Annotated in this window: 229 protein-coding genes, 4 tRNA genes and 4 pseudogenes; 103 read left to right on the plus strand and 134 right to left on the minus strand. The window is 64.2% G+C overall.

The window, feature by feature from the left end; translation table 11 throughout:
* Nucleotides 1-13: 13 nt before the first annotated feature.
* From tuf to K410_RS0122930, 18 genes are all read right to left on the minus strand, one after another.
* The gene (tuf, locus tag K410_RS0122845; RefSeq protein ID WP_008136415.1) at nt 14-1,204 is read right to left on the minus strand and encodes an elongation factor Tu; all 1,191 of its coding nucleotides are present in this window, start codon (nt 1,202-1,204) and stop codon (nt 14-16) included.
* Nucleotides 1,205-1,244: 40 nt separating this feature from the next.
* Nucleotides 1,245-3,317, minus strand: coding sequence for an elongation factor G (gene fusA / locus K410_RS0122850; protein ID WP_028137025.1), 2,073 nt, complete (start codon nt 3,315-3,317; stop codon nt 1,245-1,247).
* A gap of 33 nt (nt 3,318-3,350) precedes the next feature.
* Nucleotides 3,351-3,821: a 30S ribosomal protein S7 gene (gene rpsG / locus K410_RS0122855; RefSeq protein ID WP_008136420.1), complete on the minus strand. Its 471-nt coding sequence runs from the start codon at nt 3,819-3,821 to the stop codon at nt 3,351-3,353.
* A 15-nt stretch (nt 3,822-3,836) separates the two neighbouring features.
* Nucleotides 3,837-4,208, minus strand: a complete 372-nt coding sequence (rpsL, locus tag K410_RS0122860; protein ID WP_007603006.1) for a 30S ribosomal protein S12 — start codon at nt 4,206-4,208, stop codon at nt 3,837-3,839.
* Nucleotides 4,209-5,079: 871 nt separating this feature from the next.
* On the minus strand, nt 5,080-7,101 hold the full coding sequence (locus K410_RS0122865) for an ABC transporter ATP-binding protein (RefSeq protein ID WP_028137026.1): 2,022 nt from the start codon (nt 7,099-7,101) through the stop codon (nt 5,080-5,082).
* A gap of 132 nt (nt 7,102-7,233) precedes the next feature.
* On the minus strand, nt 7,234-9,294 hold the full coding sequence (locus K410_RS0122870; protein ID WP_028137027.1) for an FAD-dependent oxidoreductase: 2,061 nt from the start codon (nt 9,292-9,294) through the stop codon (nt 7,234-7,236).
* A 194-nt stretch (nt 9,295-9,488) separates the two neighbouring features.
* Nucleotides 9,489-13,685 carry a DNA-directed RNA polymerase subunit beta' gene (rpoC, locus tag K410_RS0122875; protein ID WP_028137028.1) on the minus strand — a complete coding sequence of 1,399 codons (4,197 nt, stop codon included), beginning with the start codon at nt 13,683-13,685 and terminating at the stop codon, nt 9,489-9,491.
* A gap of 129 nt (nt 13,686-13,814) precedes the next feature.
* On the minus strand, nt 13,815-17,933 hold the full coding sequence (gene rpoB, locus K410_RS0122880) for a DNA-directed RNA polymerase subunit beta (RefSeq protein WP_028137029.1): 4,119 nt from the start codon (nt 17,931-17,933) through the stop codon (nt 13,815-13,817).
* Between the two features lie 515 nt (nt 17,934-18,448).
* A complete protein-coding gene (gene rplL / locus K410_RS0122885; protein ID WP_024342440.1) occupies nt 18,449-18,826 on the minus strand; it encodes a 50S ribosomal protein L7/L12 in 378 nt (125 codons plus the stop codon).
* Between the two features lie 54 nt (nt 18,827-18,880).
* Nucleotides 18,881-19,399, minus strand: a complete 519-nt coding sequence (gene rplJ, locus K410_RS0122890) for a 50S ribosomal protein L10 (protein WP_028137030.1) — start codon at nt 19,397-19,399, stop codon at nt 18,881-18,883.
* A gap of 586 nt (nt 19,400-19,985) precedes the next feature.
* The gene (locus K410_RS0122895) at nt 19,986-20,939 is read right to left on the minus strand and encodes a 2-hydroxyacid dehydrogenase (RefSeq protein ID WP_028137031.1); all 954 of its coding nucleotides are present in this window, start codon (nt 20,937-20,939) and stop codon (nt 19,986-19,988) included.
* 89 nt (nt 20,940-21,028) lie between these two features.
* Nucleotides 21,029-21,721: a 50S ribosomal protein L1 gene (gene rplA, locus K410_RS0122900; protein ID WP_028137032.1), complete on the minus strand. Its 693-nt coding sequence runs from the start codon at nt 21,719-21,721 to the stop codon at nt 21,029-21,031.
* A 6-nt stretch (nt 21,722-21,727) separates the two neighbouring features.
* On the minus strand, nt 21,728-22,156 hold the full coding sequence (gene rplK, locus K410_RS0122905; protein WP_006611824.1) for a 50S ribosomal protein L11: 429 nt from the start codon (nt 22,154-22,156) through the stop codon (nt 21,728-21,730).
* Nucleotides 22,157-22,289: 133 nt separating this feature from the next.
* Nucleotides 22,290-22,844 (minus strand): transcription termination/antitermination protein NusG, encoded by a 555-nt coding sequence (gene nusG / locus K410_RS0122910; RefSeq protein WP_007602985.1) that lies wholly within the window; start codon nt 22,842-22,844, stop codon nt 22,290-22,292.
* A complete protein-coding gene (gene secE, locus K410_RS0122915; RefSeq protein WP_028137033.1) occupies nt 22,844-23,035 on the minus strand; it encodes a preprotein translocase subunit SecE in 192 nt (63 codons plus the stop codon). Before secE ends, nusG begins: the two co-directional genes overlap by 1 nt.
* Nucleotides 23,036-23,404: 369 nt before the next feature.
* Entirely contained in the window at nt 23,405-24,673 is a 1,269-nt protein-coding gene (locus K410_RS0122920) for a class I SAM-dependent methyltransferase (protein WP_028137034.1), read from the minus strand.
* Nucleotides 24,674-24,758: 85 nt separating this feature from the next.
* Nucleotides 24,759-25,778, minus strand: a complete 1,020-nt coding sequence (locus K410_RS0122925; RefSeq protein WP_028137035.1) for a lysylphosphatidylglycerol synthase transmembrane domain-containing protein — start codon at nt 25,776-25,778, stop codon at nt 24,759-24,761.
* 12 nt (nt 25,779-25,790) lie between these two features.
* Entirely contained in the window at nt 25,791-26,378 is a 588-nt protein-coding gene (locus K410_RS0122930) for an SIS domain-containing protein (protein WP_245269427.1), read from the minus strand.
* Between the two features lie 165 nt (nt 26,379-26,543).
* Between K410_RS0122930 and K410_RS0122935 the strand changes: the two genes are divergently transcribed.
* From K410_RS0122935 to K410_RS0123020, 18 genes are all read left to right on the plus strand, one after another.
* A complete protein-coding gene (locus K410_RS0122935; RefSeq protein ID WP_028137037.1) occupies nt 26,544-27,560 on the plus strand; it encodes an SDR family oxidoreductase in 1,017 nt (338 codons plus the stop codon).
* An 82-nt stretch (nt 27,561-27,642) separates the two neighbouring features.
* Nucleotides 27,643-29,208 carry a PfkB family carbohydrate kinase gene (locus K410_RS0122940; RefSeq protein WP_028137038.1) on the plus strand — a complete coding sequence of 522 codons (1,566 nt, stop codon included), beginning with the start codon at nt 27,643-27,645 and terminating at the stop codon, nt 29,206-29,208.
* Between the two features lie 27 nt (nt 29,209-29,235).
* Nucleotides 29,236-30,237, plus strand: a complete 1,002-nt coding sequence (locus K410_RS0122945) for an NAD-dependent epimerase/dehydratase family protein (RefSeq protein WP_028137039.1) — start codon at nt 29,236-29,238, stop codon at nt 30,235-30,237.
* A 5-nt stretch (nt 30,238-30,242) separates the two neighbouring features.
* Nucleotides 30,243-30,854: an HAD family hydrolase gene (locus tag K410_RS0122950; protein ID WP_245269428.1), complete on the plus strand. Its 612-nt coding sequence runs from the start codon at nt 30,243-30,245 to the stop codon at nt 30,852-30,854.
* Nucleotides 30,851-31,888 carry a phosphotransferase gene (locus tag K410_RS0122955; RefSeq protein ID WP_049820168.1) on the plus strand — a complete coding sequence of 346 codons (1,038 nt, stop codon included), beginning with the start codon at nt 30,851-30,853 and terminating at the stop codon, nt 31,886-31,888. The genes K410_RS0122950 and K410_RS0122955 overlap by 4 nt, the downstream gene beginning before the upstream one ends.
* A complete protein-coding gene (locus K410_RS0122960; RefSeq protein ID WP_080672194.1) occupies nt 31,863-32,711 on the plus strand; it encodes a transketolase in 849 nt (282 codons plus the stop codon). Before K410_RS0122955 ends, K410_RS0122960 begins: the two co-directional genes overlap by 26 nt.
* Before the next feature lie 10 nt (nt 32,712-32,721).
* The gene (locus K410_RS0122965; protein ID WP_028137043.1) at nt 32,722-33,681 is read left to right on the plus strand and encodes a transketolase family protein; all 960 of its coding nucleotides are present in this window, start codon (nt 32,722-32,724) and stop codon (nt 33,679-33,681) included.
* 8 nt (nt 33,682-33,689) lie between these two features.
* Nucleotides 33,690-34,796: a DegT/DnrJ/EryC1/StrS family aminotransferase gene (locus tag K410_RS0122970; RefSeq protein ID WP_028137044.1), complete on the plus strand. Its 1,107-nt coding sequence runs from the start codon at nt 33,690-33,692 to the stop codon at nt 34,794-34,796.
* A complete protein-coding gene (locus K410_RS0122975; RefSeq protein WP_028137045.1) occupies nt 34,786-35,904 on the plus strand; it encodes a DegT/DnrJ/EryC1/StrS family aminotransferase in 1,119 nt (372 codons plus the stop codon). The genes K410_RS0122970 and K410_RS0122975 overlap by 11 nt, the downstream gene beginning before the upstream one ends.
* Complete coding sequence (locus tag K410_RS0122980) at nt 35,901-36,707, plus strand: sporadic carbohydrate cluster 2OG-Fe(II) oxygenase (protein WP_028137046.1); 807 nt, start codon at nt 35,901-35,903, stop codon at nt 36,705-36,707. The genes K410_RS0122975 and K410_RS0122980 overlap by 4 nt, the downstream gene beginning before the upstream one ends.
* Nucleotides 36,700-37,092 carry an LIC12192 family sporadic carbohydrate cluster protein gene (locus tag K410_RS0122985; protein WP_028137047.1) on the plus strand — a complete coding sequence of 131 codons (393 nt, stop codon included), beginning with the start codon at nt 36,700-36,702 and terminating at the stop codon, nt 37,090-37,092. Before K410_RS0122980 ends, K410_RS0122985 begins: the two co-directional genes overlap by 8 nt.
* A gap of 25 nt (nt 37,093-37,117) precedes the next feature.
* Complete coding sequence (locus K410_RS0122990; protein WP_028137048.1) at nt 37,118-37,783, plus strand: class I SAM-dependent methyltransferase; 666 nt, start codon at nt 37,118-37,120, stop codon at nt 37,781-37,783.
* Nucleotides 37,761-38,348 carry a WbuC family cupin fold metalloprotein gene (locus K410_RS0122995; protein ID WP_049820169.1) on the plus strand — a complete coding sequence of 196 codons (588 nt, stop codon included), beginning with the start codon at nt 37,761-37,763 and terminating at the stop codon, nt 38,346-38,348. Before K410_RS0122990 ends, K410_RS0122995 begins: the two co-directional genes overlap by 23 nt.
* A gap of 4 nt (nt 38,349-38,352) precedes the next feature.
* On the plus strand, nt 38,353-40,113 hold the full coding sequence (locus tag K410_RS0123000; RefSeq protein ID WP_155253548.1) for a hypothetical protein: 1,761 nt from the start codon (nt 38,353-38,355) through the stop codon (nt 40,111-40,113).
* A gap of 111 nt (nt 40,114-40,224) precedes the next feature.
* Complete coding sequence (locus K410_RS37130) at nt 40,225-41,196, plus strand: lysylphosphatidylglycerol synthase transmembrane domain-containing protein (protein WP_049820170.1); 972 nt, start codon at nt 40,225-40,227, stop codon at nt 41,194-41,196.
* A 60-nt stretch (nt 41,197-41,256) separates the two neighbouring features.
* Complete coding sequence (locus K410_RS0123010; RefSeq protein ID WP_245269430.1) at nt 41,257-42,651, plus strand: class I SAM-dependent methyltransferase; 1,395 nt, start codon at nt 41,257-41,259, stop codon at nt 42,649-42,651.
* Nucleotides 42,644-43,837 (plus strand): class I SAM-dependent methyltransferase, encoded by a 1,194-nt coding sequence (locus K410_RS0123015; RefSeq protein WP_028137052.1) that lies wholly within the window; start codon nt 42,644-42,646, stop codon nt 43,835-43,837. The genes K410_RS0123010 and K410_RS0123015 overlap by 8 nt, the downstream gene beginning before the upstream one ends.
* Nucleotides 43,838-43,850: 13 nt before the next feature.
* Nucleotides 43,851-44,885 carry a Gfo/Idh/MocA family protein gene (locus K410_RS0123020; RefSeq protein WP_028137053.1) on the plus strand — a complete coding sequence of 345 codons (1,035 nt, stop codon included), beginning with the start codon at nt 43,851-43,853 and terminating at the stop codon, nt 44,883-44,885.
* 7 nt (nt 44,886-44,892) lie between these two features.
* Here K410_RS0123020 and K410_RS0123025 read toward each other — a convergent pair whose 3' ends face one another.
* The gene (locus tag K410_RS0123025; RefSeq protein ID WP_245269432.1) at nt 44,893-46,494 is read right to left on the minus strand and encodes a hypothetical protein; all 1,602 of its coding nucleotides are present in this window, start codon (nt 46,492-46,494) and stop codon (nt 44,893-44,895) included.
* A 216-nt stretch (nt 46,495-46,710) separates the two neighbouring features.
* Between K410_RS0123025 and K410_RS0123030 the strand changes: the two genes are divergently transcribed.
* The 4 genes from K410_RS0123030 to K410_RS39740 all read left to right on the plus strand — a co-directional run bounded on the left by K410_RS0123030 (nt 46,711) and on the right by K410_RS39740 (nt 49,059).
* On the plus strand, nt 46,711-47,217 hold the full coding sequence (locus K410_RS0123030) for a hypothetical protein (protein WP_028137055.1): 507 nt from the start codon (nt 46,711-46,713) through the stop codon (nt 47,215-47,217).
* Nucleotides 47,218-47,226: 9 nt separating this feature from the next.
* A complete protein-coding gene (locus K410_RS0123035) occupies nt 47,227-47,733 on the plus strand; it encodes a hypothetical protein (RefSeq protein WP_028137056.1) in 507 nt (168 codons plus the stop codon).
* Between the two features lie 143 nt (nt 47,734-47,876).
* Complete coding sequence (locus K410_RS0123040; protein ID WP_028137057.1) at nt 47,877-48,638, plus strand: glycosyltransferase family 2 protein; 762 nt, start codon at nt 47,877-47,879, stop codon at nt 48,636-48,638.
* 172 nt (nt 48,639-48,810) lie between these two features.
* The gene (locus K410_RS39740; RefSeq protein WP_155253550.1) at nt 48,811-49,059 is read left to right on the plus strand and encodes a hypothetical protein; all 249 of its coding nucleotides are present in this window, start codon (nt 48,811-48,813) and stop codon (nt 49,057-49,059) included.
* Nucleotides 49,060-49,280: 221 nt separating this feature from the next.
* Here the strand turns inward: K410_RS39740 and K410_RS0123045 are convergent.
* Nucleotides 49,281-49,356 (minus strand) — tRNA-Trp (locus K410_RS0123045).
* Nucleotides 49,357-49,507: 151 nt separating this feature from the next.
* Between K410_RS0123045 and K410_RS0123050 the strand changes: the two genes are divergently transcribed.
* Nucleotides 49,508-50,746: a serine hydrolase domain-containing protein gene (locus K410_RS0123050; RefSeq protein WP_028137058.1), complete on the plus strand. Its 1,239-nt coding sequence runs from the start codon at nt 49,508-49,510 to the stop codon at nt 50,744-50,746.
* 154 nt (nt 50,747-50,900) lie between these two features.
* Here K410_RS0123050 and K410_RS0123055 read toward each other — a convergent pair whose 3' ends face one another.
* Complete coding sequence (locus tag K410_RS0123055; RefSeq protein ID WP_025037031.1) at nt 50,901-51,668, minus strand: SDR family NAD(P)-dependent oxidoreductase; 768 nt, start codon at nt 51,666-51,668, stop codon at nt 50,901-50,903.
* 76 nt (nt 51,669-51,744) lie between these two features.
* Nucleotides 51,745-52,443 (minus strand): histidine phosphatase family protein, encoded by a 699-nt coding sequence (locus K410_RS0123060; protein ID WP_028137059.1) that lies wholly within the window; start codon nt 52,441-52,443, stop codon nt 51,745-51,747.
* A 135-nt stretch (nt 52,444-52,578) separates the two neighbouring features.
* Here K410_RS0123060 and K410_RS0123065 point away from each other — a divergent pair, with 135 nt between their 5' ends.
* From K410_RS0123065 to K410_RS0123075, 3 genes are all read left to right on the plus strand, one after another.
* On the plus strand, nt 52,579-53,364 hold the full coding sequence (locus tag K410_RS0123065; RefSeq protein WP_028137060.1) for an SDR family NAD(P)-dependent oxidoreductase: 786 nt from the start codon (nt 52,579-52,581) through the stop codon (nt 53,362-53,364).
* A gap of 990 nt (nt 53,365-54,354) precedes the next feature.
* The gene (gene argE / locus K410_RS0123070) at nt 54,355-55,527 is read left to right on the plus strand and encodes an acetylornithine deacetylase (RefSeq protein WP_028137061.1); all 1,173 of its coding nucleotides are present in this window, start codon (nt 54,355-54,357) and stop codon (nt 55,525-55,527) included.
* 229 nt (nt 55,528-55,756) lie between these two features.
* Nucleotides 55,757-56,059 (plus strand): GIY-YIG nuclease family protein, encoded by a 303-nt coding sequence (locus tag K410_RS0123075; protein WP_028137062.1) that lies wholly within the window; start codon nt 55,757-55,759, stop codon nt 56,057-56,059.
* 101 nt (nt 56,060-56,160) lie between these two features.
* Here K410_RS0123075 and K410_RS0123080 read toward each other — a convergent pair whose 3' ends face one another.
* Nucleotides 56,161-57,219, minus strand: a complete 1,059-nt coding sequence (locus K410_RS0123080; protein WP_028137063.1) for a phosphotransferase family protein — start codon at nt 57,217-57,219, stop codon at nt 56,161-56,163.
* 163 nt (nt 57,220-57,382) lie between these two features.
* Nucleotides 57,383-58,618 carry an acyl-CoA dehydrogenase family protein gene (locus tag K410_RS0123085; protein WP_028137064.1) on the minus strand — a complete coding sequence of 412 codons (1,236 nt, stop codon included), beginning with the start codon at nt 58,616-58,618 and terminating at the stop codon, nt 57,383-57,385.
* Nucleotides 58,619-58,937: 319 nt separating this feature from the next.
* Here K410_RS0123085 and K410_RS0123090 point away from each other — a divergent pair, with 319 nt between their 5' ends.
* A complete protein-coding gene (locus K410_RS0123090; protein WP_028137065.1) occupies nt 58,938-59,600 on the plus strand; it encodes a TetR/AcrR family transcriptional regulator in 663 nt (220 codons plus the stop codon).
* Between the two features lie 149 nt (nt 59,601-59,749).
* On the opposite strand, the gene K410_RS0123095 is transcribed toward K410_RS0123090, so the two are convergent.
* The 9 genes from K410_RS0123095 to modD all read right to left on the minus strand — a co-directional run bounded on the left by K410_RS0123095 (nt 59,750) and on the right by modD (nt 66,528).
* Nucleotides 59,750-59,965 carry a hypothetical protein gene (locus K410_RS0123095; protein WP_028137066.1) on the minus strand — a complete coding sequence of 72 codons (216 nt, stop codon included), beginning with the start codon at nt 59,963-59,965 and terminating at the stop codon, nt 59,750-59,752.
* Between the two features lie 158 nt (nt 59,966-60,123).
* A complete protein-coding gene (locus K410_RS0123100; protein ID WP_028137067.1) occupies nt 60,124-61,353 on the minus strand; it encodes a CaiB/BaiF CoA transferase family protein in 1,230 nt (409 codons plus the stop codon).
* Between the two features lie 168 nt (nt 61,354-61,521).
* The gene (locus K410_RS0123105; protein ID WP_028137068.1) at nt 61,522-62,727 is read right to left on the minus strand and encodes an MFS transporter; all 1,206 of its coding nucleotides are present in this window, start codon (nt 62,725-62,727) and stop codon (nt 61,522-61,524) included.
* 121 nt (nt 62,728-62,848) lie between these two features.
* Nucleotides 62,849-63,019 (minus strand): hypothetical protein, encoded by a 171-nt coding sequence (locus K410_RS40510; RefSeq protein WP_196236035.1) that lies wholly within the window; start codon nt 63,017-63,019, stop codon nt 62,849-62,851.
* A 24-nt stretch (nt 63,020-63,043) separates the two neighbouring features.
* Nucleotides 63,044-63,259 carry a hypothetical protein gene (locus K410_RS0123115; protein ID WP_028137069.1) on the minus strand — a complete coding sequence of 72 codons (216 nt, stop codon included), beginning with the start codon at nt 63,257-63,259 and terminating at the stop codon, nt 63,044-63,046.
* Between the two features lie 52 nt (nt 63,260-63,311).
* Nucleotides 63,312-64,649 carry a PQQ-dependent sugar dehydrogenase gene (locus K410_RS0123120; RefSeq protein WP_028137070.1) on the minus strand — a complete coding sequence of 446 codons (1,338 nt, stop codon included), beginning with the start codon at nt 64,647-64,649 and terminating at the stop codon, nt 63,312-63,314.
* Nucleotides 64,646-65,098, minus strand: a complete 453-nt coding sequence (locus K410_RS0123125) for a DUF2231 domain-containing protein (RefSeq protein WP_028137071.1) — start codon at nt 65,096-65,098, stop codon at nt 64,646-64,648. The genes K410_RS0123120 and K410_RS0123125 overlap by 4 nt, the downstream gene beginning before the upstream one ends.
* 61 nt (nt 65,099-65,159) lie before the next feature.
* Nucleotides 65,160-65,489, minus strand: a complete 330-nt coding sequence (locus K410_RS0123130; RefSeq protein WP_155253553.1) for a hypothetical protein — start codon at nt 65,487-65,489, stop codon at nt 65,160-65,162.
* A gap of 136 nt (nt 65,490-65,625) precedes the next feature.
* A complete protein-coding gene (modD, locus tag K410_RS37135) occupies nt 65,626-66,528 on the minus strand; it encodes a ModD protein (RefSeq protein WP_049820172.1) in 903 nt (300 codons plus the stop codon).
* A gap of 234 nt (nt 66,529-66,762) precedes the next feature.
* On the opposite strand from modD, the gene modA reads away from it, so the two are divergent.
* From modA to K410_RS41550, 4 genes and pseudogenes are all read left to right on the plus strand, one after another.
* Nucleotides 66,763-67,515, plus strand: coding sequence for a molybdate ABC transporter substrate-binding protein (modA, locus tag K410_RS0123140; protein ID WP_028137073.1), 753 nt, complete (start codon nt 66,763-66,765; stop codon nt 67,513-67,515).
* 5 nt (nt 67,516-67,520) lie between these two features.
* Complete coding sequence (gene modB / locus K410_RS0123145; RefSeq protein ID WP_028137074.1) at nt 67,521-68,207, plus strand: molybdate ABC transporter permease subunit; 687 nt, start codon at nt 67,521-67,523, stop codon at nt 68,205-68,207.
* Nucleotides 68,204-68,884, plus strand: a pseudogene (gene modC, locus K410_RS41545) (molybdenum ABC transporter ATP-binding protein); the annotation flags it as partial. The gene modB and the pseudogene modC, both read left to right, overlap by 4 nt.
* A gap of 75 nt (nt 68,885-68,959) precedes the next feature.
* Complete coding sequence (locus K410_RS41550) at nt 68,960-69,568, plus strand: DUF2478 domain-containing protein (protein WP_210164243.1); 609 nt, start codon at nt 68,960-68,962, stop codon at nt 69,566-69,568.
* On the opposite strand, the gene K410_RS0123155 is transcribed toward K410_RS41550, so the two are convergent.
* The 11 genes from K410_RS0123155 to nifH all read right to left on the minus strand — a co-directional run bounded on the left by K410_RS0123155 (nt 69,542) and on the right by nifH (nt 78,155).
* Nucleotides 69,542-69,748, minus strand: a complete 207-nt coding sequence (locus tag K410_RS0123155; RefSeq protein WP_028137075.1) for a TOBE domain-containing protein — start codon at nt 69,746-69,748, stop codon at nt 69,542-69,544. The genes K410_RS41550 and K410_RS0123155 overlap by 27 nt on opposite strands.
* A 3-nt stretch (nt 69,749-69,751) precedes the next feature.
* On the minus strand, nt 69,752-70,048 hold the full coding sequence (locus K410_RS0123160; protein ID WP_028137076.1) for a ferredoxin family protein: 297 nt from the start codon (nt 70,046-70,048) through the stop codon (nt 69,752-69,754).
* 35 nt (nt 70,049-70,083) lie between these two features.
* Complete coding sequence (locus K410_RS0123165) at nt 70,084-71,391, minus strand: FAD-dependent oxidoreductase (protein ID WP_028137077.1); 1,308 nt, start codon at nt 71,389-71,391, stop codon at nt 70,084-70,086.
* Between the two features lie 16 nt (nt 71,392-71,407).
* Nucleotides 71,408-72,514 carry an electron transfer flavoprotein subunit alpha/FixB family protein gene (locus tag K410_RS0123170; protein WP_028137078.1) on the minus strand — a complete coding sequence of 369 codons (1,107 nt, stop codon included), beginning with the start codon at nt 72,512-72,514 and terminating at the stop codon, nt 71,408-71,410.
* Nucleotides 72,515-72,533: 19 nt separating this feature from the next.
* A complete protein-coding gene (locus K410_RS0123175) occupies nt 72,534-73,376 on the minus strand; it encodes an electron transfer flavoprotein subunit beta/FixA family protein (RefSeq protein WP_028137079.1) in 843 nt (280 codons plus the stop codon).
* A gap of 181 nt (nt 73,377-73,557) precedes the next feature.
* The gene (gene nifW / locus K410_RS0123180; protein ID WP_028137080.1) at nt 73,558-73,887 is read right to left on the minus strand and encodes a nitrogenase stabilizing/protective protein NifW; all 330 of its coding nucleotides are present in this window, start codon (nt 73,885-73,887) and stop codon (nt 73,558-73,560) included.
* Complete coding sequence (cysE, locus tag K410_RS0123185) at nt 73,880-74,671, minus strand: serine O-acetyltransferase (RefSeq protein ID WP_028137081.1); 792 nt, start codon at nt 74,669-74,671, stop codon at nt 73,880-73,882. Before cysE ends, nifW begins: the two co-directional genes overlap by 8 nt.
* A 7-nt stretch (nt 74,672-74,678) precedes the next feature.
* Nucleotides 74,679-75,860, minus strand: a complete 1,182-nt coding sequence (gene nifV / locus K410_RS0123190) for a homocitrate synthase (protein ID WP_028137082.1) — start codon at nt 75,858-75,860, stop codon at nt 74,679-74,681.
* A 129-nt stretch (nt 75,861-75,989) separates the two neighbouring features.
* Nucleotides 75,990-76,475 carry a Fur family transcriptional regulator Irr gene (irr, locus tag K410_RS0123195; RefSeq protein WP_028137083.1) on the minus strand — a complete coding sequence of 162 codons (486 nt, stop codon included), beginning with the start codon at nt 76,473-76,475 and terminating at the stop codon, nt 75,990-75,992.
* A gap of 7 nt (nt 76,476-76,482) precedes the next feature.
* Complete coding sequence (locus K410_RS0123200; RefSeq protein WP_155253556.1) at nt 76,483-77,199, minus strand: nitrogen fixation protein NifQ; 717 nt, start codon at nt 77,197-77,199, stop codon at nt 76,483-76,485.
* 65 nt (nt 77,200-77,264) lie between these two features.
* Complete coding sequence (nifH, locus tag K410_RS0123205) at nt 77,265-78,155, minus strand: nitrogenase iron protein (protein WP_028137085.1); 891 nt, start codon at nt 78,153-78,155, stop codon at nt 77,265-77,267.
* Nucleotides 78,156-78,548: 393 nt separating this feature from the next.
* On the opposite strand from nifH, the gene K410_RS0123210 reads away from it, so the two are divergent.
* The gene (locus K410_RS0123210) at nt 78,549-78,983 is read left to right on the plus strand and encodes a response regulator (RefSeq protein ID WP_028137086.1); all 435 of its coding nucleotides are present in this window, start codon (nt 78,549-78,551) and stop codon (nt 78,981-78,983) included.
* Between the two features lie 76 nt (nt 78,984-79,059).
* Here K410_RS0123210 and K410_RS0123215 read toward each other — a convergent pair whose 3' ends face one another.
* The 3 genes from K410_RS0123215 to K410_RS0123225 are packed head-to-tail and all read right to left on the minus strand — an operon-like array spanning nt 79,060 to nt 79,997.
* Entirely contained in the window at nt 79,060-79,413 is a 354-nt protein-coding gene (locus K410_RS0123215; protein WP_028137087.1) for a (2Fe-2S) ferredoxin domain-containing protein, read from the minus strand.
* A complete protein-coding gene (gene grxD / locus K410_RS0123220) occupies nt 79,410-79,745 on the minus strand; it encodes a Grx4 family monothiol glutaredoxin (protein WP_028137088.1) in 336 nt (111 codons plus the stop codon). The genes K410_RS0123215 and grxD overlap by 4 nt, the downstream gene beginning before the upstream one ends.
* 18 nt (nt 79,746-79,763) lie before the next feature.
* Nucleotides 79,764-79,997, minus strand: coding sequence for a BolA family protein (locus tag K410_RS0123225; RefSeq protein ID WP_028137089.1), 234 nt, complete (start codon nt 79,995-79,997; stop codon nt 79,764-79,766).
* 354 nt (nt 79,998-80,351) lie between these two features.
* Here K410_RS0123225 and K410_RS0123230 point away from each other — a divergent pair, with 354 nt between their 5' ends.
* Genes K410_RS0123230 through K410_RS0123240 form a run of 3 tightly spaced genes read left to right on the plus strand, consistent with a single transcriptional unit; the run spans nt 80,352 to nt 81,440 of the window.
* Nucleotides 80,352-80,831: a hypothetical protein gene (locus K410_RS0123230; protein WP_028137090.1), complete on the plus strand. Its 480-nt coding sequence runs from the start codon at nt 80,352-80,354 to the stop codon at nt 80,829-80,831.
* Nucleotides 80,832-80,838: 7 nt separating this feature from the next.
* The gene (locus tag K410_RS0123235) at nt 80,839-81,168 is read left to right on the plus strand and encodes a DUF59 domain-containing protein (RefSeq protein ID WP_028137091.1); all 330 of its coding nucleotides are present in this window, start codon (nt 80,839-80,841) and stop codon (nt 81,166-81,168) included.
* A gap of 26 nt (nt 81,169-81,194) precedes the next feature.
* Nucleotides 81,195-81,440: a hypothetical protein gene (locus K410_RS0123240; protein ID WP_028137092.1), complete on the plus strand. Its 246-nt coding sequence runs from the start codon at nt 81,195-81,197 to the stop codon at nt 81,438-81,440.
* A gap of 12 nt (nt 81,441-81,452) precedes the next feature.
* Here the strand turns inward: K410_RS0123240 and K410_RS0123245 are convergent, their stop codons facing one another.
* From K410_RS0123245 to K410_RS0123340, 20 genes and pseudogenes are all read right to left on the minus strand, one after another.
* Complete coding sequence (locus K410_RS0123245; RefSeq protein WP_028137093.1) at nt 81,453-81,881, minus strand: group II truncated hemoglobin; 429 nt, start codon at nt 81,879-81,881, stop codon at nt 81,453-81,455.
* 24 nt (nt 81,882-81,905) lie between these two features.
* Nucleotides 81,906-82,073, minus strand: coding sequence for a hypothetical protein (locus tag K410_RS40515; RefSeq protein ID WP_196236036.1), 168 nt, complete (start codon nt 82,071-82,073; stop codon nt 81,906-81,908).
* 9 nt (nt 82,074-82,082) lie between these two features.
* Complete coding sequence (locus tag K410_RS0123255) at nt 82,083-82,532, minus strand: Rieske (2Fe-2S) protein (RefSeq protein ID WP_028137094.1); 450 nt, start codon at nt 82,530-82,532, stop codon at nt 82,083-82,085.
* 13 nt (nt 82,533-82,545) lie between these two features.
* Nucleotides 82,546-82,770: pseudogene (locus K410_RS0123260) on the minus strand (hypothetical protein).
* 14 nt (nt 82,771-82,784) lie between these two features.
* Nucleotides 82,785-83,093 carry a 2Fe-2S iron-sulfur cluster-binding protein gene (locus K410_RS0123265; protein ID WP_028137095.1) on the minus strand — a complete coding sequence of 103 codons (309 nt, stop codon included), beginning with the start codon at nt 83,091-83,093 and terminating at the stop codon, nt 82,785-82,787.
* A gap of 34 nt (nt 83,094-83,127) precedes the next feature.
* Nucleotides 83,128-84,336, minus strand: a complete 1,209-nt coding sequence (locus K410_RS0123270) for a DegT/DnrJ/EryC1/StrS family aminotransferase (RefSeq protein WP_028137096.1) — start codon at nt 84,334-84,336, stop codon at nt 83,128-83,130.
* A complete protein-coding gene (locus K410_RS0123275) occupies nt 84,333-84,602 on the minus strand; it encodes a DUF6129 family protein (protein ID WP_028137097.1) in 270 nt (89 codons plus the stop codon). Before K410_RS0123275 ends, K410_RS0123270 begins: the two co-directional genes overlap by 4 nt.
* A gap of 14 nt (nt 84,603-84,616) precedes the next feature.
* Entirely contained in the window at nt 84,617-84,976 is a 360-nt protein-coding gene (locus tag K410_RS0123280; RefSeq protein WP_028137098.1) for a DUF3024 domain-containing protein, read from the minus strand.
* A gap of 10 nt (nt 84,977-84,986) precedes the next feature.
* Entirely contained in the window at nt 84,987-85,226 is a 240-nt protein-coding gene (locus K410_RS0123285) for a nitrogen fixation protein NifZ (RefSeq protein ID WP_028137099.1), read from the minus strand.
* Nucleotides 85,226-85,543, minus strand: a complete 318-nt coding sequence (locus tag K410_RS0123290) for a nitrogen fixation protein NifZ (RefSeq protein ID WP_028137100.1) — start codon at nt 85,541-85,543, stop codon at nt 85,226-85,228. Before K410_RS0123290 ends, K410_RS0123285 begins: the two co-directional genes overlap by 1 nt.
* Entirely contained in the window at nt 85,540-86,313 is a 774-nt protein-coding gene (locus K410_RS0123295) for a 4Fe4S-binding leucine-rich repeat protein (protein WP_028137101.1), read from the minus strand. The genes K410_RS0123290 and K410_RS0123295 overlap by 4 nt, the downstream gene beginning before the upstream one ends.
* On the minus strand, nt 86,306-86,839 hold the full coding sequence (locus K410_RS0123300; protein WP_028137102.1) for a tetratricopeptide repeat protein: 534 nt from the start codon (nt 86,837-86,839) through the stop codon (nt 86,306-86,308). The genes K410_RS0123295 and K410_RS0123300 overlap by 8 nt, the downstream gene beginning before the upstream one ends.
* A 5-nt stretch (nt 86,840-86,844) precedes the next feature.
* Nucleotides 86,845-87,153 carry a HesB/IscA family protein gene (locus tag K410_RS0123305; RefSeq protein WP_028137103.1) on the minus strand — a complete coding sequence of 103 codons (309 nt, stop codon included), beginning with the start codon at nt 87,151-87,153 and terminating at the stop codon, nt 86,845-86,847.
* A gap of 13 nt (nt 87,154-87,166) precedes the next feature.
* Nucleotides 87,167-87,391, minus strand: coding sequence for a 4Fe-4S binding protein (locus tag K410_RS0123310; protein WP_025037807.1), 225 nt, complete (start codon nt 87,389-87,391; stop codon nt 87,167-87,169).
* 10 nt (nt 87,392-87,401) lie between these two features.
* A complete protein-coding gene (gene nifB, locus K410_RS0123315; protein WP_028137104.1) occupies nt 87,402-88,964 on the minus strand; it encodes a nitrogenase cofactor biosynthesis protein NifB in 1,563 nt (520 codons plus the stop codon).
* A gap of 297 nt (nt 88,965-89,261) precedes the next feature.
* On the minus strand, nt 89,262-90,128 hold the full coding sequence (locus tag K410_RS0123320; protein WP_028137105.1) for an SIR2 family NAD-dependent protein deacylase: 867 nt from the start codon (nt 90,126-90,128) through the stop codon (nt 89,262-89,264).
* Nucleotides 90,125-90,349, minus strand: a complete 225-nt coding sequence (nifT, locus tag K410_RS0123325) for a putative nitrogen fixation protein NifT (protein WP_028137106.1) — start codon at nt 90,347-90,349, stop codon at nt 90,125-90,127. Before nifT ends, K410_RS0123320 begins: the two co-directional genes overlap by 4 nt.
* A complete protein-coding gene (gene nifS, locus K410_RS0123330; protein WP_028137107.1) occupies nt 90,346-91,542 on the minus strand; it encodes a cysteine desulfurase NifS in 1,197 nt (398 codons plus the stop codon). Before nifS ends, nifT begins: the two co-directional genes overlap by 4 nt.
* A 29-nt stretch (nt 91,543-91,571) precedes the next feature.
* Nucleotides 91,572-91,865: a NifU family protein gene (locus K410_RS0123335; protein WP_028137108.1), complete on the minus strand. Its 294-nt coding sequence runs from the start codon at nt 91,863-91,865 to the stop codon at nt 91,572-91,574.
* Nucleotides 91,866-91,906: 41 nt separating this feature from the next.
* Nucleotides 91,907-92,227 (minus strand): iron-sulfur cluster assembly accessory protein, encoded by a 321-nt coding sequence (locus K410_RS0123340; RefSeq protein WP_028137109.1) that lies wholly within the window; start codon nt 92,225-92,227, stop codon nt 91,907-91,909.
* Between the two features lie 332 nt (nt 92,228-92,559).
* Here K410_RS0123340 and K410_RS0123345 point away from each other — a divergent pair, with 332 nt between their 5' ends.
* On the plus strand, nt 92,560-93,150 hold the full coding sequence (locus K410_RS0123345; RefSeq protein ID WP_028137110.1) for a hypothetical protein: 591 nt from the start codon (nt 92,560-92,562) through the stop codon (nt 93,148-93,150).
* A 10-nt stretch (nt 93,151-93,160) separates the two neighbouring features.
* Here K410_RS0123345 and K410_RS0123350 read toward each other — a convergent pair whose 3' ends face one another.
* On the minus strand, nt 93,161-93,565 hold the full coding sequence (locus K410_RS0123350; RefSeq protein WP_028137111.1) for a Rieske (2Fe-2S) protein: 405 nt from the start codon (nt 93,563-93,565) through the stop codon (nt 93,161-93,163).
* A gap of 315 nt (nt 93,566-93,880) precedes the next feature.
* Here K410_RS0123350 and K410_RS0123355 point away from each other — a divergent pair, with 315 nt between their 5' ends.
* Nucleotides 93,881-94,195 (plus strand): hypothetical protein, encoded by a 315-nt coding sequence (locus K410_RS0123355; RefSeq protein WP_028137112.1) that lies wholly within the window; start codon nt 93,881-93,883, stop codon nt 94,193-94,195.
* A gap of 10 nt (nt 94,196-94,205) precedes the next feature.
* Here the strand turns inward: K410_RS0123355 and fdxB are convergent, their stop codons facing one another.
* From fdxB to nifD, 8 genes are all read right to left on the minus strand, one after another.
* Nucleotides 94,206-94,493: a ferredoxin III, nif-specific gene (gene fdxB / locus K410_RS0123360; protein ID WP_028137113.1), complete on the minus strand. Its 288-nt coding sequence runs from the start codon at nt 94,491-94,493 to the stop codon at nt 94,206-94,208.
* Between the two features lie 13 nt (nt 94,494-94,506).
* Complete coding sequence (locus tag K410_RS0123365) at nt 94,507-94,707, minus strand: CCE_0567 family metalloprotein (RefSeq protein ID WP_028137114.1); 201 nt, start codon at nt 94,705-94,707, stop codon at nt 94,507-94,509.
* Between the two features lie 9 nt (nt 94,708-94,716).
* On the minus strand, nt 94,717-95,187 hold the full coding sequence (locus tag K410_RS0123370; protein WP_028137115.1) for a NifX-associated nitrogen fixation protein: 471 nt from the start codon (nt 95,185-95,187) through the stop codon (nt 94,717-94,719).
* An 11-nt stretch (nt 95,188-95,198) separates the two neighbouring features.
* Nucleotides 95,199-95,594, minus strand: coding sequence for a nitrogen fixation protein NifX (gene nifX / locus K410_RS0123375; protein ID WP_028137116.1), 396 nt, complete (start codon nt 95,592-95,594; stop codon nt 95,199-95,201).
* A gap of 21 nt (nt 95,595-95,615) precedes the next feature.
* Nucleotides 95,616-96,998: a nitrogenase iron-molybdenum cofactor biosynthesis protein NifN gene (gene nifN, locus K410_RS0123380; RefSeq protein ID WP_028137117.1), complete on the minus strand. Its 1,383-nt coding sequence runs from the start codon at nt 96,996-96,998 to the stop codon at nt 95,616-95,618.
* A 10-nt stretch (nt 96,999-97,008) separates the two neighbouring features.
* Nucleotides 97,009-98,676, minus strand: a complete 1,668-nt coding sequence (gene nifE, locus K410_RS0123385; RefSeq protein ID WP_028137118.1) for a nitrogenase iron-molybdenum cofactor biosynthesis protein NifE — start codon at nt 98,674-98,676, stop codon at nt 97,009-97,011.
* A 116-nt stretch (nt 98,677-98,792) separates the two neighbouring features.
* Complete coding sequence (nifK, locus tag K410_RS0123395) at nt 98,793-100,352, minus strand: nitrogenase molybdenum-iron protein subunit beta (RefSeq protein ID WP_028137119.1); 1,560 nt, start codon at nt 100,350-100,352, stop codon at nt 98,793-98,795.
* A gap of 82 nt (nt 100,353-100,434) precedes the next feature.
* Nucleotides 100,435-101,937: a nitrogenase molybdenum-iron protein alpha chain gene (nifD, locus tag K410_RS0123400; RefSeq protein WP_028137120.1), complete on the minus strand. Its 1,503-nt coding sequence runs from the start codon at nt 101,935-101,937 to the stop codon at nt 100,435-100,437.
* Nucleotides 101,938-102,291: 354 nt separating this feature from the next.
* Here nifD and K410_RS0123405 point away from each other — a divergent pair, with 354 nt between their 5' ends.
* Nucleotides 102,292-102,744 carry a SufE family protein gene (locus K410_RS0123405; RefSeq protein WP_049820286.1) on the plus strand — a complete coding sequence of 151 codons (453 nt, stop codon included), beginning with the start codon at nt 102,292-102,294 and terminating at the stop codon, nt 102,742-102,744.
* Nucleotides 102,745-102,758: 14 nt separating this feature from the next.
* Here the strand turns inward: K410_RS0123405 and K410_RS0123410 are convergent, their stop codons facing one another.
* From K410_RS0123410 to K410_RS0123445, 8 genes and pseudogenes are all read right to left on the minus strand, one after another.
* Nucleotides 102,759-103,112 (minus strand): nitrogen fixation protein NifZ, encoded by a 354-nt coding sequence (locus tag K410_RS0123410; RefSeq protein ID WP_080672195.1) that lies wholly within the window; start codon nt 103,110-103,112, stop codon nt 102,759-102,761.
* On the minus strand, nt 103,109-104,350 hold the full coding sequence (locus tag K410_RS0123415; RefSeq protein ID WP_028137123.1) for a cysteine desulfurase: 1,242 nt from the start codon (nt 104,348-104,350) through the stop codon (nt 103,109-103,111). The genes K410_RS0123410 and K410_RS0123415 overlap by 4 nt, the downstream gene beginning before the upstream one ends.
* 4 nt (nt 104,351-104,354) lie before the next feature.
* Entirely contained in the window at nt 104,355-105,674 is a 1,320-nt protein-coding gene (gene sufD / locus K410_RS0123420; RefSeq protein WP_028137124.1) for a Fe-S cluster assembly protein SufD, read from the minus strand.
* A 4-nt stretch (nt 105,675-105,678) separates the two neighbouring features.
* On the minus strand, nt 105,679-106,437 hold the full coding sequence (gene sufC, locus K410_RS0123425; protein WP_028137125.1) for a Fe-S cluster assembly ATPase SufC: 759 nt from the start codon (nt 106,435-106,437) through the stop codon (nt 105,679-105,681).
* A gap of 34 nt (nt 106,438-106,471) precedes the next feature.
* Nucleotides 106,472-107,968 (minus strand): annotated as a pseudogene (sufB, locus tag K410_RS0123430) (Fe-S cluster assembly protein SufB).
* Between the two features lie 52 nt (nt 107,969-108,020).
* Complete coding sequence (locus K410_RS0123435; protein WP_028137126.1) at nt 108,021-108,215, minus strand: 4Fe-4S binding protein; 195 nt, start codon at nt 108,213-108,215, stop codon at nt 108,021-108,023.
* A 144-nt stretch (nt 108,216-108,359) separates the two neighbouring features.
* Complete coding sequence (nifA, locus tag K410_RS0123440; RefSeq protein ID WP_049820174.1) at nt 108,360-110,096, minus strand: nif-specific transcriptional activator NifA; 1,737 nt, start codon at nt 110,094-110,096, stop codon at nt 108,360-108,362.
* Between the two features lie 255 nt (nt 110,097-110,351).
* Nucleotides 110,352-111,191, minus strand: a complete 840-nt coding sequence (locus K410_RS0123445) for an SDR family NAD(P)-dependent oxidoreductase (protein ID WP_028137128.1) — start codon at nt 111,189-111,191, stop codon at nt 110,352-110,354.
* A 323-nt stretch (nt 111,192-111,514) separates the two neighbouring features.
* Here K410_RS0123445 and K410_RS0123450 point away from each other — a divergent pair, with 323 nt between their 5' ends.
* Nucleotides 111,515-112,351 carry a xanthine dehydrogenase gene (locus tag K410_RS0123450; RefSeq protein WP_028137129.1) on the plus strand — a complete coding sequence of 279 codons (837 nt, stop codon included), beginning with the start codon at nt 111,515-111,517 and terminating at the stop codon, nt 112,349-112,351.
* A 361-nt stretch (nt 112,352-112,712) separates the two neighbouring features.
* On the opposite strand, the gene K410_RS0123455 is transcribed toward K410_RS0123450, so the two are convergent.
* Genes K410_RS0123455 through K410_RS0123465 form a run of 3 tightly spaced genes read right to left on the minus strand, consistent with a single transcriptional unit; the run spans nt 112,713 to nt 115,303 of the window.
* Nucleotides 112,713-113,522: an N-acyl homoserine lactonase family protein gene (locus K410_RS0123455; RefSeq protein ID WP_028137130.1), complete on the minus strand. Its 810-nt coding sequence runs from the start codon at nt 113,520-113,522 to the stop codon at nt 112,713-112,715.
* Between the two features lie 11 nt (nt 113,523-113,533).
* The gene (locus tag K410_RS0123460; protein ID WP_028137131.1) at nt 113,534-113,923 is read right to left on the minus strand and encodes a carboxymuconolactone decarboxylase family protein; all 390 of its coding nucleotides are present in this window, start codon (nt 113,921-113,923) and stop codon (nt 113,534-113,536) included.
* Between the two features lie 27 nt (nt 113,924-113,950).
* Nucleotides 113,951-115,303, minus strand: a complete 1,353-nt coding sequence (locus K410_RS0123465; protein WP_245269434.1) for an MmgE/PrpD family protein — start codon at nt 115,301-115,303, stop codon at nt 113,951-113,953.
* A 254-nt stretch (nt 115,304-115,557) separates the two neighbouring features.
* On the opposite strand from K410_RS0123465, the gene K410_RS0123470 reads away from it, so the two are divergent.
* The 12 genes from K410_RS0123470 (at nt 115,558) to K410_RS0123525 (ending at nt 127,613) form a co-directional block, all read left to right on the plus strand.
* Complete coding sequence (locus tag K410_RS0123470) at nt 115,558-116,451, plus strand: NAD(P)-dependent oxidoreductase (protein WP_028137133.1); 894 nt, start codon at nt 115,558-115,560, stop codon at nt 116,449-116,451.
* A 31-nt stretch (nt 116,452-116,482) separates the two neighbouring features.
* Nucleotides 116,483-117,877: an MmgE/PrpD family protein gene (locus K410_RS0123475; RefSeq protein WP_028137134.1), complete on the plus strand. Its 1,395-nt coding sequence runs from the start codon at nt 116,483-116,485 to the stop codon at nt 117,875-117,877.
* A gap of 79 nt (nt 117,878-117,956) precedes the next feature.
* Complete coding sequence (locus K410_RS0123480; protein ID WP_028137135.1) at nt 117,957-118,892, plus strand: branched-chain amino acid ABC transporter permease; 936 nt, start codon at nt 117,957-117,959, stop codon at nt 118,890-118,892.
* A gap of 2 nt (nt 118,893-118,894) precedes the next feature.
* Nucleotides 118,895-120,664, plus strand: coding sequence for a branched-chain amino acid ABC transporter ATP-binding protein/permease (locus K410_RS0123485; protein WP_028137136.1), 1,770 nt, complete (start codon nt 118,895-118,897; stop codon nt 120,662-120,664).
* Nucleotides 120,651-121,358 (plus strand): ABC transporter ATP-binding protein, encoded by a 708-nt coding sequence (locus K410_RS0123490; RefSeq protein WP_028137137.1) that lies wholly within the window; start codon nt 120,651-120,653, stop codon nt 121,356-121,358. The genes K410_RS0123485 and K410_RS0123490 overlap by 14 nt, the downstream gene beginning before the upstream one ends.
* A gap of 37 nt (nt 121,359-121,395) precedes the next feature.
* Nucleotides 121,396-122,640 (plus strand): ABC transporter substrate-binding protein, encoded by a 1,245-nt coding sequence (locus tag K410_RS0123495; RefSeq protein ID WP_028137138.1) that lies wholly within the window; start codon nt 121,396-121,398, stop codon nt 122,638-122,640.
* Nucleotides 122,641-122,674: 34 nt separating this feature from the next.
* A complete protein-coding gene (locus K410_RS0123500; protein ID WP_028137139.1) occupies nt 122,675-123,913 on the plus strand; it encodes an ABC transporter substrate-binding protein in 1,239 nt (412 codons plus the stop codon).
* A 29-nt stretch (nt 123,914-123,942) separates the two neighbouring features.
* Nucleotides 123,943-124,323 (plus strand): carboxymuconolactone decarboxylase family protein, encoded by a 381-nt coding sequence (locus tag K410_RS0123505; protein WP_028137140.1) that lies wholly within the window; start codon nt 123,943-123,945, stop codon nt 124,321-124,323.
* A 15-nt stretch (nt 124,324-124,338) separates the two neighbouring features.
* Nucleotides 124,339-125,109: an SDR family oxidoreductase gene (locus K410_RS0123510; protein ID WP_028137141.1), complete on the plus strand. Its 771-nt coding sequence runs from the start codon at nt 124,339-124,341 to the stop codon at nt 125,107-125,109.
* Between the two features lie 24 nt (nt 125,110-125,133).
* Nucleotides 125,134-125,874, plus strand: coding sequence for an SDR family oxidoreductase (locus tag K410_RS0123515; protein ID WP_028137142.1), 741 nt, complete (start codon nt 125,134-125,136; stop codon nt 125,872-125,874).
* Between the two features lie 23 nt (nt 125,875-125,897).
* The gene (locus K410_RS0123520; RefSeq protein ID WP_049820176.1) at nt 125,898-126,614 is read left to right on the plus strand and encodes a GntR family transcriptional regulator; all 717 of its coding nucleotides are present in this window, start codon (nt 125,898-125,900) and stop codon (nt 126,612-126,614) included.
* A gap of 24 nt (nt 126,615-126,638) precedes the next feature.
* Nucleotides 126,639-127,613: a tripartite tricarboxylate transporter substrate-binding protein gene (locus K410_RS0123525; protein ID WP_028137144.1), complete on the plus strand. Its 975-nt coding sequence runs from the start codon at nt 126,639-126,641 to the stop codon at nt 127,611-127,613.
* Nucleotides 127,614-127,815: 202 nt separating this feature from the next.
* Here the strand turns inward: K410_RS0123525 and K410_RS0123530 are convergent.
* The 3 genes from K410_RS0123530 to K410_RS0123540 form a co-directional block, all read right to left on the minus strand.
* A tRNA-Gly gene (locus K410_RS0123530) sits at nt 127,816-127,889 on the minus strand.
* A 345-nt stretch (nt 127,890-128,234) separates the two neighbouring features.
* Complete coding sequence (locus K410_RS0123535; RefSeq protein WP_028137145.1) at nt 128,235-128,438, minus strand: hypothetical protein; 204 nt, start codon at nt 128,436-128,438, stop codon at nt 128,235-128,237.
* A 25-nt stretch (nt 128,439-128,463) separates the two neighbouring features.
* Nucleotides 128,464-128,649 carry a hypothetical protein gene (locus K410_RS0123540; protein ID WP_028137146.1) on the minus strand — a complete coding sequence of 62 codons (186 nt, stop codon included), beginning with the start codon at nt 128,647-128,649 and terminating at the stop codon, nt 128,464-128,466.
* 198 nt (nt 128,650-128,847) lie between these two features.
* Between K410_RS0123540 and K410_RS0123545 the strand changes: the two genes are divergently transcribed.
* Nucleotides 128,848-129,222, plus strand: a complete 375-nt coding sequence (locus K410_RS0123545; protein ID WP_028137147.1) for a YciI family protein — start codon at nt 128,848-128,850, stop codon at nt 129,220-129,222.
* On the opposite strand, the gene K410_RS0123550 is transcribed toward K410_RS0123545, so the two are convergent.
* On the minus strand, nt 129,189-129,782 hold the full coding sequence (locus tag K410_RS0123550; protein ID WP_028137148.1) for a TMEM175 family protein: 594 nt from the start codon (nt 129,780-129,782) through the stop codon (nt 129,189-129,191). The genes K410_RS0123545 and K410_RS0123550 overlap by 34 nt on opposite strands.
* A gap of 123 nt (nt 129,783-129,905) precedes the next feature.
* Here K410_RS0123550 and K410_RS0123555 point away from each other — a divergent pair, with 123 nt between their 5' ends.
* On the plus strand, nt 129,906-131,963 hold the full coding sequence (locus K410_RS0123555) for an ATP-dependent helicase (protein ID WP_028137149.1): 2,058 nt from the start codon (nt 129,906-129,908) through the stop codon (nt 131,961-131,963).
* 132 nt (nt 131,964-132,095) lie between these two features.
* Here K410_RS0123555 and K410_RS0123560 read toward each other — a convergent pair whose 3' ends face one another.
* Nucleotides 132,096-133,433: a nicotinate phosphoribosyltransferase gene (locus K410_RS0123560; RefSeq protein ID WP_028137150.1), complete on the minus strand. Its 1,338-nt coding sequence runs from the start codon at nt 133,431-133,433 to the stop codon at nt 132,096-132,098.
* A gap of 40 nt (nt 133,434-133,473) precedes the next feature.
* Complete coding sequence (locus K410_RS0123565; protein ID WP_028137151.1) at nt 133,474-134,139, minus strand: phosphoribosyltransferase; 666 nt, start codon at nt 134,137-134,139, stop codon at nt 133,474-133,476.
* A 101-nt stretch (nt 134,140-134,240) separates the two neighbouring features.
* Between K410_RS0123565 and K410_RS0123570 the strand changes: the two genes are divergently transcribed.
* A complete protein-coding gene (locus K410_RS0123570) occupies nt 134,241-135,308 on the plus strand; it encodes a hypothetical protein (RefSeq protein WP_049820178.1) in 1,068 nt (355 codons plus the stop codon).
* A 16-nt stretch (nt 135,309-135,324) separates the two neighbouring features.
* Here K410_RS0123570 and K410_RS0123575 read toward each other — a convergent pair whose 3' ends face one another.
* Nucleotides 135,325-136,302: a ribose-phosphate diphosphokinase gene (locus K410_RS0123575; RefSeq protein WP_245269436.1), complete on the minus strand. Its 978-nt coding sequence runs from the start codon at nt 136,300-136,302 to the stop codon at nt 135,325-135,327.
* 80 nt (nt 136,303-136,382) lie between these two features.
* The gene (locus K410_RS0123580) at nt 136,383-136,949 is read right to left on the minus strand and encodes an HPF/RaiA family ribosome-associated protein (RefSeq protein WP_028137154.1); all 567 of its coding nucleotides are present in this window, start codon (nt 136,947-136,949) and stop codon (nt 136,383-136,385) included.
* 171 nt (nt 136,950-137,120) lie between these two features.
* Here K410_RS0123580 and K410_RS0123585 point away from each other — a divergent pair, with 171 nt between their 5' ends.
* The 5 genes and pseudogenes from K410_RS0123585 to K410_RS0123600 all read left to right on the plus strand — a co-directional run bounded on the left by K410_RS0123585 (nt 137,121) and on the right by K410_RS0123600 (nt 139,450).
* On the plus strand, nt 137,121-137,549 hold the full coding sequence (locus K410_RS0123585; RefSeq protein ID WP_049820179.1) for a DUF2267 domain-containing protein: 429 nt from the start codon (nt 137,121-137,123) through the stop codon (nt 137,547-137,549).
* A 75-nt stretch (nt 137,550-137,624) separates the two neighbouring features.
* Entirely contained in the window at nt 137,625-138,233 is a 609-nt protein-coding gene (locus K410_RS37150; RefSeq protein ID WP_349509804.1) for a dienelactone hydrolase family protein, read from the plus strand.
* Between the two features lie 9 nt (nt 138,234-138,242).
* Nucleotides 138,243-138,404 carry a hypothetical protein gene (locus tag K410_RS39755; RefSeq protein ID WP_155253558.1) on the plus strand — a complete coding sequence of 54 codons (162 nt, stop codon included), beginning with the start codon at nt 138,243-138,245 and terminating at the stop codon, nt 138,402-138,404.
* 19 nt (nt 138,405-138,423) lie between these two features.
* A complete protein-coding gene (locus K410_RS0123595; RefSeq protein WP_028137156.1) occupies nt 138,424-138,852 on the plus strand; it encodes a universal stress protein in 429 nt (142 codons plus the stop codon).
* 167 nt (nt 138,853-139,019) lie between these two features.
* A pseudogene (locus K410_RS0123600) lies at nt 139,020-139,450 on the plus strand (flavin reductase family protein).
* Nucleotides 139,451-139,504: 54 nt separating this feature from the next.
* Here the strand turns inward: K410_RS0123600 and K410_RS39760 are convergent.
* Together K410_RS39760 and K410_RS0123605 are read right to left on the minus strand one after the other, a co-directional pair.
* Nucleotides 139,505-139,696 (minus strand): hypothetical protein, encoded by a 192-nt coding sequence (locus K410_RS39760; RefSeq protein WP_155253559.1) that lies wholly within the window; start codon nt 139,694-139,696, stop codon nt 139,505-139,507.
* A 152-nt stretch (nt 139,697-139,848) separates the two neighbouring features.
* A tRNA-Tyr gene (locus K410_RS0123605) sits at nt 139,849-139,934 on the minus strand.
* 206 nt (nt 139,935-140,140) lie between these two features.
* Here K410_RS0123605 and rlmB point away from each other — a divergent pair.
* The gene (gene rlmB, locus K410_RS0123610; RefSeq protein ID WP_028137157.1) at nt 140,141-140,971 is read left to right on the plus strand and encodes a 23S rRNA (guanosine(2251)-2'-O)-methyltransferase RlmB; all 831 of its coding nucleotides are present in this window, start codon (nt 140,141-140,143) and stop codon (nt 140,969-140,971) included.
* A gap of 80 nt (nt 140,972-141,051) precedes the next feature.
* Here rlmB and K410_RS0123615 read toward each other — a convergent pair whose 3' ends face one another.
* On the minus strand, nt 141,052-141,543 hold the full coding sequence (locus K410_RS0123615) for a hypothetical protein (RefSeq protein WP_028137158.1): 492 nt from the start codon (nt 141,541-141,543) through the stop codon (nt 141,052-141,054).
* A 44-nt stretch (nt 141,544-141,587) separates the two neighbouring features.
* Nucleotides 141,588-142,073: a hypothetical protein gene (locus tag K410_RS0123620; RefSeq protein WP_028137159.1), complete on the minus strand. Its 486-nt coding sequence runs from the start codon at nt 142,071-142,073 to the stop codon at nt 141,588-141,590.
* A 282-nt stretch (nt 142,074-142,355) separates the two neighbouring features.
* Between K410_RS0123620 and K410_RS0123625 the strand changes: the two genes are divergently transcribed.
* From K410_RS0123625 to K410_RS39765, 3 genes are all read left to right on the plus strand, one after another.
* Nucleotides 142,356-142,829, plus strand: coding sequence for a hypothetical protein (locus K410_RS0123625; protein WP_028137160.1), 474 nt, complete (start codon nt 142,356-142,358; stop codon nt 142,827-142,829).
* Between the two features lie 167 nt (nt 142,830-142,996).
* A tRNA-Thr gene (locus tag K410_RS0123630) sits at nt 142,997-143,071 on the plus strand.
* Nucleotides 143,072-143,389: 318 nt separating this feature from the next.
* Entirely contained in the window at nt 143,390-143,725 is a 336-nt protein-coding gene (locus tag K410_RS39765) for a hypothetical protein (protein WP_155253561.1), read from the plus strand.
* A gap of 1,055 nt (nt 143,726-144,780) precedes the next feature.
* Here the strand turns inward: K410_RS39765 and K410_RS38600 are convergent.
* Nucleotides 144,781-145,263 carry an SH3 domain-containing protein gene (locus tag K410_RS38600; RefSeq protein ID WP_210164239.1) on the minus strand — a complete coding sequence of 161 codons (483 nt, stop codon included), beginning with the start codon at nt 145,261-145,263 and terminating at the stop codon, nt 144,781-144,783.
* A 259-nt stretch (nt 145,264-145,522) separates the two neighbouring features.
* On the opposite strand from K410_RS38600, the gene K410_RS37155 reads away from it, so the two are divergent.
* Nucleotides 145,523-147,754, plus strand: coding sequence for a lytic transglycosylase domain-containing protein (locus K410_RS37155; protein WP_049820183.1), 2,232 nt, complete (start codon nt 145,523-145,525; stop codon nt 147,752-147,754).
* 86 nt (nt 147,755-147,840) lie between these two features.
* On the opposite strand, the gene K410_RS0123650 is transcribed toward K410_RS37155, so the two are convergent.
* Nucleotides 147,841-148,122: a hypothetical protein gene (locus K410_RS0123650; RefSeq protein WP_028137162.1), complete on the minus strand. Its 282-nt coding sequence runs from the start codon at nt 148,120-148,122 to the stop codon at nt 147,841-147,843.
* A 1,467-nt stretch (nt 148,123-149,589) separates the two neighbouring features.
* Between K410_RS0123650 and K410_RS41040 the strand changes: the two genes are divergently transcribed.
* Nucleotides 149,590-150,006 carry a four-helix bundle copper-binding protein gene (locus K410_RS41040; RefSeq protein ID WP_028137163.1) on the plus strand — a complete coding sequence of 139 codons (417 nt, stop codon included), beginning with the start codon at nt 149,590-149,592 and terminating at the stop codon, nt 150,004-150,006.
* 203 nt (nt 150,007-150,209) lie between these two features.
* On the opposite strand, the gene K410_RS0123660 is transcribed toward K410_RS41040, so the two are convergent.
* The 3 genes from K410_RS0123660 to K410_RS0123670 all read right to left on the minus strand — a co-directional run bounded on the left by K410_RS0123660 (nt 150,210) and on the right by K410_RS0123670 (nt 154,951).
* Entirely contained in the window at nt 150,210-151,457 is a 1,248-nt protein-coding gene (locus tag K410_RS0123660) for a cation:proton antiporter (protein ID WP_028137164.1), read from the minus strand.
* A gap of 844 nt (nt 151,458-152,301) precedes the next feature.
* Entirely contained in the window at nt 152,302-152,970 is a 669-nt protein-coding gene (locus K410_RS0123665; protein WP_028137165.1) for a response regulator, read from the minus strand.
* Entirely contained in the window at nt 152,942-154,951 is a 2,010-nt protein-coding gene (locus K410_RS0123670; protein ID WP_245269437.1) for a sensor histidine kinase, read from the minus strand. Before K410_RS0123670 ends, K410_RS0123665 begins: the two co-directional genes overlap by 29 nt.
* Before the next feature lie 231 nt (nt 154,952-155,182).
* Here K410_RS0123670 and K410_RS0123675 point away from each other — a divergent pair, with 231 nt between their 5' ends.
* The 10 genes from K410_RS0123675 (at nt 155,183) to K410_RS0123715 (ending at nt 164,380) form a co-directional block, all read left to right on the plus strand.
* Nucleotides 155,183-155,965, plus strand: coding sequence for a Crp/Fnr family transcriptional regulator (locus K410_RS0123675; RefSeq protein WP_245269439.1), 783 nt, complete (start codon nt 155,183-155,185; stop codon nt 155,963-155,965).
* 76 nt (nt 155,966-156,041) lie between these two features.
* A complete protein-coding gene (locus K410_RS0123680) occupies nt 156,042-156,248 on the plus strand; it encodes a hypothetical protein (protein WP_028137168.1) in 207 nt (68 codons plus the stop codon).
* A gap of 90 nt (nt 156,249-156,338) precedes the next feature.
* Complete coding sequence (locus K410_RS0123685; protein WP_028137169.1) at nt 156,339-156,854, plus strand: PRC-barrel domain-containing protein; 516 nt, start codon at nt 156,339-156,341, stop codon at nt 156,852-156,854.
* A gap of 172 nt (nt 156,855-157,026) precedes the next feature.
* Nucleotides 157,027-157,398, plus strand: a complete 372-nt coding sequence (locus K410_RS37160) for a hypothetical protein (RefSeq protein WP_049820184.1) — start codon at nt 157,027-157,029, stop codon at nt 157,396-157,398.
* Nucleotides 157,399-157,400: 2 nt separating this feature from the next.
* The gene (locus tag K410_RS0123695) at nt 157,401-157,658 is read left to right on the plus strand and encodes a DUF5985 family protein (protein WP_028137170.1); all 258 of its coding nucleotides are present in this window, start codon (nt 157,401-157,403) and stop codon (nt 157,656-157,658) included.
* Complete coding sequence (locus K410_RS0123700) at nt 157,659-157,934, plus strand: DUF5985 family protein (RefSeq protein WP_028137171.1); 276 nt, start codon at nt 157,659-157,661, stop codon at nt 157,932-157,934.
* Between the two features lie 134 nt (nt 157,935-158,068).
* Nucleotides 158,069-158,440 (plus strand): BA14K family protein, encoded by a 372-nt coding sequence (locus K410_RS38610; protein WP_080672199.1) that lies wholly within the window; start codon nt 158,069-158,071, stop codon nt 158,438-158,440.
* Nucleotides 158,441-158,996: 556 nt separating this feature from the next.
* Nucleotides 158,997-161,216, plus strand: a complete 2,220-nt coding sequence (locus tag K410_RS0123710; RefSeq protein ID WP_049820185.1) for an alpha,alpha-trehalose-phosphate synthase (UDP-forming) — start codon at nt 158,997-158,999, stop codon at nt 161,214-161,216.
* A gap of 140 nt (nt 161,217-161,356) precedes the next feature.
* Nucleotides 161,357-161,548, plus strand: a complete 192-nt coding sequence (locus K410_RS39770) for a hypothetical protein (RefSeq protein WP_155253562.1) — start codon at nt 161,357-161,359, stop codon at nt 161,546-161,548.
* 339 nt (nt 161,549-161,887) lie between these two features.
* Nucleotides 161,888-164,380, plus strand: a complete 2,493-nt coding sequence (locus K410_RS0123715; protein WP_049820186.1) for a glucose/quinate/shikimate family membrane-bound PQQ-dependent dehydrogenase — start codon at nt 161,888-161,890, stop codon at nt 164,378-164,380.
* Nucleotides 164,381-164,426: 46 nt separating this feature from the next.
* On the opposite strand, the gene K410_RS0123720 is transcribed toward K410_RS0123715, so the two are convergent.
* A complete protein-coding gene (locus K410_RS0123720; protein WP_028137175.1) occupies nt 164,427-165,518 on the minus strand; it encodes a c-type cytochrome in 1,092 nt (363 codons plus the stop codon).
* Nucleotides 165,519-166,289: 771 nt separating this feature from the next.
* Here K410_RS0123720 and K410_RS0123725 point away from each other — a divergent pair.
* Genes K410_RS0123725 through K410_RS0123745 form a run of 5 tightly spaced genes read left to right on the plus strand, consistent with a single transcriptional unit; the run spans nt 166,290 to nt 171,726 of the window.
* Complete coding sequence (locus K410_RS0123725; RefSeq protein WP_210164240.1) at nt 166,290-166,664, plus strand: c-type cytochrome; 375 nt, start codon at nt 166,290-166,292, stop codon at nt 166,662-166,664.
* Nucleotides 166,661-167,689, plus strand: a complete 1,029-nt coding sequence (gene coxB, locus K410_RS0123730) for a cytochrome c oxidase subunit II (RefSeq protein ID WP_245269441.1) — start codon at nt 166,661-166,663, stop codon at nt 167,687-167,689. The genes K410_RS0123725 and coxB overlap by 4 nt, the downstream gene beginning before the upstream one ends.
* A gap of 44 nt (nt 167,690-167,733) precedes the next feature.
* A complete protein-coding gene (locus K410_RS0123735; protein WP_028137178.1) occupies nt 167,734-170,265 on the plus strand; it encodes a cbb3-type cytochrome c oxidase subunit I in 2,532 nt (843 codons plus the stop codon).
* A 6-nt stretch (nt 170,266-170,271) separates the two neighbouring features.
* Nucleotides 170,272-170,631: a hypothetical protein gene (locus K410_RS0123740; RefSeq protein ID WP_028137179.1), complete on the plus strand. Its 360-nt coding sequence runs from the start codon at nt 170,272-170,274 to the stop codon at nt 170,629-170,631.
* A gap of 30 nt (nt 170,632-170,661) precedes the next feature.
* The gene (locus K410_RS0123745; RefSeq protein ID WP_028137180.1) at nt 170,662-171,726 is read left to right on the plus strand and encodes a sodium:calcium antiporter; all 1,065 of its coding nucleotides are present in this window, start codon (nt 170,662-170,664) and stop codon (nt 171,724-171,726) included.
* 14 nt (nt 171,727-171,740) lie between these two features.
* Here the strand turns inward: K410_RS0123745 and K410_RS37165 are convergent, their stop codons facing one another.
* Nucleotides 171,741-172,619 carry a cytochrome c oxidase assembly protein gene (locus K410_RS37165; protein WP_196236038.1) on the minus strand — a complete coding sequence of 293 codons (879 nt, stop codon included), beginning with the start codon at nt 172,617-172,619 and terminating at the stop codon, nt 171,741-171,743.
* A gap of 222 nt (nt 172,620-172,841) precedes the next feature.
* Here K410_RS37165 and K410_RS0123755 point away from each other — a divergent pair, with 222 nt between their 5' ends.
* The 3 genes from K410_RS0123755 (at nt 172,842) to K410_RS0123765 (ending at nt 176,192) form a co-directional block, all read left to right on the plus strand.
* Entirely contained in the window at nt 172,842-173,885 is a 1,044-nt protein-coding gene (locus K410_RS0123755; protein WP_063831451.1) for an AI-2E family transporter, read from the plus strand.
* A 308-nt stretch (nt 173,886-174,193) separates the two neighbouring features.
* Nucleotides 174,194-174,649 carry a DUF2231 domain-containing protein gene (locus tag K410_RS0123760; RefSeq protein WP_028137182.1) on the plus strand — a complete coding sequence of 152 codons (456 nt, stop codon included), beginning with the start codon at nt 174,194-174,196 and terminating at the stop codon, nt 174,647-174,649.
* Complete coding sequence (locus tag K410_RS0123765) at nt 174,642-176,192, plus strand: PQQ-dependent sugar dehydrogenase (RefSeq protein ID WP_049820188.1); 1,551 nt, start codon at nt 174,642-174,644, stop codon at nt 176,190-176,192. Before K410_RS0123760 ends, K410_RS0123765 begins: the two co-directional genes overlap by 8 nt.
* Nucleotides 176,193-176,364: 172 nt before the next feature.
* Here K410_RS0123765 and K410_RS0123770 read toward each other — a convergent pair whose 3' ends face one another.
* The 3 genes from K410_RS0123770 to K410_RS37170 all read right to left on the minus strand — a co-directional run bounded on the left by K410_RS0123770 (nt 176,365) and on the right by K410_RS37170 (nt 177,991).
* Nucleotides 176,365-176,871 carry a hypothetical protein gene (locus tag K410_RS0123770; protein ID WP_028137184.1) on the minus strand — a complete coding sequence of 169 codons (507 nt, stop codon included), beginning with the start codon at nt 176,869-176,871 and terminating at the stop codon, nt 176,365-176,367.
* A 117-nt stretch (nt 176,872-176,988) separates the two neighbouring features.
* Complete coding sequence (locus K410_RS0123780) at nt 176,989-177,189, minus strand: hypothetical protein (protein WP_028137185.1); 201 nt, start codon at nt 177,187-177,189, stop codon at nt 176,989-176,991.
* Between the two features lie 31 nt (nt 177,190-177,220).
* Nucleotides 177,221-177,991 carry a class I SAM-dependent methyltransferase gene (locus K410_RS37170; RefSeq protein ID WP_155253564.1) on the minus strand — a complete coding sequence of 257 codons (771 nt, stop codon included), beginning with the start codon at nt 177,989-177,991 and terminating at the stop codon, nt 177,221-177,223.
* A gap of 80 nt (nt 177,992-178,071) precedes the next feature.
* On the opposite strand from K410_RS37170, the gene K410_RS41430 reads away from it, so the two are divergent.
* Nucleotides 178,072-178,422, plus strand: coding sequence for a hypothetical protein (locus K410_RS41430; protein WP_349509805.1), 351 nt, complete (start codon nt 178,072-178,074; stop codon nt 178,420-178,422).
* A 1-nt stretch (nt 178,423) separates the two neighbouring features.
* Here the strand turns inward: K410_RS41430 and K410_RS40520 are convergent, their stop codons facing one another.
* Nucleotides 178,424-178,588: a hypothetical protein gene (locus K410_RS40520; RefSeq protein ID WP_196236039.1), complete on the minus strand. Its 165-nt coding sequence runs from the start codon at nt 178,586-178,588 to the stop codon at nt 178,424-178,426.
* A 98-nt stretch (nt 178,589-178,686) separates the two neighbouring features.
* On the opposite strand from K410_RS40520, the gene K410_RS0123800 reads away from it, so the two are divergent.
* Complete coding sequence (locus tag K410_RS0123800) at nt 178,687-179,061, plus strand: hypothetical protein (protein WP_028137187.1); 375 nt, start codon at nt 178,687-178,689, stop codon at nt 179,059-179,061.
* A 327-nt stretch (nt 179,062-179,388) separates the two neighbouring features.
* Nucleotides 179,389-179,643: a hypothetical protein gene (locus K410_RS0123810; protein WP_028137188.1), complete on the plus strand. Its 255-nt coding sequence runs from the start codon at nt 179,389-179,391 to the stop codon at nt 179,641-179,643.
* 28 nt (nt 179,644-179,671) lie between these two features.
* Here the strand turns inward: K410_RS0123810 and K410_RS41435 are convergent, their stop codons facing one another.
* From K410_RS41435 to K410_RS0123830, 4 genes are all read right to left on the minus strand, one after another.
* Complete coding sequence (locus tag K410_RS41435) at nt 179,672-179,914, minus strand: DUF6719 family protein (RefSeq protein ID WP_028137189.1); 243 nt, start codon at nt 179,912-179,914, stop codon at nt 179,672-179,674.
* A gap of 247 nt (nt 179,915-180,161) precedes the next feature.
* The gene (locus tag K410_RS0123820) at nt 180,162-180,869 is read right to left on the minus strand and encodes an outer membrane protein (protein ID WP_028137483.1); all 708 of its coding nucleotides are present in this window, start codon (nt 180,867-180,869) and stop codon (nt 180,162-180,164) included.
* 275 nt (nt 180,870-181,144) lie between these two features.
* The gene (locus K410_RS37175) at nt 181,145-181,579 is read right to left on the minus strand and encodes a hypothetical protein (protein WP_196236040.1); all 435 of its coding nucleotides are present in this window, start codon (nt 181,577-181,579) and stop codon (nt 181,145-181,147) included.
* Between the two features lie 197 nt (nt 181,580-181,776).
* Nucleotides 181,777-182,172: a hypothetical protein gene (locus K410_RS0123830; RefSeq protein ID WP_028137190.1), complete on the minus strand. Its 396-nt coding sequence runs from the start codon at nt 182,170-182,172 to the stop codon at nt 181,777-181,779.
* Between the two features lie 250 nt (nt 182,173-182,422).
* Here K410_RS0123830 and K410_RS0123835 point away from each other — a divergent pair, with 250 nt between their 5' ends.
* The gene (locus K410_RS0123835; protein WP_028137191.1) at nt 182,423-182,965 is read left to right on the plus strand and encodes a tetratricopeptide repeat protein; all 543 of its coding nucleotides are present in this window, start codon (nt 182,423-182,425) and stop codon (nt 182,963-182,965) included.
* Between the two features lie 104 nt (nt 182,966-183,069).
* On the plus strand, nt 183,070-184,455 hold the full coding sequence (locus K410_RS0123840) for a serine hydrolase domain-containing protein (protein WP_028137192.1): 1,386 nt from the start codon (nt 183,070-183,072) through the stop codon (nt 184,453-184,455).
* Here K410_RS0123840 and K410_RS0123845 read toward each other — a convergent pair.
* Nucleotides 184,445-186,010, minus strand: coding sequence for a S10 family peptidase (locus K410_RS0123845; RefSeq protein ID WP_028137193.1), 1,566 nt, complete (start codon nt 186,008-186,010; stop codon nt 184,445-184,447). The genes K410_RS0123840 and K410_RS0123845 overlap by 11 nt on opposite strands.
* Nucleotides 186,011-186,252: 242 nt before the next feature.
* Between K410_RS0123845 and K410_RS0123850 the strand changes: the two genes are divergently transcribed.
* From K410_RS0123850 to K410_RS0123860, 3 genes are all read left to right on the plus strand, one after another.
* Entirely contained in the window at nt 186,253-187,032 is a 780-nt protein-coding gene (locus tag K410_RS0123850; protein ID WP_028137194.1) for an NAD kinase, read from the plus strand.
* Nucleotides 187,033-187,120: 88 nt separating this feature from the next.
* Nucleotides 187,121-187,666 carry a response regulator gene (locus tag K410_RS0123855; protein WP_011088265.1) on the plus strand — a complete coding sequence of 182 codons (546 nt, stop codon included), beginning with the start codon at nt 187,121-187,123 and terminating at the stop codon, nt 187,664-187,666.
* A 29-nt stretch (nt 187,667-187,695) separates the two neighbouring features.
* Nucleotides 187,696-188,274: an Hpt domain-containing protein gene (locus tag K410_RS0123860; protein WP_028137195.1), complete on the plus strand. Its 579-nt coding sequence runs from the start codon at nt 187,696-187,698 to the stop codon at nt 188,272-188,274.
* Between the two features lie 256 nt (nt 188,275-188,530).
* Here the strand turns inward: K410_RS0123860 and K410_RS0123865 are convergent, their stop codons facing one another.
* The 4 genes from K410_RS0123865 to folE form a co-directional block, all read right to left on the minus strand.
* Nucleotides 188,531-189,706, minus strand: coding sequence for a DUF2336 domain-containing protein (locus tag K410_RS0123865; protein WP_028137196.1), 1,176 nt, complete (start codon nt 189,704-189,706; stop codon nt 188,531-188,533).
* A gap of 284 nt (nt 189,707-189,990) precedes the next feature.
* Complete coding sequence (locus K410_RS0123870) at nt 189,991-191,010, minus strand: transglycosylase SLT domain-containing protein (RefSeq protein ID WP_028137197.1); 1,020 nt, start codon at nt 191,008-191,010, stop codon at nt 189,991-189,993.
* A gap of 113 nt (nt 191,011-191,123) precedes the next feature.
* The gene (hisI, locus tag K410_RS0123875) at nt 191,124-191,546 is read right to left on the minus strand and encodes a phosphoribosyl-AMP cyclohydrolase (protein ID WP_028137198.1); all 423 of its coding nucleotides are present in this window, start codon (nt 191,544-191,546) and stop codon (nt 191,124-191,126) included.
* Nucleotides 191,547-191,570: 24 nt separating this feature from the next.
* The gene (folE, locus tag K410_RS0123880) at nt 191,571-192,260 is read right to left on the minus strand and encodes a GTP cyclohydrolase I FolE (protein ID WP_028137199.1); all 690 of its coding nucleotides are present in this window, start codon (nt 192,258-192,260) and stop codon (nt 191,571-191,573) included.
* A gap of 254 nt (nt 192,261-192,514) precedes the next feature.
* On the opposite strand from folE, the gene K410_RS0123885 reads away from it, so the two are divergent.
* Nucleotides 192,515-192,970, plus strand: a complete 456-nt coding sequence (locus K410_RS0123885) for an iron-sulfur cluster assembly scaffold protein (RefSeq protein WP_028137200.1) — start codon at nt 192,515-192,517, stop codon at nt 192,968-192,970.
* A 113-nt stretch (nt 192,971-193,083) separates the two neighbouring features.
* Here the strand turns inward: K410_RS0123885 and K410_RS0123890 are convergent, their stop codons facing one another.
* Nucleotides 193,084-193,977: a COG3904 family protein gene (locus tag K410_RS0123890; RefSeq protein WP_028137201.1), complete on the minus strand. Its 894-nt coding sequence runs from the start codon at nt 193,975-193,977 to the stop codon at nt 193,084-193,086.
* Nucleotides 193,978-194,206: 229 nt separating this feature from the next.
* Here K410_RS0123890 and yidD point away from each other — a divergent pair, with 229 nt between their 5' ends.
* Nucleotides 194,207-194,545 carry a membrane protein insertion efficiency factor YidD gene (gene yidD / locus K410_RS0123895; RefSeq protein ID WP_028137202.1) on the plus strand — a complete coding sequence of 113 codons (339 nt, stop codon included), beginning with the start codon at nt 194,207-194,209 and terminating at the stop codon, nt 194,543-194,545.
* 87 nt (nt 194,546-194,632) lie between these two features.
* Nucleotides 194,633-194,857, plus strand: coding sequence for a hypothetical protein (locus K410_RS0123900; RefSeq protein ID WP_028137203.1), 225 nt, complete (start codon nt 194,633-194,635; stop codon nt 194,855-194,857).
* Here K410_RS0123900 and K410_RS0123905 read toward each other — a convergent pair whose 3' ends face one another.
* Both K410_RS0123905 and K410_RS0123910 read right to left on the minus strand, forming a co-directional pair.
* Nucleotides 194,858-196,072 (minus strand): hypothetical protein, encoded by a 1,215-nt coding sequence (locus K410_RS0123905; RefSeq protein ID WP_028137204.1) that lies wholly within the window; start codon nt 196,070-196,072, stop codon nt 194,858-194,860. It abuts the gene before it with no gap.
* Nucleotides 196,073-196,074: 2 nt separating this feature from the next.
* Nucleotides 196,075-197,442 carry an APC family permease gene (locus K410_RS0123910; RefSeq protein WP_028137205.1) on the minus strand — a complete coding sequence of 456 codons (1,368 nt, stop codon included), beginning with the start codon at nt 197,440-197,442 and terminating at the stop codon, nt 196,075-196,077.
* A 353-nt stretch (nt 197,443-197,795) separates the two neighbouring features.
* Here K410_RS0123910 and K410_RS0123915 point away from each other — a divergent pair, with 353 nt between their 5' ends.
* Nucleotides 197,796-199,067: an alpha/beta hydrolase gene (locus K410_RS0123915; RefSeq protein ID WP_245269444.1), complete on the plus strand. Its 1,272-nt coding sequence runs from the start codon at nt 197,796-197,798 to the stop codon at nt 199,065-199,067.
* A gap of 161 nt (nt 199,068-199,228) precedes the next feature.
* Here K410_RS0123915 and K410_RS0123920 read toward each other — a convergent pair whose 3' ends face one another.
* Nucleotides 199,229-199,597, minus strand: coding sequence for a hypothetical protein (locus K410_RS0123920; RefSeq protein WP_028137207.1), 369 nt, complete (start codon nt 199,595-199,597; stop codon nt 199,229-199,231).
* A 90-nt stretch (nt 199,598-199,687) separates the two neighbouring features.
* Nucleotides 199,688-200,860, minus strand: coding sequence for an MFS transporter (locus K410_RS0123925; RefSeq protein WP_028137208.1), 1,173 nt, complete (start codon nt 200,858-200,860; stop codon nt 199,688-199,690).
* Between the two features lie 186 nt (nt 200,861-201,046).
* Between K410_RS0123925 and thrS the strand changes: the two genes are divergently transcribed.
* A complete protein-coding gene (gene thrS, locus K410_RS0123930; RefSeq protein WP_049820189.1) occupies nt 201,047-203,089 on the plus strand; it encodes a threonine--tRNA ligase in 2,043 nt (680 codons plus the stop codon).
* Between the two features lie 6 nt (nt 203,090-203,095).
* On the opposite strand, the gene K410_RS0123935 is transcribed toward thrS, so the two are convergent.
* Nucleotides 203,096-203,467 (minus strand): helix-turn-helix domain-containing protein, encoded by a 372-nt coding sequence (locus tag K410_RS0123935; protein ID WP_028137210.1) that lies wholly within the window; start codon nt 203,465-203,467, stop codon nt 203,096-203,098.
* A 10-nt stretch (nt 203,468-203,477) separates the two neighbouring features.
* Complete coding sequence (locus K410_RS0123940; RefSeq protein WP_245269445.1) at nt 203,478-203,702, minus strand: type II toxin-antitoxin system HigB family toxin; 225 nt, start codon at nt 203,700-203,702, stop codon at nt 203,478-203,480.
* 241 nt (nt 203,703-203,943) lie between these two features.
* On the opposite strand from K410_RS0123940, the gene K410_RS0123945 reads away from it, so the two are divergent.
* Both K410_RS0123945 and K410_RS0123950 read left to right on the plus strand, forming a co-directional pair.
* Nucleotides 203,944-204,507, plus strand: coding sequence for a nitroreductase family protein (locus K410_RS0123945; RefSeq protein WP_028137212.1), 564 nt, complete (start codon nt 203,944-203,946; stop codon nt 204,505-204,507).
* A gap of 63 nt (nt 204,508-204,570) precedes the next feature.
* The gene (locus K410_RS0123950) at nt 204,571-205,839 is read left to right on the plus strand and encodes a serine hydrolase domain-containing protein (RefSeq protein WP_028137213.1); all 1,269 of its coding nucleotides are present in this window, start codon (nt 204,571-204,573) and stop codon (nt 205,837-205,839) included.
* Here the strand turns inward: K410_RS0123950 and K410_RS0123955 are convergent.
* Nucleotides 205,825-208,287 carry a putative bifunctional diguanylate cyclase/phosphodiesterase gene (locus K410_RS0123955; RefSeq protein ID WP_028137214.1) on the minus strand — a complete coding sequence of 821 codons (2,463 nt, stop codon included), beginning with the start codon at nt 208,285-208,287 and terminating at the stop codon, nt 205,825-205,827. The two genes, K410_RS0123950 and K410_RS0123955, sit on opposite strands and share 15 nt — an antisense overlap.
* Nucleotides 208,288-209,498: 1,211 nt before the next feature.
* Entirely contained in the window at nt 209,499-210,359 is an 861-nt protein-coding gene (locus tag K410_RS0123965; protein ID WP_028137216.1) for a LysR family transcriptional regulator, read from the minus strand.
* 105 nt (nt 210,360-210,464) lie between these two features.
* Between K410_RS0123965 and K410_RS0123970 the strand changes: the two genes are divergently transcribed.
* The gene (locus K410_RS0123970; RefSeq protein WP_028137217.1) at nt 210,465-211,457 is read left to right on the plus strand and encodes a zinc-dependent alcohol dehydrogenase family protein; all 993 of its coding nucleotides are present in this window, start codon (nt 210,465-210,467) and stop codon (nt 211,455-211,457) included.
* A gap of 33 nt (nt 211,458-211,490) precedes the next feature.
* Here the strand turns inward: K410_RS0123970 and K410_RS0123975 are convergent, their stop codons facing one another.
* Complete coding sequence (locus K410_RS0123975; protein ID WP_028137218.1) at nt 211,491-211,685, minus strand: hypothetical protein; 195 nt, start codon at nt 211,683-211,685, stop codon at nt 211,491-211,493.
* A 396-nt stretch (nt 211,686-212,081) separates the two neighbouring features.
* Nucleotides 212,082-213,155, minus strand: coding sequence for an RgsD C-terminal domain-containing protein (locus K410_RS0123980; RefSeq protein ID WP_028137219.1), 1,074 nt, complete (start codon nt 213,153-213,155; stop codon nt 212,082-212,084).
* 261 nt (nt 213,156-213,416) lie between these two features.
* Between K410_RS0123980 and K410_RS0123985 the strand changes: the two genes are divergently transcribed.
* On the plus strand, nt 213,417-214,451 hold the full coding sequence (locus K410_RS0123985; RefSeq protein WP_028137220.1) for a patatin-like phospholipase family protein: 1,035 nt from the start codon (nt 213,417-213,419) through the stop codon (nt 214,449-214,451).
* Here the strand turns inward: K410_RS0123985 and K410_RS0123990 are convergent, their stop codons facing one another.
* Together K410_RS0123990 and K410_RS0123995 are read right to left on the minus strand one after the other, a co-directional pair.
* The gene (locus K410_RS0123990) at nt 214,452-214,880 is read right to left on the minus strand and encodes a CBS domain-containing protein (RefSeq protein ID WP_028137221.1); all 429 of its coding nucleotides are present in this window, start codon (nt 214,878-214,880) and stop codon (nt 214,452-214,454) included.
* 195 nt (nt 214,881-215,075) lie between these two features.
* Nucleotides 215,076-215,894 (minus strand): rhomboid family intramembrane serine protease, encoded by an 819-nt coding sequence (locus tag K410_RS0123995; protein WP_028137222.1) that lies wholly within the window; start codon nt 215,892-215,894, stop codon nt 215,076-215,078.
* A 582-nt stretch (nt 215,895-216,476) separates the two neighbouring features.
* Here K410_RS0123995 and K410_RS0124000 point away from each other — a divergent pair.
* Together K410_RS0124000 and K410_RS0124005 are read left to right on the plus strand one after the other, a co-directional pair.
* The gene (locus K410_RS0124000) at nt 216,477-217,031 is read left to right on the plus strand and encodes a PAS domain-containing protein (RefSeq protein WP_028137223.1); all 555 of its coding nucleotides are present in this window, start codon (nt 216,477-216,479) and stop codon (nt 217,029-217,031) included.
* A 128-nt stretch (nt 217,032-217,159) separates the two neighbouring features.
* On the plus strand, nt 217,160-218,293 hold the full coding sequence (locus K410_RS0124005) for a DJ-1/PfpI family protein (RefSeq protein ID WP_028137224.1): 1,134 nt from the start codon (nt 217,160-217,162) through the stop codon (nt 218,291-218,293).
* Nucleotides 218,294-218,351: 58 nt separating this feature from the next.
* Here K410_RS0124005 and K410_RS0124010 read toward each other — a convergent pair whose 3' ends face one another.
* The gene (locus K410_RS0124010) at nt 218,352-218,738 is read right to left on the minus strand and encodes a COG4315 family predicted lipoprotein (RefSeq protein WP_196236041.1); all 387 of its coding nucleotides are present in this window, start codon (nt 218,736-218,738) and stop codon (nt 218,352-218,354) included.
* A 147-nt stretch (nt 218,739-218,885) separates the two neighbouring features.
* Between K410_RS0124010 and K410_RS0124015 the strand changes: the two genes are divergently transcribed.
* The gene (locus K410_RS0124015; RefSeq protein ID WP_028137226.1) at nt 218,886-219,392 is read left to right on the plus strand and encodes a GNAT family N-acetyltransferase; all 507 of its coding nucleotides are present in this window, start codon (nt 218,886-218,888) and stop codon (nt 219,390-219,392) included.
* 57 nt (nt 219,393-219,449) lie between these two features.
* On the opposite strand, the gene K410_RS0124020 is transcribed toward K410_RS0124015, so the two are convergent.
* A complete protein-coding gene (locus tag K410_RS0124020) occupies nt 219,450-221,381 on the minus strand; it encodes a DEAD/DEAH box helicase (RefSeq protein ID WP_028137227.1) in 1,932 nt (643 codons plus the stop codon).
* Between the last annotated feature and the right edge of the window lie 259 nt (nt 221,382-221,640).

A 221,640-nucleotide genomic window follows, 5' to 3' on the forward strand; every position in this document is an offset into this window, starting at 1 on the left:
CCCTATTCGCTTGTTACTCGATGATCGAGGCGACGACGCCGGCGCCGACGGTGCGGCCACCTTCGCGGATCGCGAAGCGGAGCTTCTCTTCCATCGCGATCGGCACGATCAGGTGCACTTCCATCGCGATGTTGTCGCCCGGCATCACCATCTCGGTGCCTTCCGGCAGATGCACGACACCGGTCACGTCGGTGGTGCGGAAGTAGAACTGCGGACGGTAGTTGGTGAAGAACGGGGTGTGGCGACCGCCCTCTTCCTTGGTGAGGATGTAAGCCTCAGCCTTGAACTTGGTGTGCGGCTTGACCGAACCCGGCTTGCACAGCACCTGGCCGCGCTCGACGTCTTCGCGCTTGGTGCCGCGGAGCAGCGCACCGATGTTGTCGCCGGCCTGGCCCTGATCGAGCAGCTTGCGGAACATTTCGACGCCGGTGACCGTGGTCTTCTGCGTGGCGCGCAGACCGACGATCTCGATTTCCTCGCCGACCTTAACGATGCCGCGCTCGACGCGGCCGGTCACGACGGTGCCGCGGCCCGAGATCGAGAACACGTCTTCAACCGGCATCAGGAACGGCTGGTCGATCGGACGCTCCGGCTGCGGGATGTACTCGTCGACGTTCTTCATCAGCTCGAGAATGGCGTCGTGGCCGAGCTTCTTGTCGGAATCTTCGAGGGCGGCGAGCGCCGAGCCCTTGATGATCGGGATCTTGTCGCCGGGGAAGTCGTACTTGGAGAGCAGCTCGCGGACTTCGAGCTCGACGAGCTCGAGCAGCTCCGGATCGTCGACCATGTCGCACTTGTTGAGGAACACGACGAGCGCGGGCACGCCGACCTGGCGGGCAAGCAGGATGTGCTCACGGGTCTGCGGCATCGGGCCGTCAGCGGCCGACACGACCAGGATCGCACCGTCCATCTGGGCGGCGCCGGTGATCATGTTCTTGACGTAGTCGGCGTGGCCGGGACAGTCGACGTGGGCGTAGTGGCGGTTCGGCGTCTCGTACTCGACGTGCGCGGTCGAGATGGTGATGCCGCGCGCCTTCTCTTCCGGCGCCTTGTCGATCTGGTCGTATGCGGTGAACGTCGCACCGCCGGCTTCGGCGAGAACCTTGGTGATCGCCGCGGTCAGCGACGTCTTGCCGTGGTCGACGTGACCGATGGTGCCGATGTTGCAGTGCGGCTTGTTACGTTCAAACTTTGCTTTGGCCATTTGACTCTCCGTTCAATCGTCAGCTTTAGACCGACGACAATCAGGCAAACTTCTTCTGGACTTCTGCCGACACGTTGGCCGGCGCTTCTGCGTAGTGGTCGAACTGCATGGTGAAGGTCGCGCGACCCTGGCTCATCGAGCGCAGATTGTTCACGTAACCGAACATGTTCATGAGCGGCACCATCGCATTGATGACGTTGGCGTTGCCGCGCATGTCCTGACCCTGGATCTGACCGCGCCGGGAATTCAGGTCGCCGATGACCGAGCCGGTGTAGTCTTCCGGGGTCACCACTTCGACCTTCATGATCGGCTCGAGCAGGACGGACTTGCCCTTCTGCAGGGCTTCGCGGAATGCCGCACGCGCTGCGATTTCGAAGGCGAGCGCCGACGAGTCGACGTCGTGATACTTGCCGTCGACGAGCTGAACCTTGACGTCGACCACGGGGAAGCCCGCGACCACGCCGGAGCTCATCACGCTGTTGAGGCCCTTTTCGACGCCGGGGATGTATTCCTTCGGAACCGCACCGCCGACGATCTTGGACTCGAACTCGTAGCCCTTGCCAGGCTCATTCGGCTCGACCACGATCGACACTTCCGCGAACTGACCGGTGCCGCCGGTCTGCTTCTTGTGGGTGTACTTGACCTCGGCCTTCTTGGTGACGCGCTCACGGAACGCAACCTGCGGGGCGCCGATGTTGGCGTCGACCTTGTAGGTACGCTTGAGAATGTCGACCTTGATGTCGAGATGGAGCTCGCCCATGCCCTTGAGGATGGTCTGGCCGGACTCCTGGTCGGTCGACACGCGGAAGGACGGATCCTCCGCGGCGAGCTTGGCCAGCGCCACGCCCAGCTTTTCCTGGTCGGCCTTGGACTTCGGCTCGATCGCGATCTCGATGACCGGCTCGGGGAATTCCATCTTCTCCAGGATCACCTGCTTGTCGGGATCGCACAGCGTGTCACCGGTGCGCGCTTCCTTCAGGCCGGCCAGCGCGACGATGTCGCCGGCATAGGCTTCCTTGATGTCTTCGCGGTTGTTCGCATGCATCAACAGCATGCGCCCGATGCGCTCCTTCTTCTCGCGCGTCGAGTTCACGACGCCGGTGCCGCTCTGCAGCACGCCGGAATAGATGCGGCAGAAGGTGATGGTGCCGACGAACGGGTCGTCCATGATCTTGAACGCGAGCAGCGCCAGCGGCTCCTTGTCGTCCGCCTTGCGCACGACCTCGTTGCCGCGGTCGTCGGTGCCCTTGATCGCGGGCACGTCGATCGGCGACGGCAGATAGTCGACGACGGCGTCGAGCAGCGGCTGCACGCCCTTGTTCTTGAAGGCCGAGCCGCACAGCACGGGATAGAACGCGCCGGTCAGGACCGCCTTGCGGATCAGCCGCTTCAGCGTCGCCTCGTCCGGCTCCTTGCCGTCGAGATAGGCGGCCATGGCGTCGTCGTCGAGCTCGACGGCGGCTTCCACCATCTTCTCGCGGTATTCCTTGGCCTGCTCGACCAGATCCTCGGGAATGTCGACATAGTCGAACTTCGCGCCGAGCGATTCATCGTTCCAGATGATGCCCTGCATCTTCACGAGGTCGACGAGACCCTTGAAGTTGTTCTCGGCGCCGATCGGAAGCTGGATCGCGATCGGCTTGGCGCCGAGGCGGTCGACGATGTCGGACAGGCACTTGAAGAAGTCGGCGCCGGTCTTGTCCATCTTGTTGGCGAAGACGATGCGCGGAACCTTGTACTTGTCGCCCTGGCGCCAGACGGTCTCGGTCTGGGGTTCGACGCCCTGGTTCGAGTCGAGCACGCAGACGGCGCCGTCGAGCACGCGCAAGCTGCGCTCGACCTCGATGGTAAAGTCGACGTGGCCGGGGGTGTCGATGATGTTCAGGCGCTTGCCGGCCCAGAACGCGGTGGTCGCAGCCGAGGTGATCGTGATGCCACGCTCCTGCTCCTGCTCCATCCAGTCCATCGTCGCGGCACCTTCGTGCACTTCGCCGATCTTGTGGCTCTTGCCGGTGTAATAGAGGATGCGCTCGGTCGTCGTGGTCTTGCCGGCGTCGATATGCGCCATGATACCGAAGTTACGGTAGTCCTCGATGGCATGTTGGCGGGGCATGGGTGGTTCCTTGCGAGTCCGAGTGTGTCGCCGTTACCAGCGATAGTGCGAGAAGGCGCGGTTGGCTTCCGCCATCCGGTGCACGTCTTCACGCTTCTTGACGGCGTTCCCGCGGTTGTTCGATGCGTCCAGCAGCTCGGCCGAAAGCCGCTCGGTCATGGTCTTCTCGTTGCGCTCGCGCGCGGCCGAGATCAGCCAGCGGATGCCGAGCGCCTGCCGGCGGGTCGAGCGGACCTCGACCGGAACCTGGTAGGTCGCGCCGCCGACGCGACGGGAGCGAACCTCGATCGTCGGCATGACGTTCTCGAGCGCCTGCTCGAACACGCCGAGCGGGTTCTGCTTGGTCTTGGATTCGATGATGCCGAACGCACCGTAGACGATGCCCTCGGCGACCGACTTCTTGCCGGCGTACATCACCGAGTTCATGAACTTCGTGACGATGATGTTCCCGAACTTCGGATCGGGAAGGACTTCGCGCTTTTCCGCTGAATGGCGACGAGACATAGAGCTGGTTCCCGCTTACTTCGGACGCTTCGCGCCGTACTTCGAACGACGCTGCTTACGGTTCTTGACGCCCTGGGTATCCAGAACGCCGCGGAGGATGTGGTAACGCACGCCGGGCAAGTCCTTGACGCGGCCGCCGCGGATCATGACCACCGAGTGCTCCTGGAGGTTATGGCCCTCGCCGGGGATGTAGCCGATCACCTCGAAGCCGTTGGTCAGGCGCACCTTGGCGACCTTACGAAGCGCCGAGTTCGGCTTCTTCGGGGTCGTGGTGTAGACGCGGGTGCAAACACCACGCTTCTGCGGCGACTGCTGCAGCGCCGGCACCTTCTTGCGCGACTTCTGCACTTCACGCGGTTGAGCGATCAGCTGGTTGATCGTCGGCATCCTGGCCTTACCCTTTGTTCTGTCGCGGCCCCTTCCGGATCCGCTGTCTTGCCGCAGCCCGTTGCCGGAACTGCAAATTCTTTCGAGCTACCTGCCCGACGAGGCTGCCTTCCGCGGAACAATCCGCACAAAGCGAAATCGCGCCAACCACCCCATCAACGGGCGGAAAGCGCTTCGACGCCACAGAGGACCGCAGTATTGAGGCCGTCGGCGTAAAGCCACGGCCTGCGCACTGAGGTCATGCATCCGAATTCGATCTCAAGAGAACTTGCTCAAGAGACCTAGAATCGCACTGGCATTGCCTAGCTATGATCGACAGCGTTTGAGCGGCATTCGTCGAGGTTGGTGCCCGCTTCGAGCGATCCCTTGTGGAGCTGGTCCTTGGAGATCTAACGGGTGGCCCGTTCCGACGCTGGCGATGCTCACCGCCTGTCGTTAAGTGAGGCGCTTTCTATAAGTGGGAGTCGCTCAAGTCAAGGCGAAACGACAGTCACGAAGCGCTTCAGCAGCCTGTCAAAATCGCTGTTTATCGCCTCGCCGCGCTCACACTCATATGGGACGACAGCCTCCACGTCGCCAGCTCATCTGCGATTATACCCGGGCAAAAAGCAATTTTATGGTAATCGGCGCGGCCTTTTCTTGCCCGGAGTGCGTTAAAGGGCATTAATCTCTCCGCTTCGGCGGTCATCGGCACCGCCGGGAGCGGCCAAAGTCGCTGCACGACCAATGTCCGCGACGTCGGCCGCGCGGACTTTCGAGGCTCACGACCAATTCGAATGAGAACTATCCGATCGAGCTCTCGAATCGAAAACTCGCCGCCAGGTGCGGACCGCGCGATGCCGATCACCGGGATCGCCGAATCGCGGTCCGGTCACTCCTCGTCGTCGTCGTCGTCATCCTCGTCTCTGCCATCGTCGACGGGCGCGGCCCCGCCGTGCGGCTGGTGGATCTGGTCGTTCCACAGCTTGCGATAGGTGCCGTTCTTGGCGAGCAACTGGGCATGAGAGCCGCGTTCGATCGCCCTGCCCCCGGAAATCACGATGATCTCGTCCATCTCGACCACCGACGTCAGACGGTGGGTCGACCAGATCATGGTGCGGCCCTTGGCGACCTTGAGCAGCGTGCGGTTGATCGCAGCTTCCGTGGTCTGGTCCAGCGCCGAGGTGGCTTCGTCCAGCAGCAGCACCGACGGGTTGCGGATGATGGCGCGCGCGATCGCGATGCGCTGGCGCTGGCCGCCCGACAGGGTGTCGCCGCGCTCGCCGACCGGCGTGTCGTATCGCTGCGGCAGGCTCATGATGTAACGGTGGATCTCGGCCTTTTTGGCGGCTTCCTCCACCTCCTCGTCGGTCGCGCCCTCCTTGCCGAGCCGGATGTTCTCCCGGATCGACATGTTGAACAGCATGTTCTCCTGGAACACCACCGCCATGCTCCGGCGCAGCGAATCCAGCGTCACCTTGCGGACGTCGACACCGTCGATGGTGAGCCGTCCCTCGTCGGGCACGTAGAGCCGCAGGATGAGGTTGAGCAACGTGCTCTTGCCGGAGCCGCTCGGGCCGACGATCGCGATGCGCTTGCCGGCGTCGAGCTTGAGGCTGAGATTGTCCAGCACCGGCGTCTGGCTGCCCTCGTAGCGGAAGGTGACGCGGTCGAAGGTGATGTCGTTGGTGATGCGCGGCAAATCGGGCGCACCGGGCCGATCGGCGGCGCGGGTCGGCTCGTCCAGCAGCTCCTGGATATGACGGATCGCGGCGGCCGAGGAGATCGACACCGGGATGAAATGCATCAGATGGGCGATGTTGTAGGAGACCTCCCAGAACGCACTCTCGAAGGTGACGAAGGTGCCGATGGTGATCTGGCCCTTGGTCGCCAGATACGCGCCGATCGCGAGCACCACGAGGTGCAACAATAGCACCGAGATGGTGACCGTCCGCTCCACCATGGTCGACAGGAACGCGGCCGAGGCGATCTTGTTGCGGGTCTCGTCGTTGCGGAAGGCGAAAAAGCCGAACATCTTGCGCTGCAGGCTGAACGCCTTGATCACGGCCTGCGCCGCCACGTTCTCCTGCACCATGCCGAGCAGCGCGCTCTCGTTGAGCTTCTGCTCGTAATTGGCCTGCACGGCCTTGGGCGTCAGGATCCGCGGGCCGATCAGCGTGATCGGAAACACGAGCAGCGCGACCACCGCGAGCTGCCAGTTCAGGAACACCATCAGGACGATGCCGGCGACGAGTTCCAGAAACGGCAGCGCGGCGCTGTTGGCGAAGGTCTTCACCGAGCCTTCGAACGCGGAGAGGTCGACCGAGAAGCGCGACAGGATCTCGCCGCGTTTGGTACGGCCGAAATAGGCCGCCGGCAGGTCCTGGACGTGCTCGAACAGGCGTTTGCGGACGTCCGAGATGACGCAGGCGGCCAGCCGCGCATCCCAGCGCTCGTACCAGACCGCGACAATCGAGGTGAAGATGCCGGCGACGGCGAGCACGCCGAGGATCTTGTACAGCGCCTGGAAGTCTTCCTCGCCGAGCGCCTCGTCGATCAGAAACTTGAGGCTGAGCGGCATGATGACGTTGAACAGCGTCTCGACGAAGACGCCGAACGCGACGAACGACAGCATCCGCTTGTAGTTCGTCAGATAGGGTTTGACGAAGCCGAGGATGGTCGCGAGCGCGCCGGCGGCCTCGCGGGCGGTAAAGACGACGAGGTCCTCGTCCTCATCATCGTCGTCGAGTTCCAGGCCGTCATCCGCCTCGTCCTCGTCGTCCTCCTCGTCGTCGAGATCCGGCTTGGCAGAAGCGGCGAGCTTGTCGTCGAGCCCGGCCGCCTTGTCTGCGGCGAGCTTCTGTTTGTCGGGCGAGAGAGGCTTGTCGTCGGGCGAGAGAGGCTTGGATGCCATGAAACCAACCGATGCTGACGGCCGGCATGACCGCAGAGAACGCAGGACATAGCGGCAACCGCTAAGGCCCCGATTCTATGCGATCAAGATGAATTCGGCAAAACAATTGGACGAATTCGACGCGTCCCGCGGCTATTCCTCGTCCTCGTCCTCGACCTTGTCGAAGAAGGAATAGCGCAAGCTGTCGGCGTCGGCGTACCACTGCCCTGGCCCCTTGTTGGCGGCGAGCGTCGCCTCCCAGAGCGCATCGGTGCAGTCCTTGCGGTGCATCGAGAGATCGAAACCATTGCCGAAGAACAGCTCGGACCATTCCCACCAGGTGCCGAGCTTCTTGACCCCGCGCAGCAGGTCGTAGCGGTCGATCAGGGCGGGAGCCATGTCCGAGGTGATCGAGCCGAACACGAGGCCGGTCTTGACCACGCGGTTGAGCTCGCGGATCGCGCGGACCACCTGCTTCGGGGAAACGTGGCAGAGGCTGGTCTCGAACACGAAGTCGAATGCGCCGTCCTTGAACGGCATGTCGGTGATCGAGCCGAGCTTGTTGTACTTCTTCAGCGCCTTCGGCGTCTTGGCGTGGATGGCACGGTTGTTCTCGATGCCGAAGGCATCGATGCCACGCTCGCGCAGCGCGCCGACCAGCTCGCCGCTGGCGGAGCCCGCGACGAGCAGCCTGAAGCCCTTCGTCTTGCCCCAGACGATGCCGAGCAGCTTGGTGAGATAATCGGGGTCGGTAAAGTGGCGCCACGCCTCGTGGTAGGGGCCGAGGCCGCGATAGTTCTCGAAATAATCGCGATCGATCTTGTCGGAGAGCGGCTTGTCCTCCTGCGCGCGTTCTCGGCGCAGGCGCATCATCTCGGTCAGGATGATGTCGGTGGCGGCGTCGGAGGAGTCGAGCAGGCCGTTCAGCGTGGAATCGAACAGATAGTCGCCGACCACCACGATGCCCGGATGCTGCTTCGGCTCCGGCCGGTGATTGGTCATGACGTCGCGCACGGGCAGACCGCCCGGTATGGCGTTCACCGACGACAGCCAGCGGTGGATCCTGCCTTCCATGAAATGCGAACGCGCATCGCCGAGCGAGGCCGGCAGCGACTTCAGCGCGGCGTCGATCAGCTCCTGGTCCGACAGATTGGCGAAGGCCAGCGCGTCGGAACCCGGAATCAGCCAGTTCAGCACGCCGTGCTTGCCGACGTCGTGGCGCGCGCCCTCGTTGTAGACGCAGCAGCCGCCGAAAGCTTCCGACATGAACCAGGCGCCGGGAATCTTCCCGCCCCAGAACGGCGTGTCGAACAGGATCGAGACGCGCAGGTAATGGGCGGGACGGTCGAAATAGGAGACGTGCTTGACCATCGACTTGCGCAGCTGCTCGCCTTCCCAGCCGAGCGTGGCCAGCCAGGAATGCGGCAGGCAGACCAGCACGAGGTCGAAGTCGCGGGTCTCCGGTCCCTTGCCGTTCATCATCTTGAGCTGGTAGCGGCCGGTCGGCGCCTTGCCCACGGTGAGCACGCGATGATTGAGCTGGATGTCGGCATTGACCTCCGACTGCAGGCACTCGATCAGCTGCTCGTTGCCGTTCTGGATGGAATAGAGGCCGATATAGCCGTCGACGTCCATCAGGTAGTTCTTGAGCGCGTTGAGGCCGTTGGTGTTGTGGCTCTCGGTCGCAATGTCGGAGCGCGCCATCACCTTGAAAAATCGCTTCGCCGTCTCGTCCTCAACCTCCTCGTCGAGCACCTGCTCGGCGGTCTTGTAGGCCCAGGGATTCTCGTTGTCGTGCGCGCCGACGCCCTCGTAATATTCGACCGGCGACAACATCTCGGTGCAGCGCTTGCGGAAGGCCTCGATCGCAGCGGCGGTCTTGGCGCCGTATTTGCGGCGCATGCCCGGCACATCGTTCAGCAGTTCGCCACCGAGATGCACCTGCTCGGCGTCCATCGGAATGGTCTGCAGCCCGAAATGCTGGATCAACTCGCGCAGCGGATCCGGACCCGTCATCGAGTAATCGTAGATCTCGGCCACGCCGGCCTCGTACATCGCGGGCGCGGAATCGAACTTGCGCGTGACGATCTTGCCGCCGAGCCGGTCGGAGGCCTCAAAGATGGTGACGCGACAGAGATCGCCGAGCTTGCGCTTCAGATACCAGGCGCTCATCAGCCCGCCGGGGCCGCCGCCTACGATTGCGAGATCAAGCATATGAGTTCCGTGGTCTCCGGTCCGCCCCCCTTCACGGGACCACCGGTCTAGACTCCCCTAGCAGAAGCGCTTTTACGCCTGAAGGAAAGATGAACAAGGGCTGATCCTGCACCGCAGCAAGCCGGCAAGGATGCAGCAAAAAGGCCGGCTTGCGCCGGCCTTTTCATTGTCTCAGTATTCCTACGGATGAACGATCATTCCGCGGGCGGCAGCGCGGGAAGCTCCGCTTCCGGCGCGGGCGACACGACCGCCGCCTGCTTCTCGCGCTCGTCCAGGATCAGCTTGTCGCGCTTCATGGCGACTTCGCGGATCTTGGCCATGGAGGCGCCGGTGCCCGCCGGGATCAGCCGGCCGACGATGACGTTCTCCTTGAGGCCTTCGAGCGGATCGACCTTGCCGTTGACCGCCGCTTCCGTGAGGACGCGGGTGGTCTCCTGGAACGAGGCCGCCGAGAAGAAGGAGCGGGTCTGCAGGCTCGCCTTGGTGATGCCGAGCAGAACCGGCGTTCCCGTGGCGGGCTTCTTGCCCTCTTCCTTGGCCTTCTCGTTCAAGGCGTCGAACTCGATCTTGTCGACCTGCTCGCCCGAGATCATGTCCGTATCGCCCTGGTCGGTGACCTCCACCTTCTGGAGCATCTGACGGACAATCACCTCGATGTGCTTGTCGTTGATGAGCACGCCCTGGAGCCGGTAGACCTCCTGGATCTCGTTGACCAGATAGGCCGCGAGTTCCTCGATGCCCTTGACCGCGAGGATGTCGTGCGGTGCCGGGTTGCCTTCGACGATGAAGTCGCCCTTTTCGACGATGTCGCCGTCCTGAAGGTGGATGTGCTTGCCCTTCGGGATCAGGTACTCGCGCGGCTCGTCGGTCTTGTCCATCGGCTCGATCGAGATGCGGCGCTTGTTCTTGTAGTCGCGCCCGAACCGGATGGTACCCGCGATCTCGGCGATGATCGCCGCATCCTTCGGACGCCGTGCCTCGAACAGTTCCGCCACCCGCGGCAGACCGCCGGTGATGTCACGCGTCTTGGCGCTTTCGGTCGAGACACGGGCGAGGATGTCGCCCGGATTGACCTTGGCTCCGACGTCGACCGAGAGAATGGCGTCGACCGACAGCATGTAGCGGGCATCGCCGCCACGGGCGAGCTTGAGCACCTTGCCGTCCTTGCCCTTGACCACGATGGCCGGACGCAGGTCCGAGCCGCCGCGGGTCGAGCGCCAGTCGATGACCACGCGCTTGGCGATACCGGTGGCTTCGTCGAGCGTTTCCGAGATCGACTGCCCCTCGACCAGATCCTCGAAGCCGATGGTACCTTCGACTTCGGTGAGCAGCGGACGGGTGTAGGGATCCCACTCGACGATGCGCTGGCCGCGCTTGACCATGTCGCCCTCGTCGACGTGCAGGCGCGAGCCGTACTGGACGCGGTGCGTCGCACGCTCGGTGCCGTCGGCATCGACGATGGCCACCACCATGTTGCGCACCATCGCGATCAGGTGGCCTTCGCTGTTGCGGGCGATGGCCTTGTTCCTGATCACGATCTTGCCGTCGAAGTTGGCTTCGACGAACGACTGCTCGTTGAGCTGCGCCGCACCGCCGATGTGGAAGGTGCGCATGGTGAGCTGGGTGCCCGGCTCGCCGATCGACTGCGCCGCGATGACGCCGACGGCTTCGCCGTGGTTGACCGGCGTGCCGCGGGCGAGGTCGCGGCCGTAGCACTTGCCGCAGATGCCGTTGACGAGCTCGCAGGTCAGTGCCGAGCGGATCTTCACCTCCTGCACGCCACCCTGCTGGATGGCGTCCAGATGGCTCTCTTCCATCAGCGTGTCGCGCTTGATGATCACCTTGCCGGAACTGTCGCGGATGTCCTCGCAGGCCGTGCGTCCGAGGATGCGCGAGCCCAGCGAAGCGACCACGGTGCCGGCATCGACGATGGCGCGCATCTTGATGCCGAGCTTGGTGCCGCAGTCGCTCTGCGTGATGATGCAGTCCTGCGCGACGTCGACCAGACGACGGGTCAGGTAGCCGGAGTTGGCGGTCTTCAACGCGGTGTCCGCGAGGCCCTTGCGGGCGCCGTGGGTCGAGTTGAAGTACTCGAGCACCGAGAGGCCTTCCTTGAAGTTCGAGATGATCGGCGTCTCGATGATCTCGCCCGACGGCTTGGCCATCAGGCCGCGCATGCCGGCGAGCTGGCGCATCTGGGCCGGCGAACCGCGGGCACCGGAATGAGCCATCATGTAGATCGAGTTGATGTCGGCATCGGCCCCGCTCACCGTCTTCTTGGTCGAGGAGATCTCCTTCATCATCGCCTTGGCGATTTCTTCGGTAGCCTTCGACCAGGCGTCGACGACCTTGTTGTACTTCTCGCCGTGGGTGATCAGACCGTCGTTGTACTGCTGCTCGAAGTCCTTCGCCAGCGTACGGGTGGTATCGACGATCTTCCACTTGCCGTGCGGCACGACCATGTCGTCCTTGCCGAACGAGATGCCGGCCTTGAACGCGTTGTAGAAGCCGAGCGCCATGATGCGGTCGCAGAAGATCACCGTCTCCTTCTGACCGCAGTGACGGTAGACCTGGTCGATCACGCCCGAGATCTCGCGCTTGGTCATCAGCTTGTTGATGATCTCGTACGAAATCCGCGGGTTCTTCGGCAGCAGGTTGCCGAGCATGACGCGGCCGGCGGTGGTCTCGATCCAGCGCGTCGAGACCTTGCCGGTCTCGTCCATGCCCTGCCACCGGTACTTGATCTTGGTGTGGAGGTGGATGACCTTCGCGTGCAGGGCGTGCTCGAGCTCGGCCATGTCGCCGAAGATCTTGCCCTCGCCGGGCAGACCTTCGCGCATGATCGAAACGTAGTAGAGACCGAGCACGATGTCCTGCGACGGCACGATGATCGGCTGACCGTTGGCCGGATGCAGGATGTTGTTGGTCGACATCATCAGGACGCGCGCTTCCAGCTGTGCTTCGAGCGACAGCGGAACGTGCACGGCCATCTGGTCGCCGTCGAAGTCGGCGTTGAACGCCGAGCAGACCAGCGGGTGAAGCTGGATTGCCTTGCCCTCGATCAGCACGGGCTCGAACGCCTGGATGCCGAGACGATGCAGCGTCGGCGCGCGGTTGAGCAGCACCGGATGCTCGCGGATCACCTCATCCAGGATGTCCCAGACCTCGGGCCGCTCCTTCTCGACCAGCTTCTTGGCCTGCTTCACCGTGGTGGACAGGCCCTTGGCGTCGAGCCGCGAATAGATGAACGGCTTGAACAGCTCGAGCGCCATCTTCTTCGGCAGGCCGCACTGATGCAGGCGCAGCTCGGGACCGACCACGATCACCGAACGGCCCGAATAGTCGACGCGCTTGCCGAGCAGGTTCTGGCGGAAGCGGCCCTGCTTGCCCTTGAGCATGTCGGCGAGCGACTTCAGCGGGCGCTTGTTGGCGCCCGTGATGACGCGGCCGCGGCGGCCGTTGTCGAACAGCGCATCGACCGCTTCCTGAAGCATGCGCTTCTCGTTGCGGATGATGATGTCGGGCGCGCGCAGCTCCATCAGCCGCTTCAAGCGGTTGTTGCGGTTGATGACGCGGCGATAGAGGTCGTTGAGGTCCGAGGTCGCGAAGCGGCCGCCGTCCAGCGGCACCAGCGGACGCAGGTCCGGCGGAATCACCGGAACCACGGTCATGATCATCCATTCCGGCTTGTTGCCGGAGTGGCGGAACGCTTCCACGATCTTGAGGCGCTTGGCGAGCTTCTTGTGCTTGATGTCGGAGTCGGTCTCCTGCATCTCGACGCGGAGCGAAGCCTCCAGCTTCTCGAGGTCCATGCCCTTGAGCAGCTCGCGGATCGCTTCGGCGCCGATCATGGCGGTGAAGCTGTCCTGGCCGTATTCGTCCTGCGCCTTCAGATACTCGTCCTCGGACAGCAGCTGACGGTCCTTGAGCGCGGTCAGACCCGGCTCGAGCACGACGTAATATTCGAAGTAGAGGATCCGCTCGAGATCCTTCAGCGTCATGTCCAGCAGAAGGCCGATGCGCGAGGGCAGCGACTTCAGGAACCAGATGTGGGCGACCGGGGCTGCGAGCTCGATATGGCCCATGCGCTCGCGCCGGACGCGCGACAGCGTGACCTCGACCGAGCACTTCTCGCAGATGATGCCCTTGTACTTCATGCGCTTGTACTTGCCGCACAAGCACTCGTAGTCCTTGATCGGCCCGAAGATGCGGGCGCAGAACAGGCCGTCGCGCTCGGGCTTGAAGGTGCGGTAGTTGATGGTCTCCGGCTTCTTGATCTCGCCGTAGGACCAGGACAGAATCTTCTCTGGAGACGCGATCGAGATCCGGATCTGGTCGAAGACCTGAGCCGGCGTCGTCGGGTTGAAGAGATTCATAATTTCTTGGTTCATCGTCTTCTCCTCGCGTGCCGGTCGCCTCCGGCCGCAAATTCGAAAATCACTTCAAGCAGGCGCCCTGCCCTCAAGGCCTCGGGCGGGGCGCCGGTGCCCGGCCGCAAAGGCCGGGCATGACAGGTCGAATTACTCGGCCGCTTCCGACGTCGGCGCCGGTCCCACCTTGGAGTTGTGCAGATCGACGTTGAGGCCGAGCGAGCGCATTTCCTTGACCAGCACGTTGAACGATTCCGGAATACCGGCCTCGAACGTGTCGTCGCCGCGCACGATCGCCTCGTAAACCTTGGTACGGCCGGCGACGTCGTCCGACTTCACCGTCAGCATCTCCTGGAGCGTGTACGCCGCGCCGTAGGCTTCGAGCGCCCACACCTCCATTTCGCCGAAGCGCTGGCCGCCGAACTGCGCCTTGCCGCCCAGCGGCTGCTGGGTGACGAGCGAGTACGGACCGATCGAACGCGCGTGGATCTTGTCGTCGACCAGATGGTGCAGCTTGAGCATGTAGATGTAGCCCACCGTCACCTTGCGATCGAACGGATCGCCGGTGCGGCCGTCATAGACGGTCGACTGGCCCGAGGCGTCGAGACCCGCAAGCTTCAGCATCTCCTCGATGTCGGCTTCCTTGGCGCCGTCGAACACCGGCGTCGCGATCGGCACGCCGCGGCTCAAGTTGTGGCCGAGCTCGATCAGCTCATTGTCGTTGAGCGACTTGATCGTCTCGTCGTCGCCGTAGACCTTCTTCAAGGTCTCCTTCAGCGGCTTGATGTCCTGCTTCGACAGGTACGCATCGACCGTCTGGCCGATCCGCTTGCCGAGGCCGGCGCAGGCCCAGCCGAGATGGGTCTCGAGGATCTGTCCGACGTTCATGCGCGAGGGCACGCCGAGCGGATTGAGCACGATGTCGGCATGCGTGCCGTCTTCGAGGAACGGCATGTCCTCGATCGGCACGATCTTCGACACCACGCCCTTGTTGCCGTGGCGGCCGGCCATCTTGTCGCCGGGCTGGATCTTGCGCTTCACCGCGACGAAGACCTTGACCATCTTCATCACGCCGGGCGGCAATTCGTCGCCGCGCTGAAGCTTCTCGACCTTGTCGAGGAAGCGCTGCTCGAGCCCCTTCTTCGACTCGTCGTACTGCTTCCGCATGGCCTCGATCTCGGCCATCAGCTTGTCGTTGGGCGACGCGAACAGCCACCACTGCGACTTCGGGTACTCCTCGAGCACCGCACGGGTGATCTTGGTGTCCTTCTTGAAGCCCTTGGGGCCTGCGATGCCCTGCCGCCCTTCGAGCAGCTCGGCAAGACGGTTGTAGACGTTGCGGTCCAGGATCGCCTGCTCGTCGTCGCGGTCCTTGGCCAGACGCTCGATCTCTTCCCGCTCGATCGCCAGCGCACGCTCGTCCTTGTCGACGCCGTGACGGTTGAACACGCGCACTTCCACGATCGTGCCCTGCACGCCCGGAGGAACGCGCAGCGAGGTGTCGCGAACGTCGGAGGCCTTCTCGCCGAAGATGGCGCGCAGCAGCTTCTCTTCCGGCGTCATCGGGCTTTCGCCCTTCGGCGTGATCTTGCCGACCAGGATGTCGCCGGCGCGCACTTCCGCACCGATGTAGACGATACCGGCTTCGTCGAGGTTCTTCAGCGCTTCTTCCGAGACGTTCGGAATGTCGCGGGTGATTTCCTCGGGTCCGAGCTTGGTGTCGCGGGCCATCACCTCGAACTCCTCGATGTGAATCGAGGTGAAGACGTCTTCCTTCACGATTCGCTCGGAGAGCAGGATCGAGTCTTCGAAGTTGTAGCCGTTCCACGGCATGAACGCGACGAGCACGTTGCGCCCCAGAGCGAGCTCACCGAGATCGGTCGACGGACCGTCGGCGATGATGTCGCCCTTCTTGACGATGTCGCCGACCTTCACCAGCGGACGCTGGTTGATGCAGGTCGACTGGTTGGAGCGCTGGTACTTCATCAGGCGGTAGATATCGACGCCCGACTTGGTCGGATCGAGATCTTCCGTGGCGCGGATGACGACGCGGGTGGCGTCGATCTGGTCGATCACGCCCGAACGGCGCGCCGCGATCGCAGCACCCGAGTCGCGCGCGACCACGCCTTCCATGCCGGTACCGACGAACGGCGCCTCGGCGCGAACCAGCGGCACCGCCTGGCGCTGCATGTTCGAGCCCATCAGCGCGCGGTTGGCGTCGTCGTTCTCGAGGAACGGGATCAGCGCCGCGGCGACCGAAACCAGCTGCTTCGGCGACACGTCCATGTAGTCGACCTTGTCCGGCGTCACCGGCAAGACTTCGCCGGCATGACGGCAGACCACGAGGTCTTCGGTGAAGCGGCCCTTCGGATCGAGCGGCACGTTGGCCTGCGCGACCGTATAACGGCCCTCTTCCATCGCCGAGAGGTACACGACCTCGTCGGTGACGCGGCCGTCCTTGACCTTGCGGTACGGCGTCTCGACGAAGCCGTACTTGTTCACGCGCGCGAAGGTCGCGAGCGAGTTGATCAGGCCGATGTTCGGACCTTCCGGCGTCTCGATCGGGCAGATGCGGCCGTAATGCGTCGGATGCACGTCGCGCACCTCGAAGCCGGCGCGCTCGCGGGTCAGACCGCCCGGTCCAAGCGCCGACAGGCGCCGCTTGTGGGTGATCTCCGACAGCGGGTTGGTCTGGTCCATGAACTGCGAGAGCTGCGAGGAGCCGAAGAACTCGCGCACGGCGGCAGCCGCCGGCTTGGCGTTGATCAGGTCCTGCGGCATGACCGTGTCGATATCGACCGAGGACATGCGCTCCTTGATCGCGCGCTCCATGCGGAGCAGGCCGATGCGGTACTGGTTCTCCATGAGCTCGCCGACCGAGCGCACACGGCGGTTGCCGAGATGGTCGATGTCGTCGATCTCGCCCTTGCCGTCGCGCAAATCCACCAGCGTCTTGATGACGGAGAGGATGTCTTCCTTGCGCAGCGTGCGCTGGGTGTCGGGCGCATCGAGGTCGAGGCGCATGTTCATCTTGACGCGGCCGACCGCGGACAGGTCGTAGCGTTCGGCGTCGAAGAACAGCGACTGGAACATGGCCTGCGCCGAATCCAGCGTCGGCGGCTCGCCCGGACGCATCACGCGGTAGATGTCGAACAGCGCGTCCTCGCGCGTCATGTTCTTGTCCGCCGAGAGCGTGTTGCGGATGTAGGGGCCGACATTGACGTGGTCGATGTCGAGCAGCGGCAGCTCCTTGTAGCCCTGCTCGTTGAGCGACTTCATCAGCTTGTCGGTGATCTCCTCACCGGCTTCGGCGTGAATCTCGCCCGTCTTCGGATTGACGAGATCCTCGGCGACGTAGTTGCCGACCAGCTCCTCGTCGGACATGCGCAGCGCCTTCAGCCCCTTCTCCTGGAGCTGGCGGGCGGCACGGACGGTGAGCTTCTTGCCGGCCTCGAGCACGACCTTGCCGGTGTCGGCATCGATCAGGTCGTTGACGGTCGAGTAGCCGCGGAAACGGTTGGCGTCGAACGGAACGCGCCAGCCTTCCTTGGTCCGCTTGTAGAGGATCTTCTTGTAGAACGTGGACAGGATCGCCTCGCCGTCGAGGCCGAGGGCGAACATCAGCGATGTCACCGGAATCTTGCGGCGGCGGTCGATACGCGCATAGACGATGTCCTTGGCGTCGAACTCGATGTCGAGCCAGGAGCCGCGATACGGGATCACGCGGGCGGCGAACAGCAGCTTGCCCGAGGAATGGGTCTTGCCCTTGTCGTGGTCGAAGAACACGCCGGGCGAGCGGTGCATCTGCGAGACGATGACGCGCTCGGTGCCGTTGACGATGAAGGTGCCGTTCATCGTCATGAGCGGGATGTCGCCCATATAGACGTCCTGCTCCTTGATGTCCTTCACCGACTTCGCGCCGGTTTCCTCGTCGATATCGAACACGATGAGGCGTAGCGTCACCTTGAGGGGAGCCGCGAAGGTCATGCCGCGCTGACGGCACTCGTCGACGTCGTATTTCGGCTGCTCGAACTCGTAGCGGACGAATTCCAGCATCGAGGTGCCCGAGAAATCGGAGATCGGAAACACCGAGCGGAACACCGCCTGCAGACCCTCGTCGAGACGCCCGCCCTGGGGTTCATCGACCATCAGGAACTGGTCATAGGACGCCTTCTGAACCTCGATGAGGTTCGGCATCTCGGCCACTTCCTTGATGTGTCCGAAGAACTTGCGAACGCGTTTGCGACCGGTGAATGTCTGCTGCGCCATCGTGGCCTCTCATTTTCGGCGCCCGATTTGGGCGCGCCGTCCAGGACGCGGCTGCCACCGCTCCCCGGGTTGAATTTTTCGAACCCGTTTTGGGGGCCGCAGACTCAGGTTCAGGCGAGAATGTCCTGAATCTGTTCTTCAGACCTTCAAAACGCAAAACGACGCGCGGGGCGCTGCTGCGCGCCCGCCCGTCACAACGATCGTCTTCACGGACTGCAAAAGCCCGAAATAGCTTGCTCTCCCAACGGCTTACAGGGATCCGGGACCCCCGCCACCGCGCTTTCGTGCTGCCGACCCGATATGGGGCGACAATAGTGGAGATTCGAGGGGTAAACCCTCAAATCCCCACACTTTTTCGTGTTCAGCCCGCGTCGAGACGTTCCGTCGCACGGCTTTTGCATCAGGCGCCCGTCTTTCCGGTCGTCATGGCCGGGCTTGACTCGGCCATCCACGATCTTGGGACGAGATCCCGGGTCTCGCTTCGCGAGCCCGGGATTTCGCTGAAGTAACTTGCGTTACTTGAGCTCGACCTTGGCGCCAGCCTTCTCGAGCTGGGCCTTGATCTTGTCGGCTTCTTCCTTGTTCACGCCTTCCTTCAGCGGCTTCGGAGCACCCTCGACGAGGTCCTTTGCTTCCTTCAGGCCGAGACCGGTGATGGCGCGGACTTCCTTGATGACCTCGATCTTCTTGTCGCCGGCGCTGGCGAGAACGACCGTGAACTCGGTCTTCTCTTCCGCCGGAGCGGCAGCGGCGCCACCGGCAGCCGGGCCGGCCACGGCGACGGCCGCAGCGGCCGAAACGCCCCACTTCTCTTCGAGGAGCTTCGCCAGTTCGGCAGCTTCGAGCACGGTGAGGCTCGAGAGGTCGTCAACGATCTTCTGCAAGTCAGCCATTGTTCAGTTTCCTTAACTGTAAGTCTGGTTCGGGTTTGAGTTTTGCGAAGGGCGTCAGGCCGCTTCGCCCTTTGAGGCATGAGCCTGGATGACGCGCGCGAGCTTGCCCGCGGGCGCATTGGCGAGCTGAGCCAGCTTGGTCGCCGGGGCCACGATGAGGCCGACGATCTTGCCGCGCAGTTCATCAAGCGACGGCAGCGAGGCAAGGGCCTTCACGCCGTCGACATTCAGGACGGTCTTCCCCATCGAGCCGCCGATGATGACGAACTTTTCGTTCGCCTTGGCGAATTCGATGGCGACCTTTGGCGCCGCTACCGGATCGTGCGAAGTGGCGATCACGGTCGGTCCCTTCAGCATGGGGCCGATGGCAACGACGTCAGTGCCTTCAAGAGCAATTTTGGCGAGACGGTTCTTCGAGACCTTCACCGCGGCACCCGCCTGCTTCATCTGCTGGCGCAGCTTCTGCATCTGGGCGACGGTGAGGCCGGAATATTGAGCAACGACCGCGACGCTCGTGGTCTTGAAGACCTCATTGAGCTGTTCGACCGCCTCTTTTTTTGCCGCTCGTTCCACAGCAAGCTCTCTCCGGTTGGCGGTCATCGCGAAAGCGGGACCGCCGGGTTGCACCCATCGTCCCACCCAAAACCTGAACCTCGGGGCCAAAATCCCCTTCGGACACGCGCCGGGCGAGACGACAATTCAAAGCCTGCCCTCCGGGAGCACCTGAGGGCGCCCACGGCGTGTCGAGGTCCGAACCAGACCCTTTCCGCAACCACCGTTAAGGTGGAAGGCGAAGTGAAATCCGGTCTTCACCCGTCTATGCAGGCCATGCGATTAAGCCTTTGAGAAATCGAAACTTCCCGCGGGCGCCTGCAGTCTTGGACAGGACTGGGTCAGTCGGCGAACCGCCCGACCCCTGCCCACATTCCACCAACAGACGGGCTCTCCTTCCTTTTCGGGCAAATCCTCACGGACGTCCTGAAAAGGAATGATCTCCTGTCGTGTCGGGTTTTCGGAATGCGTGCACGAACGCGCCAGCCGAGGCCGGCACGTCCGGAGGCGGTTCTTTAACCGCTCCGGGCTTGCTTGCCAAGAGCAAAATTCACACCAGTTCCAATCCGTCGCCGGACGGGCTTGAGACGGGCTGGTAAGCGCCAATTCAGGCCGTTTTGACCGCGTAAGGCAGCGGCTTGCCCGCGAAGAACGCGGTCAGGTTCGCCAGCACGCAGTCCTGCATGGCAACGTGCGATTCGAGGGTATGGCCGCCGACATGGGGGGAGAACACCACGTTCGGCAGCGCGGTCAGCGCGTCGGGAGCGTGCGGTTCCTTCTCGAACACGTCGAGGCCGGCGCCGGCGATGGTCTTGTCGGTGAGTGCCGCCACCAAGGCCTTCTGGTCGATCACGGAGCCGCGGGAGATGTTGACGACGTAGCCGTCCGCCCCGAGCCGCTTCAGGATGTCGGCGTTGACGACGTGCTCGGTCTCGGCCCCTGCCCGAACCGCGATCATCAGCACGCTGCACCAGTCGGCCAGCGCCTCGAGCGACGGGAAAGATCGATAGGGCAGATCGTATCGGGTGCGGCTGAAATAGCCGACCTCGCTCTCGAAAGCCGCGCAGCGCGCGGCGATCTTGCGGCCGATTTCGCCCATGCCGTAGACGCCGATGCGGCGGCCGGGCATGCCGGCCTGTGGCCGCATCATCGGCGACGGCTTCGAGGCGGCCCAGTCGCCGCTGCGGACATATTGGTCGGCGACCAGGATCCGCCGCGTCGCCGCCAGCATCAGGGTCATCGCGATGTCGGCGACCGAGGCCGCGTTGGCGCCGGGACTGTGACCGACCGCAATGTTGCGGCTGGCGGCCGCCTGCAGGTCGACGCCGTCATAGCCGGTGCCGTAGCAGACGATGGCGCCGAGCTTGGGGAACAGGTCCATCGCCTCCGCGCCGAGCAGCGAGCTGCCGGCGGTCAGCAGCGCGCGGATGCCGCCAAGCTCCTCGGCCGGAAACACGTCGCGCGCGGGCTTGCCGCCGGTGTCGAGCAGCTCGAAGCGCTCGGCGAAGCGCGCCATCATCGTCTTGGGAAAGCGCGAATAGATCAGGACCTTGTCAGCCATTGTTCTTGTTTCCAGTGAGCGCCGCCACAAACGACGAGGGGCGGAATCGGTTGCCCAATTCCGCCCCTCGCCTCATGCAATTTTCAGCCTTAGCCGAGAATGGTGCCCGGCTCGACCTTCACGCCCGGGCCCATCGTCGAGGACACCGCAACGCGCTGGATGTAAGTGCCCTTGGAGCCGGCCGGCTTGGCCTTGGAGACGGCGTCAGCCAGGGCCTTGATGTTCTCGACCAGCTTTTCCTCGGAGAACGAGGCCTTACCGACGCCGGCCTGCAGGATGCCGGCCTTCTCGACGCGGAACTCGACCGAGCCGCCCTTGGCACCCTTCACCGCGCCGGTGACGTCCATGGTCACGGTGCCAATCTTCGGGTTCGGCATCAGGCCGCGCGGGCCGAGCACCTTACCGAGACGGCCGACCAGCGGCATCATGTCGGGGGTGGCGATGCAGCGGTCGAAATCGATCGAGCCGTTCTGCACCTTCTCGACCAGGTCTTCGGCGCCGACCACGTCGGCACCCGCAGCCTTGGCCTCATCGGCCTTGGCGCCGCGGGCGAACACACCGACGCGGAGCGTACGGCCGGTGCCGTTCGGCAGGGTCACGACGCCGCGAACCATCTGGTCGGCGTGACGCGGATCGACGCCGAGGTTGATCGCGATCTCGATGGTCTCGTCGAACTTCGCTTTCGCGCGCTCCTTGACCATCTTGATGGCGTCCGCGAGCGGGTAAAGCTTTTCGCGATCAACACCTTCGCGGGCTTTGTTCAAACGCTTTCCGATTGCCATGACCGCTTACCCCGCAACTTCCAGGCCCATCGAACGGGCGGAGCCCTCGACCATCTTCATGGCCGATTCGATGGAATCACAATTGAGATCCTTCATCTTCTTCTCGGCGATCTCGCGCACCTGCGCCTTGGTCACCTTGCCGGCCTTGTCGCGGCCCGGCGCCTTCGAGCCGGACTGGATCTTGGCGGCTTGCTTGAGGAAGAACGACATCGGGGGCGTCTTCATCTCGAAGGTGAACGAACGATCGGCGTAGATCGTGATCACCACGGGAATCGGGGTGTTCTTCTCTTCCTTCTGGGTCTGCGCGTTGAACGCCTTGCAGAACTCCATGATGTTGAGACCGCGCTGACCGAGCGCGGGACCGATCGGGGGCGAAGGATTCGCCGCACCGGCCGGGACCTGAAGCTTCAGGTATCCGGTCACTTTCTTTGCCATGTATCACTCCTGTTGTGCCGGCGTGACGCCGGCGGTTTCAGGTTCGTGGTCGGGATCAACGGCGGCTGGCAACCGCCCTCGTCCTCCCACGGCCTCTTGTCGCGCAAGGCCTGAAGCCTCACGCCTCGTCCGGTCAGACCTTCTCGACCTGACCGAATTCCAGCTCGACCGGCGTTGCGCGACCGAAGATCGACACCGCGACCTTCACGCGCGAGCGCGCCTCGTCGATTTCCTCGACGACGCCCGAGAACGAGGCGAACGGCCCATCGGCCACGCGCACATTCTCGCCGATCTCGAACGACACCGACGCCTTGGGCCGCTCCACGCCCTCCTGCACCTGGTGCAGGATGCGCATGGCTTCGGCCTCCGAGATCGGCATCGGCTTGTTTTCCGCGCCAAGGAAGCCCGTGACCTTCGGCGTGTTCTTGATCAGATGAAACGCCTCGTCGGTCAGCTTCATCTTCACCAGCACGTAGCCGGGGAAGAACTTGCGCTCGGCGTCGATCTTGCGGCCGCGGCGCACTTCCGTGACCTTCTCGGTCGGCACCAGCACCAGCTCGAACAGCTCCTCGAGCCCGCGCTGCTTGGCCTGCTCGCGGATCGATTCGGCGACCTTCTTCTCGAAGTTCGAATAGGCGTGGACGATGTACCAGCGCTTGTCGGACAGTTGAGCGGTTGCTGTTGCCATCATTGAATGCCCAGAAGGAAGGTGATGAGAACGCGGATGACCTGGTCGGCGGCGAAGAAGAAGATCGAGGCCACGGCGACCATGACGAACACCATGATGGTGGTGATGGTGGTCTCGCGGCGGGTGGGCCAGGTGACCTTGGCGGTCTCCGAGCGCACTTCCTGCAAGAACTTGAACGGGCTGACTGCCATCGTTTTGATGTCCAACGTCCGTCGACAGACGCTCATGAATTTCAGGGATCCGAACAGCCGCCGTTGGCCCAGCCCTCTGTCTCGAAGGATGAGCCGGAAACCGGGCTCGATTGTTCGGGGATTTCAAAGCCGCGCCGGAGATCCGCGTCTAACGGGCCGGCTGCGAGTGCGGGGTATCTACTGCGGATAGGCCCAAAGGTCAAGATATAGAGGGCGCGCCCCAGGTGAGCCGATCTCCCCCGGCGGGAGAGCAGAGCCAAGCTCGATCAAAGGCTTATCCGCCCCCCCCGGCACGGCATGACCCGCGGCTTCCAACCGCCTGCTTCAGAGCGCCCCGTCGGGGCACTCGCCGCGTCGGCCGCCGCGCGATCAGTCGGCCCGGTCGACGATCGAAACGCCCGGCAGCGGCACTACGAACTTTCCGCCTTCGGCGAAATAGCGGGCGTGCTTGGCCCGGATCGGGTCGACATAGCGCCAGGCGAAGACGACCACGAACGCCGGCTTGCGCTCGTAAAGGGCGGCAGGCGGCAGGATCGGGATGTCATAGCCCGGACCGGCCATCACGTTCCCCTTCTTGGGGTCGTCGTCGACCAGGAAGTCGATCTTGTTCTCCAGGCCGAACTGCGGCAGCAGGGTCGTGGTGCCGACCGAGACGCCGTAGCCGGCGACGAGCTGACCGCGCGCATGGGCAGCGTCCGCCATCGCGACCAGCTCATCGCGGATGGCGGCGATCCGTTTCACGTAGGGCGCATAATAGGCCGGCTGGTCGACACCGAGCCGCTCTTCCTCGGCAACGAAGCGCGCGACCTCCGCCGACGGCTTCTTGGCGCCCCCGGCGCGCTGCACGGTCACGCGGATCGAGCCGCCCTTGGTCCAGATGTGCTGGACGTCGATCAGCTCCATGCCGAGCCGGGCAAAGAAACGGATCAGCGGCTTGATGTTAAAATACGACAGGTGCTCGTGATAGACCGTGTCGAGCAGGTTCTTCTCGGTGACGTCGACGCCATATTGCGTTTCGAAGACGAACAATCCGTCCGGCGCGAGCACGTCGCGAACGCCGATCACCAGGGGATCGAGATTGTCGACATTGGCGATCATGTTGTTGGCGATCACGACGCTCGCCGCACCGTGGCTCTGCAGGATGCGACGCCCGATCGCATCGGTGAAGAAATCGCCGATGGTCTCGATCCCCGCCTCCGTCGCGCGCCGCGCGATCTCGACGGCGGGATCGACGCCGAGCACCCGCATCCCGCGCTCCTTGAAGAAGCCGAGCAGCGATCCGTCGTTGCTGCCGAGCTCGACGACCAGCGAGCCCGGCGCGATGGCGAAGCGGCTGACGACGTCGTTGGCATAGCCCGCGAAGTGCTCCCGCAGGCCGAGCGAGAGCGACGTGGTGTAGACGTAGTTGCGGTACTGGATCTCCGGATTGCCGACGTGGAGAATCTGCAGATGGCCGCAATCCCTGCACAGATGCAGCGCCATCGGCACCGCGGCGCGGAACACGGGATCGTCGACGCTGGCGTCGGGGACCTGGAAGTTCGGTGTGCCGATCGGCATGCCGGCCATCGGGACGACCAGCTCCTGCTTGTCCGAATGGCAGAGGCGGCAGGTTTGGCGGACGTAGAACAGATTTTTCATCGTGGAACCGAAAATTGAGACAAGCGATCGGGTGAGGCAATCCCACCCCGTGAAAACCACATCGGCAGCAATGGTCTCAAGTGGGTCATGGCTGGCTCGAGACTTCCCTGCCCAGCCCGTCGTAGCTGGGGGCCTCCGCCGCCGCCTTGGCGGCGTTGTCCGCGGAATACGATCCGCGCTCCGGACTTGCCAGCCAGATCACACCTCCAACAAGCCCGATGATGACGCTGATGGCGCCCAGCAGAAGCGAAACTGAGAGCGCTTGCTCGGAAGGGACGCCCGCCAGACCGAGGCAGGCGACCATCGCCCCCTCCCGAACGCCCCAGCCGCTGATCGAGATCGGGACCGCGGTCAACAGCACCACCGGCGGAATCAGGACCCCGGCGTCCGTCACCGAGAGCTGGGCGCCGACACCGCGCGCCAAGGCGTAGCAGGCCGCCGCGGTCACGAGATGGATGAGGAGCGCCGATCCGAACAGCAAAGCGCGACTCTTCGATTGCAGGAGGAGGAACCTGACCAGTGCTCCGAATCGGACGAAGCTTGCGATCGCCGGATGCGCCACGAGGCGCTTGGGCAGACGATCGAGGGTCAACAGGACAGTAGTGCCGGCGACGCCCGCCAGCGTCAGGCCGCCGATCGCCAGGATCGCGGCCGGATTGGACACGCGTGACGTGAGGAACGGCAATCCGGCGACCATCAGCACGATCAGCCCGATCAGGGCCGTGAAACGATCAGCCGCAACGCCCTTGACCGCCTCCGGCCACTGCACGCCGCGCTGGCGCAGCAGCCAGATCCGCACGGCGTCCCCGCCGACCGACGACGGCAACACCTGATTGAACCAGAGGCTGATCATCAGAATGCGCCAGCCCGCGAGCCAGTCCAGCGAGACGCCGAGCGCACGCATGATCAGCTCCCACCGGCCATTGAGCACGAAGGTCTGGAAGAAAATCAGCGTCAGCGCGAGAACGAACAGGAAAGGATCGACCGAAACAAGATGGCTGCGCAATTGTTGCAGGTCGAGACCGCGCGCGATGTAGACCAGCACCGCGATCGACAGCAGCAGCTTTACCGAAAACAGGGCCGCCTGCTTGAACCGCGACTGCATCGAGTGCCCGCCTCAGGATGCCGGATATTCCGCGCGACCGATGACAAGGTCGATCGCGGCCATCATCCAGAACTGGTGCGTCGTCTCGACGATGTTGTAGCTGCGGCTGTCGACAAAGAAATTGATGTCGCCGAGATTGCGCAGGGGATTGTCCGCATTCATGCCCGACAGCGTGATCACGTCGAGCTTCATCGTCCGCGCCTGCGCAACCGCATTGAGGATGTTCTTCGAGCGCCCCGACGAGCTGATCGCGACGAGGCAGTCGCCGGCACGCGCGCTCAATCGCACCGCGTGCGCGATCCAATCCTCGAAGCCGTAATCGTTGGCGAGGCACGACATCATGCTGGCGTCGCTGAAGCAGAGCGCGGGCACCGCTGCGTTCTTCGCCAGATCGATCGCCAGATGCGAGGCGATGCCCGCCGAACCGCCGTTGCCGATGAAGATGACGCGGCCGCCCTGCTCGCGCGCGCGCAACCAGACGGCGCGGGTGGCGGAGATGCTGGCAAAAACGCCGTCGTCGATCGCCGTCGCACGATGCAGGCGCCCCACATAATCCACGAGGAAAGCCTTGTGATCGGGATCGACGGACTCGACAGGCATGGGCTGGCGGCTCGACTGCAACATGATGCCCTGATACCGGCTATCACCAGGGATTGCAAAGGTATAATGCTTGCAAAGTCGGCGAGCGGCTGATAGTCGGCTTTCGGGTTTCACTCAACATTGGCCGGCCTGTTTCGCTGGGCATTCGCGTCACGGATGTTCCCCATGAAATGCATTGTCACTGGTGGCGCAGGTTTCATCGGAAGTCACCTCGTCGATCGCCTCCTCGACGATGGCCACGAGGTCGTCGCGCTCGACAATTTCGTCATCGGTCGCCCGGAAAACCTGGCCTCGCGCGCCAGTTCGAGCCGGTTGAAGGTGGTGCGGGCTGATGTCACCGACCTCGACTCGATCAGGCCGTATTTCCACGGTGTCGACTGGGTCTTCCACCTCGCGGCGCTGGCCGACATCGTTCCCTCGATCGAGTCCCCGATCCCGTATCATCGCGCCAATGTCGACGGCACGGTCAACGTTCTCGAGGCGGCGCGGCACGCCGGCGTCCGCCGTTTCGTCTATGCCGCATCGTCGTCCTGCTACGGCATTCCCGACGCCTACCCGACGCCGGAGAGCGCCGAGATCCGGCCGATGTACCCCTACGCGCTTACCAAGAATCTCGGCGAGCAGTGCGTCATGCACTGGTGCCAGGTCTACAAGCTGCCCGCGGTCGCGCTCCGCCTGTTCAACGTGTACGGGCCGCGCCATCGCACCACCGGCACCTACGGTGCCGTGTTCGGCGTCTTCATGGCGCAGAAGCTCGCCGGCAAGCCCTTCACGGTGGTCGGCGACGGTGAACAGACGCGCGACTTCACTTTCGTCAGCGACGTCGCAGACGCCTTCGTGACCGCCGCGCGCTCCGATATCTCGCACGAGATATTCAACGTCGGCTCGGACAACACCTACAGCGTCAACCGGCTGGTCGAGCTTCTCGGCGGCGACAAGGTCCACATCCCCAAACGTCCGGGCGAGCCCGATTGCACCTACGCCGACATTACCAAGATCAAACGGGTCCTGAACTGGGCGCCGAAGGTGAAATTCGAGGAAGGCGTTGCGACGATGCTGAAATCGATGGATCAGTACAAGGACGCGCCGCTGTGGACGGTCGACAAGATCGCCGACGCCACCAAGGACTGGTTCAAATATCTCGGTGACGACGGCGGCGCGGCCCAGAAGGCAAGCTCTTGAACAGGTGCGCGGGATATCATTGCCGCGATTCGATCATTTCCGGGCGGCCATCTGAGACCTACCGGCGCTTTGGGTAATTCACATGGCTCATCCTCAGACAGACAAACCGGCCGTCCATCCGGCACCGCACGACAAGATCAAGACGGTCGAGGAGCTCGGCGAGATGGCGCGTGCCGCGCAGGCAAAGGGCCTGACCGTCGCGCTCTGCCACGGCGTGTTCGATCTGGTGCATCTCGGCCACGTCCGGCACATCCTGGCGGCGCGCAACGAGGCCGACGTGGTCATCGTGACCATCACCGCCGACCGTTTCGTCAACAAGGGCCCGGGACGGCCGATCTTCCCGGAGAACATGCGTGCCGAGATGCTGGCCGCGCTCGGCACGGTCGACTGGGTCGGCATCAACCAGACCTCCAGTGCCGAACCGGTGCTCGATACCGTGCGCCCCGACATCTACGTGAAGGGCTCGGACTACGAGAATCCCGAGGACGACGTCACCGGCAAGATCGCCATCGAGCGCGAGGCCGTCGAACGTCATGGCGGGCGAATCGTCTTCACGCGCGACGTGACCTTCAGCTCGTCGTCGCTGCTGAACCGCTACTTCGACATCTACGATCCACCCTTGCGCGACTACCTGCAGAAGGTGCGCGAAGGCGGTGGCGCCGAGCGGCTGCTGAAGCTGATCGACAAGATCCAGGACATGCACGTCGTGCTGGTCGGCGATACCATCATCGACGAATACCAATACGTCACGGCGCTCGGGAAGGCTTCGAAGGAGAACATCGTCGCCACCCTGCTCAAGAACGGCGAGCAATTCGCCGGCGGCGTCATTGCAGCGGCCAACCACGTCGCGAGCTTCTGCAAGTCGGTCGAGATCGTCACGACGCTGGGCGGCAACGACTACCCTGAAGAGTTCATTCGCGCGCATGTCCGCCCGAACGTCACGCTGACGCCGATCCGCATTCAGGGCCGTCCGACGACCCGCAAATTGCGCTACGTCGAGATGGGCTATCTGCACAAGCTGTTCGAAGTCTATACGATGGACGACACGCCGCTGGACGAGACCACGCGCAAGGAGATCGACCGCGTCACCACCGAGCGCGTGCGCGCCGCGGACGTCGTCATCGTCACCGATTTCGGTCACGGCATGATCGCGTCCAGCACGATCGAGGCGTTGATCGCGAACTCCAAGTTCCTGGCGGTCAACGCCCAGAGCAACAGCGGCAACCACGGCTACAACCTGATCACGAAATATCCGCGGGCCGACTACATCTGCATCGACGCGCCGGAAGCGCGGCTGGCCGCCACCGACAAGTTCAGCGACATCGCATCGGTGATCGAGGACAACCTGCACCGCAAGATCGATTGCGACAACATGATCATCACGCACGGCTCCTTCGGCTGCTACCCCTTCTCGTCGAAGACCGGCGTCGCGCGCGTGCCCGCTTTCACCAAGACGGTGGTCGACACGGTCGGCGCAGGCGATGCCTTCCTGACGATCACGGCGCCGCTGGTGGCGGCCGGCGGCAACATCGAGGACGTCGCCTTCATCGGCAATGCGGCGGGCGCGATCAAGGTCGGCATCGTCGGTCACCGCAACTCGGTCGAAAAGGCACCGCTGGTCAAGTTCGTCACCGCGTTGTTGAAGTAACGCGAACGGAAAATCTGGAGAACGACAGTGATTGATCGGAAATGGAACGTGATGGTCACCGGCGGCGCCGGCTATGTCGGCAGCGTGCTGGTTCCCCAGTTGCTGGCGGCCGGCCACAAGGTCACGGTGCTCGACCTCTTCATGTATGGTGACGACGTCTTCAACGCCGTTCGCGACAATCCGAACCTGCGCCTGATCAAGGGCGACATCCGCGATGAGGCCGCAGTCAACGAGGCCCTGCGCGGCAACGACGCGGTGATCCACCTCGCCTGCATTTCCAACGACCCCTCGTTCGAGTTGGATCCGGCACTCGGCAAGTCGATCAACTACGACTGCTTCCGGCCGATGGTGCGCGCGGCGAAGAAGGCCGGCGTCAAGCGCTTCATCTACGCCTCCTCGTCGAGCGTCTACGGCATCAAGGACGAGGCCGAGGTGACCGAGGAATTGTCCTGCGAGCCGCTCACCGACTACTCCAAGTTCAAGGCGATGTGCGAGACCGACCTCGCCGAAGAGGCCGCGCCCGGCTTCGTCACCTGCACGGTTCGTCCCGCCACCGTCTGCGGCTACGCTCCGCGGCAGCGGCTCGACGTCGTCGTCAACATCCTGACCAACCTCGCGGTCAACACCGGCCGCATCCGCGTGTTCGGCGGAACGCAGAAGCGGCCCAATCTGCACATCCAGGACATGTCGGCGGCCTATCTGTTCCTGCTGCAGCAGGACGACGCGAAGATCGACGGCAAGACCTACAACATCGGCTATGAAAACCACTCGCTGATGAAGATCGCCGACATCGTCAAGTCGGTGGTCGGAGACAACGTCGACGTCGCCGTCGAGCCGACCGACGATCTGCGCTCCTACCACGTGTCTTCGGAGAAGATCCGCCGCGAGCTCGGATTTGCGCCGACCCACACGATCGAGCAGGCCGTGTCCGGCCTCGTGGACGCCTTCAAGGCCGGCCGCCTGCCGAACTCGCTCAACGATCCCCGGTATTTCAACATCAAGATGATGCAGAACATCAGCCTGAAGTGAGCGGCGTGCGGATCGGCATCGATTTCGACAACACGATCATCTGCTACGACAAGGTCTTTGCCGCCGTCGCGCGTCAGCGTGGGCTGGTGCCGGAGGGCTGGGAGGGGCTGAAGAGCGAGGTCCGGGACCTGTTGCGGTCTCGTGCCGGCGGCGAGCTGGCCTGGCAGGGGCTGCAGGGCTTCGTCTACGGCAAGGGCATCGGCGGCGCCGAGATCTATCCTGGGGTCCGCGAGTTCCTCGCAAGCTGCCGCAAGGCCGGCGCGAGCGTCTTCATCGTCAGCCACAAGACGCAGTTCGGCCATCAGGACCCCGACCGCGTCGACTTGCGCGAGGCCGCACGCGGCTGGTTGAAAGCTGCAGGTCTCGTCGACACCGCCGATGCGGCGCTGGCGGAGGGCAATGTCTATTTCGAGGACACGCTGGCGGCCAAGGTCGAGCGGCTCGCGAGCCTGAAGCTCGATATCTTCATCGACGATCTCGTCGACGTCTTCGAGCAGCCGCATTTTCCGAAGGCGACGCGATCGATCCTGTTCACGCAGTCGCAGCCGCCTCATCCCGCCCATTGCGAGCCGATCGCGAGCTGGGCGGACATCAGCCGCGGGGTGTTCGCGCCATGAGCGAGCCGGACCTGAACGCGCTGGATGCCATTTCGATCGGCAGCCGCCTGGCCGGCGCGCAGGTCGTGGCCGCTCAACCGGCGCGGTCCGGGGGCAACAACCGGGTGTTTCGGCTGGAGATGGCGAAGGGACCGCCCCTCGCCCTCAAGCATTATCCGTCCGACGGGCGCGATCGCCTGGGACAGGAATACGACGCGCTCACGTTTCTGTCGCGCCACGGCATCTCGTCGACGCCGCGGCCCGTCGCAAAGGACGCAGATGCATTCTGCGCGCTGTATCAATGGTTCGACGGTGACGCGGCGGTGCTGCGTCCCCAGGAGAACGATGCCGACCAGCTGGCCGATTTCCTGATCGAATTGCAGACATTGCGCGACGCCGAGGGGGCGCAGACCCTGCGGAACGCCTCGGCCAGCATCTTCTCGCCCGAGCAAGCCATCGCCCAGTATGAGCAGCGCCTCGACGGACTGAGGCGGGCCGCGGACGATGATCCGGATCTGCGTGCGTTCATCGACGGCAGCCTGGTTCCCACCACCGCCGCCGCCGTCCGACGCCTCCGTCGACGTTATGCGGAACTCGGCCGGGATCCCGCAGCGGACCTTCCGCCCGCTCATCGCGCGTTGAGCCCCTCGGACTTCGGGCTGCACAATGCGCTGCGCGCCGAGGACGGCAGGCTGCGGTTCATCGACTTCGAATATTTCGGGTGGGACGATCCGGTCAAGCTCGTGTCGGACACCGCGATTCACCCAGGCAGCGATCTGCCCGCGGCCAGCGCCAACCGATTGATCGAGAGGCTCTCGCGCGCTTTCGAAGCCGGGGATGACGTGTTTGCGATCCGCCGTGACGTGCTGTATCCTGTGTTCGGGGCGATTTGGTGCCTGATTGTCCTGAATGCCTATTTGCCCGAAAGCCGCTCCCGGCGCGCTCTGGCTGCGCAAGGTGGCGATCTGACGGTCCGCCTTGCCGGCCAGCTCGACAAAGCCCGCCGGCTTCATCAAACGATTTGCCAACGTGATCCAGATCTCACCCCACGCTGAAGCCGCCCTCACCTGCACGCTGGACGAGCGCAGTCTCTACTTGCGCCGCCTGGTCCTCGGTTCTGTCCGCTCCGCGGGACGCGGCCATGTCGGCCCGGCCCTGTCGCTGATCGAGATGGTCCGCGTGCTCTACGACGACGTGCTGCGGATCGACCCGCAAAATCCGCGCGATCCCGATCGCGATCGTGCCATCCTGAGCAAGGGCCACGGTTGTCTCGCGCTCTATGCCTTGCTCGCCGATCGCGGCTTCTTCCCGTTGTCGGAGCTCGAGGGCTTCTGCGGTTCCGACAGTATCCTGGGCGGACATCCCGAATACGGCATGGTGCCGGGAGTCGAGGCCTCGACCGGCGCGCTCGGACACGGCCTGTCGATCGGCGTCGGCCTTGCGCTCGCCGCGCGCATGCGCGAGCGCAGCTACCGGACCTTCGTCCTGCTCGGCGACGGCGAGATCAACGAGGGATCGGTGTGGGAGGCCGCGATGGGCGCGGCCAAGCACGGGCTCGACAACCTGGTCGCGATGATCGACTACAACAAGCTGCAGAGCTACGGACCGACCGATTACGTCCTGCCGCTGGAGCCGCTCGCGGACAAATGGCGCAGCTTCGGCTTTGCCGTGCAGGAGCTCAACGGCCACGACATCGGCGCGCTGCGCACCGTCCTGAAGCAGGTCCCGGCCGTTCCGGGCAAACCCACAGCGATCATCTGCCATACCGTCAAGGGCAAGGGTCTGCCGGCCGCGGAATCCAACGCCGATTGGCATCACAAGAACAAGCTGACCGACAGCGAGCTCGACGCCATTCGCGTCGCCGTCGGCGATTTTTGATCGGCTCCCCATGCGCAACACCGCGATGAACATGGTCCACAAGCTCGCCGCGCGCGACGAGCGGGTGCTCTACATCGGCTCCGATCCCGGCGCCGGCACGCTGCGCGCGATGAGCAAGGAGTTTCCCAAGCGCCATCTGATCGAGGGCATTTCGGAGGCGCACATCATCGGCATGTCGGCCGGCCTGGCGATGGAGGGCTTCGTGCCCTACGTCAACACCATCGCGACCTTCCTCACCCGCCGCTGCTACGAGCAGGTCGCCGTCGATCTCTGCCTGCACAACCTGCCGGTACGGCTGATCGCCAATGGCGGCGGTCTCGTCTACGCGCCGCTCGGCCCCACCCACCAGGCGATCGAAGACATCGCCATCATGCGGGCGCTGCCGAACATGACGGTGATCTGCCCGTGCGACGCCGACGAGGCCGCGCGCATGATGGACAAGACGCTCGACTGGACCGGACCGATCTACATCCGGCTGGGCAAGGGCGGCGACGCCATCGTCTCGAAGGCCGAGCACGGCTTCGAGATCGGCAAGGCCATCCTGATGCGGCCGCCGGGCGACGTGCTCATGGTGACCACCGGCATCATGCTCCAGCGCGCCATCGCCGCCGCCGACCAGCTCGCCGCGCAAGGCATTCGCGCCGGCATCCTGCACATGCACACGGTGAAGCCGCTCGACGCCGAGGCGCTGCTCCAGGCGGTACGCGGCACCAAGCTCGTGGCGACGCTGGAGGAGCACGTGCCCTCCGGCGGCCTCGGCAGCGCCGTCGCCGAAACGCTGATCGACAGGCTCGGCTCCGGCTTTCCCGCCATGCTTCGGCTCTCGCTGCCGGACCGCTTCATGCACAATTACGGCTCGCAGGATTCGCTGCTGAAGAAGCACGGACTGTCCGCCAACGCCATCGCGACGTCGATCGAGCACGCGCTCGCGGCGTCGCGCAGCTCCGCTCCTCAACTTCATTCCACCTGACGGGTCACATGTACGACGTTCGATATTCCTATCTGCTCGAGCAATTCTCCGACCCCGCTCCGATCCTGGCCGAGATCGGCCGGCTGGTTGCGACCGGTGACTTCACCCTTGGCAAGCCTGTTGCCGAATTCGAGAAGCGCTTTGCCGAGCTGATCGGCGTGCGTCACGCCATCGGCGTCGGATCGGGCACTGACGCGCTCAAGCTGCCGCTCAAGGCGCTCGGCGTCGGTCATGGCGACGAGGTCATCACCGCCGCCAACACCTTCATCGCCACCGTCGGTGCGATCGCGGAAACCGGTGCGACGCCTGTGCTGGTCGACTGCGACGATTCCTTCTGCATGAACGTCGACCATGTCGAGGCCGCGATCACCGAGAAGACCAAGGCGATCATGCCGGTCCAATTGACCGGCGAGGTCACGGACATGGGCAAGCTGATGGCGATCGCCAAGCGTCGCAACCTGCCCGTGGTCGAGGACGCCTGCCAGGGCATCCTGTCGGAGTTTGCGGGAAAGCGTTCCGGCACCCACGGCGTCGCGGCCGGCTTCTCGCTGCATCCGCTCAAGAACCTCAACGTCTGGGGCGATGCCGGCGTCGTCGTCACCAATGACGACGGTATGAACGAGAAGCTCCGCCTGATCCGCAACCACGGCATGAAGAACCGCGACGAGATCGCGATCCTGGGCTGCAATTCACGGCTCGATTCCCTCCAGGCGGTCGTCGGCAACTGGCTGATCGGTCAGACCAGCGAGATCACGCGGCGCCGGATCGAGAATGCGGCCTATTACGATGCGGGCCTTGCCGGCCTGCCTGGCCTGCGCGTCCCGCCACGCCGGCCCAACGTGAAGCACGTCTACCATCTCTACATGGTGTTCGCCGAACGCCGCGACGAGCTCTACAAATACTGCCTGGACAACGGCATCGAGGCCAAGATCCACTATCCGATCCCGCTGTATCAGCAGGAAGGCCTGAAGCATCTCGGCTACGCGCCCGGCACCTTCCCGGTCACCGACCGCCATGCCAAGGAGGTCATCAGCTTCCCCGTCGACCAGCATCTGACGCGCGCGCAGCAGGACCGCGTCATCGAGACCGTCAGGAAATTCTGCCATGGACGCTGACACCGGCCGCCGGCGCATCGGTTACGTCAATCTTCCCGCGCAATTCGAGGAAGAGCGCGCCGAGATCATGCAGGCGGTGGAAGGTGTATTCCAGCGCGGCGACTTCATCGGCGGCGCGGCGGTCGGCAAGCTCGAGGAGGAATTGTCGGCCTATCTCGGCTCGCCGCATGTGGTGACGCTGAATTCCGGCACCGACGCGCTGATCCTCGCCTTGCGGGCGCTCGACATCGGCCCCGGCGATGAGGTCATCACGCCCCCGAATTCGTTCGTGGCCTCGACCGCCGCGATCATCGCGGTCGGCGCCACGCCGGTGTTTGCGGACGTGCTGCCGGACCAGAACATCGATCCGGCCGCGGTCGAGGCCGCGGTCACGGCGCGCACCAAGGCGATCATGCCGGTGCATCTGACCGGGCGCATGGCCGACATGACGCCGCTGATGGCGATCGCGGACAAGCACGCGCTCGCGGTGATCGAGGACAGCGCCCAGGCGGTCGGCTCGACCTATGACGGCCGGATGAGCGGCACCATCGGCACGTTCGGCTGCTTCTCCGCCCATCCCTTGAAGAATCTCAACGCGGCCGGCGATGCTGGTTTCCTTGTCACCGCCGACGCTGATCTCGCGGCCAGAATCCGCCGGCTGCGCAATCACGGCCTGATCAATCGCAGCGACGTCCAGGAATGGGGTATCGTCTCACGGCTCGACACGCTCCAGGCCGAGGTGCTGCGCATTCGCCTGCGTCATCTGCCCTCGGTGATCGAACGCCGGCGGCGCAACGCCGCGCAATACCGCGCCGAGCTCGAAGGCCTGCCTCTGTTCATTCCGCCCTGCCGCAACATCGAGTTCAACACCTTCCATACCTTCGTGGTGCAGACCGACCGCCGCAACGACTTCCAGAAATATCTGGCCGACAAGGGAATCGAGACCGCCATTCACTATCCGATCCCGATCCACCTGCAGCCGGCGGCGGCGCATCTGGGTCACGGCCGCGGCGCGTTCCCGGTGACCGAGCGGCAGGCCGACCAGATCCTCACGCTTCCCATCAACCAGTTCCTGTCGGCCGCCGATATCAGCTATATCTGCGCGACCGCCCGGGAGTACTTTGCATGACGGATACGGACTTCCTTCAGGCCGACGAGCAGGCGCTGGCGCAGCGCTTCATCGACGACGGCTTCGTCACCACGCCGGCCGACGATCGCGCCGGGCTCGACCGCATCCAGCGGCGTGCTGCGGAGCTCGCGGCGGACTATCTGAAGCTGCCGCACAGCAACGACCCCTACGCGATGCTCGACACCATCCACACGCGCGTGAGCGTGGACGATCTCAACGGCATGCGGCTGCACGTCTTCAACGGCCTCAATGCCGAGCCGTGGTTCCGGCCGACCTATTTCCGCCTGGCGCGCTCGACGATCGAGACCATCGTCGGCAACGAGCTCTGCATGCAGCGCCGTGTCAATCTCAGCATCCAGATGCCCGGGGACAGCTCCTCGCTGCTCGCCACCCATTCCGACGTCTGGTCGGGCGACTCGCCGTTCGAGGTCGTGGTGTGGGTGCCGCTGGTCGACGTGCACCGCACCAAAGCGATGTATCTGCTGCCGCCGTCGCTGAACGGCGAGATGCAGGATCGGATGGCAAGCCTGCGCAGCGCCGAGGAACTCTACAAGACGATCAAGCCGCACGCGACCTTCATCGAGATTCCCTACGGTCACGTGATGCTGTTCAACCAGACCCTCATGCACGGCAACCGCGTCAACGAAGAGCCCGGCACGCGGTGGAGCATGAACTGCCGCTTCAAGAGCATCATGTCGCCCTACGCCGACAAGCGCTTCGGCGAGTTCTTCGAGCCGATCCTGCTGCGCCCGGCGACGCGGGTCGGCATGCAGTACAAGCTGCCGGGAGGCTTCCATGGCTGAGCGAGCCGGCCACCGCGGCTATATCGGCGCCCGGCCGCTGAACGGCAGCCGCACCCCGCAGCACGTCCAGAACATCGTGATCCGCGACTATGCGCGGCGGAAGAACCTGCAATTCCTGCTCAGCGCCGTCGAGCACATCATGCCCGGCAGCTACATGGTGCTCGAGGACATCCTCGACGAGCTGCCGCAGCTGCGCGGCATGATCCTCTACAGCATCTTCATGCTGCCGCCCGACGAGGCTCGCCGGCGGGAAATCTACGACCGCGTGCTGCGCGAAGGCTGCGACATGCACGCGGCCGTCGAGGAGATCACGCTGTCCTCGCCGAAGGACATCCAGGCCGTCGAGGACATCCTGCTGGTCAACAAATACGCGACCATCCTGTGACGATGCCGCGGACCGGTTGAGCCCCATGAGCGAGATCAACCTGCTCCAGCCGATGCACGCTTCGACCCAGCGGAACTACGTTCAGCGCGTGGTCGAGCACGACAAGGCGGAGTCCGCCACCGTCGCGCGGCAATGGGGCCGCGACTACTGGGACGGCGACCGGCGCTACGGCTATGGCGGCTATCGCTATGACGGACGCTGGCGCCCGCTCGCACAGACCCTGATCGATCGGTACGGCATCAAGCCCGGCATGAGCGTGCTCGACGTCGGCTGCGGCAAGGGTTATTTGCTCTACGAGTTCACCCAGCTCGTCCCCGACCTCACCATCGCCGGCATCGACATCTCCGAATACGGCGTCGCCAACGCCAAGGAGGAGGTCCAGCCGCAGCTCCAGGTCGGCAACGCCGTCGAGCTGCCCTACCCCGATCACAGCTTCGATCTCGTGGTCTCGCTCGGCGTGCTGCACAACCTTCCGCTCGAGGACGTGTTCCGCGCGGTGCCCGAGATCGAGCGCGTCGGACGCGGCGCCTCGAAATACCTGATGGTGGAATCCTTCCGCAACGAGCGCGAGAAGGCCAATCTGCTCTACTGGCAGCTCACCTGCCTGAGCTTCCACGGCCCGGAGACCTGGGCGTGGATCTACGACAAATGCGGGTACCGGGGCGACCATGGGTTCATCTTCTTCGAATGAGGCAACGGGCCTGCGCCGGCCGACCTCGCTGCGCGCGCAGAATCCCGAAGTGTATTATTCGGACGACGCCATCGTCACGGCGGATGACGCCACGATCGCGGAGCTGAAGCGCATCGCCGCCGGCAACCCGCGTCTGCGCAGCCGGCTGTGCACGCACCCCGATCCCTCATCCGGCCTGCACGAGATGCTGATCGTGCACCACCGGGAGGCCTATGTGCGGCCTCACAAGCATCTCGGCAAACCCGAATCGTTTCACGTCATCGAGGGCACCGCGCAGGTCGTGATCTTCGAGGATGACGGCCGCATTCGCGACGTGCTCGAGATGGCGCCCTACGGCCAGGGCAAGCGCTGCTACTACCGCATGCCGGAAAAGGTCTTTCATTCGATCCTGATTACGTCGGAATGGCTGGTGTTCCACGAAACCACCGCCGGTCCGTTCGATCCCTCCCGGACAGTTTTTCCGGACTGGGCGCCCGATGGCAGCATCGCCGCCGAAGTGCGCGACTACGTCACGCAGATCGGCAGGCTCGTCATCGAACATCAAGGCCGCGATGCGAGGGCCTGAGGCCATGATCGAGCCGGCCAGTCCCAACGGCTTCCGCTGGAAGACGATCCCACACGCCGCGCTTTGCTACATGCGCGAGCGAATGGGTATCGGATATGTCTGGGTCGGTGCGGTTCTGGCCCTTGGTGCGAGCTTGCCCGCACTATTCGCACGCGAGGTCTTCGGCGACGATTGGAGCGTTTACTACACCTACTGGACTGAGGGCCTCCCCGGACTTTTCCGCGTGCTGTATGAAGCGGCCCATGCCGGCTTCATCGTGCCGATGTCGCTGCTCGTCGTTCTCTTGCCCGACATGCCGGACGTCGCTGCGCGCCTCGCAGGTCTGGGTTGCCACCTCGCCAACGGCGTGTTGCTCTACTCCATCCTCCAAAGGTCACCCTACACGAAGCCGATAGCTGCCTTGTTTGCGGCTCTCTTCCTGCTCAGCCCGTTTTACGTCATTCGCCTCACGCAGAACGCCGTCTACGACGTCTTCCTGCTTTTCTATTTGTTGTCTTACGAATTGACCTATTCGAAAGTGCGGGCGCTTCGATGGGCCGCGCCCTTCTGCCTGTTCTTCTCATTGTCGCTGGAGACCTTGATCGCCCTCGAGCCGCTCCGGGTCGTGCTGGCCCGATCTCCCGGCGAACGTTGGACGCGGACACTCGCGCGGCTCGCTCCGTTTTGGTTGGCCGTCGCGACCATCATTGTGCTGCGGATGACGATCCTGGGGAAGAGCGGTCACTACGCCGGACAATATAGTTTCGTGTCCGATCCTGTCGTCATCCGGAGAGCGCTGGTTGCCCATTTCATGGCCTTTCGGACCGGCCTTGAATACGCCTATTCCCACGGGTTCGGGCTGCTGGGAAGCCGCAATTCCACAGTCCTGGCATTGGCCGCCATGGTCGGCTCCGCTCTGCTCTCCGCGAGCGCATTCTGGACTCCATGGCTGCTGAGGAGCTTAGTCTCGTCCGCCAACGCGATGCTGCTGTTGGTGCTCGGAGCCGCAATCGCCCTCCTCGGGGCAGTGCCTTACGCCATCACCGGAATTTATGGCGACGTGATGCGGGGGGAATCCAGACTGCTCTTTCCCTCGCAGGTCGGCGTCTTGTTGCTGATGGCGACGTTCATCCAGCTGGTTCCGGGAGCACGATTGCGCGCCGGCTTGGCTGGCGGCCTGCTCACCGTGTTCGCGCTGTCCATGGTGCAGGACTCCAAACGGCTTCTCTACGACGGGCTGATCAACTCGGATCTCCAGCGGCAAGTTCGGGCAGCCTTGCTTGCTGACCCCGAACCAAAGGTCGTGAGGCTTCATATAGAGGATCCCCACATGTTCTCGTATCGCTCCCGCTGCCTGGGCGCCCCCGACATGAATGTCGCTCAGATGATGCTGCGGGATGAAAATCGAGAGCGGTCGTTCGTGTACACGGATCATTGTGGGGATTTCGACAGTTCCGGGGCTATCCGGAACGACGCCTGCACGGTCTCCTACCTCGAGTTCTTTCCCTGCCCCCCACGCCGAGAGACCTGGCGCTACCGCGCTGCGCCTGGCATTCCGCCGCCCGATCGCATCAGACTCCTCGAACTGATGAGAGCCGTCCTCGAGGATGCGCCGTCGGCCACGCAAGGTCGCGGCGAGCTCGTGCAATTGAAGGACGGTCTGCCAATTCCTTTGGCAAGAGCTGAATACCGGCCACCTTGCCGCCGGCCCGGAGTACGTGGAACCGCCTGGCTGCTGGCGTTACCCGCGCCGTCCTGCGAAGAGTCGGGCCTTGGGGCCCGATAGGCAAAGCAATGCTCATACTTTGGCTCCCGATCGCTCTCCTCCGGCCGCTCGCATCCAGCCGATGCGCGACGTCGGGAAGGACTGGCTGCTGACGGGTGGAATGGGCTGACGATGCCTCCTGGCAAGAAGACGATCATTGTCCTGACCAAGTTCATGGTCTCAGCCGGCATTATCGTTCTGGTCGCACGCGACCTCGATCTCTCGTCACTCAAGGCCGACCTTCTCGCCGTTGAATTACACATGCTCGCGCTGGCGATGTTGCTACTGTTCGCGCAGACGTTCGCCCTGTGCAACCGCTGGATTCTCATCCTCCGCGCGATCGGCGTGTCCCTGGATTGGGTGGCCGGATGGCGCATCGTGCTTGCCAGCGCCTGGTTCAATCAGGTGTTGCCCTCCGGCGGCGAAGCGATCCGCATATGGATGTTGCGACGCCATGGAATCAAGTGGTCGCAGACCCTGAGCAGCATCGTCGCAGATCGGTTCATCGGCCTTCTGACCCTCGGCCTCCTCATCTTGGCAGGAATGCCGTTCCTGATCTCGCGCAGCCATGACAACGTCTTGCTGTTCGCCGTCGCAGCTATCGTCGCTGCCGCATATTCCGGCGCAATTGTCCTCGTGATGCTGAGCCGGTTGTCGGCCCGAGTGACTGCCGTTCTTCCCGTCCGGGTCATGCAGTTTGCGGCGCTTCTTGAGGCTCCGCTACTCGCGAGAGCAGGGCGTGAAGCCTTGTTCGGTTCGGCTATTGTCGTTCATCTTCTGACCATCGCGGCTTCCTATGCCCTGGCGATCGGGCTGGACGCCGGGTTGTCCGCCCTCGACGCATTCGTCCTCGTGCCGCTGGTGATCATGGCGGCCGCCGTCCCGCTTTCCATCGGAGGATGGGGCATTCGTGAAGGAGCAATGGTCGGCGCGCTCGGGCTTGTCGGCATCGCATCCGACAAGGCGCTCGCAATATCCATCCTGCTCGGGCTCGGCAATCTCATTGTCGGAGTCATCGGGGGCGCTGTGTGGCTGCTTGCGCCCGAGCGTGCGACTTACAGCGCCGAACCGGATGATACTGCTCCACCGCTCCATCAGCGGTAATTGCGCGGAGCTGAACGACGTGCATCCGCACGGAACTGCCGCGGCAACCCGACGAGCCGGATGCCATCGATCGAAGCCGCCCCTGCTGTGGCGCGGCGGCTGTCCCGGCCGCCGGTGGCGCAGGGACAGGGCAACTTAGGAATTGTGGCGCAGGCTGAGCCACTATATAGCCTTCAGCCAGTTCGGAGTTTCACCCGGGGCTCTGCCCCCATGTTGTTCCTGCAAAGAGCCAGACCAGTGACCGACCATTGCCGCCTTTGCCACTCGACCAACCTGCGTCCGGTCATCGACCTCGGATTGATGCCGATTGCGCATCGCCTTCGGCATAGCCGAAACGAGCAGGAGGAACGGTATCCGTTCGAAGTGCTGACCTGCGGCGATTGCGGCCTGCCTCAGATCGTCAAGCCGATCGATCCAGAAATTCTGTATCGCCAGTTCAACTACAACTTCAGCAGCTGGAAGCCGGAGCCGCATCAGGCCGACGAGCTCGACACCATCGCGAAATTCTCCAAGCATCAATCCGTGTTCGAGATCGGTTGCAACGACGGCCTGTTCATGGACAAGCTGCGTGAGCGCGGCACCAAGATCATGGTAGGTGTCGAGCCCAATCCGGTGTCGGGCAAGATCGCCCGCGAGCGCGGCATCAAGGTCTATGCCGACATGCTCAGCCCGGACATGGCCCACGACGCGGTCGCTCAGTCCGGCAAGTTCGACCTCGTCATATCGCGCCAGGTGCTCGAGCACATCGTCGATTTCGAGAACTTCTTCGCTTGCGTGAAGATCGCGCTGAAGGAGGATGGGCTGCTGTTCATCGACGTGCCCGATTTCGCGCCCGGCTCGGCCGTGGGTGACCTCTCGGTGCTCTGGGAAGAGCACGTCAGCTATTTCACCGAACCGACCCTCCTCGCCCTGCTGGCGCGCCACGGTTTCGAGGCAGTGTCGGTGAAGACATACAATTTCAGCGGCGGCAGCCTCGCGGTCGCGGCCCGCCGTGCCAAGGGCGCAGTGACGCCGCCGCCTGCGCCATCGGGGGTCGGCGAGAAATTCGGTCAGCGCGCAAGAGAGTATGGCGCGCGTCTCCGCCCGATTCTGGCGAAGGCCCGCGCCAACGGCGCGGAGATCGCCATCTATGGCGCCGGCTGCCGCGCCTGCACCTTCACCAACGCCCACGAGCTGGCCGATCTCGTCGATCTCTCCGTCGACGACCAGAAGGAGCGCCAGGGACTGTTCCTGCCGGGCACCGGCATTCCGATCCGTGCGCCTGAGGAGCTCGCAGGCAAGTCCGGGCCGCTGGTCTGTCTTCTCGCCGTGAACGAGGAGAACGAGGCCAAGGTCAGCAGCCGGTTGCGCGAGAGCGTGAAGCGGCCGCTGCAGATCGTTTCGATTTTCGCACCCTCGGACATCTGGAGCGAGCTCGACCGTCTCGAGGCGGCCGCAGGGTCGCGGCATGGCTGACGACAAGCTCTTCAACTATTACGAACGTCAGGACGTCCTGCCGACGTTCGGGAACTTCAAATCGTCCAGCGAGCTCGAGGCCTATGCCGTCCAGCGGCGCGAGCTGTTTTCGGACAAGCTGGTGCTGCCGCCGCGACTGTTCCGCGATGCCGAGGTGCTCGAGTTCGGCCCCGATTCCGGCGAGAATGCGCTGGTGTTCGCCGGCTGGGGCGCGAACATGACACTCGCCGAACCGAACCGGCTCGCGCACCCGAAGATCGAGGCCTATTTCACCCGTTTCGGCCTGACCGGACGTCTTCGCGAACTCGCGCTGGCCGACGTCGAGGGCTTCAGCAGCGACCGCCGTTTCGACATCATCGATGCCGAGGGCTTCATCTACACCGTGCAGCCGAGCGAAAAGTGGCTTGCCGTCTTTCACCGCCTGCTCAATCCCGACGGTTACGCCGTCGTCTCCTACTACGAGCGCTATGGCGGCTTCTTCGAGCTCGCGCTCAAGGCCATGCATGCGGCGGGCAAGGTGTTGACCGGTCACGCCGCCCTCGACACGGCGAAAATGCTGTTCGAGGCGAAGTGGAACAGCATTCCGCACACCCGCAGCTTCGAATCCTGGCTGATGGACGTGCTGGAAAATCCGTTCGTCCGGCATCGCTACTTCCTCGATGCGACCGTGTTGTGCACGGCCGCGCACGACAGGGGATTCGACGTCCATTCGGCATGGCCGGCCTACCGCGACAGCCTCGACATCTACTGGCACAAGAAGGTTCTGCCCGGTGACGAGAAGCTGCGTCGCGCCGCGCGCCATCTCGATCGCAGCCGCCTGAGCTTCCTCGGCGGGCGAAAGCTCTATCTGGTCGGCAAGGCCGATGCCGTGCAGGCGATCTCCGCGTCGATCGAGGCGCTGGTTCGTGACGTCGATGCAATGATCGACGATCCGTTCGGCGAGAGCCTGCCGCGCGTCGTCGCGGGCCTTGCCTCCTTGCGCGAGACGATCGGCACCACGGACATTCTCGCCGACGACGCCGCCGACATCGAAGCCATCACGGCTACTCTCGACAGCTTCCATCGCATCTTTGCTGCGATCGGGCGACGGGACGTCTCCGCCGTCGCCGCCCTCGCCCGGTCGGATTCGGCCTTCATCAACATCTGGGGACAGCCGGCGCATTTCCTCGTCATCCGGAAGCGCTGAGGGAGCGCAGCCATTGAGGCCAGGCATTGGCATCATCGGAACGGGCATGGTCGGCCAGATGTGCCACCTCGCCAATTTCGCCGCCAATCCCGCCTGTCGCGTCGTCGCGATCGCAGACCTCCGGCCGGATCTGGCGGCTGCGGCCGCGCAGAAATTCGGCATCTCGCGAACTTACGGCTCGCACCGGGAGCTGCTCGCCGATAGCGCGGTATCCGCCGTCGTGGTCGTGACCAAGCGCCCTGCCACTGGCCCGATCGTGCTGGACGCGCTCAACAGCGGCCGGCACGTGCTCTCTGAAAAGCCGATGGCCTACACCACCGCCCAGGCCATGTCGCTGGCCGAAGCCGCACGGCGGCAAAGCCTCGTCTACAGCATCGGCTACATGAAGCGTCACGACGCCGGCGTGGCACGGGCGCTTGAGGTGCTGACGCGCTTGCGTCATGACGGCTCGCTCGGACGCATCGTCCGGGCAAAGGGCTGGTGCTTCGGCGGCGACACGGGGCGGTCGCAAGATAATTTCGTGATGACCGGCGAAGCGCGACCGGACGGAATCGAGCTCTGGCAGGACGGCCCCGACTGGATGCCGCGCGCGATACGTCCCGGCTACGACAACTTTCTGAACGTCTTCAGCCACATCATCAACCTGTCGCGCTATTTTCTGGGATCGTCGCCCGCGGTCGCCGAAAGCGCGATCGAGGCTTCTGGGGCCGGGCGCATCGTTCTCGATTTCGACGGCACCGCCTGCACGCTCGATCTCGTCAGCGGGTCGGACGGAGCCTGGCGCGAGGGACTGACGATCGAGTTCGAGCGCGGCGCGGTGACGCTGGAGCTGCCCCCACCCTTTGCCGCACAAGAGGCGGAGGTGGTTGTCGATCGCGACGGTCAACGCACGCGGTTGACGGGTGGTGCGAGCTGGGCCTTCCGGCGTCAGGCCGATGCCTTCGTTTCCGATGTCGCCACGCACGGTACACCGCTGGCCTCCGGCGCGGATTCGGTCACCGACATCGCGCTTGCGGAGACGGTTTGGAAACAGTGGGCTGGCGGCTGAACCATCCTCATCGCGCTTCAGGCGCGGCATTCTTCTCGATCGACAGGATCCCCGCGATCGGCCCAAGCTTGATCGTGACCTGCGCGAGCTGCGCCAGGAATTCCGGAACGTCGCAACGCGCCAGCAAGCGGCACGCATAGTACTTCCGCACCAGGACCGGGTTCGGTGCTGCTCCCGGCCCCGGCTGGAAGGAGATCGTCGCCTGCGGCCCCGACGGATCAAAATGATGGAAGGCGCTTCCCGGAGCCTTGCGTGCCTGGTCCATGCTGCGCAGGATGTCGGGCCGTTCGGCGCGCAGTGCAAATCCGAAAAACGGCTGATTTCCCCAGGCAAGGCGGAGCATGCCGGTGACTTCGGCGAGGCCGAACGGCACATGCCGTGAGGGGTAGTCGAAGAAACCGTCGTCGAGCGCATAGACCGTCGCCGCGGGCTGGGCCCGACCGGCAAGATCGCGCGCCAGAGCCTCCTGCTTCAGCGTTCTCGCCTGCATGAAGATGTAGTTGGTCCACAGCATGCCGATCGACACGATCAGCCCCGCCCCGAATACGGCCGCAAAGGCCAAGCGAGGGCTGGTCCAGCGTTCGACCAGCCGCTTGACTGCGAGCAACGCCAGCGCCGACGGCACGCCGAACATCAGCAGATGACGGCTCTCGTAGAAATGCACGGACGACGGCCGCAGGCCGGCGATCAGATAGGGCGATGCCAATGCGAGGAACAGCATGACGGCAAGCACGAGCGGCAGAAAGATCGCGAGCCTGGATGCAGCCGGCTTCGGGTCGGAACGCAGCAGCAGCACAACGATGCCGGCGAGCACCGCCGCCGCAATGAAAAGCGTCGGGATCGTGATCGCCGCGCGCACCGCATCCGCCATAACGTCTCGGTAACCCGCGACGAAGAATGCCCACCATCCCCTCGCCAATTCGCCGAGAGCCGGGAAATGCGCGTCATAGTGCTGCGCGTACACGCCCATCCGCTTGAACCAGATGTTGAGCGTGCCCCAGTAGATCAAGGGAAGCGCGATCAACTCCGGATAACCTGCGGCACAACGCCAGCCTGCGAGCCAGGTGCGGCGAACGAAGCCGTCCGCCGCGTTGCCGCCACGCCAGATCGCAACGAAGAGGCCCAGCATCACGAAAGCAAAAAGCACGATCGTGGAGTTGAGCGCGAAACCGAGCAGGAACACGAGCGCACAGGCGAGGCGAAGCAGCACGCGCCGCGGACCACGGGCACTGAAGGCCAGCGTCAACAACCAGGCACCGACGAACAGGAGCCCGAAGCTGAAAACGTAGACCGCGTTCGCCTTGCCGGCCCAGAGCTGGTAGCCGGGATAGGTCCAGACGCTCAGCGCGAAACCGACCGCCTCGGCGCGGTCGAGCAGACCGAGACGCCTTGCGGTCAACACCAGCGATGTCGCACCGAAGACGATCCCGGCAAACGCCAGCGAGACCATCACCGCGACCGGTGCTCCCGTCCAGTTCGCGAACTTGTCGTAGCTGTAGAAGATCGGATGACCGGCGCCGTTCAGCAGAAAGTCGATATCGATGAAATAGTCCGGACGCGGCTTGAGCACCAGCCAGTCGTCCATGAAGAGACCGTCGTTCAGGAGCATCGGTGCATGCGCAGCCAATAAGACGGCAAGGAGGACGACGATCGCACGCGGCAATGGGGGCATCTCGGAGGGAGGAACGGTATCGCCGACAAGGGTTCGCATGCCCGGGTGAGGTCCGCAAGGGCGCGCCGACGGGCTCCCTTGACCGGAAAAATGCGACCTCCTATAGAATTTCGCACTGGCTGGACCGAGAGGCGTCCGGGACGATTTTCCGCAATGAACATGCTACCGGGCCCCGCGCAAGCCGCAGCGATTGGTCTCAGTCTTGCGCTGCCGCTGTTGCTGCTGTGCTATGCGCGCATCGCCGCCACCGGCGGATCAGGCCGCCGCTTCCGGCTCGGCTGCCTCAGCATCATGGTCCTTTACGCGATCGCCTGTATCGCACTTCCCGGGCAACGCCATTTCGACGACGTGCTTGGCGGCCTGTTCCTGCTGGCGACTGCGATGATGTTTTTCTACATCCTGTTCAGCCTGCTGGCTTGGGGCTTCACGCTGACGCTGCTCACGGCACTGGTCAAGGCCGGCCGGCCGCTGACTCTCGAGCAATGGGCGGTGGCCTACATGCAAGGCGGCGATCTCGGCACCTTCACGCACAATCGCCTGAAGCTCCTGGTCGGTGCGAGGCTGGTGATCACCGCGGACGGCAAGTTGGCCCCGACGGCAAAAGGCGTCGCCGTCGCGCGCCTCGTCAAGTTGGTTCGCCTGTCGACCGGGCTTGGGTGAGCGACCGCGATGTCCTTCATTGTCGGACTCCTCGCCGCGGTTAGCTTCGCCCTGCTGTCGCCCGCATTGCAGCTGACAGCCCGCGCGCGCGGCTGGACGGTTGCACCCGTGACGCTGCTCGCGATCGCCGCAATCGTCACGCATGGTCTGGGCGTCGTGCTCGGAATCTTCGTCGTCGCGCAATTCAGGTATTGGGACGCTGCGTCGATCTTCGGGTTTTGCGTCATGGCTTACGTCTTCGCTTTTGGCGCAGTGTACAAATCGGTGTCCCTGGAGATTCTGCTCGGCCTGGTCGACCGGCCCCGGCGAAGCGCACCCCTTTCGGACATCGCCGAACGGCAGGTTCCAGCTCTGTTCCAGGGACGGATAGGGAACCTGGTCGATGGCGGTCTGGTCGAGCCGCTCGACTCGCACTTCGCCGCAACGGCCGCCGGCCGGGCCATGGCAGACCGCGTCGGGCATCTGCGCCGCGCTTTCGGCATCGGCGACACCAGTCTTTACGATTTTTCCGACTAGTTGCGGGAAATACACACATCACCGGCTTCGTGCCGGTTGTGCAGGTCTAATCTGCGGGGGCCTTATTGTTCGCCCAGGCCTTATGACCTAGAGTTGCGTTTGGGGGCCGCCGGTCTAAAGGGGCCGGCAACAGGCAGCTAGAGATGACACCTTCCAGGGCGGCAAAGCGGCTTACCATCGTCATCCCTGCTCTGAACGAGCAGGACAAGATCGCCGACACCATTGGCGGCGTCCTGCCGCTCGCCTGCGAACTGCTCGACGACTTCGAGATCTTCCTGATCGACGACGGCAGCACCGATGCCACCGGCGCGATCATGGACGAGTTCGCCGCCGGCGATCCGCGCATCATCGTGCAACATAACGCCGAAAGGCGGGGCGTCGGTGCCGGCTTCGAATACGCCCTGTCGCGCGCGAAATTCGAAGCTATCACGCTCATCCCCGGCGATCACGCCTTCCAGAACGAAGGTATTGCCCGGATGTTCAAGGCGGCGGGCGCCGCCGACCTCGTCATTACCCATCGCGACAACCAGTCGGACCGCTCGGTCAACCGCTCGCTGCAGTCGCATTCGCTGCGGTTCATCCTGAATTGCCTGTTCGGCTTCTGGCTGTCCGACTACCACAGCATGATCGTCTACCCCGTGAAATGGCTGCGCCAGATCGCAGTGAAGACCGACGGCTACGGTTATCAGATCTGCGCCTTGATCTCGCTGCTCCAGCTCGGCCTCAGCTACGTGCAGGTGCCCGTGAGCCTGAACGCGGAGCTGAAGGGGTCATCCCGCGCGCTGCGGCTGCGCACCTATTTCGAGCTCGGCGGCACCATCGTCTCGCTGCTGCGCCGCGTTCCCATCCGGGACGTCGATCTCAGCCAGGTTCCCCGCGGCGCAGGGCGCGTCCCGGCGCGCTAGGCGACGCCTCGCCCGCGCTCCTCGCCTGAACGGCAGGTGAATATACCGTTCAACAGCCGTTGCGCGTGAGGGCGCTATAAGCTCCCTTACCGGAACTCGCGTCCTGGCCCATTGTTACAGGATCGACCAAAGAGGGAGAGAAACTGTGCTTATTCAAGCCGTGGTGCTGGCGATGAGTACCCTTGGACCAGTATCGGCCGCGCCCGCCCAGGAGCCTCTGGTTCAACAGGTTCAGTTCCCGGGAAGAAACGGCTGGTGTCCGCGGGGCTATGACTTCAACTATTCGAACGGCTACTGCTATCCCAACGGCCAGCACGCCCCCGGCCTCTATGTGAGGCCGACGCCGAGACATTATCCCCCAGAGGGTTATTACCGGCCTCACCGGCACCGGTACCCGCCGGGCTATTACGACCGCTACTAGGGCATTCGTCCACGCACGGATAAGGCCCGCCGAAGCCGGCGGGTCTCGGGGCACCTGCTTGCCCTACTCCTGGCCAAGGGTGCACGCGGGCACATCAATCACGGCCATCGTCAACAGCCGCTGCCTGCCGGAAGTTTGGAGAGCCTGACCCATTCGGGTCCGAGCTGAGGTCCAGTTCGGCCTCGGTTCGAAACAAGAGCCGCTTAAGCCATTGAATTATCTGGCAGGAGTGGCAGGGCTCGAACCTGCGACCCCCGGTTTTGGAGACCGGTGCTCTACCAATTGAGCTACACTCCTACAGACCCTGCGTCGCCTTAGGATCAGGCGCGCTTTCAAGCACAGAGAGCGGCCGGTTTGCAAGGGTGAACCGCGCCGGCTTCGCTTGTTTGTGCCGGGGCTTCTGGGCACAGTCCATTGCCGACAATCAAGAAACAAACGGGGAGTGCCCATGACCGCCACAGCGACCGCTTCTTCAGCCGCCTCACAGGCCACCGTCGCGCCATCGACCCCGCCCCTGCCGGAGGCGCGCCCGGAGACGCTCGGGCTGTCGCGTCCCCGCCTCCAGGCCATGTCGGACGCCTTCAAGCGCGAGATCGACAAGGGAACCGTTCCCGGGATCACCGTGCTGGTTGCGAGAGGTGGCCAGGTCGGCTGGTTCGAGGCGCTCGGCAGGCAAAGCCCGGCGGCCGCCGCACCGATGGCCCGCGATTCGATCTTCCGGATCTTCTCGATGACCAAGCCGATCGTGTCGGTCGCCGTCATGGCGCTCGTCGAGGACGGCCGCCTCCTGCTCAGCGATCCCGTCGCCAAATTCATCCCGGAATTCGCCAACCAGCAGGTCGGCATCGTCAGGGACGGCAAGCTGGAGCTGGTGCCCCCGACGCGGCCTATGACCGTGCAGGACCTGCTCCGCCACACCTCGGGCCTCACCTACGAGCACCAGGGCGACGGCCCCGTGCACAAGCTCTATCAGGAGTCCCGCGTCCGCAGCCGCAAGATCAGCAATGCCGAGCATGCCGCATTGGTGGCGAGCTTCCCGCTGGTCTGCCAGCCCGGCGCGGAGTTCAACTACAGCCGCTCCACCGACATCCTCGGTCGCATCATCGAGGTCGTCAGCGGCAAGACGCTCGGCACCTTCCTCACCGAGCGTGTGCTCGCTCCGCTGCAGATGGCCGAGACCGGCTTCGCGACCTCCGAGGTCAATGCCGGCCGGCTGGCCGAGCCGTTCGCGGCCGATCCCTGGACCGGCGACAAGGTCGCGCTGTTCAACATGCTGGAGCAGCCGGTGATGGAATCCGGCGGCGGCGGTCTCGTTTCAACGACGATGGACTATGCCCGCTTCTGCCTGATGCTGCGCAACGGCGGCACGCTCGACGGCAACAGGATCATCGGGCGCAAGACGCTGGAGCTGATGGCGTCGGATCACCTCGGGCCGCAGGTTCAGACCAACGGCACCCTGCTTTCGCCCGGCCACGGCTTCGGTCTCGGCTTCGCCGTGCGCCGCGAGGCCGGCATCGCGCCGTTCCCCGGCAGCGTCGGCCAGTATTTCTGGAGCGGCATCGCCGGCACGTTCTTCTGGATCGATCCGAAGGAGGATCTGTTCGCGGTGTTCATGAGCCAGGGGCCGGGACAGCGCGACTACACGCGGACGCTGGTGCGGGATCTGGTTTACGCCGCGGTGGAATGAGACGGCGCTCTCGTGCCCCGGACGCGCTGCAACGCTCTTCGCGTTGCTGCGCAGAGCCGGGGCCCATGTCTTCAAAGATCTCGCCCTTGGCTTTATGGGTCCCGGCTCTGCGGAGCGGCACTTCGCGCCGCACCGCGTCCGGGACACGAGACCGTCAACTGATCGTCGCGCCGCCGTCGATCACCATGGTCTGGCCGGTCATGAAGTCGCCGGCCTTCGATCCCAGGAACACCGCCGCGCCCGCGATCTCGTCGGGAATGCCGATGCGCAGCAGCGGCGAGCGCGAGGTCGAGGCCTTCAGGTTCTCCGGATTGTCCCACAGCGCCTTCGCGAAGTCGGTCTTGATCAGGCCGGGCGCGATGCAGTTCACGCGGATATTGTGCGGGCCGTACTCGCAGGCGAGATTGCGCGCGAGCTGCATGTCGGCGGCTTTCGAGATCGCGTAGGCGCCGAGGATGGTCGAGCCTTTCAATCCGCCGATCGAGGAGACGATGATGATCGAGCCGTCCTTGCGCTCGATCATTTGCGGCACCACCATCGAGATCAGCCAATTGTTGGCGACGATGTTGTTGTCGAGGATCTTCCTGAACTGATCGTCGGAGATGCCGGCGAGCGGACCGTAATACGGGTTGGAGGCGGCGTTGCAGACCAGCACGTCGATCTTGCCGAAGGCGCGGTTGCTCTCATCGACGAGGTTTTGCAGGTTCTCCTTCGATGAGATGTTGGCGGCGACCGCGACCGCCGTGCCCTTGCCGAACTTGTCGTTGATGCCCTTGGCGACCTGCTCGCAGACGTCGGCCTTGCGCGAGGAGATCACGACCTTGGCGCCATGCTCGGCCATGCGCTCGGCGATCGCAAGCCCGATGCCGCGCGTCGATCCCGTGATGACGGCGACTTTCCCCTTCATGTCGAACAAGGTCATGTGTCTCTCCCAGATTGATTTTGGTATTGAGATTCCGGATTCGGTCCTGCGGACCGCCCCGGAATGACAGCTTATCTCACGCCAGCTTCTTGACTTCCGGTCCCGCCGGCTGGTGCATCGCCGCGTGCGCAGCATCGGCGATCCACGGCTGCTGGTTCACCATCGGCAATCGCCAGACCGTGCGCTCGGGGCTCGCAAAATGGTCGAGCCGGGTGATCGAGCAATTGTCGATGTCGAACGACAGCGCCTTCTCCAGCTGGCCGTCGAGCGCGAGTCCCAGCGCCGCCTTGATCGTGCCACCATGCGCGACCGCGATGATGTCCCGTCCGGCCGCCTCATTATTGATCCGCTCGATGGTGCGACGGGTGCGGTTGTAGAGATCCATGAAGCTTTCGCCGCCGGGCGCGGGCTCGTTGATGTCGGCGAACCAGCTGGCGCCGACGGGACGGCTGGCGATGAACGCGGCGCGGTTCATGCCCTGCCATTTCCCGAGATGCTGCTCGGCGAGATCCGCTTCCCATGGCATCGACGCAGGCTTCGGATAACCCGCTGCCCAGATCGCCTCGGCGGTCTGGTGTGTGCGCATCAGATTGCTCGAATACCATACCGCCTTGCGCGGCAGCACCTTGGCAACGGCGTTGAACACGTAGGTATCACTGGTGTCGCAGGCGATATCGCTCTGCCCATAGATGTTGCCACCGTCGCTGCGCACCGGCGCGTGTCGGACCCACCACCATCGCGTGACGACCACATTGGGCTTGTCTGCACCCGCCATTGAAACCCTTCCATCCCGCCTGATGTCGCTGTACGTCAGGAGCGAACCTGTCTCAAGACACTTTACCGTTTGAAATCTTGTTTGAAATTCCATCGCGCGGCAAGCGCCGCGCGAGGCACCACGAGGGAGAATCGCATGGGCCGCCTGCAAGGCAAATCCGTCATCATCACCGGCGCCGGCAGCGGCATCGGCCGCGCCGCCGCAGCGCTGTTCACCAGGGAGGGCGCCAAGCTGGTCGCGGTCGATCGCACCGAGGCAGTGAAGGAGACCGTCGACGAGATCAAGAAGGCCGGCGGCGTCGCGGAAGCCATGATCGCGGATGCCGGCTCGGAAAAGGACGTCGTCGCGATGATCGACAAGGCGGTGAAGACGCACGGCCGGCTCGACGTGATCTGGGCCAATGCCGGCATCTCCGGCGGGCTCGTTCCGCTGGCCGAGCAGACCGTGGAGCATTGGCAGGAGATCCTGCGCATCAATCTGATCGGGCCGTTCCTCGCGGTGAAACATGCGATGCCGCACATGGTGAAGCAGCAGTCGGGCGCGATCGTGCTGACCGCGTCCGTCGCCGGCCTCAAGGCCGGCGCCAGCGGGCATCCCTATGCGGCGAGCAAGGCGGGGGTGATCAGCCTGGTGCAGACCACCGCCTATTCGCTCACCGGCACTGGCGTGCGCATCAACGCGGTGTGCCCGGGCCTGATCGAGACCGGCATGACCAAGCCGATCTTCGACCGCGCCAAGGAGCGCGGCACGCAGGGCAAGATCGGCCAGCTCAACCCGCTTCAGCGCCCCGGCCAGCCGCACGAGCTCGCCGCGATGGGCTTGTTCCTCGCCAGCGACGAGGCCTCGTATGTCAACGGCCAAGCCTTCCCGGTCGATGGCGGCCTCACTGCGTCGATGCCGTATACGGGCAAGCCGGTCTAGCCGAGGGTCTCGTGTCCCGGACGCGCCGCAACGTTCTTACGTTGCTGCGCAGAGCCGGGACCCAGCGAGCCGCGTGCTCGCTGCTGCATGGGCCCCGGCTCTGCAGCGCATCACGTCGTGCTGCGCCGCGTCCGGGGCATGAGAGCGTTGGGGAATGATTGACATGGGATCGCATTCTCGCGGCTTTGCTCGCCCGAGCTTTGCGTGTTGCTTCGCCCTCATCCATGAAGAGGGCGCAGGGAAGGCCGGGAGCCGGTGGCTCCCGTGGACCGCCATGCCAAGAGCAGACTGCGTGTGCTTCGTGCATAGCGGAGAACAGGGCAACCGGAGACATCCCGGCCTTCCCTGCGCAGTGGTTTGACGGCTTATGTCGTGCTCTCCCCGGGGAGCGTTGCACTATTGCCCCCGTCGCCTTGCGGATGATCGATGCGCGGGCCCGGTCGGGCCGCCACATCACCGCAAGCCTTGGCGCACAGACCCCGGGCGCCAGGACCACACGATTTTGCCGTACGCCGATCGCATCTGTCGTTGGCGCGAGGTCTTCGCTCACGGTCGCCCGCCCTGCAAAGCTTTTCGCGCCGATGTGACCCACGTCCACCGCCGCCCGGCCCGCGTTCGTGACGATCGCGATACGCCCCTCTTCCTTGGGCCGGGTTGCGCGACACATACGTCATTTCCGAATTTCGGTAAAGCGGAATCTTTTCGCCGGCGCCGGTTGACCTAGGTCTCGGGTGTTTTGCCCGTCGGGCACCGCAAGAGCTGGTAGCCTCCATCGTCCTTGCGGGGCGCGCCGAAGGCGTGAACCCCGAATCCAGTTTCGAAGCGGATGATGCGGGCCGATGGATTCTCAGGTGCACAACTGCGCACCATAGCTCGATGCTGCGCATCGCCCCGGAATGACGGTCGAGATGTTGATTTGCCCATCCCGCCATCGCGTTGGTATGGTTCCTGCAAGCCTTCCGTGCTCCATACCCCTGACAGAATGAGACAATGCCGAGCTCAAGACCCGACCGGATTCGAAAACTCCTCGCCGACCTCGTGTCGTTCGACACCGTCAGCGACCGCACCAACCTGCCGCTGATCGCCCATATCGAGAGCTACCTCGCTTCCTTCGGCATCACGGGCGAGCGCATCGTCGACACGACCGGGCAAAAGGCCTCGCTGTGGGTCACGATCGGCCCGGAGGACCGACCGGGCTTCGTGCTATCGGGCCATACCGACGTCGTGCCCGTCGTGGGCCAGGACTGGAGCCATGATCCGTTCAAGCTGGTGGAGCGCGACGGCAAGCTGTACGGCCGCGGCACCACGGACATGAAGGGGTATGTGGCGGTGTGCCTCGCCATGGTGCCCGAGATGGTGGAGGCCAGGCTTGCAACGCCGATTCACCTGGCGATCTCCTATGACGAGGAGATCGGCTGCGTCGGCGTGCGGCCGATGCTCGGCGTGGTGGCGAAAAAGAAGATCAAGCCGATCGGCGCCTTCATCGGCGAGCCGACGGAGATGAAGGTGATCATCGGCCACAAGGGCAAGCACGGCGTGCGCGCGACCTTTCGCGGCCTTGCCCGCCATTCCTCGATCGCGCCCGACGGCGTCAACGCGATCGAGTACGCCGCCGATCTGATCGTCGAGATCCGTCGCCGCGCCGAACAGCTTGCGGCCGCGCGCGCGACGGACAGCCTCTACGACGTTCCGCATTCGACGCTGCTCACCAGCATCGTCCACGGCGGCGCCGCACTGAACATCGTGCCGGACACTTGCGCGGTCGAGTTCGAATGCCGCGGCATCGGCATCACCGAGTCGCGCGAGGTCACGGATGCGATCGTCGCCTGGGCCAAGGCCGAGCTCGATCCGGCGATGAAGGCACGGCATCCGGATTGCGGCATCGGCTTCGAGGAGATCCTCGACTATCCCGCGCTCGACACCGCCGCCGACGCCGCCATCGTCACGTTGGCTAAGAGCCTCGCAGGGCGCAACGACCACGCCAAGGTCGCGTTCGGCACCGAGGCGAGCTTGTTCGCCGACATCGCCGACATTCCGTCCGTCGTCATCGGCCCCGGCTCGATCGCACAGGCGCATACGCCGGACGAGTTCGTGGAGATGGCCGAGCTGGAGAAATGCGCGGGCTTCGTGGAGAGGCTGATCGCGCATTGTGGGAAGGGGTAGCCGGAGCTCCCTAGTTGTTGGGTCCCGGCTCTGCGCAGCAGCGTTGCACGCTGCAGCGCGTCCGGGACACGAGACTATGGCTTAGTTCCCCCGTAGCCACCCAAAAAGCGGTCTCGTGTCCCGGACGCGGTGCGGCACGAAGTGACGCTCCGCAGAGCCGGGACCCAGAACGCTTGGCGACGTCATCCTAGAGTGCAACTATAGGACGCACCACCACAACACTGGTTGCATGGTCATGTCCTTCTTCGTGTACATCCTTGCGAGTAAGCGAAATGGCACGCTCTACATCGGAGTGACGAATGACCTCGCTCGCCGGATCAGCGAGCACAAAGCAAAGCTCGTCCCCGGCTTCACGCGGCAATACGACGTCACGCTACTGGTCTATTTCGAAACCTTCGAGTCGATCCTCGAAGCGCGCGCACGCGAGCATATGCTGAAGCGGTGGCGACGTGCCTGGAAGCTCAAGCTGATCGAAGAACTCAATCCGGATTGGCGCGATCTTACGAATGAGCTGAATACGTCGGCGAGTTGACTGGGTCCCGGCTCTGCGGAGCAGCACTTCGTGCTGCACCGCGTCCGGGACACGAGAGTGGCGCAAGCAAAAAGGCGCGGCCATCAGCCGCGCCTTCGTCCCTACACCGCGCCCGCCTTCTGCGCATAGTCCCACGACGCCTTCGACAGCGGCACGGTGCGCTTGGCTGACTCCAGCGCCTTGGCGTTGGCGGCGGTGCCGTCGCGGACGCGGCCGGCGATGCCCTGGGTGATGCCGGCGAGACGGAACAGATTGTAGGCGAAGTACCAGTTGAGATCAGGCACCGTCATCTTGGTGACGTTGCAATAGATCTGCGCGGCCTCTTCCAGGCTCGGGATGTTGAGCGCCTTGAGATCGGCGCCGTCGAGGCCCGGCATGATCCACTGCATCAGCAGGTAGGTGAAGTCGGCCATGGGATCGCCGAGCGTCGACAGCTCCCAGTCCAGCACGGCCTGCACGCGCGGTTCCGTCGCGTGGAAAATCATGTTGTCCAGGCGATAATCGCCGTGAACGATCGAGACGCGCGCCTGTTCCGGCACCGTCTTCGGCAGCCATTCGGCGACCTTCTCGAACTCGGCAATGTGCTGCGTCTCGGACGCCCGATACTGCTTGGTCCAGCGGTCGATCTGGCGCGCGAAATAGTTGCCGGGCTTGCCGAAGTCGCCGAGGCCGATCGCGGTGGGATCGAACATGTGCAGTTTCGCCAGCGTCTCGATCTTGCTGGTGAAGATCTTGCGGCGGTCGTCCGGCGTCTGGCTCGGCAGCGTCGGATCCCAGAACACGCGGCCCTCCTCCATCGACATGATGTAGAAGGCGGCGCCGATGACGCCATCGTCCTGGCACAGCGCATAGGCGCGCGCGACCGGAAAGCCCTGCTTGCCGAGCGCTGCGATCACCCGGTATTCGCGGTCGACCGCGTGCGCCGACGGCAGCAATTTGCCGAACGGCTTGCGGCGCATCACATAGGAGCGCTTCGGCGTGTTCAGGCGATAGGTCGGATTGGACTGGCCGCCCTTGAACTGGAGCACGACCAGCGGCCCCTCGAAGCCTTCGACGTGCTCGCGCATCCAGGCTTCCAGGCGCAGCTCGTCGAAACGATGCCGCTCCTCGACCGGCTTGGTGCCCGAAAATTCTTCGTCTTTCCTGACGCCGTCAGCCACGATGACGCTCCCTCTTTTTCTTGTCGGTCATTCCGGGGCGCCTCGAAGAGGCGAACCCGGAATCTCGAGATTCCCCGGTGCGCAATTGCGCACCTGCGGTCTGGTCCTGCGGACCATCCCGGAATGACGGTGGGGAGAGCGCGCGGAGCGCTCTCAACCGTTCTCAGTGACTTGGAGAATTTGCATACTTCCGAACCTCAAGCCTGGCAATGGCGCGATTGTGCACCTCGTCCGGACCGTCGGCGAGACGGAGCGTGCGGATATGGGCGTAGTCCTTGGCAAGCCCCGCCTCGTCCGAGACACCGGCGCCACCGAAGGCCTGGATCGCCTCGTCGATGATCTTCAGCGCCATGTTGGGCGCTGCGACCTTGATCATGGCGATCTCGGCCTGCGCGGTCTTGTTGCCGACCTTGTCCATCATGTCGGCGGCCTTGAGGCACAGAAGGCGCGTCATCTCGATGTTGGTGCGGGCTTCGCCGATGCGCTGCTCCCAGACGGAGTGCTCGACGATCTTCTTGCCGAAGGCGGTGCGCGAGGACAGCCGCCTCACCATCTTCTCCAGCGCCTCCTCGGCCTTGCCGATCGTGCGCATGCAGTGGTGGATACGGCCGGGACCGAGCCGGCCCTGCGCGATCTCGAAGCCGCGGCCCTCGCCGAGCAGGATGTTCTCCTTCGGCACCCGCACGTTCTCCAGCAGAACCTGGGCGTGGCCGTGCGGCGCATCGTCGAAGCCGAACACCGGCAGCATCTTCTCGACCTTGATGCCGGGGGTGTCGAGCGGAACCAGGATTTGCGACTGCTGCTGGTGCTTGGCCGCCTTGAAATCGGTCTTGCCCATCAGGATCGCGATCTTGCAGCGGGGATCGCCGACGCCGGACGACCACCATTTGCGGCCGTTGATGACGTAGTGGTCACCGTCGCGCTCGATGCGGGTTTCGATGTTGGTGGCGTCGGAGGACGCCACCGCCGGCTCCGTCATCAGGAAGGCCGAGCGGATCTCGCCGTCCATCAGCGGGCGCAGCCATTTGCGCTTCTGCTCCTTGCTGCCGTAGCGAATGAACACCTCCATGTTGCCGGTGTCGGGCGCGGAACAGTTGAACACTTCCGAGGCCCAGCTGATGCGGCCCATCTCTTCCGACAGCAGCGCGTATTCGAGATTGGTCAGTCCCGCGCCGCGGAATTCGTCGTCCTCATGCTCGGACGGCGGCATGAACATGTTCCAGAGGCCTTCGGCCTTCGCCTTCTTCTTGAGGTCCTCCAGGATCGGGATCACCTTCCAGCGCTCGCCGCTGTGATCCTGCTGGTCGTAGATCGGCACCGCCGGGCGCACGTGCTTGGCCATGAAGGACCGCACGCGGTCGAGCCATTCCTTCTGCTTGGGTGACAGATCGAAATCCATGGGACGCTCCTCGTCTCTCTTGTGCGAGCCTGCTGCTTCGCGGGGCTGTTTGCGCCGGACTGTCCTCCCGTTCCGTGCGGTCCGCAAGCGCGGGCTCGCGGACGCTTCGGAACCAGGCTCGAGTTGCGAACGAGTCCCGATTGCAGATTGACATATCCGGCCTTCAAACGATAGTTTCATACAAGCGTTTGAATTGCAACTCCCTCGCTCACGACGTCGTTCCGGGGCAGCCCGCAGGGCTGAACCCGGAATCCCGAAATGTGGCGCGAGATTCCGGACTCGACGCCCTGCGTCGCCCCGGAATGACGGAAAAAGAACCATGGCCAGCGATCATACGAGGTCTGCCATTCTGACCGCCGCCGAACGGCTCTATGCCGATCGCGGCTTCAGCGACGTGACGCTGCGCGACATCGTCGCGGAGGCCGGCGTCAACCTTGCCGCGGTGAACTATCATTTCGGCTCGAAGGACGAATTGATCGCGGAATTATTCGTCACCCGCTCGATCGCCACCAACCGCGAGCGCCTGGGCGAATTGAAGGCGGCGGAAGAGCAAGGCGGCGGCCGCGCGCCGATCGAGGTGATCCTGCGCGCGCTGGTCGGGCCGACGCTACGCGGCTGCCTCGGCCCTGAGAACCAGCGCTCGACCGCGGCGCGCTTCATGATCCGCGCCTCGATCGAATCCGTGCCGCCGATCCGCCGCATCAAGAACCGCGAGATCGATCATTTGCGCAAATTCGCCGGCGCCATGCGCCGCGCCCTGCCCGAGCGCAGCGACGTCGACATCTACTGGGGCCTCAATTTCGCGCTCGCGATGGCGCATCACACCATCCGCGAGAGCGAGCGGCTGACCAAGCTGTCGGAAGGCAAATGCGACCTCGACGACGTCGAGGACGTCGTTGCCCGCGTGGTCAGCGTGGCGACGATGGCACTGACGGCAGGGCGGATGGAGAGCAAGGCGCCGTCGAAGGTGGCGGCGCGTTAGCGCGGATGGGCGTTGACGGAACGGAACTGGAAGCCGCATTCGCGGTGCGCTCCCTCGCACCGTTCTTACGGGGAGAGGTGAAGTAAGCGTCATTCACCTCACGTCAGGCGATGTCGTCTATCTGATCGAAGAATAATTGCTAGGCGGGACTATGCCCGCTGCGGCATCTCCTCGGCCTCTTCCTTGGCGAGCAGCAGCAGCATCTCGATGCCCATCTCGCCTTCCTGCGGCGAGCGGATGAACTTTATTTCGTCGGCGCTCTGCCGCAGCGCGGCAATGATGGCGACGGCCTGATTGGCGGTGGCCGCCTCGGTCGCGAGAATGGACTTCTGGTTCTTGGCCTGAAACCCGATCGTGTAGGACATGCACTTCCCTCCCCGAACTCCGTGGAGAGATCGAATCAGAGTCGCGTGCAAAGCGGAAGCCGGTGCGACTACGGACCGGACTTATCTGGGGATGGCCCGCATGCCTCAGGCAAGGTCGGGCGTCGCTTCCCTTTTCGCCCTTGGAGGCAAGAAAGGGGCTAGATGATCCCCTGCTGCTTCAGCTCGTCGATCTTCGCCGCATCATAGCCGAGCTTGCCGCCGAGCACCTCCGTCGTGTGCTCGCCGAGCAGAGGCGGAGCGCGGTATTCGGTGATGGGGGTGCCCGAGAGGGTCAGCGCGTTGCGGATCAGCGACAGCTCGGGCTCGAACTTGTGCTGCGTCTTCACCCGCATGCCGCGCGACTGCACGTGCGGATCGGAAAACACCTGCTCGAAATTGTTGATGGGACCCGAGGGCACGCCGGCCTCCTCCAGCTTCTCCAGCCAGTAGGCCACCGGCTGCTTCAGGAACAGGCCGGCGAAGATCGCCATGATCTCCTTGCCGTGCACGACACGGTCGTTGTTCTTGAGGAAGCGCGGATCGTTCGCCAGCTCTGGCTCGCCGAGCACGGCGCAGGTCTTTCGGAACTGGCCGTCATTGCCGACCACCAGCATCAATTCGCCGTCGGTGCAGCGGAACACGCCGGCCGGCATGCCGCCATTGCCCCAGGTGCCGCGGCGCGGCGGTGTCTTGCCGTTGACGAGGTAGATCTGCAGCCAGTGCGACAGCGACGCAATGACGGTGTCGAACAGGCAGACGTCGATGTGCTGGCCCTGCCCGTGATTGGCATCGCGATGGTACAGCGCCGAGAGAATGCCGATCGAGGTGTTCATGCCGGTCATGTAGTCGACGATCGAAGGGCCGACCTTCATCGGGCCCTCGCCCGGCTCGCCGTCCATATGGCCGGTGACGCTCATCAGGCCGCCCATCGCCTGCAGGATGGCGTCATAGCCGGCGCGCGGCGCATAGGGCCCGGTCTGACCGAAACCGGTCACCGAGCAATAGATGATGCCGGGGTTGATCGCCTTGATGGTCTCGTAGTCGAGGCCGTAGCGCTTGAGATCGCCGACCTTGTAGTTCTCCATGAAGACGTCGACGTCCTTGGCGAGCTCGCGGATGATCGCCTGCCCCTCGGGCTTGGCGATGTTGACCGTGACCGACTTCTTGTTGCGGTTGGCACAGAGGTAGAAGGAATTGTTGTTGTTGGCCTTGCCCTCGGGGTCGGTCAGGTAAGGCGGGCCGAAGGCGCGTGCGTCGTCGCCGGTGCCCGGCCGCTCGATCTTGATAACCTCGGCGCCGAGATCGCCCAGCATCTGCGCCGACAGGGGCCCGGCGAGCACGCGGGTGAGGTCAAGGATCTTGATGCCTGAGAGCGGCAAGGCCGACATGTCGATTTCCTCCGGGGAACTGATCTTTGGCGCGGCCGCCCGAAGCGGCCCGCGCTCCTGCCGATACCACCATTTTGGCGCCCTGAGCACTGCACTGGCGGCATGCGGCCATCTGCTGCCGGGCACGACGACATTGCCACCAGCACTTTCCGCGCCGCGAATATCCGTTCAGGTGACGGGCGCCGCCACCACCCGCGGCCGTCGCCGTCCGAGCAGGACCAGGATCAGCACCGTGGCACAGGAAAATACCAGGGTGAGACCGAGCGCGCCGCGGCTGCCGAACTGCGTGAGCAGGCCGACGAGCAGCGGCGGCGAGATCGCGGAGGCGAGATTGAGCGGCAGCGCGATCATCGACATCGCCTTGGCGAACTCGGCCTGATCGTAGAACACGAGCGGGATGGTGGCCCGCGCCACCGCCATCGCGCCGCTGCCGGCACCGTAGAGCAGGATGAAGGCCGCGACCGCCCAGGTCGCACCCTCGCTCAGCATCAGCAGCAGCATGGCCGCCGGCAGCGCCGTGCCGGCGACGAGGCCGGTCGTGATCCCGTCCCACCGTCCGCCGCCGAGCAGATCCAGCCCGCGGGCGCTGACCTGGATCACGCCCAGCATCGAGCCGAACGCCAGCGCCTGCGCCGGCGCCAGCCCCTCCGCCCGCAAGAGCTCGATCAGGATGGCGCTGATGCCGAAATTGACGAAGGCGTTCAGCGTGATCGCGGCGACGACGAGGCCGAACGTGCTCCTCGGAATCGCGGGCGGCGGCGACGGCTTGACCGGCTCGCCAGCATCATCCGCCACGATCTTCCGACGTGGCGCGACGAACGCGTAAAGCGGCAAGCTGACGACGAGCAGCATCGCGGCATAGACCAGGCACGTCCCGCGCCAGCCGAGGTGGCCGCTCAGGAACGCGGTGGTCGGCCAGAAGATGCTGCTGGACAGGCCCGTCACCAGCATCAAGGCCCCGATCGCGTTCTTGGCCTGTCGCCCGGCGATCTCGTTCAGCATGATATAAGCGCCGGTCGACAGCGTGGCGCTGCCGGCGACGCCGAGGACGATCCAGGCGGCGAAATACAGCATCGGCTCGCGCGCGAGGGACAGCAGCAGAAAGCCCGGTGCGGTGACGATGGTGCCGACCATCATGACCGTCCGGGCGCCATGCCGTGCAAACGAAGCGGCGAGCCACGGCGCGCACAGGCCCATTGCGACGTAGAGAACGGAGGTCCCGGCGAACACCGCCGGCAGGCTCATGCCGAGATCGGCGGCGAGATCGCGCCCGACGATGGCAGGAAGCCCGATCGTGCCCCATCCGATCAGCTGGGTGATGGCAAGCACCAGCAGGACCCCGATCAGCCTGCCGTCAGATTTCAAGAACCGCATTCCGGAGGCCGCCTGCCCGCCCAGCGCAAAGCGCGCCGGCAGCCTCTCTTACCTGCCGGTTGAGGTCACGGGAATGTCGGTTCCGAATGGCACCGCGGCGCTAGCCGCAGAGCAGACTGCATCACGCGGTGTGGCCGGGCTCGACGTGCTTCGGCGTCTTCTTCTCGCGCTGCGGGGTCATCCTGGCCGGATCCGGCGCACCGGGCACGCCGCGGGGACCCAGCTGGTCGCGCTGGATGTCGTCCTCGGAGCGGGATGGCTCGACGCCGTTGGGCTCACGGGGCTTGGTCATCGCGTCTCCTTCCGAAGCGTTGTCTTATGCATTGTCCCGGACGCCGAGCGCGTTGCCGCCGGGCTCGCGGCCGGGCACGCTGACCTGGACTTCATGTCCCTCACGCAGCGCCAGTGAAGCCGCGGCAACTGCGGACTCGAACGCAGCTTCCTTGGTGGCATAGGTGTTCCTGACGTCGCCGTCGTGCAGCACGCCCCATTCGTCCTGCACCGGCACGATGGCATATTGAGCAAGGCCCATGTCGAACTCCTGAGTTTCAGAAACCGTCTGCCCCGATAACGCGCCGGCGGGCTTAACGTTGCGTCAGCTGCGGACGCGTGGCAGTGACGCGCCACACCGTGTTGCCGCTGTCGTCCGCGACCAGCAGCGCGCCTGATTTGTCGATGGCGACGCCGACCGGGCGGCCGCGCGCCTGGTTGTCGCCGTTGAGGAAGCCGGTCACGACGTCCTGCGCCGGGCCGCTAGGCTTGCCGTCCTTGAATGGCACGAACACCACCTTGTAGCCGTTCAGCACCTGCCGGTTCCAACTGCCGTGCTCACCGACGAAGGCGCCGCCGCGATAGGCGGCCGGCAGACCGGAGCCGGTGTTGAACACCATCCCGAGCGGCGCGACATGCGAGCTCAAGGCATAGTCCGGCACGATCGCCTTGGCGACGAGATCCGGCCGCTCCGGCTTGACGCGGGGATCGACGTGCTGTCCGAAATAACTGTAGGGCCAGCCGTAGAAGCCGCCGTCCTGCACCGACGTCATGTAATCGGGGACGAGATCAGGACCGAGCTCGTCGCGCTCGTTCACCACCGTCCACAGCGCGCTGGTCTGCGGCTCGAAGCTGAGCCCGTTCGGATTGCGCAGGCCGCTCGCGAAGATGCGCCAGCGCCCGCTGGCGCGGTCGACCTCGAGGATGGCGGCGCGGTTGTGCTCGGCCTCCATGCCTTTCTCGGTGATGTTGCTGTTGGAGCCGACGCCGGCATAGAGCTTCGAGCCGTCCGGACTGGCGACCAGGCTCTTGGTCCAGTGATGGTTGATCGGCCCGCCCGGCAGCGGCGTCAGCACCGTGCCCGGTGCGGTGATCCTGGTATCGCCTTCGGTGTAGGGATATCTGACGATTGCATCGGTATTGGCGACATAGAGATCGTTGCCGACCAGCGCGACGCCGAACGGCGAGTTGAGATGGTCGAGGAAGACGCTTTGCGTATCCGGCACGCCGTCGCCATTGCCGTCACGCAGCAGCGTGATGCGGTTACCCGGCCCGGAATCGTTGCCGCCGGAGGTCGCCCAGGATTCGATATATCCCATGATGAGCTCCTTGGGCCGCTTGATCGCGGCCCCCTTCGGCGCCTTGGATTCCACCACCAGCACGTCGCCGTTGGGCAGCACGTAGAGGAAACGCGGATGCTGCAGGCCGGTGGCGAAGGCCTTGACCTGCAGTCCCTGCGCCACCGTCGGCGTCTCGCCTTGCTTCCAGCCGACAATGCGCGCGATATGGACGGGCGGCAGCAAATATTGCTGGATGTCGGGAAGCTTCGGATTGGCCCCGATCTGCGCCTGGGGGTCGCCGCTGCCGTCGTCGCAGGCGGCCAAGAGCAGCAGCGAGGAGCACAGCAACGCACGGCCAATTGAGAATGTCATCGCGCAACTCCCACGCCGTGGCGATAGACCATGGCCCAGCCGAGCCAGCCGGTGACGGGCAGGATCAGCACCGTGATCACCGACAGAACGAGCCCCGTCGGCCACACCGAGGTCCAGCCATCGCGGGCATGGATCAGCGTGTTGACGATCGCGAGGATCAGCGCCACGGCATTTCCGATCAGATGCGGCCAGGCCGGCGTCTGCGCCCGCACCAGCCGGTTGCCGAGGAAATCGGTCAGGCCCGCGATCGCCGCCAGCACGCCGAAGACGACGCCGGCGAGCAGAAGCCAGGCGGAGAAATTCGCCCACATGATCTCGGCGCTGGCGACATAGGCGATGTCGGTCACGAGCGCCCCGACGAAGCACGTCATCGGTATCGGCACCAGCATCGGATGAATGGGATGCCCCGCGATCTGCGCGGTCGTGCGCACGCGCACGTCTTCCTGCACGGTCGGCCTCGTGACTTTTGGTCCTGCCCGACCGGCCAACTCGCGCGTAGCGCGATGGTTCCTAGGTGCGGGTACCTGGGCGCGTCAGGCCCAGCCGTTGGCGGACCTCGTCGTCCTCGATCGCCTGATCCAGGCGCTGGTCACTGCGAGCCTTCTTGCCGGCCTCGAAATCTTCAGCGATCGTCTCGAGCGCCCGAAACGCATCCCCGGCGCTCGGTGCCGTCTCGATGTGGGCGATCGATCGACCGTTGACGGTGAGATCGGCCTCTCCCCAAGGGGTGGCATCGATCTCCAGGCGGTCGCCGCCGGCATTTGCGGTGAAGTGCTGCACGGTGGATTTCGAGGTCGGCAGCGTGAGATCCGGCGTCCAATCGATCGGCTTGTCGGTCATGTCGTGGTCTTTCCAAGATACGACCGACAGATAGACCATCCGATGCGCGCCGGATTGATCTGGATCAGCTCGACTCCGGATTCGGGCGATCGGCGCCTCCGTGTCCCGCGACCGATCATGCCGCCGCAGGTTCAGTTCAGGCGACGGCTGAACTGAGGCTTTGGCACGGCTGGACCATGGCTGCGTCGGTCGCCACGATCCGGACCTGCACGTCCCTGGGTTTTGCCAGATAGGGCGATGAGGTGACCAGGATATCAGCGCCGGCCTCGGCATAAGCCGCGGCGTTCGACGCATTGATCCCACCAGCCGCAGCAATGATCGGCCGGGCGCGCGTGTAGGCCATGGACGCGATACGCTTGACCAGGGCGGCGACCTCGGCCGGCGAAAACTTCTCGGCCTGAATCACGTCGAAGCCGGCGACGGCCGCGGCCAGGGCGGCGTCGGCCGTCTTGACCTCGATCACGAGCTTCTTCTCCGGTGCCGCCCGCCGCAAGCGTTCGGCCGCCTGAAACAGCGGCAGCTCGCCGAGAAAGGCGCGGTGCTCGGGAAACACCAGCACGGTCTCGGACAGGCCGAGCCGGTGCATGGCGGCACCACCCGCTTTGACGGCCGCCACTGCAAATCGCTTGGTGCCCGGCACGTTCTTGCGGGTGCAGGCAACCGCAATTTGCGGGGCGACCGCCCTCGCCGCGCCGACGATGGCGCGGGTCTCGCTGGCGACACCGGACCAGATTTCGATCAAGGTCTGCGCGACCTTCCAGCTCCGCAGCAGGCCGGCAGCCGGGCCGCGCGCCTCGAGGATCGGCGCGCCCTGCTCCAGCGCCGCGCCGGATGCGGCGAACAGCTCGACCTCGCAGCCGGCGAGCGCGATGATCGCGGCAGCATCCTCGACGAGCGCCAGCACCATCGGCGAGCGCGCAGCAAACTGCATGACGCCGTCGATCGTGCCGATCCCGAGCGCCTCGGTGGTGAGGTCGCCATAAGGCACATCGTCTTGCAGCAGACGCTCGAGCTCGGCGCGCGATGCAATGATTGCCATGGCGTACTTCCCTTCACTGGTGTCGGCTCGCCGACGATCTTGTCGCAAACCCGACACGGATCGCGGCCCCGCCGCCGCAAGCAGCGGGAACGCCCATCTCTAGACGCTCATTCCTGCAAGGCGCACACCAGATTTCACGGCCCCCATCCGGCACGCCAATTGCTGAGCTCTCGCTGGCCGGCGCCTTGCAGCAATCGGGCTCGCGGAGGCGGTTGCCGTCCGCTGGAGTCCATCATGAAGCTGTTTCGCACGATCGCCGGTGCCGCAGGGCTGCTGCTCGCATTCACGGAAGCGCGGGCAGCACAGACCAATGTCGCCGTGGCCGCCAACTTCACCGATGCCGCCAAGGAGATTGCCGCCCTCTTCAAGCAGAAGACCGGTCACGAAGCGGTGCTGAGCTTCGGCGCGAGCGGACAATTCTACACCCAGATCGCGCAGGGCGCGCCGTTCCAGGTATTCCTATCCGCCGACGAGTCCCGGCCGAAGAAGCTTGTCGAGGACGGGCTTGCGGTTGGGGACAGCCGCTTCACCTACGCGATCGGCAAGCTCGTGCTGTGGAGCAAATCGCCGGGCGCCGTGACGGGCGAGGAAACCTTGAAGGCTGCATCCTTCGCAAAGCTCTCGATCTGCAATCCGGCCGCCGCGCCATACGGTCTCGCCGCCGTCGAAACCATGAAGGCGCTGAAGCTCTACGATGCCCTGAAGCCGAAGCTGGTGGAAGGTGCGACCATCACCCAGGCCTACCAGTTCGTCGAGACCGGCAACGCCGAGGTCGGCTTCGTCGCGCTGTCGCAGCTGACCGGCATCGACGCCGGTTCGCGCTGGGTGGTTCCGCAGGCGCTCTACAGTCCGATCCGCCAGGACGCCGTGCTGCTGAAGACCGGCGCCGGAAACGAGGCCGCCAGCGCACTCATTTCCTTCCTCAGAGGGCCCGAGGCCCGCGCCATCATCGAGAAATACGGCTACGTGCTGGACGGACAGAGCTGACGCGCATGGAGATCTGGTCGACGGAGATCCGCCAGTCGGTTCTGCTGACGATCGAGCTCGCGGCGATCTCGACCGTGATCCTGCTGGTGCTGGCTACGCCGCTCGCCTGGTGGCTGGCGCGCGCCAAGAGCTGGTGGATCGAGATTGTCGCGAGCGTGGTTGCGCTGCCTCTGGTGCTGCCGCCGACCGTGCTCGGCTTCTATCTGCTGGTGCTGCTCGGCCCCGACGGGCCGGGCGGATGGATCGCAAGCCTGTGGGGCGGCCGCACGCTTGCCTTCACGTTCGAGGGCCTGGTCATCGGCTCGGTGGTCTATTCGATGCCCTTCGTGGTGCAGCCGATCCGGAACGCCTTCGCCGCGATGGGCGAGCGGCCGCTCGAGGTCGCTGCCACCTTGCGCACCTCACCCCTGCGCACGTTCTGGACCGTCGCGGTGCCGCTGGCGCGGCCCGGCTTCCTGACCGGTGCGGTGCTCGGCTTCGCGCACACCGTCGGCGAATTCGGACTCGTCCTGATGATCGGCGGCAACATCCCCGGTCGCACCAAGGTGCTGTCGGTCGCGATCTTCGACTATGTCGAGACCTCGCGCTGGCGCGAGGCGAGCGTGCTCGCCGGCCTCATGGTGATCTTTGCCTTCGCGGTGATCCTGACCATGACGCTCGTCGACAAGCGCGCAGCGAGGGCTGCGGCATGAGAATAGCCGAACCCGGCCGCATCAACGCGGCCTTCCGCGGCAGGCTCGGCAATTTCACGCTCGATGCCGCGTTCAGCGTGCCCGCCGCCGGCGTCACCGCGATCTTCGGCCCTTCCGGCTGCGGCAAGACCACGGTGGCACGCTGCATCGCCGGCCTGCAGCGCATGGCCGATGGTTTTTGCGCGGTGGATGGCGAAGCCTGGCAGGACCGTCAATCGTTCCGGCCCGTGCACCGGCGGCCGATCGGCTACGTGTTCCAGGAAGCCAGCCTGTTTCCGCATCTGTCGGTACGCCGAAATCTGCTGTTCGGCGCGCCGAAGGCCGCGGGCGCGCAGATCGCGTTCGACGAGGTCGTGGAGCTGCTCGGCCTTGCCACCCTGCTCGACCGCTCGCCCTACCGCCTCTCCGGCGGCGAGCGGCAGCGCGTTGCGATTGGCCGCGCGCTGCTGTCGCAGCCCAAGCTTCTTCTCATGGACGAGCCGCTGGCGGCGCTCGACCACGCCACCAGGAACGAGATCTTGCCGTTCCTCGAGCGGGTGCACGACCGGCTGTCGTTGCCGGTCTTCTATATCAGCCATGACATGACGGAGATCGAGCGCTTTGCTGATCATCTGGTACTGATGGAACGTGGCCGCGTCATCGATGCCGGGCCGCTCCGGAGCCTCCGTCCGGCGCCGGCCACGAACCGTGACCGGCTCGGAGATTGCCCGGATCGACGGAAGAGCGTAGGAAAACCGGCGAGGATGACCGTCATGCCGATCGACTTCCACGACATCGACCCGAACCGCGTCGCCGCGATCCTCTACCGCCCGCAGGACGACGTCGACACCCTGCTGGCCGATTTCGCCGAGACTCTGGTGCGATCGGGCGAGCGGATCGGCGGAGTCGTCCAGCGCAACATCGAGGACGGCGGTGGCTGCCACGTCGGCATGCAGGCGGTCGACCTCATGTCCGGCCGCGAGATTTCGATCTGCCAGCCGCTCGGCTCGGGCGCGATGGCTTGCAAGCTCGACGCCGCGGGACTGGCCGAAGCGGCCGTCGCCGTCACCCGCGCGATCGCAGCGGATGTCGATCTCGTCGTGATCAACAAGTTCTCCAAGCAGGAGGCGGCCGGCGAAGGCCTGCGCGACGAGCTCGCCCACGCCATCGCCGCCGGTATCCCCGTGCTTACGGCCGTGCCCGAGAAATGCCTGGACGCATGGACCGACTTTACCGGCGGGATCGGCACCAGCCTGCTCTGCGAACGCGGAGCGATTGAAGGCTGGTGGCAGGACCTGTCGTCGCGCATCAAGCGGGTCCGCGCGGCGCGGCTGCCTGCCGATGCGCCCGCGGCCTCACTTGCCGATCATCACGTCCGATGACTTGATCACGGCGGAGACGGCATCGCCCACTTTCAAGGCGAGGTCGTCCACCGCTTCGTTGGTGATCGCGGAAAACACGACCAGCCCGGGCGCGAGCTCGATCTTCACATGGGCGGTCGTCGTGCCCTTGGTGACGGCGATCACCCGTCCGGGCAGAACGTTGCGGGCGCTGAGCTTCATGGCTCAGCCGAACTTGAACAGCACGCCGTAGCCACCGCGCGGATAGCTCCATTCGATGTCGCCGTTCTCCTCGCAGATCACGCGGCAGGTCCCGCATTCGATGCAGCCGTCGACGGTGACCTCGACCTGGCCCTTGTCGTTGAGCTCATAGCAGCGCGCTGGACAGGCCTTCAGCATGCTGAGGAGCCCCGGCGACGGCGTCGTGTGCGGCCGCACCTTGATGTGGGCCCGGCCAGCATCGACCAGATAGCGGTTATAGAACAGCTTGTCCTCGACACGCACGGATGGCTCAATCGACATGGTTAGGTCTCCATCGCTGATGTTGCGTTTCCTGCTCACCGCCAGGCGCGCGCGAGGCGGAAGGCGTCGCCGAACAGCCCGCCCCACGACCTCGCCTTGATGAACGATTTGAACGTCGTCTTCTCCTTCTCGACCTTCGGCGTGCCGTCGACGCGCAGGAAGTTCTGCATCGCCTTGGAGACGAGCTCCGGATAGGTCAGGAAGAAGTTCTGCGACTGGGTGTGCATCAGCGCCGGCATGTCCTTGTACTTCTTCAGGTCCTTGATGACGAAGGACTGGTCCAGCATGGTCTTGTAGAGCGACAGGTTCGCCGCCGTCATCGGATCCTTGCGCGACTTGACCTGGAAGATCGCCTCCGCGGCGATCCGGCCCGAGGTCATCGCGAGGTTCGATCCTTCGCGGTGGATGGCATTGTTGAGCTGGGCAGCGTCGCCGACCACGACCCAGCCCTCGCCATAGAGCTGCGGGATCGCCTTGAAGCCGCCTTCCGGAATGAGGTGCGCGGCATATTCCTTGACCTCGGAGCCTTCGATCAGCGGGGCGACCGAGGGATGCCGCTTGAAACGGTCGAGCAGGCCATAGGGCGTCTCGCCGGTGCGCTGGAAGTCGGCGACGAGGCAGCCGATGCCGAGCGAGATGCATTCCTTGTTGGCGTAGATGAAGCCCATGCCGGTCATGCCGCGCGAGATGGTGCCGGCGGCCTCAATCACCATGCCTTCGTCACCCCGGAGATTGAAGCGCGCCTCGATGGTCTCCCGCGGCAGGAAATGCATCTCCTTGACGGCCAGCGCGACCTTGTCGGGCCTGGGCCGCTCGCGCAGCCCCGCACGGGTCCCGAGCAGGCCGTTGACGCCTTCGGCCAGCACGACGACATCGGCATGGATCTCGCCATCGGCGCGGTCGGTGCGCACGCCGATTACCTTGCCGTAGGCATCCTGCGCCAGCTCGGTCACCGTGGTCTCGCACAGCACGGTGGCGCCGGCCTCGCGGACTTTCTGCGAGAACCATTTGTCGAACTGGGCGCGGATGATGGTGTAGCGGTTCGGCTTCTCCTCGTTGAAGTCGTCGGAGCGGTAGTGCAGGCCGGTGTGCGAGCGGTCGTCCATCATCCAGAAGCGCTGCTCGACCAGGTGCCGCTCCAGCGGGGCGTCCTCGCGGAAGTCGGGGATCAGCTTCTCCAGCATGTCGGCGTAGAGAATCGCGCCCTGCACGTTCTTCGAGCCGGAATACTCGCCGCGCTCGAGCTGCAGCACCTTGAGGCCGCGCTGGGCCAGCGTGAGCGCCGCCGCGTTGCCGGCCATGCCGGCCCCGACGACGATGGCATCGAACTTCTCCTCGATCATGGCGCTTCTCCTTGTGCTAACTGGCGATCCGGTCGCGCGAATGCGGTGACAGCCGGGCACGGAACGCCGCCGTCAGCCCCGGAAGCAGCCGGATCGCGTCGGCGACGATGCCCATATGCGCAAAATCGAAGATCGGCGCGTTCCGGTCGGTGTTGATGGCGACGATCAAGTCGGCGCCCTCGACGCCGACCCGATGCTGGATCGCGCCGGAGATGCCTGCGGCGATGTAGAGCTTTGGCCGGATGGTCTTGCCGGTCTGGCCGATCTGCCGGTCGGAGGTGACCCAGCCCTTCTGCACCAGCGGCCGCGAGCAGCCGTATTCGGCACCCAACACCGTGGCGAGCTGGCGCACCAGTTGGAAGTTCTCGGGCGAGCCGAGCCCGAGCCCGCCGGCAACGACGACGTCCGCATAGGCCAGATTGGACTTTGCGGAATCGCGGTCGGGCAGGAACGACAGTACCTTGGTCACGATGTCATCCTCGACCAGGCCAAGCGGATGGCTGACGATGCGGCCGACCGGACGCACGACGCGCTCCGGCATCGGCATCACGCGCGGTCGCACCGTCGCCATCTGCGGCCGGTAGTTCAGCGTGTAGATCGTGCAGAGCAGCGAGCCGCCGAAGGTCGGGCGCGTCGCCGCCAGCGAGCCGTCGGTATCGACGTCGAGTTCGGTGCAGTCGGCGGTGAGGCCAGTGAGCAACGTCGTCGCCACCGAGCCCGCGAGATCTCGGCCGAGCGTGGTGGCGCCGAGCAGCAGGATCTCCGGCTTGTAGGTGTTGACGACGTCGGTCAGTGCCTTGGTGTAGGACTCGTTGCGATAGTCGGCGAGCAGGCCGTCGGCGACCATGTAGACGAGATCGGCGCCGTAGCAGAAGGATTCCGCGGCGGCGCTCTGCGTCGCCTCGCCTTCGGGGCCGATCACGACCGCGGCAAGATCGACCTTGAGCTTGTCGGCGAGCTTGCGGCCGGCCCCCATCAGCTCCCAGGACACGGGGTGAACCTGGCCGCGCTCCTGCTCGATGAAGACCCAGACATGCTTGTAGGCCTTGAAATGCTCGGGCAGCTCCTTCTTGGTCGCGGCGCGGCCGGATGCGGAAGCGGCGGTCTTCGGTGCGGTGCTCATGGTGCCTGTTCCCCTCGCCTCAATAGCCGCGTGCCAGCGCGGCGAGCTCGGTCTCGAGTCCCGGCTGACGCGTGAAGATGGCGTCGATCAGTGCCTCCGCCGGCTGTTCGCCGGGCTCGATCAGCACCGCCTTCTCGCTGCGGGCTGCGGGTGCGAACACGCGCTTGACGATGGTGGGCGAGCCGCGCAGGCCGCATTTCGAGATGTCCTCGACGCCGGCATCCTGCGCGCTCCATTTTACGATCGGCGCCCGCGCGGCGCGCAGGGCGTCGGCCATCGCGCCGCGGCGGATCTGGTTGGTCGCCTCCAGCATGGTGACGAGGCACGGCAGCCTGGTGCGCAGGAGCTGCACGCCGCCTTCGGAGCGCCGTTCCGCGTCGATGGTGCGCGCCTCCAGATCCAGTGCGCTGATCCTGGCGACGTAGGTGAGCTGCAACAGGCCGAGCCGCTTGGCGATGCCGGGACCGACCTGCGCGGTGTCGCCGTCGATGGTCTGCTTGCCGGTGAAGACGAGATCGGGCGCACCGAACTCGGTCGAGATCTTGCGGATCGCGGTGGCGAGCGCGTAGGTGGTGGCCAGCGTATCGGCGCCGGCAAAGAAGCGATCGGTCAGCAGCACGGCGCGGTCGGCGCCGAAGGTCAGCGCCTTGCGAAGACTGTCCTCGGCGGACGGCGGCCCCATGGTCAGCACCGTGACCTCGCCGCCGAACTGGTCGCGCAGCTCGAGCGCAGCCTCCAGCGCGAAGAGGTCGTAGGGGTTGATGATGGTCGGCACCCCCTGGCGCATGATGGTGTTGGTCACGGGATGCACGCGGATCTGCGCGGAGTCGGGGACCTGCTTGATGCAGACGACGATGTGCATGTGCGTCTCCAGGACTTTGTTCACGGCAAGAACAGCAAGTGTCGTACCAAGTCCGCGAACGGTGAAAATCAGACGGCGATACAGCGAGTTAGGAACGCGGCGGCCGCGACTGCATTCGCTTTCCGCAGCGGAGCCGACAATGCTGCTGCGACATTCGTCGCAAATGCGACAGAGCTCGGCTTCACTTCAGCGTACCGATCTGCACCAATGCCGGCGGCTGCTTCGGCTGCGGCGCGACGGCGTCTTTCAGGACCTTGAAGACGCGCTGGTCGATCGGCGAGGACGCGACGAAGTCCGCATAGGCGCGCTCCAGCACGGCCTTGCACCGCTCAGCCACGGTCTCGTCCGTCGCGCCGGCAAAGTCCTCCCCGGCGAGGTACTGGCCCATCCGCCTCAGGATGTGCAGCCGCGCCACATTGACGATCCCTGGATCGTAGTCGACGCCGAGCAGCGTGAAGAACTCTTCGGCCGCAGATGCCTTGTTGAGTTGCGCGAGGATTCCGTCAGCCATGTTCGATCTCCGTGGAGCTCTGCCGCGCCGCACGGGGCGCGAGGGATGTCGCGGGCGCGCCGGCATCCCGCATGCGCCTCTGCATGTGTGCCAAGCGCGCCTCCAGGAACTCGACGCGGTCGAGCAGCACGGCGATGGCATCTCCGACCGGATCCGGCATCAGATGGTGGTCGAGATCGATCCGGCCGACGCTACGGCGATGACCAAGTTGCGGGCGCACGACGCGCGCCGGAATGCCGACCACGGTGACGTCGGGCGGCGTGCTGTCGATCACCACCGAATTGGCTCCGACGCGCGAGCCGGCACCTACGGTGATCGGCCCGAGGATTTTCGCGCCCGCCCCCACCACGACGCGGTCTTCCAGCGTCGGATGGCGCTTGCCCGGAAACCACGACGTGCCGCCGAGCGTGACGCCGTGATAGAGCGTGACGTCGTCGCCGATCTCCGCGGTCTCGCCGATGACGACACAGGCACCGTGGTCGATGAAGAAGCGCCGGCCGATGCGCGCGCCGGGATGGATGTCGACATTGCTGGCGAAGCGTCCAAACCAGGACAACAGCCGTGCCGCGAAGCGCCAGCCGGCGGTCCACAGCCGGTTGGCGATCCGGTACCAGATCACGGCATGGATGCCGGGATAGGTCAGGAGCGTCTCGAGCTGACCGCGCGCGGCGGGATCGCGCTGGCGCACGCAGCCGATATCCTCGCGGATCAACTCGAGCAGAGACGGCTTGACCGGTCCGGGAGGGGACGGTTCGGCGAGCGGAATGTCGACGACACAGGCCATGGGTCCCTCACGCGCAATCGAGGAGTGAACGTTCGCGCACCTCGCGCCAGATCGCCGTCACCGTCTCGCGCGCCACCGCGCCCTTGTGCGCGACGGCATGCTGGCGGACGCGGGCGAGAACCGACTTCGCCTCCTCCGCGCTGACCGACAATCCGAGCTCGGCGAGGAGCGCGGTGATCGCGGCAAGTCCGGAATGCTTGCCGATCACGATGCGATTGGAGCGGCCGAGCAGGCGCGGATCCAGCGCCTGGTAGGTGCGCTGATCCTTCAACAGGCCGTCGACGTGAATGCCCGATTCGTGGGTGAAGACGTGCTCGCCGACGATCGCCTTGTTGAGCGGTATGGCACGTGCGGCGGCGGCCGCGACCACGGATGCCACCTTGTCCAGCTCGGACAGCACCACGCCGGTATCGCAGCCATAGAGCTGCTTGAGCGCGACGGCGACCTCCTCGAGCGGGGCGTTGCCGGCCCGCTCGCCAAGGCCGATCACGGTGACGGAGGCATGGGTCGCACCGGCCTTGATCGCCGCGAGCGTGTTGGCCGTCGCCAGCCCCAGATCGTCATGGCCGTGGAATTCGAGCTCGAGATCGGTGGTGGCGCGAAGTGCTGCGATCAGGGCGAAGGAGGCGTCGGGATCGAGCACGCTCAGCGTGTCGGCAACACGGAAGCGCCGCGCGCCGGCCGCCTTGGCGGTTGCGATCAGCTCGATCAGGAATTCCACGTCGGCGCGCGAGGAATCCTCGCCGCCGACCGCAACGTCGAGGCCCCTGTCGCGGGCGTAGCCGACCACACGCCTCACCTGCTCCAGCGCCGCCGACCGGCCGCCACCGAGCTTGGCGGCCATCTGGACGTCGGAGGTGGGGATCGAGACATTCACCATGGAGACGCCAGCCGCAATGGCGGCATCGACATCCGACGGCCGCATCCTGCACCAGCCGATGGCCGTCACCGGCAGCCCGGCCTCGACGATGGCCCGGATCGCGCTCACCTCGTCATGGCCCATTGCAGGCGTGCCGGCTTCGATCTCGGTGACGCCGGCACAGGCCAACGCGCGCGCAATCGAGACTTTCTCGGCAGTGGTGAAAGCGACGCCGGGGGCCTGTTCGCCATCGCGCAAGGTGGTGTCGTTGAGAACGACGGGTCGGAGCAGAGTTCCGTCCGATCGGGTGGTTGAGGCGGAAGGTGCCATCCGCGTACTCCAATCATCGATGTCGACTGGGATCAGCAACCCTCGTGCCATCGCCAGAACGACTGCCAAGCACCTGAAATCGATGGGCTTATCGGCGCCGCTCGCTTTGTCGCAAATGCGACAGGCGTGTCAGATCCCGGCGGGTTTGCGGCGGATGTGGATGATGATGTCGAGCCGCGAGATCTCGTGGCCCGGCAAGGGATCGGGCAATTGCTCGAGCACGAGCGTCTCCGGCACGTCGATCAACATATCCTCGCCGTGAAGGTAGAAATGCGGATGGACGGTCGTGTTGGTGTCGAAGAACGAGCGCGAGCCATCCGGCCCGATACGACGCAGCAATCCCGCCTGGGTGAAATGGTTCAACGTGTTGTAGACCGTCGCCAACGACAGCTGCATGTTGGCCGCGGACGCCTCGGCGAACAGCATCTCGGCGGTGACATGCCGGTCACCCTGGCCGAACAGCAGCTCTCCCAGCAACACCCGCTGACGCGTCGGCCTCAGGCCCGCATCGCGTAAGCGGCGGAACGCGGAGCATTCGGCGGCCCGGAGCTCGCGTTGCGCAGACGGCTCCACGTCCAATGCGTCGACGAAGGAAAATTCCGGATACGCGTCCATGATCACCTCATGCCGGCCGATCGCCGACGTCGGCCTGGTCGCCGCCGCCACGCAAGACTTCCCGCCGGCGCTCGGCCATGCGGCTCTCGCCGCTCTCCTCGCCGAAGCAGAGATCGAAATCGTTGCATTGCGTGCAGACCGGCGTCGTGCACATCACGAAGCCGTCGTCCTCGCAGAGCATGCGGTAGAAGAAGCGCTTCCAGCGCATGTTCCTGGTGTTGCGGGTCGCCAGCGGCGCGAAATGACGCGTCAGGAGGCGCGACAGTTCCGGCCGCTCGCGCAATCCGAGATCTTCCCAGAGATGGTTCGGCTCCATCGCGCGCCGCGCCACCATCGCCGCCAGCCAACGGCCGACCTCGCCGTCGGTCGAGCGGCGCGCGAGCAGAAGATCGCGCACCATGGCGGTCTCGTCGTCGACGCTCGCATCGCCCCCGCCTGTCCAGGCAAACGCCCGACCCGGCACGGATGGGAAACATTGCGCCAGGAGCGCATCCAGCTCCCGTTCGGGCAGGCCAACGCGTTCCGCGATCGAACCGCCGTCCATGACGGCTGCCGCCAGCACCGAAGCGAGCACGTGCCGGTCGAAAGCGTCGTCGTCACCAATGTCGGCGTCGGCGGGATCGCTTCCGGTCAAGACGCGATAGACGTCGATCCCGGCATGCGTGCCATCGGCGATGGAGGCCGCCGCGAACGTCGTTGCGATCGTCACTTGCGCTTCAATCACGGAGTGGCTCCGCCGGTGATGCCGAAACGTGCCGGCCTCCCCGTCCAGGAAGGCCGGCACGATGGTCAGGCCGACATTGCGGCGAGCTCGGCCGCGGTCTTGCCGACGACGGTCTCGTCGACCGGCTTCATGATGCCGTGCTCCATCAGCATGTCCTCGAGCTCGTCCATCGTGATCGGGGTCGGGATGATGCCCTTGCCGGCGTTGTTGTGGATCTTGTGCGCGAGCTTGCGATAGTGCTCGGCCTGCTGCGACTCCGGCGCATATTCCAGCACCGTCATGCGGCGCAGCTCGGCATGCTGGACGATGTTGTCGCGCGGCACGAAGTAGATCAGCTGGGTGCCGAGCTTCTTGGCCATGGCCTCCGCCAGCTCCAGCTCCTTGTCGGTCTGCCGTTCATTGCAGACCAGGCCGCCGAGCCGAACGCCGCCGGAATTGGCGTATTTCAGGATGCCCTTGGAGATGTTGTTGGCGGCATACATCGCCATCATCTCTCCGGACATCACGATGTAGATTTCCTGCGCCTTGTTCTCGCGGATCGGCATGGCGAAACCGCCGCAGACGACGTCGCCGAGCACGTCGTAGGATACGTAGTCGATGTCCTCATAGGCGCCGTTCTCCTCCAGGAAGTTGATGGAGGTGATGACGCCGCGTCCGGCGCAGCCGACGCCGGGCTCCGGACCGCCGGACTCGACGCAGCGGATGTCCCGGTAGCCGATCTTCATCACGTCCTCGATCTCGAGGTCCTCGACGCTGCCGGCGTTCGCCGCGAGGCTCAGGATGGTGTCCTGCGCCTTGGCGTGCAGGATCAGGCGGGTCGAGTCCGCCTTGGGATCGCAGCCGACGATCAGGATCTTGTGACCCATCTCGGCAAGCGCCGCGAGCGTGTTCTGCGACGTCGTCGATTTGCCGATACCACCCTTGCCGTAAAACGCGATTTGTCTCAGTGAAGACATGTTGCTCTCCATCAACCGATTGCCAATGACATCGCGCTGCTCGCGCGAGATTGCTTCTCTCTCAGAAGCGTGGGCCCGCGGGGTTCGGGAAGGAGAACATCGCTCGCCATCGGCGTCGGCGTGCTCTCAGCCCTCACTCGTTGTTGCTGCATCCAAATAGCAACTGGCGTGCCATTCGCCGGCCGCGTCGTAAGATGCTGATCGTGCTCGCAGAATATTTCGGTGCAAGCGGCCGACAGAAGCTGTGTTGAACCCTACAGAGGTAGGGTCTCTGTCAGAAACCGGACAAGGATCGAAGCGATGGCGGTGTGAATGCACCATGATAACCGCGGCGTGGATGCGGAACGGAAATTGCTCGTACTTCGACGTGAGGCGATCAGAGGAGAACGACAGATGCAGATCGGCGTCGAGACGGCCAAGGCCGTCGACCAGCAACGCGTGTTCGTGGTCGATGAGGACGAGATCACGCGCGCGGCACTCCAGTTCATGCTGCATGACGAGATCGAGACGCACGAACTCGCCACGCCGGAGGAGGCCTACGCCAAGGGCGTGGACTGGCTGAAGCCCGACGTCGTGCTGCTCGGCGTCTCCTTCCTGAAGAGCCGAGGGCCCGGCCTGATCGGCGAACTCGGCACGAGATTTCCGGGCGTCCGCATCCTCGTCGTCACCGACAGATCGGACGAGACCACGGCTGTCGAGGCGATGAAGGCTGGCGCGCACGGCGCCGTGGTCAAGCCGCTGACGCTGGAAGGCGTTCGCAGGAAGGTCGACACGATTCTCGGCCGTGGCGGCGCGGCACCGCTGATCCAGCTCAGTGCATTGAAATAAGGGTGCCGGCGTGGCGAGGCCGTCGCGGAGCTGGACGCGTCCGCAGCCGATGCCGCGCTGCGCGGAGCAATGAAGCTCAGCTCCGCGCCAGCACCATCACCAGGCGATCGACGCGCCGGCCCTGGGCCAAGTGCTCATGGACGATCTCGTCGATGTCCTCCGGCGTCGTCGGCCGATACCAGACGCCGTCGGGATAGACCACCATCAGCGGGCCGGCCGCGCAGAAGCCGAGACAGCCCGATGCGGTGAAGCCGACATCCGTGAGCCCATTCGCCTCGATCGCCTTGCCGAGCTGCTCCCACAACGGCGCGCCTCCGGCCGCGCCGCAGCTTCCGCGCGGATGGCTGGGAGGCCGCTGGGTGTGGCAGGCGAAGACGTGATGGCGATAGAGCTGCGGCAGCTCGAACTCCTCGGTCGTTCCGTCGCTCATGACGCCGCCACCGCAACGCCCTTGTCGTTCAGCACTGCGGCCAGCTCACCCAGCTTGAACATCTCCCGGACGATGTCGCAGCCGCCGAGAAACTCGCCCTTGACGTAGAGCTGCGGAATGGTCGGCCAGTTCGAAAACAATTTGACGCCCTCGCGAATGTCGGGATCGGCGAGCACGTCGACGCCGATGAAGGGCACGCCGAGGCCGTTCAAGATCTGCACGACGGCCCCGGAGAAGCCGCATTGCGGCGCGGCCGGAACGCCCTTCATGAACAGCACGACGTCGCTGCCGGCGATGATGTCCTTGATGCGTTGTTCGGTCGATTCACTCATGCTTTTGTCCTTCCGTACTCATTTCGGTACCGCCGTCTCGAGCGCGAGCGCATGCAGCGCCTCGCCCATTCGTCCCTTCAGGGCGGCGTAGACCATCTGGTGCTGCTGGATCCGGCTCTTGCCCGCAAAGGCTTGCGAGACCACGCGCGCGCCGTAATGATCGCCGTCGCCGGCGAGGTCGGTCACGATCACGTGGGCGTCCGGAAACGCCTCTCTGATCGATCGCTCGATGTCCGGTCCCGCCATCGCCATGTCGCACGCTCCTGGTCCACTCGCCGCTCCATGCAAGCGTCAAACCAGTTTGCCAACACGTGCGTTCGGAGGGACTTGCGCGCCTGGCGCCGCCGCGATGTCCGACTTGCGACAACGCCGCGCGCGTGGGTGTCGACGACGTGACGAACACGACGGGTCCTGTTCCGAGCACGGCAACGTTGCCTCGCGGCGCCTCGAAACCACGCGCCTTCTCGGCGTCTCTCATTCGGCCCGGCTTTTGCTTTGCAAGGTTGCATCCGTATTCCATACGCCAGACGAGGAACCCGAATTGTCTCGCACAGACTCCAGCAGATATGGCAATCGGTGCCGCACCCCGACGATGGCGGGCGGCACATGACGGCCGTCCTTGTCGATTCCGACGGCATCAATTTCGGTGAGCTCGCACCCGAAATCGACTCGCTGCTGCAGCAGGGCGTGGTCAGCTATCGGCGCGACCCGCTCGAGGCCGACCGCATCTTCCGCCAGGCCCTGGATGCCGCGCCGACGGAGCTCGCGGTCTATTTCTGTCTCTACAAGACCCACACCTATCGCGGCCGGCTCGACGAGGCCCAGGGCATCGCCGAGCGCGGATTGCGTGAAGCCGCACACCAGGCCGGCTGGAGCTCCGATTGGCGAAGCTGGCAGCCCCAGGCCGAGCTGCCCGATGGCGCCGGCCGCTTCGCGCTCTACACGCTGAAGGCGCTCGCCTTCATCCATCTGCGCAAGGGCGAACAAAGACAGGCACGCGAACTGCTCGCCGCCCTGCGCCGGCTCGACCCTGCAGGCGCGGTCGGCTGGCCGGTCGTTGCGGCCCTCGCCGAGGGGCTGCAGTGAGGTGACGATGACGACAACCGAACTTGCCGACAACGAGACGCTGATCGCGGGCGTCATCGCCGCGCTGCGGACGGTTCACGATCCCGAAATCCCCGTGAACATCTACGACCTCGGCCTGATCTACCGGATCGAGCCGAAGCACGACGGCCTGGTCGAGGTCGACATGACGCTGACCGCGCCGGGCTGTCCGGTCGCCGGCGAGATGCTGACCTGGGTCGAGAAGGCCGTGCTCGAGGTCGGCGGCGTCGGGCAAGTGGCGGTGCGGCTGGTGTTCGATCCGCCCTGGGACTCCTCGCGAATGACCGACGACGTCAAGCTCGAGCTCGGTCTCTTCTAAAGCGCACTCAGGGAGACCCGCACGAGATGCTGCCGACCACCATCCTCGTCGACGATGCGCCCCGCTGCGTCGTGCGGCCCACCGACGCCAAGGACCTCAACCGCTTCATTCGTAACGGCAGGAGCTTTCTGCTGGCCGAGAAGCCCGAGGGCAAGATCACGCACCGGCTGGCGAACGAGACGGAGCTGACACGGTGGCAGAGCGGCCTCGCCTTGCACAAGGCGTGGGGCGCCGCGGACGAGGAGTTTTTCGGCCTGCCACTATCGGATTGACGGCGCGCCGCGTCAGCCGTGCCTCCCCCGCGCATCGTGCGGATTGCCCGCCTGGTTGCGCATCCAATCGGCGAGCTTGGTCAATGCGGCATCGAGCTCGCCGCGCGCCGCTTCGTCGGCGACCGTCTCCCCCAGCGCGCCGCGCATGCACAGCAGCCAGGCGTCGCGCTCGGCGCCACCGATCGGGAAACCCATATGGCGCTGGCGCAGCCGCGGATGGCCTTTCTCCGGCGAATAGAGCTTAGGCCCGCCGGTCCATTCGGAGAGATAGCGCTTCAGCACCTGCTTGGTCGATGTGAGGTCGTCCGCGTGCATGGCGCGAATGCCGGCGGCTTCGGGCAACGCGTCCATCCGACGATAGAAGCTCTCCACCAGGCGGTCGATGACGACAGGGCCTCCGATCCGTTCGAACATCGAAACCGTGATCGCCGTATCGCTCATGCCAATTCCTTCCGTTCCGCGCACTCACTCATCCATGCTCGGCGACAGGATAACCTCCGCCGGCGCCCCGAGGCCTTGATCGGCGACAAATCCCAGCGTGGAGACGCGCGACAATCCGTGGCCGCTCTCCATCAGAACGACGGCATCTCGCGGCAGCCGCTGCAGTCGGTCGAGCAGTTGAGCGACGGTCACGCCTGCCCCCTAATCCGGATGGATCATGATGTCCATGGTCTCGTCGTTGTCGTCGAAGCCGCCGAAGGGGCGGTCGTCTTCGACCAGCCGCTCGCCGCACAGGCAGACCTCGCCGTCGACCACCGCCAGCGCAATCGGCTGAAGGTTGCGGCCGTTGCAGGGACCGTCGATGCACAGCCCGCTGTCGATCTCGAACGTGGCACCGTGACGGCCGCATTTTAGGAACGCTCGATCCTGCGTGAAGAAGTCGCCGCTGCCGATATTGAGCCAGACTCCGTCATGCGGACAGGCGTTGACGTAACCGACATAAGCGTTGTCGTGGGTCCGGATCACGACGATCGGGAACGGCCGGCTCTCGCCCGACACGTCGATGCGCGACAGGTTGAATGCCCTGGCGCCGCCGCGCTCGATCTCGTCGCTGGTGCAAATGACGAAGACGTCGATATCTTCCAAGCCCATGGTCCCTCGCCGGTCAGGCCGCCGCCGGCGCGGCCGCCTGCTTTAGCGCCGTCAGCTCGGCGCGAGTCAGCCGAAACACGCCCCGCCCGCCCGCGAAGGTCTGGTAGACATCGCCCGCCTTGTCGCTCAGGAAATCGAACTAGGCCTGCGGCGTGAGACCTTCGGGTCGCTCGCCGATCTCGACCACGGTGCCGTTCGGCGCAAACCGGGCGTGAAGAATGATGTTCTGCGTGTCCATCGTTCCAATTCCGCTCACAGGCCCGACGAGAAGCCGAGCAGCTCGATCCTGACGTCCTCGGTGCCGAAGACGGCGGCCTGGCAGGCCAGCCGCGACTTCGAGCTGACACCGACGATGGTGTCGAGCTTCTCGTTCTCGAGCCGCGCGATCTTCGACAGGCCCTTGCGCCCCTCGTGCACGAAGATATGGCAGGAGCCGCATTTGGCCTGGCCCTCGCATTTGTGCGGGATGGCGATCTCGGCGCCGAGCAGTGCCGCCAGGAGTGTCGTTCCTTCCGAAACCTCGATGGTCTTGCCCTCGGGCATGACGGTCAGAGTGGTCATGATCTCGATCCTTTCAATTGTACGGTTTCATGGTTCAGTAGATCGCCGCGCCCGCGCCGACATTGATCGAGGCGTCCTTCATGGTCTCGACGATGAACTCGATCTGGCCGTCGGTGAGATGGGTATGGAACGGCAGTGCGATGGCGCGATCGGCGATCTTCTCGGTCACGAGCAGATCGCCGCGGCGACAGCCGAGATCGAAATAGTGCCGCTGCAAATGCAGCGGATGGCTGTAGGCCGCAGCCTCGACCTGCTCGACCCGAAGATCCTCGGCGATGGCATCGCGGCTGGAGCGGGTGAAACGCGTGCCGAGATGCACGACGTAGAGGAACCAGTTCACCTCGGTCACGTCGGAGGCGACATAAGGCGGCTTGATGCCCTCGAACGACTGCACATGCGTCGCATAGAGTTGCTCGACCAGCCGCCGACGCTCGATGATTTCGTCGATGCGCCTGAGCTGGGCCAGCCCGAGCGCGGCCGCAAGATCGCTGATCCCGGCCTGGTGGGACGCCGTTGAGCTCACCACGACGGAAGATCGCTCGCTCAGCCGGTGCGAGCGATGACGGCGCAAGGTCACCGCGAGGTCGATGTCGTCGGTGACGACCATGCCGCCCTCGCCGCAGGTCAGCAGCGAGGGTTGGGCGAAATCGAATACGGCGATGTCGCCGAAGCTGCCGACCAACCTGTCCTTGTAGCGCGAGCCGATCGCCTCGGTGGAATCCTCCAGCAGGAGAAGGCCGTGCCGGTCCGCAATGTCGCGCAGCTCCGACCACGGCGCCGGATGGCCGTTGGTGTTGGCGGCGAGAATGGCCCGCGTCGTGGGTGCGATGCACGCTTCGACCTTCTGCGGCGCCAACGTCCCCGACCAATAGTCGATGTCGGCGAACACGGGCCGTGCGCCGGCGAGGCTGATCGCCTGTGCGGTCTCGCGGAACGAATAGGACGAGGCGATGACCTCGTCGCCTGCGCCGATGCCGTACGCCTTCAGCGCGAGCATGAGGCCGATCGTGCCGCTCGGTACCGCAATCGCGTAGGCCCGGCCGACATAGGCGGCAAACGCCGCCTCGAACTCCTCGGCCAGCCGGCCGCTGGAGAGCCGCGCCGAGCGCAGCACGGCATCCACCGCGGCGATCTCCGCCAGCGTGACGTCGGGGTCGGAGAGCGGAATGACGTCGTGGCCGGTGGCGACGGACGCATCGCCCTCGTCCGCAACGTCGTCGTAAGCGAGAGCAGGCTCGGTCATGACGCGGCCGCCCGGCTCGCCAGCACGATCCCGGTCGCACGTGCGGGATCGTCCGTGATCTGCGCACAATGATCGGCGCTGTCGAGCAAATGCAGGTCGAACGCGCCGCAGCTGCGGTACGGGGTCTCCGTTACATCCGAGGCGTCGCAGCGGATCCAGGCGAGATGCGGAAATTTCCGGCGCAGCTCGAGATAGGCCTGCGGCGCCGCGTCTGACGAGGCCAACGCCTGCTCGATTTCAGCCAATTCGGTTGCCGCCAGCGCCATCTTCCCAACCCCCGCTATTGCCAGAACACGCGCTCAGGATCGGCGTTCAGGATATCGGTCGCCGATGCCAACCGCTGATGCACGCCATGCAGCTCCCAGGCGCCGGTCGCATGATCCTTGCGAAACAGCTTCCAGCTCGCACTCACCGCATCGTGATGCAGCAGCGCGACGTCGATGACGCCGCCCTCCGCGTCGATCTTGCGCGAGCAGCAAGGACTCTCGACGAGATAGCCGCCGGTCACGCCCTTGACGACCGGCGAGACGTAGCGATAGCGCCTGCGCGATCCGAGTGCGCGCTCGATCCGCCGGCGATCGAGTTCGTTGGGATGCGCGGGTAAGTCTGCGTCCGGCTGTCTGAGCACCGCGGCATTCATCGTGGCATCCCTAGAGCGGGCTGATTTCTTCTTCGAGGCAGCCGACCACCAGCCGCTCGCCGAACTCGACGAGATAGATCGGCAAGTTCGCCTCCGTATGCCGGCCGACCTGGACGATCTCCCCGGTGTGACCCACCCCGACCAGCAGGCTGTCGGCCGGCGTATCGGGAAACGAGCCGTCATTGTGCAGGTCCACCGCGGCCTTCACGCGCTGGCCCCATTGGTACTTCGGCAGTTTGGGTTCGATCATCATGATGCAGCCTCCGGCAGCGGAATGTCCTCGACCGCATCGCGCGGGGTGACGGGGTCGAGCTCCTTGCGCTTCATCCCGACGCGGTTGCCGCTGTCGAGGAATTCGACGCCATAGATGTAGAATTGCTGGAGGAAGGTGCCGATCGAGACGACGTAGCCGATCTCACCCTTCCTCGCGAGGACGTCGCCGATCTCCTTGCCGGCATAGGTGCCGTCGTTGCGGATGGTGCGTTTGGCCCGCACCTTCTCCCCAAAGGAGAAGAACGGCGGGGCCGTCAGCTCGACGACGTCGCTGTCGCGCACGATGTTGCTCATAGGGAGGCTCCCGTTCCTCGCTCCAGCCTCACGGCGACCCGCGACCGCGCGACTTCGCGCACCAGGCCGTCCTGATCCTCGACAAGCCCCATGAGCTCGCTGGCAGCCGCTCGGCTTGCAACCTCGTACCGGATGCGCCAGTCGGGATCACGGTGCATCAGCGCCAGCAGCTCCGGCGACAGGCGCCGCGCGACCTCGAGCCGCACGGCGGCATCGCGGTCGGCGACCATGCCGAGCAACCATTCATCGGGAACACGGCGGGCCACGACGCTTCGGACCTCCGCCTCCCCGTCATCGATCATCCGGCCGAGCAGCAGCGGCGCCAGCCTGCGTGCGACGACGAGACGGACGTAGTAGTCCTCGTCGGATGCCATCGGCAGCAGATCGTCGCCGGCGATCAGGGTGGCCACCCGCATCCTCACCTCGCGATGAGGATCCGCGCGCAATTGCAGCGCATAGCGCCTGGGCAGGCGGCGGACTGCATTCCAGCGCACGGTTTCGTCGGCGTCGCCGAGCAGCGGCGGCAGCAGGAACAGATTCGCTGACTTTGCCGCGATCGCGCGCACCTCGAAATGCGGATGGCCGAGATAGGCGTCGGCAAGGCCGGGATTCCAGTCGAAGAAGCGGTCGATGCGGCGCGCGTAGCGATCGTTGACGCAGGCATGCCTGATCCGGCAGCCACCGACGCCGTTCAGCGCCAGATGCGTGCAGCCGCTGCAGTCGACCCGATTGCCCTGCCAGTCGCGGGCTTCGCCGATGTCGTCAGTCATCGTCCTGCCCCATCCGCTCGAGCACGCCCAGCAGCACCTCGGCGCCGATCTTGTCGGTGGGATCCAGCTCCAGCAGCTTCAGGACCGCGCGCCGCCCCTCCTCGGTCTCGCCGAGACGCATCTGCAAGTAAGCGTAGCCCTTCAGCGAGAACAGGAAGAAGCGCGCAAGAATGTTCTCGTAGCGGCCGAACTCGGCGTCGCCCGCACGTACGCTGCGCCAATCGGTGGGAAGATCGTTCTCCTCGGCCGCCTTGCGCAGGCAACACCGCGCGACCTCGAGCGCCTCGGCAAGACGTCCCTTGTAGAAATAGAAGCGATAGAGGCCGATCAGCACGGCGGCGTGGCCGGGGGCAATCGCCTCGGCCTCACGCAAGTGACGTTCCGCGATGTCGTCCAGATGATAGGACTGACCCGCTTCCCACAAATGATGCTCCGCCTCGCTCGGCAGCCCGCGCCCGAGCAGGGCGCCGGTGACGAGCGCCTCGTTGAACTCGACCTGTGGGCTGACAAACGTGTCGGGCATCATGCTGCTCAGTGGTGTCCGCAGGAAACCTGTTTCGGATCGTGGAACACCAGCCCGGTCTGGGTCGGCGTATCCGCGAAGTCGATGGTGACGCCGTCGAGCAGCAGCCGGCTCTCGGCCGGCAGGAACAGCTTGACGCCCTCGCGCTCGACCACGGCATCTCCGGCCTGCGGCTCGGCACGCACGCTAATGTCGGCGGCAAGGCCGGAACAGCCGCCGGGACTGACCGCAAGACGGAAGCCGCTGCCCGCGCCGCCGTCGACCCGGAGCATCATGCGCATGAACTTTTGCGCCGCCGGTGTGATCGTGAAGTTCATCTCCTTTTCCCCCTCAAGCAGGCGCCTGATAGCGCGGCAGTGACGTATCGATGACGCAGGTGTTGTCGACCGGGCAGACCGCCACGCATTGCGGCTCGTCGAAATGGCCCAGGCATTCGGTGCATTTCTTCGGGTCGATCACGAACGTTCCGCCCTTCTCGCGGATGGCGACGTTCGGGCATTCCGGTTCGCAGGCCGAGCAGCTCGTGCACTGCGAAGCGATGATCTTGAACGGCATCGATTCCTCCTCACGCCGCCGAGATCAGCGCGCCCTGGCGGATGGCGGCATCGCCGCGCTCCACGTGCTCGATCTCGCCGCTATTGACCTTGTCGAGGTAGGCCTTGAACCAGGCGATCGCGGACTTCTCGATATATTCGTGGGCGTACTGATCGACCGGCTCGATCCCGGCCTTGATCAGGTCGCCTTTCGGGCAGCCGCCGATCTTGGCGACAAAGACCGCATGGCAATCGTTGATGGCACGGATGATGGTCTCCAGGCTGTCTTCCTCGCCGTAGCCGCCCTGGCAGTAGAGATCGACGCGGCGATGACCGACAAATTTCGCGCCTGCGGTGGAGAGCTCGTAGACCTGGAACTCCTTGGCATGGCCGAAGTGCTCGTTGATCAGTCCGGAGCCCTTGGTCGCGACGGCAACCAGCACCTTGATGTCGCTGGAGCTGCCTGCGAGCTCGGCAAGCTCCTCCTGCTTGGCCGCGACCTTGGCGATGCGCTCCTCCTCGACCTTCTCCTGGTAGGCCTTGCGTGTCTCGGCGTCGTACTTGACCTCCATGGCCATGATCTTCTCGGTGGTGAACTCGGCGCTGCGGTCCTCGCCGAGCAGACCGACGGCGTCGGCGCGGCACTGCCGGCAGTGCCGCATCATGTTCATCTCGCCTTCGCAGGAATCCTGAAGCGCCTTCAGCTCCTGCGCGCTCGGGCCGCGCTGCCCGTTGAGGCCGAACACGGTACCGTGCTCGGGCGCGGAAATCAGCGGCATGATGTTGTGCAGGAAGGCGCCACGCGACTTCACGGCCTTGTTGACCTCCACCAGATGCTGGTCGTTGATGCCGGGGATCATCACCGAGTTGATCTTGCAGAGGATGCCGCGCTCGGTGAGCATCTCCAGGCCCTGGAGCTGCCGGTCGGTCAGGATCTTGGCGGCTTCATAGCCGGTGTAGCGCTTGTGCTTGTAGAAGATCCAGGGATAGATCTTCGCACCGATCTCGGGATCGACCATGTTGATGGTGATGGTCACGTGGTCGACGTTGTATTTCGCGATGGTGTCGACGTGATCGGGCAGCATCAGGCCGTTGGTCGACAGGCAGAGCTTGATATCAGGCGCCGTGTTGTAGATCAGCTCGAAGGTCTTGAAGGTCTTTTCGGGATTGGCAAGGGGATCGCCGGGGCCGGCAATGCCGAGCACGGTCATCTGCGGGATTGTGGAGGCGACCGCCAGCACCTTCTTGGCGGCCTGCTCGGGCGTCAGCTTCTCGCTGACGACGCCGGGACGCGATTCATTGGCGCAGTCGTATTTGCGATTGCAGTAGTTGCACTGGATGTTGCAGGCCGGCGCGACCGCGACATGCATGCGGGCGTAGTGATGGTGCGCTTCCTCGCTGTAGCAGGGATGGTTCTTCACCTTCTCCCAGATTTCGGCCGGAAGATCGCCCTGCCCGGCCTGCGATCCGCAGCTGGCCTTACCGCTGCCGCCGGTGGTGCCGCAGCCCTTGTGCTCGGCGATCGCCTGCATGATCTCGCCGACTTCGGCGACGTGCGCGTTGCTGCCGGCGTCGTGTTGCGCTGAAACGTCCATGTGCTCAATTCTCCTTGCCGGCCGGGTTTACGGGGCTCTGATTTCGCGAAGCGTCCTAAGAGTCGTTCCAGAAAGGTATTAGCAACCCGCATGCCACCGTCGCGCTGTCGACTTTCCTGGCTCTCTTCAACGAGTTAGCGCGCAGGCGCGGGAATGTCGGGTTGCCAACGCATGTTGGAAAGATGACAGATGTCGTGAGGTGCGCGGTGATGCCCGATGCCGGCAGGCGCCCTGCAAATGCGTTCGGCCCCGCTCCCGCTAAGGAAGAGGGGCCGGCAGTTCGCAAACAGCCGGTGTCTAGCCAGCCAGCACGATCTCGATGGCGCGGGGGAGCGGGATGGCGAGCGGGGTCAGGCCCTGGCTCACCAGGAAACGCAGCTCGTTCTTCGACAGCGCGTCCGGCTCGACGACCGCATAGTGCGTGTCCGCGGAGCGCTTCGACACCTGTCGCGCATAGGTGCGCAGGAGCTGATCGTTGAAGCGACAGCCGAGGAACAGGAAGCTCCGGCCCGTGCGCCGCGCCTTCACCTCGTCCGGAATCGGGGTCTGGATGTCGATCTCGGTCAGCACCTCGACGTAGTCGGCATCGGAGATCAGAAAATTCTTCGCCGGCGCGACGCTGCCATGGGGCTTGTAGAGGATCGTGGTCCAGTCCTTGGCCCGTGCGCGGTCGACCTCCTGGCCGGTGGCATCGTAAAATCGGTACCAGCGATCCTCGCCGATGCCGGCGCGGGTGATGCCCTGGATCTCGCCCCAATCGTCTCGACCGGCCAGCGCCGTGCGCATCGCGCCGTCATACCAGCTATCGACGATGAGGGGCAGCGGCAGCGTGGCGAGATGCCGATGCAACGATGTCGGCGTCACCGGCGTCTCAAAAGCCTCCGACATCAGAGCCGTCACGGTGGCGCGATGCCGCGTGCTCTCAATGTGCTGCGCCGCGGCCCAGGCGTTGCCCTTGGCCCGCCGCGGCAGCGCGACCTTGCTGCCGAGAAATGCCGCGAGACCTTCCGGGTTCATCGGCACGCTTGGCGCGGACAGTTCGGTCACGCCAGTTCCAAGATAGGGAATGACGCTGCCATCGCGAAGCCGCCCGACAACCTCGCGGAAAATCGCCTCGGCATCGGCGGGATTGGCGAACTCGATGTGGGGGACCGGCGCGTTCATTGCTCGTCTCCCTCGCCGCCGCGCTTCCTGGCGTTGATCGTGATCGGCAGATTGGTATCGGCGGCCATCTGCGGCAGGTCGAGCACCCAGCCATTGGCGATCCTGATCCAGCCGCCCCACAGCGTCTCGTGCTCGGACTCGACGATCGGCTCCTCGAGATCCTTCTTCGGCACGTAGATCGACAGGCCGGTCTCCGGCGAGCGGCGAATCATGACTTTCATGAGCTGAACTCCTCGGTCGGAGAGGTGTCGCTCACGCGCTCTTGCCGCGATGGAGACAATGCTCTCAGTTTCGATAAGATGTCCGGCAGCACGCGCAGGAGGCGATCGATGTCGTCCTCCGTGGTCTCGCGCGACAGGGAGAAGCGGATCGCGCCGCGCAAGGCCTGCGGCGGCACGTTCATCGCGCGCAGCACATGCGAGGGCTCCATCGACCCCGACGCGCAGGCCGATCCCAGCGAAGCGGCGATGCCGGCACGGTTCAGATGGTGGAGGATCGCCTCGCCCTCGACACGCTCGAAAGCGATGTTCGACGTATTCGGCAGCCGGCTCTTGACGTCGCCCAGCACCATGCAATGGCCGAGCTGCACGATCGCCTGCTCCATCCGGTCGCGCAGCGCGGCAATCGCGGTCCGCGCCTGCTCCAGCTGCATCGCGGCAAGCTCCGCCGCCCTGCCGAGGCCGACGATCCCGGGAACGTTCTCGGTGCCGGCGCGGCGGCGGCGCTCCTGCGGACCGCCCTGGATCAGCGGCTTGAACCTGGTCCCCTTGCGCACGTAGAGCGCGCCGATCCCTTTGGGCCCGTGCAGCTTGTGGCCGGAGATCGAGAGCATATCGATCTCGGTGGCGCTCAAATCGATCGGAATCCGTCCAACCGCCTGCACGGCATCGGTGTGGAACAGCGCACCGGCCGAACGGGCCATCTTTGCCAGGAACTCGACCGGGAAGACGGTGCCGGTCTCGTTGTTGGCCCACATCACGGAGGCGATCGCGGTGCGGGGGCCAAGCGCGCGCCTGTAGGCCTCGATGTCGAGCCGGCCGCGCCCGTCCACGGGGATGAGATGGCTCCTGATACCGCGGCGCGCGAGATCCTCAACCAGCGACAGCACCGCGGGATGCTCGACGGCGGTAGTGACGATCTCGTCGCGCCCGTCCTGCACGGCAAGCGCCGACAGGATCGCCGCATTGTCCGACTCGGTCCCGCCCGAGGTGAAGACGATCTCGTGATCGAACGCTGCGCCGATCAGGCTCTGAACACTGCGCCGCGCGTCCCTCACCGCCTGGGAGACCTCGCTGCCAAAGCCGTGCGCCGAGGACGCATTGCCGAATTGCTCGGAGAAGAACGGCAGCATTGCCGCGACAACGGAGGGGTCCGTGCGGGTCGTCGCGTTGTTGTCGAGGTAGATCGGCCGCACGGAATCCCTCTCCCGATGTCGGAGACTGCTCAGTGACGGGGCTTGGCCGCTCCGGCAACGGGGATCAGGCGAACGAACTCGCCGAGCCGTTCGATCAGGCGGGCCTGGATGCCTTCCAGCGTCGCGCTGGCGAGCTTGCAGAACACGCAGGCTCCGGTGAGCCTGACCATGATCTTGTTGCCGTCGATCTCGAGCAACTCGCAATCGCCTCCGTCGCGCTTGAGATTGGGCCGGATCTCGTCGAGCACGGCACGCACGATCTGCTCGCGGCCCGACGGCTCCGCGGCCGGCGCTTGTTTCAGGTGTTCGGATTCGACGAGCATTTCACATTCTCTTTGTTGCGGATCAGATCGAAGAAGGCGGCTTAGCTGAACGACTTGCCGCAGGAGCAGCTCGACTTCGCATTGGGATTGTCGAAGGTGAAACCGGAGCCTTCCAGCGCCACCACGAAATCGATCGTGGTGCCGTTGAGGTGTTCGTGGCTTGCATTGTCGACGAACACCTTCACCCCGTCGCGTTCGATCACGGTGTCGTCGGGCTTGGCTTCCTCGGCGAGGCCCATCATGTATTTGAAGCCGGCGCAGCCGCCGGTCTCGACCATGATGCGCAAGCCGCTCGCCGGTTGCGCCGCCGAGGAGATCGCGGTCTTCACCGCATTCACCGCGCTGTCCGTCAGGTTGATCATTGCTCGCCCTCGCTGTCTGGGTCTGTCGCAAGGGGATCGCAAGTCCCGTGCCAGAGTGCACATGTCTGAAACCGCAGGGTTTTCACCGGGCGCGCGCCTGTTGTCTTTGCGACGCTTGTCGGGTTTGCGACATGCGGCCATGGCGACGCCGGGTCGGCGGAATGGCAGCGCGATACCAGGGAGATGCCAGCGCCCGCACGAAGTGGTGCGGATTTCTGCTGCATTCGAAAATTTTGGCATGGGCGTCCGGTCGGCAGACTCCTTGCATGAGGGCCTCGAAGCATAGGGCATCGAAACCGTCGCACCGCTGCCAGAACGATCAGGAGAGATTCATGACGTCGATCGACAACACCGCCCTCGGCCGCCTCGACAAGGAGGGCCGGCTCCAGAACGCGGTGCTGAAGGGTGACACCACCCGGCCGGGACGGTTCGGCTTTCGCGGCGACATCGCGCTGCGATTCCAGGCTCAGGTGGCCGACGAAAAGCGTCCGCCGGAATACTCGATCGAGCAGGTGCTGACCGTGGCGCAGGAGGGTGAGGCGACCATTCCGGTGCTCGCTGGCTATCTGCACTCCTACGCGTATCTTGCCGACGTCGCCAAGGTGCTGGACGGCGCGCTGAGCCCGAAGGGCAGCTACTTCATGTTCTGCAACAACATCGACCTCCTGGCGAAATATCGCACCAGGATCGGCGACATCGAGTTCCGCATATTGCCGTGCGACGAATCCACGGTCTGGAAGGAGATGATGGACCTCGCCGGCGTCGACAAGAACGACATCAAGAAGCTCGACACCGCCGGGAAGCTCGACTACCTCCTCGACGCCGCCAGGGATCTCGACGGCTCCTATACCGAGATCTCCTTCGCGGAAGGCGTCGCCAGGATGGAGCCGGTGAAGAACCGCAACGAGAACCGCCCGGTCTGACGCGGCAGCGTCAGACCTCTTCCTCGCAAGCCGTCTCGTCGTCCTCGACCAGCGTCACGCCGGTGACGCAGATGTCGCCGTCGAGCACGGCAAGCGCGATCGGCGTCAGGCTCTCGCCATTGCACGGCCCGTCCACACAACGCCCGGTTCCGAGCTCGAAGGTGGCGCCGTGCTTGCCGCACATCAGCCTGGTGCCGTTGCCGTCAAGGAATTGATTTCGTTCCCAGTCGAGGTTCACGCCATCGTGCGGGCAGCGGTTGAGATAGCCGAACACCTGCCTGCCCCAGCGCACGATCACGATCGGCCAGGGTCGCGCCGCGCCGTCCTCGCCGACGATCATGAGATGAAAGCCGATCGCCCGCTGGCTCGGAATGTCGTTGAAGGCGCAGATCGCATAGGCGGTATTCTGGTCCATGCCGTCCTCATTCGCGGTCGGATCGTTCGACTGGTGCAAGAATCGCGCTAGCCGCAAGACATGGCCCGTCCGCTTGCTCCGTACGGAATCGGACACGCGCGTCCCTCTTGTCGCGATGATCCGGCAGGGTGCGCCTGCCGGCGCGGCGGTCGAGCGGTTGACATCTCCGGCGAGGTGCCGCCCCCTCGGCACGCTCGCACAATGTGGCATGGAATTTGATCTTGTTCAGTCAGGCGCCTGGAAGTCCCGACCAGGCGCTGTCTCGGCAGCGGGATGTGACGACATGTGGTTCGCGGCGCAGGAGGCCGACTAGCGATGGCAATATTGGTCAAGACCACGCAGGACGGTCGCAAGCTCGAAGTGATCGGGCTCGCGATCACGCTGGACGGCAAGCTCGAGGCCAACGAGCTGATCGACGTCAAGGATCATCCTTACCGCCACGCGATCCGGGCGGCGGCACCCGAAGCCACCCACATGGCTGGCCGCGTCCCCCTGACGCGCGAGGAAGCAGAGATCGTTCTCGCCGCGTTCAGGCAGGCGGAAGCCGACATGCTGGCCAATCCCATCGCCATCCACGAGCGATTCCGGATCGCCGCGATGATGAAAGCGCGTGAGCAGGGGATCGAGTGAGACGCAGCGCTCAAGCCGCCGCGGGGGCGTGGGTCTGGCAATTGGTCGGGCAGACCCGCGCGCAGGCGCCGCAGCCGATGCAGGCGCCGTCGTCGTTCATCACCATGACCTTCTTCTCGACCTCGTCATCGTCGTCATCGAGGTCGATCATCTCGCCGTCCTCGTTGAGGCCCTTGAGCGTCATGACCTCGCGGCCGCACACCTTGTAGCAGCGGCCGCAGCCAATGCACTTCTGGGCATCGATCGACACCAGATAGTCCGGCTTCCAGTCGCGGCCGTCGCGGGTTGCGTAGGACATGGGTGTGGCCCGGTTATGCCTTTTCCAGCGTCTTGAGATCCTCGCGCTTGCGCTCGAGCTCGGCGAAGGCATCGTGGGCCTTCTGGGCCACGCTCAGGATCGAGGTCCAGTTGATCGGGAGCTCCTCCGAGAGATCGTGGAGGTCCATCTTGGCCTGCGTGGCCTTGGCCGACAGCTTCTTGATCTCGGCCTTCAGGGTTTCAAGATCGCTCATGCTCAAACCTCAGTAGTTCGCCACGTCGGGAAACTTGCGGATCATCTCGACACCGCTCGCGACGTATTTGTCGCCTTCGGCCGCAAGCTTGCCGAGATTGTCGAAGCCGAAGCGATGCACGTCGCGCAGCTGCTTGTTCACGATGATGAGCCGGCCGCCGATCAGGACCATGCGGCCAAAGCCTTCATGGTGCATCTTCAGCATCGGCGAGATCATCACGCCGGTCACCTTCTCGATCGAGAGCGCAACCGCGTTGAAGAACAGCTCCATCCGCCAGATCGTGTCCGGATCGGGATCGCCGACGATCGGCAGCGCACGCCGCTTCTCCTTGTCGAGGATATAGGGTTCGAGCAGGTCGAGATCCTTCTTGCCCTCCCAGGCGCCATGGGTGTCCTGGGCCCGCCAGATCTTGACGAGCTCCTTGACGAACGGCGCCTCCGCCGTGTTGTCGGGTTGGATCAGTTCAGCCGCTTCAGTCATGATCGTTTCCCTCAGTCCTCGAAATCAAAGCTGCGGTCCTGTCCCTTGGCGAGCACCTTGCGCAGCCACGGCGGCGGCGAGCCCTTCAACACGTCCTCGAGCTTGACGCAGAGATCGTCGATCGCCTCGGGCTGCGTCACCTTCATGGGGTGGATGTTGTTGGCGACGACCCGCGCCGCGCCCGAGCCGCCGATCGCGGCGACGTAGAGAATCGTGCAATCCTTGATCGCCTCGATCTTCGGCGCCAGCTTGTCCTCGTTGCCGTCCTCCTTGAGGTCGCCGTCGAACTGGATGGCCTCGACAAAGTGATGGCCGTCCGGATTGACGTCGTAGATGGCGATATTCTTGGCCCAGCCGAAATGCGCATCGACGCGCTTCAGGTCCTGGGTTGCAAAAGCCACTTTCATCGATCTGGTCCTCTTCTTGCGTCAGTGCAGTTGCGGCGGGACGACCTGAAGGCCGCTGTCCGTGGTGCGCCAGGTATCGGGCGTCGGCTGGTGGTTCGCCTCGCGGTCGGCGATGACGAGATTGGCGAGATCGAAGATCAGATCGCGTGTGCCGCGATAGCCGACCGACAGAAGGTGCCCGGCGCCGAGCCGGTCGAACATCGGGAAGCCCGCACGATAGAACGGGATCTTCAGGCGCGAGGCCGCCTGGCGGCCGTGCGAATGGGTGATGAGGAGATCGCAGCCACGAACCTTGGCGAGGTCCTCGAGATCCTCGAGGTCGCCGATCAGGACCTCCTGCGTCCTGACGCGTTCCAGCACCGGCGAGGCCGTCGTGGTCACGGCGGCCGAGATCTCGGCACCCATCTCGTGCAACATGCTGGAGAGATCGAACAGCAGGTCCGGCTCGGCGCCGATTGCGAGCTTGCGGCCGCCGATGTGGAAATGCGCGTCCAGCATCGCGTCCGCCAGCTGGCCGCGCTGCCGGCGGTATTTCGCCGGCACCGGCCGTCCGCTGATCTCGCTGAGGAACGCGATGAGCTCGTCGTTGGGGATCAGGCCGCAGAGCCGTTCGAACAGGCGGAAGGGCACGCCGGTCTTCGCGAGCATGGCCTCGGCCGATCGCCGCATCTGCGCGCCGATGGCGATGGTCCAGCCCGCCTGCCCCATGGTCGCGATCTCGTCGACCCCGATGCCGCCGATCGTGGTCGGCGTGAATTCGTCCGGGATATGGCCGTCGAGCGAGCCGGCAAGGTCCGGCAGGAACGACGGCTTGAGGCCGAAATCCTCCAGGATCGTACGCAACTCGTCGAGATCTCCCGGCGTGAGGTGGCAGCCCGGCAGGACGTTGACGCGCGCAGGGTCTCGCGCCGCTCCCGCCTCGACGGGATCGACCAGCACCTCGACCATCCGTGCGACCGTCTTCTCCCAACCGTCCTGGAAGGCATCCTTGAAGTCGGGTGTCGAGACGTAGACCAGCGGGAACTTCTCAAGTTGCGGATGCTTCTGCCGGATCAGGCGGATGAAGCCCTCGACATCGTCGCCCTTGGTCTCGGTGACGCCGGTCGAATTGATGCCGATGATCTCCGGCTTGGTGCGATTGTAGATGTTGAGGATCGCCTGCTCGACGTTCTCATAGCCGCCGAGCACGGTTGCGACCTCGCTCATCGCGGTGGTCTGCATCGGCACGGCTTCCTTGAAATGCCGCACGAACAGCGTCAGTCCGAACGAGGTGCAGCCCTGCGAGCCGTGCAGCAGCGGCATGGCGCCACGCAGCCCCATGAAGGCGAACGAGCCGCCGATCGGCTGGCTCATCTTGAGCGGATTGACCGAGCAGGCCTTCTTCGAGGTGGTGACGATGGCCATCGGCTGCGCCCTACTCCGCCGCCTGAAGGACGGGTGCCGGCTGGGTCGCGAGGATGTCCTCGATCCGCCCCTTGCAGGCGCCGCAACCACCCGAGGCACTGGTATGATTCCTGACGCCTTCGACGTCGGAAAGGCCGTGCGCGGCAATGGCGTCCTCGATGGTGCCGAGATCGACGGTCTTGCAGAAGCAGATCTTCCTGGCGCGGCGGGTCTCCTCGGCACGGACCGGATCAGCGGCGATCTCGGCGGCCTGCGCATCCATCTGCGCCATCGCTTTCGTCTGCCAGTTGACGCCGGCTTCGTCCCATGGCGCCGGCTTGCGGAGCTGCACCCACATCGGGTTGTAGAGCGCCTTCTCGATCTGCTCCATCAGCGTGACCATGCCGATATAGCCCATATAGGCGTGGCTGCGCTCCTGGTTGATGTCGAGCCAGGGCATCGCCGCCTTCAGCGCGACGAACTGCGACTTGCCGCCGGAGAGCATGATGTCGGCCCGCGCGTCCTTCAGCATCTTGTACATTTCGCGCGGCGTCATGTCCTCGATCATGTGGGCGTCCTGCCCCATCAGCTCCTTGATCCGCTCCTTGTCCTCCTTGGTGGACTTCTTCACGGAGGTGCCGACGATCTCGAGGCCCGCCTCCTGAAGTGCCGCCACCACGGACCACGACTTCACCCCGCCGGTGATCAGCAGCACCTTCTTGTCCTTGAAGCGCGGCTTGAAGCGCTCGATCGCGGCCCAGGCCTTGGCTTCCTCCCGCGCGATCACCGCTTCGGTCCGGTCCATCAGCTCCGCCGGCGCACCGCGCTCGATCAGCAGGCGGGCGATCTCGCGTAGCGAGTCGCTGGAATCCTGGATCCCGTAGAACGAGCCCTCGAAGTAGGGAATGCCGTAGCGCTCCTCCATCTTGCGGGCGACGTTGATCATCGCCTTGGAGCACACCATCATGGCGGCCTTGGCCCGATGCGAGTAGGCCAGCTCGCGGTATTTTCCGTCACCGGAGATGCAGGAGAGGATGCGGATGCCAAGCTCGTCCAGCAGCGGCTTGACCTGCCAGAACTCGCCGGACAGGTTGTACTCGCCGATGATGTTGATGTCGTAGGGCGTGGTGTAATCGGGCTCCTCGGTGCCGATGACGTGCTCGAGCAGCGCCTCGCCGGCCAGCTTGTTGCCGAGATTCTTCGGGCCGACGAAGCCGGGCGAATTGACGGGGATGACCGGCTTGCCGAACTTCGTGGCCGCGGCTTTGCAGACCGCGTTGATGTCGTCACCGATCATGGCGGGAACGCAGGTCTGGTAGACGAAGATCGCCGGCGGATCGTATTTCTCGATGACTTCCCTGATGGCCTTGTAGAGCCGCTTCTCGCCGCCGAACACGATGTCGGTCTCGTTCATGTCGGTGGTAAAGCTGCGCCGCCAGAGATCGGAGCTGGACGAGGCGCTGCCGCGATTATCCCAGGAATTGCCTTCGCAGGCGATCGGGCCATGGACGAGATGCGCGACGTCGGTGAACGGCTGCAGCGCGATCTTGGCGCCGTCGAAGGCGCAACCGCCGGCGGCCCCGCCCGGCTGCAGCTGCTTTGTGCAGCCCTTCTTGCGTTCGGCCTCCGTCTTGTTGGCGTTCTTGCCGCAACCCGGCTCGTTGAAGACGTCCTGGATGGTGGCCGACAGCGAGCTCATGAGCCTCTCCTATTTCCCGACCCGCTGCGCGAGCGTTTCGCCCCGCAGTCTCGATCGCAGGCTGGACGTGTCGCCTGCCGCCGCCGTTTTCGGGCGGCGGCAGACTTTTCGCGGCATCAACGAATGATGTCGAAGCTGTAGTCGGTCTTGGCGGGAACGTTGGTGTTCTTGTCGATCTCGTCGAAGATCTTGTCGAGGATCTTCACCAGCACGTTCATGCCGCCCTGATAGCCCCACACCGGATAGCGGTGGTGATGGTGGCGATCGAACACCGGGAAGCCGATGCGGATCAGCGGCGTGCCGGTGTCGCGCTCCAGGTACTTGCCGTAGGTGTTGCCGATCAGGAAATCGACCGGCTCGGTGAACAGCAGCGAGCGCATGTGCCAGAGGTCCTTGCCCGGATAGGCATGGCAGTTCTTGCCGAACGGCGAGCTGGCGAACAGCCCTTCCATCTTCTCGGCCCAGGCCTTGTTGCCGTTGGTGGACAGCACATGGGTCGGTTCGGCGCCGAGCTCGAGCAGGAAGGCGGCAAGGCCGTAGCAGAGGTCCGGATCGCCGTAGATCGCGAACTTCTTGCCGTGGATATGCGCGCTCGAATCGGCCATGGCGTCGACGAGACGGCCGCGCTCCTGTTCCAGCGCCTTCGCAATCGGCTTGCCCGTGATGCGCGACAGCGTCATCAGGAAATCATCGGTGGCACTGACGCCAACGGGATGGTTGAAGGCCGCGACTTCGTGGCCATGTCCCTCGATGAAGGGGAGCGTCTTCTCGGTGCAATATTGCTGCATCGAGATGGTGGCCTTGGCGTGGATCGCGTTCGCGGCGTCCTCCAGCGTGGTGCCGCCGTCGTACATGCGGAACTCGCCGTCGGTCGGCGTGTCGAACACGTCGCTGTTGTCGGCCAGGATCGTGTATTCGATCCCCATCAGCTCGAAGATGCGCTTGATCTCGCGGATGTTGCCGACGGTGTAGCCGTCGAAACCGCCGATGAAGTTGATCTTGCCGTTCTCCTTGCGCTCGAGCTTCGGCGCGGTGCCGGCCTTGCCATCCCAGAAGTGCTCCAGGATGCCCTTGAGGGCGTTGTCGTAGCCGGTCACGTGGCTGCCGACGAAGGCCGGCGTATGGGCGAAGGGAACATCGTACGCGTCGGGAACCGAGCCCTTCTCCTTCGCCGTCTTGATGAAGGCATTAAGGTCGTCGCCGATCACCTCTGCCATGCAGGTGGTGGAGACGGCGATCATCTTCGGCTTGTACATGTTATAGGTATTGGCAAGCCCGTCGATCATGTTGTTCAGGCCGCCGAACACGGCCGCATCTTCCGTCATCGACGAGGAAACGCAGGAGCTCGGCTCCTTGAAGTGCCGCGACAGATGGCTGCGGTAGTAGGCGACGCAGCCCTGCGAGCCGTGCACGAAGGGCAGCGTGCCTTCGAACCCGACGGCGACGAACACGGCGCCCAGCGGCTGGCAGGCCTTGGCCGGGTTCACCGTCAGCGCTTCGCGGGCGAAGTTCTTCTCGCGGTATTCGGGCGTCTTGGCCCACTCCCTGATCCGCTCGACCTCCGCGGGGTCGTGCGGATTCTCGAACAGGGCCTTCTTGTTGGCCAGCATCTGCTGGTATTCCGGTCCCCGGAACAGCTCGAAGTGATCGAGCACGTGTTCGGCATTCTGTGTCATCATGGCACCCTTGTTGGATTCGTGTTCGATCGCCTGTCTCCGGCTCTTCGTCGAAGGAAGAAGAGCCGGACCTCAGCCTCTGTCATTCCGCCGCCATCAGGCTCGGCCGCGGGGCATCCTTCCAGGGTGCCTTGGTCTTCTTCCAGATCGGGGAGTTGATCGCCATGTCCATGTCGCGCGCGAAGATCGCGAAGCCGTCATAGCCGTGATAGGGACCGGAATAGTCCCAGGAGTGCATCTGCCGGAACGGCACACCCATCTTCTGGAAGACGTACTTCTCCTTGATGCCGGAGCCGACGAGATCGGGCTGGATCTTCTCGACGAAGCGCTCGAACTCGTAGCCGGTGACGTCGTCGTAGATCAGCGTGCCGTCCTTGACGTAATGCTGGGCGGTTCGCTGGTAGTCGTCGTTGTGGCCGAACTCGTAGCCGGTGCCGACGACCTCCATGCCGAGGTCCTCATAGGCGCCGATCACGTGGCGGGGACGCAAGCCGCCGACGAACAGCATCACCGTCTTGCCTTCGAGACGCGGGCGATATTTGGCGATCACCGCATCCATCAACGGCTGGTACTTCGCGATGACGCGCTCGGCGCCTTCCTTGATCTTGTCGTCGAAGAAGCTGGCGATCTTGCGCAGGGATTCCGCGATCTTGGAGGGGCCGAAGAAATTGTATTCGCACCAGGGAATGCCGAACTTCTCCTCCATGTGGCGTGAGATGTAGTTCATCGAGCGGTAGCAGTGCAGGACGTTCAGCTTCGCCTTGGGCGTCGCCTCCAGCTCGGCCAGGCTGCCGTCGCCGGACCATTGCGCGATCACGCGCAAGCCCATCTCCTCGAGCAGGATGCGCGAGGACCACGCGTCGCCGCCGATGTTGTAATCGCCGATAATCGCGATGTCATACGGCGTGGATTCGAACGCCGGCTTGGCCTCCGGGGAGACCTTGTCGAAGATCCAGTCGCGCACGGCATCGTTGGCGATGTGATGGCCGAGCGACTGCGAGACGCCGCGGAAGCCTTCGCAGCGCACCGGAACGATGGTCTTGCCGCCATACTCCTTCGACTTCACCTTCGACACGGCCTCGATGTCGTCGCCGATCAGGCCGATCGGGCATTCCGACTGGATGGTGATGCCGTGGTTGAGCGGGAACAGGTCCTGGATCTCGTCGATGATCTTGGCGAGCTTCTTGTCGCCGCCGAACACGATGTCCTTTTCCTGGAAGTCGGAGGTGAACTGCATCGTGACGAAGGTGTCGATGCCGGTCGTGCCGATGTAGTAGTTGCGCCGGGCCGCCCAGGAGTACTGACCGCAACCGACCGGGCCGTGGCTGATGTGGATCATGTCCTTGATGGGACCCCACACCACGCCCTTGGAGCCGGCATAGGCGCAGCCGCGAATGGTCATCACGCCGGGGATGGATTTCAGGTTCGACTTGACGCCGCAATCGGACTTGCCGGCCTCGTGCACGTTGAGGTGCTTGGCGCGACGCTTTGCGGTCTTCTCCGGATAGACCTTCAAGACCTCGTCGATCAGTTGCTTGTTGCGGGCCTTGATCTCGGCAACGCTCTGGGTGGTTGCTAGGCTCATGCGAGTATCCCTCGGTTATCCCTGTGTGAACGATCGGACGCCTCAACCGGCGCGCCGCTCTCGCGATCTCTTCCGCGAGGTCGCCTTGCACAAGGACTTTTGCAACCAGTGTGCCAGCGCATATCGAAGACAAAAAGTGAAGCGATTGGAGGCAGATAGCCGCGCGGCTGCGCATTGTTGCAAATCCGACATCGCATCATGTCGACATGTGCGTGCGCGGAGGGCTGTTCGAAACAGAACAATGCGCGCCGTCGCCAGACGGCATCGACTATGCATTTTTCTCGCAGGAAAGCGTCGATCCGCCCTGCGGTATGGGGCTTGCTTGATGCGTCTCACCAATGCATCGAGGCGATCATGCAGCTTGAAACGAACTCTCGGCCAACGCCGATCGACGACATCATCGAGAATTTCTCCCTGCTCGATGATTGGGACGACCGCTATCGCTACGTGATCGAGCTGGGCCGCAAGCTGACGCCGTTTCCGGACGAGCAGCGCACCGACGCCAACAAGGTGGAGGGCTGCGTCAGCCAGGTCTGGCTGGCGACGACGATCGAGCACCGGGACGGGCGGCCGGTCCTCATCTTTGCCGGCGACAGCGATGCTCACATCGTCCGCGGGCTGGTCGCGATCCTCATTGCGCTGCTGTCGGGACGGCCGGCCGCGGAGATCTCAGGCGAAAATCCATTGGCGCTGTTCGAGCGGCTCGGGCTCGGCGCGCACCTGACACCGCAGCGTTCGAACGGCTTCCGATCGATGGTGTCGCGGATGCGAGCGGACGCAACCGCCGTGCTGGCTGAAGCGAGGTGATATTCGGCGGAGCTTCAGGCCGCGTCGAACGCGGTCCCCATCCGCGACATCTCGCGGCCCCGCATGATGACGAACACCGACCGGGCCGTGAATTCGACCGTGTAGTAGACCTCGCCGAGAAAGCGCCAGCTCTCGCGCACGAGGCCCTTGTCGCCGGGATGCACCAGGGGCTCGCCGATGTCCTTATGCGGATACATACCGTCGTTCCTGATCAGCGCCGTGGCGCGGATCGGCTCGCCGACCGAGAACTCGCCGGCAAAACGCCGTTCCATGTTCCGCGCCGTCCGGCGGCGATGGGCATCGCAGACGATGCGGGCAACGGGCCGTGGCTTGACGCGAAGGGACCTGGTGACGATCTTCTCGCTCATGAGAACAGCTCCTGCGCCCTGACCAAGGCCTCGGCCAGCGCGTCGACCTCCTCCATGGTGTTGTAGAGCGCAAACGAGGCACGGCAGGTCGCGGTCACGCCGAAGCGGTCGAGCAGCGGCATCGCGCAATGGGTGCCGGCGCGCACCGCGATACCGGCACGATCGATCACGGTCGCGAAGTCGTGGGCGTGGCCGTTCTTCATCTCGAACGACACGAGCGCGCCCTTGTCGGCGGCCGTCCCGATGATCCGCAGCGAGTTGATTCCACGCAATCGTTCCTGCGCATAGGCCAGAAGCCCGCTCTCGTGCCTGCGGATCCGCTCCTTGCCGATCGATTCGACGTAGTCGATGGCGGCACCGAGGCCGATGGCCTGCACGATCGGCGGCGTGCCGGCCTCGAAGCGGTGTGGCGGCTCGCCATAGGTGACGACGTCGCACGAGACCTCGCGGATCATCTCGCCGCCGCCATTGAAGGGCGGCATTGCGGCCAGATGCTCGTACTTGCCGTAGAGCGCGCCAATGCCGGTCGGTCCGTACAATTTGTGCCCGGTGACGACGTAGAAGTCGCAGCCGATATCGCGGACGTCGACATCCATGTGCACCGCGGCCTGCGAACCGTCGACCAGGACGGGAATTCCGCGCGCATGTGCCAGCCGAACGACCTCCTTGACCGGCACGACGCTGCCGAGCACGTTCGACATCTGCGTGATCGCGACCAGCCTGGTCTTCGCGTTCAAGAGCTTCTCGAACTCGTCGATGAGAAAATTGCCCTCGTCGTCGACCGGCGCCCATCGGATCACGGCTCCCTGCCTTTCGCGCAGGAAATGCCAAGGCACGATATTGGCGTGATGCTCCATGATCGAGAGCACGATCTCGTCGCCCGCGCTGATCCTTTCGCGGCCGAATGTCTGGGCCACCAGATTGATCGCCTCCGTGGCGCCGCGGGTGAAGATTATCTCCTCGCGTCGCTCGGCATTGAGGAACTTCGCGACCTTGTCGCGCGCGCCCTCATAGGCCTCGGTGGCGGCATTGGCGAGGTAATGCAGGCCACGATGCACGTTGGCGTATTCGCCGGTGTAGGCCTGCGTCAGCCGGTCGAGCACGGCCTGCGGCTTCTGCGCCGAAGCCGCGTTGTCCAGATAGACCAGCGGGCGGCCGTGGACCTGCATCGACAGGATCGGGAAATCCCGGCGAACGCGACCAACGTCATAGCTTCCATTGCTCACCGCCGGATGCATGGGATCAATCCCGTCCCTTGAGCCAGGCCAGCATCGTCCGCGAGAGCGCTTCGCGCAGATCATCGCGCGCGACGGCGTCGATCACTTCTCCGACGAAAGCCTGGATCAACAGCGCCTCGGCCTCCTTTTCCGGAATGCCGCGCGCCATCAGATAGAACTTCAGCTGGTCGTCCAATGCGCCGGTGGTGGTGCCGTGGCCGCACTGCACGTCGTCTGCGAAGATCTCCAGCTCGGGCTTGCAATTGGCGACGGCCTCGTCCGACAGAAGCAGCGCCCGTGCCATCATCTTGGCGTCGGTCTGTTGCGCACCAGGTTGCACCGTGATCCTGCCTTGGAACACGGCTCTCGCCTCCTCGTCGACCACCGCCTTGAAGACCTCGCGGCTCTGCGATCCAGCCGCGACATGATCGACGATCAGCGTGGTGTCTGCGTGCTGGCGTCCGGCCAGAAGGCTCGACTGATGCACGCTGGCCGTGGTCCCCTCGCCCGCGAGCCGCAGGAATTGCTGGTTGCGCACCACAGCGCCGCCGGTCGTGAAACCGCACTCGCGGTACTCCGCACCCGCGCCGATCGAAGCCTCGAGCGTCGCGATGTGCAGCGCAGCCGCGCCTTCGCCGGTAACCTTGACGTGGTCCAGGCGGGCCTTGTCGCCGACGTCCACATGGAAGGCCGCATAGACCTGGTAGTCGGACCGATCCGGGCCTTCATGCGTCTCGACCAGCGTGAGGGCCGCGCCGCTGCCGAGCTCCAGCCGTGATCGCGTGAACATTGCGGCGGGTGCACCGCCCGTGGTCACGAAGACGAGATGGATCGGCCGCTCCACGACGACATCCGGGGCGACCGCGATCACGACGCCGCCGGCGGCGAACGCGATGTTGAGGGATGCGACCGGATCGGCCCCGGCCATGTCGAGCGGAAACACCATCTCGTCCGCGGCAAGCGCCTCGGCGGTCGCGCGAATGATGACGCCGGATTCGAGGTTCGAGAGATCGGAGAGCTCGGGCACGAAGGCGCCGTCGACGATCAGGAGCCGGCGCACGTCGAGACCGGCGAAGACCGCGCCGGCGTCGCGGGCGGCGGTCCTGGCGACCGAATCGGGAGGAGGCGCCAGCGGCTTGGCATCGCGCACCAGACGCCGCAAGTCGGTATATTTCCAGGCCTCGACACGGGAGTTCGGCAGCCCCTGCCCCACGAAACGGTCGAAGGCGTCACGCCGGAGAGCCTCGGTGCTCTCGCCGCCGGGCAGGCTCTGCCGCGCAGCCGCGAACAGATCGGCGAAGCCGATCTCGGCGGCGGTCTTCACTGGGCGGATCTCGGCATTCATGGGATCACGCCGCTTCGTTCTGATATTGCGCGTAGCCTGTCGCTTCGAGTTCGAGCGCCAGCTCCTTGCCGCCGGTCTTCACGATGCGGCCCGCCGACAGCACATGCACGACATCGGGCACGATGTAGTCGAGCAGTCTCTGATAGTGCGTGATCACGATCATGCCGCGATCGGCAGCGCGCAAACGATTGACTCCGTCGGCGACGATGCGCAGCGCATCGATATCGAGGCCTGAATCGGTCTCGTCCAGCACGCACAGTTTGGGCTCCAGCAGCGCCATCTGAAGCGTCTCGTTGCGCTTCTTCTCGCCGCCGGAGAAGCCGACATTGAGCGGGCGCTTCAGCATCTCGGGGTCGATGCTCAGCTGCCTGGCGAGCTCGCGCACCCGCTTCAGCACGTCGGGCGACGACAACTCCTCCTCGCCGCGCTTCTTGCGCTGGGCGTTCAGCGCCGTACGCAGGAACGTCAGCGTGGCAACGCCGGGGATTTCGAGCGGGTATTGAAACGCCAGGAACAGGCCCTTGGCGGCGCGCTCATCGGGGCCCATGGCAAGCAGCTCCTCGCCGTTGAAGAAGACCTCGCCGCCGGTAATCTCGTAGCCCGGCTTGCCTGACAGCACATAGGACAGCGTCGACTTGCCGGCGCCGTTGGGACCCATGATGGCGTGGACCTCGCCCTTGTTCACGGTGAGGTCGAGCCCGTTGAGGATCTGGCGGCCGTCGATCTCGGCCTTCAATCCACGGATGTCGAGGAGTGCCGTCATCACGTTTCTTCCTGCCTGTTGGTCTCAAGGATGGTCATCCGACGCTTCCTTCGAGCGAGATCGAGATCAGCTTCTGCGCTTCCACCGCGAATTCCATCGGCAGCTGCTGCAGCACGTCCTTGACGAAGCCGTTGACGACGAGGCCGACGGCCTCCTCCTGGCTGAGCCCGCGCTGGATGCAGTAGAACAGCACGTCCTCGGAGATCTTCGAGGTCGTGGCCTCGTGCTCGAACGTCGCCGAGGAATTCTTGGCCTCGATGTACGGCACGGTGTGCGCGCCGCATTTGTCGCCGATCAGAAGCGAATCGCAGGCGGTGAAGTTGCGGGCCCCGGTCGCCTTGCGATGCGCGGTGACGAGACCGCGATAGGTGTTCTGCGACTTGCCGGCGGCGATGCCCTTGGAGATGATCCGGCTCGACGTGTTCTTGCCGAGGTGGATCATCTTGGTGCCGCTATCGACCTGCTGGAAGCCGTTCGAGATCGCGATCGAGTAGAACTCGCCGCGCGAATTGTCGCCGCGCAGGATGCAGCTCGGATATTTCCAGGTGATCGCGGATCCCGTCTCGACCTGGGTCCAGGAGATCTTGGAATTGGCCCCGCGGCAGTCGCCACGCTTGGTGACGAAATTGTAGATGCCGCCCTTGCCTTCGGAATTGCCGGGGTATCAGTTCTGCACCGTCGAGTATTTGATCTCGGCATCGTCATGCGCGACGAGCTCGACCACGGCGGCATGCAGCTGGTTCTCGTCGCGCTGCGGCGCGGTGCAGCCTTCGAGATAGCTGACGTAGGAGCCCTTGTCGGCGATGATCAGCGTGCGCTCGAACTGCCCGGTGTTGCGCTCGTTGATGCGGAAATAGGTCGACAGCTCCATCGGGCAGCGCACGCCGGGCGGCACGTAGACGAACGAGCCGTCGGAGAACACCGCCGAGTTCAGCGTCGCGTAGAAATTGTCGGAGGTCGGCACCACCGAGCCCAGGTACTTCTGCACCAATTCGGGATGCTCGCGGATCGCCTCCGAGATCGGCATGAAGATCACGCCGGCCTTCTTCAGCTCCGCCTTGAACGTGGTCGCCACCGAGACCGAATCGAAGACAGCGTCGACCGCGATCTTGCGGCGGGCGGGATCCTCCTCGCCGGGCTTGGGCTCGACGCCTTCGAGCATGGCGACTTCCCGCAAGGGAATGCCGAGCTTCTCGTAGGTCTTCAGGATTTCAGGATCGATCTCGTCGAGCGAGGTGACCGTCTTCTTCGGCTTCGGCGCCGCGTAGTAATAGAGGTCCTGGAAGTCGATCCTGGGATAGTCGACGCGGGCCCAGGTCGGCTCCTGCATGGTCAGCCAACGGCGATAGGCCTCGAGCCGCCACTGCAGCATCCAGTCGGGTTCGTTCTTCTTCTGCGAGATGAATTTTACGATCTCTTCCGACAGCCCCTTGGGGGCCTTCTCGGTGTCGATCAGGGTCTCAAACCCATAACGATACTGGTCGACGTCGATGCCGCGGACCCGTTCGATGGTCTCCTGAACCGCCGCCATCTATCGCTCCGTCCGCATGGGACACTTCGCAGTCTGCGTCATCGCTCTGCCCTCAGGCCGGAATGCAGGTGTCGGGCACCGGACAGACGACCGCGCATTGTGCGGTGTCGAAATGCCCCTCGCACTCGGTGCACTTCTTCGGGTCGATCACGTACATGTCACGCTTGAGGCTGATGGCGGCATTCGGGCACTCGAATTCACATGCGCCGCATACCGTGCATTGCGAGGCGACGATCTTGTAGGCCATGTGTCTCGACTCCTTGAGCAGGTGATGCCGTCGGACATCTCCCTTTCAAGCGTCGTGCCAACCGTGAAGCGTAGGAAATTCAACGACTATTTGCGCAAGGCCGGTTGTCGTGGGCCCGACATGTCGCATCTGCGACAGTCGTCGTCAGAGACGCTTGACCTCGATGCCGTACTTCTTCAGCGCGTATCCGATTTGCCGCGGCGTGAGGCCCAGCAGGCGTGCCGCCTTGGCCTGGACCCAGCCTGACTTCTCCATTGCCGCAACAACGCGATCCCGATCGGCCACGCTCCCGGCCGGCAAAGCGGCCGCAGCATTCGATGCCGGCGCCGCAGCCTCCACCGCTGGCGGAAATCCGGTCGCAGCGACCTCGCGGGGAGCGGCTGGAAGCGGGGAAAGCGGCACGATCGGCAGCGAGCGCTGCTGCGTGCTCTCGGATCTGCCGTTCCACAACATGGCCGACAGGCACTGACTGTGACAGCATGCAAAGTCATTCCTGACGATTTCCGGGCCCGGCGCCAGCGTCGCCGTTCGCTGCACGCAATTCTCCAGCTCCCGCACGTTGCCGGGGAAGCCACAGCTCATCAGAACCTCGATCGCGTGCCGATCGAAGCTCAGCGCGCGACCGTTTTCGCTGTTGAAGTTCTTGAGGAACTCGTTGGCCAGCAGCGGAATGTCGCTGCGCCGCTCGCGCAGCGGCGGCAGCACCATCGGCACCACGCTGATCCTGTAATAGAGGTCGGCACGGAACTCGTTCCGCGCGACCGCTTCTTCCAGGTTGCGGTTGGTCGCGGCGATGACGCGGACATCGACCTTGATGGTCTGGTTGCCGCCGACGCGCTCGAATTCCTGCTCCTGCAGCACCCGAAGGAGCTTGGCCTGGAATGAGGCCGAAATCTCGCCGATCTCGTCCAGGAACAGGGTGCCCTTGTCGGCGAGCTCGAACCTGCCCTTGCGCGAATTCAGCGCGCCGGTAAAGGCCCCTTTTTCGTGGCCGAACAGCTCGGATTCCAGCACCGATTCCGGCAGAGCCGCGCAGTTGATCTTGATGAACGGGCGCTTGGCTCGCGGCGAGAGCTCGTGAATGGCCTTCGCGATCAGCTCCTTGCCGGTGCCGGATTCGCCGCGCAGCAGCACCGTCGAGTTCGACTTGGCCACGACCGCAATCTTCTCGAGCAGCCCGCGCAGCGCTGCGCTGTCGCCGATGATGCCTTCGACGTGAACCCTGCGGCGATCGCGCGCCGGCTTGAGTTCGGAGAGCTCCTTCTGAAGGCGATAGCTCTCATGCATCAGCCGTTCGCGGTCCTGGGCGACGACGCGGTGCAGCTTCACGGTCTGGCCGACCAGATTGGCGACCATCGTCAGCAGGCGCACGTCGGAATCGAGCCGGTACATCGATCGCTCGTCCCAAACCCGATCGATCGTCAGCGTACCGACGACCTTGGCATCGATGCGGATCGGAACGCCGATGAACGACACGCGCGTCGTCTCCGAGGCCCCGAGAGCCTTCACATCCATCGGACCGAAGGCCGGATGGGTGGCGATGTTCTCCGCGACCAGCGGCATCGCGGTGGCGACGACCTGGTCGACGGCCTTCTGCGGCAACCGCTCGCGATAGCGTTCGTCGCTGCCCTCGCTCCAACCGGCGCCAACCGCGAGATCGGGAATGCCGTCATCGGCGAGCAGCGCAACGACGCCATGACGCATTTGGAGAAACGATTGCAGAAGGTTCACGACGTTGGCCAGCGTGGTCTCCAGCCGTGTCGGCGCCGTCAGTATCTTGGATATCTCGAAAATGCCGGTCAGCGCGATCTCATTCAGCGGCACGATCGGCGCGGTCTGATCCGCCGGCGGACGTTCAACCAATGGAGCAGCATTCAGCATCACGGAATCTCCGTTGCCCGTTTCATCCTCCCCGCCGCACTCTTTGGAATTTGTCGTATTGTCATTCATGTCGTGTCGGGAGTCGCGCTCAAGTTGTCAGCATCGCTGCAAAAAGATTCCGTCGCGCTTGCACGCTTTGTCATCCGCCCCGTGGAATTTGCCGTCGGAATGGGCGTCACGCGCGAAAGCGGGTTGGCCGCATTGATCCAGCGCAAGTCGGCAAAGTTTCTTTGGCGATCGACGCCTGCCGCTTCATCACACGTGCTGACCTCCGTTGATCGGTACTTCCGCACCTGTGACGTAGCTGGCCGCATCCGAGCACAGGAAGAAGATCACCTTGGCGACCTCGTCGGGCGTACCGACACGATGCAACGGGATGATCGGCGCCAGCTGCGCTTCGGTCTCCGGCGACAGGATGTCCGTCTTGATTTCCCCGGGAGCGATCGCATTCACGCGAATTCCGAACTGCGCGTAGTCGTGCGCCATCTCGCGGGTCAGACACGCAAGGGCCGCCTTCGACGTCGCATAGGCGCTGCCCGCAAACGGATGCACCCGGGAACCCACGATCGAGGTGACGTTGACGATCGAGCCGGACGCCAGCTTCAGTTCCTCGACCAGACCCTGGGCGAACAGGATCGGCGCGAGCAGGTTGACGTGGAAGACGCTCATCCAGGTCTCAACCGGTGTCGTCAGCGAGTTCAACCGGCTGCCGTCGGCGGCCTTGGGCGAGATGGCGGCATTGTTGATCAGCGCATGCAGCGGCTGGCCGTCGAGCCGCTCCTTGATATCCGCGACCGCGCGCGGCAACGCGCGATGGTCGCTCAATTCGACCTGAACGTGGCTATCCGTTCCCGAATTCCACGGGCAACGTTCGCCATCGAACGGCTGCCGCGAACAGGTGATGATCCGCCAGCCGGCTTCGGCGAACAGCTTACCCGTGGCGTGACCAATACCCCGCGACGCACCGGTCAATACCAGCGTTTTCCGCGCGCCGTGCTGTGCGCGCGACTTGTCGCCGTGAAACGGGCACAGCGCGATATCGGGGACAGACATATCGCCCGGCGCCCCGTCGCGGTCCAGCAGATCGAGCGTCACGCAAAGCTCCTCACGCGCCGCGACGGGCGCCACACGATGACAACAGGAGCAACTTTGCAGGATTTGGGCCACGCATCGCCGGCCAATCGTTGTGTTTTTTGGGACCCGGTGTCCGCTTCGCGACATGTTGAAAGATTTGCAACAGGGCAGCGTTGCGTTTCGGACCAAGCAATGCCGTCCCGGTGCGCTCCTTCTTCCTGAATGTTGATCGGCAGTTGAGAGCTGTTTTTCAATCGTTCCAAATGGCCCGGCTCTTGCTCATCCCGTCCCGACGTTCATTCGCGCCCTGTCGTGCTGCACTTTTCCTGCGAAAGCGGTTTCAAATGCCCCAGCCGAACGACCAACGACTCTTTGCCGTCATCCTCGGCACCAATGAGATCGCGTCCGCCGTCGGCCTCCGGCTCGTGCGCGCCGGCTATTGCGTGGTGCTGTCGCATGATCCGGATCCGCCGGTGATCCGCCGCAAGATGGCCTTCCACGACGCCCTTTTCACCGACACCGCGCGACTCGAGGACATCGTCGCCGAACGCGCGGACGACGGCATGCAGGTCTACCAGGCTCTGCGCCGGCCGGTGCGAATCCTGGTCACCTGGCTCGGCCTGCTCGACCTTCTTCCCGTCCGCCAAATCGACCTCCTCATCGATGCGCGTCTTCAGAAGCGTCGGATCACGCCCGACCTCAGGCGGCTGGCCCGGCTGACGATTGGCCTTGGCCCTGGGTTCTCGTCGAACTTCAATTGCGACCTCGCGGTGGAGACGCGCCCGGGCAGGATCGGACTCGTCGCTGAACAGCGCTGGACAGACCCGACCGACGGCGTTGCCGGCACCCTGGGCGACGTCGGAGCGGAGCGCTTTGTCTATTCGCGGTTGGCGGGGCGCTGGCACACACCGATCGAGATCGGCGCCCGCGTCTACAAGGATGTCGTGCTCGGCCACCTCTCCGGCGTACCGGTGCTCGCGCCCCGCGACGGCATCCTGCGCGGCATCGCCCGCGACGGCAGCGAAGTTCCGGCCGGCGTCAAGCTGCTGGAGATCGACCCGCGCGGCCGCGACGCCCAATGGACCGGCACGGACCACCGCGGCCGTGCCATCGCCGACGCCACCATCGCCGCCGTCAGGCTCCACACCGCGCGACGCATCACGCAACGGAATCCGGCATGATCGTCTGTTCCTGCAACATCATCAGCGATCACGATATCAGGGTCGCACTGGTTTCGACCGGCGACGAGCTGTGCTCGGCCGCACAGGTCTACGACTGCCTGGGCTGCACGGTCAGGTGCGGACGATGCTCGCATTCGGTGAAGCGGATTCTGGAAGAGCGGCCGGCCCCAAGGTCGATGGTCCTCGACCAAAGCGATCGCGCACGACCTGCATCACGACGAGGCCAAGCATGACGCGCAGATCAAACGCGTCAAACAGCGCGAAACGTATCGATATCCTTTCGGAGCCAAGGAGCGAAGATGTGTCCTTCACCCTGGAAGAGAAGCTCGACAAGACGGGGGGCGCGTGGTCCTCTCGCCGTCTAGGAATGAGCAGGCCCGGACGGCGCCACATCCAAGCGAACCGCGATCCCGGCCAGATCCGGGCGCGGCGCCGGATAAAGCATCATGACGAGTGGATCGTGACCTGGAACGATATGGTCGGCACTGGGCGCTGTGGCGCGCAGCTTGTCGAAGCCGACCAGCATGTCGCCGATATGGAACGCCGTCGTAAACGGACGCTCGCTCGTCATGTTCTCGTAGAAATGGCTGACGTCGGAGGCGAGCACGACAGGGCCGCGGCGGGTGTTGACTCGGACGAATTGCAGCCCGGCGGAATGTCCGCCCGCCGCATGGACCGTCAGCCCGGGTGCGATCTCGGCGTCGCCGTCGTAAAACAGCACCCGGCGCGCATAGTTCAGCCGCACGATCCCGCAGATATCCTCGACCTCGAAGGAATGCGACAGCCGGGGATAGTGCATATAGCGGCCGGTCGCGTAGGCGAGCTCGCGCTCCTGGAGATGAAACCGAGCGTTCGGAAACCGGTCGAAATTGCCGGCATGGTCGTAGTGCAGATGGGTGAGGATCACGTCCTGTACCTCGGCAGGATCGACATCCAAAGCGCGCAGCGTCTCCACCGGGCAGCGCAGGAAAGTCCGCCTGCGCTGCTTGGCGACGTCCGAGTTGAACCCGGTGTCGATGACGAAGGTGCGCCCGCCTCCCCGCGCCAGCCACATGAAGTAGTCCATCGGCATCGGCCCGTCATGCGGGTCGCCGCCGATGAAGTGCTCGCTGCGCTGGGCATCGCGCGTGGCGTAACGGATGGCGAAGAGCTCGTAGTCCGGGGCGGCCATGGGACAATTGCTCAGGAGCCGGCCGCGTCGACCTCGTTGAAGGCCTCGCGCGCGTTGCGGAAGGCGTCGATGCCTGCGGGCACGCCGCAATAGACCGCGACCTGGAGCAGGATCTCCTTGATCTCTTCCTTGGTCAGCCCGTTCTTCAGGGCGCCCTTGACGTGCAGCTTCAATTCGTGTGGCCGGTTCAGCGCGCCGAGCATCGCCAGATTCACGATCGAGCGCGTGCGCCGGTCGACGCCGGGCCGCGTCCACAGCGCCCCCCAGCAGAACTCCGTCGACCATTCCGCCATGGCGCGCGTGAACTCGTCGGCTCCCGCGATCGACTTGTTGACGTAGTCCTCGCCGAGCACCTCTTTACGAACCTTGAGGCCCTTTTCGAACAGTTCGGTCTTGCTCATGATCGTCCCTTTCAGGTCCTGAGAGCTTTAGTTGGAAGTTGCGTGGTGCGACGCCGGCGGCGGCCGAAGCGATCGCAGGAGTGCGCCGACGTCATCGACCGCATTGAGCCGCCATATCGCATCGATCACACGCTCCGCGTCCCAGTCGCTGCGGCCCGCGCGCACGCCGTCACGCAACTTCGCTTCGATGTCGCGATCCGACAGCGGCGCGGCCTGGCTGCCGCGCGGCGAAATGACGGTCTCGGTGAGCACTTCGCCGGTCGACAGGCGCAAGGTGACGCGCGCGGCGCCGTCGGGCATCTCGCGGTCGAGCTCCGCCCTCACATTTTCCCGCAATCGCGTGATATCGGGCCGGATCACGGTCTCCTGCTCGAACTCGGTGACACCGGCCCTTCCGAGGAAGAGTCCGCACGCCACGCAATGATGGATGCTGACGCGCGCATCGCGCGCGTTGTTGACCGGGCGGTCGCCGCGGGCCAGCAGCAGCGCCGAGCCCTGCACGATCACCGATTCGATCTGGTCGACGCGCCCGCCAACTCGCTCGCGCAACAGCAGACAGGCGTCGATCACCGCGTGAAACACGATGCCGGCGGAATATGGCTTGTAGGTATTCTTTGCGATCTCCCAGGTTCTGCCGAGACCATCGAACAGCCGCGTGCGGTCGAGTTCGTCTCCCATGGTGCGCGCCCACCCAAGCGGACCTTCGAGGGCAAGGGGCGCGGCCTCATAGCCTTGCTGCGCCAGCAATGCGGCGAACAATCCGTTGCGCGCCGCGTTGCCGACGCTGACATTCTTGGCCGCACTCGGAAGATTCTCGACATTGCCGGCCGACTGGCTCGCCGCAATTCCGATCGCGTTCGCAATCCCATCTTTCGAAAGGCCCAGCAGCTTCGCGCACGCCGCCGCCGCGCCGAAAATTCCGCAGGTCGAGGTGATGTGCCAGCCGCGCGCATAGTGGTGTGGCGAGACCGCATTGCCGATCCGGCACTCGACGTCGACACCGAGAATGAACGCCGTCAGCACCTCGCGCCCCGAAGTTCTGCGCGCCTCCGCCAGCGCCAGCAAGGGCGCTGCGATCGGTGCCGCCGGATGAATGATCGTGTCGGGGTGAGTGTCGTCGAAGTCGAGCAGATTGGCTGAGATGGCGTTGAGAAACGACGCGCACATCGCATCCATCCGCTCCGAATGGCCGATGACGGTCGAGGTCGCCGTGCCGCTGAACGGCGACAAGGTACGCATCGCGGCGGTGACCACAGGATCGCGCGCAGAGAGCAGCGCCGTCGCGAAGAAATTGAGGATCGACCGCCGCGCTTCCAGACTCTGCCCTTCCACCTCCACCCAGGATGAGACGGCGACGAAATCAGCGAGCGTCCTGCTCACACTCGGAATCGAATCTTGCGGCACGCGGGGCGTCTTCCTTGTTTTGTTCGACCTTATGCCGATCCGCGGCAAACTGTCGACCCCAAATGTTATGCTTGACAGCTTGTCTGACAATCATAACAATCAGCCCCGTTGGCGTGGGATGCCCTCGCCGCAACGATTGCGGCCGACGCGGCCGGCGATCGACGAGAGATCAGCGACCACAAGATCAAGAAGGCGCGCCCGTCACGGGATCGCGCGACAGGGAGTGAACGATGGCGGGAGAGACGCTCGGCGTGATCGGCACGGGCCGCATGGGCGGCCCCATGGCGGGACGATTGATGGATGCGGGCTTTTCGCTCGTCATCTACGACACGCAGGCCGAAGCCACCCAACCGCTGGTCAAGCGCGGCGCGCTGCTCGGCAAATCGCCGGCCGACGTCGCCTCGCGCGCCGATATCGTGCTCGCGAGCCTGCCGACGCCCGACATCGTGAAGGCGGTTACGCTCGGCCAGGACGGCATCAGCAGCGGCACCCGCGCCAAGGTCGTCGTTGACCTGTCGACCTCAGGTCCTGGCGCGGCCAAGCTGGTCGCGGAGGGCCTGAAAGCCAAGGGCATGACGCTGGTCGATGCGCCCGTGAGCGGCGGCATCAAGGGCGCGGTCAACGGCACGCTGGCCGTGATGGTGTCCTGCCCACAGGCGACCTACGAGACCGTGCAGCCAATCCTGAAGAACTTCGGCAAGCTGTTCTACACCGGCGACAAGCCGGGCGTGGCGCAGACCGCCAAGCTCGCCAACAATCTGATGGCGGCCGCAGCCCTCGTGATCACCTCGGAGGCGGTGGCGATGGGCGTCAAGGGCGGCGTCAACGCCAAGGTGCTGATCGACATCATCAACGCCTCGAGCGGCCGCAACAGCGCCTCCGAAGACAAATTCCCCCGCGCGGTGCTGCCAGGCACGTTCGATTTCGGTTTCACCACCGGACTTTCCTACAAGGACGTGCGTCTTTGCGTGGACGAGGCCGAGGCCATGGGCGTGCCGATGGTGTGCGGCGCGGTGGTGCGCCAGATGCTCGCGATCACCAACGCCAAATACGGCGCTTCATCCGACTTCACCTCGATCGCCAAAGTGCTCGAGGAGTGGGCCGGGGTAGAAATGCGCGGCTGATCGCGCAAGCCGTCAGGGAGAGAAACCCGCGATGACGATCGGCTCGACCGGATCAGGCAAGGTATCGCTCGCGCGCCAGATGGCGCGGAGCGCGCTTGCCGTCGATCTCGGCGATTTCGGACCGGACGTCGTCGCCAAGGCCAAGCTCTGCCTGCTCGATTTCCTGTCCTGTGCCTTCGAGGCCGGGCAGCATCCCTGGAGCCGTCAGGCCGTTGCGATCGCGCATGGCGGCGGCAGCGCGACCATCATCGGCACCGCGCAGCTCTTCTCGCCGGCCGACGCCGCGTTCGCCAACGCCGTGATGGGGCACGCCCTCGTGCGCGAAGACATGCATGCCGCCAGCATCGCACACCACGGCGTCGTGATCTGGCCGGCTCTGCTAGCACTGTCCGAGCAGGTGCCGCTGCACGGCGCGAGGCTGCTCGCTGCTGCCATCGTCGGCTACGAGACCGGCGCGCGGATCGGCCGCGCGCTTTTGACCTCCGATCTCGCGCGTCTCTATCGCCCGACCGGCCTCGTGGCCCCTCTGGGCGCGGCACTCGCGGGAAGCTATGCGCTTGGGCTGTCCGAGGACCAGGCCACCAGCGCCATCGCGATCGCGGCTAACACCTGCGGCGGACTCAACGAATGGCCGCATGCCGGCGGCTCGGACATGTATTTCCATCCCGGCTTTGCCGCCGGCAACGCGATCAGGGCCATCGGCCTTGCCGCCGCCGGGGCGTTCGGCTCCGAGACGATCATCGAAGGCGAAGCCGGCCTGTTCGCCGCCTACCGCCGCCAGGCCGCGCCTGATGGCATCGCGCTGTTCCCGAACGGCGCGTGCGAGATCATGGCGGTCTACAACAAGCCGGTCCCCGCCTGCAATTTCGCCCAGACTGCCGCGCAAGCCGCGCTTCGCGTCGCGCACGAGCTCGCCACCCCAAAGGAGATCGATCGTGTCGTCATCCGCGCGCCGGATGCCGCGGTCCGCTATCCCGGCTGCGATTCCCTCGGGCCTTATCGCAACGCGCTTCAAGCCAAGATGAGCATCCCGTTCAGCGTGGCGGCGACGCTGGCGCGCGGCGAGATCGAGGAAGAGAACTACGCCGGGCTCGATGATGGCGACATTATCCGCCTGGTCGCGGTAACTGAGCTGAAGGCGGATGCCGGCTTCACCGCCGCCTTCCCGGGCAAGCAGGGCGCGGAGGTGAGCGTGCGGCTGCGCGACGGCCGGACCATCCGGCACGCTTTGCCCGACGTCATCGCCGCGACGCCCGCGGATGTCCGCGCGCGCTTCCGCGCTGCCGCCGCACGGGTTCTCGGCGAGGACCGCGCGCATCGGCTCGAGCAAACGATCGACGAATGCGAGCAGCTCGGCAATGTCGGCGTCATCGCCGCTGAGTGCCGCCTGAACGAAACGGAACGGACTTTACGATCGGCATCATGAGAAATGCCGGAGAGGACGGGGGAGATATGGTCGACGTGGAGACCAACCTAAAATCGTCAGCTGCGCGGAGGCCGGGCTGATGGAAGGATTCTTGCAAGCGCTCGCCGCGGGCGTTCTGATCGGCGGCGTCTACGGCCTGATGTGCGTCGGGCTCGGCCTGATCTTCGGCGTCATGCGCGTCATCAACTTCGCCCATGGCGATTTCATGATGCTGGGCATGTACATGGCCTTCTATCTGTTCACCGCCGCCGGCGTTCAATCGTTCTTCGGCAACGCGGTCGGACCGTTCGTCGCCATTCTGCTGGCCGGCCCGGTGCTCGCCGTGTTCGGCTACTTCGTCCACCGGGCATTGATCTCGCACGTTTCAGGGACGCGCACCGCTTCGCTCGAAGGCGAAGGCCACTACGCCCAGCTCATCCTGACGCTCGGCATCGCGCTGATCCTGCAGAACGGCGGCCTCATCGTGTTCGGCTCGGTGCTGGCCTCGATCCGCACGCCGCTGTCGAGCTCGGCCTGGGAGCTCGGGCCCTTCTTCGACATCAGCATCTTTCTGAACAAGGCGCGCAGCATCGACATGGTCGTGTCGCTCGCGATCATGGTCCTGCTCTCGCTGCTGATCACGCGCACCCGGATCGGCAAGTCGCTACGCGCCGCCGCGGACAATCCGACCGCGGCGACCTATATGGGCATCGACGTCGACCGCGCGCACCGCACCGCCTTCGCGCTCGGCTGCGGGATCACCGCGATTGCCGGCGGCTTGCTAGCCACCAACTATCCGTTCCACCCCTTCGTCGGACTCGAATACGTCATCGTCATGTATGCCGGCGTCGTGCTCGGCGGGATGGGCAGCATCATCGGCGCGTTCTGGGGCGGCATGACGATCGGTCTCGTGCAGCAAATGTCGACGCTGATCCTGCCGACGCAGCTGCAGAACGCCGCGATCTTCGCCGTCTTCCTCCTCATCATCTTCTTCCGTCCGCAAGGCTTCTTCGGACGCATGGTGGAGAGGACGTGACCATGCTCCGGATGCGCTCCCTTCTGCCTCCCCTGCTCTTCACGCTTGCCTACGCGGTCGTATCGCTCGGCGTCACCAATTCCTACTACCAGCTCATCCTGACGCTGGTGCCGGTGTGGGCAGTGTTCGGGCTGTCGTGGAATCTGCTCAGCGGTTATACCGGCCTGATCTCGTTCGGCCACGCCGCCTTCTTCGGCATCGGCGCCTATGCGACCGCGCTGGGCCAGATCTATTTCGACATTTCGCCGTGGCTGCTGATCCCGATCGCGGCTGTGCTCGGCGGCATCGCCGGGCTTCTGATCGGCTTTCCAACCTTCCGCCTGCAGGGCCACTATTTCGCGCTGGCGATGCTCGCCTATCCGCTCGCCATTCTCTACGTGTTCGAATGGCTCGGCTTTCAGGAGGTCACGCTTCCGATCAAGCGCGACGCGCCGATCGCCTTCATGCAGTTCACCGATCCTCACGTCTACACGTTGCTGGGCCTCGCCATCATGCTCGGCACCATCATGCTGACGCAATGGATCGAGCGCTCCCGGTTCGGCATGGCGCTGCTCGCGATCAAGCAGAACGAGGCCGCGGCCGAGGCCGCCGGCATCAACACGCTGGCCTGGAAGCTGCGCGCGATCACGCTGAGCGGCGCGATCGCCGCCGCGATCGGCGGCTTTTACGCCCAGGTGCTACTGGTCGTGACGCCGCAATCGGTGTTCGGCATGCTGGTGTCGGCGCAGGCGCTGACGGTTGCGATGTTCGGCGGCGTCGGCACGGTCTGGGGACCCGTGATCGGCTCGGTGATCCTGATCCCCCTCGCCGAGATCCTGCACGCCGAAGCCGGCGCGCGCTTTCCCGGCATCCAGGGCGTGATCTTCGGCTTCGCCATCGTCGGCGTCATCCTGATGGCGCCGGAGGGGCTTTTCTGGAAGCTGCGCGATCTCCTGCGCAAGCGTACGGCACCCAAGGCCTCGGCCAGCGATACAGCTGAAGCTGTCGCCAACGTCACGACGCTGAAGCCGGCCGCGCGGCAACGCGCCGCCAAGGGCGAAGTCATGCTCGAGGTGAGAAACCTGTCGCGCTCCTTCGGCGGCCTCAAGGCCGTGCAGGATGTCAGCTTCAAGCTGCACAAGAACGAGATCCTCGGCATCATCGGACCCAACGGCGCCGGCAAGACCACCCTGTTCAACCTCCTCAACGGCTTCCTGAAGCCTAGCCAGGGCGAGGTGCTGATCGACGGCCGCAACATGTCGGGCCAGCGGCCGCACGTGATCTGCGAGGCCGGCATCGGCCGCACCTTCCAGGTGATGCGGCCCTTCCTGCGCATGTCGATCCTCGACAATGTGGTGGTCGGCGCCTATGTGCGCGCACGCACCGACGACGAAGCCCGCAAGCTTGCGGCCGATGCGGTCGCCCGCGTCGGGCTCTCCGCCGTCGCCGACCGTGTCGCCGGCGAGCTCTCCACCAAGGAGCTTCGGTTGATGGAGCTGGCCCGCGCGATTGCCGGCCAGCCGCGCATCCTGCTGCTCGACGAAACGCTCGCGGGCCTCGGCCATGGCGAGGCCGACGAGGTCGTCGCCGTGATCCAGCAGCTCGCGCGCGACGGCACGACCATCGCGATCATTGAGCACACCATGCAGGCGATGGTCCGGCTGGTCGACAGGTTCCTCGTGCTCGACCACGGCGCTGTCATCACCGAAGGCCTGCCGGAGGTGGTGACGCGCGACAACCGCGTGATCGAGGCCTATCTCGGCAAGAAATGGGTGGGCCATGCTGCGAATTGAGGGATTGAGCGCAGGTTACTCGACAAAGCCCGTCCTGAACCACGTGTCGATCGATGTAGGCGCAGGTCAGTTCGTCGCGATCGTCGGCCCCAACGGCGCCGGCAAGACCACGTTGTTCAAGACCATCTCCGGCATCGTCAAGCCGAGCAGCGGATCGATCACCTTCGACGGCGTCGATCTGCTCGCGGTGCCGCCGCCGCAGCGCGCCCATCTCGGTATCGCCCATGTCCCGGAGGGACGCCAGGTCTTCCCGTCACTGACCGTGATGGAGAACCTGGAGATGGGTGCAATGACGGAGAGCGGCCGCCGCGACTGGCAGGCCAATATCGAGCGCATCTTCGACTGGCTGCCCGTGCTGAAGGAACGCTGCAACCAGTTCGCCGGCACGCTGTCCGGCGGCCAGCAGCAGATGCTCGCGATCGGCCGAGGCCTCGCCTCCTCGCCGAAGCTGTTGATGCTGGACGAACCCTCGATGGGGCTGGCGCCCTCGACCGCGGACTTCATCTTCGAGCGGCTGATCGATATCCGCCGCCAGTCCGGGCTGACCATGCTGCTGGTCGAGCAGCGCGTTGCGGAAGCGTTGGAATCCGCTGACCACGGCTATGTCCTCGAAGCCGGCCACGTCGTGCTCCAGGGCAACAACGCCACGCTGCGCGCCGACGACCGCGTGCGCAAAGCCTATCTCGGCATGTGACGACCAAGAAAAAACCAGGGAATTGGGAGCAAACAAGATGGGCAAGACTTCGAAAGGCAAGAACGGACTGACCCGCCGGACCGTGCTGTCCGGTGCCGCCGCCGTCGGCCTCGCCGGCGTGGCGCGCGCGCAAGCCCCGGCGGAAATCAAGGTCGGACTGATCGTGCCATTGTCAGGCATCTACACCCGCCCCGGCCAGGTCATGAAGATGGGCGCCGAAATGGGCATCGAGCACATCAACGCGCAGGGGGGCATCAAGGCGCTCGGCGGCGCCAAGCTGAAGCTGGTCGTGATCGACTGCGGCGACACCACCGAGAAGGCCAAAAACGCGGCCCAGCGCATGGTCGCGCAAGAGCCCGATCTGGTTGCGGCAACCGGCTCCTACCTCTCCTCCTTCACGCTCGCGGTCACGGAAGTGACCGAGCGCGCCGAACTGCCGGTGCTGACGTTGTCCTACTCGGACCTTCTGACCGACCGCGGCTTCAAGTACATCTTCCAGACCGCCGCGACCGCGAGCCGCCAGTCCGAGCTCGGCCTGCCGACATTGATGAAGCTCGCCGAGAACGCCTCCGGCAAGAAGCCAAAGACCGTGGCGATGCTGATGGACAACACCGCGACCTCGGTCGCCACCGCCAAGGCGCTCAAGGAGAAGCTGTTCGCGCAGGAAGGTCTCCAGCTCGTCGTCGAGGAAGTCTGGACCCCGCCGCTGTCGGATGCGACGCCGCTGATCCAGAAGGTGCGCTCGGCCAAGCCCGACCTGCTGCTGTTCATGCCGAATGCGGTGTCGGACGCCAAGCTTGGCCTCGAGAAGATCAGCGAGTTCGGGCTCGGCCAGGGCAAGATACCGACCGTGTCCTTCAGCATCACCATCGCCGAGCCCGATATGCTGCAGAGCGTCAGCCCGGAGACCGTACAGGGCATCATGACCATCGTCGCCAACTGGGGCTCGAAGGGCCACGAGACGCTGATCGCCGAGCTCAAGGCCAAATACAAGGAGCCCTGGATGACGCAGAACGTCATCTCGACCTATGGCGACATGTGGCTGATGAAGGAAGCGCTGGAGAAGGCCGGCAAGGCCGATCGCAATGCGGTCGCGCAGGCTTTCCGCACCATGGATGCCGGCCCGTCGAAATATTACCCGGGCGGCCAGCTCAAATTCGACGAGAAGGGCCGCAGGGTCGGCGCCGGCGTCGTCATCGTGCAATGGCAATCGGGCGTGCCGGTCACTGTCTATCCGCCCGAGCTCGCGCAGGCACAGCCGTTCTGGCCGAAGAAATCCTGAAGCGTCGCGCGGTTTTTCAGGGAGGAGAATTGTCATGACTGCAAAGAGCAAGACCACGATCTCTCGCCGAACATTGCTGGCCGGTGCCTCCGGCACTCTGATCGCATCCCGCGCTGCCTGGGCGCAGCAGCCCGCCGAGGTGAAGGTCGGCCTGCTGGTGCCGATCTCCGGGCTCTACGCCCGCCCGGGAACGGTGATGCGCGAGGGCGCCGAGATGGCGATCGACCACATCAACGCGCAAGGCGGCGTCAAGGCGCTCGGCGGCGCCAAGCTGAAGCTCGTGGTGCTCGATTCCGGCGACACCACCGAGAAGGCCAAGAACGCCGCGCAGCGCATGGTGGCGCAGGAGACCGACCTGGTCGCGGCCAGCGGGGCCTATCTGTCCTCGTTCACGCTCGCAGTCACCGAGGTGACCGAGCGCGCCAACCTGCCCATGCTTACCCTCTCCTACTCCGACCTGATCACCGAGCGTGGGTTCAAATACGTGTTCCAGACCGCCGCCACCGCGGGGTCGCAGGCACGGCAAGCATTGCCGCAGATCATCAAGCTGGCGGAGACGGCCGCGGGCAAGCGGCCGAAAACGGTCGCGATCCTTACCGACAACACCGGCGCCTCGATCGCCTCCGCCAAGGCCATGCGCGAGGGCTTGCTGGCGGAGAACCAGCTGCAGCTGATCGTCGACGAGACGTTTACGCCGCCGCTCGCCGACGCGACCTCGCTGGTGCAGAAAATCCGTTCCGCCAAGCCGGACCTGCTGTTCTTCCTGCCCACGGTGATCTCGGACGCAAAACTGCTGCTCGAGAAGATGAACGAGTTCGGCCTCGGTCAGGGCAAGATCCCGACGATCTCGTTCGGCATCGCGATCGCCGAACCGGACATGCTGCAGACCGTCAGCCCCGAACTGCTGCAGGGCGTCCTGACCTGCGTCGCAAGCTGGGGCGCCAAGGGCCATGAGGCGCTGATCGCCGAGTTGAAGACTCGCTACAAGGAGCCGTGGATGACGCAGAACGCGATCTCCACCTATGGCGACATGTGGGTGATCAAGGACGCGCTGGAAAAGGCCGGCAAAGCCGATCGGGTCGCCGTCGGCGAAGCGCTGCGCACCATGGATGGCGGCCCCTCGAAATACTATCCGCTCGGCGAGATCAAGTTCGACGAGAAGGGCCGCCGCGTCGGCGCCGGCATGACCATCGTGCAGTGGCAATCCGCCGTGCCGGTGACGGTGTTTCCGCCGGAGCTCGCACTGGCGAAGCCGTTCTGGCCAAAAAGCTGACATCCGCCCCAGAAGAAACGGAGACCACAATGGACAAGGCGACCTACGACCGCGGCCTCGAAATCCGCAAGAGCGTGCTCGGCAACGAGTTCGTCGACAAGGCGATCGCGTCGGCCGACGAGTTCAACCGCCCGATGCAGGACCTCACCACGGAATATTGCTGGGGCTACGTCTGGGGCCGCGAGGGCCTGACGCGAAAGACGCGCAGCTTCCTGAACCTCGCGATGCTGTGCGCGCTCAACCGCCCGCACGAGCTGAAGACTCATGTCCGCGGCGCACTCGCCAACGGCGCGACCAAGGAGGAGATCCGCGAGGTCTTCATGCAGGTCGCGATCTATTGCGGCGTGCCGGCCGGCGTCGATGCCTTCCGCAACGCGAAGGAAGTCTTCGCCGAGCTCGACAAGAAGTAGCGGAGCAGGTTCGTGATGAAGGGCAAATGGGCGCTCGTGACCGGTGCGACGGCAGGCCTCGGCCTTGCGGTCGCTGAAGGCCTTGCCGGCGCGGGCGCCAACATTGTCCTGCACGACCTCGCTCAGCCGAAGCAGGCTGCAGACGATCTGCGCGCCCGCTTCGGCATTGAGACGATCGCAGCCGGCGCCGACCTGTCGCGCCGCGAAGCGATCGAGACCATGATGACGGATCTGCGCGACCGCTGCGGCGCCATCGACGTCCTCGTCAATAACGCCGTCGTCAGGCATTTCGCCCCGATCGAGCAGTTTCCGCCCGACCGCTGGGACGAGGCGCTGGCCGTCAATTTGTCGGCGCCGTTCCACCTCATCCGCCTGACGCTGCCGGCGATGAAGCAGCGCGGCTGGGGCCGGATCATCAACATGGGCTCGATCTATTCGAGCCGCGCGGTCGAGGACCGCATCGACTACGTCACCACCAAGACGGCGATCGCGGGCATGACCCGCGCCGTCGCCATCGAGACCGCGCGCAGCGGCATCACCTGCAACACGCTCTGCCCCGGCACGCTGCCGACGCCCGCCATCCTGAACAAGATCGCGGGGATGGCGGAAAGCAGCGGACGTCCCGTCGCGGACGTCTCGCGCGACTATCTCGGCGAGCGCCAGCCCACTCAGCGCTTCATCGAGATGGACGCCGTCGCGGCCATGGTCGTCTTCCTCTGCGGCCCCGCCGCAAACGACGTCACCGGCGTCAGCCTGCCGATCGACGGGGGCTGGTCCGTGGCATGAGCACATGAGAATGGGAGTCTTACGATGACTGAGCGATCAGGCCAGACCGCCGTGCTCACGGGCGCCGCCGGCGGCATGGGGCGCGCCATCACCAAGGCGCTGTTGGACAGCGGCCGCCGCGTCGTGCTGGTGGATCGCGACGCCAAGGCGCTTGAAGAGCTGGCGGCGACGGCAGGCGATGCGGCGTTCCCGATCCAGCTTGACGTTAGCGATGCAAAGGCCGTCGACCGCCTGCCGGATGCCATTCCCGCTCATTTCAAGCCGGTCGATATCCTCATCAACAATGCCGGCCACGACATCGGCGGCCGGACGCGCTTCGACATCGGTTCTGCCGACGACTGGTCCAACATCATCCAGACCAATCTGATCGGCCTGATGCGCGTCACCCGCGCGATCCTGCCCGAAATGGTCCAGCGCAACGCCGGCCATATCGTTAACATCAGCTCGATCAACGCGGTGCGCATCGTGCCCGATATGGCCGCCTACAGCACCAGCAAGGCGGGCGTGCACATGTTCACCGAGACCCTCCGCGGCGAGCTCGCGGACACCGCGATCCGGGTCACCGAGCTGCAGCCCGGGCTGACCCGCACCAACATCATCCTGACCCGCTACCGCGGCGATCAGCAGAAGGAAAAGGACTATTTCGACCAGTTCAGGATGGCGCTCGATCCCGCCGATATCGCGCGGTCGATCGTGTTCGCCCTCGACCAGCCCGCCCACGTTCAAATTGCCGAAATGATGATTCTGCCTGTAAACCGGTACTGAGTTTTCCCGAACAGGACCAGAACATGGAAAGACGCCGCGAATTGCAGTCGACACTCCGCATCGAGGACGTCCCGACCGTCCGGGCGATGGTGGCGCAGAAGCTGCGTGCGGCGATCATGTCGGGAACGCTGAAGCCGGGCCAGCGCCTGGTCGAGCGCGAGCTCTGCGAGATGATGGGCGTCAGCCGTCCCTCGATCCGCGAGGCGCTGCGGGCGCTCGAGGCCGACGGGCTGGTCAACACGGTCCCGCACCGCGGCCCTGTTGTGTCCACGATCAGCCTGGAAGAGGCGCGGCAGCTCTACGCGGCTCGCGCGGTGCTCGAAGGTTTTGCCGGGCGCGAATGCGCGCGGCTGCACGATCCCGAGGTGGCACGCCGGATCGGCGACGCCCTGACGCGGCTGAAGGCCGCCGCCGCCAAACAGGATCTCGTCGGCAGCCTCGAAGCCAAGACCGATTTCTACGCAGCGCTGATCGGCGGCTGCCGCAATGCGTTCATCGAGCGCATGCTCAAGCCGCTGCACGATCGCATCCAGCTGCTGCGGATCACCTCGATGTCGCAGCCGAAGCGGATCAACAAGAGCCTGCGCGAAGTCACTGCGATCTGGCGAGCGATCCAGAACGGTGATCCGGATCTCGCCGAACGCTGCTGCGTCGACCACATCAATGCGGCTGCGGTGGCAGCGCTCGACATGATCGAAAAATCGTCGGCGGCCAAGGAGGCGGCGCCTACCGACGACTAGAACAATGCCGCCAGGGAGTGTTCGATGACGTTTCTCGTACGATCGCTGATCCTGTTCCTCCTGCTCTATCCCTGCGGCGCGGCGATCGCGGACGATTACCCCGCCCGCCCGATCACGGTCATCGTGCCGTTCTCCGCCGGCGGACCCGGCGACGTCATCGCGCGCATCCTCGGCAACGCCATGAGCGCGACGCTGAAACAATCCATCGTCATCGAAAATGTCGTCGGCGCCGGCGGCACGCTCGGCACCAACCGCGTCGCCAAGGCGGCCCCTGACGGCTATACGTTGCTGCTGATGCATGTCGGCCAGGCCACGGCACCTGCCCTTTACGCCAAGCTGCCGTTCGACCCAGTCGGCGACTTCGCCCCGATCGGGCTCGTCACCGACGTTCCGATGATCCTGGTGGCGCGGCCAAACTATCCCGCCAAGGACCTCGGCGAGCTCATCACGCAGATTCGCAAGGCCGGCGACAAGGTTACTTTCGGTAATGTCGGTCTCGGCTCGGCATCGCAGCTCTGCGGCTTGATGTTCATGAGCGCCACGGATACCAAGCTCACCCCGATCTACTACAAGGGCGGCGGACCGGCGCTGAACGACGTCATCGCCGGCCACATCGACGTCTATTGCGATCCCGCGACCGGACCGACGCCCTACATCCAGTCGAACACGATCAAGGGCTACGCGATCACCAGCAAGACGCGCGTTGCGACGCTGCCTGAGGTGCCGACCTCGACGGAATCCGGCGTTCCCGAATTCGACGTGACGACTTGGTATGGTCTCTACGCGCCGAAGGGGACGCCGAAACCGGTGATCGACCATCTCGTCGCCGCGCTGCAGGCGGCGCTGAGGGATCCCGCACTGATCAGCCGCTTTGCCGAGCTCAGCATGACGCCCGTCGAATCCGAGCGTGCGACGCCGGAAGCGCTCGAAGCGTTCTTGAAAGCCGAGATCGGCAAATGGAAACGGATCATCAAAGCCGCCGGTATCGATCCACAGTAGACGCTAGCGGCGAAGAGGCCGATGCCCCTCTACATGCTGCGATAGTGCACAATCTGCACGACGACGAAGCAAAGCAGGATGCGCAAATGAACGGATCAAGCACCGAGCGAAACAAGCGAAAGGAAAGTGAATGTTTGTCAGAATGGGAATGCGCGTCTTGTCAGAATGAAAAGGCCCTGACGCGCTAAGTTATTGAAAACATTGGAGCGGGTGAAGGGAATCGAACCCTCGTATTCAGCTTGGAAGGCTGCTGCTCTACCATTGAGCTACACCCGCGCTACGGGCTCCCTAACACGGCCGGGCGGCGGTCTCAACTGCTGAGGACGCCGCATTCCGGCATGTCCTCGGCCCTGCGAATCGCACCGGTTCCTTCCGGACTCGCCGCCCCCCTTAACAGCGGCCGCCATGCCGCCTATATTGAGATCTTCCGAAACCAACGAAAGGAGGTGATCCAGTGTCTCTTACCAAGCGCTGTCACCTCGCTGGGGTCGCCCGCTAAGCTCCGATGAGAGGCTTGGCATCGGGGCGGTCTCAGCCCTGGACCAGCGAGCACGAAATCGGGCGCGACGGGGTTTCCCCGCCGCGCCTTTTTTCTTGGCGCTGGTTGGAGCGCTCGTTCGGTCAGCCCGTGCGAAGCCGCTCGCGCAACGCGACGGCCGCGATCGATATGCCGACACACCAGGCTATGACTGCCCGGTGCGGCTCCCCGCCGAGCACCATTGTGGCGATGCTCGCGAGCAGGCACGGCGCAATGGCCTTGCCGTTGCGGCTCACGAGCGAGACCAGAAACGGCATCGCCGCGATCGATATCTGCAGGACGTCCATGGCAGGCAGACGGTAGCCGCAAGCTTCAGAAGCCGCAGACGTTGGTGGCGCGCGGACGCTTGCCGCGCCGGCTTTCCACGATGCGCTCGCCGCCGTTCTCGGCCGAGCTACCGTAATAGCGGTGATGGCCGCTCTGGTCGTGCAGATCGACCGTCTCCGATGGTTTGGCGCGACGTGCGTCGCAAATGATCCTGGTGTCGTGACCCGACATTGCCGCCTCCAGCAAAACCTTGTTGTTTATGGTCCATCAGTCGCGACCGCTTCCGGCCGCGTTCACGCGGCAAGGGTGCAATCGGGTTTCAGGACGGTTTCGTCGCTTGCGGGCGGCGCAATATTTTGCTTCGGGATTGTCGGCACCGCCTGCGGTGCAACGTCCTTGGGGTCTGTGCAGAAAAACAACGAGGTGACGATGCTTTACGCCATCCTGGCCTACCATGTGGAAGACGAGGTCATGTCCTGGACGCCCGAGCAGGACGCCGCCGTCGTGGCCAAGGTCATCGAGGTTCAAGCGCCGCTCAGGGAAAGCGGCCAGTTTGGACCGGCCGCCCGTCTTGACGAGACCCGAAAGGCCCGGACCCTGCGTGGCCCCGGCGCGGGCATGGTGCTGGACGGACCGTTTGCCGAGACCAAGGAGCAGCTTCTGGGCTTTCATTTGATGCAATGCGCCACCGAGGAGGAGGCGATCGCCGCGGCGCGGAAGCTGCGGGCGGTCAATCCGACCGCGGTCTACGAAATCCGCCCGGTCAAGCTTTACGTGCCGGCCGACGGGTTCGGCGCGACGTAAAAGCGCTGGATCAGCAGTCCGCCAAAGGCGAGGAACCACACGAAAGGCGCGAAATGCGGCGCGAACGCCGCAACGATCGTGCCCGGGATGAACACGGCAACCGGAAACAGGGACGCCATGATCTCGCGCCCCCAGCCGCGCAGGATCGTCCACCACAGCAAGGCATTGAGGCCGGCGATCGCGGTCAAATGCAGGCCGTAGAGCACCGCCACGGCGTTGCTCCTGGCGTAATTGGTATAGAGCCCGTTGGTCACCGGCAGCAGCACGATCGAGAGCAGAAAAAACAGGTTGAGAACGACCATGCCGCGGCTGCCGACGGGCTGGCGTGCCAGTCGGCGGTGATGGCTGATCCAGAACACACCGGCGATGATGAAGCTGAGCGCAAAGCCGGCGAGCTTGCCGGAAAAGACCCGTGCCAGATCATTCCAGTCGGGCGCGGTGCTGAAGACCGCGGCCTTGGGCAGATCGTAGGCCAGCAGCGTCATGGCGACACCAAAAATGGTGTTGCTGAGCGATTCCAGCCGCCGCATCTCGAACTGGTCGGGCTTGAGCTCGGTCATCTCGGCCATGGGTTGCGGGAACTTCGGGCTGTCTTTCCCCCTAAATCCTAAACCCGGTTTCGTCCAGCTGCATTGCGATTCGCGCTGGGATGGCCGACTCTCGGCCTTTCACCGGGGCGATTCGTGGCGACATATCTGGACACGCTCAATGCGGAGCAGCGCCGCGCCGTCGAGCATGGCGTGGCCGACGGTGCGACATTGGGTGCCCCCCTGCTGGTCATCGCCGGCGCCGGCTCCGGCAAGACCAACACCCTGGCCCACCGCGTCGCGCATCTGATCGTTGCCGGCGCCGATCCGCGGCGCATCCTCTTGATGACGTTTTCCCGCCGCGCGGCAGCCGAGATGGCCGGCCGGGTCGAGCGCATCGCCCGCAAGGTGCTGGGCGAGAACAACGCCGCGATCATGCGCGATGCGCTGACCTGGGCCGGCACCTTCCACGGCATCGGGGCGCGGCTGCTCCGCGAATATGCCGAGCGGATCGGCGTCGATCCCGCCTTCACCATCCACGACCGCGAGGATTCCGCCGACCTGATGAACCTGGTGCGGCACGAGCGCGGCCTGTCCAAGACCGAGAGCCGCTTCCCCGCCAAGGGCACCTGCCTGTCGATCTACTCGCGCTGCGTCAACGCGGAGATGGAGATCGAGAAGGTGCTGGGGCAGCACTATCCCTGGTGCGCGGGCTGGGCCGCCGAGCTGAAGGGACTGTTCGCCGCTTACGTCGAGGCCAAGCAGGCCCAGCACGTGCTCGATTACGACGACCTCCTGCTGTACTGGTCGCAGATGATGAGCGATGCGCTGATCGCCGAGGAGATCGGCGGCCGCTTCGACCACGTGCTGGTCGACGAATACCAGGACACCAACCGCCTGCAATCCTCGATCCTGTTGGCGCTGAAGCCGGACGGGCGCGGACTGACCGTGGTCGGCGACGATGCCCAGTCGATCTACTCGTTCCGCGCGGCCACCGTGCGCAACATCCTGGACTTCCCGCAAAGCTTCTCGCCGCGCGCGGAGATGATCACGCTCGACCGCAATTACCGCTCGACCCAGGCCGTGCTGGCCGCGGCCAACGGCGTGATTGGTCTTGCACGCGAACGCTTCACCAAGAACCTGTGGACCGACCGCATCGCGGGGCGCAAGCCGCAGCTCGTCACCGTGCACGACGAGGCCGACCAGGCGCGCTACATCGTCGAGGAGGTGCTGGCGAACCGCGAGCAAGGCGCGCTGCTCAAGCACCAGGCGGTGCTGTTCCGAACCTCCTCGCATTCGGGTCCGCTCGAGATCGAGCTGACTCGCCGCAACATTCCCTTCGTCAAGTTCGGCGGGCTGAAATTCCTCGATGCCGCGCACGTCAAGGACGTGCTGGCGCTGCTGCGCTTTGCCGAAAATCCGCGCGATCGCGTCGCCGGTTTCCGCATCCTGCATCTGCTGCCTGGCATTGGACCTGCGACTGCTCAGCGCGTGCTCGACCAGATGGCGGAGAGCACCGATCCGCTTCATACGCTCGGCCAGCTTCCGGTGCCGGCGCGCACCGGGGCGGACTGGACCGACTTCGTCCGCACGGTGGCGAACCTGCGCTATTCGGAATGGCCTGTCGATCTCGAGCGCGTGCGGCTGTGGTACGAGCCGCATCTCGATCGCATCCACGAGGATGCGGAGACGCGCCGCGCCGACCTGATGCAGCTCGAGCAGATCGCGAGCGGCTATGCCAGCCGCGAGAAATTCCTGACCGAGCTCACGCTCGATCCGCCGGATGCGACCAGCGACAAATCAGGTCCGCCCTTGCGCGACGAGGATTATCTGATCCTCTCCACCATCCACTCCGCCAAAGGCCAGGAGTGGAAATCGGTGTTCGTGCTCAACGTCGTCGACGGCTGCATGCCCTCCGATCTCGGCGCCGGCACCAGCGCCGAGCTCGAGGAGGAGCGCCGCCTGCTCTATGTCGCGATGACGCGCGCCAAGGACGAGCTCCACCTCGTCGTTCCCCAGCGCTTCTTCACCCACGGCCAGGCCGCCAAGGGCGACCGCCACGTCTACGCCTCGCGCACCCGCTTCATCCCGGAGCAGCTGGTCCAACTGTTCGAGCGCACCGCCTGGCCGAAGGCCGCCGCAGGCGCTGCGCGTAGCGCGGCGCAGGGGCCGAAGATCGACATCGGGGCGCGGATGCGGGGGATGTGGCGGTAGACCGCGCCCTTGCGCGACCGCTTGGTGTTTCGCGGTTTCAGTTAGACGATGCGGCGGGGCCGCTGCCGATCCGGGCAGCTAGCACACCAGGCGTTCGCCTTGATGTTGATCAGACGGACTTGCAGCAGAGGCTTACTTCGTCCTCAAATCGACAGCGGCTGCCAATTGCTGGAGCGAGGCCGCCACGTGGACCGGATAGGACGCGCCGCTTCGAAGGCCCTCAAACCCCCTCGGCAATCGCTCCAACTGCATCCGTGCGTAGGCGCGGATGTCCTCGAGCGACGGCCGATGCCCGACCGGGCGCCCCTGTTGCATGACAGGGACGATCAGGGTCTCCCCTTCGTGATCGTCGTCTTCTGTCGACAGCACATCCGACGCCATATGGCCGTCGGGATCATAGCGACGCCACACCTGCTTGCGGCCGGGCCAGGTCGCCTTGCCGGTCGAGCGTTTCCGCCGCGGCACGCCCGAATATTCCTGCAACTTATAGGCGCAATCGAGGGCCGGTACGTCGGACGACGTCGCCAGGCTGGTGCCGATCCCGATGCCATCGATTGGGGCCGCCTCGCGGGCAAAGGACAATAGCGTCTCTTCCTCAATGCCGCCGCTGGCGAAGATCGTCACGTCCTTCAGACCGCCCTCATCGAGGATCCGCCGCACACTTTTCGAGAGCGCCACCAGATCCCCGCTGTCGATCCGCACCCCGCGGATCGCAATTCCGAGTGCCCGCAGCCGCGGGGCCAAGGTCACGACTTTCCTGGCCGCAACCTCAGTGTCGTATGTGTCAATCAATAGCACGAGGTCCTTCGGCCGCGCCCGTGCAAACGCCTCAAAGGCGGCCGTCTCGTCGTCGAATGACTGGATGAATGAATGCGCCATCGTGCCGTAGGTCGGAATCCCGAAGCATTTTTCCGCGAGAACAGTCGCAGTCCCGGTAAAGCCACCGATATAGCTGGCCCGCGCAGCCAGAAGACCGGCTTCGGCGCCATGGGCCCTGCGCAGACCGAAGTCGACCAGCAGCTTGCCCGGTGCGAGCAGAGCCATGCGGGCCGCCTTGGACGCGATCAATGTTTGGAAATGCAGCACATTGATGAGGCGGGTTTCGACAAGCTGGGCTTCTGGCAGCGGCGCCGTGACGCGGAGGATCGGTTCATTGGCGAAGAACACCGTGCCTTCGGGCATAGCATGAACGTCGCCGCTGAATTGGAAATCAGAGAGATAGTCGATCAGGCGCGCGCTGAACCTGCCGCTGCGGATGAGCCAGCTCAATTCGTCATCGGAAAAGCGCAAACCTTGGAGGAACTCCAGCGCCTGCTCGAGCCCTGCCGCCATCAGGAAATTGCGCTGCGGCGGAAGCTTGCGGACGAAGAACTCGAAGACCGCGGTCCCGGTCTGGCCCGCATCCAGGTAGGCCTGCACCATGTTCAACTGGTACAGATCGGTCAGGAGTGCGCTTGGCGACCTGTCCATGGCAATCCCGGAAATTCTCGTCCCCCCGCAGCCTGAAAGCTCATGCGGTTGGTGCCGTCGTCTTCTTGGCCGGGAACCGCTTCAGGATTGCGACGACTTCGTCATCGCTGACCTGGCTGAAATCACGGTAGTAGTAGCCGATTGCGCCAAAGTCCCGCGGCGTATCCAGGCAAACGATTGCGTCGACCTCTCCGTGCAGCCGCTGCAGCGTCTCGAGAGGCGCCACCGGTACTGCGAGGATCAGTTCCTTTGGCCCCCGATTTCGCAGCGCCCGGATCGCTGCGAGGGTCGTCGCGCCTGTCGCAATACCGTCGTCGACAATGATCGCGACCTGTCCCTTGACGTCGGACCGGGCGCGATTGCCCAGATAACGTTCACGTCGCCTGTCGATCTCGACAAGCTCCTCCTTGCAGATGGCGTCGAACGTCTCCTCGCTCACGCCGGTCAAATCGATGATGTCCTGGTTGCGAACAATGACGGGCTGCTCCCCGTCCACGACCGCGCCCATCGCAAGTTCCGGCTGCATCGGCGCACCAATCTTGCGCACCAGAACCAAATCGAGGGGCGCTTCCAACCGTTCCGCCACCTCCGCCGCCACGGGAACGCCGCCGCGCGGCAGTGCCAGGATTACGGGATGGCGCCCCTTGTACTTCACCAAAGCCCTGGCCAATTGATGGCCCGCATCGTCTCTATTTTGAAACAGCATACCGGTGAATCCGCGTGAATTTGAAGCAGACTATTGCTCCGGTGACCGCGATCGTTGATCGGTGTCAAACCGCCTCCGGCGTCGTTTGGCAATAGATTGTCATGCTGGAGTGCCAGAACGAATTTTCAATCGACGATGCCGAGAACGACAGCATCTCTGCCCTGGCCCGCAAGGTCGCCTTCCTGAGCCAGCCTGGCAGCTACAGCCCCGTTCCTGATCATGTTCAGGCGCGCGAAACCCACATGTCGTGGGTCTTCATGAACGGCGCGCGGGTCTACAAGCTGAAGAAGCCGGTCCGCTTTCCCTATCTCGACTTCTCGACGCTGGCCCGCCGCAGGGCCGCATGCCTGGCGGAGGCCAGCCTCAACCGCCGGCTTGCGCGCGACGTGTATATCGGCGTCGTTCCGCTGACCGAGACGGCGTTGGGATACACGATCGGCGGCTCCGGTCCGGTGGCCGACTGGCTTGTCGTGATGCGCCGGCTGAACGAGGAGGAAACGCTCGAGGCCATGCTGCGCAACGGCACCGCGCGCCAGACTGAGGTCCGGCAGCTCGCAGCGGTCCTTGACCGCTTCTATTCGCATACCGCCCGGATCCTGGTCGCGCCCGAGACCTATGTGGCTTCTCTGTACGAAGCCGCGGCCCTGGATTGGCAAATTTTGCTCAACCAGCGCTTCGGCTTGCCGCGTGGGACGATCTTGCGCATTGCCTGGGCCCAACGGCAATTTCTCGAACGGAACGCCCGCATGCTCGCCGACCGGGTCTCCCGACGGTTCATCGTCGACGGTCATGGCGACCTGAGACCGGAGCACATCTGGCTGACGCCACCCCATCCCATCATCGACTGTCTCGAGTTCAATTCCCGTTTGCGAGCCAGCGATGCTCTGGACGAGATCGCGTTTCTGCACCTGGAATGTGAGAGGCTCGGCGGCCGATGGTTCGGTGATGCGATCCGCCGGCGACTGGCACGGACGCTGCACGATGACCACAGGAGCGGCATATTCCTGTTCTATCGGATTGGTCGCGCGATGCTGAGGGCGCGCTTGTCCATCGCGCATTTGTTCGATGCGCACCCGCGTACGCCCGAGAAATGGCCCCGCCTCGCGCGCGCCTATCTCGCCCTCGCCGAAGCCGACGCAAGGCAGCTCGAACGGCTGCTGGTCCGATGAATGAAGCAAGGCTTTATCAAGCCTGGTACATCAACAGTTCAGCCAGAGATTCGTTCTGATGCAGCCGCCTGATGGCTTCGGCCAGCAGCGGAGCTGCCGAGATCACCTCGAGCTTGGCAAGCACCGGTCCCGGAGGGAGTCGGAATGGCGGAACGGTGTCCGTGGCGACGATGCGATCGATCGCGGCATCCGCGAGTGCCGTTTCGGCTCCCGGCATGAACAGGCCGTGAGCCACGCAGGCAATGACGTTTCTTGCACCATGCGCCCGCGCCGCCTTTGCCGCACGGACCAGGGTTCCCCCACTGCTGATCAGGTCGTCGACCACGACACAGAATGCATCCGTCACGTCACCGGCAAACAGATCGCCGGACACCCGGCCCGAGCTGCGATGCTTCTCGACGAAAGCCTTTCCGATTGGCCTCTGCAACGCCTTCTCGAGTGCCTCGCGCAACAGATCGGCTCGCTTTCCACCACCCAGATCCGGGGACACGACGCTGATTGGCGCCTCGCCCGCAACCGACCTGATCTTCTCGATCAGCAGCGGCGCCGTGGTGAGTGCAACGGAGGGACAGCGAAAGGCATTCTCGAAGGCGGCTTCGTTGTGTACGTCCAGCGTCACGATCCTGTCTGTACCGACCGCCTCGAACAAAGACGCCAGATAGCGGATGGTCACAGGATCGTTTTCCTTGGTTCGGCGATCCTTGCGCGCATAGCAGAGATATGGCGTGACCGCGGTCACGCTGGCGGCACCCGCATCCTTCAGTGCGCCGATCAAGAACAGCAGGCGGCAAAGCTTGTCGTTCGGACTCTCGACGGGGCCACCGTGAAGACTGTGAACGACATAGACGTCGCAGCCGGCCACCGTATCCAGCGGACGGACTTTGTGCTCGCCGTCTTCAAAGCTGCGCTCTTCGTGGGCAGCCAGCGTGCAGCCCAGCGACGTCGCGATGCGCTCGCCAAGCTCGGAGCTTCCGTCCAGGGCGAACAGGCGCAACCGATCGCTCCGCGCCGAAGTCGCCCGAGGCATCCAGCTGCTATCCATCCCAGGCACTCCATCATTCGGTGATGCAGCACCTACGTTCGCAGGCTGTGCTTGCTCAGAACCTTGACCGTGCTCGCCTGAGGTCCCTTCTCTCCGGCCTCCTCAACAAAGCTGACACGCGAGCCGACGGCGATGTTGGCGCGACCTTCCACGACACTGTTACAGTTGAAGTAAATCTCCTGGCCGTCGCCCCCCTCCAGAAAGCCGAACTCGCCGCTGGGATCGATACGCACGACCGTTCCCACCGGCTCACCTTCGTGGAGCTTGGTCTGGCCATGCATGACGCGCACCTGGTCCTGCAGCTGCCGCCGTGCGCGCTTGAAGGCATCGTCGACCGCAAAGGTCAGATCGGCGTACCGTTCGTCCTCCATGGGTGTCCGTCCGACATTGACCTCGCGCCCTTCGGGAAGGACGAGCCGGATGCTGACCTGATATTGGCCGCCCGTCTTGTGACGATCACCAGGGCCCCTCACGATGATGCGCCCCGCTGTGGCCCGACCGTAGCGCTTTTCCAGCTCGGCGATGTGCCCCTCGATCGCAGCCTGCAGCTTCGGGGACGGCGTCACGTGCTCGAATTCGATTTGGGCCGGGGTTTGCATGGTTGCGCTCCTCCTGTCAGGCAGCCGATCTGAGCATACGGCGCGCCCACGGCTTTGCGCGAAATCAATCCGATCCGATCCATTGATCCATGGAACTTTGCGGCACGTCAAAGCACGCCAGCCTGGGCCTGCAAATAATTCACAATCTGTCTCTGATCCGGGAGCGACATCATGAGCACGTCCACGGGTGTGACTGCGCTGGACCATTCGGTCCAGGAAACGAATGTTTGGCTCAAGGCCATCGACGAGCAGCTAGCCCTGGAGAACCGTCACCAGGCCGACAATGCATTGCGGGCTGTCCTGCATGCGTTGCGCGATCGCCTGCCGCCGGAAGTCGCCGTCAAGCTCGGGGCGCAGCTGCCGATCATGGTGCGTGGCATCTACTACGAAGGCTGGCATATGGCGGCAACCCCGACCAAGGAACGGCATATCGAGGAGTTTGCGGCACATGTCGCCAGGGAGCTTCCGCCGCAGTTCCCGATCACTGCGCTCGGCGCAGCTCGCGGCGTTTACGAGGTGCTGTGGGAGAAGCTGGATCCCGGCGAATTCGAGAAGTTGATGGCCCATCTCCCGGCGCCACTCAAGAACCTCCAGGGTTGATCAGACCGGGAGCGGTCCATGAAACGCGATCAATCGCTCGACGTCCTCATTCCGCCGCTAGGATTGGCGGGAACGTTGACGCTGCCGGAAAATCCCCGTGGCCTTGTTGTGTTTGCACATGGCAGCGGCTCGAGCCGGTTCAGCACCCGGAATATCGCGGTCGCACAGGGGCTGAACGCACGCCGCTTCGCGACGCTACTGTTTGATCTTCTCACGCCGCAGGAGGAATGCGACCGCGCCAACGTCTTCAATGTCGGAATGCTCGGCAAACGGCTGGTCGCAGCCGTCGACTGGCTTCAAGGTCTAGAACCTGCGGTTGCCTGCCTGCCTGTCGGATTGTTCGGCGCCAGTACCGGCGCGGCGGCCGCGCTCATCGCGGCGGCTCAGTTGCCTCACCGAATTGCCGCGGTGGTCTCGCGTGGTGGACGGCCGGACCTGGCCGGCGAGGCCCTGCCGCATGTCCGTGCGCCGACCCTGTTGATCGTCGGCGGCGCCGATGTCGGCGTAATCGAGCTCAACGAGGAGGCGCGCGCCTGGCTTGGCGGGCCGACGGCGCTGGAAATCATTCCGGGTGCAACGCACCTGTTTCCGGAGCCGGGCGCCATGGACGCGGTCATCGAGCATGCCAGCCGATGGTTTGAGCGCCATTTGCAGACGCCGACGTCGGTCCGCGCCGCGAGCTAGGAGAAAACCATGCAGCTCCTGTCGAGCGCCTTTACCGACCGATCGGCTATTCCGCGGCGCTTCGCTTGCGACGGCGAGAACCTGTCCCCGCCCCTGCAATGGTCCGATGCGCCCGAGGGAGACCGCAGTTTCATCGAAGCCACTCTGGTCGGCACCTATCACAGACAATAATGCCGCGGGGAACTCTCTCATGACGAACATCATGGTGGCGACCGATGGATCGAGCGGCGCGTGCCGTGCAATCGATGTGGCAGCGGAGCTTGCCAAGGCGTTGGCATGCGATCTCTTGATCGTAACGGTTGCCGATCGACTTCTGGGGGAAGAGGTTCGGCGACTTCCGCATAGCGGAGCCACCGTTGGTGACCTCCTGGAGGCCTTGACGGGGCAGACCCTCAAGGCTGCGGAGGCCCGTGCACATGAAATTGGCCCGCCCCGGATTGAAGTTCGGACGTGCTGGGGTGACGTCACCCAATCCCTGATCGATCTGGCAACCCAGACGTCGAGCAAGATGATCGTCGTAGGCCGTCGCGGACGCGGCCAGTTGGCGGGCTTGCTGCTCGGCAGCGTCTCGCAAAAGCTGGTCAGCCTGGCTCCTTGCGCAGTGGTTGTCGTCCCCTAAAGCGGCATCCGTCTGCAGAGCCGCGCAAGAGCTCTGAGCCCCATCGAAAGGTCGCAGTCGGGATGGTCCTTCGTCAACGTGCACTTTCAAGAGTCTATCAGCTGATCGAGCCCGGCCCTGTCGTTCTGCTGACAACGGCAGGTCGCGAGCATCCCAATGTCATGACCATGTCATGGCATATGATGGTGGAGTTTGAACCGCCGCTGATCGCTTGCATCGTCAGCGAAGCCAATTTCAGCTTCGCCGCCCTCCGCTCAACCGGAGAGGCCGTGATTGCGATTCCGTCGCGCAAGCTGGCTGACGTGGTCGCCAGGATCGGCAATTGCTCGGGCGCAACCGCGATAAATTCAAGCGCTTCGGGCTGACTCCTCTCCCGGCGAACCTGGTCTGCGCACCCTTGATCGAGGAATGCTTCTGCAATCTCGAATGTCGCGTGACGGATACCAGCATGGTTCCGCGCTACAATCTGTTCGTTCTCGAGGTCCTGCGCGCATGGATTGACCCTGCTCAGAAGAGCCCCAAGACGCTTCATCACCGTGGATACGGCTCCTTCACGATCGACGGCGCGATGATCAAGACGAAGTCGAAGATGAGGTAATCGTGCGACCCACGAAACCGATCACCCGACCCACTCATGCCGCGGAGCGATGCTTCAGCGATACCAGCAATGGCCGCGCCGGCAGACGCGACGGTGGGGATAGATCCAGTGCGGACCCCAGCAGGACCGATACCAATGGTATCCGGTCTCGCCCAACCGGTAGCAGCCGGCCTCCGCACGCGTGGGTGTCAGCGCACCGACCGCGACAATCGCCCCGACGGCGGCAAACAACGCAAATTTTCGCATCTTGCTCTCCTCGAAGAATCCAGAGGCGATGTATTTGGCTCCATCAACCGATCGTGCGCGTTGAGTTAAATCAACCAGGAGAACACCTCGCCGGGGGCCTCGTCGCACTTTGTGTGCGGCGGGCGAGTTCAGATTCGTAAGTATTTTCAAGATGGTGGGGGAGGCAGGACTCGAACCTGCGAAGCCATGAGGCGGCTGATTTACAGTCAGCTCCCTTTGCCACTCGGGACACTCCCCCGCTCGACGGCAGCACAATCGGGCCGGACCTTGCCGGCGGACCGAAGACGGCCATGGAACGTGAGGCCGCGACAGCCCGGATGGGGGCGCGACCGGGCGCGTTTATGGGCGAAGCGGTGGGGCAAAGTCAACCGAGGCGAACAGCTAAAATCGCCCCCGCGGGCGCTCAAATTGCCATATTCCGGGACCCGTGACACAAGCGAGCCCATGAAGGATCGAAAATTTGCACCAAAGGGTTCCCGCGGCGGGGCTAAGCCCTTCAACAGGCCAGGGAAATCCGCCGGCCGGCCAGTCTGGCGGGAGCGCGATTCGCACCCGGACGGGCCGGCCATCCTCTACGGCTGGCACACCGTGACCATGGCGCTGGCCAATCCGTCGCGGCGGATCCGCAAGCTGACGCTGACCGAGAACGCAGCGAAGCGGCTCGCGGACGAGAACATCGCGACCCCGGTCACGCCCGAGATCGTTCGGCCTCAGGAGATCGACCGTCTGCTGTCGCCCGACGCCGTGCACCAGGGCCTGCTCGCCGAAGCCGACCCCCTGCCCTCGCCCGATATCGAGACCCTGAAGCAGGAGGGCATGGTGCTGGTGCTCGACCAGATCACCGATCCCCACAATGTCGGCGCCATCCTGCGCTCGGCCGCCGCGTTCGCGGTCAAGGCGATCGTCACCACCGCGCGCCACAGTCCGGAAGCGACCGGCGTGCTGGCGAAGGCCGCTTCAGGCGCGCTCGAACTGGTGCCTGTCGTCACCGTGCAAAATCTCGCCCGTGCGCTCACCGGGCTGAACGAACGCGGCTTCCAGACCGTCGGTCTCGACAGCGAAGGCAGCGAGGACCTCTCGGACGTCGCGCTACGCGAGCCGCTCGCGCTGGTGCTTGGGGCCGAAGGAAAAGGTCTGCGGCAATTGACCCGCGAGACCTGCAGCGTCGTGGCGCGGCTCGACATGCCCGGCGAGATCAAGAGCCTCAACGTGTCGAATGCCGCCGTGCTCGCGCTCTATGTCGGCGCAAGCCGGCTGGGGCTGATGAAGCGCTAGCTCCTTCGCCGCGCATCGAAAAGCAAAACGCCCGTCCGCATCAGGCGGACGGGCGTTTCGTTACTTGGACCGATCAGAGATCAGTAATAGCGGCGCAGCACGCGGTGGCCGCCGTAGTACGGCGCCGGTGCGTGGCGGTGGGCGTAGCCGTAGCGCGGAGCGTGGCGATGGGCGTAGCCGTAGTTCACGCGCGGCAGATAGCCGTAGCGCGGACCGTAGCCGTAACGGTACGGACGGTAGTACGGGCGGTGATGGGGAACGACGGCGGCGCGATAGCCATACCCGTAATTGGCGGGCGCGACGACTGCGTCTTCACGGTAGGTCGGATACGGCGCGAAGGCGCCCGGGCCGGTGTAAGTCGGGCCCTGGTTGACGTAGTAATATTGCGTGGTCGGCTCGGCGAGACGCTCATAGGCGCCGTAGCCGTAGCCGTACCCGCCGCAGCCGGTGTTGCAGCCGGAATAGACCGGCGCGACGGGCTGGCACGGATTGAAGCCGCAGGCCGCGGCCGGCGCGGTGGCGGCGAACATCACGGCAGCCGCCGCGACCAATCCCGAAATCATCTGACGCATTACTCTCTCCTGTTGATTTCCGTGTTGTTGGATTTTGACGTTTCTTAACCCGGCGGCCTGCCGGGGACCTCGACACGCGGCCGCGGTCGCGGTGGCCGCGGACGATCGTTGATCTCGGGCGCGTAGATCACCGGGGGCGGATCGACGGGCGGATCCATCTGCGCCGGCAGCGGCGCCGATTGCGCGCCCCAACTCTGGTGATAGCTCTCGGCCGGCTTCGGCAATTTGCGGTTGGCGGGCGGCTCGACCTCGAGCCGGCCGTAACCGGGCCGCAGGCCCAGCGTCGGATAATAGTGGCCGACATTGTCGGGCTGCCGTTCGGCGATATAGCGTCCGCCATAGATCGTGGGCTGCACCTGCTGGTTCTTGCCCAGGCCCCAGACACCCTCGACCACCGCATAGGACGCGTCGATATTGTTGATGATGATCGGCACGCCGGGACGGCCGGGAATGACGATATCGAAGCCCTCGCCGGCAAACGCGGTCGCAGGCAATCCGATCAGAAAGGCGGCGAGCGCTAAAGCGCGCATGACGAGATCCCGGTTATGCGGCTGCAACCTAGCCGATCACGACGTAGAGAGGGTTAAGGCGCGCTCACCAACTTCCGGTAAGCCTAATGCGTAAGGATTGCGCGCCGCTCAAATGCTGGGAAGCGGGCTAGCGAAGCGTTAACGGGCACAGGGCGCGGCGGCACGGAACCGCACCGCGCTCACCTCGGTTTGAGCATTTGGCGTTCGAAAATCACCGGTTTCAGCGGAACGTCCGGCGCCGTGAGTGTTTAGCTCTCGTCAACAAGATGGGAGCCAACAACCATGACGATTAGACTTCTCGGAGCGACGGCGATTGCGGCGACCATGCTGATGGGCTCTGCCATGGCGCAGTCTGTGGTCAACGAACCCGGCCGCTGCTCGGCGCAATTCCCCAACGCCAACTGCCAGAACCTCGGCCCCGGCAACCCTTACACCGATCGTGGCAACCGCCAGCGCCGCGTGTCCCACCGGCAGACCAATGCCGATTGGAATAACGACTGGAACAGGAGCCGCACCGGCTTCTGGCCGACCGACGTCGCCGCCGGAGTAGCCGGCGCCGCGATCGGCACCGCCGGCGCGATCGCGACCGCACCGTTCCGCGGCTGGGACAATTCCTATGCCTACGACAATCGCTGGAATAATTCCTGGGACAATCGCAGCTGGGACAACCGCTCTTATGCCGAGCGTAACGGCTTCGTCTGCACGCCCGGCACCTGGTTCAAGGGACAAGATGGCCGCCGGCACATCTGCCAGTAAGGCGATCCAAATCGATGCGAGAGATCAGGCGGCCCCGAGGGCCGCCTGATTCATGCTGGTGCCATGACCTCCCGGGTTCTGGCACTTTCCGATCAAGTCTGGTATTGCGGCGCGCACGGGCGGACAGCCCCGGCGCCTGCCGGCCCTGCCCGCGTCTCTCAGGCGTCGCCGGCTTAGCTCAGCGGTAGAGCAGCGGTTTTGTAAACCGAAGGTCGGGGGTTCAATCCCCTCAGCCGGCACCAGTGTTTACAATGACTTACCAGAGAAGTGTAGCCCCACCTTTTCCTCGCGCTCGTAACCAGCAAGCCTTGGGGATACACGGGGCTACACTAAAGACGCCAGCGCTGTTCGCGGCTGGCGCGATGGACTTGCCGTTCGACGCCTACTCGGCCTCGGTTCGGCTGGCGCTATTGGATCTTGCCCAATACCCAACCGAGCATTCGGCCACGGAAGCCTCCCCGCTGGCGGACCTCGAGTAACCTGAGAACCTCGGGACAATCATTCGCCGCAACTGCGGCGCCCAACAAGCCTTTGGCAGACCCCTCCGAGATGCCGTCCTCGTGACGCACGAGGCAATCGAGCACCGACAGGAAGTCGCTGCCGGCTTCGCTAAGCGGGGCAAGTCGGCGATAAGCGCGGGATGCGCCGCGTGGGATTCGGCGATCGTGGCCCAATCGGCCCGTTCGATCGGCTCGACCACCGACGAGACGTCGACCGACGACGTAGAAGGGACATCGGAGAGCTTGAGCAGCTCCGGGCTCGAAACGACCAACGATGATCGACCGCATATTTTGGTGTTTTCCTTGTCTTCGACGATCGCCTGCGCCACCGCATACACGGTGCGCTTCGCGTCCGCATCTATCGGCGCCGCGACGACGTATTGCTCGAGCCCTTGAGCCTTTCGCATCGCTCGATACTCGCGCTTAGTTTTGGCCGCATCTGAAACTCTTTTCTTCTTTCCGCGAGCGACGCGGATATAGGCCGTAGTGGGTTCCAGTCCCAGTTCCGCGACCTTTTCATTAAACTCGGACTCGTCATAGAAGTCCGATCCCAAGCCTTCGTCCAAGGTGTCGGGACCATTGTCAATCGGCCTGCATATTGCAGGGCCGGTGCATTGCGAAGTTCATGGGCCGTGCGGATTGACGTATGCATCCGATCGCGGTTTCGGCTCTCACCATTTCTCACTGCGCATGTAAGGGCTCATCTCGGAAATCAGTCTTGGATCGGATCCACTCCGATAGCCAGCCAGACAAGTTCTCTCAGCGCAGCCCTCAATGCTCGGCGACAGCGGACGAGTGCTCCACCACATCGCGATTGCGGCAAGCAGGATCGTGATGAGCTGAAATTGAAACCGTTCCATTCCGTGCCATTCCAGGCAGACTCTGAGCAGCATCGATCCGCTTCGTCGATATGGCGCTGATGAAACGGCCTCGCTCCGGCAAGACAAGTGACGAATTGCCGCGAATCCGCCGACGACGTGCGTTTGTTGGTACGCTTCCGCTCCAACCGAGAGCTGCAAGGCGTACGCGACGCTTCGGAAGAGATGGGCTGCTGCTTGCAGCAGCCCATCGCGGCGATATTTACCGACAAATGCGAACGCGAGTCACGACGCGGCGGCCGTGAGGGCCGCGTCTGACGACAGTGCGCAGCTTGCACACCTTCCGGGGATGATATCGATGGTGATGGCGATAGTGGTGGCGGTGATACTGCGCTTGCACCAAGTCGGAAGCTGCCGCAGGAGCAATCGGACTCGCCGGCGCCGCGTTGGCTGGAACCGAGGCTGTTCCGAACGTGAGCATGACGGCAATGGCGAGACCATGAGCGAGTTTATTCATGAAGTTTCCTTACAAGATGCCCCGTCGTCAGTGTTGCGTCGTGCGGTGAACACGAGATGAACAATACCGTCGTGCAGAGCTGCGTTGCGCCCATCAGTCACACGATCTGCCGCGCGTCAGAACTTTTCGTCAGGATACACGCCCCACAATCTTGTCTGCCGAACGTAGCCTGCGGAAGTCTCTGCTCGAACGTAACACCACACGCCCACGCAGGTATCGACCATGACGAGGACGCGCGGTTCGACGACGGCGTTGACCGCCGAGTTGGGCTTCGAGCGGCTTCGAAGACGGACCGGCTTCGCTGCAGACCAGGGAGCCACTAATGCGGTCCTCCGGCCGGACAGCAATGCGCCCAGCATCCAACCTTCTTCACCGTCGGCGTCGCGGATGCGCCGCCAGTTTTCGTACTCTGCGAGTATTTCCACGGGAAGATGGCGGCGAACGAAGGTCCATCGCAGCGGATAACCGATACCGGGTCCGGCGCGAACGTTGGCCGGTGTGCTCTTCACGGAGGCGAAGCGGGGAATCGGAAGGCCGCTCCGTTCGACGTGCTCGGAACCGGACGCCGAGCCGAACAGGCTGCCGAGCAAGATCGCCAAGACGCTTCCTGCTGCGCTGATCGACCTCTGCGACGCCAGCCGCTTCGATATCTTCCAATTCTGCGTATCTGATCGTTCCAACGCCTTCAAAGCCAAACCTTCTCCCGATCGATGTGACATCGCGCGATGAGCAAGCGGACCTCCACGCCTGAGACGCCAACCGCTCCAACGCTCCTCGCCACCTGCGCGATACGTCTGCATACACCGCTGGACGCGAGGTTTGCACACGAGATCTGTACGGTAGAGAACCAAGCGCGAGATGGAATCGAAGCAGATACACACTTCGTTCGCCGTAATTGACCATCTCTCCGGACTTGCCAAGTTTCTGCCGTCGTTCACCGTTGCTCTCGATCGTCTCGACTCCTCACCACCCAGGAAGAAGTCCGTGCCGCCAACGTCACCCATTCGGGTCACCCATATCTCGCTGCTTGTGCGCATGATGCTGCTGACCGCCGGTTTCATCGTCGTCTTCGACGCCGAAGCGCATGGGCAATCGTCGGGAAAGGCAGCGCTTTCCTCGTCGCCTGCTACGACCTCTCGGGATCGATTTTCCGATCTGCGCCTCGCTCATCGAGCGTCCGAAGCGCAGTTGGTTACCGGGGTCGGCGACTTGAAAGCGACCATCGGTCTTGCCCGTCGCGGGAAGACGGCGATTGCGACGGCGCGCAGCGGTGTAATTCGTGATCGTGCAAGCCGTAAACTGGCGGAGTGGGTGATCCTGCGTTCGGATGATGATGCGATCGACTTCCAACGCTACGCGTCATTCATTCGCGCCAATCCGTCGTGGCCCGGCCTCGATCGTTTCCGGCGGCGCGCAGAAGCCAGGCTCTGGTTCGAGCCGCACGAGGCCGGAACCGTGCTCACGTTCTTCTCCGAGCGGAAACCGTTGGGGCCGTTAGGAAAGCTCGCGCTTGCACGAGCGTCGGCGGAGCGCGGTGATCAGGCCGCGGCCCGACGATACGTCCGGTCCGCCTGGCACGACGGCAGCCTCTCGGCGCAGTCCGAGGCGCAAGTGCTGGCGCGGTTCGGGCACCTGCTCACGGCCGCCGATCACAGGGCTCGCATGGAAACGCGCCTGTACGCGGACGACATCACCGGAGCGCTGCGTGCGGCGAACCGCCTCACCGCAACCGACCGAGCGATCGTGAAGGCGCGGGCAGCCGTCATCCAGAATGCCAGCACCAGCGGCGCCTTGCTCGACGCGGTGGCGTCGGCTGCGCGCGCTGAGCCCGCTTACCTCCTCACGCGCATCCAGTGGCTTCGCCGCAAGGACCGCATTGCGGAGGCTGCTCAACTGCTGCTTTCGGCGAGACTTCGAGCATCCGTTTCCGACCATGCCGACGTATGGTGGGTCGAACGCCGCATCCTGGTGCGCCGCCTGCTCGACGACGGCAGGGCGGAGATCGCCTACCGAATTGCGCGCGACGCCGCTCCTCCCTCCAGGGAGAGTCTCCGTGTCGACCAGACGTTCACGGCGGGGTGGATCGCGCTGCGATTTCTGAATGATCCCCATCTGGCCACACGGCACTTCGCGCGTATCGCGAGGACAACGACTCACCCCACCTCGCTCGCACGCGCGTCATATTGGCTCGGACGTGCTGCAGAGGCGGGCGGTGATCGGGAGAAGGCGCGCGGCCACTATGCCGCCGCATCGAGACGCGTCGCGGCATATTACGGGCAGCTGGCAAGCGCCCGATTGGGCCGTCGCGACGTTTCGCTGCCTCAACCGCCAAGCCTCGGTCCAGGAGAGCGCGCAAACCTTTCCAGAAGCGATCTCGTTCGCGCAGTTGAACTGCTCTACGCGACCAGCAACAGCGATCTGGTGATCCCATTCGTCGCCGACCTTGGCCGTACGGCCGACATCGGACTGCTGACGGTCATCGCCGAAGGCCTCGCCAAGAGGCGGGATGCGCGCGCGACCCTCGCGGTCGGCAAGGGGGCCCTGGCGCGCGGCTTTGCGCTGGATCGGTATGCGTTTCCCAATTTCGGCCTGCCCCACCCCGCCTCCGTCGGCCCGAAGCCAGCTACAAGTCTCGTCTACGCCGTGGCGCGGGCGGAAAGCGGTTTCGACAAGGGCGCGCATTCGGCCGCAAAAGCGTCGGGATTGATGCAGGTGACGCCCGCAGCAGGCCAAACGATCGCCCGTCGGCTGGGTATCACATTTGAGCCCGGGCGGCTGCAAAGCGATCCAGCCTACAACGTACAACTCGGATCCGCCGAGCTCGCAGATCTTCTCAGGACATATGATGGGAACCACGTCCTCGTTCTAGTCGGCTACAACGCAGGTCGTGGGCGGGTCAAGCAATGGATCGCACGCTACGGCGATCCCCGAGATCCAAGCGTGGACGTCATCGACTGGGTCGAACGTATCCCGTTCACCGAGACGCGCATTTACGTGCAACGCGTGATGGAGAACCTTCAGGCCTATAGGTCACGCTTCGACGAACGCGCGAGTCCGGGCATCGAGGCGGATATGCGGGGGGTCCCTTAGCGATCCGCTCCGCTCGCGGCTATCCCTGGCTTGGAGGATCTCTGCCGGATTCATCGGAAGGACAGCAATGGGTGCGATCGCTCTCTTCAGGTCCTGGCCATCTTTCTGAGCTCTCGCTCCAAGGCGCGCTTAAACCTGAGCTCCTGACGCTCCACAAGCAAGTAAGCGCCCATGAACGTCACAGCCACGAAGATGGCAAGTGAGCTGCCGCTGGATGCTGTAAATCGTGCAATGAAGAACCAAGCTGCCAGACCGGCTAGAGTCCCTACAAAAGAAGCGGGGAGTAGAGGCCGCCCCACTTCCCGCAGGGCGGCCTGCAAGGCGTTCATGCGGAAGTTTCGGTCGATCGGCTGAGAATACTGGCGCATTGGCCACCCTCTGAGCTCAACGCTGCGACCCCAAACGGGCCCGCCGCCACTGCCTTCGGTCGGAAACAATTCATGCTTGATTCTGCCACATTGGAGAGACCGGACAATCCACGAATGTCTTCGCGAGCGAGCGGATGTACGGTCGCGTACCAACTTCCAGAGGCAGACTGCCGCCGATCCACGGCAGCATCGTAGAGCCACGACGAACGATTGCCTCTGAAGAACGATTCTCTTCGGCTGGGCCGACGCATGACGTTATCGATCTCACCGCCTTTGGAATGCCCCCAGGCGGCATCCTATCGCCGCGAAGTAGGGCCCGCTTTAAGGGATATGGCACACCTCCGTTTTCGTGCGGCAGCGTACCGACTAAATTCAGGTTCGCGCGTTTGGTCCGATTGCTTGGCTTGAGACGGTGTGGCTTTTATGAGCAAATGGGACGCGGTCTAGAAAACAAGAGACGCACGATCGCCGAGAGGGAGGCCGGCCTTCAACGAGGGCCGGCCAACTGTTTTGGTCGGCTGTGAAATCTCCCGGGTCTGGGGCCGAGCATCGATCAGCGTAACGCAAGGCTGATGAACCTCGCGGCCGCCCGTGCGCAGGTAGGTCTCAGTTCGTTGCATGCGCAGTTTTCATGAGAACTCGTGCAGGTACCGTCGGAGAAGCCCCACGCGGCAGATCGAAGACATCCCGGCGCGACGCTAAGGGCTGGCGAGCTCCGATGCCCGACAAAGTCTGTACACTGCCGTACACCTCGTATCCGACGTTCCCTAACCCCGGAAACCAAGGTAGCGGGCTTTTGTTGATCGCATTCTGAAGGTGACAGGAGCCAGACATGCGTCAAATCACACTCGCTCTTTCTCTCACGGGGCTGATAGCCATTTCGCCTGCCGGCAACATTCAGGCTGCACCTTTGACAGCGCTCTTGGCGGCGGCGAACTCTGCGGAGCAGAGGTCGGTCGTGCGTGATGATCTCACACGGGTTCACTGGCGTGGCGGCTGGGGCATCGGCGCCGGATTGGTGGCGGGCGCTTTGATCGGCTCAGCGATTGCCACTCCTCATTACTATGCCGGGTACAGGCCTCTCTACGGGTACCGCTATCCATACGGTTATGGCGGTTACTATCCCGCGTACAGCTACACACCCTATTGGGGTGGCTACGGCTGGGGACCGCGACCCTACGCCTGGGGCCCACGGCCCTGGCGCTACAGCTACGGCTGGTCCGCACCGAGGCCGTGGGGCTATGGAGTCCGGCGTGCGCACCCTTGGCACCACAGCTACGGCTGGGTGCCACGACATCACCGGAATCATCACGGGGTGATCCGAGCGCACCATCGGTGGTGATGGGCCGCCCTCACGGACTGCCCGGCGCGATCGGGCGTAGCCGCGCCGGGCAGCGGGGTGGCTGGAACCTCCGCAGAACTAGAAACCATTCCTGCGGCCGCCGATTGGAAGGCCGGCAGGGAACGATGGAGAGTTCAATGCAAGCCCAAGCAATGATCAGCACGCATCCGCAGGTTCGCGGAAATACAAACGACGCTCTCATTCGCTGCATCGAGGAGTGCTACTCCTGCGCACAGACATGCACGTCCTGTGCGGACGCGTGTCTCGGGGAAGACAAGGTACAATCCCTGACCCAATGCATCCGGCTGAATATGGACTGCGCCGACATCTGCAACATCACCGGGAGGATCGCGACGCGCCGAACCGGGTCCGACGAGGAGATGATCCGCAGAATGCTCGAGGCCTGTACCGCGGTGTGCCGGCTCTGCGCCGAGGAATGCGAAAGACACGCCGAGATGCATGAACATTGCAGGATTTGCGCCGACGCGTGCCGCCGGTGCATGAGCGCTTGCGAAGAAGCGCGACCCAGCCTCACACATTAGATGAGCCTCGCGTTCGCCAGCAACGTCATGGTACTGATCGGGACCCCGGGGGCGATATCCCGATCATTGTTATCGTGGTATTTCTAACGCTTCCGCTGCCGCCGAACTTGGCGGTGGCGGCCGCGGCAATAGCCCAGGATTTCTCTGGGCGCAAACACCCGCGACCTCTGTACGATTGAAGCGGAACCGGCTTGTCGGAGCGTTTATCGGACCGTACGCCTCGTAACCCAGCCCAGGGTCGATCCTTGGACAATGATGCTGAACAAAACGACTGCATAGGTCGAGGCGAGAATGGCGGCTTTCGCTGGGCTATCCGGCAGTGACAAGGCAAGTGCAACAGAAATGCCGCCACGAACACCGGCCCACGTCAGAAAGGGCGCATTGCGCATTGAGAGAAGACGCGTCCATCCGAACACGAAAGGCTGCACTGCAACCGAAACGAAGCGAGCGAAAAGAACGATTGGCACAGTCGATGCCGCAAGGCCGAAGCTGCGAAGATCAAAGCGCAGGATCAGCGTCTCCAGCCCGATTAGCAAGAACAGGACTGAATTGAGAATTTCGTCGATGAGCGTCCAGAGTGCGAAAAGATAACTTTGTGTCTGCTCACTCATCGCATATCGCGGCCCTCGATCCCCGATGAGGAGGCCTGCCGCCACCATGGACAGCGGCCCGCTGACGTGCAAGTGGAGCGCAATCGCATAGGTTCCGGTGACAAGAGCGAGCGAGATCAGTACTTCGATCGCGTAGTCATCGATGAGCCGCATCGCGCGATACGCGACATAACCCGTCAGCAAGCCCAGCACGATCCCACCGCCAGCTTCGCGGATGAGCAATTCGGCTACCTCCGTGCTCGAAACATGCGCGCCTCCCTCGGAACTCGCAAATCGAAGCAAGATCGTGAACAGGACGATGCCGACGCCGTCGTTGAACAGTGCTTCGCCTTCAGTTTCGATCTTGAGTTCGCTCGGCACGTTAGCGTTGCGAAGTGTGCTCAGAACGGCGACGGGATCTGTCGGGCTGATCAAGGCGCCGAAGACGAGGGCCCAGGGCAGCGACATGGGTATTTCCATGAGGCTGCAGATGCACCAAAATAGAAGGCCAACGGTCGCCGTTGAAATCGCTGTTCCGAATACGGCCAAAATGAACACAGGAACGGCGCGGCTCCTCAGGGTCTCCAGATCCACATGCAGTGCGCCGGCGAACAGAAGAAACGCGAGCATCCCGTTCACAACGATCTCTGCGAAATCGATCTGGCGGAGACCCTCCGAAAGCCGTTCGAGAACATGAACGGTGGGAATTGCCGCGTCCAAGCCTATGAGAAACAGCGACGCCGTGACGCTTATCACCAGAAGTCCCACGCTGCGGGACAAAGGCAGGAACTTGTGATTGAGCCAGCCAAATACCGCGGACAGCGTCAATAGAACGGCCGCAATATCCATGAGCGAAAGCACCGCCGAACTCCACTTTCAGTGGCTGGACGTCTGACGTTGCCGCCTCCATGAAGGCAAGCGTCTGAGGCCAAGACCTGGCACAATTGATAGTGGCCTTTCACTCCGCGGTCCATTCGGGAGATGAAAGAGTTCAGATAGGGTGCCAGGTCGCGATTTGCCCTCGTGTCGGCGCGAGCCGTACAGAGACGACCAACCTCTGTGAGAATTCAGTGAGGACGAATCATTGCAGGGGCCGCTTAGTCCTGGTCGTTTGGGGCTTACCGCCGAACGTGGTTCCAGATGATCGGCGGGCCGCGACTTCCAGCGCCGCGAGACCGAGCGCGGAGAGCGCCGCGAGTAAGACCAGTAGTAGCAGGCTGCCGTCCATTCAGGGAACCATTTCTGATCTGCGCTCCCGCAAGGAGCTCAGGCCTGGAGGTGCGGTACTTGGCAGCCGACACCAATGTAGCCGTCGATCAAGCCATTGCATACGCGGATAGCAGCAAGCAGGCGACGTACACGCAGGCGAGGGCCATGCCGGTGGTCCGGGCTGTGCGGGCGTCTGCTCGCGAACCTACTTTTGCTCTAAGTCGAGGCAGCTGCTGATACTGCGTAAAAAGTTGCCGGCCGGCGCGTCCTCGAAAGAGTACGTTTCTCATATCAGCCTCCACGACCGACCGATCCGCCAAATATCCGCTCACCCGAACGAGTGTATGCCTCCCGTGAGGGAGAACTTGGTCGGCCAGTGCACGAAGGACACCGTAGTGGGCGGCAGCTCGTCGCACAGTCGGGAGAACAGTTGATGTGCGTCGGGATAATCCTGACATGAGCCGGATGTCCCCATGGACCCGACGGGAATCCGAGCTCAGACCGCAGCCCCCGTCCCTGCTTGGCCCAACCAGCCCACCGCTACGCCGTAGCGAACGATATCGGCACGCGTGAACAGCCCAAGCTTCTCCACAGCTCTTGCCTTGTAGGTTTCAACGGTCTTGATGCTGATGTTCAGCTGGTTGGCAATTTCCTTGTTGCTGAAGCCTTGGGCGATGAGGCGCAGGACTTCGCTCTCTCGTGGCGTGAGCTCACTCGCCGTCGTCGCGGCGGACGGATGATCGCCGGCCGAGGAAGGAAGTGCCTTCTCTGCGATTGCGGGGTCCAGATACAGGCCTCCGCTGGCGATCGCCCTCACTGCCCTTTCGAGCTCATCCGCAGCAGAGCGTTTGAGCAGATAGCCGCGCGCTCCGGCCTGAAGCATGGGTTGGACGTAGGCGTGGTCCTCGTGAACGGTTAACGCCAGCAGCCGAACTTGAGGCAGCTGTGTCGCGACCGCGCGGGCGACCTCGAGGCCACTGATGCCGGGAAGCGAAATGTCCAGGATGGCAATGTCCGGCGTGACCTGGCGAATGATATCGAGGGCTGTCTGTCCGTCCGTGGCTTCTCCCACGATCTCGATGTCCTCCACCGCCTGCAGCAGCGCTTTCATCCCAGCCAGAACGAGTGGATGGTCATCAGTCAACGTGATCCGGATCGGGCACATAGCCCATCTCCTCTGCTGGCACGGGAATTCTCATGAAAAGGGAGGTGCCGCGGCCCGGCTCAGACTCTATCGCCAGAGATCCGCCCAGAATCGTAAGGCGCTCTTCGATGACGGACAGGCCGAGCTTCGCATGGCGGGCATCACTGTGCGAGAACTCTTGAAGATCGAATCCTTTACCATCATCCTCGACGACGATCCGCAGCTCTGCCGTGCGTCGGTCTACCACCACGCTTACGTTTCTCGCCTTTGCGTGCTTGACCACATTATTTACGGCCTCCTGGACTGCGCGGTAGGCCGCGATCTCGACGTCCTGGCCGAGACGTTCCCTTCTGCCCAAGTGCTGGAAATCGACGCTGATTCCGAACCGCCGCTGGATTTCGGCGCAGGCCGCCTCGAGCGCCTTGTAGAGTCCGAGGTCGTCAAGAGCCGTCGGCCGAAGATCGGAGGCGACTTGATGGATGTCGCGGCCAATTCCTCTGGCCAGTCCTTGGAGCCAGTTGAGCTTCTCCAGCCCTCCTTTACGCTTATGACTTGCGCCGAGAAACGGCTCCAGGTTCTTGAGCCCCAAGAGAAGTCCGGTGATCGTTTGGCCGATTTGATCGTGGAGCTCTCGTGCGATGCGACGTCGTTCATTTTCCTCTGCTTCCGAAAGACGCCGCAGCAATCGCTGCCGCTCCAACTCGGCCCGCTTCGTTTCGTCGATATCCAGAATCACGCCATAAACGACGTCCGGATTTTTCTCGTCGAGTCGGGACAGACGCCCGCTGGCGCGTAGCCATCGACTGTGTGGAGGAGCGGTCCGGAAATCCGCGATCGCGACGTTTCCTGAACGACATCCCATGAGTGACGATTCAAACTGCTGCCGGTCGGCGGGCTCGATGCAGTTCAGCATGTGATCGATAGGCAAGCTGGTGTCACCGTCCGAGGAGCCGCCCATCTGCAACATCTCTCGCGCGCGAGGCGACACGAGCGCTTCCCTGGTTGCGAAGTTCCAGCTGAAAACGCCCAGATCTGCGGCATCAATTGTGAGCCTGCGCCGCTCTTCGCTGGCGCTGAGTGCCAAAGCTGCCTGGGCCTCCTGCTCGCGCCTGCGAAGAGAGATGTCCCGGATCGTGTACCAGGCCAAGGTCAGGGCAAGGACGAAGCTCAGGACCCCGCCCCCGGCCAGAAAGATGGCCGATCGATGAACGGGACCGTTGAGCTCTTGCGTCGGTATTCCGAAATGGACCGACCAGCCACTTGTGCCGGGTATGAGCTTGTAGATTGAATCGACCTGTTCGCCGGTGAGGGTCCTCTTGACATAGCTTCCTTGCGGCGCTGCGGCGATCGCCTGGCGCACGGTGGCGCTGGCTGACTGACCGAGCTCCGATTGCTCGCCGGCGGTACGAGCGACAATGTTGCCCTTTGCATCAACGACGAAACCGACCCAGCCCGTCGGAGCTCCCGCACTTTGCAATATCTGACTCACCGCATCCGGGACTAGGGCCACCGTGAGAACGAACTTCAATTGCCCATCGCGCTCGACAGGCGCCCTTACCGCAACGACTCGTTTGCCCGTAATCGGACTGGGAGGCCCAATTCCGCCGATCGCCGGTTTACGCGTCTTCAGGATCTGCTCGAAATTCTCCCGATCGGCTATCACCCGCATTCCGTCCGCGAGCGGACGGGTGACATCCAGCACCTGATTACCTCCGGGGTCGACCAGCTGAATCGTTTCCCAAAGCGTCCTGGCCTCGTTGACCCGCGTCGCCTCACGATAGAATGCATCGAGATCCGGCTTGTCCAGCGTAGCGGAGGCCGCAATCGTCTCGGCGATCTCGAGCTGCAAGCTGATCTCCGAGGCAAGCCGACCGACAACGTTGTCGAGGGTTTCCACCGCTGCCGCCTGTGAATGACTGCGCTGCTGCTGGGCATTCAGAAAAGCGACCCAGCCGGCAAACAGAGCCAGCGGCATTGCTGCTGCAATGAAGACGAGAACCAACGGGCGGCGCGCTGCACTCCGTGCAGTCGAGCTTCGCGCTTCCCTGTGAGCAGGAGCCGAATGTGACAACGAAATGCTCACGTCCCGCAGCTTCCTTCGGGTTTTGGGGTTGTCAGGGTTTTCCTGACAGCGCGGACGGTCACCCTGACTCCCAGGTTCGCGCGATCTGGCCCATGCTACAGACAATCGTAGTTGCGGTCTAGAATTGGGCTTGACATGGAACATCCATCAATGCGGCTGCTTGCAGAGAGCGATGCGTGCGACTTGAAACGGCCGAGCTATCAGGACCAATCCATCGACCTCAGCTGCAACGAACTCGTCTCACGGCTATCGGAACGCTCGCGCCAATCCCTGCTCGAAAAGTGTGAGAGGGTGCCGTTAGGCAAGCGTCAGGTGCTCTATGACCGGGGCATTCCTCTTCGTTTTGCCTATTTCATCGAGAGCGGCGGATGTTCAGTTGCGACGCGCGCGGGCGACTGCTTGCCGGTAGAGATCCACACACTCGGAAAGAAAGATTTCGTCGGAGTGCCGTTGATCCTCGGCATGCGCGTGTCGCCACATCGGTGCAGCGTGCAGGTCCGAGGCCATGCGCTGCGCATTCATTGCGACGAGTTGATCGCGTTGATCAAGCGAGACGCCGAACTCGAGAGGCTGCTCTTGGGATACGTGCAGGCGATCCTGATCCACAGCTCTCAGCTGTCCGCCTGCAACTCCCGGCACACCCTGCACCAGCGCCTTGCCCGATGGCTAGTTGTGGCCAGCGATAGGCTCGGATCGCGGGAAGTGCCGTTTACGCACAGCTACATTGCGAACGCACTGGCCGTCCGGCGCGCGGGGGTTACTGTCGCTTTAGGAGAGATGATGCGAGAGGGAGTGATCAGCTGCCGAAGGGCGGGGATCGTCGTTGCGGATGGAGCGCGGTTGAGATCGATGTCCTGTGATTGTCACAGCGTCATCCTGTCTGCGCATGAGCGCTCCTGTACGGTACCGCCCGTTCGCATTGCTTATTCGTAACCTGTTGCTGCGTCCAGCTGCAAGTCGCGAGCGGCGAACGGATCCGAGGGATGCTGGCGAGGATGGCGACAAGTGGATGGAGGTGAAGGTGAAAACGGATGCTGAGGTTTTGGTAGCCGCCGTAGAAGAAGCTCAACGCCTGCTTGCCGCCTACGAGAATCCCCACTGCAAATGCTCTCGGGATGACGTCATCGCAATGGTTGAATTCATCTTGTGCGATCCGTCCGTCACGCGGGCGATGCTTCGCCAAAAGATGCGCGCGCGCCTCATGTTGGTCGGCTAGATGAAAACCTGCGAGTCCACCTTCGAGCTTTTCGAACTTCCAGGCGCGCGGGGAGTTGGTGACAATCCACCAACCTGAGGAGAGTACTCCATGAAAAGACTTCTGTGCGCCGTTTCGACAGCGATGCTTCTGACCGCTCCGGTTGCTGCGCAGTCACCCCAAAACAACGCGAATCCGGCTACTCCCAACCAGCAACCGAGCGCTGCATCGACCGCTTCCGTGCAGAAGCAAGGCGAGTGGCGCGCCTCGAAGCTCGTCGGTGTAGCCGTCTACAACAACAGCAACGAGAAGATCGGCGACATCAACGACATCATCCTGGACACGGGCGGCCGAGTCGCCAATGTAGTGATCGGCGTAGGCGGTTTCCTTGGAATGGGCGAGCGCAACGTCGCGGTCGGTTTCGATCAGCTCAAGTTCGCAAGGGAGCCGATGAAGGCGGCTTCCGGCGATGCCTCTGGGAAGGCAGGCAATGCCAATCCGGGAAGCACGACGGGAACGGGAGCCGCAACCACAGGGTCCAGCCGAAATGACAATTGGTATCCGGATCACGTGGTGCTGAACGCAAACAAGGATCAGCTGAAGCAAATGCCAGAATTCAAGTACTGAGCCGGCCTCGAGCAGAACGCTCGAGCCACTCCAGTTCACGAGGCGGCGTCATGCGAATGACGCCGCCTTCGACTTGCATATGTCATTTCATTTATTACGTGCCTGCGGCGGACGATCCTTGACTAGGTACTTTCTGAATAGCCCGGCTTCGCCGTGCTGATTGAGATCGAAGATGTCTGACGAAGAGCTGCCGCATGACGTAATGGAGCTGGTCCGTCGCTACATCCATTCGGTGGCGCAACTCGAGGCACTCCTGTTCTTCCATGAGCGGCCCGGCGAGCGCTGGGACGTCGAATCTCTCTCTAAGCGTCTTTATGCTGGCAAGGCAGAGATGGCCGATGCCCTGGCGACGCTTCGGCGAGATGGCTTCCTCGAGGGTGGCCCGGCACTTTACGAATTCGCTCCACGATCCGAATTGCGGGCTGCTGTCGAGGCTCTGCGCAAGGCATATTCACGGCACCTCATTCCGATCACTTACATCATCCACACCAAGCCGCGCCGGATTCAGGCATTCTCGGATGCCTTCAGGATCCGAAAGGACTGAACATGGCTGCCGTCATCTACAGCCTTTGCGCATTAACGAGCGGATTCTGCGCTTGGCTGCTGGTTCGAGCATACTCTGCGAGCAGGTCGAAGCTGCTGTTGTGGAGCGCGGTCTGCTTCGCAGGACTTGCGCTCGAGAACGGCGCTCTGTGGATCGACAAGATCGTCTTTCCTCGAGACGACCTTTCCGCAATACGCGTGTCGATCGGCCTGTTCGCCATGACCGTCCTGCTGCTCGGAATGATTTGGGAGGCCGAATAAATGGACCATCTCGCTCCTGTGCTCGAAGGTGCGACGGCATTCGCATCACTCATGGCAAGCGTCTATTTCCTGAAATTCTGGCGCAAAACGAGCGATGCTCTTTTCCTGTTCTTTGCCGCAGCATTCGCAATCGATTCCGTTGCGCGCTTCCTGATGGCGGTCGTGCAGGTGACGAGTGCAAGCGAGCCTGTCTACTTCATTCCGCGTCTGGTCACATTCAGCCTGATCGCCCTTTCCATTGCCGGGAAGAACGCGCTGCCCAACAAGAGGACGTGAAGCTGTTCTACAGACGCGATTCGCACGCTCCTGTTTTGGTGCAGTAGCGTACAACCTTTCGATCGCGTGTGCGCAGCCCATTCTCGGAACGCAGCGCAGGCCACCTCGTTGGCACGTTGTGCAAACAGAAGAGGATGTTACCCATGGTACCCATGAAGCCCATGATCGCCGTGACGGCATTGATGTCGGTCGCATGCACGCCTGCGCTTGCCGCTCCGATGTCGCCCAAGTCCATCAAGCCGGACACTCAAGTGCAGCAGGTGCAGTATCGACATTGGCATGGCCACAGAGGCCACCGACACGGTGGATGGCGCGGGCATCACTACTATGGCTCCGGCGCTGCGGCGCTGGGTGGTCTCGCTGCCGGCGCGATGATCGGAGGCGCGATCGCCAACAGCCGGGCACAGGCTGATGCGAATGCATATTGCTCGCAGCGATATCGGTCGTATGACCCCGCTTCAGGAACGTATCTCGGCTACGACGGAATGCGGCATCCCTGTCCCTGACGGTCAGCGTGTCCCGATGGCGTGGTCCCGGGGCGCGCTTGCCGCCGTCCCCGGCCCTGCTCAGTCGCTGCTGCTTCTCCCCCGGTACATCGCAAGGCCTTGCCTGGCGGGATCGGCGGCAGCGCGGCTCGCGCAATGAAATCCGGTACAGTTCCGTACCGAAGATGGCCGATCCTGTCCGCTTCCGCTTGCCCACCGGCGTCCTGAAAAGGATAGTGCCGCGGGGGCTCTTATGATTAGAAAACCGAATCGGACGGCACTCGTCGTGGTTCCGCAGGCATACTGCTGGTCTTGTGAAGAGAAGACGCCGCATCGGCATGAACGATTGGCAATCCGGGGAGCGCAGGTGGCGCGCACGATCTGCTTGGCCTGCAACAACGAGCGCGGCAGCGTTGCGCCGGAGAGGCAGCCCATCAGTTCCAACTGAGGGCAGTCACTCACCGGACACACCATCTGCCCGCACAACACTAGTGGCACAATTCCGCTCAGAACCTGAACTGCGCTGCTCGCCGCGCCGACTGCCCGTTCTTGCGGGTCAAGTGGTGGCAACCGGGTGATGCCGATATCGTACAAGCAGTTCTTCCGCTACGGCATGTTCGGTTTGGCTGTGGCGGCGCTTGTGGCGTTTGGCATCTCCCCGTTCACGGGAGGGATTGTGCAGCAATGGTCGCGAAGCGATGTCGAGGCCAGGTCGAAGTTGGTTTTCAACGCCATCCAGCCGCTACTCAGCGTTGACGTGGAAGAACGTGCGTGGACCCGGCTCTCCGACCTCTTCAAGAGGGTGGCGCTCGACCAGAAGATTCTCGCGGTCGGATTCTGTGATACGGGCGGATCGTTGGTCGCGCCGACCCCCGAGATGCCGGCGGACTTCTCGTGCGAAAAGTTCGCCAGATCCGAGAACGACAGCTTCGCGACCATTACGAGCGGCGGACGGCGGGTTCTTGTCGCTGCCTTTCCCGTCGCGAGCAGCCGCGGGCGGTCGTATCTCGTCATACTGACCGACCTCAGCTTTGCGGCCGCCAGATCGAGCCAGGTAGTGGCGTATCTCCTCGCGGCGCTCGCCGGAGTCGTACTGGTCTTGACCGTCGGCACCATCATCTTCGCCATGATCATGATGAGGGGGTGGATGAGTGCCTTGCGGCGGGCAGTCGACGAGGTTCGTCGCGGTGCTCAGGGGGGCGAACCCAAGCTGAGTGGTTCGTCGATCGATCGCGAGATCCACAAGCTGCTGCGCGATGCAGAGCACATACCGTTTACAAGTCAGATCGAGTGGACGCCACAATCGTTGCAGCAGGTGTTGCATGGGACGCTACCTGGGGCCGAAGTGATCGTCGTGGCCAATCGCGAGCCATACATCCACAACGCTTCGGAAGGAAGAGTCGTGGTGCAGAGGCCGGCGAGCGGCTTGGTCTCCGCGCTGGAGCCGATCATCCGCGCCTGCGGCGGCACATGGATTGCGCATGGCAGCGGCAGCGCGGACCGTGAGACGGTTGATGAACACGACAGAATTCGCGTGCCAGAGGCGGCTCCGGCGTACACGCTTCGGCGGATATGGATCTCCGAAGAAGAACAGGACGGGTATTATTACGGCTTCGCCAACGAAGGGCTCTGGCCGCTGTGCCACATCGTTTTCGTGCGTCCTACGTTCAGGCTGCGTGATTGGCAGCTGTATCGGCAGATCAATCAGCGCTTTGCCGATGCAGTCGTTGCCGAGGCACGCACCGAAGATCCCGTCGTGCTGGTCCAGGACTATCATTTCGCGCTCGTGCCGAAGATGATCCGTGAACGCCTGCCGAAGGCGACGATCATCACGTTCTGGCATATCCCATGGCCGAATGCGGAGACCTTCAGCATCTGCCCGTGGAAGGAGGAGATTATCGAAGGAATACTCGGCAGCACGATTGTCGGCTTTCACACCCAGTTTCACTGCAACAACTTCATCGAAGGTGTCGACCGCTTTCTGGAAAGCAGGATCGACCGCGAGGTGCAGGCGGTCAGCGTCGGGGGACATGAGGCCAGGATACGCGCCTATCCGATTTCGATAGAATGGCCGCCGAGGGAGCTGGAAAAGCTGCCGGCTGCTGCGCAATGCCGGTCCGACGTCATCGCGCAATTCGGTTTGCCGGAGGACACGCGGCTGATCGTGGGCGTCGAACGCTTCGACTACACCAAAGGCATCCTTGACCGGATGCGGGCCATCGATGCGCTCTTGTCACGAGATCCGGCCTGGACAGATCGGCTCGCATTCATCCAGGTCGCGGCTCCGACCCGCAGCAAGCTGAGCTCATATTCGAGACTACAGGCGGAAGCAGAGGCGCTGGCCGCGGAAATAAACGAACGTCATCAAGGTCGTCAGCGCGTGATCCGTCTGATCGTTCAGCATTACGAGCCTTCGGATGTATTCCGGCTGTTCAGGGCAGCCGATGTCTGCATCGTCAGCAGCCTGCACGACGGAATGAACCTGGTCGCAAAGGAGTTCGTAAGCTCTCGGGAGGACGGCGCCGGGGTGCTCGTCCTGTCGAGCTTTACCGGAGCTTCACGAGAGCTTTCCGAAGCGCTCATCGTCAATCCATACGACATCGAAGAGATGGCATCAGCGATCGAACTGGCGCTCTTGATGCCGCTGGAGGAGCGAGCCGAACGCATGAACCTGATGCGACAGCAAGTGAAGGAGCACAACGTCTATCGCTGGGCGGGAGCGATGCTGCTCGATGCTTCGAGAAGCCGTACCCGCGAGCGGGTTCTCGGCATGGCCGCCAGAACTCGCATTGACTGAAGCCGAACCGATCGCATCTGTCGGAATAAGTTGATCGAGAAAGTAGGTACGTTAGCGTACTGGCCGACCTTTCCAGGGCGAACGGATGATCGCACGCTCCAGCTCGGGCGCCTCCGCGCTCAAAGAGAGGGAAGCCGAGCGTGAACATCCTGATTGGAGCCGTGATGCTTGCGGCCGCAGCCACCCTGATCCTCATTGGACGTCCAAATCGTGCTGGCGAACACCCGAGGTTCTTGCGCTTTGAGGCAGCGCTGGTTCTGTATCCTCCGATCGTTCTGTCGTTCATTGCCCTTGGCGCCGCAGCGTTCATTTCAGGGCTGCTATCCAGCTAGTTCATTCTCGAATTCAACATGCGCGTACGCGGGATTGCGGCAGCCGACCGCCAGAGGCAGACGCGCACTCTTCCACGTCCTGCCTCATCCGTCATTCAGGGCGGCTGGAGGAGCCGGAGCCGGCAGGCCCGACTGCCGCATCAGCAGCTTTCGCCATACACCCGGGTCCTGCCGTCCGGCCGATGAGCGTTGCCCAGGAACGAGAGGTGCCAAGGAACGTCCCGACGACGCCCACGTTGCCGTCGCGTGACTGTGCGGCCTGTTCGGGCAGCAGCGCGCCGCGCTTCTGATGCCAGTGCTGGGCTTAGCAAGCGCTCTCCGGGCTTAAAGGTGGTAAGTATGGTACTTCGAAACGTCATTCTCATGACGCTTGCGGTTGCGCTCCTCGCGATGGGCGTCGCCTTGACGGCCGGGGGTCTCTGGCTGATCGCCCTTGGCGGGTCCTGGTACTACGCCCTGTCTGGCCTCGCGTTTCTGGCAAGCTCGATCTTCCTGTTTCGCCGCGACGAACGGGCGTTGTGGGTCTTTTGCTTCGTTACCGCGGGCACCCTGGTTTGGTCGCTGTGGGAGGTCGGCCTGGACTGGTGGCCGCTGGCCGCGCGCGGCAGCATCATCTTCGTCATCGGTGCAATCCTGTTGACCCCCTGGATTGCTGGTAGCTTGGCCCGGAGGGACTCCGCATCGTCTCGACTTCGTCAGGGATCCGCATGGCGTGGCGGCGGATTGGCACTGTCGATCGTGCTATGCGCGGCGCTCCTGGTGGCTGCCGCGTCTTGGACGACCGATCCGCATCGCTTGGTGGCAAAGACGACTTCCGTCTCCAAATCAACGCCGGACCCGCCGGCTGTAGCAGCGCAAGATGTGCCGCCAGGTGAGTGGCACGCCTACGGGCGCGCCGGACGTGGCCAGCGCTATTCGCCCCTCGATCAGATCACGCCGCAGAACGCCGGGAAACTCCAAGTGGCCTGGACCTATCATACCGGCGACATGCGAGGGCGACCCGGCGATCCCGAAGAGACGACGTTTGAAGTGACGCCGCTGAAGATCGGCGATCGGCTTTATCTCTGCACGCCGCATCAGTCGGTCATTGCCTTGGACGCGACCACCGGAACGGAGATCTGGCGCTATGACCCGAAGATTCTCGACAAGCTCGCCCTTCAGCATCTCACCTGCCGCGGGCTGTCCTACTATCCCGGCGCTTCCGATGCGAACAGGAATGCTGTCGATACCGCAGCTGCTCCGGAGGCGGCTACCAACAAGCCGGTCCCCGACATGCCGATTGCCGCCGCGGACGGCGTGCCGACCGCGAACTGCACGGCGAAGCTGTTCATGCCCACAGCGGATGGCCGATTGATCGCGCTCGATCCTGACAGCGGAGCGGTGTGCCGCGACTTCGGCAGAGGGACCGGCCAGATCAATCTTTGGGCCAACATGCCGAATGTGCGGCCCGGCGCCTACTATTCCACTTCGCCGGTGGTTGTCGCGGGCGGCCTGGTGATCGTCGGCGGCACGGTGCTCGATAATGTCTCGACCAAGGAGCAGTCCGGTGTGATCCGTGGCTTCGACATCCGGACTGGCGATCTGATCTGGAACTGGGATTCCGGCAACCCCGACCAGACGGCGCCGCTTCCGCCAGGTCAGACCTATACGGCCAATTCGCCCAACAGCTGGTCGATCATGAGCGTCGATGAAGCGCTCGGGCTCGTGTACGTGCCGCTCGGCAATCAGCCGCCCGATCAATGGGGCGGCAACCGAAGCGAAAGCGTCGAGCGATTCTCCTCTTCGGTCGTCGCTCTGGAAGTCGCCACGGGCAAGGTGCGCTGGGCGTTCCAAACCGTGCACCACGACCTCTGGGATTACGACGTGCCCTCGCAACCTACTCTGATTGACCTGACGATCAAGGGACAGACCGTTCCGGCCTTGGTCCAGCCGACCAAGCAGGGCGAAATCTTCGTGCTGGACCGGCGGAACGGAAGCCCGGTCCTCCCGGTGACGGAAACGCGCGCGCCGCAAGGTGCGGCCAAGGGAGATCACACGGCGCCAACGCAGCCGGTGTCCGCGTTGTCATTCAATCCGGCACCGCTCAACGGTGCCAGCATGTGGGGGGCGACGCTGTTCGATCAGCTCGCGTGCCGTATCCAGTTTCGCCGCCTGCGATATGAAGGACGCTTCACGCCTCCATCCACCGATGGATCGCTCGTTCATCCCGGCAACTTTGGCGTATTCAACTGGGGCAGCATTGCCGTCGACCCGCAGCGACAGATCGCGTTCGTGACGCCCGCCTCGCTCGCGTTCGTGTCTCAACTCGTGCCGCGCGCCGACGATCGGACCATGTATGTCCAAGGCAACAACAGGCCTGAGAACAGCCTTCCGGCGCTGAATGAGAATTTTGGAGCTCCGTTCGCAGTGAAGCTGTCGGCCTTCACGTCACCGCTCGGATTGCCTTGTCAGGCTCCGCCTTGGGGCTATGTGGGCGCTGCGGACCTTACCACCGGAAACGTGCTTTGGCAGCACAAGAACGGCACGGTCAGAGATCTCATGCCGGTTCCAATCCCGTTCAAAATGGGCGTGCCAAACCTTGGTGGGCCTGTCCTCACGGCCGGAGGCGTCGCCTTCCTATCGGGCACGCTCGACTATTATCTGCGCGCCTACGACGTGATCACGGGCGAGCAGATCTGGGAGGGCCGGCTGCCGGCTGGAGGGCAAGCTACGCCGATGACCTACCTCGGCGCCGATGGACGTCAGTTCGTCCTGGCCGTCGCGGGCGGGCACGGTTCGCTCGGGACTAAGCGGGGCGATGCGGTGATCGCATACGCTTTGCCCAAGAACTGACCCCTCCCCTTCACCGCAAGATCGGCCGACAGCCTCCTCGCCCATCTTATCTGAGTGCGTTGTAGTACATTGCGACACCCTCGATGTCTTCATCAGTCAAGCCACGCGCCGCAGCCGACATGACTTCCGCCAAGCGGCCACCTCGCTTGCCTGCCCGAAAGAGCCGCAGCTGATTGGCAAGATGGAAAGCGTGCTGTCCCGCAAGACCGGGATATTGGGGAATGTTCTCGCTCGCACGCCCATCTCTTCCGTGACAGGCCTGGCAGGCAGGAATTCCGCGCGACGGTGCGCCGTGTTCGGCAAGGATGGCTCCAAGCTGGCGCGCCTTTTCGGCTTTTTCGCTGATGTCGCTCTTTGCTACCTCGTCGAGCTTAATAGACGAATAGTAGCGCGCGAGTTCGGCTCGCTGTTGCCGGTCCAGGTTGGCGGCGGGTGGCGCCATCATCCCGCTGGGTCGGGTACCCGCTGCGAAGTCTTCCAACGCCATCTCGAGATACGCAGTTTTTTGCCCCGCGAGCCTCGGAACACTGCCGAGCGGGCTTCCCTCGCCGCGCGCTCCATGACAACCGCCACAGGCAAACGGACCCACGATCAATCCTTCGTTCGCCATTGTCCGGGCGCCCTGGCTTTCGCCGTCGCGCAGACGGGTGGCGGCCTTGTACTCTTCTGCTGGAATCTGTGGCATGCGTCTAAGGAATGCGACAAGTGCCCACACTTCGTCGTCTCGGCTCGGCGCTGGCCACGCCGGCATGCCGGTGTACTTGATTCCATGCTTTACGATCCAAAACAGCTGCGCGTCCGACCAGTCGTCGGAGACACGCGTGAGATCCGGTGGCTGCGGAAGCATGCCCAAAGCCACCGGATTCCGCGACAGGCCGGGCGCCCCGTGGCAAGTCGCACAGCCGGACTGAAAGTATAGCATGCCCTGTTCTACATGAGCGGGACCGAGTGGCGGCGCTTCTATTCCGACCGCGTATGTCTCGACCGAGTTCTGCATGCCGAACTGGAGAAATTTGCTGACCACCGCAAGATGCCCACTGGACGCGGCGATACTGTAGACGCCCGACCAAGCGAACAGGAATGCTGCCGTCGCCGCAGCACAGATGGAGATCAGCGTGCCCCACAACAGCTTCCGCATAGCGACTACCCAACTCGCACCCGATCAGCGAACCCACTCCGCGGAAGCGGCAGAGCCGCGGTCTAACCAACTTGCGCTCCAAAGCCTGGTTCCTGGATCCGGCGTGAGAGCGTGCATAGGTCGCAACTCGACTGATGAACGGCTCGCGCGGGCCAGTGCATCAGCCGCACCCAGGTTCGATCCTCTTCCGATCCGCTGTTCGCGCGGCTCCGCAGCTGAGCCACACCACCGGAGCGGCCAGCCTGGAAGAAACACCTCGCAAGGCGTACCGACGCCGGGGGCGGGGGAACGTCACACGAGTCAGGAGAGCAGTGCAGAGCAATCGGATGAAGCCGACTCGAATGATTGTACTGTATCGTACAGCAAATCCTCGTCTGCTAAGCCGATCCTCGTCAGGGCCAGGTCATTGCCGCTCGGTTAGGAACAATCATGATCCCGAGGGCTTTAGGGATCGTTCCGCGCGGAAGCCATAGATTGCCGTCAGGGGCACCTGGATCCAGTTTACTCCGCTACAACGAAGGCAAGCGAGATGCCCCCGCAGCGCTCTCCAGCTGCTCTCGATCGCAGGACTTCGCGTCAGGATTACGGATGTATCCCATCTTGCCAGCGGACCCCAAGACTCTCGCTGATCGAGACGCCTATGAAGGCTCGACCTTCGAGTTTCGAGATCGCGTGCCAATGCGCCAGCCGATCACGGGAGGGACAGTCAGGGGCTACCACACCAGCAATTTTGGAGAGACCCGGCGGGGCCCAGGACCAATCTGCGCTGTCGTGGCAGCTACGATTGTGATTCTAGGCGGCTGTTCCGATCCCCAGCAAGCGGCCGAGCAGAATCGCTACTTCGGTGAGCGCCGGACCTTGAATGGAGATGCGGCAAAAGGCCGGGAGCTCATTGCGGCCGTCGGATGCGGCACTTGCCACACCATTCCCGGCGTTCCGGGCGCCGTTGGGATTGTCGGCCCCCCACTGAACACGTTCGCCAACCGAACGTACATTGCGGGAGCGATTCCGAACGAGCCTGCCGCGCTTGTCGCTTGGGTGCGCGATGCGCCGTCGCTGGTACAGCAGACGGCCATGCCGCCATTCCCGCTCTCTTACCAAGAGGCGGTGCATATCGCCGCCTATCTGTACACCCTGAGAAAATGAAAGCGCTCTCGTCATTCGCCATTTTGGTTGCCGGCACTGGCGTCTCGGGCTGCACTTGGGTGCTGCCGGAAGAAAGCCATGGCAGCCGGCCGTCGTTGATGTGGTTGCAGTCAGCGCTGATCACGGCTGGTCCCAATGCGGAAGCCATCCGCACCCTGACCTGGATTATGGTTGTAGGTGCTGCGGCAATATTTCTGCTGGTTCTCTCCTTCACCGCGCATGCTGTGTTTGGCGGCACGAGGCGCGCCTGGATGAGCGGGCAACGCTTCGTCATCGTCTTCGGCATCGCCATGCCTATCGCTGTGCTTACAATTCTCTTGGTCTATGGGCTGATCCTTACGGGTCATTCGGCCGCTCGCGGGAATCCCGCAGCGCGCATCGAAGTCGTCGGCGAACGCTGGTGGTGGCGAGTGAACTATCTCGATCCGCAGGGGGCTCGGCAGCTCATGTCCGCAAACGAAATCCGCGTGCCTGCAGGCGTTCCTGTCGAGTTCATACTTAAATCAAACGACGTCATCCATTCGTTCTGGGTGCCGAGCCTGGCCGGAAAACTCGACATGATACCCGGACGGGTCAACAAGTATCAGTTTTTGGCCTCGCGGCCCGGGGTCTACCGCGGCCAGTGCGCAGAGTATTGCGGCGCTCAGCACGCCCTCATGGCGTTCTATGTGGTCGCCGTGGAGCGCGAGGATTATCCGACTTGGCTTGCGGATCAGAAAAGGCCGGCGAGCGATCCCGTGACCGAGCTGGGCGCCAGAGGAAAGGAGCTCTTCATCGCCTCCGGGTGCGGCGCCTGTCACACTGTACGCGGTACGGCGGCTTCGGGCCAAATCGGTCCCGATCTCACCCACATTGGCAGCCGGAAGTCGATCGCCGCCGGCAGCTTCCCCAACAATGCCGGCACCTTGGCAGGTTGGATCGCGTCCGCACAGCACTTAAAGCCCGGCAATTTGATGCCGTCATTTGCCAATCTGCACGGGGAGGAACTTCGCGCGATCGCGGAGTATCTCGAGGGTCTCAAGTGACTTCGCCTGCCGAACACCCATCCATCGCGAACTCGCGCGAGAACTTGCCCGCCGGGACTGACGGCTTTCCGAATTCGATTCCGCGGCCGGAGGGCGAACTCGACGAGCTGGAGCGAATCTGGGCGCCACCGCGCGGCTTCCATCTGATCTCAGCTGTCAACAACAGCTATGTCGGCGTCTGGTACGTCGGCGCATCGATGTTGTTCTTCGTTCTGGCGGGGATATTGGCGCTGATGATGCGCGCGCAGCTGGCCGTTCCGGAGAGCAGGCTAATCGGCCACGCCCTCTATAATCAGCTGTTCACTATGCATGGCACGCTGATGATGTTCTTGTTCGCCGTGCCCGCGGTCGAAGCCATGGGCGTGTATCTGCTTCCGAATTTGCAAGCTGCACGCGACCTCCCCTTTCCCCGATTGTCGGCATATGCATTCTGGGCATATTTCGTCGGTGGCCTTGCCTTCTTTTGCAGTCTCTTCTTCGGGCTGGCCCCAGATGGCGGCTGGTTTATGTATCCGCCCCTGACGAGCTATACGTATTCTCCTGGGATCAATGCCGACTTCTGGCTTCTCGGCATAGGATTCATCGAAATATCGGCCATCGCCGGCGCGATCGAGATCATCGTCGGCGTTTTGAAGACACGCGCACCGGGACAATCGCTCGACAAGCTTCCTGTGTACTCCTGGGCGATGCTGATTTTCGCGCTGATGATCGTTTTTGCCTTCCCTGCGATTATTATCGCCACAGTGCTTCTCGAGCTCGAGCGAGCATTCCACTGGCCTTTCTTCCTCGCTGAAAAGGGCGGCGATCCGCTGCTGTGGCAGCACCTCTTCTGGTTCTTCGGCCATCCCGAAGTGTACATCATCTTCCTGCCTGCCGCGGGCATGGTATCGATGATCGTGCCTGCGATGGCGCAGACGCCCCTCGTGGCGTACCGGCTTGTGGTGTTGGCCATCATCGGCATGGGTTTCCTGTCGTTCGGGTTGTGGGTGCACCACATGTTCACGACTGGCCTTCCTTCTCTTTCAATCAGCTTCTTCTCTGCGGCGAGTATGGCCGTGTCGATACCGAGCGGCATCCAGGTCTTCGCATGGATTTCGACCTTTGCGTTGGGTACCTTGCAGTGGAAGACCCCAGCCTACTTCATTCTTGGCTTTCTCTTCATCTTTACGATGGGCGGCCTGACCGGCGTGATGGTGGCAATGGCCCCGTTCGATTGGCAGGCACACGACACATACTTCGTGGTCGCTCACTTCCACTATGTCCTGATCGGCGGGATGGTCTTTCCGCTGTTTGCCGCCTTCTATTATTGGGCGCCCACCATATCGAGCAAGCCGCTCTCCGAGAGACTCGGCAAGACCGCGTTTTGGCTGATGTTCGTCGGCGTGAATGTCACCTTCTTCACGATGCACCTCACCGGCCTGATGGGCATGCCGCGTCGCACCTATACGTACATCGCGGCAATGGGCTGGGGCCCGCTGAACATGATCTCGACGGTGGGCGCATTCATGATCTCGGCCGGCGTTCTGACCTTTCTGATCGACCTTGCAAGAAACTTCCGTCCATTCGGGGCAAGCGCCGGAAATCCATGGAATGCGGGAACGCTTGAATGGCTGCCTACCGGCAACTATCAGACACGATCGATTCCCATCATCACAAGCCGCGAGCCGCTTTGGGACCAGCCCAACCTTGCCGAAGACGTGCAGCAGGGGCGTTACTACTTGCCGGGCGCGCCGACGCGGTCGCGCGAGACCATTGTGACCAGCCCCATCGAGGCGCGGCCACAATATGTGCTGAGGATGCCGGGCCCGAGTTGGCCGCCCGTGTTGGCGGCGCTGTTTACTGCCGCCTTCTTCTTTGGCTTGACCCTCAAACTCTTCATTCCGGCGTTCGCTTGCGGCGCACTTGCGACTGCCTGCGTTCTTTGGTGGCTATGGGACACGGACCCCGGTCCGGATGTGCCGGCTGTCGATATCGGCGGGGGCCTTGTGCTTCCGACCTACGTCACGGGTTCCGCCAGCCACAGCTGGTGGGCGATGATCGTACTCATCTTGGTCGCGGCTACTGCATTTGCGTGCCTGCTGTTCTCGTATTTATTTCTATGGACCGTAAAGCCGCAACTTTGGCCGCGAGCTTCGGCAGGTCTGCCGGATCTCGCCTGGCCGGTTGCTTCGGCTGCGATGTACCTGCTGAGCGGTGCAGGGGTATTTGCCGCGGGCCGGTTGCTCCCGCGCGGGCCGGTCAGAAGCGCCGTTCCGGTCGCCCTGCCTCTCGTCGCGGCCATACTGCTCATTCCGTTGCCTGTCGTCAGTGAGGTGCTTGCTCATCGCTCGATCGGCTTGTCGCCATCCGCGTCGAGCTACGGCGCCATCGTCTACGCCATTGTCTCATGGCAAGGATTCTTCGCGGCTGTTCTCGTGCTCATGGGACTGTACACGGCCGCTCGCTCGCTCACGGGCCGTCTGTCCGCCGAACGTCGCGTGACCTTCGATAACACCCAGATGCTTTGGCAGTACACCATCCTGCAGGGGATCGTGTCGCTCGCGATCGTTCATCTGTTTCCGCACCTCGTCGGGTAAGCGCGCATGGATAGTGCATCATTCATTCGCAAAACGCTTGTCGTGCTGGGCGGGCTGCTCATCTGGGCTGCGTATTTTGGCTTCGTATACGTGTTCAACGCACTCGCCTGCGCCCGCGGTTTTCATCGCCTGCATCTCCTCGGGTTCAGTGTCGTTCCTCTGACCATTCTATTCTGTGCGGCAATAGCCACGACTGGCGTTCTCGCTTTGATGTTCATTGCGTTGCGAGCACCCGACCACGTCGAAGACAGTCGAAGTTCATCCACCGACTTTCTTCGATACCTGGCGGTGGCGGTGGCGTTGTTGTCGCTCCTTGCGATCGGCTGGATCGGATTGCCCGCGATTATCGTGCCACCATGCGGCTAGCGTCGAGACTGGAGCCAGGAGAACGATGCAATGAAGCTCGGCGATCTCAGCAGTCTCGGTCTTTTCGCCAATCTTGCGATCTTCGTGTCAGCTGCAGCCATCGTCTGGTTCTCCGGCTACAAGCTGGCGCAATATCTTGACGCGATCGCCGACAGATCCGGATTGAGCGAAGCATTCGTCGGAATGCTGCTCATGGGCACGATTACGTCCTTGCCGGAGATTGCCGCAGTTTCAACGTCGGCATATGTCGGAAACGCAGCTCTCGCTACGAATAACCTGCTGGGCAGCGTTTCCATCAACGTCGTACTGATCGCAGCAGCCGACGCCGTGCTCGGTCGCGACGCCATCACATCGACCATAGGCCGGCCGACGACACTCATGCAGGGCGTTCTTGTCATCATCGCTCTGTCGCTTACCATTTCGGCGGTGTTGGCGGGCGATGTGAGTCTTGGTCCGTTCGGCGCCTGGTCGCTCGCACTTCTAACGTACGCGGCCTTTGCATTCTGGATGTCGGCGCGATACGGGAGACGTGCCCCTTGGCGCGCCGAGCGACGCCCAGGGCACCGTTCGGACCAGCTCGAGGAAGGAAGCAGTGATCACGACGGCGTCGGGTCCCACTCGTCGCTAACCACACTGGTGCTGCTGACCGTTCTATGTGCGATCGCCATTCTCGTGGCGGGCTTCGGTCTCGCCCAGAGCGGCGACGCTATTGCCAAACTCACCGGGCTGGGATCAGGCATCGTCGGGCTTGTGCTGGTCGGATTTGCCACATCGCTCCCGGAGCTGAGCTCCATCATTTCGGCGGTGCGGCTGCGACGCTACGAGATGGCGTTGGGGGATGTATTCGGCACCAACATTCTCACGCTCGGTCTCGTCTTTCTCGCCGACGTCGTCTATGCCGGTGAGCCGGTCCTGAATCAGGCCGGTCGCTTCGAAGCGCTCGCGGCAACGCTCGGCATTATCCTGACGGGCATCTTTCTGGTTGGTCTGCTCGAACGCGCAAACAGAACATTCCTGCGGATGGGCTATGACGCCTTGGTCGCGCTCCCAACGTTTGCGGTTGGCATCACGCTTCTCTACTTCGTCCAAAGTTGAGAGCTGCCTCGGCTTTACCTTCGGTCGACGCTACCCGTCGCCGCAGACGACTGCCCTAGTGACCGCGCGGAGAATCCGCGGCTCATGACCCAGAGCGCGCTGAGCAGATAGATCAGACCCATGGGTACCCACATGATGAGGCCGGCCAGCTGTTGATCTTCGATCGGCGAAAGTCCGAACGCAATTGCTCCTCCACCCATGATAGGGTAGAGCGGCCAGGGAGCGAAGGTCAGCAATGCTCCGAGCAAACCGGTGTGGACCATCGTCAGGAGCAGAGCGAGCGCGGCCGCGCCAATCGATGCCGTGTGAAACACGCAGGCCCAGAACCAGAGACTGACCAGCATGAGGGATCCGAGATAGAGAAGGTGCCAGCCCACGCTTGTCAGCGCGAGCTCGTACGTCGCGGGGGCGTGCCAGAACCAGATCAGGAAGCCGTAAGCGCCAGCGGCGAGCAACGGCCGATCCCACTGAAGCTCTTGCCTGCCGTTGCTCGAGGTCGCGCGCGTGGCTCTGCGCAGTCCGGCTCCGAGCGTGCGAAGCGGAGCCGCAACGACAATGAGCTGCGGAACCAGGATGACCAGCACGAGGTGCTGAACCATGTGGACCGAAGCGAGCGCAGCGGAAAGCCGGCAGAGCGGGCTCACGACGGCAGCCACGAGCAGCAACAGGGCCGCTGCGGCGGCCGTCATCTCGCAACACAGCGCTCCTGAATCATGCGGCTCTGCGGCGCGCCGAAAGACGCCTGCAGCATAAAGGGCACCGAAGAGAACCAGCGGAAGCGTCACGGCGGGTGCGATGCTCCACGTCGACCAGATCATCGTTGAATCCGCCGAGTTGCCGGACGCAAGGCAGAGCGACCAAACCGAGACCAGGTCATTTGCGGCATCGTTCATTCGCAGCCCCTTCGGAGCGGGTACGTGCCTGGCCCAACAGTGGCGGCTTGTCAGTTGCCCGGCGCCGACGTCGTTTGCATCTAATGGAACGAGCGCGACGATCCGCAGTTCCTCCGCGACGAACGATCGAGGAGGTCCCATGAAAGCGCGGTTGTCCAACCCGGCATTCACCCTGCCGGGAACACTCGGTAGTGCCTCCTCCGCCGGGGCGGTTCCATGCACATGAGCCACGCCCCCGCCTCCGACTGGACTTTTCTCCGCCGCGTACTCATCACGCTGGCAGTGACCACGATCGCCTACATCGCGTGGAAGCTTGCGGACCTATTCATCCTCCTCTTCGCTGCCGTTCTCCTGTCGGTCCTGCTAGGAGGACTTGCCGCCGCGGTTGCAAGATACAGCCGGCTCCCGTACGGCTGGGCACTTGCCGTGAGTTGCGTTTCGTTGGCAGCCCTTGCCGGCATCTTGCTCAGCTTGTTCGGAGCACAGATCATCGGGCAGATATCAGGGGTTTTCGATCAGCTCCCCGGCGCAATCAATGTTGCAGGCGCGACGCTGGGCATTGCAGATGCATTCAAACAGCTTCAAGAAACTCTTTCCAGCGAAGGCAGCGGACAGCTGCTGTCTCGAGCGGCCCGCGTCGGCTACACTGCGCTTGGCGTGGTGAGTGATCTTTTGCTGGTCGCGGTCGTAGCAGTGTATCTCGCCGCTGACCCGAGCGTCTATCGTCGCGGCACGATCAAGCTATTCCCTTCCGAGCAGCATGACCGCATCGCAGAAGCGCTGGATATTTCCGCCTCAGCGCTTCGCCTCTGGTTCCTCGGGCAACTCGCCTCCATGACGCTGGTCGGCGTGCTATGCGGGCTTGCCTTTTGGACGATCGGTTTGCCTTCGCCGGTCGGTCTTGGAGCAATTGCAGGTGCGACGAACTTCATTCCCTTGATCGGTCCGATCATCGGAGCTCTGCCGGCAGTCTTATTCGCGCTAACGCAGGACCTTAGCGTCTTATTGTGGACGGTGGGCGCTGTTTTCGTCATTCAACAGCTCGAAGGCAACATTATCACTCCGATGATTCAGAAGCGTGCAGTGGAGTTACCGCCCGCGCTCATCTTGCTTGGACTCTCGGCATTTGGAGCGCTAGGCGGCATGCTAGGCGTCATCCTTGCAACGCCTCTTACAGTCGTTGTCATGGTACTCGTGCAAAAGTTGTGGATCCGCGAAACCCTCGGTGAGAAGACAACGATCCCTGGCGAGAGACGCTCCAACTAATTGCCGTTTACAGCCCCGCGACAGGACCGCGCCCCCCGACTTTCTTCTTTTCAGCGAGCTCGTAACCGTCGTCTCGTGCTTCCGCCGAAAGTCGCAGGCGAGCGCAGATTGGTGCGAAACCGTACAATTCCTCCCCCGCGGCCACTTCTCGGCACCGAGCGCGGCCGGTTCACAAATTCGGTCATGCGGTTCGCAAGCTCCGTGGCGACAATTGTAGGTGCGCTCGCAGACCTAACTCGTTGCTCCGAGGAACCATGCGCCCGTCCGCACATTCGAATGTTTCAAAGTATCGGTCATGGACACCACTGATGACGCATCTGCATACCCCCGTGACCGCGGCAACCGGCGGCCAACCCATTCACTCGATGCTCGCCCAATTTCCGACCGTCTGTTTCACGCTGACGCTACTCACCGACGTCGTATACTGGCGAACATCCTATCTCATGTGGCATGAGTTCTCGTCCTGGCTTCTCTTAGCCGGACTTGTCTCCGGCGCGCTTGCCTTGGTTGCGGGCGTCATTGACTTTCTGTTCGGTTCGGCTGTCCGTGCTCCGAAAGCCACGTGGCCCCATGCCGTTGGTGGCGCGGTTGTCCTCGCGTTGGCCTTCCTCAACAGCCTTGCTCATGCCAGAGACGGTTGGATCGCCGTTGTGCCATGGGGTCTCATTCTCTCCGTTGCGACGATCATCGCCATGGTCGTCAACAACTGGCTTGGCCGTGCACTCGTATTTCATTACAGCGTGGGAGTGAGACGACATGACTAGGTGCATTCGGTTGCGGGGCGCCGCCGCATTTGTCAGCAGTTCCCTGCTCGTCGCAGCCCTTGCGGGCTGCAGCGAAGGCGGCACGGATTTCGACATTTCGCAACAGATTGGACCTGAGCCTGTCCTGCCGAAACCGAGCTACTCCATTTTGACCAATCTGAAGGTGGCCGAGGTGATCGGCTGGAGTGAGGGTGAGACGCCGGCTGTCGGCGGCGGGCTCAAGATCACGGCCTATGCCAGCGACCTGGTTCACCCCCGCACGGTGCATACCTTGCCGAACGGAGACGTTCTCGTCATTCAGTCACGCGCTCCACCCGGCAAGCCGGTCGCGCGTCCCAAAGACCTCATCCGCGGTTGGATCATGTCGTACGCGCAAGGAGGTGGCGGCGAACAGAAGAAGAGCAACCTCATCACGCTCTTACGCGATACGAACCGCGACGGCGAAGTCGACGAGCGCCATAACCTGCTCACGGACCTAAATTCACCCTTCGGCGTGGCGTGGAATGACAATACGCTCTACGTGGCCGCCGCCGATGCGATCCTGGCCTATCCCTATCGGCTCGGCGATACCAATATTGCCGCGCAGCCGAAGGTGCTCACGCCGTTGCCCGGCGGACCGATCAACCATCATTGGACCAAGGATCTCGCGCTCAGTCCGGACGGCCGCTTTCTTTACGTGTCGGTCGGCTCCAACTCCAATGTAGCCGAAAGAGGGCTGGAGGCAGAGAAGGGACGCGCCGCCATCTGGCAGGTGGACCGGCAGACTGGCGCCCCCCTCGTCTATGCGTCTGGCCTGCGCAACCCCAACGGCCTGACATTCCACCCGCAAACGCGCGAACTCTGGGCCGTGGTAAACGAGCGAGACGAGCTCGGTCCCAATCTCGTCCCGGACTACATGACCTCGGTCAAACAGGGGGCGTTCTATGGCTGGCCGTGGAGCTACTATGGCAATCATGTCGACGAGCGCGTCCACCCGCCGCGTCCTGATATGGTCGAAAAGGCGATCGCTCCTGATTACGCGCTGGGGAGCCACGTTGCCGCGCTGGGAATGACATTCACGATGAATTCAGCCCTTCCAGAAGAGTATCGGAGTGGTGCTTTCGTCGGCCAGCACGGCAGCTGGAACCGCAACTCCTTTTCCGGTTACAAGGTAGTCTATATTCCCTTCGAGAACGGCGCGCCTGCCGGCAAGGCGCGAGACGTGGTGACCGGCTTCCTCGAGGGCGATCAGGCGCGCGGTCGGCCCGTTGGCCTCGGGATCGACGGCACCGGCGCGCTGCTCGTTGCGGACGACGCCGGAAACAAGGTCTGGCGCGTAGCAGCTGCCGATGGCAGCTCCACACCGGAGCCGGTCGGGACGGATCAGATTACAGTCGGCCTTGCGGGAGGTCGCGGGCAGAGCGCGACTGGGCAGCAGGAGGCCACCTCCCCTGCCCGCTCTTCCAGGGATGCGGCTTCCCGACAACCACCGCAGATGAACATCGCTCCCGGCGCTCTGCCGGCTGCTCCAAGTTCGGGAAAGCCGGAAGTGCGCGGTCAATGATGGATCATGACCATAGGCCGGCCGATTCCAAGGACTGGTTTGGCCGACGTCACCGAGGCTGATACCACTCAACCTCGGGCGCCAGGCCTTTGGTGATCACTCCCTCACTGAATCTTGCCCGCAGCGTCCACCGGTGGGGTTCTCGTCGAGGCTGGACGGCGCCGGGGCCCTGTCAAAGACCGGCGAAGCGCTCTCGTCGTACTTCGGAAGCGGGCTGCGACATATTTTCCAGTGGAAGGTCGTAGTAGCCGTAGTGAGGTCTCCAACCAGCTTGGTAATCGTAGAACGGATAGGCGTAGATCCCGCCACCTAGTCGGAATGATCGGGATTCGAGAATCGCGCGGAGCCTTCCGCCCCGATCGATCACGACGTCGGTGACATAACCGCGCTTGATGAAGCAAGAATTGGTCTCATTGCCGATGCGTGTCCAGTCTCCGATGATCTGGGAGACACGGAATTCGCGACGGTCGCTCTGAACCTTGCCATCATCGAACAGGTCCATCCGCTCCACCTCGGTCTCGCTACGACTGATCGCAACGCCATTTCGGCCAGAAGTGAGATCGACCTGGTCCCACGAAACTCGGAATGCTCCCACGCCGACTTCCAAGAGACCTCCGCCCTCGACGATAATTGCCGCAACGCTTGCGTCCGGACCAAACAGGATATCTGAGACCGCCATAACCTGTTATACTGTCAACAAAATTTGTGTTTCAGACCCCTTCGTACGATATCCTGTTTACAGACAAGCGGTTTTGTAAACCGAAGGTCGGGGGTTCAATCCCCTCAGCCGGCACCATCAAAGACCGAGGATTCCGCGAACCACCGGGACGAAGAAAAACGCGGCAAGCCCGAGAAGCATGCCGATGACGAGCTTCACGTATCGCCCGGCTATGTTCTCATCCAGCCACTGCCCCACCTTTGTGAACAACGCGAGCGACCAAGCCTCGACGACGGACCTCGCAATCCGAAGCAGCAATTCTCTGATGATGCCGGTCATGCCACTTTGTGGCGTCAGGCTCCGAAGCGGTTCAATGCCGCAGCGCCCGAGGCGCGAATCTCACGTCGACGGCTTCGGCGCGCTGCTTGGCTCTCCCCTGGTGGCCGCACCCGTAATCCGGCAACTCGTCGAGCCGCCACAACCCGAGGCTCTTGTCGCGCCAGCCGCCGTCGCCCTCCTCGCAGCGCTCGTCGATCAACGCGCGCGGCGCCGGCCAATTGAACGGCGCCTTCGTCATGTCGAGCGCGCGCCAGTCGCCGTCCTCGCAATTGCGATTGCGCTCCCATTCCGGAAACGTCGTGACGAGCAGGAATTGCGCCCCGCTCTCCCGAAAGCGCGCGATGGCGCGGGCGATGTTCTCAAAACTCAGATGCACCAGGCAGTCCCGGCACAGGATCAGGTCGGCACGCGGCAGGGCATCGCGCGTGATATCGGCAACGAGGAAGCGGCCGGCCAGCTCGCCGTCCGCCACGCGCCGGTTGTTGGCCTCGATCAGCGAGGGCACGATGTCGATGCCGATGTAGTCGAGATCGAGCTTGATGCGGCCAATCCAGCCCGCATCGCCGCAGGGCGCATCGAGCAGCGAGCGCGCGCCCAGCCGTTGCAACAAGGGCGGAAGCGCCTCCCGGATGGCGGCGGTGGCGGTGTCCTCCGAGCCGAGGCCCGACACCGAGCTGGCTGCGCCCCAGAGGTTGGTCTGCTCGATCCGCTCGAACCGCGCGGCGAGATCGAGGCCCGCGAAATTATCGCGGTCGGCGACGAAGCGTTCGTGAGCGAGCACGGGGGGACGATTGGCGATCATCTGACGGGCGCGAGTCGAAATTGCGATGCGGGACATCATACAGCGAACGCCGCCGATGTGGTCAGGTTGTGATGACGGCCGTGCGGTTCGTCATCGCCGCGGGATTTCTGCTGGCGCTGTCGACGGCATTCGCGCTCCGGATAGAGGACCGCTGGGAACCAACGACGCACGTCGTTCGTTCTCGACCCATGCGAATTCGCGAAGAAAACCGGAATATGTTTCTGCTGGCGACGGTGACACTCTGCTGTGGCGCCGTGGCTGGGACGTTGACGCTGCTCGAGCCGGTGCTTCAGCCGGCCCCCGAAAGGCAGGTCGCCGAGCGGACTGTGGCCGAGCGGACTGTGATCGACGTCACCAGGATCTCGGATCAGAGGCCGGTTCGGGTGGTGGGCGCGCCGTTCGAGCCCAACGTCAACCCGCGCGAGCGATAGCTCACCTCGGCGATGCCTTGGTGCCCTCCTCGGGCCGGCCATGGGCACGCGCCAATTCCTCCACGAACGCGATCACCTCCGCCCGCCTGTCGGGCGGAAGCGACAGGAACGCGCGGATCAGCCTCAAGCCATCCACTTCGGCCGAACGTTCTTTTCCGGACTCCATCCGCCACTTTCGGGCGACCGGGAAAAATATGCAACCCTTGTCAACCGTCTTGATTCGGCGCAGCCGCTTTGCTGGAATGGCGGCAGCTGAGGTGGATCATGAAATGGATCAGGGAACGCGACGCGCTGATCGCCCAGACACTGGCCTTCGTCCAATCGGTGACCGGCAGGACGGATGAGCTCCTGCGGCCTGGCGTGCCGCCGGAGGCTTCGGCGGCGACCATCGAGGCCGTGGCGGTCGAGACCGTCATGGTCGAGGTCGAGGCACCCCCGGCCCCTCCGCAGCCTCAGCCCATCCAGCTTTCGCCGCCGCGGACGACCGGCGATTTCCGCACCGAGATGCAGGCCCGCATCGCCAATTTCCGCAAGCATCAGGAGCGGTTCGAGCGCGAGCGCGAGGAATTTTGTGCGCAAACCCTGACCAAATTGCGCGCCGCCCTCCGCGACGTCCCGGGCCCGCTGGCCAAAAAGTAAGGCTGCCCCGTCAGAGGGCCGACGGCCAGATCCTACAGCCAAGACTTATAGCCAAGACCACACCAGCCAAAGATTGGCAGCGCAGGCGCCGAGGAGCGCCAGCGTCAGCGGCAGGAGCATGTGCCCGCAGGAGGTGTTCAGGTGGCTCGTCATGGCGGAAAACATCCGCTGATTCCGCCAAATGAGTCCCGGGGATTCTTTTTTTCGCGATTCAGGACTCGTTAAGGACTCAAGGCTTGGTGCGCCCGATCACGGGCCCGTGATCATCCGCCACCTGGAACGCCTGGGCACGTAGGGTCGTTAACGGGCTTTCCGGAGCGGAAAGCAATGCCCTACGCCCTGTTCTGCAACGACGCCCAGATCAGCAAGGCCTATCCGAGCGAGTCCGACGTCTGGAAGCTCGCGCAGCGGAGCGGCCTGGTCTTGGATGTCAACGCCGACGAGGACCATCCGGGGCCGCGCCGGGTGCTCGACAATGACTACGAGATCAAACCCTGTCGGGCTGCCCCGGGCGAGGACCCCGCCAGGAACAAGGCCGAAGCCGAGCGCCAGTCCAGGACGGAGCTTGAGCTGAATTCGTGAGGGGCTGCCGAAGGAAACCGCAGGGGGATCAGGGCGTCGCGGTCGCCAGCGAGGCCTGCTCACCAGGCATAGCCACGCAGGCTTTGCGGCGGTGCAGCCCGCGGATCGCGCCGGTGACTTTCATCACCTTGCCCGACGGACACGAGGCGTCCTTGACGAAAGCCACCTCGTAAGGTGCCAACATCAGAGGCTCGGATTTGAGGATTGTCTGTGCAGAGCACGGCAGGCCCAAGAAGCACGAGAGCACCACCGCCGACACCAAGATACGCATGTCCGTCGTCCCACCAGCCCGGTAATTCTCATATAACGCGTTCCGGAGCGCGAGTTCCGTAAGCGGCAAAAATTATTTTTGCTTTACCCAAGACCCATGACACGCGTGAGAAGGCGCGCGCCGGAATGTTCGTCTGCAAATGACGCGCCAGATGGTTCACGCATTGCAAATGCAGGCCGGCCGACGGCGGATAAACGAAAGGCCGGCGGAGCCGGCCTTTGTCAGAGCGTGGTCGTAGGTCGCGGGGTCAGTAGCGCGAAGCTGCCGGACCGCCCCAGCCGAAGCGGTAGTTCACACCGACCTTGACGGTATGCTCGTCCTCCCGGCCGCGGACCCCGACGATTTCGGCCGGCCCCGAGGTGAAGGTGGTGCTACCGAAATTATAGTACTGGTACTCGGCCTTGGCGGACCAGTTGGGCGCGAACATGTACTCGAGGCCGGCGCCGACCGTGTAGCCATCCTTGCTGTTGCCGGTGGTGGTGAAGGCCTGCGGCACGCCGGCGATGTTGACGCCGAGATTGTTGTTTCGCCAGGCGTAACCGCCCTTGGCGTAGAGCAGCGTCGGTCCCCAGGTGTAGCCGATACGGCCGGTCACCGACCCGATCTGGTCGGTGTTGGACGTCACCTGCGTGCCCAGCGGGAACGTGACGCCGTTGTTGTTGGTCGGGAGCCACGAGTACTGAGCCTCGATACCCATCACCCAATTGGGGGCGAACTGGTAGTCGAAGCCGCCCTGCACGCCGCCCATGAAGCGGGCGTCGCTGGACTGGAAGCTGTTGTCGCCGGCAAACGCGCCGCCGACATGACCGCCGATATAGAAACCGGTCCAATTATAGATCACCTGCGGCGGCGTATAGGCCGGCGCCTTGGCATAGGTGCGCGGCTGCATGTCCGCCGCAGCGGCCGGCGCGGCCAGCGCAAGCAGAGCAACTGCACCCAGCAAAATCGATTTCATGATCATCCCCGTTCTTTCATTTACGACACTCAGGAAACAACGTGGCGTGAATTGGGTTGCTTCACGGCAATGCCGGAACGTTGATCGTTCGTTACTGTGACGGGTCGGCAACAACGCGAGTTTGTTCCATCCCGCCGACTGTTTTTGTCGACTCGCAAGACCTGCCGTCCCAATTTGTCGCAACGCCAAACCGCCCCGTTCAAAGCTCGCCGAAATGTGATCCGGCGGCTTCGGCGATCTCGTTCTAGCACCAGGCCATGAAGGCCGGCTTTGCGCTACCGCGTCATCTTTTCGAGTTCCGGAAAGGGTGCGTAAACCGCACCGGCACAGAGCTCGCTGGTCCGGTCGACGACACGGTCCGCTCGTCCGTTGACGAAGATCACCGCGCGTTCCCGCATGGCCTTGTAGCTGCCGTCGGTCTCGCGCGGGGTGAAGTGCAGACAGCTCACATAGAACTGCCGGCCACCGACCTCGCGCTGGACCGGCTCGGCCATGCTGGCCTCGCGCACGCCGACCGGGTTGTTCAGATAAGTGCGCATCAGCGCCAGCGTGTCGCTGCGGAAATTGTCGGGAAACGGCTGCGGCCCTCCGGCCTGGGTCCCGCCCATGAAGGTCGGACGGTCGCCATCGCCGCCGAAACAGGCCGCAAGCGCCAGCGGCAGGGTCAGGATCAACGCCAGGCGCGCAGTACGTCTCGCCAATCGCCCCACAGCTCGCGCTCTCCACGTGCACAGACTCCTCGCATGTTCTAGCCCCAAGGCCGTGCAAAGGGAATTCGGTCCTGCGCGGAGGCACCGTCAGCACCGCACCGCCGCCGGCGCCTGCGCTTTTGCACAGGCGCCGGGACGGACCTGAAGTCCGTACGCGGCGGCGGGCAATGCAAGGTGCCGCCGCGCGGGATCAGACGTCAGCTGCGCTTGTCGCTGGTGCCCGGCTTGACCAGGTCCGGCTGTGCCTTCTGCGACTTCTTGGCCGACAGATGCTTGTCGTCGTGGCTATGCGTGGGCGCCGACTTGTGCTCGTCCGGCGTCGCCGCCGCGTTGGCATTCATCGCCTTCGACTTGGAATCCGCCTTAACGTCCGCCTTGGAATCCGCCTTGACGTCGGCGGGCTTGATGTCAGCAGCTTTGGCGTCGGCCTTGACAGCGGCGTCCGGCTTTGCGGCGGTGGTGGACGCCTTGGTCTGGCCCTGCTCCGCCTTGACCACCGGGGCGGTCATGGTGGTCTTGCCGGCCTCGGCGGCGAAGGCCGGGGCTGCGATCGCGGAAGCCGCGAGCAAGGCTGCGGAAATGGTCTTCAGCATGGTGGTCTCCTCTTGGAAGGATCTCGAGGCGGCACCCTCTCGCCTACCCTTCGATCGTAGGCCGGAACCTAGGGGCGAGGCACTGAACCCAGTCTGAAGCCCCTTGCAGGCTCCCGTTCATCTCGATGACGAGCTTGTCATCTGCATCCGGGCGAGCAGATGGTGCGAAGCGGGAATGTTTGTGCGGGACGGGTGTTTCGGTCTTCGGGCAATCGTGTAGGATCGCCAAGTTCCATACGGGAGAATTTAGATGCGCAAACTCTCAATGCTTGTCGTGCCGGGACTGGTCGCCATGTCGCTGGCGGCCGCACCGGTGCTGTCCAGCGCCCATGCTGCGGGCGGCGACTCCCCTTCGCCGCCGCCGAGCTCGGACTCATCGACCAAGAAGGGCAAGAAGAAGAGCTCTTCCGTCAACGACCCCAAATTCCTCGCCGCCTATCGCACCGCCTACACCGCGATCTACGACAACCACGACTACACCGGCGCGATCGGCCAGCTGAAGTCGTTGAAGCGCGACGACGTCGCCGACGTCGCCAATCTGATCGGCTACTCCTATCGCAAGCTCGGCGACTATCAGTCGTCGAAGCTCTATTACGAGCTGGCGCTGAAGGACGATCCGAACCACGTCCGCACCTGGCAATATTACGGCCTCTGGCAGCTCGAACAGGGCAACCGCGAACAGGCGCAGTATCATCTGAACAAGATCGCCTCGCTCGCCGGCACCGACAGCTCCGAATATCGCTCGCTTGCGGCTGCGCTCGACAAGCCGACCGGCGCGACGCTCGTGTACTGACGACATCGCAACTTCATGAGGCGAACGGGCACGACCTTCCGGGTTGTGCCCGTTCCGCTTTCTCGGCTAGCCTCTCGCACCAATCCCCGCAAACCGGTAGCGCAATGGACAAGTGGCTGCGATCCGCGATCGACTACGTCGGCTCCTGGATCGAATTCCAACTGACGACAATCCAGCAGCCAGGCGTCATGGTCGCATTCGCCCATCGCGGCGAGATCGTCGCCGAGCATGCATTCGGCCTTTCCAATCTCGACACCGGCGAGAAGCTCACCCCGCGCCACCGCTTCCGCATCGCCTCCCATTCCAAGAGCTTCACCGCGGCCGGCATCATGAAGCTGCGCGAGCAGCGCCAGCTCCGGCTCGACGATACGATCGGCCAGTATGTCGGCGGCCTGCATCCGCGCGTTGCCGAGACGACGATCGCGCAGGTGCTGTCGCACAGCGCGGGGCTGACGCGCGACGGCGTCGATTCCGGCCAGTTCATCGATCGCCGCCCCTACCTCGACGCGAACGAGCTGCTCGCGGAATTGAAGCTGCCGACCGCGATCGAGGCCGGCACCCGCTTCAAATACTCCAATCATGGCTTTGGCCTGCTCGGCCTCGTCATCGAAGCGGTGACGGAGCAGCCCTACTCGGTCTGGATCAAGCGCGAGATCATCGGGCCCGCGGGCCTGCGCGAGACCGAGCCGGACGCGCCGCTTCCCAAGGGCGCCTCCTTCGCGCGCGGCCACACACGAAAGGTTCCGCTGGGCGTACGCTGCGTGATCCCCGGAGACAATCCGGCGCAGGCGATGGCTTCGGCCGCAGGCTTCGTTGCCACCGCCGGCGACACCGCGCGCTTCTTCGCGCAGCTTGCGCCCAATGCGAGGAAAAGCGTGCTCTCCGTCGCAAGCCGCCGCGAGATGACGCGGCATCACTGGCGCATCCCGCAGAGCTTCGAGGGCTACTACGGCCTCGGCGTCAATGCCGGCAAGACCGACGGCTGGGACTGGTTCGGCCATAGCGGCGGCTTTCAGGGCTACATCTCGCGGACCTGCGCGATCCCGGCTTGCGAGCTTTCGATCAGCATCCTGAGCAATTCCATCGACGGCGCGGCGCCGTTCTGGATGGACGGCGCCATGCAGATCCTGCGCGTCTTCAAAACCCGCGGCGCACCCGACCGCCGCCTGCGCGACTGGACCGGCCGCTGGTGGACGATCTGGGGCGCAACCGACCTCGTTGCCGCGGGCAACCGCGTGCTGGTCGCCAATCCGCAGTTCAACAATCCGTTCATGGATGCCGCCGAAATCGAGGTCACCGGCCGCGACAACGGCAAGCTCGCCTGGGCCGCCGGCTATTCCAGCCATGGCGAGCCGGTGCGCCGGATCCGCGACAAGCGCGGCAAGGTCAGTGACATCTGGATCGCCGGCGCGAATGTGAAGTCGGAGCGGGTCGTGGCAAAGGAGATCGCCCGTCGCTATCCGCCGCGCAAGCGGCGGCCTACTCCCTGATCAATCGCTCGACCTCGCTGCGCAACGCCTGCCGCGAGCCGCCCTGCGAATAGAACATGTGGCCGCCGGGATAGACGACGAACTTGACGCGCTGCGTCACGAAGGCGGGCAGTTGATCGAGCGCCCGCTTGGTTCCGAAATAGGGCGTAGCAAGGTCGAACAGGCCGTGCGCGACCAGCACGTTCAGCTTGGCATCGGTGGCAAGGATCTGGCGCAGCTCGGACACCGATTGCGGCGGGTTGATGCCGCGGCCGAAATCCCAATGACCTTCCACACTGCCGTTCAGGACCTCGTAGGAGCCGTCGGGCCGCCAGTTGAGCTTGCGCGTGAGCACGTCGACCGCAGCGCTCGTCAGCGGCGCCTGGAGCGCATCGCCCGAGGGGTCGCCGAACCGCGAGCTGCTGGAATCCGGATAGGGATCGAAGCCGCGCACGGAGCCGTCGTAGCGTCCCGTCACCTTGCCGCCTCTGCGGTCGAACTCGCGGCGGAATTCGCCGACGTCGAAGCGCCCGGCGAGGCGGCGGCTCACCGCCTGGTCGATGCCGGTGAGCTCGGCAACCTTGTCGGCCAGACGATTGGTGGCCTCCTTGTCCGCCTCGCCCTTGACCAGATCGGCCAGGAATTCGCCGCGCGCGTAGGCCTCGACGTCGGCGAGGTCGGCGCGCTTGACCGGCCCCTTCGCCGCGCGCGCCACCGCGACATAGCTCGGCAGCGTTGCGACATATTGCAGGAGGCTGGTGCCGGTGAACTCGCGGAAATCGAGCAGAGGCGACACCAGGATCAAGCCACGGACGCCGACGCCGTGCTGGAGCTGCAACTGGCGCACCACCTTTGGCCCGCGAATACCACCATAGCTCTCGCCCGCGACGAATTTCGGCGAGGTCAGGCGGTCGTGCTTCTCGAGCCAGCGGCGGATCACCAGCGCAATCGCGTTGACGTCGCCGTCGACGGAGTAGAACGATTTGCGTGCGTCTTCGCCGCTCGCAATGAAGCGGCTGTAACCGGTGCTGACGGGATCGATGAAGACGAGGTCGGTGAAGTCGAGCCAGGTTTCCGCGTTCGGCTTCACCTCGGGCGAAGCCGATGGCGACAGCGCATCGCCATCGAACGGCAGCCGCCATGGACCGGCCGCGCCGAACTGGAGCCATGCCGAGGATGCCCCTGGTCCGCCGTTGAACAGGAACGTGACCGGACGCGTGGCGCGGTCGGCGCCGTCGAGCTGGTAGGACGTATAGGCGATGTCGGCCAGCGGCTCGCCCTTGCCGTCGAACACGCGAATGGAGCCGGCGGTCGCCGCGAAGCTGAGGGTGCGGCCGGGCAGCTCCAACGTCTGCTTCGTGGTCGAATCCGGCGGGAGACGGTGCGTCTCGGCCGGGGACGAACTCTGCGGCCCGCTTTGCGCAGCGCTGCCGCGCCCGCCCTTCTGTCCGGCCGGCGGGGTCATCTCGGCGCGCGGCTGCGGCGGATCCTCCGCGCGCACAACACTTGCGCATGCGGCCACCGCAACAGCCAGTACGAGCCCGGTTCGTCGCAGCCTCGGCAAGATCGTGGGCATGATCGTTCTCCCTGCCCGGCTGTCATCGCCGGGCCGTAGTGAAGCTAGCAGGAAATTGCGACCGTTTGCGGGATCACGGTCGATGCCGCATCCGCGCCGGGCTCAAATCAACCCGTTTTGTTCTCTGGACCGACAATCGCCCGTTTGCCTTGAAAGGCGGTGATCCTCGACAATGCAGCCAAACCTCGTATAGACGAGCCCGGCGGAACTTCCTCCAGCCAGCGGCCGTGTCCGACAAGCCAATGACCAAGCCCCAGCGATACGACCGGATCGCCTTCGTCGCCAGCTCGAGCAACGAGGCGCAGGCCGCCTTCGGCCAGCTCACCAGGGACTATGGCAATTGCGACCCTGAGGACGCCGATGTCGTGGTCGCGCTCGGCGGCGACGGGCTGATGCTGCAGACGCTGCACCAGAACATGCGCACGGGAAAGCCGATCTACGGCATGCATCGCGGCACCGTCGGCTTCCTGATGAACGAATATTCGACCCACGATCTGCGCGCACGGCTCGAAGCCGCGCATGAATCCGAGATCAATCCGCTTCTGATGCGCGCGACCGACGTCAACGACCGCGTCCACCTGCATCACGCCATCAACGAGGTCGCCCTGTTCCGGCAGACCTATCAGGCCGCACGCCTGCGGATCATGATCGACGAGCGCGAACGCATGCCCGAGCTGATCGCGGACGGCATCATGGTGGCAACGCCGGCCGGCTCCACCGCCTATAATCTGTCCGCTCAGGGCCCGATCCTGCCGATCAACGCGGCGCTGCTGGCGCTGACTCCGATCAGCGCCTTCCGCCCGCGGCGCTGGCGCGGCGCCCTGCTGCCCAACACGGCCTATGTCGTCATCGAGGTGCTGGAGGGCGACAAGCGACCGGTGGCCGCGGTCGCCGACCACGACGAAGTGCGCGACGTCCGCCGGGTCGAGGTCTTGTCCGACAAGACGATCTCGATGCGCATGCTGTTCGACCCCGGCCACAGCCTGGAAGAGCGCATCCTGCGCGAGCAGTTCGGCTACTAGAACCACCTCGCGGCCTGCAGTCGCAACCCTTCGTTAACCTCCGGCGCGATATGGTTAACGAAGGTTGACCGCTTTTGGCCCGGGCGTCATGTTCCGTATCGACTTCAACAAGCTGCGCTTCCTCGTCTGCGACGACAATCCGCACATGCGCCGCATCCTGCGCACGCTGCTGCATTCCTTCGGCGCGCGCGAAGTCTATGAAGCCGAGGACGGCGCCACCGCGCTCGAGATGTACAGCCATTACGTGCCCGACATCGTCATCACCGACTGGGCGATGCCGATCTTCGACGGGCTCGAGCTCGCGCAGATGATCCGGCAGCCGGAATCCAAGGGCAACCCTTACGCGCCGATCATCATGCTGACCGGCCATTCCGAGAAGCGCCGCGTCACCGTCGCGCGCGATGCCGGCGTCACCGAATTCCTGGCCAAGCCGATCTCGGCCAAGGGACTCTATCAGCGCATCCTCAACGTGGTCGCCAATCCCCGCCCCTTCATCAAGACCAAGACCTATTTCGGGCCGGACCGGCGCCGCAACACCAATTCCGCCTATATGGGTCCCGAGCGCCGCGTCGGCGAAAAGCACGAGGTGCTGCAGCAGCCCTCGCTGCTCGACAAGGCCCGCTCCACCATCTAGCGCAGGCGTCTTCAGGCGAGGCAGAGATCATGGCGAAGAACAGCGCAAAGGACATCGAGGTCAAGGCCTTCGCCACGCATCAGATCATCACGCAGCCCAACCCGCTGCGCAAGGTTCTGCGCCGCGTCGACGAGAAGGATCTGGACGATCCGGTCGGCCGCGCCGAGCAGGCGCTCGCGGGCCTTTCCGGCGAGTTCAAGGACTGGATGACGACCGAGGTCAACCGTCTGTCGGCCGCCTATGCCGCCATCCGCAATGACGGCTTCACCAAGGACAGGCGCGACGAGCTGTTTCACGCCGCTCACGACATCAAGGGCGACGCCGTGACGTTCGGCTATCCGGCCGCGGCGGGAATTGCCGAGAGCCTGTGCCGCGTCATCGAGCACGCACCTGATCTGGCGAAGGTCCCGGCCGAGCTGTTCACGCACCACATCAACGCCATCCTCGCCATCTTGCACGAGAATACCAGGCTCGACAGCATCAGCGTCTCCACCGAGCTCAGCCGCCGCCTGCGCAAGATCGCCGACGACTATCTCGCGCACGTCAACCGCGACCGCCCCGAGCATCTCGAGGTGATCCTGGCGCCGAGCATCGTGCCGGGAGAGTAAGGTTCAGCTCTCTCCCCGCCACTACGAGCAGCACTTGCGACCAAGCAATCCAGGATCTTTCCGCGGAAAGACCCTGGATTGCTTCGCTACGCTCGCAATGACGGAAGGTGAGGCTGCTCCATCCACACGGACAGTATCGTAGGGTGGATTAGCGCAGCGTAATCCACCTCTCTGGTTCCGCAGACAGAATTGGTGGGTTACGCCTACGGACTGCGCTTCGCGCCGCCCTTCGGCTAACCCACCCTACCGCATCTCGCTATGCCGCGATCAGATCGTCGTACAGCGGATCGATTGCATCGTCCGCGACCAGCTCGTCGCAGAACAGCCGCGCCTCTTCGCGGGCCGATTCGGTGGCGAAGCGGCGCAGCAGGACCATCAGCGGCTCGGTGGCGCCGCGGTCGGTCTCGCAATGGGTGAGCACGCGCTCGACCATGCGGCGGCGCAGCCGTGCCGCGCCGTCGTCGCTGTCGACGAAGCCCTGCTCGTGGCAGGCATCGAGCGCGACCTGGAAGGCCGCAAACGTCGCCTCGGGCAGCCCGGCGCGCCGAAGCAGCGCATGCAGGCTGTTGCCGCCGCGATCGTGCAGCAGCGCGGTGACGCGTGCCAGCGGCAGATCGGCAAGCTCGGCCAGCGCCGCATCGAACAGACCGAGATTGCTCGACAACAGCGCGCGCAGGATCAGGCCGGCGGTCAGCTGGCCCGTGACGCGCAGATGATGCACCAGGCCCTGCATGTCCTCGCCGCGCGAGCGCGCCGCGATGTTGATGGTGGAGCGGTCGCGCGCCTCGATCGTGATGCGGTCGGCGCGGTCGGCGCTCAGCCAGTTCCGCGCCACGACGAATTGCGCCAGCGTCTCGGAGAGTTTGGCCACCAGCGCGGCGCGGGTTGCGGACGGCAGGTCATCCAGCACCAGCATCGCCTCGCGGATCGCCGCGAGATGGCCGTGGCGCTCGACAATGCGATTCCAGGAGAACGGCGCAAGCTCGGCATGGGGATTTTCGATCAGCTCCAGCGCGGCCGCCGCACAGCCGACTTCGGCGATGGCGGCGCAGACCGAGACCGGCAGCGCGATGCGGCGGGCGACCGCGCATTGCACCTCGTCATTGCCGGTTGCAACGATGTCGACGAGATCGGCGTCGATCAGCAGCGGGGAATGTTCGAGCACCGGAAGCGCGACGCTCGGCTGGTCCGCCGACAGTGCCCGCACGATCGATGCCGGCGCGTCCGGACTGCGCGCAAACGCCTCGGCCATCGCCTGCCGCACCAAGGGCGAGGCATCGTCGAGCTGCATCAACAGCGCGCCTTCGGCGGCGATGCGGTCCTCTGTCGAAAGGTCTGAGATCAGCCAGGCCCGGGCCAACGCCCGCGATGCCTCGGCCCGCTCGCCGGCGGACGCCGTCCTGATCCAATGAATGAACTGCCGAACAATCATGCTGCTTCCGGCTTACACAACAAACGAAAAGGGTGACGGCTCGTCACCTGCAACACAAAATAAACCACGACGCTTAACAAAGCGTTCACCATAACTGGCTGGTTTTATTGACGTTTTGTTAAGGGAACAGAACCGCCCGCACTGCCCGCCCCGGACGCAGCGCAGCACATCAGTGATGCGCTGCCGAGCCGGGCCTAGAATTTCGAGAGGAGTTCGCAGCACTGGGCCCCGGCTCTGCGCAGCAGCGTTTCACGCTGCAGCGCGTCCGGGACACGAGACGGCGACTAGCTCGAGAACGTGCCGCTGCGATCGCTGAAGAGATCGAGCGGTTGCGGCGGACGCACGTCGGGCGCAGCTGAGGCGACTGACGTCAGCGAGGCGTTGTTGCCCCACAATTTCTGCACCGTGGTCGAGACCGGCTGCGTGGTATCGCCGGGCTGGTAGATCGAGCGGAAGACCGGTGTGGTCGGCGCATTGTCCGCGACCGTCGTGGGCGATATCGCACCGACAGCCGTCGCCGCACGTGTATTCGGGAAGGTCTGGAGATAGGCGGCGTTGTCGACGATCGGCGCGGTCGGTTGCACGCCATTCGCGCTCGCGACCTCCGTTGTCGACGGCGTGCCGCCATACATCGCCATCGCGCTGCGGGTCACTTTCGAATTGGCCGCGCTGGCATAGCGCGCGTCCAGCACCGAATAGACCTCGGAGACGCTGCGGGCGCGGCCGTCCCTGGCGTAGAAGATCGAACGATTGGCGGACGCTGCGTTCGGAAACAGCCGCGCGCCGACCGCTTGCGGATTGTCCTCGGCATTGGCGATCAGTTTCGCGGCGCCTCCGACGCCCATGAAATGCGCCATGTAGAGCTCGCTATCGCTCGGCCTGCGCCCGAGCAGGCCGGTCAGCTTGAAGCCGTTCGACTGCGTCAGCGCCGCCGCCATGCTGGAAGCGGCTTGCGGGTCGTCGCGCAGCTTCATGATCGATCGCTTCATCACGGGATCATCGACGGTGTAGCTGCCCGACGACGTCCTGGTGATGGCGTCGGAATAATTGCCGTAGCCGAGTTGCGTGCCGGCCTCCTTCACGGTGCCGAGCCAGGTCTGGTCGATGAATTGGTAGAGTCCGTGCGCGGACGAGGTGGTGGCCCCTGCCGTGGGATTGAAATCCGATTCCATCTTGGCGGTGGTCAGCATGTACTGGAAGCTGACGCCTGAGATGTTCGAGGCCTGTTTTATCGCACCGGCGACGCGCGCCCGCGCCGGATCGAGACCGGCCGTTTGCGTGGCACTGAAATTGTCGATCGCCATGATGAAGCGCCCGCGCGGCGTTGAGGGACGCCGGCAATTCGGACCGCCCCATCGTTTCACCGTGGGACAGGTATGGTTAATGCGGGGTTAATCGAGGGATGAACGACAGCGAGCTACTTCTTGTAGACCGCGTCCGGATCGAACAGCCGCTCCGCATCGGCGAAGACCAGCTTGGCTCCTCCGCCCTCACCTTCGACCTTGCGATAGAAGCACGAGCGCCGGCCGGTGTGGCAGGCCGCGCCGATCTGCTCGACACGGATCCAGACCGCGTCCTGGTCGCAATCGGTGCGCATCTCGATCACGCGCTGGGTCTGACCCGACGTCTCACCTTTTCGCCACAAGGCATTGCGCGAGCGGCTGAAGTACCAGGCCTCGCCGGTCGCGATCGTCCTGCGCAGCGCCTCCTCGTTCATGTGCGCGACCATGAGCACGTCGCCGGTGGCAACGTCGGTGGCGACGACCGTCACCAGCCCGCTGGCATCGAAGCGGGGCTGGAAGGACAGGCCTTCCTCGATCTCATGGGAGTGAGCGGACACGACCTTGCCGATCCATTCGCGAGGTCAGCGCGTGCCTCGCACCAGGGACAGGAAACGGGCCTGCTCCGCGGGATTGTCGCGGAACATGCCGGTGAAGCGGCTGGTGAAGGTGGAGGCGCCATGCTTGGCGACACCCCGCACCGACATGCAGGTATGCTCGGCCTCGATCAGCACGGCGACGCCGCGCGGCTTCAGGACCTCGTCGATCGCAGCCGCGATCTGCGCCGTCAGGTGCTCCTGGGTCTGGAGCCTACGGGCGAAGATGTCGGTGAGGCGGGCGAGCTTGGACAGGCCGACGACGCGCTCCACCGGCGTATAGGCGATATGGGCCTTGCCGTAGAACGGCATCATGTGATGCTCGCACTGCGAGGTGAACTCGATGTCGCGCACCAGCACGAAATCGTCATAGCCGGCGGTCTCGCCGAAGGTGCGGTCGAGCACCTCCGCCGGACATTGGTGATAGCCCTGATACAGCTCGTCGAAGGCCTCGACGACGCGGCGCGGCGTGTCGAGCAGGCCCTCGCGCTCGGTGTTCTCGCCGATATAGGCGAGCAGCGTCTTCACCGCCGCTTCCGCCTCGGCGCGCGCCGGGCGCGGCTGGTCGGCGCGGACGGCGGCCGCGAGGAATTCAGCGGGATCGAGCTCGGCCGGTCGGCTCTCGGGCTGCCGGTCAGAGGGCTTGCCCGGGCGGATGGATTTGATTGCAGCGTCCATATCGACTCCGTTCGACGGCCTGGGCGGCCGGAGTGTCACCGGCAGACGGGGCGGCCAAGCCGCCGGACGCCTGAAGAGAACAGTTTCGGCGGAAAGGGTCCCGAGCTCAAAACGCCGACGGCATGAATCCGGATCACCGCCTTGTACCGCCGGACTGTATTTCCACCAGTTCCGACCCTATATAGGACCCTGGACGACGCCCGCCAAGGCCGATCGGGTGCCGAAGTGGGCATGGACGCGCTGGACTCCATCACATGCTGAACGACATTTATAACAAGCGGATCATCGAGTTGGCCGGCAATATTCCGCGCCTCGGACGGCTGCCGGATCCCGATGCCTCCGCCACCGCCCACTCCAAGCTCTGCGGCTCGACCGTCAAGGTCGATCTCAAGATGACCGGCGACACCGTCACCGACTTCGCCCATGACGTGAAGGCGTGCGCACTCGGACAAGCCTCTTCATCCATCATGGCAAGTCGGGTTGTCGGCTCGACTGCGAGCGAACTCCGTGAGTTACGCGAGACTGTTCGCAAGATGCTGAAGGAGAATGGTGCGCCTCCTGAAGGCAAATGGGAGGAGATCAAGCTCCTCGAGCCCGTCCGCGACTACAAGGCGCGCCATGCCTCGACGCTGCTGACCTTCGATGCCGTGGTTGACGCGATCGGTCAGATCGAGGCCAAAGCCAAGCAGCCGGCTGCGGCGCAGGGCTGAGCCCATCGATGTCATTCCAGGGCGCGCGTCAGCGCGAACCCGGAATCTTGCGCTTTAACATCTGGAGTCCGGGTTCGTCGCTTTGCGACGCCCCGGAATGACGGCGAAGAATCTTACTTCGGTGTCGCCGCAGCCGGCGCGGCCACGCCGCCCGTCGGCACCACGGCTTCCGCCGTCTTGGTCGACTTGGAAGGCTGCTCCGGCTCCTCGCCGAACCTTGCCTGCGTCTTCGGGGCAAGCCCCGCCATCGCCGGTGCGGAGATGTCCACATGCGGCAGCACGTCGGCGACGAGATCGGTCGTTACCAGATTGGTGACCTTGAGCTCGCCGGCATCCAGCTCGTGCAGATCTTCCCAGGGCGGAACGCTGAGCGCGAGCGACAGCAGATCGCCGGTGCCGCCCATATCGAAGGTGTATTTGGCGAGCCGGCCGATGTCCCGCTCCACGATCATCAGGTCCTGGGCGCTGTAGCTCGCCGCCTTGGCATCGTCGGCGCGGTCGCCCATCCAGATCTGGTGGACGCGGACATGGGCGGCTTCCGGCACGTAGCGCTTCTTGCCGGCCAGCAGCAGGAACACGCACATGGATTCGCAATAGGCCTCGGGCGCGACCGCCGGGCGGGCCGACTGCCCGCCGCGCAGGCTGACGCCGACCGTGGTCAGCAGGCCGAGATTGCGGAAGCGCCGGCCAAGCGTGATCGCGTCGTTGACGGAACCGCCGCTGGAATCGAGCACCACGGTGGCGCCGCCGAGCTGACGTCCGCGAGAGAATTCTTCGAAAGCCTTGGGGGTGTCGGCGGTGATGATACCGACCGCGCTGACCCAACCGCGGCAGTTCGGCTCGCAGGCGACCCAGCTGAACTTCATCGGCAGCTTGCGCTCTTCGAGCGCGCTACCCGCTCGGGCCGACGACCCGAGTGTCGCGACGGCGCCAGCCAGCACGACTCCACACACGGCGGTTCCCACCAGCAACCAGCCGCGAAGATTGAGCGACTTCAGAACTTTCAAACTGGTCCCTTCCCCAAGCCCCAGAGGCGATTCAGGCAAGCCCCGTTTTGCGTCCGATGAGTCTACACACGAACGTCACAAAAATGGTATCCGGGGGAATACAGATCGTCCATAGGTACTTGCTGCACTGCTCCCAGAAAGCATGCAAAATATGGCGCGCAAACAACAGCTTACAGTTCCTCGCCTTGGAACCGTGCAACACCTCGCTTAACATCGCAGCACCGCGCACATGAAGCATTCAGCCTGCGGGCATTGTTCCAGCTCAGTCGAAGGGGCGCTTCGGCTCCCGCGCAGATTCGGCCGTGCGCTGATCTGGCTGTACCGCCACACGCTGTCGCCCCTGGTCGGCTACAATTGCCGGCATCTGCCGACTTGCTCGGTCTACGGCGACGAAGCGATCGAACGGTTCGGGCTGTGGGCCGGCGGCTGGATGACGCTGGCGCGGCTGCTGCGCTGCCATCCCTTCGGCACATCAGGCATTGACAACGTGCCGCTGACCGCACCGCAAGGCGCGCGCTGGTACCTACCATGGCGCTATGGCCGATGGCGCGGCGTCAATGCGCCCTGAGCTTGCGATTGCGTTGGCGGGCGCCTGACTGGAACCTTGGACTTTGCTCCCGCGTTGTTTTGCCGCTCCCTTGGGGAGGAAACAACAATGCGCTGGAAAATCAGCCCCCACCTTCACGCCAGGCTTATTCACACCAGACTTGGGCCCGCCCGCGGCTCCAGGCGGCACCACGACCCCCGCACCATCGACCTGCTCGCAATCGTCGCCTTGCTGGCGCTCGTGCTCGGCTCGGGCTGGTACCTGGCATCGAGCCTTGCGACGCCGCCAAGCACGACGGCGTTCATCGTGCCGAGCCAGAGCGTGCACTGGTAATCATCGGAACCAGTAGAAGCGCCCGGATTGCGGCGGGATCGACTCGGGCGGTCGCAGCCGTTTCGGACGCGGCGGCTTCGGGGCCGGCTCGGCCGACGAGGTCGCCTCCCCGCTCGGCGGCGTTTCGCTGCCCGGCACTTTCACCGCGAGCAGCAAGTTCGACTCGTGCTTGCGCCAGCGGTAGCCGACGCCGAAGTCGATCGGCTGGGCCCGAGTGAACAGCTCGGCATAGCGCTCCTGGTAGCGGCCGGGGAATTCGCCGATCGGCCCGAGATAGCGGCCGAACGGGAAGAACCGCCACTGCCGTGCGCCGTAATTCGCAAGCGGAATGCCGGAATCGTCCTGGATGATGGTGGCGCTGTTGGCGAGCAGCCAGTCGCGGACGACGGTGAAGTTTCCGGAGTGCAGCAGATAGGACGCGCTCTTGAGCAGGCTGTTGCCCGGCCCCAGCGTCTCGCAGAATTTCAGGAAGCCGGTGTTGCGCGCGCCGGCATTGGAAAGGTCGGTGGAGAAATAATACAGCGTGCGTGCTTCGCCGTCGCTGCCGGCGAAGGTGATGCGGACGCCATGGGCGGCGTTCGGTCCCGGATTGTCGCCAGCGGCATGCATCCCCCCCTTGGCGTCGAGCGCGACCATCTCGACGTTGCGGATGGTCTTGCCGGAGCGCGCCAGGAAGACATAGAGGATCGGCAAGGTGCCGTTGACCTGATTGGCGTGCAGGTCGACCTTCATCTGCTTGGTGATGAAGAACGAGAAGCTCAGGATCGAGCCGAGCGAACGTTCGACATTGTAGAGCGCGGCACTGATCGAACCGCGCGGCAGCCGCGTCAAATCGGGCACCGCACCGACCGGCTCCAGCGCGCCGAGCACGTAGGTGCTGGCCTTGGCATAGAAGGCGTTGGCGTAGAGGAAATCCGGGCCGCTGAACATGTAGAACATGGTCGGCCGGGGCGCGGCGAGATTGACGTCGGCCCAATCGCGGATCTTCGAGAGCTGGCGCTGTTCGAGCTGGGCGAAGGCGCCGTCGAAGAACTTGGCATGGCGCTGCCACCCCGGCTCCTTTGTCAGCGGCAGCAGCGGCGAGTCCGCCGAAGGCTGCATGCCCGCAAGGAAGCGCGCGGTGTCATCGAAGGTGATGTCGGCGGCGGGGGCGGAGGAGGCGGCCGCAGCCAGCAGGGCAAGAGCGGCGGCTGCAATTCTGAGGGGTCGAAACATGTCTATTCGCGAGTGTGTGAATTGCCAGCGGCGACCGGCCGCCTGCGGAAAACGGCATAAATCAACAGGCCCGACAGCATGACGAGCATCCCCGAGAGCGACTGCACCGGCCGCTCGGTCAAGAGGTAGTACATCATGAACGCGGTCACGAGCAGGAAAACCAGGGGCGTGAACGGGTATCCCCAGACGCGATAGGGCCTGGGCAGATCGGGGGCGGTGATGCGCAGCTTGATGACGCCGGCGACCGTGAAAAACGAGCAGAACAACAGTGCGAACTGGATGAAGTCGAGTACCGCCTCGAAGCTGCGCGTGAACAGCAGCAGCGTCGCCACCGCGAGCTGGAACAGGATGGCGTAGGCCGGCGCGCCGCTCGTCGATCGCTTCGAGAACACGCGCAGGGCCGGAATGTCCTCCCCCATCGTCATCATCACGCGCGGGCCGATCCACATCATCGCGGAGATCGAGGAGACCAGGCCGACGCAGATCATCGCGCCGACGATGCGGCCGCCGAGACTGCCGAAGATCGCGGTGCCGGCAACACTGGCCACATCGAGCTGGCCGGCGAGCGCACCGACCGGCGTGGAATAGAGGAACACCGCGTTCAGCGCGACATACAGCACGAGCACGATCAGCGTCCCCGCCAGCATCGCGCGCGGCAGATTCCGCTGCGGCATGTTCATCTCGCCAATGATGTAAGTCGCGGCATTCCAGCCGGAGAACGAATACATCACGAAGACGAGCCCGATCGCGAACGGCGCGCTGACGATGTGGGCGAGATCGCCCGGCTGCGGCGTGAAGGTGATCGGCTGCGGCACGCCGATGACGAAGCCGGCGACCAGGAATGCGACGATCAGCGCGACCTTGATGATGGTCGAGATCAGCTGGAAGGTCGAGGAATGCCTGACGCCGGTCAGCTGCACGAGCGAGACCAGCCACACCACGGCGATGGCGAGCGGGATCGGCGGCAGATCGGGCACGACCGATTTGGCGTATTCGCCGAACGCCATTGCGGCGAGAGCCACCGGCGCCGCGAAGCCCACTGTCGCCGACACCCAGCCGGCGAGAAAGCCGAACGCCGGATGATAGGCACGGCCGAGGAAATTGTACTCGCCGCTCGAGCGCGGAAACATCGCCCCGAGCTCGCTGTAGGCGAACACCCCGCAGAGCGCGACGATGCCGCCGACGGTCCACAGCAGCAGGATCGAGAACCCGGACGGGATATCCTTGACCTGGAAGCCGAGGCTGGTGAAGACGCCGACCCCGATCATGTCGGCCACGACGATGGCGGTCGCGACCAGAACCGAGACCCCTGTCCCGCTTCCGGTCAGCCGGCCAGTCCAGGGTTCGGTTCCCGCATCTGATGCCGTCATCGGGGTCCTTGGCCTGAGGCGTGGTGCCTCGCGGGCGCATCGTGCAGCTTGGCCCAGTCAATTCAAGCAGGGTTAACAAGGGTTAAATGAGGCAACGGAAACGGGTACTTGAGCACCGCTATTGCCGCTAACGAGAGAAAAAGCGGCATAAGCCGCGGAAAGCCCCGTCCTCCCTCCCCACAATCAGGACACGATTGCATGGTCCTTTTGAGCGTTCCGGATGTGGGGAAGTTTCTCCGGACGCTTAACGTCGCCTAAACGCCGGTCGGCTCAATTGTATCGAAATTGCCGATTGGACGTGACTTTGGGGTCATGGGTGGATGGTCGGGGCCGTTCCGAAATCGAGAGCTGACATGCGTGCCGATCGGATCCCCTCCGATGCGCGCAGTCGTGCGCTCCGGCTCGGCCTGATCTCAGCCTTGGTGCCGCTGTCGCTGACGCTGGTTCAATGCGGCAAGGCACCGAACCCGGCGGCGCTCGCGGCGAACTCGCAAGCGAACGTCCAGATCGTTGCGAAGACGAACCAGAAGGTGGCGAGTGGCGACACGTTCGAGGATCGCTTCCCGGCCCCGCAGTTCAGGGAGCGCTTTCCGTCCGCGAGCGAAAGTCTTCTACAGCGGCAGATGTCCGATTTCTCGCCCAAGCACGCTGTGCAGCAGCAGCCGCCGGAGCAGGCACCTTACAAGGTCGCCTCGCTCGAGCCGCAGGTCCCCTACAAGCGCCCCGCCCGCGAGGGCCTGACGACCCTGGTCAGCATGAAGTCGTCGGCCTTTCCCTATTTCGGCAACAACCCCGCCTCCGACGCACCGTTCCTCAACATTGCCAAGGGCGACCGCCGCGGCCACCGCAGCTATTCCGGTCGCGTGTTCTGGCAGGACGAGACCTATAACGACAGCCGCGTGCTGGTGCACATCCCTCAGCATTTCGACGCGCGCAAGCCGGGCGTGATCGTGGTGTTCTTCCACGGCAACGGCGCAACGCTCGAACGCGACGTGCGCGATCGCCAGATGGTGCCCAAGCAGATCACCGATTCCGGCGCCAACGCCGTTCTGCTCGCCCCGCAGATGGCGGTCGATGCCGCCGATTCCAGCGCCGGCAAGTTCTGGCAACCGGGCGGCTTCAAGCGCTTCATGGCTGAATCGGCCGAGCATCTCGCCCGCGTCACCGGCGATCCCAACGGCGCGCGCGCCTTCGCCAGCATGCCGATCGTGATCGTCGGCTATAGCGGCGGCTTCCTGCCGACGGCCTGGAGCCTGGAGGTCGGCGGCATCAGCGAGCGCGTCCGCGGCGTCGTGCTGCTCGATGCCATCTATGGCGAACTGGACAAGTTCGCGTCCTGGATCGAAAGTCACCGCTCCGGCTTCTTCGTCAGCGCCTATACCCGCCACACCGCGCGGCGCGACCGCGAGCTGATGAGCATGCTCCGCCAGAAGGGCATCAGCGTCGCCGAGGACATGGATCAGCCGCTCCGTCCAGGCAGCGTGGTGTTCGTCGAGACCGCCGACGGCATCACCCATCGCGACTATGTCACCCGCGCCTGGACGCAGGATCCGCTCAAGGACGTGCTGGTGAAGATGGCGGCGACGCCGTCGCTGGCGCTGACGCGCGTGGCATCCAGCCGCTAAAGCGCGATGCGATTAGGCTGAATCGTCATCGCGCTTTAGGTTGTTGTTTAAGCATGATCTACTCGGAAAACCGCTTCGCACTTTTCCGGATCATGCTTTAGCCTTGCGGCTGCTCAGCCGGATCGGCAACTGAGCATGTCCCGCAGCATCAGTTCCTAACATCAGTTCTTGGGCAGCTTCGGGATGCTCTCGGCAAAACCGTTGAAGCAGGTCAGCCGCTCGTCCTCTTCCTTGAAGAACCGGCAATCGGCGTAGCCCTTGGCCTTCGCAGGCTTCGGCTTCGGGGCCGGCGGCATTACGGCGTCGTAGCAATTGAGGCGGTCCTTGGTGCCGTCGTCGATCTCGAGACAGGCCTGGAGCCGCACGGCGATCGATTGCGGCTTGCCCTTCGGCGCCGTTGCCGTCGCCTCCTTGGTCCCTTTGGGCTTGACCTGCACCAAGGGCTTGTCCCCGACCATCGGTGGCTTGTCGGCTTGCGCGAACGCGGAGGCTGAATAGAGCACCGCGGCAACCGCCAGAATCATCCTCATTTCAGTCAACTCTCTTTGGTCCCCATGACCGGCGTTCTAGCCCTCTCGCGCGCTGTTTGCCAAGCACCTTGCGCACGCCAGGCGTGAAAGTCAGGCCGTGGCAGCGGCCTGTTGCGGCCGGGTCAGGACCACCAGGATCAGCGCCAGCGCGACGAAACCGACGGCGACGAAGCCGAGCGTGTGCAGGAGCCCGCGGGCGAACAACAATCCGCCGATGGCGGAGCCGACCGCCTGGCCGATATAGAGGACGGAGGTGTTGAGCGCGACGGTCGCCGATGCCAGCGACGGCGCGGCGGCGACCAGCCGGACCTGCTGCATCGAATTGGTCGAGGCAAAGCCGAGGCCCCAGATCGCAACCCCGCACGTCATGAAGGCAAGCGTCCCGGCGCCGATCGCCCAGCCTGTGACCCCCGCCAGCAGCAGGCAGGTGAACAGCAGCGAGGTCCGATAGGGCCCCCAGGTGTCGACGATGCGGGTGGCGATGACGACGCCGAGGAAGCCGCAGATGCCGTAGAGCGCGAACACCGTGCCGATCGCATCGGGGCCAGCGCCGGTGAGCTTGTTGAGCAGCGGGCCCATGTAGGTGAAGATAACGAACTGGCCGGACATATGCAGCATGGTGATCGCAAGCAGCAGCAGAATCGTCGTGTCGCGGCCGACCTCGCCCCAGGTCTTCAAATCCACCGGCACTCCTTGCAAGCCCGCCGGCAATCGCAGCAGCAACAGCACGAAGCTGAGACAACCGAGCACGCCGATCTCGCCATAGGCTGCCCGCCAGCCATAGCGGCTGGCGATGAAGGTGATCAGCGGAAGACCGACGGCGGCAGCCAGCGACCAGCCGAGAAAGACATAGGCGATGGTGCTGCCGCGGCGCTCGGCCGGGACGATCAGCGCCGCCGTGCCGGCGGCCTGCGGCGTGTAGAGCGCACCGACCGCGAGCATGACGAGGCGGATGACGAGGAGGCTGGTGTAATCGGGGGCAAAGGCCGAGGCGAGATTGCCCAAAGCCAGCACGGCGAGCGTCGCGCTGAGCAGCGTCCGCCGTTCGATGCGGCTGGTGAGCCAGGCCGTCAGCGGCGAGCCGATGCACAGCGTCACCGCGCCGAAGGTGATCAGCAGCCCGGCGGCATGAATGCTGACATCGAGTCCCCCAGCCAATTCGGGCAGCATGCCCGCGGGGGCAAGCACGGAGCAGCCGGTGACCAGATTGCCAAGCATCAGGGCGGTCGGCGCGAAACGGCCGGCAACGGGAGGATTTTTCATGCAACTGCATGTAGAGCAGCCCCGCGGCAAGTCAAAGGGCACGCGGCCAAATAGTTGAAGCGGCGTCTCGGCTTTTGCGCGCCACTTTCTTGGAATTGCCGGATTGCGCAGGCCGAATCGCCTGATATATCGCTCGTTCCCGCTTACCTGCGCTCGTTCGCAGGAGTGAGCCTCAGGAGAAAAGAAATGACCGATCAGCCCAAGTCCGAGTCCGGCTTCCAGTACAGCCTGTCCAATCTCAAGCCCGTGACCCCCGCCGCCAAGGTCACCCTCACCTTCCCCGACGGCGCCCGGCGCGAATACGACAAGAGCATCAGCGGCCTCGACGTCGCCAAGGGCATATCGCCGTCGCTGGCCAAGCGCACGGTCGCGATGGCCCTCGACGGCGTGCTCACCGACCTCAACGATCCCATCGAGGACGACGCCAGGATCGAGCTCGTTGGTCGCGACGATCCGCGCGCGCTCGAGTTGATCCGCCACGATTGCGCGCACGTGCTGGCCGAAGCCGTGCAGACGCTGTGGCCGGGAACGCAGGTCACGATCGGTCCCGTGATCGAGAACGGCTTCTACTACGACTTCTTCCGCAACGAGCCGTTCACGCCGGAAGACTTTGCCGCGATCGAGAAGAAGATGCGCGAGATCATCGCGCGCGACAAACCCTTCACGAAAGAGGTTTGGGACCGCGAAAAGACCAAGCAGGTGTTTCGCGACAAGGGCGAGGCGTTCAAGGTCGAGCTGGTCGACGCCATTCCCGGCACCGAGCCGATCAAGATTTACTACCAGGGCGACTGGTTCGATCTCTGCCGCGGCCCGCACATGACCTCGACCGGCAAGGTCGGCAACGCCTTCAAGCTGATGAAGGTGGCCGGCGCCTATTGGCGCGGCGACAGCAACAACCCGATGCTGACCCGCATCTACGGCACCGCCTTCGCCAAGCAGGAGGATCTCGACGCCTACCTCAAGCAGATCGAGGAAGCCGAGAAGCGCGACCACCGCAAGCTCGGGCGCGAGCTCGACCTCTTCCATTTCCAGGAGGAAGGTCCGGGCGTCGTGTTCTGGCATCCGAAGGGCTGGACCATCTTCCAGCAGCTGATCGCCTATATGCGCCGCCGCCTGACCGGCGATTACAGCGAGGTCAACGCGCCGCAGATCCTCGACAAGGTGCTGTGGGAGACCTCGGGCCATTGGGGCTGGTACCGCGAGAACATGTTCGCGGCGCAGTCGGCCGGCGACGAGGCCGAGGACAAGCGCTGGTTCGCGCTCAAGCCGATGAACTGCCCCGGCCACGTCCAGATCTTCAAGCACGGCCTGAAGAGCTACCGCGACCTCCCCCTGCGCCTCGCCGAGTTCGGCGTGGTGCATCGCTACGAGCCGTCGGGTGCCATGCACGGCCTGATGCGCGTGCGCGGCTTCACCCAGGACGATGCGCACATCTTCTGCACCGAGGACCAGCTCGCCGAGGAATGCCTGAAGATCAACGATCTGATCCTGTCGACCTATGCCGATTTCGGCTTCACCGGCGATCTCACCGTGAAGCTGTCGACCCGGCCGGAAAAGCGCGTCGGCACGGACGAGATGTGGGATCACGCCGAACGCGTGATGGCCACCGTGCTGCGCGAGATCCAGTCGCAGAGCAATCACATCAAGACCGAGATCAACCCGGGCGAAGGCGCCTTCTACGGACCGAAGTTCGAGTACGTGCTGCGCGATGCCATCGGCCGCGACTGGCAGTGCGGCACCACGCAGGTGGACTTCAACCTGCCGGAGCGCTTCGGCGCGTTCTACATCGACCATGACGGCGGCAAGAAGCCGCCCGTGATGGTGCACCGCGCGATCTGCGGCTCGATGGAGCGCTATATCGGCATCCTGATCGAGCACTATGCCGGCAACTTCCCGCTCTGGCTGGCTCCGGTGCAGGCGCTGGTCACGACCATCACCTCAGAAGGCGACGAATACGCCAAGGTAGTATTGGAGCAGGCACGGCGCGCCGGGCTGCGGGTCGAGATCGACCTGCGCAACGAAAAGATCAACTACAAGGTCCGCGAGCACTCGCTGGCCAAGATTCCGGCGCTGCTCGTGGTCGGCAAGAAGGAGGCCGAGACGCATTCGGTCTCGGTCCGCCGGCTCGGCAGCGACGGTCAGAAGGTGATGACGACCGCCGAGGCGATCGCCGCGCTGGTCGACGAGGCAACCCCGCCGGATGTCCGGCGGGCGCGCGGCGCCTTCTGACGGCGCTCAAGCGGCTCTGTCTTGCCCGACTTTAATGAGGGACTCGGCAGGAATGCCGAGCCCCTCATGCAGGCGTCGGATCATGCTGAGTGTCAGTTCGCGCCGTCGGTTGAGCACCTCGTGAACCCGGTTGCGGCTCCCGATGAAGGGAATCAGATCCCTCGGCTGCAGGCCGCTCTGCTCCATATGATACTTGATGGCTTCGACCGGGTCCGGAAGGTCCAGGCGGTAATGCTTCCGCTCCCACGCCTCCACGAGCGTCACAAGTACGTCCAGCCGATCGCCCTCGGGCGAGTTCCGGCGCGCATTCATCAACGTCTCGATCTCTTTGAGTACGCGACGATAGTCCCGGTTAGACTTGATTGGCGCGATCTCCATCATCGACCTTCTAAATGGTTTGCGCATCGATTGCGTCGTACTGCCGGTGCGTTCCGACAAAACGAATATAGACCACGCGGTATGGGTAGTTGATCCAGACCACGACGAGATATTTGTTGCCGGCGACATTGAAGACGACACGGCCATCCCTGAGAATACTAGCGGTTCCGATATCTCGCTTGACGTCCGCTGGCTTCGCCCAATCGGCCTGGTTTACCTGCCGAAACCAGGCCATCAGGGGTTCGCGGGCATCGGAGACTCCGCTCGTCCGATCGAGAAAAGCCCTGATCCTGCTGAGCGCTATGACCCTCATTCAATTCATCTTAACATAGTCCCAACTTGGGACCATAACTTTCTTGCCGGGGCGCCAGCGGACCCCATAATCCCTCTAAAATCCCTTCCATTCGTCTTCCGCAGGACCTATCTCCGGGCGAGAATAGCAAGCCACGAGAATAGTAAGCCATAAGGACGCCACAGTGCCCGACGCCATCGAACTCCTGAAGACGCGCCGCTCGGTCAAGCCGCGCGAGATGACCGGGCCCGGCCCCTCTCCGGCCGAGCTCGAGACGATCCTCACCATCGGCGCGCGCGTGCCCGACCATGGCAAGCTGGCCCCCTGGCGCTTCATCGTGTTCGAGGGCGAAGCCCGCCAGCGCGCCGGCGAGGTGATCGCAAAAGTCTTTGCGCGGAAGAATCCCGGCGCGCCGGCGGCTGACGTCGAGACCGAGCGTAAGCGCCTGATGGATGCACCGCTGGTGATCGGCATCGTCAGCTTCACGAGGCCGCATCCGAAGGTGCCGGCGTTCGAGCAGGAATTGTCGGCGGGCGCCAGCGCCATGAACATCGTCACCGCCGCGACCGCGCTGGGCTACGGCGCCTGCTGGCTGACCAGCTGGTTCGCGTTCGATCGCGACGTGCTCGACGGCCTCGGCCTCAAGCCGGATGAGAAGCTCGCCGGCTTCATCCATATCGGCACGCCGACCAAGCCGAGCGAAGACCGTCCGCGACCGTTCCTTTCGGAAATCGTGACGCGTTTCTAGTCGATGGCGTGTTGACCCTTCCGGCATCTTGCGGCTTTGATCCCGCCGAGGGAGGAAGGCCCGATGAGACGCCGTGAATTTCTCGTCGGGGCCGCGATGCTCGCCGGCACGGCGGCGCAAGGCCGCTCCGCCGACATCCCCGCCCCGTCGCCGGGCGGACTCGACCGCATCACGGCGTATTTCGACAACGAGGTGACGAGCGGCCGACTGCCGGGCGCCGTGATCCTGGTGCAGCAGCACGGCAAGCCGGTCTACCTCAAGACCTTCGGCGTGCGCGACACCAGGACGGGCCTCCCCATGACGCCCGATACGATCTTCGCCATCCACTCCATGACCAAGCCGATCACGTGCCTCGGCGCGATGATGCTGATCGACGAGGACAAGCTCGCGCTCACCGACCCCGTGTCGAAATACGTCCCGCTGTTCGCCGAGACAAAAGTGGGCCGCGAGGTGACCCTGCCCGGCGGCATGGTCGAGCTGGACCTCGACCCACCGGACCGCCCCGTCAACATCGAGGATCTGCTGCGGCATACTTCGGGCATCAGCTACGATTACATCGGCAGCCAGTGGGTCGAGCACGCCTACAAGATGGCCAACATTTTCAGGGGTCACTTCAACAACAGGGAATTCGCCGATCGCATCGCAGAACTGCCGCTGGCCCGGCAACCTGGAACGCTGTGGCGCTACGGCCATTCCACCGACGTGCTCGGCGCCGTCATCGAGATCATCTCGGGCCAGACGCTGTACGAATTCCTGAAAGCACGCATCTTCGATCCGCTCGGCATGACCAGCACCAAGTTCGCGCTGGCGACGGAGGCCGAGCTGGCGCGGATGGCGCGGCCGCTGCCGAACGATCTCATTTTGCTCGCCGGCGAGCGCGAGCGTCTCGACCATCCCGAGTGGCAGTCCGGCGGCGGCGGCCTGCTCTCGACCATCACCGACTATCAGCGCTTCGCGCAGATGCTGCTCAACGGCGGCGAATTCGAAGGCAAGCGCTATCTGAGTCCGGCTGCCTTCAAGGCGATGACGACGGATCACATCGGGCCCGGCTCCGGCGTCGGACGCGATTACTTCTATTTTCCGGGCGACGGCTTCGGCTACGGCTACGGCCTTGCGGTACGGACCGATCCCGGCAACGCGAAACCGCCGCCGCCGGGCTCGCTCGGCGAGTTGAAATGGGACAGTGGCAGCGGCACTTATTTCGGCGTCGATCCCAAGCTCGACATGGTCTACCTCATGATGCAGCAGACCCAGACCGAGCGCGGCCGCATCACGCCCGCGTTCAAGGCGCTGGTCTACGATAGCTTTCCCGAGGCGCTACGCCGCCCGTGAGGCGCGCCGACCGAAATCGGCGAGCAGCCTTGCGATCTCGGCCGCAGGCCGCGCCGCGCTGAACAGAAACCCCTGCACCTCGTTGCAGCCTTCGGCGCGCAGCCAGTCGAGCTGGTCCTCGGTCTCGACGCCCTCCGCAGTCGTGGTGATGTTGAGGCTGCGGCCGAGGCCGGAGATCGCACGCACGATCGCGCCACAATCGGGCCGCTCCGCCAGATCCTTCACGAAGGAACGGTCGATCTTGATCTTGTCGAACGGAAAGCTGCGCAAGTAGCTCAGGCTGGAATAGCCAGTGCCGAAATCGTCCATGGAAATACCGACGCCGAGCTCGCGCAGCTGATGCAAGATGGCGAGATTGGCATCGGTCTCGGCCAGAAAGATCGACTCCGTGATTTCGAGCTCCAGCCGTCGCGGCGACAGGCCCGACTGCGCCAGCGCCGAGATCACGACCTGCACGAGGTTGCGGCTGCGGAATTGCGCCGGCGACAGATTGACCGCGACCTTGATGTCGCCAGGCCATTTGACGGCCTCTGCGCAGGCTTCGCGCAGCACCCACTCCCCCAACTGGGTGATGAGGCCGATGTCCTCGGCGACAGGAATGAATTCCGCCGGAGAGATCATGCCCTTGTCCGGATGACGCCAGCGCAAGAGCGATTCGAAGCCGGAGATGCGGTCGGATGCGATCGTCACCAGCGGCTGGTAGTGCAGCTCGAACTCGCCATTGGCGAACGCACGACGCAGGTCCAGCTCCATGTCGCGGCGCTTCTGCGCCTGCAGGTCCATCTCCCGCTCGAAGAAATGATGCACGCCGCCGCCGTCGGACTTCGCCCGGTACAGCGCCATGTCGGCATTTCGCATCAGCTCCTCGGGCGTGATGCCGTCGCCGGGCGACAGCGCGATGCCGATGCTGGCGCCGATCACCATCTCCTGACCGTCGATGGCATAAGGCGCCTTCAGCATGTCGATCAGCAGGCCAGCGCAGGCGCTGGCCTCGTTCGGCGAGACGTCGGCGCCGAGGATCACCGCGAACTCGTCGCCGCCGAGCCGGGCCGCCAGATTGGGGCCGCGGACCGCCTTGGTCAGGCGTCCGGCGACCTCCTTGAGCAGGCGGTCGCCCACGGGGTGGCCGAAGGAATCGTTGATGTTCTTGAACAGGTCGAGATCGATGTAGAGCACGCCGACGCGCTTGTCCCCGGCCTGATCCAGGGCCTGCTTCAGCCGCTCCCGGAAATATTCGCGGTTCGGCAGGTCGGTGAGGCCGTCGTGGTGGGCCATGTGCGCGATGCGCGCCTCGGCCTTGCGCCGTTCGGTGATGTCGACCACCGCGACCAGATAACCGTCGCGATCGTCGAAGGCGACGCGGCGGCCGAAGGTGAGCACCTCGATCTCGCTGCCGTCGGCGCGCAGGTGCCGCCAGTTGCGCGAGGAATGATAGGCTTCGCCGAGGCGTTCGAGCGCCTCGGCGTGGCTGTCCCACTCGTCCTCCGGCCAGATCTCGTGCAGCTTCATGCGCAGGAAGGTGGCGCGGCTGTAGCCGTAATGCTGGACCGCGGCGTCGTTGACGCCGAGGAATTGCCTGGTCTCGGCATCGAACACCCACATCGGCATTGGGTTGTTGTCGAACAGCAGGCGGAAGGAGGCGTCGCGCCGCTTCAGCGCGGTGACATCGGAGATCGTCAGCGAAACCACGTCGGCGAAGGCCGTGGCACCGAGACGGAGGTGCCGACCCTCGCTCTCGATCTCGAGCTGCTCGCCGCGGCCGCCCGCGAGGGTCTTGAGCAGAAAGTCCATGATCTCGGGCAGGGCCAGCAGCGTCGTCCCCTCGCCGATTCGCCGCCACAACAGGCTGCCGGTCGCGACTTTCAGCAGCGTGCTCGCGCTGTTGTTGTGATGCACGACCTGGAGATCGAACGGCTTGCCGCCGGCATCGCGCAAGGTGGCCAGCGAGATCACCGCGTCGTCGGTCGAGGCGAAGATCGCGTCCAGCAGATTGTACTGCGCGCCGCGCTCGTTGACATAGGCGCCGACCAGCGTGGCGCCCCAGCGCGAGGCTGTCGGCAGCGCCAGCACGTCGTAGGTCCGCACCATGCCGTCGCGCACGCAATGCGCGCTGGCCCGGTGCGGCCGCCCGTTGGCAAGCGCGCTGGTCACTGCTTCCGACAGCGCCGTGGCGCAATCCGGCGACAATTCGGCGACGGCAATGTCCCAGCGCTCGTCGCCGAGCCATTTCTGCACGTAACGTCCGCTCCGCGACAGTTCGAGCGCGCCGTCGTTCTTCAAGATCGCGATGTGATCGGCGAGCCGCCCAAGACTGCCGAGCATGACGTCCTCGTAGCGCGGCAGCCGGTCGCCCGGCTTCAACGCGGCATGCCATTTGCGCTGAAGCACCGGGATGTCGTCGAACATTTCGGCGGCCGGTTTTCCCGGCACTTTCTTCGTAGCATCCATGGCAGTCCCCAACGCACTTTGCCGGCGCATCCAATGCAGGCGCACTTAACGACATGTAAAGAGCGCGCGAACGCGGGTTCCGTTCGGTGATTATGACACTTTTAAGTCGGGTGTTGGTTAGTGCGCGTTAGCGACTGTGACGGTGGTGCGAAGGCGAGCCTCGTGTCCCGGACGCGCAGCAGCGCTCTTGCGCTGCTGCGCAGAGCCGGGACCCAGCAGGCCGCTGGCTCGCTGATGCATGGGCCCCGGCTCTGCAGCGCATCACTTCGTGCTGCGCTGCGTCCGGGGCACGAGAGCGGAGTTGACTCACGGCTCTCTCCTCGTCATTGCGAGGAGCCCTTGCGACGAAGCAATCCAGACTGCCGCCGCGGAAGGAATTTTGGATTGCGTCGCTGCGCTCGTAATGACGGAGTGTGTGGTGATTGCGCGCGTCTCTCGCGTGTCCCGGACGCGCTGCAGCGCTCTTGCGCTGCTGCGCAGAGCCGGGACCCAGCAGGCCACGGCACTCGCTGCTGCATGGGCCCCGGCTCTGCAGCGCACCGCCGAAGAGGGCGCTGCGCAGCGTCCGGGGCACGAGCGTCGGTGAATGATTGACATGGGATCGCATCCTCGCGGCTTGTTCGCCCGAGCTTTGCGTGTTGCTTCGCCCCCATCAATGAAAAGGGCGCAGGGAAGACCGGGAGCCGGTGGCTCCCATGGACCGCCATGCCAAGGGCAGACTGCGTGTGCTGCTGCATAGCGGAGAACAGGGCAACCGGAGACATCCCGGCCTTCCCTGCGCAGTGGTTGGAACGGCTTATGTCGTGCTCTCCCCGGGGAGCGTTGCACTATTGCCCCCGTCGCCTTGCGGACGATCGATGCGCGGGCCCGGTCGGGCCGCCGCATCACCGCAACACTTGGCGCACAGACCCCGGGCGCCAGGACCACACGATTTTGCCGTACGCCGATCGCACCGGTCGTGTGCGCGACGGCCTTGCTCACGGTTGCCCGCCCTGCAAGACCCTTCGCGCCGATGCCATCGGCGTCCACCGCCGCCCGGCCCGCGTTCGTGACGATCGCGATACGCCCCTCTTCCTTGGGCCGGGTTGCGCGACACATACGTCATTTCCGAAATTCGGTAAAGTGGAATATTTTCGGTGGAGCGGATTGACCTAGCTCTCGGGTGTTTTGCCCGCCGGGCACCACAAGGTCTTGTCGTCCTGATGGAGCGGCTACGACGGCGGTCCTGCCAGCCGCTCGATCACGAGATCGAGCAGCGCACGCAGACGAGCGAGGCGCTTGAGGTCGCGATGATAGCCGACATAGGTGTCGCGGCCGGGCGGCGGCGTGCCGATGTCGAGCGCGACCAGACGGCGATCGCTGTCGCCGAGCGGCCGCGGCAGCACGGCAAGGCCGCCACCCCTCGCGCAAAGCTCGGCCTGCACCTGCCTGTTGTTGCTGCGCGAGGCGACGTCCGCATTCGGCAGCATGCGCTTCAGCCAGACCGCGTCCGGCATCTCCGCGAATTCGGCATTCATGGTCGCGACGCGAATACCGCTGCCGTCCCCCGCCCGCGGCGGTTTACTGCCCTTCTTGGCATAGAGCGCGTAGGGAATGTGCAGCAGCTTTCTGGAGATCACCTCGGGCTCGCTGAACGGCTTGATGCGGAAGACGAGGTCGGCTTCGCGCCGCGGCAAACTGTAGAGCCGCGCGTCGGTCAGAAGCTCCACCGCCACTTTGGGGTGGCGCTTGCCGAACGCGGCGATCACCGGCGACAGCATCACCGTCCCGAACCAGTCCGACGAGGACAGGCGCAACACCCCATCGAGCTGCGTCTCTGCACCCGACACATGGCGCTGCAGCGCGAGTGTCTCGTCTTCGATCCGCTCGGCGTGGCGCAGCACGGCCGTACCCTCGTCGGTCAGCACGAAGCCGTCGGCCGTGCGCTGGAACAGCGTCTGACCCAACGACGCTTCGAGCGCACGAAGCCGCCGCCCCATCGTCGGCTGGGTCTGGCCGATCTTCCGCGCGGCGGCGCCGAGCGTGCCTTCGCGGGCAATCGCCAGAAAGATGCGCAGGTCGCCCCAGTCCATCGCAATGCGTCCTCATACAGAAATGCATGATCATTGTACATCTTCGTTTCTTTTCATGCAAAATTTCATGAGCATATTGAAGGGCGACAACGGAGCGAGACGATCATGACGACACAATCGACGATGCGTGCGGCCGTGCTGGAAGCACACAACGCGCCGCTGCGACTCTCAACCATCTCCACGCCCGAGATCGGTCCGCGTGACGTGCTTGTCCGGGTGCGGGCCAGCGGCGTCAATCCGCTCGACACCAAGATCCATGCCGGCATGGCCGCGCATGCGCGCCATCCGCTGCCGGCGATTCCGGGGATCGATCTGGCCGGAATCGTCGAGCGCAGCGGGCGCGAGGTGACGCGGTTCAAGCCGGGCGACGAGGTCTACGGCATGACCGGAGGTGTCGGCGGCGTGCAGGGATCGCTGGCCGAGTTCGCTGCGGTCGATGCCGATCTCCTCGCATTGAAGCCCGGCAATCTCAGCATGCGGGAAGCGGCCGCCCTGCCCCTGATCGTCATCACCGCCTGGGAAGGCCTGATCGACCGCGCGGGACTGAAGGCAGGCCAGAAGGTGTTGATCCACGGCGGCGCCGGCGGCGTTGGTCATGTCGCGATTCAGATCGCGCGCGCCTTCGGGGCGGACGTGTTCGCCACGGGCTCGGCGTCGCAGCGTGGCACCATCGAAGCCTTTGGCGCGGTGTTCATCGACCGCGACAGCCCGATCGAAGCCTACGTTGCGCAGCATGCCGGCGGCCGCGGCTTCGATATCGTCTACGACACCGTCGGCGGCAAGGTGCTCGACGCCTCCTTTCAAGCGGTGCGCCGCTTCGGTCATGTGGTGAGTGCCTTGGGCTGGGGCACGCACGCGCTTGCCCCGCTGTCGTTCCGCGCCGCCACCTATTCCGGCGTGTTCACGCTGCTGCCGCTGCTGTCGGGCGAAGGCCGCGCGCACCACGGACAGATCATGGCGGAGGCCACTCGCCTCGTCGAAGCCGGCAAGCTCGTGCCGCAGCTCGATCCCAGGCGCTTTACGATGGAGAGCGTCGGCGATGCCTATGAGCTGATCCGCGATCACGCGGCGAACGGCAAGCTGGTCGTCGACATCTGAGGCGAAGCCGGTCGTCGGCAGCTGCCCCGGCTGTTAATCCTCGCTGGAGGCCGCCGAGCGGTTGCGCAGATAGGCCTGCGACAACAGGAAGAACAACGCGCGCTCGCCATGATATTTCGCCGACGGACGGGTGCGCTCGAAACCATCGGCAAAGATCTTGCCGGACTGGTCGCACACACGCCATCGCCAGCCGAACCGCTTGCGCCTGGTCAGGATCACTTCGAACATGCCGACGAGCTTGGTCCTCTGCTCCCCTGCCGGTCTCGCAGATTCACAATCTGCGCCGGCCTTCCCCGTTGGACGGAAGGCCCGACATATAACCCAGCGGGATGGAAAGAGAACAAGATTGATGATCGGAAATCGGTATCTTCCACCGGCTGTGGTGAATGCGCGAGGCGTCAGGAATAAGCCGGCGGCGCCGGTGTTTATGGACTCCCGGCGAAGCCTGGAGTGGCCTGAGAATCATTCAAAACAGAATTGCTGGATTTGCTGCCGACGCGCCTCCTTGCACCAGCGCGCCGGACGAGCGGTAACAGGAGATGGGTCGATGGTGCACGGAATCAGAAGCGCCGCGCGAGGGGAATCGGTCCAGCGTCCCGCCGGGGCGGCATCACCGCCCAGGCGCTACCGCGCGACCACCTCGACCTCGCCGTCGACGCCGTTCACGACGTTGAAGCCGCGCTCGTAGACCTTGCCCTCGTTCTTGGCGATGGCGCGGTACTCGCCTTCGGAGAGCACCACGCGCGGAAAGGCGCCGATCGATTCCTTGATGACGTCGCCGCCCGGGGTCAGCACCGACCAGGCGGTGTTGGCGAGCGCCTCGCCGCCCCTGTCGCTGACCAGCTTGAGCGTGATCACGGCGGCGCGGTGGGTGATGGTGACGTCGGTGAGCTTGCCGGCCTGGACGCGAATGTCCGAGCGCACCACCGAGTTGGCGTCACCGTAATTGGAGACGATGTAATAGGTGCCTTCCGGGATCAGCACGACGTCGCCGGCGGCGACGTTCGGCACCAGCGAGGCGCGCTCGCCGGATTCGAACTGGCTGCCCTTGTAGATCGCGAACGAGATCTGGTTCTGCGGAATCCGGCTGGTGCCGACCCGGCCCTCGATGCGCAGGCCGCCGGCCGGCAGCACGAAGGATTCGCGGTCGGTCTCGGCCTTCAGGCTGACGGTCCGCACCGCGCTGACCAGGCCGAAGGCGACGTGCACGACGTAATTGCCCGGCGGCAGCACGATGTTGGGCGAGGCGTTGCGGTCCTCGCGGATCAGCTTGAAGGTGCCGTTCTCGTCGGGACGGTCGGCAAACACACGCCAGACCAGGCCGCTGGTGATCGCCGGCGTGTCCTTGCCGTATTTCGCGCTCAGCGACAGCACGCCTTGACCGGGCACGGCCGCATTGAGCGGCGCGGCCGGCGGCACGGTGGTGAGGGCGGGCGGCGGCATGCTCGGCGTGGCCGGCTGCATCAGGGTCGGCGGCAGGCTCGCAGGACCGGCGCCTGGCCCGGAGGGCGGCGCCAGGCTGACGGCGCCGCCGGGGTCGGGCACCGAAGCCGGCGGGACCGGGGGCGGACGATCGGAGAAAAGCTGCGCCTGCGCAGTGTCTTGGCTTGAGGTAACGAGGGCCGCGACGAGCATTAGCGCCGGCAGCAGCCTGATGCTGCGCCGCCATCCGATGATGCCGTCACCCCCGCGTGTCATGCCTCCTGCTTTTCACCGAAAACGCGGCAAATTCAAGCCTCTGAAACCCCAGGAAATACGGTGCCGGTTCGGTCTGTGGAACCCGGTTGACGCCTGCGTGATTAGTCCTGAGGCAACGCCCCTCGCCTTACTCCTGCCCGGTACCCTGTCCAAAGCGGCATAAACCATGCTTCGCGCCCGGGATGGCGGAGCGCGAGTGCGGTGCCTAGTCTGGCGATACGGGCCTGGCCGCAGCTTTGGCCCTGGCGTAGGAGAGTTTCGGTGCTGGACATCTTGAAGGGGCGCGGCGCAAACGGCTCGAACGGTGAGAAGATTGGCCTTGGCCCCACCCGCCGTCCCATCATCGGCCTTGCCCTCGGCGGCGGAGCGGCGCGCGGCTTTGCCCATATCGGCATCCTCCGGACCCTGCTTGCCAACGGCATCGTGCCCGATGTCGTGGTCGGCACTTCCATCGGCGCCGTCGCTGGTGGTCTCCACGCGGCCGGCCGGCTTGATACGTTCGAAGACTGGGGGCGCAGCCTGCAGGGCATGCGCAACATCCTCGGCTATCTCGACATTCGCCTCAACGGCTCCGGCCTGCTCGGCGGCGAGAAGCTGGCAAGCCGACTAGAGGACGCGATCGGACAGATCCTGATCGAGGACCTCCCGATCAAGTTCGCGAGCGTCGCGACCGAAGTGCGCACCGGCCACGAGATCTGGCTGACGCGTGGCCGCGTGGTCGATGCGATGCGCGCGTCCTACGCCCTGCCCGGGATCTTCCAGCCCATGCTGATTGGCGACCGCTGGCTGGTCGACGGCGCGCTGGTCAATCCCGTGCCGGTGTCCGCCGCCCGCGCGCTCGGCGCCGAAATCGTCATCGCGGCAAATCTTTCCAGCGACATCTTCACCCATTCCACGACCATTCATGCGCATGGCGCCGTGCCGGCTCAGGTCGCGCCGGAGGTTGAGGAGCCGACGACCAAGCGGCGATTCCCGCGGCTGTTCTCGCCCGAGAAGACCATGAAGCGAGAATTTTTCGGCGGCAACGGCCGGCCCGGCATCTCCTCGGTGATGGTCGACGCCTTCAACATCATGCAGGACCGTATCACGCGCGCCCGCCTCGCCGGCGATCCCCCGGATCTCTTGATCTCGCCGCGGATCGGCCAGTTCGGCTGGTTCGACTTCCATCGCTCCGAGGAGCTGATCGCCCACGGTGCGCGCGCCGCCGAGCGCGCGCTGGAGTCGATCCAGGAGGCGATCGATGTGCTGGCGCCGGCGCCCGCGGGGCACGCCCCGAAAGCGGACGACCAGGCCTGATCAGGCCGTCTTGATGTAGTCGCGCAGGGCTTCCTGCTCGGATTCGTATTCCTGAACCCGGCGCTTGACGATGTCGCCGATCGAGATCAGGCCGACCACCTTGCCGTTGTCGATCACGGGCAGATGGCGGAACTTGCCCGATGTCATCATCTCCATGAGCTCGGCGACGGTGTCGGTCTCCTTGCAGGTGACGACCTTGCGGGTCATGACCTGAGCCACCGGCTCTTCCAACGCGCCGGCGCCGCGCTCGCCGAGCACGCGGACGATGTCGCGCTCCGACAGGATGCCTTCGAGCCGGCTCTGGTTCATCACCAGCACCGCGCCGATCTTCTTCTCACCGAGCAGCCTGACCGCGGCGGCCAGCTTGACCTCGGGCTCGACGCTTACGATCTGGTGGCCCTTGGTGTTGAGAATGGAACGTACCGTCATTGTCGCCTCCCTGAATCCGAGCCGCCCGCCTTCTCGGCGGTCCGAACTTGGTCTTCGAGTCTTCAACTAACAGTTTTGTTTGGCGCCGGTTTCACGCTCGGGCGCTTTGCGAAGCATCGCCGCCAGCGGCTTGCAGCTTCGGAACATTCTTCCCGCAAATGATGGATGAATTCGGGCCGCGCCGCAAGCGCCGCTTCAAATACGGTCTGAAACGTCCCGTGATGACGCATCCGCAGCATCGCTTCGCACGCGCGGCACCGGATCGAACAGGGTGAACAGCAACAGGCCGGCGAAGAAGCCGCCGATATGCGCCTGCCAGGCGACGCTGGTGGTTTCGGCATCGATGCCGATCGCGCCGACGCCGAAGATGATGTTGACGCCGAACCACACCGCGAGGAAGCCGATCACCCGCCCGTCGCGCAGCGCGCGCCACAGCGGCAGCGCCGGGACCCTTGCCGCTGTATCGGCGTCCGAGCGGTTGAACGACAGGAAGCTGCCGCGAACGAACGCGAAGCGGATCGCGGCTGCCATCGCGCCCGACACCGAGGCGGAGGCGCCGATCATCGGCGCCACCGCGTGCTCATGGGTGAGGAGATGGGCGAGCGCGCCGGCCGCCGCTGTCACCGCCAGGAACAGGAAGAACCTGACGGCGCCAAAGCGCCGCGCCAGCGCGCTGCCGAACGGCAGCAGCCACAGCACGTTGAAGCCGAGATGAGTCAGATTGGCGTGCAGCAGCGAATAGGTGACGAAGGTCCAGACCTTGGCCCCGGTGCCGCCGGGGATCTCCAGATTGAGCAGGGAGGAATCGTAGCGCTTCGGGATGAAGCCGAAGACGTCGATGGTCCAGTTCTCGAATTCCGGCGGCAGCAGCACCCGCAGATGGATCACCGCCAGCAGGATGATATAGGCGGTCAGCGCCGGCGGCAGCGTCAGCACCGGCTCGTGCGGAGCCTCCTCATGGGCGGCAGGCAGGTCGAGCGGAGGATCTTGCGACGAATTGTGCGGGGAATCCAAGACAGCTTCGCTTTCAGGCGATCGGAGCGATCCACCTGCAGATAGTCGCCTTTCCCGGCCTTGCGCAAGTGCACAAAAGGGAATCAGGCGGGATGTCGAGTTCGCCCCCGACGGGGCGCCGGGGCACGGAGTCAGCCCGCCAAGGTCCTCCGCGTCCCGGACAAGGCGCGGCACAACGTGACGCGCCGCCAAAGAAGGTCGCGCCCGAAAAGGAAAAGGCAGGGCCCTGGGAAAGCCCTGCCTGTCCGTGTCGGCCTTCCGATCCCGGAATGAAGGTGTATCCCCACCCCTCCCCGGCCCGTGGCCAAACTGTTTGACGCCCTGTGTACAGACCCCGCCGAGAACCTGGAGAAAAGCGGCGGGGCTTGTGACCGGGATCACCATAACAGGGCGGCGGCCGACGCAAAGCGCATAGTTAACTTAACGTTAACGACGCAAAGGCGGGCTTAGGGGAGGCGAAAACGCGCGTGCGGCATGGACGCTGCAAATCCCCTCCTGCACAACAACACAAGGGATCGCGGGTGCACTGAAGCGGGACAGCTCTGTCCCTTCGAGGTTGCACCCCGGGGTAAGCGTTCAGACATGAAACATCCGTCGAGCCGCGCGTTCTTCGCCTATTGGGACGACAAGCGTGGCGCCGCACGGGCCCCTGACCGGGCCGACATCGATCCGGCCGCGGTCCGCGGCCTGCTCGGCGACATCTTCGTGCTCTCCTGCGAGCCGAACCTCGGCTTCCCGTTCCGCGTCGCCGGCACGCGCGTCTGCGCGCTGGCGGGGCGCGATCTCAAGGACACGGGCTTTGCCGCGCTGTTCGATGATGCGAGCCGCAGCGAGATCGAGGAGATCACGACCATCGTCGCCGACGAGGCGTTGGGCGCGATCGCCGGCGTCACGGCCGCGCGCGAGGACGGCAGCAAGGCCCATCTCGAGCTGTTGCTGCTGCCCTTCAACGCCCGCCCGCATACGCCGGTGAGCGTGACCGGCGTACTCGCGCCGTTCGACGACGAATGCGGCGCGCTTTCAGCCTTCACCCTCACCTCCTGGCGCTACCTGCACCAACCGGAGAAACTCTTGCCGCGCGCGATCCGGAAACTGCAGATCGCCCGCGGGCTGATGGTGTACGAGGGGCTGAGATAGTTCCCACTCCGTCACAATGGCCGCGCTGGTGCATGCGACCGTTTTTGCGGGATCTGCGTCATTCCTGATCGTGCCGCGAAGGGATAGTTTCCGCATCGCGTGAGCTAACGACGGTCGGGTGAGATCTCATGAGCTGGCGAATTCTGGCGTGGAGCGCTCTCGGCTGCGTGGCGCTGCTGGCGGCGGTCGGCGGGACCTGGCTGCTGCTGCTGCCCGGCTCGCCAGCTCCGGGAACCGCGCCTGCGATATCCAAAGAGGAGGTTGACGCGACGCTTGCGGCGTTGAAGCCGCCGAAGCGCAAGCGCCCGCTGATCGCCATCGTCGGCATCAACGACATGACCGAGACGACCGACTATCTGATGCCATACGGCATTCTCGCGCGCGCCGACGTCGCCGACGTGCTCACCTTGGCGACCGAGCCCGGACCCGTCGCGCTCTATCCCGCGCTGAAAGTGCAGCCGCATGCGACCATCGCCGCGTTCGATGCCACGCATCCCGACGGCGCCGATTACGTCATCGTGCCCGCGATGAGCCGCGAAGACGATACCGTAGCCCTGCAATGGATCAGAAGCCAGGCCGGCAAGGGCGCGATAATCATCGGCGTTTGCGTCGGTGCCAAGGTCGTCGCCAACACCGGGCTGCTCGACGGCCGCAAGGCCACCACGCACTGGTATTCCGTGCGCGATCTGCAAAAGCATTCCGCGATCCGCTACGTCGCGGACCGCAGGCTGGTGGTCGACCGCGGCGTTGCGACGACGACCGGCATCACCGCATCCATGCCGATGGCCCTGACCCTGGTCGAGGCCATCGCCGGCCGCGCCAAGGCGGAAGCGGTCGCCCGCGAGGTCGGACTTACGGGATGGGATGCGCGTCACCGCAGCGAGGCGTTCCAATTCACCCGCCCGTTCGCGCTGACCGCGATCGCCAACACGCTCGCATTCTGGAATCGCGAGCAACTCGGAATCGCGCTGACGCCTGCTATCGACGAGGTGTCGCTGGCGCTGGTCGCCGATGCATGGTCGCGCACCTATCGCTCGCGTGCCCTCACCTTCGCGGCGACGACGGAGGCGCAGACGAGTCGCGGCGGTCTTCGCATCCTGCCCGACGCGGCCGTCGCCGACTGGCCGGCACAGCAGACGGCGCCGGCCGCCGTCGATCTGCCGCCGGCACGGGCGCTGGACCAGACCCTGCGCGCCATCGACTCTCGCTACGGGCCGCGCACGGCCGACTTCGTCGCGATGCAGCTGGAATATCCGAGATGACCGCAGCGCGCCGGCTGTCGCGTGGAGCAGCCGACGTTCGTGTCTGCGTACCCCGCCGTTACGGCATCGCCAGGTGCCAGGCGCCGTTCAGGAAGCCGTCGCCGGTGATGTCGCCTGGCTTCTGGTCCTTGGCGAAGGTGTAGAGCGGCTTGCCCTTGTAGGCCCATTGCTTGGAGCCGTCGTCGCGGGTGATGATGGTGTAGCCGTCGCCGGCTTTGTCGCTGGCCTCGGCCTTCAGCACCGGCCAGTTCGTCGCACATGGACCGTTGCAAGCCGACTTGCCGTCGGCATCCTTGTCGAAGGTGTAGAGCGTCATGCCCTTGGCATCGGTCAGCACATTGCCCTTGTCGGTCTTGCCGGTCTTGGTCGGCGGTGCGGCGAAGGCGGCGGGAACGATCGCGAGCGATAGAGCCAGCGCGAGCGCGAGGCGGATCGAGGACGTCATGATGTCTCCTGTCATGCAATTGGCTTGCATGGGGTAGGACGCCGGGCGCGGCCTCGTATTCCTCAGGCGGCAGCAAAGAAATTTTTCGCGGCATGCCACCGCGCGGTGGAATAAACTGGATGATGTGAGACGGAACCACGGATCGAGATGAGCAAGCCCTACTGGCGCCCAGCGCGCATATCCGATCTCGCGGCGATCGTCGCCATCGCGGCGCGGATACATCCCGATCTTCCCGAAAGAGCCGAGGTGTTCGCGGAGAAGATGCAGCTCTATCCCGACGGATGCCGCGTGCTCGTTGCGGACGATACGATCGCCGGCTACGGCCTCGCGCATCCCTGGAAGCTGCATCAGATCCCGCCGCTCGACCGCTTGCTCGAACGGCTCCCCCAAGACGCGGACTGCCTCTACGTGCACGATGTCGCCGTGCTGCCGGAATTCCGCGGCGGCGTGGCGCGCGAATATGTTGGCGGTATTGCGCAGCTCGCGCGCGCATCCGGCATCGCGACGCTCGCACTGGTCTCGGTCTACGCGACGCGGCCGCTGTGGCAACATCTCGGCTTCCGGCCGGTGACGGCGGACGCGGCAATGCGCGCCAAGCTCGCCTCCTACGGGGAAGGCGCGACCTACATGCGGCACGACCTCACTGCGGCGTAGCGCACCTGCCCGACTGCGCCGATGCAGATGACGTCGCCGCTGCCGTCCGGCGGCGGCTCAGCCGCGATGCTTTTTCTTCTTTTTTCCCGGTGCGCCCTTCACCGGCCAAGGCGTCACCGACGGCTCCGCGCGGGCCTGCTTGTCGCGATGCTTCTTCTTTCCAAAGGGCGCGTCGTCGAATCGCGGCGCGCGATCGCCGGGCGGTTTGCCGCGCGGCTTGAATTCACGCGTCTCGCGCGGCCGCTCGTCGCGGCGCTCGCGATGATCGCCATCGGCTCGTTCGCGAGCCGGCGCGTGTGACCGTTGCTCCGGCGGCGCCTGTCGCTGCGGCGCGTCCGCCATCGGCTCGATACGGATGCTGTCTTCCTTGTCCGGACGCTTGATCTTTGCGGCGAAGGATTCCGCGGCTTGCGCGGAGATCTCGAACTCGGTCGTGGTGTCCATGATCTTGATGGCGCCGATATCGCGCTTGTCGATGCCGCCGCGGCGGCAGATCATCGGCAGCAGCCAGCGCGCCTCCGCATTCTTGCGCCGCCCGATCGCGGCGCGGAACCAGACGCTGCCGTCGGCCATGCCGTGCTTCGACGATTTCCCGGGCTTTGACCGCGGCTTGGCGGGACGATCGTCGCCGCCCTCAAACCTGTCGCGTCCGCGCTCCTCGCGCGGCCGGCCGCTCCGCTCGCCGGGATCGATGATGTCCTCGGGCGACGGCAGCCGCGCGCGATAGAGCCGCGCCAGTGCGGCGGCGATCTCCTCGGCCGACCGCTCGGCGAGCAGCGCCTGCGCCAGCACCAGATCGTCGGCGGTCGTTTCCTCGGTGAACAACACGTCCTTCATGCGCTCATGGTCGAGCTTGCGGATCTCGTCCGCCTGCGGCGCCGTGCCCCAGACCGCGTCCACCCCTGCGAGATTGAGCAGCAGCTCCGCGCGCCGCCGGCGGGCGGGCGGCACCAGCAGGACGCTCGTGCCCTTGCGACCGGCGCGACCGGTGCGGCCCGAACGGTGCTGCATCACCTCGGCATCGTTGGGCAGGTCCGCATGGATGACGAGGTCGAGGCTCGGCAGATCGATGCCGCGGGCGGCGACGTCGGTCGCGACGCAGACGCGGGCGCGTCCGTCGCGCAGCGACTGCAGCGCCAGGGTTCGCTCGTTCTGCGTCAGTTCGCCCGAAAGAGCGACGACGGAAAAGCCGCGCTCCAGCAGCGCCGCCTGCAAGTGCCTGACCGCATCGCGCGTGCTGCAAAACACCAGCGCGCTCGGCGCCTCGAAGAAGCGCAGCACGTTGACCACGGCATGCTCGACATCGGCGGGCGCGATCCGGATCGCGCGGTACTCGATGTCGGCGTGGCCCCCTTCGTCACCGGCGACCTCGATCCGGAACGCCTGATGCTGGTATTGCTTGGCCAGCGCGACGATGCCGCGCGGGAACGTCGCGGAGAACATCAGGGTGCGGCGCGTATCCGGCGTGGTCTCGAGGATGAATTCCATGTCCTCGCGAAAGCCGAGATTGAGCATCTCGTCGGCCTCGTCGAGGACGACCGCCTTCAATTCGGAGATGTCGAGACGCCCGCGGCGCAAATGGTCGCAGAGCCGGCCCGGCGTGCCGACGACGATATGGGCGCCGGCCGCAAGCTCGCGCTGCTCGCGGCGCGGATCCATGCCGCCGACGCAGGAGACCACGCGCCCGCCCGTATGCCCATAGAGCCAGGCGAGCTCGCGCTGGACCTGCATCGCGAGCTCGCGGGTCGGCGCCACGATCAGGGCGAGCGGAGCGGCCGCGGATCCGAACTGCTCGGCATCGCCGAGCAGGTCCCTCGCCATGGCGAGGCCATAAGCGAGGGTCTTACCCGAGCCGGTCTGGGCCGAAACCAGGAGGTCGCGATCGGCGGCTTCGTCCGCGAGCACGGCGAGCTGGACGGGGGTCGGAGAATCATAGTTCCGCTCGGCCAAAGCGCGGACGAGCGGCGGGGTCAGGGCCGGAAAAGACACGGGATGGAGAACCTTGGTTAATTCAGGCGCGGCACAGCGAGCCGAGAGGCCTGAGGCCGACGTGCGGGGCAATCGGCCCGGCCACACGCTGGCGATTTGATCTGGCCGCTCTTTACGCCAAGCGCGCGGAAATCACCATGCCTATGTTGCATGGCTTGGCGGAAAGCCGCGCCTGAGAGGTTGCAGCGGATTTTTGCGGCGACCTTGATTAACATCGGGGCAACCGGATCTGGCTGCGACTGAGCCGAGATCGGACCCA

The organism is Bradyrhizobium sp. 22 (assembly GCF_000482425.1).
Taxonomy (GTDB): Bacteria; Pseudomonadota; Alphaproteobacteria; order Rhizobiales; family Xanthobacteraceae; genus Bradyrhizobium; species Bradyrhizobium japonicum_B.

What these genes read in the sequence shown, in the direction of transcription:
- tuf (WP_008136415.1), bottom strand. Translation starts at nt 1,204, where the DNA reads ATGGCCAAAGCAAAGTTTGAACGTAACAAGCCGCACTGCAACATCGGC.
- fusA (WP_028137025.1), bottom strand. Translation starts at nt 3,317, where the DNA reads ATGCCCCGCCAACATGCCATCGAGGACTACCGTAACTTCGGTATCATG.
- rpsG (WP_008136420.1), bottom strand. Translation starts at nt 3,821, where the DNA reads ATGTCTCGTCGCCATTCAGCGGAAAAGCGCGAAGTCCTTCCCGATCCG.
- rpsL (WP_007603006.1), bottom strand. Translation starts at nt 4,208, where the DNA reads ATGCCGACGATCAACCAGCTGATCGCTCAACCGCGTGAAGTGCAGAAG.
- K410_RS0122865 (WP_028137026.1), bottom strand. Translation starts at nt 7,101, where the DNA reads ATGGCATCCAAGCCTCTCTCGCCCGACGACAAGCCTCTCTCGCCCGAC.
- K410_RS0122870 (WP_028137027.1), bottom strand. Translation starts at nt 9,294, where the DNA reads ATGCTTGATCTCGCAATCGTAGGCGGCGGCCCCGGCGGGCTGATGAGC.
- rpoC (WP_028137028.1), bottom strand. Translation starts at nt 13,685, where the DNA reads ATGAACCAAGAAATTATGAATCTCTTCAACCCGACGACGCCGGCTCAG.
- rpoB (WP_028137029.1), bottom strand. Translation starts at nt 17,933, where the DNA reads ATGGCGCAGCAGACATTCACCGGTCGCAAACGCGTTCGCAAGTTCTTC.
- rplL (WP_024342440.1), bottom strand. Translation starts at nt 18,826, where the DNA reads ATGGCTGACTTGCAGAAGATCGTTGACGACCTCTCGAGCCTCACCGTG.
- K410_RS0122895 (WP_028137031.1), bottom strand. Translation starts at nt 20,939, where the DNA reads ATGGCTGACAAGGTCCTGATCTATTCGCGCTTTCCCAAGACGATGATG.
- rplA (WP_028137032.1), bottom strand. Translation starts at nt 21,721, where the DNA reads ATGGCAATCGGAAAGCGTTTGAACAAAGCCCGCGAAGGTGTTGATCGC.
- rplK (WP_006611824.1), bottom strand. Translation starts at nt 22,156, where the DNA reads ATGGCAAAGAAAGTGACCGGATACCTGAAGCTTCAGGTCCCGGCCGGT.
- nusG (WP_007602985.1), bottom strand. Translation starts at nt 22,844, where the DNA reads ATGGCAACAGCAACCGCTCAACTGTCCGACAAGCGCTGGTACATCGTC.
- secE (WP_028137033.1), bottom strand. Translation starts at nt 23,035, where the DNA reads ATGGCAGTCAGCCCGTTCAAGTTCTTGCAGGAAGTGCGCTCGGAGACC.
- K410_RS0122920 (WP_028137034.1), bottom strand. Translation starts at nt 24,673, where the DNA reads ATGAAAAATCTGTTCTACGTCCGCCAAACCTGCCGCCTCTGCCATTCG.
- K410_RS0122925 (WP_028137035.1), bottom strand. Translation starts at nt 25,778, where the DNA reads ATGCAGTCGCGGTTCAAGCAGGCGGCCCTGTTTTCGGTAAAGCTGCTG.
- K410_RS0122930 (WP_245269427.1), bottom strand. Translation starts at nt 26,378, where the DNA reads ATGCCTGTCGAGTCCGTCGATCCCGATCACAAGGCTTTCCTCGTGGAT.
- K410_RS0122935 (WP_028137037.1), top strand. Translation starts at nt 26,544, where the DNA reads ATGAAATGCATTGTCACTGGTGGCGCAGGTTTCATCGGAAGTCACCTC.
- K410_RS0122940 (WP_028137038.1), top strand. Translation starts at nt 27,643, where the DNA reads ATGGCTCATCCTCAGACAGACAAACCGGCCGTCCATCCGGCACCGCAC.
- K410_RS0122955 (WP_049820168.1), top strand. Translation starts at nt 30,851, where the DNA reads ATGAGCGAGCCGGACCTGAACGCGCTGGATGCCATTTCGATCGGCAGC.
- K410_RS0122965 (WP_028137043.1), top strand. Translation starts at nt 32,722, where the DNA reads ATGCGCAACACCGCGATGAACATGGTCCACAAGCTCGCCGCGCGCGAC.
- K410_RS0122970 (WP_028137044.1), top strand. Translation starts at nt 33,690, where the DNA reads ATGTACGACGTTCGATATTCCTATCTGCTCGAGCAATTCTCCGACCCC.
- K410_RS0122975 (WP_028137045.1), top strand. Translation starts at nt 34,786, where the DNA reads ATGGACGCTGACACCGGCCGCCGGCGCATCGGTTACGTCAATCTTCCC.
- K410_RS0122980 (WP_028137046.1), top strand. Translation starts at nt 35,901, where the DNA reads ATGACGGATACGGACTTCCTTCAGGCCGACGAGCAGGCGCTGGCGCAG.
- K410_RS0122985 (WP_028137047.1), top strand. Translation starts at nt 36,700, where the DNA reads ATGGCTGAGCGAGCCGGCCACCGCGGCTATATCGGCGCCCGGCCGCTG.
- K410_RS0122990 (WP_028137048.1), top strand. Translation starts at nt 37,118, where the DNA reads ATGAGCGAGATCAACCTGCTCCAGCCGATGCACGCTTCGACCCAGCGG.
- K410_RS0122995 (WP_049820169.1), top strand. Translation starts at nt 37,761, where the DNA reads ATGGGTTCATCTTCTTCGAATGAGGCAACGGGCCTGCGCCGGCCGACC.
- K410_RS0123000 (WP_155253548.1), top strand. Translation starts at nt 38,353, where the DNA reads ATGATCGAGCCGGCCAGTCCCAACGGCTTCCGCTGGAAGACGATCCCA.
- K410_RS37130 (WP_049820170.1), top strand. Translation starts at nt 40,225, where the DNA reads ATGCCTCCTGGCAAGAAGACGATCATTGTCCTGACCAAGTTCATGGTC.
- K410_RS0123010 (WP_245269430.1), top strand. Translation starts at nt 41,257, where the DNA reads ATGCCATCGATCGAAGCCGCCCCTGCTGTGGCGCGGCGGCTGTCCCGG.
- K410_RS0123015 (WP_028137052.1), top strand. Translation starts at nt 42,644, where the DNA reads ATGGCTGACGACAAGCTCTTCAACTATTACGAACGTCAGGACGTCCTG.
- K410_RS0123025 (WP_245269432.1), bottom strand. Translation starts at nt 46,494, where the DNA reads ATGCTCCTGAACGACGGTCTCTTCATGGACGACTGGCTGGTGCTCAAG.
- K410_RS0123030 (WP_028137055.1), top strand. Translation starts at nt 46,711, where the DNA reads ATGAACATGCTACCGGGCCCCGCGCAAGCCGCAGCGATTGGTCTCAGT.
- K410_RS0123035 (WP_028137056.1), top strand. Translation starts at nt 47,227, where the DNA reads ATGTCCTTCATTGTCGGACTCCTCGCCGCGGTTAGCTTCGCCCTGCTG.
- K410_RS0123040 (WP_028137057.1), top strand. Translation starts at nt 47,877, where the DNA reads ATGACACCTTCCAGGGCGGCAAAGCGGCTTACCATCGTCATCCCTGCT.
- K410_RS39740 (WP_155253550.1), top strand. Translation starts at nt 48,811, where the DNA reads ATGAGTACCCTTGGACCAGTATCGGCCGCGCCCGCCCAGGAGCCTCTG.
- K410_RS0123050 (WP_028137058.1), top strand. Translation starts at nt 49,508, where the DNA reads ATGACCGCCACAGCGACCGCTTCTTCAGCCGCCTCACAGGCCACCGTC.
- K410_RS0123055 (WP_025037031.1), bottom strand. Translation starts at nt 51,668, where the DNA reads ATGACCTTGTTCGACATGAAGGGGAAAGTCGCCGTCATCACGGGATCG.
- K410_RS0123060 (WP_028137059.1), bottom strand. Translation starts at nt 52,443, where the DNA reads ATGGCGGGTGCAGACAAGCCCAATGTGGTCGTCACGCGATGGTGGTGG.
- K410_RS0123065 (WP_028137060.1), top strand. Translation starts at nt 52,579, where the DNA reads ATGGGCCGCCTGCAAGGCAAATCCGTCATCATCACCGGCGCCGGCAGC.
- argE (WP_028137061.1), top strand. Translation starts at nt 54,355, where the DNA reads ATGCCGAGCTCAAGACCCGACCGGATTCGAAAACTCCTCGCCGACCTC.
- K410_RS0123075 (WP_028137062.1), top strand. Translation starts at nt 55,757, where the DNA reads ATGGTCATGTCCTTCTTCGTGTACATCCTTGCGAGTAAGCGAAATGGC.
- K410_RS0123085 (WP_028137064.1), bottom strand. Translation starts at nt 58,618, where the DNA reads ATGGATTTCGATCTGTCACCCAAGCAGAAGGAATGGCTCGACCGCGTG.
- K410_RS0123090 (WP_028137065.1), top strand. Translation starts at nt 58,938, where the DNA reads ATGGCCAGCGATCATACGAGGTCTGCCATTCTGACCGCCGCCGAACGG.
- K410_RS0123095 (WP_028137066.1), bottom strand. Translation starts at nt 59,965, where the DNA reads ATGTCCTACACGATCGGGTTTCAGGCCAAGAACCAGAAGTCCATTCTC.
- K410_RS0123100 (WP_028137067.1), bottom strand. Translation starts at nt 61,353, where the DNA reads ATGTCGGCCTTGCCGCTCTCAGGCATCAAGATCCTTGACCTCACCCGC.
- K410_RS0123105 (WP_028137068.1), bottom strand. Translation starts at nt 62,727, where the DNA reads ATGCGGTTCTTGAAATCTGACGGCAGGCTGATCGGGGTCCTGCTGGTG.
- K410_RS40510 (WP_196236035.1), bottom strand. Translation starts at nt 63,019, where the DNA reads ATGACCAAGCCCCGTGAGCCCAACGGCGTCGAGCCATCCCGCTCCGAG.
- K410_RS0123115 (WP_028137069.1), bottom strand. Translation starts at nt 63,259, where the DNA reads ATGGGCCTTGCTCAATATGCCATCGTGCCGGTGCAGGACGAATGGGGC.
- K410_RS0123120 (WP_028137070.1), bottom strand. Translation starts at nt 64,649, where the DNA reads ATGACATTCTCAATTGGCCGTGCGTTGCTGTGCTCCTCGCTGCTGCTC.
- K410_RS0123130 (WP_155253553.1), bottom strand. Translation starts at nt 65,489, where the DNA reads ATGACCGACAAGCCGATCGATTGGACGCCGGATCTCACGCTGCCGACC.
- modD (WP_049820172.1), bottom strand. Translation starts at nt 66,528, where the DNA reads ATGGCAATCATTGCATCGCGCGCCGAGCTCGAGCGTCTGCTGCAAGAC.
- modA (WP_028137073.1), top strand. Translation starts at nt 66,763, where the DNA reads ATGAAGCTGTTTCGCACGATCGCCGGTGCCGCAGGGCTGCTGCTCGCA.
- modB (WP_028137074.1), top strand. Translation starts at nt 67,521, where the DNA reads ATGGAGATCTGGTCGACGGAGATCCGCCAGTCGGTTCTGCTGACGATC.
- K410_RS41550 (WP_210164243.1), top strand. Translation starts at nt 68,960, where the DNA reads ATGCCGATCGACTTCCACGACATCGACCCGAACCGCGTCGCCGCGATC.
- K410_RS0123155 (WP_028137075.1), bottom strand. Translation starts at nt 69,748, where the DNA reads ATGAAGCTCAGCGCCCGCAACGTTCTGCCCGGACGGGTGATCGCCGTC.
- K410_RS0123160 (WP_028137076.1), bottom strand. Translation starts at nt 70,048, where the DNA reads ATGTCGATTGAGCCATCCGTGCGTGTCGAGGACAAGCTGTTCTATAAC.
- K410_RS0123165 (WP_028137077.1), bottom strand. Translation starts at nt 71,391, where the DNA reads ATGATCGAGGAGAAGTTCGATGCCATCGTCGTCGGGGCCGGCATGGCC.
- K410_RS0123170 (WP_028137078.1), bottom strand. Translation starts at nt 72,514, where the DNA reads ATGAGCACCGCACCGAAGACCGCCGCTTCCGCATCCGGCCGCGCCGCG.
- K410_RS0123175 (WP_028137079.1), bottom strand. Translation starts at nt 73,376, where the DNA reads ATGCACATCGTCGTCTGCATCAAGCAGGTCCCCGACTCCGCGCAGATC.
- nifW (WP_028137080.1), bottom strand. Translation starts at nt 73,887, where the DNA reads ATGGCTGACGGAATCCTCGCGCAACTCAACAAGGCATCTGCGGCCGAA.
- cysE (WP_028137081.1), bottom strand. Translation starts at nt 74,671, where the DNA reads ATGGCCTGTGTCGTCGACATTCCGCTCGCCGAACCGTCCCCTCCCGGA.
- nifV (WP_028137082.1), bottom strand. Translation starts at nt 75,860, where the DNA reads ATGGCACCTTCCGCCTCAACCACCCGATCGGACGGAACTCTGCTCCGA.
- irr (WP_028137083.1), bottom strand. Translation starts at nt 76,475, where the DNA reads ATGGACGCGTATCCGGAATTTTCCTTCGTCGACGCATTGGACGTGGAG.
- nifH (WP_028137085.1), bottom strand. Translation starts at nt 78,155, where the DNA reads ATGTCTTCACTGAGACAAATCGCGTTTTACGGCAAGGGTGGTATCGGC.
- K410_RS0123210 (WP_028137086.1), top strand. Translation starts at nt 78,549, where the DNA reads ATGCAGATCGGCGTCGAGACGGCCAAGGCCGTCGACCAGCAACGCGTG.
- K410_RS0123215 (WP_028137087.1), bottom strand. Translation starts at nt 79,413, where the DNA reads ATGAGCGACGGAACGACCGAGGAGTTCGAGCTGCCGCAGCTCTATCGC.
- grxD (WP_028137088.1), bottom strand. Translation starts at nt 79,745, where the DNA reads ATGAGTGAATCGACCGAACAACGCATCAAGGACATCATCGCCGGCAGC.
- K410_RS0123225 (WP_028137089.1), bottom strand. Translation starts at nt 79,997, where the DNA reads ATGGCGATGGCGGGACCGGACATCGAGCGATCGATCAGAGAGGCGTTT.
- K410_RS0123230 (WP_028137090.1), top strand. Translation starts at nt 80,352, where the DNA reads ATGACGGCCGTCCTTGTCGATTCCGACGGCATCAATTTCGGTGAGCTC.
- K410_RS0123235 (WP_028137091.1), top strand. Translation starts at nt 80,839, where the DNA reads ATGACGACAACCGAACTTGCCGACAACGAGACGCTGATCGCGGGCGTC.
- K410_RS0123240 (WP_028137092.1), top strand. Translation starts at nt 81,195, where the DNA reads ATGCTGCCGACCACCATCCTCGTCGACGATGCGCCCCGCTGCGTCGTG.
- K410_RS0123245 (WP_028137093.1), bottom strand. Translation starts at nt 81,881, where the DNA reads ATGAGCGATACGGCGATCACGGTTTCGATGTTCGAACGGATCGGAGGC.
- K410_RS0123255 (WP_028137094.1), bottom strand. Translation starts at nt 82,532, where the DNA reads ATGGGCTTGGAAGATATCGACGTCTTCGTCATTTGCACCAGCGACGAG.
- K410_RS0123265 (WP_028137095.1), bottom strand. Translation starts at nt 83,093, where the DNA reads ATGACCACTCTGACCGTCATGCCCGAGGGCAAGACCATCGAGGTTTCG.
- K410_RS0123270 (WP_028137096.1), bottom strand. Translation starts at nt 84,336, where the DNA reads ATGACCGAGCCTGCTCTCGCTTACGACGACGTTGCGGACGAGGGCGAT.
- K410_RS0123275 (WP_028137097.1), bottom strand. Translation starts at nt 84,602, where the DNA reads ATGGCGCTGGCGGCAACCGAATTGGCTGAAATCGAGCAGGCGTTGGCC.
- K410_RS0123280 (WP_028137098.1), bottom strand. Translation starts at nt 84,976, where the DNA reads ATGAATGCCGCGGTGCTCAGACAGCCGGACGCAGACTTACCCGCGCAT.
- K410_RS0123285 (WP_028137099.1), bottom strand. Translation starts at nt 85,226, where the DNA reads ATGATCGAACCCAAACTGCCGAAGTACCAATGGGGCCAGCGCGTGAAG.
- K410_RS0123290 (WP_028137100.1), bottom strand. Translation starts at nt 85,543, where the DNA reads ATGAGCAACATCGTGCGCGACAGCGACGTCGTCGAGCTGACGGCCCCG.
- K410_RS0123295 (WP_028137101.1), bottom strand. Translation starts at nt 86,313, where the DNA reads ATGACTGACGACATCGGCGAAGCCCGCGACTGGCAGGGCAATCGGGTC.
- K410_RS0123300 (WP_028137102.1), bottom strand. Translation starts at nt 86,839, where the DNA reads ATGATGCCCGACACGTTTGTCAGCCCACAGGTCGAGTTCAACGAGGCG.
- K410_RS0123305 (WP_028137103.1), bottom strand. Translation starts at nt 87,153, where the DNA reads ATGAACTTCACGATCACACCGGCGGCGCAAAAGTTCATGCGCATGATG.
- K410_RS0123310 (WP_025037807.1), bottom strand. Translation starts at nt 87,391, where the DNA reads ATGCCGTTCAAGATCATCGCTTCGCAGTGCACGAGCTGCTCGGCCTGC.
- nifB (WP_028137104.1), bottom strand. Translation starts at nt 88,964, where the DNA reads ATGGACGTTTCAGCGCAACACGACGCCGGCAGCAACGCGCACGTCGCC.
- K410_RS0123320 (WP_028137105.1), bottom strand. Translation starts at nt 90,128, where the DNA reads ATGAACGCGCCGGTCCCCCACATCGAGTTCGCCAATCCCGCCGATGCC.
- nifT (WP_028137106.1), bottom strand. Translation starts at nt 90,349, where the DNA reads ATGAAAGTCATGATTCGCCGCTCGCCGGAGACCGGCCTGTCGATCTAC.
- K410_RS0123335 (WP_028137108.1), bottom strand. Translation starts at nt 91,865, where the DNA reads ATGCTCGTCGAATCCGAACACCTGAAACAAGCGCCGGCCGCGGAGCCG.
- K410_RS0123340 (WP_028137109.1), bottom strand. Translation starts at nt 92,227, where the DNA reads ATGATCAACCTGACGGACAGCGCGGTGAATGCGGTGAAGACCGCGATC.
- K410_RS0123345 (WP_028137110.1), top strand. Translation starts at nt 92,560, where the DNA reads ATGACGTCGATCGACAACACCGCCCTCGGCCGCCTCGACAAGGAGGGC.
- K410_RS0123350 (WP_028137111.1), bottom strand. Translation starts at nt 93,565, where the DNA reads ATGGACCAGAATACCGCCTATGCGATCTGCGCCTTCAACGACATTCCG.
- K410_RS0123355 (WP_028137112.1), top strand. Translation starts at nt 93,881, where the DNA reads ATGGCAATATTGGTCAAGACCACGCAGGACGGTCGCAAGCTCGAAGTG.
- fdxB (WP_028137113.1), bottom strand. Translation starts at nt 94,493, where the DNA reads ATGTCCTACGCAACCCGCGACGGCCGCGACTGGAAGCCGGACTATCTG.
- K410_RS0123365 (WP_028137114.1), bottom strand. Translation starts at nt 94,707, where the DNA reads ATGAGCGATCTTGAAACCCTGAAGGCCGAGATCAAGAAGCTGTCGGCC.
- K410_RS0123370 (WP_028137115.1), bottom strand. Translation starts at nt 95,187, where the DNA reads ATGACTGAAGCGGCTGAACTGATCCAACCCGACAACACGGCGGAGGCG.
- nifX (WP_028137116.1), bottom strand. Translation starts at nt 95,594, where the DNA reads ATGAAAGTGGCTTTTGCAACCCAGGACCTGAAGCGCGTCGATGCGCAT.
- nifN (WP_028137117.1), bottom strand. Translation starts at nt 96,998, where the DNA reads ATGGCCATCGTCACCACCTCGAAGAAGGCCTGCTCGGTCAATCCGCTC.
- nifE (WP_028137118.1), bottom strand. Translation starts at nt 98,676, where the DNA reads ATGAGCTCGCTGTCGGCCACCATCCAGGACGTCTTCAACGAGCCGGGT.
- nifK (WP_028137119.1), bottom strand. Translation starts at nt 100,352, where the DNA reads ATGACACAGAATGCCGAACACGTGCTCGATCACTTCGAGCTGTTCCGG.
- nifD (WP_028137120.1), bottom strand. Translation starts at nt 101,937, where the DNA reads ATGAGCCTAGCAACCACCCAGAGCGTTGCCGAGATCAAGGCCCGCAAC.
- K410_RS0123405 (WP_049820286.1), top strand. Translation starts at nt 102,292, where the DNA reads ATGCAGCTTGAAACGAACTCTCGGCCAACGCCGATCGACGACATCATC.
- K410_RS0123410 (WP_080672195.1), bottom strand. Translation starts at nt 103,112, where the DNA reads ATGAGCGAGAAGATCGTCACCAGGTCCCTTCGCGTCAAGCCACGGCCC.
- K410_RS0123415 (WP_028137123.1), bottom strand. Translation starts at nt 104,350, where the DNA reads ATGCATCCGGCGGTGAGCAATGGAAGCTATGACGTTGGTCGCGTTCGC.
- sufD (WP_028137124.1), bottom strand. Translation starts at nt 105,674, where the DNA reads ATGAATGCCGAGATCCGCCCAGTGAAGACCGCCGCCGAGATCGGCTTC.
- sufC (WP_028137125.1), bottom strand. Translation starts at nt 106,437, where the DNA reads ATGACGGCACTCCTCGACATCCGTGGATTGAAGGCCGAGATCGACGGC.
- K410_RS0123435 (WP_028137126.1), bottom strand. Translation starts at nt 108,215, where the DNA reads ATGGCCTACAAGATCGTCGCCTCGCAATGCACGGTATGCGGCGCATGT.
- nifA (WP_049820174.1), bottom strand. Translation starts at nt 110,096, where the DNA reads ATGCTGAATGCTGCTCCATTGGTTGAACGTCCGCCGGCGGATCAGACC.
- K410_RS0123450 (WP_028137129.1), top strand. Translation starts at nt 111,515, where the DNA reads ATGCCCCAGCCGAACGACCAACGACTCTTTGCCGTCATCCTCGGCACC.
- K410_RS0123455 (WP_028137130.1), bottom strand. Translation starts at nt 113,522, where the DNA reads ATGGCCGCCCCGGACTACGAGCTCTTCGCCATCCGTTACGCCACGCGC.
- K410_RS0123460 (WP_028137131.1), bottom strand. Translation starts at nt 113,923, where the DNA reads ATGAGCAAGACCGAACTGTTCGAAAAGGGCCTCAAGGTTCGTAAAGAG.
- K410_RS0123470 (WP_028137133.1), top strand. Translation starts at nt 115,558, where the DNA reads ATGGCGGGAGAGACGCTCGGCGTGATCGGCACGGGCCGCATGGGCGGC.
- K410_RS0123475 (WP_028137134.1), top strand. Translation starts at nt 116,483, where the DNA reads ATGACGATCGGCTCGACCGGATCAGGCAAGGTATCGCTCGCGCGCCAG.
- K410_RS0123480 (WP_028137135.1), top strand. Translation starts at nt 117,957, where the DNA reads ATGGAAGGATTCTTGCAAGCGCTCGCCGCGGGCGTTCTGATCGGCGGC.
- K410_RS0123485 (WP_028137136.1), top strand. Translation starts at nt 118,895, where the DNA reads ATGCTCCGGATGCGCTCCCTTCTGCCTCCCCTGCTCTTCACGCTTGCC.
- K410_RS0123490 (WP_028137137.1), top strand. Translation starts at nt 120,651, where the DNA reads ATGCTGCGAATTGAGGGATTGAGCGCAGGTTACTCGACAAAGCCCGTC.
- K410_RS0123495 (WP_028137138.1), top strand. Translation starts at nt 121,396, where the DNA reads ATGGGCAAGACTTCGAAAGGCAAGAACGGACTGACCCGCCGGACCGTG.
- K410_RS0123500 (WP_028137139.1), top strand. Translation starts at nt 122,675, where the DNA reads ATGACTGCAAAGAGCAAGACCACGATCTCTCGCCGAACATTGCTGGCC.
- K410_RS0123505 (WP_028137140.1), top strand. Translation starts at nt 123,943, where the DNA reads ATGGACAAGGCGACCTACGACCGCGGCCTCGAAATCCGCAAGAGCGTG.
- K410_RS0123510 (WP_028137141.1), top strand. Translation starts at nt 124,339, where the DNA reads ATGAAGGGCAAATGGGCGCTCGTGACCGGTGCGACGGCAGGCCTCGGC.
- K410_RS0123515 (WP_028137142.1), top strand. Translation starts at nt 125,134, where the DNA reads ATGACTGAGCGATCAGGCCAGACCGCCGTGCTCACGGGCGCCGCCGGC.
- K410_RS0123520 (WP_049820176.1), top strand. Translation starts at nt 125,898, where the DNA reads ATGGAAAGACGCCGCGAATTGCAGTCGACACTCCGCATCGAGGACGTC.
- K410_RS0123525 (WP_028137144.1), top strand. Translation starts at nt 126,639, where the DNA reads ATGACGTTTCTCGTACGATCGCTGATCCTGTTCCTCCTGCTCTATCCC.
- K410_RS0123535 (WP_028137145.1), bottom strand. Translation starts at nt 128,438, where the DNA reads ATGGACGTCCTGCAGATATCGATCGCGGCGATGCCGTTTCTGGTCTCG.
- K410_RS0123540 (WP_028137146.1), bottom strand. Translation starts at nt 128,649, where the DNA reads ATGTCGGGTCACGACACCAGGATCATTTGCGACGCACGTCGCGCCAAA.
- K410_RS0123545 (WP_028137147.1), top strand. Translation starts at nt 128,848, where the DNA reads ATGCTTTACGCCATCCTGGCCTACCATGTGGAAGACGAGGTCATGTCC.
- K410_RS0123550 (WP_028137148.1), bottom strand. Translation starts at nt 129,782, where the DNA reads ATGACCGAGCTCAAGCCCGACCAGTTCGAGATGCGGCGGCTGGAATCG.
- K410_RS0123560 (WP_028137150.1), bottom strand. Translation starts at nt 133,433, where the DNA reads ATGGACAGGTCGCCAAGCGCACTCCTGACCGATCTGTACCAGTTGAAC.
- K410_RS0123565 (WP_028137151.1), bottom strand. Translation starts at nt 134,139, where the DNA reads ATGCTGTTTCAAAATAGAGACGATGCGGGCCATCAATTGGCCAGGGCT.
- K410_RS0123570 (WP_049820178.1), top strand. Translation starts at nt 134,241, where the DNA reads ATGCTGGAGTGCCAGAACGAATTTTCAATCGACGATGCCGAGAACGAC.
- K410_RS0123580 (WP_028137154.1), bottom strand. Translation starts at nt 136,949, where the DNA reads ATGCAAACCCCGGCCCAAATCGAATTCGAGCACGTGACGCCGTCCCCG.
- K410_RS0123585 (WP_049820179.1), top strand. Translation starts at nt 137,121, where the DNA reads ATGAGCACGTCCACGGGTGTGACTGCGCTGGACCATTCGGTCCAGGAA.
- K410_RS39755 (WP_155253558.1), top strand. Translation starts at nt 138,243, where the DNA reads ATGCAGCTCCTGTCGAGCGCCTTTACCGACCGATCGGCTATTCCGCGG.
- K410_RS0123595 (WP_028137156.1), top strand. Translation starts at nt 138,424, where the DNA reads ATGACGAACATCATGGTGGCGACCGATGGATCGAGCGGCGCGTGCCGT.
- K410_RS39760 (WP_155253559.1), bottom strand. Translation starts at nt 139,696, where the DNA reads ATGCGAAAATTTGCGTTGTTTGCCGCCGTCGGGGCGATTGTCGCGGTC.
- rlmB (WP_028137157.1), top strand. Translation starts at nt 140,141, where the DNA reads ATGAAGGATCGAAAATTTGCACCAAAGGGTTCCCGCGGCGGGGCTAAG.
- K410_RS0123615 (WP_028137158.1), bottom strand. Translation starts at nt 141,543, where the DNA reads ATGCGTCAGATGATTTCGGGATTGGTCGCGGCGGCTGCCGTGATGTTC.
- K410_RS0123620 (WP_028137159.1), bottom strand. Translation starts at nt 142,073, where the DNA reads ATGCGCGCTTTAGCGCTCGCCGCCTTTCTGATCGGATTGCCTGCGACC.
- K410_RS0123625 (WP_028137160.1), top strand. Translation starts at nt 142,356, where the DNA reads ATGACGATTAGACTTCTCGGAGCGACGGCGATTGCGGCGACCATGCTG.
- K410_RS37155 (WP_049820183.1), top strand. Translation starts at nt 145,523, where the DNA reads ATGGAATCGAAGCAGATACACACTTCGTTCGCCGTAATTGACCATCTC.
- K410_RS0123650 (WP_028137162.1), bottom strand. Translation starts at nt 148,122, where the DNA reads ATGCGCCAGTATTCTCAGCCGATCGACCGAAACTTCCGCATGAACGCC.
- K410_RS41040 (WP_028137163.1), top strand. Translation starts at nt 149,590, where the DNA reads ATGGAGAGTTCAATGCAAGCCCAAGCAATGATCAGCACGCATCCGCAG.
- K410_RS0123665 (WP_028137165.1), bottom strand. Translation starts at nt 152,970, where the DNA reads ATGTGCCCGATCCGGATCACGTTGACTGATGACCATCCACTCGTTCTG.
- K410_RS0123675 (WP_245269439.1), top strand. Translation starts at nt 155,183, where the DNA reads ATGCGGCTGCTTGCAGAGAGCGATGCGTGCGACTTGAAACGGCCGAGC.
- K410_RS0123680 (WP_028137168.1), top strand. Translation starts at nt 156,042, where the DNA reads ATGGAGGTGAAGGTGAAAACGGATGCTGAGGTTTTGGTAGCCGCCGTA.
- K410_RS0123685 (WP_028137169.1), top strand. Translation starts at nt 156,339, where the DNA reads ATGAAAAGACTTCTGTGCGCCGTTTCGACAGCGATGCTTCTGACCGCT.
- K410_RS37160 (WP_049820184.1), top strand. Translation starts at nt 157,027, where the DNA reads ATGTCTGACGAAGAGCTGCCGCATGACGTAATGGAGCTGGTCCGTCGC.
- K410_RS0123695 (WP_028137170.1), top strand. Translation starts at nt 157,401, where the DNA reads ATGGCTGCCGTCATCTACAGCCTTTGCGCATTAACGAGCGGATTCTGC.
- K410_RS0123700 (WP_028137171.1), top strand. Translation starts at nt 157,659, where the DNA reads ATGGACCATCTCGCTCCTGTGCTCGAAGGTGCGACGGCATTCGCATCA.
- K410_RS38610 (WP_080672199.1), top strand. Translation starts at nt 158,069, where the DNA reads ATGTTACCCATGGTACCCATGAAGCCCATGATCGCCGTGACGGCATTG.
- K410_RS0123710 (WP_049820185.1), top strand. Translation starts at nt 158,997, where the DNA reads ATGCCGATATCGTACAAGCAGTTCTTCCGCTACGGCATGTTCGGTTTG.
- K410_RS0123715 (WP_049820186.1), top strand. Translation starts at nt 161,888, where the DNA reads ATGGTACTTCGAAACGTCATTCTCATGACGCTTGCGGTTGCGCTCCTC.
- K410_RS0123720 (WP_028137175.1), bottom strand. Translation starts at nt 165,518, where the DNA reads ATGCGGAAGCTGTTGTGGGGCACGCTGATCTCCATCTGTGCTGCGGCG.
- coxB (WP_245269441.1), top strand. Translation starts at nt 166,661, where the DNA reads ATGAAAGCGCTCTCGTCATTCGCCATTTTGGTTGCCGGCACTGGCGTC.
- K410_RS0123740 (WP_028137179.1), top strand. Translation starts at nt 170,272, where the DNA reads ATGGATAGTGCATCATTCATTCGCAAAACGCTTGTCGTGCTGGGCGGG.
- K410_RS0123745 (WP_028137180.1), top strand. Translation starts at nt 170,662, where the DNA reads ATGAAGCTCGGCGATCTCAGCAGTCTCGGTCTTTTCGCCAATCTTGCG.
- K410_RS37165 (WP_196236038.1), bottom strand. Translation starts at nt 172,619, where the DNA reads ATGAACGATGCCGCAAATGACCTGGTCTCGGTTTGGTCGCTCTGCCTT.
- K410_RS0123755 (WP_063831451.1), top strand. Translation starts at nt 172,842, where the DNA reads ATGAGCCACGCCCCCGCCTCCGACTGGACTTTTCTCCGCCGCGTACTC.
- K410_RS0123760 (WP_028137182.1), top strand. Translation starts at nt 174,194, where the DNA reads ATGACGCATCTGCATACCCCCGTGACCGCGGCAACCGGCGGCCAACCC.
- K410_RS0123765 (WP_049820188.1), top strand. Translation starts at nt 174,642, where the DNA reads ATGACTAGGTGCATTCGGTTGCGGGGCGCCGCCGCATTTGTCAGCAGT.
- K410_RS0123770 (WP_028137184.1), bottom strand. Translation starts at nt 176,871, where the DNA reads ATGGCGGTCTCAGATATCCTGTTTGGTCCGGACGCAAGCGTTGCGGCA.
- K410_RS0123780 (WP_028137185.1), bottom strand. Translation starts at nt 177,189, where the DNA reads ATGACCGGCATCATCAGAGAATTGCTGCTTCGGATTGCGAGGTCCGTC.
- K410_RS37170 (WP_155253564.1), bottom strand. Translation starts at nt 177,991, where the DNA reads ATGATCGCCAATCGTCCCCCCGTGCTCGCTCACGAACGCTTCGTCGCC.
- K410_RS40520 (WP_196236039.1), bottom strand. Translation starts at nt 178,588, where the DNA reads ATGGAGTCCGGAAAAGAACGTTCGGCCGAAGTGGATGGCTTGAGGCTG.
- K410_RS0123800 (WP_028137187.1), top strand. Translation starts at nt 178,687, where the DNA reads ATGAAATGGATCAGGGAACGCGACGCGCTGATCGCCCAGACACTGGCC.
- K410_RS0123810 (WP_028137188.1), top strand. Translation starts at nt 179,389, where the DNA reads ATGCCCTACGCCCTGTTCTGCAACGACGCCCAGATCAGCAAGGCCTAT.
- K410_RS41435 (WP_028137189.1), bottom strand. Translation starts at nt 179,914, where the DNA reads ATGCGTATCTTGGTGTCGGCGGTGGTGCTCTCGTGCTTCTTGGGCCTG.
- K410_RS0123820 (WP_028137483.1), bottom strand. Translation starts at nt 180,869, where the DNA reads ATGAAATCGATTTTGCTGGGTGCAGTTGCTCTGCTTGCGCTGGCCGCG.
- K410_RS0123830 (WP_028137190.1), bottom strand. Translation starts at nt 182,172, where the DNA reads ATGCTGAAGACCATTTCCGCAGCCTTGCTCGCGGCTTCCGCGATCGCA.
- K410_RS0123835 (WP_028137191.1), top strand. Translation starts at nt 182,423, where the DNA reads ATGCGCAAACTCTCAATGCTTGTCGTGCCGGGACTGGTCGCCATGTCG.
- K410_RS0123840 (WP_028137192.1), top strand. Translation starts at nt 183,070, where the DNA reads ATGGACAAGTGGCTGCGATCCGCGATCGACTACGTCGGCTCCTGGATC.
- K410_RS0123845 (WP_028137193.1), bottom strand. Translation starts at nt 186,010, where the DNA reads ATGCCCACGATCTTGCCGAGGCTGCGACGAACCGGGCTCGTACTGGCT.
- K410_RS0123850 (WP_028137194.1), top strand. Translation starts at nt 186,253, where the DNA reads ATGACCAAGCCCCAGCGATACGACCGGATCGCCTTCGTCGCCAGCTCG.
- K410_RS0123855 (WP_011088265.1), top strand. Translation starts at nt 187,121, where the DNA reads ATGTTCCGTATCGACTTCAACAAGCTGCGCTTCCTCGTCTGCGACGAC.
- K410_RS0123860 (WP_028137195.1), top strand. Translation starts at nt 187,696, where the DNA reads ATGGCGAAGAACAGCGCAAAGGACATCGAGGTCAAGGCCTTCGCCACG.
- K410_RS0123865 (WP_028137196.1), bottom strand. Translation starts at nt 189,706, where the DNA reads ATGATTGTTCGGCAGTTCATTCATTGGATCAGGACGGCGTCCGCCGGC.
- K410_RS0123870 (WP_028137197.1), bottom strand. Translation starts at nt 191,010, where the DNA reads ATGGCGATCGACAATTTCAGTGCCACGCAAACGGCCGGTCTCGATCCG.
- folE (WP_028137199.1), bottom strand. Translation starts at nt 192,260, where the DNA reads ATGGACGCTGCAATCAAATCCATCCGCCCGGGCAAGCCCTCTGACCGG.
- K410_RS0123885 (WP_028137200.1), top strand. Translation starts at nt 192,515, where the DNA reads ATGCTGAACGACATTTATAACAAGCGGATCATCGAGTTGGCCGGCAAT.
- yidD (WP_028137202.1), top strand. Translation starts at nt 194,207, where the DNA reads ATGAAGCATTCAGCCTGCGGGCATTGTTCCAGCTCAGTCGAAGGGGCG.
- K410_RS0123900 (WP_028137203.1), top strand. Translation starts at nt 194,633, where the DNA reads ATGCGCTGGAAAATCAGCCCCCACCTTCACGCCAGGCTTATTCACACC.
- K410_RS0123905 (WP_028137204.1), bottom strand. Translation starts at nt 196,072, where the DNA reads ATGTTTCGACCCCTCAGAATTGCAGCCGCCGCTCTTGCCCTGCTGGCT.
- K410_RS0123910 (WP_028137205.1), bottom strand. Translation starts at nt 197,442, where the DNA reads ATGACGGCATCAGATGCGGGAACCGAACCCTGGACTGGCCGGCTGACC.
- K410_RS0123915 (WP_245269444.1), top strand. Translation starts at nt 197,796, where the DNA reads ATGCGTGCCGATCGGATCCCCTCCGATGCGCGCAGTCGTGCGCTCCGG.
- K410_RS0123920 (WP_028137207.1), bottom strand. Translation starts at nt 199,597, where the DNA reads ATGAGGATGATTCTGGCGGTTGCCGCGGTGCTCTATTCAGCCTCCGCG.
- K410_RS0123925 (WP_028137208.1), bottom strand. Translation starts at nt 200,860, where the DNA reads ATGAAAAATCCTCCCGTTGCCGGCCGTTTCGCGCCGACCGCCCTGATG.
- thrS (WP_049820189.1), top strand. Translation starts at nt 201,047, where the DNA reads ATGACCGATCAGCCCAAGTCCGAGTCCGGCTTCCAGTACAGCCTGTCC.
- K410_RS0123935 (WP_028137210.1), bottom strand. Translation starts at nt 203,467, where the DNA reads ATGGAGATCGCGCCAATCAAGTCTAACCGGGACTATCGTCGCGTACTC.
- K410_RS0123940 (WP_245269445.1), bottom strand. Translation starts at nt 203,702, where the DNA reads ATGGCCTGGTTTCGGCAGGTAAACCAGGCCGATTGGGCGAAGCCAGCG.
- K410_RS0123950 (WP_028137213.1), top strand. Translation starts at nt 204,571, where the DNA reads ATGAGACGCCGTGAATTTCTCGTCGGGGCCGCGATGCTCGCCGGCACG.
- K410_RS0123955 (WP_028137214.1), bottom strand. Translation starts at nt 208,287, where the DNA reads ATGGATGCTACGAAGAAAGTGCCGGGAAAACCGGCCGCCGAAATGTTC.
- K410_RS0123965 (WP_028137216.1), bottom strand. Translation starts at nt 210,359, where the DNA reads ATGGACTGGGGCGACCTGCGCATCTTTCTGGCGATTGCCCGCGAAGGC.
- K410_RS0123970 (WP_028137217.1), top strand. Translation starts at nt 210,465, where the DNA reads ATGACGACACAATCGACGATGCGTGCGGCCGTGCTGGAAGCACACAAC.
- K410_RS0123975 (WP_028137218.1), bottom strand. Translation starts at nt 211,685, where the DNA reads ATGTTCGAAGTGATCCTGACCAGGCGCAAGCGGTTCGGCTGGCGATGG.
- K410_RS0123980 (WP_028137219.1), bottom strand. Translation starts at nt 213,155, where the DNA reads ATGACACGCGGGGGTGACGGCATCATCGGATGGCGGCGCAGCATCAGG.
- K410_RS0123990 (WP_028137221.1), bottom strand. Translation starts at nt 214,880, where the DNA reads ATGACGGTACGTTCCATTCTCAACACCAAGGGCCACCAGATCGTAAGC.
- K410_RS0124000 (WP_028137223.1), top strand. Translation starts at nt 216,477, where the DNA reads ATGAAACATCCGTCGAGCCGCGCGTTCTTCGCCTATTGGGACGACAAG.
- K410_RS0124005 (WP_028137224.1), top strand. Translation starts at nt 217,160, where the DNA reads ATGAGCTGGCGAATTCTGGCGTGGAGCGCTCTCGGCTGCGTGGCGCTG.
- K410_RS0124010 (WP_196236041.1), bottom strand. Translation starts at nt 218,738, where the DNA reads ATGACGTCCTCGATCCGCCTCGCGCTCGCGCTGGCTCTATCGCTCGCG.
- K410_RS0124015 (WP_028137226.1), top strand. Translation starts at nt 218,886, where the DNA reads ATGAGCAAGCCCTACTGGCGCCCAGCGCGCATATCCGATCTCGCGGCG.